Genomic DNA, 230686 nt, shown 5'->3' on the forward strand with positions numbered 1-230686 from the left:
CCCAACGCCAAACCGGGCCTGAAATACGGTTACCGTGTACACGGCCCGTGGGAGCCGCAAAATGGGCATCGTTTCAACCCGGCAAAACTGCTGTTAGATCCCTGTGCTCGCGTGGTGGTGGGTGGGACGGACTACCATCCTCATCTGCACGGTGGTTACGACGAACCGAACCTCGAAGACAGCGCCCCGCATATGGCGAAGTGCGTGGTGGTTCAGGATAAATTTGACTGGGAAGACGACGAACTGCCGCATACCCCGTGGGGCGATACGGTTATTTATGAAGCCAATGTTCGCGGTCTGACGCTGCTTCACCCGGAGATCCCTGCAGAACTTCGCGGTACCTACGCAGCACTCGGCCATCCGGTGATGATCAACTACTTCAAACGCCTGGGCATTACGGCGCTGGAGCTGATGCCGGTGGCGCATTTTGTCACTGAGCCGCGTATCGCCCATTTAGGGTTAAGCAACTATTGGGGCTATAACCCCCGTTCGTTGTATGCCGCTGAAGGTTACTACGCGGTGAATCAAGATCCCATGGCAGCGGCCAATGAACTTCGTGGCGCTGTAAAAGCGCTACACGAAGCGGGTATTGAGGTGATCCTCGATATCGTACTCAACCACAGTGCTGAACTGGATCGCGACGGTCCAACCCTCTCGCTGAGCGGAATCGACAACCGTAGCTATTATTGGTTAATGGAAAACGGTGATTACCAGAACTGGACGGGTTGCGGTAACACCTTAAATTTGAGCACGCCTGGTGTGGTCGCTCAGATGATGGATTGCCTGCGTTATTGGGTCGATAGCTGTCATATCGACGGTTTTCGCTTCGATTTAGCCTCAGTGATGGGACGCACACCGGAATTCCGTCAGGATGCCCCGTTTTTTGAAGCGATCAAAAACGATCCGGTTTTGTCGCAGATAAAGCTAATTGCGGAACCGTGGGACATCGGTGCGGGTGGATATCAGGTTGGCAACTTCCCGCCGTTATTTGCCGAGTGGAACGATCATTTTCGTGATGGCATACGGCGATTCTGGTTACGACAGGATCTGTCGTTAGGGGGATTTGCTTGCCGCTTTGCTGGCTCCAGCGATGTCTATCGTCGTGGAGATCGCAAGCCATCCACCAGCATCAATTTAATCACTGCCCACGACGGCTTTACGCTGCGCGATTGTGTCAGCTTCAACCAAAAACATAATGAAGCTAACGGTGAAGACAACCGTGATGGCACCAACAATAACTACAGTAATAACTACGGCTTCGAAGGGCTGGAAGCTTCGCTTTTTATCAAAGAACGGCGGCGCGACAGCGTCCATGCGTTGCTGACATTGTTACTGCTTTCTCAGGGTACGCCAATGCTTTTGGCGGGTGACGAACACGGTCATAGTCAATACGGCAACAATAATGCCTATTGTCAGGACAACCAATTGACCTGGCTTGACTGGGAACACTGTAACGATGGCTTAACCACATTTACCGCGGCATTGATTCATCTACGCAAGACGATTCCGGCTTTAACGCAAAACGTCTGGTGGGAGGAAGGAGATGGCAATGTCCGTTGGTGGAATAAAGAGGCTCAGCCTCTGAGTACTGACGAGTGGGAAAACGGGATTCATCGCCTTCAAATCCAGCTTTCTGAACGTTGGCTCATCACGATTAATGCTACCGAAGAAGTGGCTGACATCGTACTACCTGAAGGGGAGTGGCGTGCCATTCCTCCGTTTGCCGGTGAGGACAACCCGGTGGTGTTGGCTGTATGGCATGGTCCAGCGCACGGAGTCTGCGTATTCCAGAAATCATAAAAAAGGAGTCAGTCATGGTTAGGCTTGATAAGAACGATCCTCTGATGCTGGCAAGACAATTGCCAAATAAAGCTGTTGCCCTAATTCTGGCTGGTGGGCGCGGTTCCCGATTGAAAGATTTAACGTCAACGCGCGCCAAACCTGCTGTCCACTTTGGTGGCAAGTTTCGTATTATCGATTTTGCACTGTCGAACTGCATTAACTCGGGTATTCGCCGCATCGGCGTGATAACCCAATATCAGTCACATACGCTGGTGCAACATATTCAGCGTGGCTGGTCATTCTTCAGTGAAGAGATGAACGAGTTTGTTGATTTGCTCCCGGCTCAGCAGCGTGTACACGGTGAAAACTGGTATCGCGGAACGGCTGATGCCGTCACGCAAAACCTCGATATTATCCGTCGTTACAAAGCGGAGTATGTGGTGATCCTCGCGGGTGACCATATCTACAAGCAAGACTACTCGCGCATGTTGATTGACCATGTGGAAAAAGGCGCGCGCTGTACGGTGGCATGTATGCCTGTGCCGCTGCATGAAGCCTCAGCATTTGGTGTGATGGCGGTTGATAGCGAAGAGAAAATCATTGAATTCGTTGAAAAACCGGCTAATCCTCCTTCGATGCCAGGTGACGATAGCAAAGCGCTCGCCAGCATGGGGATCTACGTTTTCGATGCAGATTACCTCTACGAATTGCTGGAAGCTGACGACAAAGACGAGTCCTCAAGCCATGATTTTGGGAAAGACATCATTCCTAATGTCATGAAATCAGGCGTGGCCTTCGCCCATCCATTCCCACTTTCTTGCGTACAGTCTGACCCAAATGCAGAGCCGTACTGGCGTGATGTGGGGACGTTGGAAGCCTACTGGAAAGCTAACCTGGATCTGGCCTCGGTGACGCCAGAGTTGGATATGTACGACCAGGAATGGCCAATCCGAACCCATATGGAGCCCTTGCCTCCGGCTAAATTTGTGCAGGACCGCTCGGGTAGCCACGGCATGACGCTGAATTCTTTGGTGTCTGGCGGCTGCATTATTTCGGGTTCGGTTGTGGTTCAGTCGGTGCTTTTCCCGCGTGTGCGCATTAACTCGTTTTGCAACATTGACTCGTCAGTATTGCTCCCTGATGTTCAGGTCGGCCGCTCTTGCCGTTTGCGTCGTTGCATTATCGACCGTGCTTGCGTCATTCCTGAGGGCATGGTCGTTGGGGAAAACGCCGAAGAAGATGCACGCCGTTTCTACCGTTCAGAAGAAGGCATTGTTTTGGTGACGCGAGAGATGCTAGCCAGGTTGCCAGGTTAAACAGGATTGACCCACGCGTGGCGTGTGCTGCGCGTAGTATTTTTATCGTTTGGCGTGCCTGAATTTTAATTAAATAGAGCGCCACGACTTTCCATACGGGAGCGATAATGCAGGTCTTACATGTATGTTCTGAAATTTTTCCACTGCTGAAAACGGGTGGCCTGGCGGATGTGATTGGTGCGCTACCAGCAGCACAAATCGCAGGTGGCGTTGAGACGCGAGTCTTGCTACCCGCTTTCCCTGACATCCGTCGTGGCATCGTTGATGCGCAGGTTGTTGCACACCGTGACACCTTCGCGGGTCATATGACTTTGTTATATGGCCACTTCAACGGCGTGGGGATTTACCTCATTGACGCTCCGCATTTATATGACCGCCCGGGCAGTCCGTATCACGATACCAATCAGTTCGCTTACGTCGACAACGTGCTCCGATTTGCCCTTTTAGGGTGGGTCGGTGCCGAGATGGCATGTGGCCTGGATCCCTTCTGGCATCCGGATATTGTGCATGCACATGACTGGCATGCGGGCCTGGTGCCAGCCTATCTGGAAGCGCGTGGGCGTCCGGCAAAGTCGGTATTTACCGTGCATAACCTGGCCTATCAGGGGATGTTTTACGCCCATCATATGAGTGAAATTGAACTGCCGTGGTCGTTCTACGATATGAATGGCCTGGAGTTTAATGGTCAAATTTCGTACTTGAAAGCGGGTCTTTATTATGCTGATCATATTACGGCGGTCAGCCCGACGTACGCTCGAGAGATAACCGAACCGCAATTTGCGTACGGCATGGAAGGGCTTTTACGTCAGCGTCACCGTGAGGGGCGGTTGTCCGGCATCCTCAATGGCGTGGACGAAAAAATTTGGGACCCGGCACACGACGTACTTCTGGCGTCTCGTTACACCCGCGACACTCTGGAAGAAAAGGCGGAGAACAAACGCCAGTTGCAGGTGGCAATGGGGCTGAAAGTTAACGACAAAGCGCCGCTGTTTGCGGTGGTGAGCCGTTTAACCAGCCAGAAAGGTTTGGATTTAGTGCTGGAGGCGTTGCCGGGTTTACTCGAGCAAGGCGGGCAATTGGCGTTACTGGGGGCGGGCGACCCAGTGATGCAAGAAGGTTTCCTTGCGGCTGCTGCAGAGCATCCAGGGCAAGTGGGCGTTCAAATCGGTTATCACGAAGCGTTCTCGCACCGGATTATGGGTGGGGCTGACGTGATACTGGTGCCAAGCCGTTTTGAACCGTGTGGTCTAACGCAATTGTATGGCCTGAAGTATGGCACTTTGCCGCTGGTGCGGCGCACGGGCGGGCTTGCAGATACGGTTTCTGATAGTTCGCTGGAAAACCTGGCTGACGGTATCGCCAGTGGATTTGTGTTCGAGGACAGTAATGCCTGGTCGCTGCTAAGAGCGATTAGGCGTGCCTTCGTGTTGTGGTCCCGCCCGTCGTTGTGGAGATTTGTGCAACGTCAGGCGATGGGCATGGATTTTAGCTGGCAGGTGGCGGCGCATTCCTACCGCGATCTGTACCAACGTTTGCTGTAGCCATCCACCAGGAATCACTGATATGAACGCACCCTTTTCTTATGCATCACCCACGCTGAGTATTGAGGCTTTAAAGCACTCAATAGCCTATAAGCTGATGTTCACGGTTGGGAAGGACCCCGCCATAGCAAACAAGCATGAATGGCTGAACGCCACATTATTTGCGGTTCGTGACAGGCTGGTTGAGCGCTGGTTGCGCTCCAACCGAGCTCAGCTTTCCCAGGAAGTTCGTCAGGTTTATTACCTGTCGATGGAGTTTTTGATTGGTCGCACACTCTCTAACGCGCTGCTTTCCTTAGGCATTTATGAAGATGTCAAAAACGCGCTGGAAGAGATGGGGCTGGATCTTGAAGAGTTGATTGACGAAGAGAACGACCCCGGCCTCGGCAATGGCGGGCTAGGTCGTCTCGCCGCCTGTTTCCTCGATTCATTAGCGACACTCGGTTTGCCGGGTCGTGGTTACGGCATTCGTTACGACTACGGCATGTTTAAACAAAACATTGTTGATGGCCGTCAGAAAGAGTCCCCGGATTACTGGCTCGAGTACGGTAACCCGTGGGAGTTCAAGCGCCACAATACGCGCTACAAAGTGCGCTTTGGCGGGCGCGTGCAAATGGAAGCTAAAAAATTCCGTTGGGTAGAAACCGAAGAGATTCTGGCCGTAGCGTATGACCAGATAATCCCGGGTTACGATACCGATGCCACTAACACACTGCGCTTGTGGAATGCCCAGGCGAGTAGCGAAATTAACCTGGGTAAATTTAACCAGGGCGACTATTTCGCGGCGGTAGAAGATAAGAACCATTCAGAAAACGTATCACGGGTACTGTATCCGGATGACTCGACCTATTCAGGGCGAGAACTGCGTTTGCGTCAGGAGTATTTCCTGGTGTCCTCGACCGTACAGGACATTCTTAGCCGCCATTATCAGCTGCATAAAACCTATGACAATCTGGCGGATAAAATCGCCATTCACCTCAATGATACGCACCCGGTGTTAGCGATTCCTGAGCTGATGCACTTGTTAATCGACGAGCATAAATTCAGTTGGGAAGACGCCTTCGAAGTGACCTGCCAGGTCTTTTCGTATACCAACCACACGCTGATGAGCGAAGCGCTGGAAACCTGGCCTGTGGATATGCTGGGTAAAATTCTGCCGCGTCATTTGCAGATTATCTTTGAGATTAACGACTATTTCCTCAAGACCTTGCAGGAGCAGTATCCGAACGATACCGCTTTGCTGGGGCGCACTTCGATTATTGATGAATCCAACGGTCGCAAAGTTCGTATGGCGTGGCTTGCGGTTGTGGCCAGCCATAAAGTCAACGGCGTTTCGGAGCTGCACTCCAACCTGATGGTGCAGTCGTTGTTTGCCGATTTTGCCGCTATCTTCCCGATGCGCTTTTGCAATAAAACCAATGGTGTGACTCCACGTCGCTGGTTGGCGCTGGCGAATCCACCTCTTTCTGATGTGCTGGATGAGAATATTGGCCGCACCTGGCGTACCGATCTCAGCCAGTTAAACGAACTGAAGCAGCACATCGATTACCCGACGGTGAATCAGGATGTGCGAAAGGCGAAACTGGCTAACAAGAAGCGCCTGGCCAGTTACATCGGCCAACATCTGAACGTGGTGGTAAACCCGAATGCGTTGTTTGATGTACAAATCAAACGTATTCACGAGTACAAACGCCAATTGATGAATGTGCTGCATGTGATTACGCGCTATAACCGCATTAAGGCCGACCCGACAGCCGATTGGGTGCCGCGTGTGAACATCTTCGCGGGTAAAGCGGCGTCGGCGTACTACATGGCGAAACACATCATTCATCTCATCAATGATGTGGCGGCGGTGATCAACAATGATCCGGTAGTGAAAGATCGTTTGAAAGTGGTCTTCATCCCGAACTACAGCGTCAGTCTTGCGCAGATCATTATTCCGGCGGCGGATCTTTCTGAGCAAATTTCGTTAGCGGGAACCGAAGCGTCCGGCACCAGTAACATGAAGTTTGGCCTTAACGGCGCGCTGACCATCGGTACGCTCGACGGGGCAAACGTTGAAATGCTGGAGCACGTTGGGGCAGAGAATATCTTCATCTTTGGTAATACCGCGGACGAGGTCGAAGCGTTGCGGCGCCAAGGCTATAAGCCACGGGAATATTATGAAAGTGATGAGGAGTTGCACCAGGTGCTGACGCAAATTGGCACCGGAACGTTCAGCCCTGGGGAGCCAACACGTTATCGTGACCTGCTGGACTCACTGATTAACTTTGGTGACCACTATCAGGTGCTGGCAGATTATCGCAGTTATGTGGACTGTCAGGATAAGGTCGACGAACTGTATCGCCAGCCAGAAGAGTGGACGATTCGCACCATGCACAATATCGCCAACATGGGTTATTTCTCGTCTGACAGGACGATTCAGGAGTACGCCGATGAGATTTGGCATATTAAGCCGGTGCGGTTGTAAGTTCTGAAACCATCCTCACCCTAACCCTCTCCTTGAAGGAGAGGGAACTGGACAGGTTTTTCCGGGCGGGTTTTCCCCCTCTCCATCAGGGAGAGGGCCGGGGTGAGGGTGGGTTTAGCACAACTCCAGTTGCACATTATTCTCGGCAATCACCTGCATCACACCTGCTGGCGGAATGATATCGGTATAGACCGCATCCACCAGAGCAATGCTGCCCAGATTCACCATCGCATTACGACCAAATTTAGAGTGATCGACAACCAGCATCACACAACGTGAGTTTTCAATAATCGCGCGTTTGGTGCGAACTTCGTGGTAATCAAACTCCAGTAACGAGCCGTCGCCGTCGATGCCGCTGATCCCCAGGATGCCGAAATCCAGTCTGAACTGAGAGATAAAATCGAGTGTCGCCTCGCCGATAATTCCACCGTCGCGGCTGCGTAATTCGCCACCCGCCAGAATAATACGGAAATCCTCTTTCACCTTGAGCGTGTTCGCCACGTTCAGGTTATTGGTCACGACCCGCAAATTGCTGTGATTGAGCAGAGCATGCGCCACCGCTTCTGGTGTGGTGCCGATATCAATAAACAGTGTGGCACCGTTCGGGATCTGGCTGGCAACCTTCTGCGCGATGCGCTCTTTTTCCGCAGTCTGTGTGGCTTTACGATCGTGCCACGGTGTATTCACGGAACTGGACGGTAACGCAGCGCCACCGTGATGGCGCATGATCAGGTTCTGGTCGGCCAGATCGTTCAGATCGCGACGAATCGTTTGTGGGCTAACAGCAAACTCTTCGACTAACTCTTCGGTGCTGACATAACCCTGTTTTTTAACCAGTTCGACAATCGCATCATGACGTTGTGTTTGCTTCACGCTGTTTTATTCTCCTGAAATGCTATGTTCGTTTTCGCGCATGCAAAGTATCAACCAGCGCCATTGCAAGACCAACAACCAGGCCGGTAATGTGAGCGGCGTTGGCGATCGACATTCCTAAAACATCGAAAAATCCTATCACAATCCAGAGAACCGCAAAGGCTAAAAGACCGCGCTGCATATAGATGCCACTGTCCGGGTCACGTTCGCCACGCAACCAGACATAACCCATTAATGCGTAAACCACGCCCGATAAACCACCAAAAAGTGGGCCACCGAATTTTGCCTGCACGAAGCCGCTTAGAAGGGCAGAAACCAGCGTCAGGGTGATCAGTTTTCCGCTACCCAGGCGCTTTTCTACCGGGCCGCCGAGATACCACCACCACAGCAAGTTGAAAGCGATATGCATAATCGAGAAGTGCATTAATGCGTGGCTGAAATAGCGCCATAACTCGTAGTGCAAGCTGTCTTTATACGGCCAGGCTAACCACACCATAACGGCCCGGTCGCCCATGACTTGCATCATTAAATACACCAGCACGCAGGCCGCCATGATGGCCATCGTGAACGGGCCTGCTTTCTCCCGAATCGTCGCGAGGAAAGGATAGCGTTGGTAGTGCAAGCCGCTGCCTGTTTGGCCGGTATTCCAGCTTGCAGCCAGATAACGTGGGTCGCCAGGATTGGCAAGGAATTGTTCAAGCTCGGCACGTACGCGGGATTCCTGGCTGTCATTTGCCAGCCAGACATCACTCTGCTCGTGTTGTTGAATTGCGAGGATAACGCCCTGCGTCGCCATATAGTCGACAAATGCCTGCGCGACTCGCGGGTTGGCAAACGAGGTAATCATGATCATAAGGTTTAACCCGCTCTAAGCAAAAAAGAGCATTATACCTGCAACACCGTGATTTCCTGACTCATTAAACGGCGCCGTGTGCCACTTCAGCAGGGAAATGACGATGCCATGCGTCAAAACCGCCATCGACGCTATAAACATGGTCGTAGCCTTGTTGCAGCAGATACTGCGCAGCCCCTTTGCTGCTGTTGCCGTGATAGCACATCACCATCACCGGCGTGTCAAAATCGGTTTGCTGCATAAATGCCACCAGACGATCGTTTGTCAGGTGGAATGCGCCTGGCGTATGGCCCATCGCAAAGCTCTGCGGGTCGCGGATATCAACCAATACTGCCATTTTTTGCTGCAACTTCTGGTGCGCTTCTTCCACACCAATACACTCAAAAGTTTCCATGGATTTGCTCGTCACTTTATTCAATTGGCTTGTGCCATATTAAGGGAATCAGCCCTCTGCCCGCTGATATTAACGTCATTATGTTATCCATATCACGCAGAAATGTTTTTTTTTCGTTACAAAGCGCGCGTAGACTTGCTAGTATGAGCGATAACGAACATATTTGAACTTTAACGAAAGCGTGTGAGGGTGACATGGAAACTAAAGATCTGATTGTGATTGGCGGAGGAATAAATGGGGCAGGAATCGCCGCTGACGCCGCAGGCCGTGGTTTATCCGTGTTGATGCTTGAAGCTCAGGATCTGGCGAGTGCCACGTCTTCTAACAGCTCGAAATTGATCCACGGTGGCTTGCGCTACCTTGAGCATTACGAGTTTCGACTGGTGAGTGAAGCATTAGCCGAGCGCGAAGTGTTGCTGAACATGGCTCCCCACATTGCTTTCCCGATGCGTTTTCGTCTGCCACACCGCCCCCATCTTCGCCCGGCGTGGATGATTCGCATCGGTTTGTTTATGTACGACCACCTCGGTAAACGTACCAGTTTGCCTGCGTCCACTGGTTTGCGTTTTGGCGCAGACTCTGTACTCAAATCAAGTATTGTGCGCGGTTTCGAATATTCCGACTGCTGGGTTGACGATGCGCGCCTGGTCTTAGCGAACGCGCAAATGGTGACGCGTGAAGGTGGCGAGGTGAAAACCCGCACTCGCGCAACGCGTGCCTGGCGTGAAAACGGTTTATGGATTGTCGAAGCGCGAGACAGTGAAACCGGCGAAACATTCAGCTGGCGTGCGCGTGGCCTTGTGAATGCGACCGGCCCATGGGTGAAAAACTTCTTTGACGATGGCCTGCAGCTGCCTTCGCCATACGGAATCCGCCTGATTAAAGGCAGCCATATTGTGGTGCCACGCGTACACAATCAGAAGCAGGCTTATATTCTGCAAAACGAAGATAAGCGCATCGTGTTTGTTATTCCGTGGATGGATGAGTTCTCAATTATTGGTACTACTGATGTGGAATATCAGGGCGATCCGAAAGATGTCCACATCGACGACAACGAAATCAATTACCTGCTGAATGCGTATAACGCGCACTTTAAAAAGACGCTGAGCCGTGACGATATCGTCTGGACCTATTCGGGTGTCCGTCCGCTCTGTGATGATGAGTCCGATTCCCCGCAAGCCATCACGCGTGATTACACGCTCGATATTCATGATGAGCACGGGAAAGCTCCATTGCTGTCGGTGTTTGGTGGCAAGCTCACGACTTACCGCAAGCTGGCAGAACATGCGTTGGATAAGCTGAAAGGCTACTACCCGAAAATGGGGCCAGCCTGGACTAAAGGCTGCACCTTGCCAGGTGGCGATATTCAGGGCGATCGCGATGATTATGCCGCGCAATTGCGCCGCCGCTTCACTTTCCTGAGTGAAAGCCTGGCGCGTCGTTTCTCACGGACTTACGGCAGCAACAGCGATTTGATTCTGGCGGGGGCGACCAGCGTCAGTGATTTGGGCGAAGACTTTGGTCATGAGTTTTACGAAGCAGAACTGCGCTACCTGGTTGAGCATGAGTGGGTACGTGGTGTGGATGATGCACTCTGGCGTCGTACCAAATTAGGAATGTGGTTGACGAAAGAACAGCAAGCACGTGTCGCCCAATGGCTGGGAAAGCGTGTCGGTAAAGAGAAGTTATCGTTAGCATCTTGAGAAGATTTGAGGCTCTTTTGAGAGCCTCAAATTGCCGACAAAGTCCTGGTCGTAAGAGCGGGACTTTGATCTAATAAGGCATCATACATTTCGCCATTACCATGTTGAAAACCGTTATTATTAAAAATTAGCGTTGCAAAAATTCTTTCACTATATTGATTGACTGGAAAATTCAAATTTCTATCATTTTTAGAATTATTATTTGAATTGTGCTTATCCAGTAATAATACCCATACTAAATGCCATTGTTATTTACATGATACACCAATTGCAATAAATACACCTCACATGACTCTTCATGGGGGGGCGTCTCAAGGAGCTGTTGGAACGTCCACTCGCCATTTTTTTTCATAACTCCCGCTAACAGTCTTGTTACAATACACTGCAACTGAATATTTACCCAGCCCATAACTCTGTGGAGTCCAGCCTGTTTTCAGAGGGGTTTCACATCTGGGAACTGATATTTTAAAATTAGGCTCTAAACTTCTCCTGTGAATACCTAGTCGATTATTTTCTGTATTAATAAATTTAATGGCCTCCTTATTTATTTCATAAAGTCCGTGTGTACTATCTGTTGAACGAAACTTACTTAAAAATGTTTCGCTTGGTTCGGATAAAACCACCGAAGAAAAAAACATCACTGAAAAAAAACTAATTAATGATGAGCGTGCCAACATATTTCCCTTCCTTGTCTGAACGGTTGCTGATTAAATATTCATATATAGCATTCCATTTATTTAATTGATAAATTGTGACGCAACCTTCAGATAAATGTCCAACATGAACAAAGCTACTATTATAATTGCCAGGGTATTCAATAGGAAACCAAACTGTATCATATTTCAAATTTGGGAATCCTCCGGGATTTGTTCTGTAGAAACTTGTCATCTTGCTATTTTTAGGATAGGAAGGCGATAAAATCCTATACCGACCTTTAGGTAAAGGCGATGAATGCATTAATTTCCCATTGTTCGGACTATTACGATTAGATTCAATATAATCAACTTCAGAATCTAATGTAATAGTAGCCGAGTCTCCATTAAATTTGAGTGTAGAGACTAATTGGTTGTGACGATCATTATTCCTTGGAACGGATACAAGCAGCTGCCTACCAGATTTAGTTACTGTGATAATTGCACCAGAAGAACGCTTAATACTCACTAAGCATTTCTTGGCGTTTTTTGTCGACATGCTTGCATTTTTTTTAGCGTAAACCCCTTCCAGAATAGTAAAAAATGTTCGCCCTGCTTCTTCTTTAAGAAGTAACACTTTCGTGAAATCACATAAAAGTTTTTTAACTGAATTTACTGTATCTGGTTCGATTTTTACCCAAAGCCACCCAGTATTATCAATAGATTGAGTATATCTATATTTCCCAGTTACTTTTTGAGTGCTGCCCGAGATTGTATTTGTGGTACTTATATTATTTGTCAATGTCATAATACTTACTCCAAATCATCAAGATCATATTCAAAAGTAATTTCTTCTGCTTCAGATGTTGTTATGCGCTCTGTTTTTCCTCTCTGATCAGTCATTCCTCGATAAATCACCCCGCTACGAGTTGTTATCTTATATTTTTGAAATGGAATAGGTTCTCCCTGATCATCCTGAAGCAAAAACTGTTCATCGAATTCAGAGTCTGAATCATCGTCCGTCAGCGCTTTCAATACACTCGGCTTCAGCGTCTGCACCGGCGTCCCCGCACTGCCACCACTGTTGAGATTGATCATCGGCCCCATGATGTCCACGCCACCCGCATGTATCGCAACAAACGACGCGCCCACTTTCAGGCTGATCTGGCTGCTGCTTTCCAGCACGAGTGGACCCTGAACTTTAATGCCCAGTGCCCCGCTGACTTTCTGCACCAGGTCACCCTTGACCTCAAGGCTGTGTATCCCTTCCACCAGGCTGACGTGATTACCGGTCGTTTTTTGGTGCTGATCCCCCTCCACCGTCACTTTCCGGTCATTTGCCACATACAGTCCGTCGTCGTGGCTAATGCTGACCATGCGATCGTTTTTCACTTTCAGGGTCTGGTTGTTGCGTACCGTGATGTTGCGGTCGTGGGCCACTGTTATTTTCTGGTCATGGCCGCCCGCATTTTCTTTACCGACAGTCACTGTCTGCCCCAGCCCCACGGTGACCTTCTGGTTATTACCGATGGTTTCGCTGTGATCGACTTTTACATCCGTGGTGCGGTTATTGAGCACTTCGGTGTCCATGTTCTTTTGCGCATGGATATAGACCTGCTCTTTGCCGGTCGCATCATCGAATTTCAGTTCGTTAAACCCGCTGCCTTTGTAGGTTTTTGAGCGGATGGTCATCTGGGTTTTGGTGCCCGGCAGGTCGCCTGGCGAGCGGTTGTCTTCGTGATAAGCACGCCCCATCACTATTGGCTGGTCCGGGTCACCATGCAGAAAATCAACAATCACTTCCTGGCCGACGCGCGGGATGGCGAGGTTGCCAAATCCGGTGCCTGCCCACGCCTGGGAGACACGAATCCAGCAGGAGCTGTCTTCGGTGGTGCCGTGATAACGGTCCCAGATAAATTTGACGCGAATACGCCCGTACTCATCGCAAAAGATTTCTTCTCCTGGCGGGCCAGTGACCACCGCGCTCTGTGGGCCGTCCACTTTTGGCCTCGGCAGGGGCGTAGAGCGCCAGGTGCGGTCAGCGGGTATCACTTCAAACTGGTTGCTGAGTGTGGTTCCACGACGCTGGCTACCATGCAGCGCCTGTGGTTGTTCTCCCACAAGCAGGCTGCGAACCACCTGCCATTTGCGGTTCATATTTTCCTGCGGATGTCTGGTCAGCGTAAAGCACACGCCGGGCCACAATTTTGGTGTATTGGCCGAGCCGCTGGCTTTTTCAGCATCGTTACGCAGGCCATCCATGCGGTAGCGGGTAAAATCTTTGCCGTGCTGTTCGTCTTTATAACGCCCCGGATAATTAAAGATTTTATATTGCGAGCGCTGGCCGTTGAGATGTCTGGCATCGTGGTCATAGAAACCCGGCCAGTCGGGTATTTTAAAGGTGTAGTCCCGGCTTAATACCGATGAGTGGCTGATGCAGGCTTCATAGCGAAACACGCTGATACACTCATCGGTGACTTCGCGGGTGTTCGGGTTAAATGGTAGAGGGTTTTCAGCCCGGGCCAGGCCAGCCTTATCATCACACAGCGTTAATGTCTGGCTTGCACCGTCCGGGGAAGGTTTGTCAAAGAAGAAAATACCCTCTTCAGCCCACAGACGTGACAAGAATGCCAGGTCGCTTTCCCCATACTGCACGCAGAATTCCCGCGCCGGATGGTCATCCCAGAATAGCGGCGTCCATGCCGTGATGCCATTTTCGTTAAGCAAAGTAGCCGTTATGGTCTGGATATCCTGCTGCTGGAAAATACGGAAGTTCTGGCGCAGGCCTGCGCGCCACAGGGGAGGATGGATAGTGAAACGGTACAACATCTGCCAGCCGGTGTTTTCTTTCATGCCGAAGGTGGAAATGACGCCCGTGACATAACGCTGCGGCGTATCCCCCTGCCAGATGGTCAGTGTGGCGTTTTTCTCCAGCACCCTTTCCGCTGTCAGCCGGAAAACGTCGCTGGCAACATCAACCTCGAGCACAAACGGGAAGGAATAATGCTGGGCCAGACTAAAGTTCACAACCGCGAAGCTCTCGGGCCCCAGACCGTCGACATCGAGGGTGAAACGTAATCCATTGAGTGACATAAAACGATCCTTGTTACAGAGAAAACGGATGAAATAAAAACATCACGAAATGCGAGGGAAAGAAGTAAGCGGTTTGGAGGTTTTGTTCTGTGACAGGTGTCAATATTGCGGGTGAATAGCTGAGGTGGGTTTTAAATAAGCATTATTTATCAATTAATTAATAATAAATACGTATGCTGAGAACATTCAGATTCACAGAGTAAATAAGTACATTCGCTAATGTGGCGAAAAAGATAATTGGGGACAAAAAGCATCCCCACAGGAAAAAAGCCAGAGCATGAAAATTAAACGCCGTACCCCATCATCTTCAGCAATTTCTGTGCGTGTAGCACCGCATCCTGGCGGTGCGTCACGCCCAACTTCTGATACAAATTTCGAATGTGCGTTTTAATCGTGGTGGCCGCAACATCCAACTCACCCGCGATTTGCTCATTGCTGTAGCCCGAATAGATAAGCCCCAACACTTGCCATTCGCGTTGCGTCAACGGACTGGTGCGAATCAGCTCCGGCACTTCAGGATGCGTCAATAAACGGTTAACAAAGTTCTCATCGAAATGGGCGAACTTGTGGCGATGATGCTGGTTAATCTCACGCAAAATGCGTTGCGCACGATGCTGATCCAGTTCCGGCAGCGTGTTGAGTTGAATCAGCTGGCGTAGTTGTTGCGCCATAGCTTCTCCCTCAATCACAAAGTGGCTGATAAACCCGGTGCGGTTGGCCAGTGCCAGCGCTTCCAACAATACGCGTTGCGCATCACTCTTGCGGCCTGCCTGCCAGTAAAGTTGGTTGAGCAGTAACAGATTGCGGTTGAGATCGCTCATCAAGCGCAGGCTGCGGGCATTCTCATTTAGCTCTTCCAGTACCATTTCGGCTGGCTCAAAGTCGCTTAGCAAAATCTGTGCTCGTGCGATGTTACGCCATTGGCCTTGCAGGAAGTGATTATTGGCAAACTCGGGTTTTGGCGTCAGACGTAGCCAGTTGGCGGCGGATTGTTTATCACCGGTCATTTGCCAGTAAATCACGCGCACTTTGTCGGCGTTGGACACCCAATCGCTGTGGAATGCACCATTCCCCAGCAAGTTTTCCAGACGGTTCAAGTGATTACGGGCGTTATCCAGATCGCCGCGCGCCAGTGAACATTGCACTAACAACGCAAGGCACTGTAATTGCTGCTGTGGCTGGTAACCGGAAAGCACTTCCAGACCCATACGCGTTGTCGCTTCGGCTTCGTCGAGCCGCGACCACGCCCACAGCAACTGCGCACGAATACGCAGTAAAAATTCGTGCAGCGGGAGTTGCTCAAGGTGTTGCTCTTCAATCAGCGTAAAGGCCTTCTGTTGCGCTTCCCATGCTGACTGGAGGAAACCCTGCGCCAGTAAAATTTCGCTCTGTTGGCATAAGCCCCATAGTGCGTAATGCCACATGTCATGGCGGCGTGCCATTTGTTCAGTTTGCTGCATCACAGAAAGCGATTTGGTGAGATCGCCTTTGCAGTGTAGTACTTCGCCATGCACCGATGTCGCGACAATACGGCTGTAGAAACTGGCCAGCGGCAGCACATCGAGCGCGATCATTGCCAGCCGTTCGGCCTCATCCGGGTTGCCATCGTTAATCGCAACCTGAGCGCGTAACGCATTGAATTCGCCGTGCATGGTTTCGTCCATCACGACATTCATTTCCTGCTCAGCACGGGCCAGCAGCGTGTTGACCTCACTGTAGCGATGCTGGCTTTGCATCAGCCAGGCCTGAAGTAATACAAGCTTCGGATTCTCCAGCAAACTGGTCCACGGCAATGCTTTTAATGACTCTTCCAGCAGGGTTAATTCGCTGTGATTAAAGAGTGCCCAGGCGTGATTAAGTAGGATATCGCGCAGTAGGGTTGCGTCGCCTGCGGCCAGTGCGTGGTGAATAGCTTCGCTTGGGAAACCCTGCGCCATCCAGCTTTCCGCTGCCGCACGATGGATTTCCGGGAGTTCGGTCGCCAGTTCCCACTGGCAACGTTGGCGTAAAAAATTGCCAAACAACGGGTGAAAACGGAACCATTCGCCGCTGTCATCCATGCGCTGAATAAATAGCCCCTGGCGTTCGGTCTCTTCAAGGCGCATTTGGCCGTTTTCTTCACCGGTGACACGGACAATCAGCGCGTCATTCATTGAGCGCAGAATCGAGCTACGCAGCAGGAAATTACGCGTTTGTGCGTCAACATTATCCAGCACTTCATCGGCCAGATAGTCAGATAAATGGCTGGCGTTGATGCCGGAAAGCCGGCGTGCTGAGTGTTGTGCTGAGGAGTTACTGTTCTGGCGTGCGGAAAGCGCGATGAGTTGCAGCGCAGTCGCCCAACCGGCGACATCATCACACAGGCTGTTGCTCTCGGTATTCTCGAGAGGTGAATTGAGCCGATGGTCGAAAAATTGTTTCGCTTCAAGGTGTGTAAAAGCGAGTTGTTGGCTGCCGATTTCCAGCAGTTGGTCACGCACGCGTAAATTGGCGATACCCAGTTGTGGCAAATTACGCGACATCACGAGCAGCGTCAGATTTTCTGGCTGATGGCGAATGAAAAAGCGCATCGCTTCATGAATGACTGGGTTGGTAATGAGATGGTAATCATCAATGACCAAATACAGGGGGCGATGCCACTCCACCATTTCGATAAACAGTTGGGCGAACAGGGCGGTTAAGCTCGAGTATTGGCGTTTTTGCACCATGACTTCGCTGGTCACGCAATGGCCAGAAGTCGCTTGCTGAATGGCCGCTATCAAATAGCTGGCAAAACGTTCTTGTTGGTTATCACCCTCATCAAGAGAATACCAACCTAACTCATTTTTCCCCGCCGCCCACTGAGAAACCAGGGTCGTTTTTCCATAACCCGCCGGGCTGGTTACCAGTGCAACTCGATAATTATTGGCCGTTGATAACTTCTTCAACAGACGGTCGCGGACCACTGTATTTTCCAGACGTACTGGACGACTTAATTTGGAGGGGATCAGCATGGTCTACCACTTCACTGTGTAAGAAATATGTACGATTGTGAATTTTTTTACGCTTCGTAATTAATGCTTACTACAAAGTCGACCAGTTTGCGGGTTATTGCAAGATTGTTGAGGGTTTGAGACGTGGTAAGTTGCTCCTGGTCACAAATCTATGGATTAGATGAATTCATTCATGAAATGTTAGATGTCTAAGTGAAAACTCAGTGCTGGTGGGCGTTTGAGATAGGCGCGCCTCATTTTAAGTGGTGGCGATCACATTTTTAGCTACTCCCCACTACTCCTCCCTCCCTAATCCGACTCAGGAGGAGGAATTAGCCCTGGTCACCCTGCACACTAGCGGGTAATGAAATTAGAACATCACAGGACCGAGCCCTTATGTCACAGACGACCTTCAATAAAGCACAATTTCAGGCTGCACTGACACGTCAGTGGCAGCGTTATGGGTTGCTTTCAGCTTCCGAAATGAACCCGCACCAATGGTGGCATGCTGTCAGTGGCGCGCTTGCCGAATTGCTGGCAGCAACGCCTGCGGCTAAACCTGAAAAAAATCAGCGCCACGTAAACTACATCTCAATGGAGTTTTTGATTGGTCGTCTGACGGGTAACAATTTGCTGAACCTTGGCTGGTATCAGGACGTCGCTGATGAACTGAAAACGTTCGATATCAACCTGACCGATTTGCTGGAAGCGGAGACCGATCCGGCATTGGGTAATGGCGGGTTGGGGCGTCTTGCTGCGTGCTTCCTGGATTCCATGGCAACCGTCGGCCAGTCAGCGATTGGCTACGGGCTGAATTACCAGTACGGTTTGTTCCGCCAGTCCTTTAAAGACGGGCAGCAGATGGAAGCCCCTGACGACTGGAAACGTGGCAGTTATCCATGGTTCCAGCACAATTCCGCGCTCGACGTGCAAGTGGGTGTTGGCGGTAAAGTCGTCAAAGACGGCAAGACTGTTCGCTGGGAGCCTGCATTTGTGTTCCACGGCGAAGCCTGGGATTTGCCGGTTGTTGGCTACCGTAACGGCATCGCGCAACCGCTCCGTTTGTGGCAGGCAAAACATGCTCATCCATTTGATTTAACTAAATTCAACGACGGCGACTTCCTGAAAGCAGAGCAGCAGGGTATCGACGCTGAAAAACTGACTAAAGTGCTTTACCCGAACGACAACCACCTGAATGGCAAAAAACTGCGCCTGATGCAGCAGTATTTCCAGTGCGCGTGTTCTGTGGGCGATATCTTACGCCGTCACCATTTGGCAGGCCGTAAGCTTAAAGAGCTGGCGGATTACGAAGTCATTCAGCTGAACGATACCCATCCGACTATCGCTATTCCTGAGCTGTTACGTGTGCTTATCGACGAGCACCAGCTGAGCTGGGATGACGCCTGGGCCATTACCAGTAAAACCTTTGCGTATACCAACCACACACTGATGCCTGAAGCGCTGGAGTGCTGGGACGAGAAACTGGTGAAAGCGTTGCTGCCGCGCCATATGCAGATCATCAACGAAATTAATGCCCGCTTTAAGAAGCTGGTGGACAAAACCTGGCCTGGCGACGAAGCCGTGTGGGCGAAACTGGCAGTGGTCCACAACAAGCAAGTTCGCATGGCGAATATGTGTGTGGTCAGTGGTTTTGCAGTAAACGGTGTGGCAGCGCTGCACTCCGATCTGGTGGTCAAAGATCTGTTCCCGGAATATCACCAGCTATGGCCGAACAAATTCCACAACGTCACCAACGGTATTACACCACGTCGCTGGATCAAACAGTGCAACCCGGCACTTGCGGCACTGCTCGATAAAAAGCTCAAGAAAGAGTGGGCAAACAATCTGGACGTGCTCGAAGGTCTGGAAAAGTATGCTGATGATGCGAAATTCCGTAAGGAATACCGCGACATCAAATATCAAAACAAAGTGAAGCTGGCTGCCTTTGTTAAACACCGCACTGGTATTGTCATCAGCCCAGATGCGTTGTTTGACGTACAGATCAAGCGCCTGCACGAGTACAAACGCCAGCACCTGAACCTGCTGCACATTTTGGCGCAGTACAAAGAAATCCGTGAAAACCCGACCGCCTCCCGCGTGCCGCGTGTGTATCTGTTCGGTGCAAAAGCGGCACCGGGTTACTACCTGGCTAAGAACATTATCTTCGCCATCAACAAAGTTGCGCATGCCATCAACAACGATCCGGTGGTTGGCGATCAACTGAAAGTGGTATTCCTGCCGGATTACTGTGTCTCTGCGGCAGAGGTGATGATTCCGGCGGCTGATATTTCTGAGCAAATCTCTACTGCAGGTAAAGAGGCTTCTGGCACCGGTAACATGAAACTGGCTCTGAATGGCGCGCTGACCGTGGGCACGTTGGATGGGGCAAATGTGGAAATCGCCGAGAAAGTCGGTGAGCAAAACATCTTTATCTTCGGCCATACCGTGGAAGAAGTGAAAGCGCTGAAGGCCAAAGGCTACGACCCAGTGAAATGGCGTAAAAAAGACAAAGTGCTGGATGCGGTACTTAAAGAGCTGGAGAAGGGCGTTTATAGCGATGGCGATAAACAAGCCTTCGACCAGATGCTGCACAGCATCGGCAAACAAGGCGGCGACCCGTATTTAGTGATGGCCGATTTCACGGCGTATGCGGAAGCGCAAAAGCTTGCAGATGCACTGTATCTCGACCAGGAAGCCTGGACGCGCGCGGCCATTCTGAATACGGCGCGTTGCGGTATGTTCAGCTCCGATCGTTCTATTCGTGATTATCAACAACGCATCTGGCAGGCAAAACGCTAAGGGAACGCATGGACAGCAAACGTCTTGATAACGCCGCCCTGGAGGCGGGAATTAGCCCAAACTACATTAACGCCCATGGCAAACCGCAGGCGATACCTGCGGATACCAAGCAGCGTTTGCTGGAAGCCATGAACCGTACTGTCACCTTGAAAAAGGTGGCAGTCACACCCGTGGCGAATGTCCTGGTGTTTACTTCTGGCACTCGCATGGCGACGGTATTGGAAGGAAACGGTGAGTACACCTGGCATCTGACCACCGAAGAGGGCAAGCAGCATAAAGGGCATGCACAGGCAGGCAAAAAGATGCTGCTGCCTGCAACACTGCCGGAAGGCTATCACGACCTCACCGTCAGCCAGAATGAGCACCACTGGCAGTGCCGCGTGATTGTCGCGCCAAAGCGTTGTTATGAACCAGACGCGTTGATGCGGGATGAAAAACTGTGGGGTGCGTGTGTTCAGCTTTACACCTTACGGTCTACGCATAACTGGGGTATTGGGGATTTCGGTGATTTACAACGCATGCTGGTGGATGTGGCAAAACGGGGTGGCTCGTTTATCGGCCTGAATCCTATTCATGCGCTCTATCCTGCGAATCCAGAAAGTGCCAGTCCGTATAGCCCGTCATCACGTCGTTGGTTGAACGTGATTTATATCGATGTGAACGCGGTTGACGATTTCTTGCTTAGCGATGAAGCGCAGACGTGGTGGAAAATGCCGACCACCCAGGCAACGTTGCAAGCGGCGCGAGATGCGCAGTGGGTCGATTATTCCACCGTGACCGTGCTGAAAATGGCTGCGTTGCGCATGGCGTGGAAGCAATTTTCTTTACGTGGCGCGCGGGACGAGCACGTCGTTGCCTTCCAGAAATTTGTGCAAGAAGGCGGCGATAGTCTCTACTACCAGGCGGCTTTCGATGCGCTGCACGCTTATCAGGTGAAAGAAGATCAAATGCGCTGGGGCTGGCCGGTGTGGCCGGAAGGTTTCCGCGATGCGCACAATCCTGAAGTCAAAGCGTTCTGTACCGAACACAGTGATGAAGTGAATTTCTATCTGTGGTTGCAATACCTTGCTTACGCCCAGTTTGAGATGTGCTGGCAAACCAGTCAAAGCTTTAAGATGCCGATTGGCCTGTATCGCGATTTAGCGGTTGGTGTGGCAGAAGGGGGCTCTGAAACCTGGTGTGACCGCGAGCTTTACTGCCTGAAAGCTTCCGTGGGTGCGCCGCCGGATATTCTTGGCCCGCTCGGGCAGAATTGGGGGTTGCCACCAATGGACCCGCATGTAATTACCGCGCGTGCCTATCAGCCGTTTATTGAGCTGTTGCGTTCTAATATGACCAGCTGTGGTGCGCTGCGTATTGACCACGTTATGTCGATGCTGCGTTTGTGGTGGATACCTTATGGTGAAACCGCAGACAAAGGCGCTTACGTGCATTATCCGGTGGACGATCTGCTGTCGATACTGGCGCTGGAAAGTAAACGCCATCACTGCATGGTTATCGGTGAGGATCTCGGTACGGTGCCGGTTGAGATCGTCGGCAAGCTGCGTGACAGCGGGGTTTACTCGTACAAAGTGCTCTATTTCGAGCACGATCAGGAAAAACAGTTCCGCGCCCCGAAATCGTGGCCGAAACAGTCGATGGCAGTTGCCACCACTCACGATTTGCCGACACTGCGCGGTTACTGGGAAAGCGGCGATCTGACGTTGGGTAAAACCCTTGGTCTGTATCCTGATGAAGAGATGCTGACTGAGTTGTATCAGGATCGCGAGCGTGCCAAACAAGGTTTGTTGGATAGCCTGCATGAATATGGCTGTCTGCCAAAACGCGCAGGCCATAAAGCCTCGCTGATGGCGATGACGGCCACGCTAAATCGCGGAATGCAACGCTACATTGCTGATAGCAATAGCGCCCTGTTGGGTTTGCAGCCGGAGGATTGGTTAGGTATTGCGGAGCCTGTGAATATTCCGGGGACTAGCTATCAGTATAAAAACTGGCGGCGCAAGTTATCGACCTCGCTTGAGGAGATGTTCGCAGACGACGAAGTGAATAAGTTGCTGAAGGATTTGGATAAGCGACGTAAGAAGAGGTAGTTCTGGTTCCCCTCACCCCGACCCTCTCCCAAAGGAGAGGGGGAAAACACTCGATCAGTTCCCTCTCCCAAAGGAGAGGGGGGAAAACACTCGATCAGTTCCCTCTCCTGTGGGAGAGGGCTAGGGTGAGGGCTAGATAAATCAATAGTACGAGTGCTCGCCACGCTGGTGCTCGGTCAAATCACGAACACCTTTCAGTTCAGGGAACTCGGCCAGCAGTTGTTTTTCGATGCCTTCTTTCAGGGTCACGTCTACCATTGAACAGCCGTTACAGCCGCCGCCGAATTGCAGAATCGCAAAACCTTCATCGGTAATTTCCATCAGCGTGACACGGCCGCCGTGGCCAGCCAGCTGTGGATTTACCGTGGCTTGTAGCATGTACTCAACGCGTTCCATTAACGGCGCATCATCAGAAACCTTACGCATTTTGGCGTTTGGCGCTTTCAGCGTCAGTTGTGAACCGAGTTGGTCGGTAACGAAATCAATTTCGGCATCTTCAAGATAAGGTGCGCTTAACTCATCCACATACGCGGTCAACTGCTCGAATTTAAGGGCAGTATCTGATGCTTCTACCGCATCCGGCGGACAGTAAGAAACCCCGCACTCCGCATTTGGAGTACCAGGATTAATGACGAATACGCGAATTTGCGTCCCTTCTTCCTGACCTGCCAGTAGTTTGGCAAAGTGGGATTGTGCTGAATCGGAAATACGGATCATAACGATTGCTCAATAGTTGACTATTTTAGTCGGTTATAATACGCCCATCATCGAGGGTCTACAAGGTTCGACAAAGGCACCATACCTGGATAGTCGCCGCGCCCTGCTTTTTCAGCAATCGCGCAATTTCCGCCACCGTACTGCCCGTCGTGACGACATCATCCACAATAATTATATGGCGGCCTGCCACGGGAAAATCAACCCTGAAAGCGCCTTTTAGATTGTTGCGCCGCTGCCGGGCAGTGAGTTGATGTTGTGTTTGTGCGGCACGAATTCGAATAATCCCCTTTGGGAAATAGTCACACTGTAACCAGCGTGAAAGCGAGCGTGCCAGCAGGTCACTTTGGTTAAAGCCACGGCGCCAGGCACGACGTGAATGCAGTGGAACACTGACCATGCAATCAGGTTTTGGCTGCGGGCGGTTATTGCGTCTTGCCTCCAGAACGCGTAGCAACAGCAAACGCGCTAACGCCGGAGCCAGCGCGACGGTACCGTTGAATTTGAATCGCTGCACGAGATGGCTCAGCGGCGGACAGTAATCGGTCACGAACAGCAGCGCATCCCAGAGCGGGGGTCTTTGCAGACATCGGCCACAAAGCGTATGCGTATTCGCGCTGGGTAATCCACAGCGCGGGCAGCAAGGCGGTGGTTTAGGCAAAGCGCTGCTACATCGAGAGCATATCCCCCAATGTGCACAGGCGAGCGGCATTCGGCATAGCCAACACAGGCCCGGGATTGTTAGCATGTTCGCTTCCTTGCGCAGAAAAATGAGAACAGTAACTGATGAGTAAGCTTTGGTGGCAGACAAAAGGTGAAGGAAAAGACGATCTTGTGCTGCTGCACGGATGGGGATTGAACGCGGAAGTGTGGCATTGCATTTGCGAGGAATTAAGCTCGCATTTTCGTCTTCATCTTGTCGACTTACCCGGTTACGGTCGAAGCCAGGATTTTGGTGCACTGACACTTGAGGAAATGGCCGAGACGGTATTGGCACACGCGCCGGAGAAGGCAATTTGGCTGGGCTGGAGTTTGGGCGGGCTGGTGGCAAGCCAGATTGCGTTAACTCATCCGCAACGCGTGAGAGGGTTGGTGACCATTGCGTCCTCGCCTTGCTTCACTGCTCAGGGTGACTGGCCGGGCATCAAACCTGAAATTCTGGCGGGTTTCCAACAGCAATTGAGTGAAGATTTTCAGCGTACCGTAGAGCGTTTTTTGGCGTTACAAACGCTGGGTACAGAAACCGCCCGCCAGGATGCTCGCCGCCTGAAATCTGTGGTTCTCGAGCAGCCAATGCCAAGTGTTGAGGTGCTAAACGGTGGCCTGGAGATCCTGAAAACGGCGGATTTACGCCAGCCGCTCGGCCAGCTAACACTGCCGTTTTTACGCTTGTATGGGCATCTTGATGGGTTGGTGCCGCGAAAAGTCGCGGGCTTGTTGGAAGCGCTTTGGCCACAAAGTGAAGCCGTGGTTTTCCCAAAAGCCGCCCATGCGCCGTTTATTTCGCACCCGCAGGATGTTTGCCAGGTGCTGGAAGATTTTCAAAAGCGCCTTAAAGATTAAATAAAAAGGGCAGGATCCAAATCCTGCCCTTTCTCATTTATTTCAGGCCCGTAGCGCCCAAACTTCACGAATACATTTTTTACCTTCCGGGCAGCTTTTACAGCTTCCCGTCAGGCAGTCGTTTGGGTCTTCGGTGATGCGCATGGCTTTGCCCATCGCTTCAAGACGACTCAGCATCGCGTTTACCAGCGGCAACGGTGTGGAGAGCTGTTGGCTAATTTGCGTCGCATCCAGACGGCCTTGCAGCGCCAGCGCATCACGAATCTCAATTAAACTCGCCATACCTTCTCCTTAGTGACAATCGCCCGTGGTGCTTTTGCAGCACGCGGCTTCGACAGTTTTACGTGTCGTCATCAGGCTAACATCCACACGGCTACGCGCCCGGCGCAAACCACCTATCAACAGCACATTGAACAATACCACCGCGAGAATACAGACCAGGCTGTATTGCGGATGCGCACTAAACGTCACGGTCTGGTAGTAAAGCGTAGAAAGCGAGTAAGCAATATTCAGCCCCCAAAGTACGGAGAACATCATCCAGCCACGGCTTGATTCACGTGCCACTGCGCCCATCACGGAAATACATGGGATGTAGAGCAGAACGAAAATCAGGTAGCTGTAAGCCGCTGCTGCGCTGCCAAATTTGCTGCTCATGACGCCCATTGCTCCGCTTGCCATTTCGCCGTCGCCTTTACTGGCTTCGATTGGGTTGGCCAGCACGCTTAAGCTAAAGGTGTCTTTCAGACTCTGCCAGGTTTCGCCTGCGGCTGCACCTAACTCATCAAGCAGATTGAAGTTGGCTGCATCAAACGGTTCTTCATGCATATCTTCTGCGGTGTAGAGGGTGTTGAGTGTACCAACCACCACTTCTTTCGCCATTGCCCCAGTGAACAGGCCAACGGTCGCTTGCCAGTTGTCTTCATGCACGCCAATCGGCTTCAACAGCGGGGTGAGTACGCGGCTAACCGACGCCAGCGCAGAATCATTAATGTTGTCCACTTCTTTGCCGCTAAACGAGAAGCTATTCAGCGCACCGATGAAAATACTGACGATGACGATAACTTTACCAGCACGCAGCACGAAGCCTTTCAGGCGTTGCCAGGTTTGCAGCAACAAGCTTTTCAGGTGTGGGACGTGATACACCGGCAGTTCCATGACAAACGGCGTGGCTTCACCGCGCATGATGGTGTGTTTGAGCATCAGACCGGTCAGAATCGCCATCACAATGCCAAGAATGTAGAGCGAGAAGACGACCAACGCCCCCTGCTGGCCGAAGAAGGCCGCAGCAAACACCGCAAAAATAGCCAGACGTGCACCGCATGACATAAACGGCGCCATCATGATGGTCATCAGGCGTTCACGCGGGGCATCCAGCGTACGCGCCCCCATTACTGACGGCACGTTACAGCCGAATCCGACAATTAACGGTACGAAGGATTTGCCTGGCAAGCCGAGGGATTGCATCAGGCGGTCCATAACAAACGCCGCGCGCGCCATGTAACCGGAGTCCTCAAGGAAGGAGAGGAACAGATACATCATGCCGATTTGCGGCACCAACGGCAGCACGGTGTTAATACCGCCACCGATACCCTGCGCGAGGAAAATTGTCAGCCAACCTGGGAAGTGCAATGTTGCGCCTATCCACTGAATGCCGTGGATAAAGATAGCCGCAGAACCACCGTCGAAAATCGGCTGCAGCGCGCCACCGATGTTAATCGCCAGCAAGAACATCAGATACATCACCAGCAGGAAAACAGGCAAGCCGAGGAAGCGGTTCAGGATTATTTTATCCATCATCGCGGTGAGGCGATGCGGTTCGGCGGTCAGACTGTTGCTGATGGAATCGCAGATGGCGGCGATAGTTTGATAACGCGCATCGGCAATCAGGAGTGCCGGATCTTCATTTTCTTCAGTCAGTTGGGTGCGAATGGCATCCAACTTTTCAGCGGCTTGACCGGCATATTCCCGGCTATAGATATCGCCTTCAAGCATTTGCAAGGCCAGCCATTGGCGTTGCTGCGCAGGCATATCCTCTGGCATTTCTGCTGCCAGTGTCCGGGCGTTTTCAAGTAGTTTCGGTGGGTAAAGGACTAAGTCGGTATGTGCATTAGGCTGGCGGCGGTCGATTGCCAGCTTCAGCCCTTCCATACCACGACCACGAGTCGATACTAATGGAACCACCGGGCAACCCAGGCGTGCTGCAAGGGCATCGATATCAATACGAATGTTTTGCTTCTCAGCAATGTCGAGCATGTTGAGCGCGACCACGCATGGAATACCCAACTCGAGAAGTTGCAGCGTTAAATACAGATTGCGCTCGAGGTTTGACGCATCGACCACGTTTATCAGCAAGTCTGCTTCGCCGCTCAGAATGTAGTGGCAGGCGATTTGTTCATCGAGCGATGTCTGCGATGAGATGGTGGTCAGCGAGTAGGTGCCCGGCAAGTCGACCAGCGTGACTTGATGTGCCAACGTTGAAAACTGACCTTCTTTACGTTCAACAGTAACGCCCGCCCAGTTACCCACTCGTTGGCGTGCGCCGGTGAGTTGGTTGAATAACGTGGTTTTCCCGGAGTTAGGGTTACCGATTAAGCCGATAGTTAATTTTTTCATTTTATTCGTGAACTTAAAGAAAATAGCAACGAGCGCGAGCGCTCACCCCGCCAGTCAGGCAATGGCTTCAACGTGCAGCAGTTCGAGATCTTTTTTGCGCAATACCAAACTGACGCGACGCGTTTCGATATGAATGGGATCGCCTAAAGGCGCGACACGTACTACGTTAAAGGACGAGCCTGGTAACATACCGAGCGATAATAATTTCTGGCGATATGAAGGGCTGATTTCGTTGGCAAAGCCGATAATTTTCCACGAGCTACTTGGCAAGAATCGCATAGGACCTACTTAGAGCTGGGCTCTTTAATTGCGCTAACGAGAAACGCTAACAAGAATTTTCTTTGGATGGAGGAGAATTAACGAACAAACCAATGATAATGAGAATGGTTTCTGTCTTCAATAAATATTTTTATGATGAATATGACGATATGGCTTATTTCACAGGAAGCAGAAGTTTATTATATGGGAAGGTTTTGAAAGATGGTTTTTATATAAATAACAGCAATAACAATGAGTTGTGTTTATTTTGAATTGATAAAATTATTATTTTATCTCTGTTAATGTTGTCTGGATATTTCAAGTGTTACGCATTTGATAAATATTAGTGCTGTTTTATATCGCGGTGAAAATTGATCTGCCGCAAATTATTAAATCAGACTTTTTCCGCTCTCTCCGGGTTAAGAGGAGAGAGCGGAATTAAAAAGCGGATTAGCGTTTCTTGCCTAATGCCGCTGCCAGAGCGTCACTCATCGCAGAGTTACCGCTACTACTTGCGGCATTATCACGCCCACGAGGTTTCTGCTGTTGTGCCGGACGACGTTCAGTTTGTTCACGTGGTGCGCTGCTACGGCGGTTGGACTCACCTGGTTGCTCATCAAGACGCATCGTGAGCGCAATACGTTTACGCGCCAGATCCACTTCCATCACCTTCACTTTGACGATGTCACCGGCTTTCACCACTTTGTGTGGGTCATCGATGAATTTGTCTGAAAGCGAGGAGATGTGAACTAAACCATCCTGATGTACGCCGATATCCACAAATGCGCCAAAGTTGGTCACGTTGGTGACCGCGCCTTCCAGCACCATGCCAGGCTGCAGGTCGTTCATGGTTTCTACGCCATCAGCGAACTTCGCGGTTTTGAACTCAGGGCGCGGATCGCGGCCAGGTTTTTCCAGCTCTTTGATGATGTCGGTAACCGTTGGTACACCGAAACGCTCATCGGTAAATTCACGAGCGCTCAGGCCGCGCAGTGCTTCACCGTTGCCCATCAAATCCTGTAACGCTTGTTCGGTCGCGGCCAGGATGCGCTCGACAACCGGATACGCTTCCGGGTGAACCGTTGAGGCATCCAGCGGGTTATCACCACGGTTTATACGCAGGAAGCCCGCACACTGCTCGAAGGCTTTCGGCCCTAAACGGCTGACTTTAAGCAACTGTTGGCGGTTCTGGAAACGGCCATTTTCATCGCGCCAGTTGACGATGTTCTGCGCCATCATGCGCGTTAAACCTGCCACGCGAGTCAATAGCGGCACTGAAGCGGTATTCAGATCCACGCCCACGGCGTTTACGCAGTCTTCCACCACGGCATCCAGTTTCTTCATCAACTGGGACTGGCTGACGTCGTGCTGATACTGGCCGACACCGATAGATTTCGGGTCGATTTTCACCAACTCTGCCAGCGGATCTTGCAGGCGACGAGCAATAGAAACCGCGCCACGAATCGACACGTCCAAGTCAGGGAACTCCAGCGCCGCCAGTTCCGATGCGGAATAGACGGAGGCACCCGCTTCACTAACAATCACTTTTTGCGCGGTGACTTTCGGGAATTGTTCTTGCACATCGAGGAAGAAACGTTCGGTTTCACGCGATGCCGTGCCGTTGCCGATGGCAACCAACTCGACGTTGTATTTCTCGCACAGTGCTGCAACGACGACGGCGGCTTTCGCTGCCTGCCCGGTGTGCGGGTAGATGGTGTCGAAGGCGACCAGTTTGCCGGTTGAATCCACAACCGCCACTTTCACGCCGGTACGCAGACCAGGATCGAGGCCCATAGTCGCACGCAGGCCTGCCGGCGCAGCCATCAGAAGATCGTGAAGGTTGCGGGCGAAAACGTTGATAGCTTCGTCTTCGGCGCGTTCGCGCACGGTTCCCATCAGCTCAGTTTCAAGGTGCATCAGCACTTTGATACGCCAGGTCCAGCTCACTACTGCACGGCGCCAGGCGTCCGCAGGGGCATTGTTCAGACGCAAACCGAGATGGTCGATAATCAGCTGTTCGCAATAGCTTTCACGCGGTGGCTCGTCGTGCTGCGGGTCGGCATTCAGCGCGAGCTGTAAAAACCCTTCGTTGCGGCCACGGAACATGGCGAGCGCACGGTGGGAGGGAACGGTGGCAATCGGTTCGTGATGGTCGAAGTAGTCACGGAATTTCGCGCCTTCCTCTTCTTTACCGCTCACCACATTGGCAACCAGATGCGCGTTCTTCCACAGATAGTTACGCACTTTTGCCAGCAGCGCTGCATCTTCGGCAAAGCGCTCCATCAGAATATAGCGTGCGCCATCGAGAGCGGCTTTGGTATCGGCAACACCTTTATCGGCATCAACGAAACGGGCGGCTTCTTCTTCTGGTGTGTGTGACGGCTCGTTCCAAAGCAGTTCGGCCAAAGGCTCAAGACCGGCTTCAATCGCAATTTGCCCGCGCGTACGACGTTTTTGTTTATACGGTAAATAGAGGTCTTCGAGCTCGGTTTTGCTCAGCGTGCCATTGATGGCCGCGGCGAGTTCGTCACTCAATTTGCCTTGTTCAGTAATGGATTTGAGGATGGTCTGGCGGCGATCTTCTAGTTCGCGCAGATAGCCCAGACGAGTCTCCAGCTGACGCAGTTGCGTGTCGTCCAGCCCGCCGGTGACTTCCTTACGATAACGTGCAATAAACGGCACGGTATTCCCTTCATCCAGCAGGCGAACGGCGGCATCAACCTGTTCATTTTTGGCTTTTAGCTCGCTGGCGATAATGCGGCAGAGTGAATCATTCATCATGGCTTTTTCATCAGTGTGAGTCGAAATTTCAGGGGTATGTTATACGGATTGGAGGGTGAAAATGCCAGCCACCGCGCCCGAGAGGTGATGAATCGGACTGTTCTGTGGCTGGGATGTGGGCTATTTCACATACTCGATATTATTGACGTACCACTGCGCTTCACCTGCAGGTGTTTGCACAATGGCGAGGTCGCCCACTTCTTTTTTCAGTAGGGCACGAGCCATCGGGGAGTCGATAGAGATGTAATCTTTGCGTCCAAATATTTCGTCATACCCCACGATACGAAAACGCAGTTGGTTTCCGTCGTCGTTTTCAATTTCAACCCACGCGCCAAAGAACACTTTTCCTTCTTGCTGCGGGGAATAGTCGACAATTTTCAATTGTTCGAGGCATTTCGTGAGATATCGCACTCTGCGATCTATTTCTCGCAGCCTTTTTTTGTTGTACTGGTAGTCGGCATTTTCACTGCGATCGCCAAGACTTGCCGCCCAGGTGACCTTTTTTGTCACCTCTGGACGCTCGACGCGCCACAAAGCGTCCTTTTCTTGTTTTAGCTTTTCATAGCCTTCGCGGGTAATTAATGGCGTTTTCATCATCAAGCCTTGAATGAGTAGCACAATAAAGGTGATTTAAACCGAAATATCAGGGTGATGGCAATCCCAGAAATTTGCGAACCAAGTCATCATTTTTGGTTAAAAAGAGTCTATAACCATCTGTTTAATATGCTTTGTAACAATTTCGACTAGAATATATACCAGATTTGACTGGTCGTAACGCCGCAGTTTTTTAAGAATACGCACTCACTGTTCGAGCCTTTGGGAGTATAAGAATGCAAGAGAACTATAAGATTCTGGTCGTGGATGACGACATGCGCTTACGTGCGCTGCTTGAACGTTATCTCACCGAACAAGGCTTCCAGGTCCGTAGCGTTGCTAACGCAGAACAGATGGATCGCCTGTTAACCCGTGAATCCTTCCACCTGATGGTACTTGACCTGATGTTGCCGGGCGAAGATGGCTTGTCTATCTGCCGTCGTCTGCGCAGCCAAAGCAACCCAATGCCAATCATTATGGTTACCGCGAAAGGCGAAGAAGTTGACCGTATCGTGGGGCTGGAAATTGGTGCTGACGATTACATTCCAAAACCATTTAACCCACGCGAACTGCTGGCCCGTATCCGTGCTGTTCTGCGCCGTCAGGCAAATGAACTGCCAGGTGCACCTTCTCAGGAAGAAGCGGTTATTGCCTTCGGTAAGTTTAAGTTGAACCTCGGTACTCGTGAGATGTTCCGTGAAGACGAGCCTATGCCATTAACCAGTGGCGAGTTCGCGGTGCTGAAAGCGCTGGTGAGCCATCCGCGCGAGCCATTATCACGCGATAAATTGATGAACCTGGCGCGTGGCCGTGAGTACAGCGCGATGGAGCGCTCTATCGATGTGCAGATTTCTCGTCTGCGCCGCATGGTTGAAGAAGACCCTGCGCATCCACGCTATATCCAGACCGTATGGGGTCTGGGCTACGTATTTGTGCCGGACGGTTCTAAGGCATGAGGCGAGTCCGCTTCTCCCCCAGAAGCTCGTTTGCCCGCACACTGTTATTGATCGTCACCTTGCTGTTCGTCAGCCTGGTGACGACCTATCTTGTGGTGTTGAACTTCGCCATTCTGCCGAGCTTACAGCAGTTTAATAAGGTATTGGCTTACGAAGTCCGTATGCTCATGACCGATAAACTGCAACTCGAAGATGGCACGCAACTGGTGGTTCCGCCTGCATTTCGGCGTGAAATCTACCGTGAGTTGGGAATTTCTCTGTATTCCAATGAAGCGGCGGAAGACGCGGGTTTGCGCTGGGCGCAGCATTACGAATTCCTCAGCCATCAAATGGCGCAGCAATTGGGTGGCCCAACAGAAGTGCGTGTTGAGGTTAACAAGAGCTCGCCGGTTGTCTGGCTGAAGACGTGGCTGTCGCCAAATATCTGGGTTCGTGTCCCCCTGACGGAAATTCATCAGGGCGATTTCTCGCCGCTGTTCCGCTATACGCTGGCAATAATGTTGCTCGCGATCGGTGGGGCCTGGCTGTTTATTCGTATTCAGAACCGACCCTTGGTTGACCTTGAGCATGCCGCTTTGCAAGTCGGTAAAGGCATTATTCCACCACCATTGCGCGAATATGGCGCGTCGGAGGTGCGTTCCGTTACCCGGGCCTTCAACCACATGGCCGCAGGTGTAAAACAGCTCGCCGATGACCGCACGCTATTAATGGCGGGGGTCAGTCACGATTTACGTACGCCGCTGACTCGTATTCGTCTGGCAACAGAAATGATGAGCGAGGAAGACGGGTATCTATCTGAATCGATTAACAAAGATATCGAAGAGTGTAATGCGATAATCGAGCAGTTCATCGATTACCTGCGTACCGGGCAAGAGATGCCGCTGGAAATTGCCGATCTCAATAGTGTATTGGGTGAAGTGGTGGCCGCAGAAAGTGGCTATGAGCGCGAAATTGATACCGATCTGCAAGCTGGCGAATTGCTGGTTAACATCCATCCGTTATCCATCAAACGCGCAGCCGCCAATATGGTGGTGAACGCGGCGCGATACGGTAATGGTTGGATTAAGGTAAGCAGTGGCGGCGAGCTCAACCGCGCATGGTTCCAGGTGGAAGATGATGGCCCAGGGATTAAACCTGACCAGCTTAAGCACCTGTTCCAGCCTTTTGTGCGTGGCGATAGCGCACGTAGCACCAGCGGAACCGGTTTGGGGCTGGCCATCGTGCAGCGCATTATCGACAACCATAACGGCTTGTTGGATATCGGCGTTAGTGAGCGGGGCGGTTTGCGGATACGGGCCTATCTACCAGTACCGATGAAGAAGTCTCCTCAACCTCTCAATGGTGAAAGAGAATAAAAAAAGCCTTCCCAGCTGGGAAGGCTTTTTAGTTTTCAGGTCAGGTCGAATTAAATCTTCGGCCCTGCACTCACTAGCGCTGCACCCGCTGGGGTGTCGGTGTATTTCTCGAAGTTCTCGATAAACAACGTAGCCAGTTGCTCCGATTTTTCCTGCCACATTTCTGGTGATGCGTAAGTATTGCGTGGGTCCAGGATATGGCTATCAACGCCTGCCAGTTCCGTTGGAACAGCAAGACCAAAGATTGGCAGCGTGAAGGTTTCGGTGTCGTCCAGAGAACCATCCAGAATGGCATCAATAATCGCGCGCGTATCTTTGATAGAAATACGTTTGCCGGTGCCGTTCCAACCGGTGTTAACCAGATAAGCCTGAGCACCCGCCGCTTGCATGCGTTTCACCAGCACTTCTGCATATTGTGTCGGATGCAGAGACAAGAATGCTGCGCCGAAACAGGCTGAGAAAGTCGGGGTGGGTTCAGTCACGCCGCGTTCAGTACCCGCCAGTTTAGCGGTAAAGCCTGACAGGAAGTGGTACTGCGTTTGATTTGCCGTCAGGCGCGAAACCGGAGGCAGAACACCAAAGGCATCAGCGGTCAGGAAGATAACTTTGTTGGCGTGACCCGCTTTAGAAACCGGTTTAACGATGTTATCGATATGGTAAATCGGGTAGGAAACACGGGTGTTTTCGGTTTTAGAACCGTCATCAAAATCGATTGAACCGTCATCGCGAACGGTGACGTTTTCCAGCAGCGCATCACGGCGAATCGCGTTAAAGATTTCCGGTTCGGCTTCTTTGGATAAACGAATGGTTTTCGCGTAGCAACCGCCTTCAAAGTTGAACACGCCGTCATCGTCCCAGCCATGTTCGTCATCGCCAATCAGGCGACGTTTTGGATCGGTAGAAAGCGTTGTTTTACCGGTGCCAGACAGACCGAAGAACACCGCCACATCACCTTTCTCACCGACGTTTGCCGAGCAGTGCATAGAGGCAATGCCTTTCAACGGTAGCAGGTAGTTCATGATAGAGAACATACCTTTCTTCATTTCGCCGCCGTACCAGGTCCCGCCAATCAATTGCACGCGCTCGGTAAGATTAAAAGCGATGAAGTTTTCAGAGTTCAATCCCTGCTCTTTCCATTGCGGGTTAGTGCATTTCGCACCATTCATCACCACAAAGTCAGCTTCGAAGGCTTCTAACTCTTCGTCAGTTGGACGAATGAACATGTTCTTAACGAAATGAGCCTGCCAGGCCACTTCGGTAATAAAACGAACGGAGAGGCGGGTGTCCGCGTTTGCACCGCAGAAAGCATCAATAATAAAGAGGCGTTTGCCGGAAAGTTGTTGGGTGACGAGGCCTTTCAGATGATGCCAGGTTTCTTCGCTGAGCGGTTTATTATCGTTTTTACCTTCGCCATTATCCGCCCACCAGAGGGTATCGCGCGTCGTGTTGTCACGGACAATGTATTTATCTTTTGGGGAACGCCCGGTAAAAATACCGGTATCAACAGCAATCGCACCGAGATTTGTTTCTATGCCGCGCTCAAAACCTTGCAGGTTGGGATTGAGTTCTTCACGGTACAACGTGTCGTAATCAGGGTTATAAATCACTTCACTTGCGTCATGAATTCCATAAGCCTTGAGATCTTGCGGGGTTATGCCTTTAACTCGCATTTCACTGCTCCTTAGCCAATTTGTACTGCTTAATATTGTAGGGTTGTTTATGGGTTGTTAACCGCGACACTTATCATAGATTTGAGCATCCACTCGAATCTATATAGCGGAAAACGCTGTGAAGCGAGTCGCAACGGGGTCAGAGTATGGCAGGAAATGCTGACCAGGCAGGGAAAATATTCTGAATATGTTAAAAAATAGTGCGATTAACGGACGAGGTGTGAGCGAGAGCGCAATTCTATGAAACGGAGGTTTGCCCTTCCACAGCGGGAAGGGCAAAAGATATCAATGAACCTGAGGATCTGCCGGGGAGGCGTTGTTGCGGATCTCAGCGATGTCCATGGAATTGAACACGTAATGGTTGCCGCAATAATCACAGTTCATGTCGATTTCACCTTCGTCTGCAATGATGCTGTTGACTTCTTCATCAGGCAGAGTTTTTAGTGCATCGGCACAGCGTTCACGTGAACACGTACATTTAAATTCGACCGTCTGCGGATCGTAAAGTGTCACTTCTTCTTCGTGGTACAAGCGCCACAGCACATCGTTGGCCGGTAACGTCAACAACTCTTCAGCCTTGATGGTTTCGGTCAGTGCTGCCAGGTGATTGAAATCATCTGCCTGAGCATCTTGTGCTGGCAGAACTTGCAACAGCATGCCGCCTGCAGCAGGTTTGCCTTCAACATCGCCAGTACGGATAAACAGGCGCGTCGGTAACTGCTCGGAACGTAAGAAGTAATCTTCCAGACACGCAGCCAGAGTATCGCCTTCAAGCCCTACGACGCCTTGATAGCGCTCGCCTTCAGCTGGCGTAATCGTGATCACCAGATAGCCGTTGCCCACCAGAGTTTTCAAGTCCGCATCAGCAGGGATTTCACCTTTAAAACGCGCAACACCGCGCATTTGCTGGTTATTATTGCCGTTAATCACTGCCAGGCTCATTGGACCGTCACCCTGTAATTGCACGGTGATATCGCCGTCAAATTTGAGGGTTGCCGTCAGCAGGCTGGTGGCGACCAGCAATTCACCGAGAATGGTTTTAACGGGAGCAGGATAATCATGGTTTTCCATGATGTGCTGCCAGGTATCGGAAACCGTTACCAGTTCACCGCGCACGGCGAAGTTTTCAAACAGGTAACGATGTAATTGGTCTTGTTGAGCCATAGTTTTCTCTCATTCAGATGGCAACTATTCGTTGCCACCGTGTTTAAATTTCATCAAATCGCGACGCTCTTTTTTATCGGGGCGACGGTCGGGGTGGGGCATAGTCAGCGCATTCATCTTGCGTGCCAGTGCCACTTTTTCCCGCTTAGTCATACTTTCTGCTGTCTCTTCATAGAGCTGCGAGGCATCCGTGGCTGGGCGACGCTGCTCTGTAACAGCCAGCACTTTGACAGTTTTCTCGTCATTGCCCTGGCGTAGCGTCAGCATGGCATTCAGCTCAACGATTTTACTCGGTTTGCTGCGCTGGCCGTTGTAATGCACCTTGCCGCCTTCGACCATTTCCCGGGCAATTGCGCGGGTTTTATAAAAACGCGCAGCCCACAGCCATTTGTCGAGACGCACACCTTCAGACGATTTTTCTTTCATCACGACTCCTTAAACATCAACTTCGGGAGTAGTCGGCGATAGTCGTTCAATGCAGGATGGCGTTGATAGGTTTTGTCGGCCTGGCCTGAATCGGGATTGGTCACGCCCAGACAATAGCGAATACCAAACTTCGCGGCGGAATCCAGAATCGGTTCGCTATCATCGATAAATAGCGTTCTCTCAGGTTCCAGCCCGGTATGCTCAGCAACAGCCTGCCACAACCGCTGATCTTCTTTCGGATAACCAAATGTGTGGGTGGAAAGTAATAAATCAAGGTGCTGAGCTAAACCTGTATGTTCGAGTTTGACCGCCAGATTATGTGGATGCGCGTTCGTCAATAAAATGCGGCGCTTCCCGCAGGATTTCAGGGCGTCGAGGAACGGAACGGTATCTTCACGTAATACTGCGTTTGGCCCTTGCGCGGTCGTCATCGCACAAATATCCAAACCCAGACGCTCACTCCAGTAATCCAAACAGTACCAGTTTAGTGTATGTTGCACGGCGTGATATTCCTGACGAATCAGCTGATGTGCTTCATCAAGTGGAATCGCTCTTTGCTGACTGACACATTCTGGTACCAGTTTCTGCCAGAAGTGATTATCGAACGCGAGATCCAACAACGTGCCGTCCATATCCAGCAAGACGGTATCGACATCTTGCCAGGCAATATCAATATGCATAGGGTCTTGGCCTGATTAAAAGAGACTGCGTGACAGGTTAGCACAACCTGTCACGTGAAGTTTAGAACAGCGGGCGTACAGCGGAGATCGCGGTCAGCGATGGATTCATGCAGTTGTCATAGTACTGCTGGATTTGCGCCAGACGGTTGCGGCTGCGGCGATATCGACAAATTGCCAGCGCACCGTTAACGAGTAGACAAACAATCATGCCGATAAGCAGCAGCGTGGTACTGATGTAACTCCACAGACTGCTGCTGTCCGGGACTCGGTGCAGTGAAATATGCTTCGTCCCGTTCGCATCCTGTCGAATGCCCGTAATAATTCCTTCGGCTTTAAACGGTGTTTTGAGAAGCATATCGGCTAGCCGTTGGAACTCTGTCCATTGCTCCTGCGCCGGAATGTCATACAACGGAACCGGTGGCAAAGGTTGGTCTACCAGGTCGCTGCCTTCGTCACTCATGATCACATATCCGCCGGGCGCTGGGCTATTGAGAGCCTGTGCCGCGCGTGATGTTTCTCGGATAAAGAACGGTGCCGTAGACGTGGTAACCAGATTATCCAGCGACTCGGCACTGACCGGACGCAGCAGAACATTCACGCCGGTGAGTTTTCCTGAATCCGCTTTTTTGGTCAGGGTATCCCAATCTTTTGTGTTGCCCAGATTCACCAAGGCATTTTTCAGCCGGATACATTCGTCATCAGTGGTGCAGAGTGCTTGGGTTTTCAGAACAATGCCAGCGAAATCATCCAGTAACACCATGCCTGATTTCTGAATGGCGCTGCGTAACTGCGGGTTAACTTTAGAATCATTGCTGGGCTGTGGATGAATTTGCCCGCTGACTGCCTGCGTCAATGCCGTGGCTTTGTCCATGATATCTGATTCCGGCACCGGCAGAGCCGGAGCGGTATTCCAGATGATTTGTGAGCAATCAAATGGGGTAAACGGATACGTTTGACGCGCGGTGTAGTTATCTGGCGTGTGAATATTACACATACCTGTACCGTTTACTTTCAACGTGTCGCCAACCCGGAGCGTTTTTTTATCGAGATCAGCCACCGTTTTGGCTTCGATAGTTTGCGCGCCTTCCAACCAGGACATACTCAGTTTGAGGGGCATTTCTAACGGAACCCAGACAGTCAACATTGTCAGCACCAACAGGCTGCCCATGGCAATCACCAGGTTGCGCACCCAATGCTGAATAGGGAAGTTGCGGACTTCATCATGCAAAGACAGAAAACGCCCCTGGCGAAGCACATGACGGTCGAGATAAATATCAATATCTGTTTTTTGCCCAAGATCCTGAGCAATGTAGGGTTGCCAGTGTGCAGGGTAAATCAGGTCGATTATCCCTAACGAGATATTGTTAATCTGTTCCTGATTCGACTCACCGAAAAGTCCCCAACGCTTAGGCGTACCGCGTAAGCAGTGGACTTCACGCAGTGCATTTTTTGTCGGAGGCGCGAACAAACCCCACAGACTTGCCGCCAGCAGCATAAAGGCGCCACCCACTAACCACGGTAAAACGACCGATGGGGTCACGAGGCACAAAAACAGCATTATGAAAGCCACACAAATGAGAATGGCCTCGCGCAGCCCATCAGGACGGCTTAGCGCGTATTCTTCAGGTGTTTCCTGACGGATATTCAGCAGCTCTATTTGTTCGCTTTCTTCACCGCGAATGGATGCCTGGCTGTGAGGGTTTTTCTCAAGAGCGAAACCAAAATTTTCGCTGCTGTAGTCGATAAGCGTATGCCCGTTAAGAGAAATCACTAACGGCATACTTTCAGTACGAATCAGCTCAACGTAGTTATCGTTGGTAATGTATTGTTCCCAGAATGGCGGAAGATGCACTTCTACAGAATCGAGATAGTAACGCCACTTATTAGGATCGTCTGTGGATAAGCCATATCGAGTGATGGAGCGTGTGAGCGACAGCGCAGTGTTACTCAACGCATTGAGGACCAGTTTGGTCGGCGCGGCACTGGCGCCAGAAGGCCCCACGATATCCTGCGTGCGGGCTAAAGATTCAATGTAGTTTTCAACCGCGGTGCGTTCTTCAGCGGTCAGCTTGCGTGAGGTCGCGCCAGTAAACGATTGTGCTTGCGATACTCGAGCGCGCAAGCGCAGGCTGCGCCAAATTAGCCACCCCGCAATTAAGACGCAGGCCAGCATAGCAGCTAAAAGAAGTAATAAGGTGCTCATGCTTTCCCCATCAAATACTCGTTTTCTTATTAAAACGCAGCAATATTATCGGCAGCCATGACATTAGTCTTGAGACATTTTTTTGTGCATAGCGTGCTGTAACATAATGTTAGCAAAGCGACTTTACGAGAAATATCAGCAAATTCCTATTTCAATTGCAACCTGTTGACATGTAGCAGAGACTTTGAAAAATCACTTAAAGTTACAAAAATGTAAATAATATCGAATGTTCATTGCGTGAGATATGTGGCATAACGCACAATGACGTACCTGCATTTACAGTTAGCCCAGCCACGATGAGTAAACCATTACAAAAACCGTCCATTTTACATGTTGAAACCGTGGCCCGTTCACGACTGTTTAATGTCGAAACGGTGGACCTGGAATTTAGCAACGGTGTGCGTCGCGTTTATGAGCGGATGCGCCCCTCTGCGCGCGAAGCTGTCATGATAGTCCCAATCATCGATAACCATTTGATTTTGATTCGTGAATACGCGGTTGGAACTGAATCTTATGAGCTTGGGTTCTCTAAAGGGTTAATTGATCCAGGTGAAACGGTCTTTGAAGCGGCGAATCGTGAGCTGAAAGAAGAGGTTGGATTTGGCGCTAATCAGCTGACATTCTTGAAAAAGCTGACGATGGCACCATCCTATTTCTCGAGCAAAATGAACATTGTGATTGCTGAAGATCTCTATCCCGAATCGCTGGAAGGTGATGAGCCAGAAGAGTTGCCGCAAGTTCGTTGGCCGCTGGAATCGCTGCTTGATTTGCTCGATGAAGAAGATTTTAGCGAAGCGCGAAATGTGAGTGCGCTTTTCTTAGTGCGGGAATGGCTGAAAGAACAAGGTCGATTATAACGTCTTTCTCAATCAGCCCGCCTCAATCGAAGCGGGCTGTATCAAGTTTTTAGAACAACTCGTGGCTCTCGCCGTTATCAATTATCGTGGTACCCACTTCATGCACTGCCTGCTGCGTCGGTTGGGTGCCTTCAATAAAGTACTCCGGACGACTACTCCCGCCATTCGCCAATTGCCCTGTATAACGGTCAATATTAACGGTGACGATGCCCGGTGGCGGCGTTAACGGTTCTTCTGGTACACCTTCCAGAACGACTTTCATAAAGTCATCCCATGCCGGTTGAGCACTCTTCGCCCCACCTTCGTAACCCGAGATTTGATCTTTGATAGCACCTGATGCGGATGTCCGTCCCAGATCACGACGGTGATCGTCAAAACCAATCCATACGGAGGTCACCACACCCGGCCCGTAACCTGAGAACCATGCATCTTTCGAGCTGTTCGTGGTACCGGTTTTGCCGCCAATATCGTTACGCTTCAGGTCACGACCTGCACGCCAGCCGGTTCCTTGCCAGCCGGGTTCGCCATAAATATTGGAGTTAAGCGCGCTTTTTATCAGGAACGCCAACGGCGTGTTAATGACGTGCGGTGCGTACTCAGGCGGGCTGCTTTGGGCGACCAGTTCGCTATTGGCTTGTTCAAGCTTCGGCATTGGAACGCTGGCGTTCTGCTGTTCCTGAGACTGCGCGACGTCTTCAACATTCTGATTTTCCAGCACGTTAGACTTCGGCGTTTCGCCGTAAATCACAGGAATATCGCAATCAGGGCAGGCGATTTTCGGCTTCGCTTCAAAGATCGTGCCGCCAATTTCATTCTCAATTTTTGAGATGTAATACGGATCAACCAGGAAACCACCGTTGGCCATGACGGAATAACCGCGAGCGACCTGCATCGGCGTGAAAGAGGCAGAGCCCAGTGCCAGAGATTCGGTATGCACAATGTTCTGCGCAGGGAAGCCGAAGCGCTGCAGATACTCTGCTGCGTAGTCAACACCCATAGCTCGCATCGCACGCACCATCACCACGTTTTTCGACTGGCCAAGACCCTGACGCAATCTGATTGGGCCTGCATACTCTGGTGGAGAGTTTTTCGGACGCCAGTCGGAACCGGCACCGGCATCCCAACGAGAAATCGGCACATCGTTCAGCACGCTCGCCAGAGTCAGGCCTTTATCCATTGCCGCGGTGTAAAGGAACGGTTTGATGTTGGAGCCCACCTGACGCAATGCCTGAGTGGCACGGTTGAATTTGCTCTGATTGAAGTCAAAGCCACCAACTAACGCCACAACAGCACCGTTCTGTGGATTGATAGAAACCAGGGCGGAGTTCACGTCCGGGACTTGCCCAAGCCACCAATTCTCATCAACTTTACGAACCCAGATTTGTTGCCCTGCTTGCACCACATCCGTCACTTTACGTGGCGTTGGGCCTTGCGCGGTGTCAGAACGATAAGGGCGCGCCCAACGCATTCCATCCATATTGATAGAAACTGCGCTGCCATCAGCCATCAATGCTGTTGCTTCCGCAGGGGTTGCCTGAGTAATTACAGCAGGGAACAGCGGGCCGTAGACGGGTAGATTCTTTAACGAATCAACAATCTTAGTTTTATCCCACGGAGTTTCACCCACTTTCCACAGCACATTCGATGGGCCACGGTAACCGTGACGCATATCGTAAGCCATGACGTTATTGCGTACGGCTTGTTGAGCGGCTTGCTGAGATTTACGTGTGATGGTGGTGTAAACCTTATAACCATCTTCGTAGGCTTTCTCGCCATAACGCGCCACCATATCCTGGCGCACCAGCTCAGAAAGGTACGGTGCAGAGAATGCGATTTCTGGCGCGTGATAGTTAGCGTCGATTGGCTGGTTGCGCGCTTCGTCGTATTGCGCCTGAGAAATGTAGTTTTCGCTCAACATACGCGATAACACGACATTTCGACGGGAAGTGGCGCGGTCCATTGAGTAAAGTGGGTTGAAAGTTGACGGTGCTTTTGGCAACCCGGCAATCACCGCCATTTCGCTTAGTGTCAGCTGATCAATCGACTTACCAAAATAGACCTGGGCTGCGGCCCCGACACCATAGGCGCGGTAACCGAGATAAATCTTGTTGAGGTATAACTCGAGGATTTCATCTTTGGTCAGCAACTGCTCAATACGAATCGCCAGGAACACTTCTTTTATCTTACGCATCAGAGTGCGTTCAGGGCTCAAGAAGAAGTTACGTGCCAGCTGTTGCGTGATGGTACTTGCACCTTGAGATGCATGGCCAGAAAACAGCGCTACGCTTGCGGCACGGAAGATCCCGACAGGATCTACGCCATGGTGTTCGTAGAAGCGACTGTCTTCGGTCGCAATAAAAGCTTTCACCATCACTGGCGGGATTTGATTGAGCGTTACCGGAATACGGCGCTTCTCACCGTATTGAGCAATGAGCTCACCATCAGCGCTATAAACCTGCATTGGGATCTGGAGCCGCACGTCTTTAAGCGTGGCGACATCAGGCAACTGCGGCTCAATAAATTTGTAGAGCCCGAAGATCGAGCCTGCTCCCAGCAGAATGCAACATACTGCAAGGATTAATAAATACTTTACGAACTTCACCTTAGATTTCCCATTACGTTTCCATTGGGCAGTTTATAAACAACCGCGCGGTAGTATAAAGGCAAGCCAGTGGCATTGGTATGGCATTTTCCTCGCACGGCGATAAGGAGATCGTAATCATGATGTTCGCAACCTGGCAAATAGGCCTGGATATTCAACATACAAGCGTGCGAGCGGTGGCGGTTCAACGCCAACGGCAAGGGTGGCAGCTTCGGCATTGGTGGCAACTTCCCGTGCCTGAAGGAACCTTTCGCGACGGTTTGTTAATGAATACGGAAGCATTCGCTAACGCTTTGCTGGACTGGCGAAAAGAATTGCCGGTGCACCATCAATTGCGTGTCTCTTTTCCAACCCAGCGGACATTGCAACGTCCCATTCCTGCGCCTGACAAACGTCTGGCCGAGTCTGCAAGTGATGCGTATATCGCATCAACAACCGCCCGGCAGCTGCAAATGACACCCGCTCAATTGTGCTGGGATTATTTAGCGTCACAAGATGTTGCTAACCCGTATTTGATAGTAGCTGCGCGTCAGACAGATGTCGCTGCGTTGATAAAAAGTCTGGCACGGGTAAAGCTCTTCCCGGCAACTCTGACTCCTGGCGCGAGTGCATTGCCAGCGCTTACTGCGCCGTGTCATTTGGAGAAATGCGAGTATTTGGTGCATCGCGAAGAGAATCACTGGTTATGGGCTTCAACCGAAACCACGCCACGTTGGGGATGGGCTGATACCCATGTCGTACCCACGATTAGCGATTTGTGTCAGCAACTTAAAACTGAGCCGGGGAAGGTGGCGCTGAGTTTCGCGCAACCCGAGTCACTGCCGGTGGGGGTTTTACCCTTGGATGCGTGGTCCGCACTTTCACGCTTGCAACCGCCGTTGCCGCGTCATGGTGGAGTATTTACGGTTGCGATAGGGCTGGCCATTGGCAGGGTGTCCCGATGAGCGCGCTGATTAATTTATTGCCATGGCGCCAGACGCTGCGCCAGCAGAAGGTGCGCCGTTGGAGTGTTTTGCTTGCTCTGGTTTTAATACTCGTTCCCCTCATAGCTTTTGCCGGGCGGCAGTTATCGGCATGGAAAGTCAGTCAGTACCAGACTCAAAGTGAGTACCTGGCAAATACGCTCCCTGATTTACAGGCCCTTTATCAGCAACGGCTGGGGTTCGAAGAGCAGCAAAGAAAACTTCTGCAGTTGCAGCAAATTCGTGATGTGCAGCAACGGGCTGTTCAGGTTTGGGAGCGGCGATTGGTCCGGCTGGCAGAGGGGTTGCCTGCCGGTTCCTGGCTGTCCTCATTGACCCTGCAAAATGGGCGATTTGAGCTCAAGGGGCATGCTACGGATCTGAATGATATGCACATGCTGGAAAAGGTACTCACGCAGCTTGATGGTGTTACTGCCGTTCAGGCAGGCGAGGTTCAGCATGAAGCACAAGGTGGCTACGGCTTCGGTGCCACACTTGTGCTGTCAGAGGTGGAAAATGCACTGGTTCATTGAGCGCTGGCTAAGTGGGGTGCGTTGGATACGCGTTGTAACGTTTGCCTGCATAACAAGCATGGCGACGCTTGCCTCTGGGCTGTTTCTGATACTGCCGCAGAACTCTCAGATTCAACAGCTGCAAGCGCACTGCGAGCAAATGAGTCAACAGATGGCGCGGTTAAGACACAAAATCCAGCAGTTGGCTGCACTTAAACAACCGGTTTCACCATTGAAGACACCGCTCTTTTCCGTGACGGACTTTGTCAGTCAAGCGGGAGGACAGCTAGTGAAGTGGCAGCCTGACGATAAAGGCGCTGTGCTGAACATGCTGGTTCCATGGGAGAAACTACCGGAATTATTCATACGGCTTGCCGAATATCGTGTTGTGGCAAACCACTCGTTCACCATCACGGCGCAAGGGGAGTTGCTCAGTCTGGTGATGACTATGGAGTTCGCCGATGAACCGTAGCATTGGTGGGTTGGTCTTTTTGGTGATCTCCTCAGCGTGGGCGATACCGCCAAACCCGTTTTTGCCACATATTTCGCCTTGTGAAAGCTTGTCTGCCCAACTTGGGCGTTGGACGTTAAAGGGCGTTATCAATTCAACTGAGACAAGTACGGCTTTGATGCTCGACCCTCAAGGTGTATGGCGACGTATTAAGCCAGATAGCGTGCTCTTTAAAGGCGCGCAGATTGAAAGTGTGGGCGAAGGAGGCGTGGTCGCAAAACTTGACCCTGGCTGCCCATTCTCTTCTTACCGCTGGGAAATAAAAGGAAAAACACATGCAATGGATGAGGGGATTACTTTTGATACTGGTGCTGCCGTTCGCAAGCCAGGCCGATAAAGGTATTTCGCTGGTGCTTGATGGCGCGCCCATAACCCAGGTGTTGCAGGCGCTGGCTGAAGCTCAACGAGTTAACCTGCTGATTGCACCTGGAGTTGAAGGTGTGCTGTCGCTCAACTTAGTAAACGTACCGTGGAAGCAGGCATTTCAATTGGTACTCAACAGCGCTGAGCTTAGCCAGCAACAGGACGGGAATGTTATACAGATTCTGCCTAAGGCCCGCCTCCGGGAGCAGCAAGCATTAGCGATGGAGCAGCGTAAACGACTCACACTCAATCAACCGATGTTGCAGCAAGTATTTGCACCTCATCATGCTGACGTAGAAGAGTTAGCCGCTGCGCTGAAATCGGCGGGAACTAAACTAACAAGCGCCCAAGGCTATGCCACGGTAGATAAACGAACTAACCGGCTGATAGTGCATGACAATAAAGATGTCTTGAAACAGATTTCTGCCTGGGTTGCCGAAATGGATTTACCTATTGGGCAGGTAGAGATTGAAGCCCATATTGTGACCATCAACCAGGATAAGCTGCGTGAGCTGGGTGTGAAATGGTCTGCTGCTGAGCAAACTGGGGAAAGCAAAATCTACCACCCTACGGGAATCTCTGCCGATCTCTCCGTCGCAAGTGCCACCACAAAAGTCGGTTTCAATATTGCCCGCATTGATGGTCGGCTGTTAGAGCTGGAGCTATCCGCTCTGGAACAGCAGCAACAACTGGAGATTATTGCGAGTCCTCGTCTGATGGCGGCACATCAGCAGCCCGCCAGTATTAAACAAGGTACTGAAATTCCTTATCAGGTATCTAGCGGTGAGAGCGGGGCGACCTCAATCGAATTTAAAGAGGCGGTTTTGGGGATGGAAGTCACGCCAACTATTCAGCCGCATGGCAACATTCGTTTAAAACTGCGTATTAGCCAAAATATGCCAGGTCGAAGTATTCAGCAGACTGATGGTGAAGTATTGGCAATAGACAAACAGGAGATAGAAACGGTGGTAGTGGTGAAAAACGGTGAAACCCTGGCTCTTGGCGGGATTTTCCAGCAGCACAATAAAGACAGTAGTGATAGTGTCCCTCTGCTGGGCGCTATCCCACTAGTGGGGAGTCTGTTTCGCCATGATGCTAAAGACCACCAACGCCGAGAGTTAGTGGTCTTTATTACACCGCGACTTATCTCTGTTCCATAGTGTTTTTGTTCGCCATTGTGGAGTTTTTCTTTGAAACGACGCCCAGGTGTTTGACGGCAGAGAGGAATTAGCTTACAAGGTGTACCGTTTCGAGAGGCTGGTTGCTCAAGACTGTGACAGATAACCCTGATTTATGTATTTTCTTCTTCATGAGAACGCTGGGGAATATAATCGGTTGCCAAACTACCTTGAGTATTGAGATAATTTTCAGTCTGACTCTCGCACTATCGCTTATGAGGTTTCAGTTCATGTCCCGCTGCACCTGGTTGTAACAGGGCGGGTTTATCATCAACGAATTGTCTTAGTAGTACCGAAAAAATGGCAGAGAAACGCAATATCTTTCTGGTTGGGCCTATGGGTGCCGGCAAAAGCACTATTGGGCGTCAGTTAGCTCAGCAACTCAATATGGAATTTTTCGATTCTGATCAAGAGATTGAGAAACGTACCGGAGCTGATGTGGGCTGGGTATTCGACGTTGAAGGCGAAGACGGCTTCCGCGATCGCGAAGAAAAAATCATCAACGAACTCACTGAAAAACAGGGCATCGTGCTGGCAACTGGCGGCGGTTCTGTGAAGTCTCGTGAGACCCGTAACCGTCTCTCCGCCCGTGGAGTTGTGGTGTATCTTGAAACCACAATCGAAAAACAGCTTGCTCGTACACAGCGTGATAAAAAGCGCCCACTGCTGCAAGTTGAAACTCCACCGCGTGAAGTTCTTGAAGCATTAGCTCAAGAACGCAATCCTCTTTATGAAGAGATTGCTGATGTGACGATTCGCACCGACGACCAAAGTGCCAAAGTGGTTGCTAACCAGATTATTCATATGTTGGAAAGCAACTGATTCTGGCTTAATCGAAAAAAACGCCTGCGGGCTAAGCAACATCAAGGTGGACTTCGCGTTATGGAGAGGTTAACAGTCACTCTCGGGGAACGTAGTTACCCTATCACCATTGCTGCTGGGTTATTTAGTGACTCGGCATCTTTTGGGCCGTTGAAAGCTGGCGACCAAACGATGCTGGTGACCAATGAAACCCTGGCGCCGCTCTACCTGGATAAGGTGCGTGGCGTGCTTGAGCAAGCGGGCGTTAAAGTCGATTCCGTCATCCTTCCGGATGGCGAACAATTTAAAAGCCTCGCAGTATTAGACACTGTCTTTACCGCGTTGCTTGAAAAGCCACACGGTCGTGACACGACACTCATCGCCCTTGGTGGCGGTGTCGTCGGTGACCTGACTGGCTTTGCTGCTGCGAGCTATCAACGTGGCGTGCGTTTTATTCAAGTTCCGACCACATTGCTTTCGCAAGTGGACTCTTCTGTTGGCGGAAAAACAGCCGTTAACCATCCTCTCGGTAAAAACATGATTGGTGCGTTCTACCAGCCGGCTTCGGTTGTGGTGGATCTCGACTGTCTGAATACTTTACCGGCGCGAGAGTTAGCATCTGGCCTGGCAGAAGTGATTAAGTACGGAATTATTCTCGACGGTGAATTCTTTGATTGGCTTGAAGAAAACCTGGACGCATTGCTTGCACTTGATGGCAAAGCTTTGGCCTGGTGTATTCGTCGTTGTTGTGAGCTGAAAGCAGAAGTTGTTGCCGCTGACGAGCGCGAAAGCGGCTTACGTGCTTTACTGAATTTGGGTCACACCTTTGGTCACGCTATAGAAGCTGAAATGGGCTATGGCAACTGGCTGCATGGTGAAGCTGTTGCTGCAGGTATGGTAATGGCGGCGCGCACGGCACAGCGTCTTGGTAACTTCAGTGAAGCCGATGTTCAGCGAATCATCAAGCTGCTGCAACGTGCTGGACTGCCAGTTACTGGGCCGAAAGAAATGTCAGCAGACGCGTATATGCCCCACATGATGCGTGACAAGAAAGTGTTGGCTGGTGATTTGCGTTTAGTGCTACCACTGGCTATCGGGAAGAGTGAAGTTCGTGGCGGAGTGCCACACGATGTCGTTTTGTCCGCCATTGCTGACTGTCAGCAGGCTTAATTATTAGAAATTTCGGTCGCTGCAGTCAGGCGATTTTTAACTTCGGGTGATGTGCTGAGTACGAATCGCTGGCATAAGCCTTTTAGTGGGGTGTTAAATGGATGAGTTTAAACCGGAAGATGAGCTGAAACCCGATCCCAGCGATCGTCGTTCAGGTCGTACCCGTAGAGCTGATGAGCGTGAGAGTGAGCCACAAATCAATGTCGATGATGTTGAATTAGATGCCGACGAGCCTCGTCCAGCGCGTTCCCGCCGTACTCGTGATGAAGAAGAGTATGAAAGCGAAGATGATCTTCAAGTTGATGCAGAAGAACGTCGTCCGGCGCGTGCTCGTAAAAAATCCGCTAAACAGAAAGTTCCGGTATCTCGCCAGCATCTAATGATGGGCATTGGTGTTCTAGTGCTGCTGCTATTAATCATTGGAATTGGTTCGGCGCTGAAAGCCCCTTCGACGACTGAAACTGCAGATCAGACACCTGGTGCTGAGAAAAACATCGATTTGTCTGGTGCTGCGGGCAACACCGCTGACCAGGCTAATGGTTCGACAACTGCGGCCAATCAGACAGAAAATGCCGCGAACCCACAAGAAGTGACTCTTCCTGCAATTTCTTCAACCCCTACTGATGCGCAAACTCAGCCTGTACCGCAGGGCCAGCAGCGTGTTGAAGTTCCGGGTGATCTGAATAATGCACTGACTCAACAATCGGGTCAGATTGATAATGTCGTGAGCAATTCAACGTTGCCAACGGCGCCGGCTACAGTTGCGGCGGTTGCGGGTAGCAATAGCTCAACTACCGCTCCACGCCCGATCGCGAAATCTGAACCAGCGAAGCAAGCGGCGCCACGTCAAGAACGTAAAACTGCTGTGATTGAGCCGCAACACAAAGCTCAACCGGCTAAGCAACAGCCGGTCGCGAAAAGCACGGTAGTCGCTGAGCCAAAACCTGTGGTGATTGCGAAACGTAGCGAAGCAGTGACGGCTCCAGCACCAACGGCGACCGCGGCAGCTAAAGCACCGGTTACCGCAGTTGCTCCAAAAGCCACGGCCACTGAGACAGCAACGTCTTCAGCACCGAAAGCCACGACCGCAGCCCCTGTGACTGCGGCCACTGGCGCAGTAGCGGGTGATGCTGGTGCAATCAAAGGTGCTCCTGGTAGCCATTACACTTTACAGCTCAGCTCATCTTCTAACTCAGCAAACTTGAATGCCTGGGCGAAGAAAGAGAATCTGCAACATTATATGGTCTACCAGACAGTACGAAATGGTCAGCCATGGTATGTGTTGGTTAGCGGTATCTACGCCAGCAAAGATGAGGCGAAACGTGCTGTTGCAACATTGCCAGCAGATGTGCAGGCCAAGAACCCATGGGCAAAACCTATCCATCAGGTTCAGTCTGATCTGAAGTGATGAACAAGCGCAGCCGCTGTTGGAACCTTTCCACAGCTGGAAAAGGTGTAAATAGTTAGGCAGCATGAAAAAAAATCGCGCTTTTCTGAAATGGGCAGGGGGTAAATACCCCCTGCTCGAAGACATTAAAAAGTATCTGCCGAAAGGTGATTGTTTGATTGAGCCGTTTGTCGGTGCCGGCTCAGTCTTTCTGAATACTGATTACTCCCGTTATATCCTCGCAGATATTAATAGCGATCTGATTAACCTATACAACATCGTTAAAACCCGCACGGATGAGTACGTTGAGGAGTCCCGAAAACTCTTTACCGCTGCACAAAACGACGAACAAGCGTTCTATCTCAATCGAACTGAATTTAATCTGTGCAAAGATGAGTTCCGTCGTGCTTTGCTGTTTTTATATCTGAACCGCCATTGTTACAACGGCCTTTGTCGTTATAACCTACGGGGTGAATTCAATGTCCCGTTCGGCCGCTACATCAAACCCTACTTCCCGGAAGAAGAGTTGTATCATTTTGCCGAACGAGCACAAAACGCGACATTCCTGTGCCAGTCGTATGACGTCAGCATGGCGAATGTAACCGCGGGTTCTGTTGTCTATTGCGACCCGCCGTACGCGCCATTGTCTGCTACTGCTAACTTTACGGCGTATCACACTGATAGCTTTAATATGGTGCAGCAGCAACATCTGGCGCAGTTAGCGGAAAATTTGCAGGGAAATCACATCCCGGTTCTGATTTCTAACCATGATACAGAGCTCACCCGGTTGTGGTATCAGCAAGCCAAACTGCACGTGGTACAAGTGCGACGCAGTATTAGCCGGAATGGCGGAAAACGTAACAAGGTGGACGAACTGCTGGCGCTGTATAAAGTCGGTGCCTAAGCTGTTTCGCCCGCAGACGTTAATGATTTGCTACTGGAGAAGCGGATGAAACAGTTTTTGATTGCCCCATCAATCCTCTCAGCCGATTTTGCCCGCCTGGGTGAAGACACGGCTGCTGTGCTGGCTGCTGGTGCGGATGTCGTCCATTTTGATGTTATGGATAACCATTACGTTCCGAATCTCACCATCGGCCCGATGGTATTAAAAGCCCTGCGAGATTATGGGATTACCGCCCCTATTGATGTGCATCTGATGGTGAAACCCGTTGACCGTATTATTCCGGATTTCGCCGCCGCGGGTGCCAATATCATCACCTTCCATCCTGAAGCGTCCGAACATGTTGACCGTTCCCTGCAACTGATTAAAGAACACGGCTGCAAAGCGGGGCTGGTGCTAAATCCTGCAACGCCGCTGAGTTGTCTTGATCATGTGATGGATAAGCTGGATGTGATTTTGCTGATGTCTGTAAACCCTGGTTTCGGCGGGCAATCTTTCATTCCTCATACGCTGGAAAAATTGCGTCAGGTGCGCGAGCGCATTGAGGCTTCCGGTTATGACATCCGTCTGGAAGTTGACGGTGGCGTGAAAGCTGACAACATCGCTGAAATTGCCGCAGCAGGCGCTGATATGTTTGTTGCCGGTTCTGCGATTTTTAATCAGCCAGATTACAAAGCCGTCATTGACCGTATGCGAAGTGAGTTGGCAAAGGTAAGTCATGGATAAGTTAAATAAAATTCGCGGTATCGCCTTTGATTTAGACGGTACGCTGGTTGACACCGCATTGGGTCTGACCCAAGCAATGGACCAGGCGCTGTATGCGCTGGAGTTGCCAACGGCAGGTGAAGACAAAGTTGAAAAGTGGATCGGCAATGGCGCAGACGTGCTGGTTATGCGTGCGCTGACCTGGGCGTTAAAAGGCGAAGAGCCAGAAACTGACAAATGCCGCATCGCGCGTAAATTGTTTGATACCTTCTATGCGCAAACAGCGGAAGAAGGCAGCTTCCTGTTCCCGGAAGTGGCCAATACGCTGGCAATCATTGCTGAAAAAGGTCTGCCGATGGGCCTGGTCACCAACAAGCCAACGCCGTTTGTGTTGCCAATGCTGGAAAGATTGGGTATCGCGCATTACTTCAAAATCATTATTGGTGGCGACGATGTGGAAAACAAAAAACCGCATCCTGAAGCGCTGCACAAGGTGATGGAACAGTTGAATCTGAGTGCCGAAGAGTTGCTGTTTGTTGGCGATTCCCGCAATGACATTCTCGCCGCACAGGCTGCCGGATGTTGTTCCGTCGGTCTGACCTACGGTTACAACTACGGTGAATCCATCGAGTTGAGTAAACCAGACTACGTGTTTGACCATTTTAACGATTTATTGCCCGCATTAGGGCTCTCTAACAAAGAACATCAGGAATCAGAACATGAGTAAGCCCATTGTCTTTAGTGGCGCACAGCCATCAGGTGAATTGACCATTGGTAACTACATGGGTGCGCTGCGTCAGTGGGTCCATATGCAAGACGATTACGAGTGCATTTACTGCATCGTCGATCAGCATGCGATTACTGCGCGTCAGGATGCAGCACAACTGCGTAAACGGACGCTCGACACGCTGGCACTGTATCTGGCTTGTGGTATTGACCCAGCAAAAAGCACCATCTTCGTACAATCCCACGTGCCGGAACATGCACAGTTGGGTTGGGTGCTGAACTGCTATACCTATTTCGGCGAGCTGAGCCGTATGACTCAGTTTAAAGACAAGTCTTCCCGTTATTCGGAAAACATTAACGCGGGTCTGTTTGATTATCCGGTGCTGATGGCCGCGGATATTCTGCTGTACCAAACCAATCTGGTCCCGGTCGGCGAAGATCAGAAACAACACCTGGAACTGAGCCGCGACATCGCTGCACGTTTCAATGCGCTATATGGTGATGTGTTCAAAGTGCCTGAACCGTTTATCCCGAAATCTGGCGCGCGTGTGATGTCTCTGCTTGAGCCGACCAAGAAAATGTCTAAATCAGATGATAACCGTAACAACGTTATCGGCCTGCTGGAAGACCCGAAAGCGGTAGTGAAGAAAATCAAACGTGCGGTTACTGACTCTGATGAGCCGCCTGTTGTTCGTTACGACACTGCTAACAAAGCCGGTGTATCCAATATGTTGGATATTCTGGCGGGCGTCACAGGGAAATCTATCCCAGAGCTTGAGCAGCAGTTTGAAGGCAAAATGTATGGTCATCTGAAAGGTGAAGTTGCTGATGCTGTTTCCGGCATGCTGACTGAGTTGCAGGAACGTTTTCACCGTTTCCGTAACGATGAAGCTTACTTGCAGCAAGTGATGAAAGACGGTTCCGAGAAAGCGCGCGCACATGCGAGCGCCACCTTGAAAAAAGTCTATGAGGTGATTGGGTTTGTAGCCCACCCGTAGTTGTCTAATGAACCCGCCGCCCTGGCGGGTTTTTCTTTTGTGTGATCCCATTCTCTTTTTGCATCTTCCCCATTTGCCATTTATATTCAATTTAATGAAGATATAACCATTCAATAAAATGAAGATTAAATATGAGCCGTAGCTTTATCAAAAAAGAGGGTGTTGCACAGGCCAGCCTGGCGCGTTATTTACTGGGCGAAAAAAGGGGCAGTCGCCTGAAAACCATCGATGAACTGGCGACTGAATGCCGGTTCTCCGTGGGCCTGATTCAGGCAGCCTTAAAAACTCTTGAGAAAGCAGGTGCGGTAAAAGTTGAGCGGCGCGGGCGCAACGGAAGTTATCTGGTGAGTATGGATAACAAAATGTTGTTGGCTTTTGCGGATATTGGCAACGTCGTGTGTGCCATGCCGCTGCCCTACACCCGTCTATATGAAGGTTTAGCCAGTGGGTTAAAAGCTCAGTTTGATGGGATTCCATTTTACTACGCGCATATGCGTGGCTCGGATGTTCGCGTGGAATGCCTGTTGAATGGTGTTTACGATCTGGCGGTAGTTTCGCGGCTCGCGGCGCAGAGTTATCTGGATAATACAGATGTGTGTATTGCGCTGGAGCTGGGTCCGCATACTTACGTGGGTGAACATAAACTCATATGCCGTGTGGATACACAACAAATTAAGCGCGTAGGGCTAGACCCGCGATCGGCCGACCAGCGAATTATGACGGAGATTTATTTTTCTGGTCAGCCGGTTGAGATCCTCGATGTGCCGTATCACGAGTGTATTAACCGTGTCGCAAAAGGTGAAATTGACGCCGTTATCTGGAACGTGGGCGGCGAGGATTCGCTTGAATTGCTCGGTCTGGAAGCGCTGCCTTTGCAGGGTGATGCCCGTTTTGTGCAAGCCTCAGAAGCGGTAGTGCTGACGCGTGCCGATGATGTGCCAATCCAGCAACTTTTGCGCACGGTCGTGAACAAAAATGAGCTGCTTGCTCATCAGCAAAGAGTTCTGCTGGGTGAACAAGAGCCAAGTTATTGAGTATTTCACCAAGGGGTAATGCGGGATGGAAGAGCGGTTAAATCTGTTATGCGATGCAGGCCTTATCGACAGGGATATCTGCGACGGCATGTTAGGTGTTGTTATCCAACTGGAAACGGAGTGGGCCATTCCGCTGCGAAACGAACAGGGGGAAATGGCGATCACTCATATGGCGAATGCATTGATGCGCAGCCGTCGGGGTGAAGAAATCGGCCCGCTTGATGACGAGTTACTGGAGGAGATCGTCAGCTCGCAGGTTTATACGCAGCTGCTGCAGATTCATCGCGCCATGCTGGCTCCATTTGATGTCACGCTTCATCCCAATGAAGAAGGTTATCTGCTCGCCAATCTTTTTAGCCTGTGGATGGCGAGCAAAGAATAATTATTGTCAGCAAACTGCTTTATCTTAAATATTCAAAAAAATGATTATTTAGATTTTTTTGCAGCATGGAGTCGAGAGGCAAAGGCATGTTTATTGAAGCACTCAAGGCACAAAATCCGGCGCTGATTGAGGCCGCAATTAAGTTATGGCAACAGGGCGACATTCTGCCAGATACCTGCGTGATTGATGTTGATCAGGTGATGGAGAACGGTCGTCGCCTGCTGGAAACAGCGGAAAATCTGGGCATCACGCTCTATCTGATGACGAAACAGTTGGGGCGTAACCCGTGGATTGCAACACGCCTGATTGAGTTGGGATTTCATGGCACCGTCGCGGTGGATTTTAAGGAAGCACGCACACTGCGTAACGCGGGGGTTCAGGTTTCCCACGTGGGCCATTTGGTTCAGGTTCCTAAAAGTTTGATAGTGGAAAGCGTTAACGCTTCACCAGAAATGATCACCATTTTCTCTCTGGAGAAAGCGCAGGAAATTTCTGATGCGGCGCTGCATGGAGGGCAGATTCAGCCGATCATGCTCAAAGTTTTCGATGCTAAAGACACATTGTACCCCGGCCAGGAAGCGGGATTCCCGTTTTCAACGTTGCACGAAGTGGTTGCTGCCATCCAGAAAATGCCAGGGGTGAAAATCACCGGGCTGACTCATTTCCCCTGTTTGTTGTGGGATGAAGAGATGCAACAAACGCAGCCAACGCCGAATTTGACCACGTTACTACATGCTCGCGATCTGCTTCGTACGCAGGGAATTGAACTGGCACAAATTAATGCGCCATCTGCGTCCAGCTGTAGCTCGTTACCCCTGCTGGCGCAGTACGGCGTGACACATGCAGAACCGGGTCATGCACTAACGGGCACTATTCCTGCAAATCAACACGGCGACCAACCCGAGCGTATCGCCATGTTGTATCTCACTGAAATATCGCATCAATTCCAGGGCAATAGTTACTGTTTTGGCGGGGGCTACTATCGCCGGGGCCATGCGCAAAATGCCCAGGTTTTTCCGGCAGCAGACATTGACGCGGTGCCTGCAAAAATACTGCCAATGGATGACAGCAGTATCGATTACCACATCGGCCTTGCGGGCGAGTTTCCAGTGGGAGCGCCGGTAGTCATGTGCTTCCGGACACAGGTTTTTGTTACGCGCAGCGATGTGGCGTTGGTCTCCGGGATAAGCCACGGAAAGCCGGTGCTAGAAGCGCTGTACGACAGTCTCGGTAATCCTATCGCTGGAGGTTTGCGTGAGTAAATTTGTGGTTGTGGTGATAGACAGTTTTGGTGTGGGCGCCATGGACGATGTGCCGCAAGTCAGGCCAGAGGATATCGGTGCCAATACTTGCGGGCATATTTTGCAAAGCTGTCCGCAGTTACGTTTACCGGTGCTGGAAAAGCTCGGTTTGATTAATGCATTGGGTTTTACAGAAGGGACGATGCAATCCTCTGCAAACGCTGTTTACGGGACGGCCATGTTGCAACATGAAGGTGGCGACACTTTTATGGGCCATCAGGAAATTTTGGGCACCCGGCCTCAACCGCCGCTGCGCATGCCTTTCTCTCATGTCATTGATGATGTTGAGCGCGCGTTAATTGCTGATTGCTGGCAGGTCGAGCGTAAGGGCAGTGACCTGCAATATTTATGGGTAAATCAGGCCGTCGCCATAGGCGATAACCTCGAAGCCGACCTCGGGCAAGTGTTTAATATTAGCGCAAATTTAAATGCTATTTCTTTTGAAGAAGTTCGCGTCATAGGTGAAATTGTTCGCCATTGTGTTCAGGTCGGGCGAGTGATCGCATTCGGTGGCTTGCTGGAAAGCAGCCAGCAGTTGCTGGACGCCGTAGAAGAAAAACTGGGCCAGTATATCGGCATAAACGCACCACGATCCGGAGTCTATCAACACGGTTTCCAGGTTGTTCACATGGGTTTTGGGGTCAATGCCAGCGTGCAGGTTCCACAAAAACTGCATGAGGTGAATATCAAAACCGTATTAGTGGGCAAAGTGGCTGATATTGCGATTAACCCGCATGGCGTTAGCTACCAGAACCTCGTTGATACCCAACAGATCATGGACATTACGCTCAATGAACTTCAAAAACCGGGGGATGTTTTTATCTGTACCAACATCCAGGAAACCGATCTCGCCGGGCACGCCCAGGACGTGAATCGCTATGCCGAAAGGTTACAGGTTGTCGATGAGAACCTCGGTCGACTCATGAACGCGATGCAGCCTGGTGATTGTCTGGTGGTCATGGCCGATCACGGCAACGACCCCACGATTGGTCACAGTAAACACACGCGCGAAAACGTGCCGTTGCTGGTCTGGCAGCCGGGGATCGTCGATGCACATCTTGGCGTCAGAACAACACTGTCCGATGTTGGCGCAACAGTTTGCGATTTCTTCAGCGCAGACGCACCACAAAACGGCACCTCGTTCCTGTCACTGCTGAATATCACAAACATCGGAGGCCATCATGGTTGAACAATCGCGAATTGATGCGACGGGCTACACCTACGCTCACGAGCATCTGCATATCGATCTGTCGTCATTTAAAAACAACATTGATTGCCGCCTGGATCAATACGACCTGATTTGTGCAGAAATGAAATCGCTCTATGCCCAGGGCGTACGCAACATTATTGAAATGACCAATCGATATATGGGGCGTAATCCGCAGTTTTTGCTCGATATTATGCAAGACACCGGTATGAACGTGATGGCTTGTACGGGTTACTACCAGCATGATTTTTTCCCACAGCATGTTGCCACAACCCCAGTGGAGACGCTGGCGCAGGAGATGATCGACGAAATAGAAATCGGCATTGATGGCACCCGTTTAAAAGCCGGGATCATTGCTGAGATTGGTTCGAGTGTGGATGTGATTACGTCGGACGAAGCAAAAGTATTCGCCGCGGCAGCCATAGCGCATCGGGAAACGGGTCGCCCGATTTCTACCCATACCTCTTTTAGCACCATGGGACTTGAGCAACTGACGCTACTGAAAAAACACGGCGTGGATCTCTCGCGCGTTGTGGTCGGGCATTGTGACCTGAAAGACAACCTCGACAACATTCTGCGCATGATTGAGCAGGGCGCGTACGTTCAGTTCGATACCATTGGCAAAAACAATTACTACCCGGATGAGAAACGTGTGGCAATGCTGCAAGAAATTGCCCGTCGCGGCCTGCTGGACCACGTGATGCTCTCAATGGATATTACCCGCCGCTCGCACTTAAAGGCGAATGGTGGCCTTGGTTTTGATTACTTGCTGACAACGTTTGTCCCTTTATTGCGGGAGGCTGGCTTCACTCAGGCCGACGTTGATTTGATGTTGCGTGACAATCCCTCTGTTTTCTTTAAATAAGGAATTCCCATGAAAAAGATTGGCGTTGCTGGCTTACAGCGTGAGCTCATTAAAAAGACCATCGAGACTTCTGCACCTAATCACTTCGAAGTGTTTATTTACAACGACATGGAAGCGGCCACGAAGGTTAAATCTGGACAGCTTGATTACTACATTGGTGCATGCAACACCGGCGCGGGGGCTGCATTGTCTATCGCCATTGCGATAATTGGCTACAACAAAAGTTGCACCATAGCGAAGCCGGGAATTAAGGCGAAGGAAGAGCAGGTCGCCAAAATGGTCGCGGAAGGAAAAGTCGCTTTTGGCCTGTCGGTTGAGCATATCGAACATGCCATTCCGATGCTTATCGCCCACTTAAAATAAAGGCGGCGCTATGGATTTCTACATTCAGATTCTCGTCGTTGCTTGCCTGACGGGCATGACGGCACTGCTGGCGCATAAGTCGGCAGCGGTATTCCACGATGGTATTCGCCCCATTTTGCCTCAGCTTATTGAAGGCAATATGAATCGCCGCGAGGCAGGAAGTATTGCATTCGGACTAAGTATTGGCTTTGTGGCATCGGTCGGTATTTCGTTTACGCTCAAAACAGGTTTGCTTAACAGCTGGTTGCTGTTTTTGCCGACGGATATTATCGGCGTGTTGGCTTTTAATAGCGCATTGGCGTTTGGTCTGGGCGCGGTCTGGGGGATTCTGATCCTCACCTGCCTGCTGCCGGTAAACCATTTGCTGACAGCCCTTCCGGTAGACGTGCTGGGTTCGCTTGGTGAGCTGAGTTCGCCCGTCGTTTCGGCTTTCGCGTTGTTCCCATTGGTGGCGATTTTCTATCAGTTTGGTTGGAAGAACAGCCTGTTCGCGGCGGTTGTGGTATTGATGACGCGCGTGCTCATCGTGCGCTTCTTCCCGCATCTTAACCCTGAATCTATTGAGATTTTCGTCGGCATGGTCATGCTGTTGGGCATTGCGATTTCGCAGGATCATCGCACTCGCGATGAACGAGAAGGCGACGATGGCGGTTCGTCGGTCTTTGAAGAGCGAACATCGCGGATCATCAAGAACCTGCCGTACATCGCGATTGTCGGTGGCCTGATTGCAGCCGTAGCCAGCATGAAGATTTTTGCGGGTTCAGAAGTGTCTATCTTCACGCTTGAGAAGGCTTATACGGCGGGACTTGATCCGGCGCAGTCGCAGACCCTGATAAACCAGGCGGCGCTGGCTGAATTCATGCGCGGTTTGGGATTTGTACCCATGATAGCAACCACCGCGCTGGCTACGGGTGTTTATGCTGTCGCGGGCTTCACCTTCGTCTTCGCTGTGGGCTATTTAATCTCTAACCCGTTGATTGCCTTCGTGGTGGGTGCGTTGGTCATTTCTGCAGAAGTGCTGCTGTTACGCTCCATTGGTAAATGGTTGGGACGATATCCTTCGGTGCGAAATGCCTCAGATAACATCCGTAACGCGATGAATATGCTGATGGAAATGGCATTACTGGTCGGCTCTATATTTGCCGCTATCAAAATGGCGGGATACACCGGTTTTACCATCGCCGCCGCACTCTATTTCCTTAATGAATCACTGGGGCGTCCGGTTCAGAAAATGGCCTCTCCTGTCGTCGCGGTGCTGATTACCGGGATTGTGCTTAACATTCTCTACTATTGTGGCCTGTTCGTTCCGGTCTGATCCCTTCCTTACGCCTGCTGTTGATCGCGACGGCAGGCCTTCATGGAGCGAGTAAAGTGAAAACCTGGCCTTTGCAAAGCCTGACGATGGAACAGGCGCAGTGTAAGCAGTTCCAACTGGTGGATGTCATTTGTCGGCATTTTCCAGGAAGTGATTTTCTCAATGGCGGCGATTTGGGGTTAGTTCCCGGTCTGAACCAGCCGCAAGTAACCCATCGTGTTGAAGCCGTGCTGGCCGATTTCTTTGGCGCACCGGCAGCGGCATTCGTTCAGGGGGCAGGAACGGGGGCGATTCGTAGCGGCCTTGCGGCATTGTTGAACGCCGGAGAAAGTTTGCTCATCCACGATGCCCCTCTTTACCCCACTTCTGCCGTTATTGCCGAACAGATGGGCTTGCAATTGATTCGTGCCGATTTTAATCAGCTTGAGGAAGTCAAAAAAGCGATTGAATTGCATCGGCCGAAAGCAGCACTTATCCAGCATACGCGGCAAAAGTTAGATGATTCATACGAATTGAATCGCGTTATCTCTTGCTTTAATCAGTATAAATTGCCGTCGCTGACCGATGATAATTATGCGGTGATGAAAGTAGAGAATATTGGGTGCGAATGCGGCTCAACGCTTTCTACTTTCTCGTGCTTTAAACTTTTCGGCCCACCTGGAATTGGCGTGGTAGTGGGGGAAGAGGCCGCGGTGAGGGCGGTGCGCCAGAGTATGTATTCAGGTGGCAGCCAGGTTCAGGGGTTCCAGGCAATGGAAGCCTTGCGTGGGCTGGTGTTCGCGCCAGTGATGCATGCGGTTCAGTCGCAGGTTAACAACAGTCTTGTTGAGGCGTTGAACGCAGGGCACATTCCACAGGTTAAACAGGCATTTATTGCTAACGCCCAATCTAAAGTTCTTCTGGTGGAGTTTCATCAGCCGATTGCGGAAAAGGTACTTTATTCAGCGCAGAAACTGGGTGCGTTGCCGTATCCGGTTGGGGCAGAGTCGAAATATGAAATTCCGCCGTTGTTTTACCGGGTGTCCGGTACGTTTCGGCAGTCTGACCCAACGCTTGAACAGCGTATGATCCGTATTAATCCCAATCGCAGTGGAATGCAGACGGTGTTGCGTATTTTGCAGGAAAGTTGTGAAGGCTTATAAATACAATCGCTCTCATAGTTGAGAGCGATTTTGATGACTTACTTATTTAGACTCATCCGCTGGCCCGCAGCCACCAATGATTCTTGAAATAGAAATAGCAGGATGAAGAAAATAGTCGTAACCACAATTTTTGTTTCTGTTTTCAACATGCCCGCTGCATGCGGTTAGTGTGGATATAACAGCAAATAAGGCAGTAATTTTCACGAGCTTAATCATGAGTCTTCCCTGGTTGTAAATAAAATAATTTGGATGATACTTAATATAAAAAGGCGATTAAGTGTATGTGATGAAAGGGAAGTTGCTAAGTCCGCAATCCTACAGGCATTAGATGCTAATCGTATTGCTAATTAAAATTCCGTTTGTAATCAGAATGCAGAAATAAAAAAGCCTGCGGGAATTAATCAGCAGGCTATCTTTTATCTAAGATAATATCTTTAGTGATTCGAGAACCAATTTAATTTATCGCGCAATGCCACAACACGACCAACAATAATTAATGCCGGGCTTTCAACCTGAGTCGATAATGTGCCGAGCTCGCTTAATATTCCGCTGACGACGCGTTGTTTTACCGCTGTGCCGTTTTCGACCAACGCAACCGGCATCTCTGCGGTCATACCGTGTTTAATCAAATTTTCCTGAATGGCTGGAGCCTGGTTCAGACCCATATAAAACACTAGGGTCTGTTTTTCAGCGGCCAGGTTTTCCCAGTCCAGTTCACCACCTGTTTTCAAATGGCCTGTAACCAGACGGACACTTTGCGCGTAATCGCGGTGGGTTAAGGGAATGCCCGAATATGCTGAACAGCCGGACGCCGCAGTAATGCCGGGAACGACGGAGAACGGAATGCCGCCCTCACATAGCGTTTCTAACTCTTCACCGCCACGACCAAAGATGAACGGATCGCCACCTTTCAGACGCACAACGCGTTTACCGCTTTGCGCTTCTCGCAGTAGAATTTGGTTAATTTCTTCTTGCGGAACACAGTGATAACCCGCGCGTTTCCCAACGAATACGCGGTCAGCATCGCGGCGAACCAGGTTCATAATGTCATCGGAGACCAGGCGATCATATACCACGACATCGGCTTGCTGGATTTGCTGTAACCCTTTTAAGGTCAGCAATCCGGCATCACCAGGCCCTGCGCCGACCAATACCACTTCACCGCGGTGATCCAGTGGTGTCGCGAACATCGACTCAGTTTCTTTATCGATAGCTTTCTGGTCTTCGTTGGCCAGATATTGTGCCAGCCGATCGTTGGAGAAGAATTTCTCCCAGAATCGGCGGCGTTCGCCCATGGTTTTGAAATTTGTTTTGACCTTGCCGCGCAAAGTCCCGGCATAAGCGGCGATTTTCCCCAGATGTAGCGGCAGAATCGCTTCGAGCTTTTCACGTAACAGACGGGCAAGAACAGGGGAGGTGCCACCGGAAGAGACCGCAACCATCAGCGGTGAGCGGTCAATAATCGATGGCATGATGAAGCTGGCCTGTTTGGGCGCATCAACAACGTTGCAGAAAATACGGCGGGATTCGCATGCGTCGCTGACCTGTCGATTCACGGCATCGTCGTCTGTTGCGGCAATGGCGAGCCAGCACTCATCGAGTAACGCGGGGAGGAATTCACCCTGTACCAACGTAATCATGCCCTGTTCAGCCCACACCTGAAACTGTGGGGAGAAATCCAGGGCATTTACAGTGACCTTTGCACCTGCCTCCATCAACAAACGCGCTTTACGTTCTGCAACATCGCCGCCACCCACGAGTAGGCAGTCACGGTTTTGCAATTGACAAAATATAGGCAGGTGATCCACGGTCAATCCTCAAAAGAAATTAGTTGCGTGCAGTCTCCGGCGCGGCGATTCGCTCAGGCTGTGGACGCTCCGCTTTTGGCGTAGCATACCAATAACCCAGACCCATGAATACTACGCCAGATAGGGTATTCCCAAGTGTTACCCACAGCAGGTTGTGACCGATACCTGCAAGGGTATAAGCGTCGCTGTGATGGCCAAACCAGGAAAGTGCAAACAGAGTCATGTTGGCAATGGAGTGTTCGTAGCCAGAAGCGATGAACGCCAGAAGACACCACCAGATAGCGATGAATTTTGCGGCACCTTCAGTACGTACTGCCATCCAGATTGCAAGGCAAACCAACCAGTTACACAGCGCGCCTTTAAAGAACAGCACCATCGCTGGAGCGGAGGTTTTTGCTAATGCGGCGGTGTGGAGCAGGCTGGTATCTAACGGCAAAAGACTACCACCGCCCCATTTGTAGAGCAGGGCCACAAACACAGAACCGACGAGATTGCCTAACCAGGTTTTCGGCAATATGCCCCACATTTGCCCCTGAGTGATGGTGCCGGCTTTCACACCAAACGTCAGGAACATGGTGTGCCCAGTGAATAGTTCAGAGCCTGCGATGATGACGAGTGTCAGGGCGATACCGAAGGTAGCTCCCATTACCAGTGGACGTAGCGAAGGCTCAACCAGATTTCCGAGGGTGAAAATCAGGATGATCCCAAGCCCTACATAAGCCCCCGCCATCGCGGAGCTTATCCAAAAGCCCAGTGGGTTGTTTTTCGACAATCGGGCAATGCGAGCGGCATTAGCCGCACATTTATTAATGGTATCGGTGAACATTTTTGTTATCCCAAGAAAATGAAAGAAAATTAAAAATGGAGAATGAAGTTTTTGAAGCCCCTCACCCTAACCCTCTCCCAAAGGAGAGGGGATTGCCCGGAGAAGCCTTTTGACGTTCTCCCTCTCCTGTGGGAGAGGGGCGGGGTGAGGGCGGGTTGTTTTATGCTTTAATCTGAACCTGGCCGTCTTGTACACGCGCTTTATAGTGCGCGATTGAGCGGCTCTCATCTTCCATGCACAATCCATCTCGCAGTCTGAAACGCTGCTTTTTCAATGGACTGGCAACCCAAAGTTCGTTCTGGTGTTCGGCAATTAACCCACGAGATAACACGCTGGCTTCAAAGAACGGATCGATGTTGCTAAGCGCGAAGACTTGATCGTCATTACGTGGGCGGAAAATGGCTATCTGCTGATTACCCACCAATGCGCAAACACCGGTAGCAGGCAGGATGTCGTTTAACGGGCAAACGGTAGTCCACTGGCTCATACATTTTCCTCCACATCTTCTACCAGGGTGACCGGGATACGTTCGTAAGGTGTAGCCGGACGGTGCTGCTCACGCTCAGGAACAATCTGTACATTCGGGTCACGCTGCGGGCTGTTGATAAAGTGTTTGAAGCGAACCTGAGCTTCTGGGGTATTGACCGTTTCAGTCCACTCGCAAATCACTTTCTCGCGCAGGCGCTCCAGTTCGGCTTCAAGTTGATCGTTCAGACCCAGTTTGTCGTCGATAATGACCTGTTTCAGGTATTCGATACCGCCTTCCAGACTATCCAGCCAAGGTGCGGTACGGGTCAGTTTGTCTGCGGTGCGGATGTAGAACATCATGAAACGGTCGAGGTATTTGATCAGCGTTTCACGGTCTAAATCAGCGGCCAGTAAATCGGCGTGACGAGGTTTCATACCGCCGTTACCGCAGACATACAGGTTCCAGCCTTTTTCGGTAGCGATAATGCCCACGTCTTTACCCTGTGCTTCTGCACATTCACGGGTACAGCCGGATACACCGAATTTCATTTTGTGCGGGGTACGAATCCCCTTGTAACGGTTTTCCAGTTCAACACCGAAGCCGACACTGTCGCCTACGCCGTAACGGCACCAGGTGCTGCCCACGCAGGTTTTCGCCATACGCAGCGCCTTCGCGTATGCATGCCCTGTTTCAAAACCGGCATCAATCAGCTGGCGCCAGATTTCTGGCAAATCGTCTTTTTGAGCCCCAAACAGGCCGATACGTTGGGATCCGGTGATTTTGGTGTAGAGATTGAATTCTCGGGCGATACGACCTACTTCCATCAGGCCTTCTGGGGTGATTTCACCGCCAGCAGAGCGAGGAATGACTGAGTACGTCCCGTCTTTCTGGATGTTGCCGAGGAAGTTGTCGTTGGTGTCTTGTAACGGTGTGTGCTTAGGTGACAGCACATATTCGTTCCAGCAAGATGCCAGCAGAGAACCGACGGTCGGTTTACACACTTCACAGCCGTAACCTTTACCGTATTTTTCCAGCAGCTCGTCGAAGGATTTAATCCCTTCAACGCGGATCAGGTGGTACAGCTCCTGACGAGAAAACGCAAAGTGTTCACACAGGTTGTGGTTAACTTCGATGCCTTGTTTGCTCAACTCGGCATTTAATACCTGAGTGATCAATGGAATACAGCCGCCGCAGCCGGTGCCCGCTTTGGTTTCCGCTTTCAGCGCCGCAACGGTATGACAACCCTTGTTGATCGCTTTAATCAGATGACCTTTAGTAACATCGAAGCAGGAGCAGATTTGCGCGCTGTCTGGCAGTTTGTCGACACCAATTGCGGGTTTTCCAGAGCTTGCGTGCGCTGGAAGAATTAACGCATCCGGGTTTTCAGGCAGTTCAATGTTATTCAGAACCAGTTGCAGCAGGTTGCCGTAATCGCTAGTGTCGCCCACCAGAACGGCACCAAGCAGAGTTTTATTGTCGGCGCTGACAATCAGGCGCTTATAAACTTCTTTGCTTTCGTCGAGATAAACATAGCTGCGGCAATTTGGCGTGCGGCCATGTGCATCCCCAATCCCGCCAACATCAACGCCAAGTAATTTCAGCTTGGCGCTCATGTCTGCGCCTTCGAAGGCGTTTTCAGAACCCAGCAGATGGTCGGCAGTGACCTGCGCCATTTTGTAGCCAGGCGCAACCAGGCCGAATGTACGATTGTTCCAGCTGGCACATTCGCCGATAGCGTAGATGTCCGGGTCAGAAGTCTGGCAGGTATCGTTGATAACGATGCCACCGCGCTGCGCTGTTGCCAGGCCGCACTGAGTCGCCAGTTTATCGCGTGGGCGGATACCGGTGGAGAAGACGATGAAGTCCACTTCCAGGTCCGAGCCGTCAGCAAAACGCATGGTCTTACGCGCTTCATTGCCCTGTTGGACAATTTCCTGGGTGTTTTTGCTGGTGTGAACGCGTACACCCATGCTTTCGATTTTATTGCGCAGTTGCTCGCCACCCATGCGGTCGAGTTGCTCTGCCATCAGCATTGGCGCGAATTCGATAACGTGAGTTTCAACGCCGAGGTTTTTCAGTGCGCCCGCAGCTTCAAGGCCCAACAAACCGCCACCGACAACCGCACCGCGTTTGCTACGGCGGGCACAGGCTTCAATAGCGTTTAAATCTTCGATAGTGCGGTAAACGAAACAGTCTTGTGTTTCAGAACCTTTAATCGGTGGGATCCACGGATATGAACCCGTCGCCATAACCAGTTTGTCGTAATAAACGGTACGGCCAGTATTCGAGTGGATGACTTTTTCCTGGCGGTTAATGGTGATGGCGCGTTCGCCAACCAGCACTTTTACACCATGTTTTTCGTAGAAGCCGTCACGAACCAGCGATAACTCTTCAGCGGTATGATGAGAGAAATAGGAAGAGAGGTGTACGCGATCGTAGGCTTTACGCGGCTCTTCACAAAAAACAGTCATGTCGAATTGGCCTGGCTGGGCTTTATCAAGTAGGTCTTCGATAAAGCGATGGCCAACCATGCCATTACCGATGATTGCGATTTTGACTTTGCTCATAATTGCCTCAATTTCTTTTCTATTACTGCCTACCTTAACGATTCAGCAATGGCGATTATTGATACAAATCAAATACACCTTTATATACCTCTTAATGGGTATATGTATGATTTTAGTGAGTTTTTCTAAGGTGCGGAATTGTTTGGCTTTTCATGAAGAGACAATAAATGTTCTCATTTTGATGAGTGTGCTATGAAGAAGGGGTGGTTAATCAGGAAGAGGTGGATATGAGCAATAAAGTGTTGGAGCGAATTCAAAATGTGCGTCTGGTCGGGCGCGAAGGTTTGTGGCAATTAACTCTCGAAAACGGGCGCATTCTGGCAATTAAGCCGATGGACGAAACCCTGCCTGAGAGCCAACAGATTCTTGATGGGCGAGGCGGTTTAGCCATCCCGCCTTTTATCGAACCACATATTCACCTTGATACCACGCAGACCGCAGGGCAACCCCACTGGAATCAGTCAGGAACTTTGTTTGAAGGCATTGAGCGCTGGGCTGAACGCAAAGCATTGCTGACGCACGAAGATGTAAAACAACGCGCCTGGCAAACACTGAAATGGCAGATAGCCAACGGTATCCAGTATGTACGCACCCATGTTGATGTGTCGGATCCCACGCTGACTGCGTTAAAAGCGATGCTGGAAGTTAAGCAAGAAGCTTCGCCGTGGATTGAGGTTCAGATCGTGGCTTTTCCTCAGGAGGGGATTCTTTCCTACCCGAACGGTGAAGCCCTGCTTGAAGAGGCCCTACGCCTTGGCGCTGATGTGGTTGGGGCAATCCCGCATTTTGAATTTACCCGCGAATACGGTGTTGAGTCATTGCATAAGGCTTTTGCGCTGGCACAAAAGTACTATCGCCCGCTAGATATTCACTGCGATGAAATAGACGATGAGCAATCACGCTTTGTCGAAACGGTCGCAGCACTCGCTCTGCGAGATGGCATTGGCGCGCGCGTAACCGCCAGCCATACCACGGCGATGCACTCTTACAATGGCGCTTATACCTCGCGTTTGTTCCGTTTGCTGAAGCTATCCGGGATTAACTTTGTCGCCAATCCGCTGGTGAATATCCATCTGCAAGGACGTTTTGATGATTACCCGAAACGTCGGGGTATCACCCGTGTAAAAGAGTTGCTCGAAGCGGGAATTAACGTCTGCTTTGGTCATGATGATGTATTCGACCCTTGGTATCCACTGGGCACCGCTAATATGCTACAGGTACTGCATATGGGGCTGCATGTTTGCCAGATGATGGGGTATCAGCAAATTGATGAAGGCTTGAAACTGATCACCGAGAATAGTGCGCGTACGTTCGGGGTACAGGATTACGGCATTGTTGAGGGAAATTCGGCGAATCTGATCATTCTTCCGGCGGAAAATGGCTTTGATGCAGTGAGGAGACAGGTTCCTGTTCGCTGGTCAGTGCGCGGTGGAAAGGTCATTGCGACGACACAATTGTCACAAACCTGGGTGATGCTGGACGAGGCGGAAGAGATAAATTTTGGCGGGTAAGATCTACCCGCCATGACAATATTCGTGATTAGTGTGCGGCAGTCGCGTTATGTTGGCGGTGTTTCGTTACCAGCCCCAAAATCAGGCACATAATAAACACGATTGCATACAAGGCGTTTGCGGTTTGCAGCGCCGCATGTGGGCCGCTGTGAGCCACAATCGGACCGGTGACAACGAAGGTCAGCATGGTACCGATGGTGCCGCAAGTCAGGACGAAGTTAACCAGTTTTGGCGAAGCCACTTTGGTCTGCAAAGAACCCAGCGTAATCACCGAGGTGTAAATCGCGCTGGAGAAGAAGCCCAGAGCCAGAATAAACCACGCGAGGTGCGCAGGTTCGCTTGTGTTGAACAGATACATCAGCACTGTGGCAGCACCCGCAAGCACAGTCAGAATGCGTTGCAGATCGAAGAAACGCAAAATAAAGCTAAATGCCCACATGCCAAACATATAAGACATCCAGAAATCGCTGACTAACTGACCCGCATCATTCAGATTCATACCCAGGCTTTTGGCGTATTCCGGAACCCAGGAGATAAAGCCCAGTTGACCAAGGATGTAGCACAGCGCGGCAATGGACAGGAACAACACGCCAATGCCCCATTTTTCTTTCTCGACGACTTTCTCGGTTTTCGCAGCATGTTTGCCTAATGCCGGGAAATCACAACCAATAGTCAGAATAAAAATCGCCACGTAAACCAGGCCGATGCAGACATAGACCCAGTACCAGTTGATGCTGCGTGCCAGAAGAATCGCAGCCACCATTGGGAAAATCATTCCCGCCATACTAAAGAAGGAGTCGGTAAATAACAGACGTGAGCCCCGCTGACGGCCTTCGTACATATGGGTTATCAGGAAGGTACCAATCGACATGGTGATACCGCTGACCAGACCAAGAACAAACATCGCCACTGAGAAAATGGTCAGGTTGTCGCCAAAGATGAGTCCAGCAACGGCCAGAACCATCAGGATGAAACCAAAGCGAAGTTGAGTTTTGAGTGGCACGATTTCCATTAACCAGGCGTTCAGGAAAATAGAAATCAAAATGCCCGCATTCAGGAAGGTAAAGGTATTACTCATGCTGGAAACGGGAACGTGGAAGTATTCGGCAATATTGCCCATCACCATCCCGGTGACGATCACCAACGCGCCGGTCAGGGCGTAGGAGAAGAAGCTGATCCATGTGAGCTTAATGCGGTTGCTGTTAGTCATGACAAGCCTGTGCATAGAAATGTAAAGTGCTTTGACAGCACTCGAGAAGGATGGATTTTAGTCAAAAATGTGACCTATTCATACATTTTATGAATCATTTGCTGTAATGGCATGCATTTTAAGTGATGTGAATCACATTGAAATGTGCCGTATGTTTATTCATTCATTTAACTTATTGATTTGTGTGAAAGTAAAAAACCGTAAATGGCTGGCGCATAGTTGAGTGCCTCTTTACAATCTAGCAACTTGCTTCATTCACTGCCTTCGTAAGGAATTATTCATGCTCAAATCGACTCTGGCGGCCGTAGCAACCGTGTTTGCTCTTACCGCGCTATCTCCTGCTGCGCTAGCTGCTAAAGGTGACCCACACGTCCTGCTGACGACTTCAGCGGGTGAAATTGAGCTTGAGTTAAATAGCCAAAAAGCCCCCGTTTCTGCGAAAAATTTCGTGGACTATGTGAACAGCGGCTTCTATAACAACACCATTTTCCACCGTGTGATCCCAGGCTTCATGCTTCAGGGTGGCGGCTTTACTGAAGATATGAATCAAAAGCAGCCGAATCCACCGATTAAAAACGAAGCCGATAACGGGCTGCGTAATACCCGCGGCACCATTTCTATGGCCCGTACCGCAGATAAAGACAGTGCAACCAGCCAGTTCTTCATCAACGTGGCTGACAATGCTTTCCTCGACCACGGGCAGCGCGACTTCGGTTATGCAGTATTTGGTAAAGTTGTGAAAGGGATGGACGTTGCGGATAAGATCTCTCAAGTGCAAACGCATGATGTGGGTCCGTACCAAAATGTTCCGTCAAAACCTGTCGTTATCCTTTCCGCAAAAGTCCTGCCGTAAATAGCTCTACCGTAAAAATGACTGCGCGGGTTTCTTTACCTGCGCAATCTCCTCCTTCCTGCACTTCCACCGATTGCTGCTTATACTTGTGGCAACTAGCGGCCATGTTAGGGAGGCACCATGACAAAGAAACTTACCGATAAGCAAAAGTCCCGCCTTTGGCAGCAACAACGCAGCCGTTCATTTCTGGCTAGCAGCCGGCTGGACGTTCTTGAGCCTCATGCGCAAGATGAGGTTATCGCGCAGCGCGTAGACACGATTGAACTTGGCCCGCTGCATCGCGGATTGCCATGGTTGTGTGCCATCCATCAGCAACTTTTTCAGGATGTTTTCGATTGGGCAGGCGACCTACGTGATGTGGATATTTCCAAGGGCGAGACACGTTTTTGCCATTTCGAATACATCGAAAATGAAGGCAACGATCTGTTGCAGGAGATGGAAGACGAGCATTATCTGACGGGGCTTGCCAGAAATGAGTTTGTGAATCGCCTGGCACATTACTACTGTGAGATTAACGTTCTTCACCCGTTCTTTGTGGGTAGTGGCCGCGCGCAGCGTGTTTTCTTTGAGCAACTGGCGATTCATGCCGGATATCTATTGGACTGGAGTGAAGTGGATCCTGACGAATGGCAAGCTGCAAATCAGGCTGGCGCGTTGGGTGATTTAACCCAGCTCAGCGAGATTTTCACTAAAGTCGTGAGTGAAGCGCGGGAAAGCGAATAGAATAGCGCGGTTCATTTTTACCTGGGAGCCGCGATGCTACTGCTTATCGACAATTACGACTCATTTACCTGGAACCTTTATCAGTACTTTTGCGAACTGGGCGCGGAAGTGATGGTGAAACGTAACGATGAGCTGACGCTTTCGGAAATCAGTGCGTTGGCACCTGAAAAACTGGTTATCTCCCCAGGACCTTGTACACCTTCTGAAGCGGGCATTTCCCTCGCGGCGATTACCCACTTCGCCGGAAAGCTACCAATCCTCGGCGTTTGCCTTGGTCATCAGGCTATTGCCCAGGCGTTTGGTGCGACGATTGTCCGCGCCGAAAAAGTGATGCACGGTAAAACCTCCGCAATTTCGCATAACAATACGGGTGTATTTAACGGTCTGAATAATCCTCTGACCGTGACCCGTTACCACTCTTTAGTCATCGATCCGCCAACGCTACCAGAGTGTTTTGACGTGACGGCCTGGACCGATAAGCAAGAGATTATGGGTATTCGCCATCGCGAGCTGACGCTGGAAGGCGTGCAGTTTCATCCGGAAAGCATTCTCAGCGAGCAGGGACATCAGCTGTTAGCCAATTTCCTGAAGTATTGATTTTTTATTGCCACTAAATGATTTTTTATGCATATTCCATGATTATATTTTCATGTGTCTTCCATGGCGTTTGAAGCGTAAAAAGGGGATAGGCAATAAATGGCAACTGAACAATCAGCAATTACCCGGGCAACTTTCGATGAAGTCATTTTGCCGATTTATGCACCGGCAGAGTTTATCCCGGTAAAAGGCCTGGGAAGCCGTATCTGGGATCAACAAGGAAAAGAGTATGTTGATTTCGCGGGTGGGATCGCAGTTACGGCGTTGGGGCACTGCCATCCGGCATTAGTTGAAGCGTTAAAAAGCCAGGGCGAAACGCTATGGCATACCAGTAATGTGTTCACCAACGAACCTGCTTTGCGCCTTGGACGTAAGCTGATTGATGCCACTTTTGCTGAACGCGTGCTGTTTATGAACTCAGGCACTGAAGCAAATGAAACCGCATTTAAACTGGCACGTTATTACGCGTCCACTCGCCATAGCCCGTACAAAACCAAAATTATTGCGTTCCATAACGCTTTCCACGGTCGATCTTTGTTTACCGTTTCTGTCGGTGGGCAGCCGAAATATTCCGATGGTTTTGGGCCAAAACCCGCCGATATTATCCACGTGCCGTTTAACGATTTACATGCGGTAAAAGCCGTCATGGACGATCACACCTGTGCGGTGGTGGTTGAGCCGATTCAGGGAGAGGGCGGTGTCACGGCGGCTACGCCAGAATTCCTGCAAGGCTTACGCGAACTGTGCGATGAACACAAAGCCCTGTTAGTTTTTGATGAAGTGCAGTGTGGCATGGGTCGTATCGGCGAACTGTTTGCGTATATGCATTACGGCGTGACACCGGATATTTTGACCAGCGCTAAAGCGCTGGGTGGCGGATTCCCTGTGAGTGTCATGTTAACGACGCAGGAAATAGCCTCTGCATTCCATGTTGGTACGCACGGTTCTACCTACGGTGGGAATCCACTGGCGTGTGCGGTTGCCGGCGCGGCGTTTGATATCATCAATACGCCTGAAGTGTTGGCTGGCGTCACAGAAAAACGTCAGCAGTTTGTGAAGCATTTACAGCAGATTGATGAGCAATTTGACGTGTTCAGCGATATTCGCGGCATGGGCTTGTTGATTGGCGCGGAGCTGAAACCGCAATACAAAGGCCGTGCACGTGAATTCCTCCATGCGGCAGCGCAAGAAGGGGTGATGGTTTTGAATGCCGGGCCTGATGTCATGCGTTTTGCACCAGCCTTGATCGTTGAAAAGGCTGATATTGATGAAGGAATGGCGCGCTTTGCTAAAGCGGTCGAGAAAATCGTATCTCAAGACGTGTAAGCACCCGTGTCATCCGACAAAACGGCGGATGACGTAGGTTTATTGACTCTCAGGCCGACGTAAACGGTTCAGCCAGATACCATGATGGGGGCGCTGGCGCCATGCAACCGACGAAATGGTGTGCATGGTGCTGAGGTGACCCAAAATCCGCTGTAAATGTTGTTCCATTGTGCTCAACGGCCCACTCGGAAGCCCTTCCAGTGGGTCGAGTATATTCGCATCGTTCGTCTCACCAGGCCCATCGTACTGCAACCGCTGTTGGCATCGTTGCAGCGCAATTTCACATGATTGCAGATAATGCTGGGCTAAATCCGGGGTCAGCATATTGTGCTCGCGTGCCAGAGTCGTCATGGCATTGATGTGTTCGACGATAAACTGGCTGTGCGTCACCCACAGTTTCATATCTGCCAGATAATGCGAGTTGAAACCGGGCTCCTGCATCGCCTGGTTCAGCGAATTAAACAGCGCATTATGGGCCTGATTGACCTTCATCCGTTCCCAGGCCAAAGGCGTGGGTTCAGGGTCGTTGCTCAGAATCAGGCGAATGGCCTCCTGGTCTGTCTCCAGTGCGTCGTGGGCGTTCTGGCGCAGCAATCCACTTTGCCATTGCGGCCAAAGCCACACCATGCCACCGAAGGCAATCAAACAGCCCAGCAGCGTATCTATCAAACGTGGAACAATAAATTGCTCGGCGCTGAGCGTTAACAGTTGCAGGGTATATACCGCTGTCACGGTAAAACCAATTGTCGCCCAGCCGTAGCTTTGGCGAATGATCAGATAGCTGACGAGCGTGATGACCAGCATCGCGGCCAACGCAATGTCTTGTGGGAAGTGAAAGTGCAGGGCGAAACCCGCAATGGCCAGGCCTGCAATGGTACCTGCCGAACGGTGCAGAATGCGTACTCGGGTAGCGCCGTAGCCGTTTTGCGTGACAAACATCACCGTCATTAAAATCCAGTAGGGTTTGGGGAGATGCAAAAATGCCCCAAAAATACTGGCGATAGTTAGCATTACGCCTAACCGGGCGGCGTTGCGCAGAGCCGCTGATTTCAATGACATATAGCTTTTCAGCGCGGCCCACAGTGGTAAGCGGCGTTGCCTGTCTTCCATTAAATCCCTGACGTACAGCGGGCGTTGGCTGCGTAATACACGCGCGATACGGCTGAAGTGATAATGACAAAACTGTCCGACTGGGTTATCCGGATTCTGCCGGGCGATTTTCTCAAGGGCTTCAATTTGCTTCTCCATCGTAAAACGCTGCGGGTAACGATGGTAAAGAATGTCATCAGCCAGAACACGCAAACGGGCCGCAATGGTCTGCGCATTCCAGCGAATAACGGCTTCCGCATGGCTTTGCGCGACAAGTTTTTGCACCTCGGCAGGTTGGTGCAAACTGACGGAAATGTGCTCTTGTAGATCTAACGCTATTTGAAAAGAGCGTAACAAATGCTTGTAACCGTTTTGCTGATTCGCCGATAGCATATGCAGTTGTTGGTAGCAGTTGGTAATCAAGTCGACGGCTTTTTGCTGGCGCGCCAGCAACGGCGGAAGTGCCGTCTCGGGATCGACGTGCTGAGTGAGCATGCCGTATTTGGCTTCGCAGTAATCCGCTAATTGGCGATAGAGCAGGCTTAAAGATTCGCGCAACGGCTGCTCTCGCCATATCCAGAACCAAAGCCAGTTAAAGACCCCATACCAAATCGTGCCAAAGACATACAGCGCCATCGGCTTCCAGATAGGCATGTTACCGGCCATGCTAAGTGTAAAAATGGCAGCAATCAGCGAGGCGGGAAGTAAGCGTGCATGCAGGGCGCTGATTTCAGCAGTGACCCCCAACATAAGGGCCATAACAAAGAGAATGACGGGCAATGGAACGGTGGTGTAGAGCAGCAAAAGCTGCATGATTAAACTGCTGACTGCAAAAAGAGTGCTACCAACAATCAGACGTTTGAAGAAGCGCTTATGGGGGGTATCCAGGCCGGCAATGTTGCAACAGGCGGGCACTAACGAGAACAGCAGACCTAACTGCAAATTTCCAAGCAGTAATCCTACCCCCACAGGAAGGCAGAGTACCAGCGTTTGTCGCAATGCGTAGTTAACTTCTGGATGGTAGATCAGTCGGCGCCACATAGCTCTTCATAATACAAGTTGCGTGGGTGTTGGCTACACTCAGAGAAATGTAGAAACAAAAAAAGCGTGTTACCTGAGTGACACGCCTTTTTTGAGGACGGAGATTAACGAGTGCCGTAAACGACGATCGTTTTACCGTGAGCAGAGATCAGGTTTTGATCTTCCAGCATTTTCAAGATACGACCAACGGTTTCACGAGAACAACCCACGATCTGACCGATTTCCTGACGGGTAATTTTAATCTGCATACCGTCTGGGTGGGTCATTGCATCAGGTTGTTTCGCCAGGTTCAGCAGTGTTTGTGCAATACGACCAGTCACATCCAGGAATGCCAGGTTACCGACTTTCTCAGATGTCACTTGCAGACGACGAGCCATCTGGGAAGACAGGCGCATCAGAATGTCTGGGTTGACCTGAATCAGCTGGCGGAATTTTTTATAGGAAATTTCAGCCACTTCACAGGCAGATTTAGCACGAACCCATGCACTACGTTCCTGGCCTTCTTCGAACAGCCCTAACTCACCAATAAAATCGCCCTGATTCAGATAGGAGAGGATCATTTCCTTGCCCTCTTCATCTTTAATCAGAACAGCCACAGAGCCCTTGACGATGTAATACAGCGTCTCAGCTTTTTCACCCTGGTGAATCAGTGTGCTCTTCGATGGATACTTATGAATATGGCAATGGGACAAGAACCATTCGAGAGTCGGGTCTGTTTGCGGTTTGCCAAGCACCATGCGCGGTTATCCTCTGTTTATAACTAGCTACCAACGACAAGACGCTAAACATCCTGTCTGGCGTTGCAAGTATTAGAATATTCCCCATCTTGGGGAGATGGCACGCAAGTCATTCTTGCTGCCTGTAATTAGTGACGTCCTCTGCATACATGCATTACGTCAATGTATCGATGTAGCATCTGGATTGTTTTAGCATAGCTTTTGACAAGTGTCTCCTATTGTCTCGTTTCAGCATGACGCAGGTCGCCTTCCGTTGCCAGTTTTGCTGCATCCGCGTACTCTGAAAGGGTTTTTTCAACTGGAGAAGTAACATGCAGGCACGAGTGAAGTGGGTAGAAGGGTTAACCTTCCTTGGGGAGTCCGCTTCAGGACACCAGATTTTGATGGATGGTAATTCTGGCGATAAAGCACCAAGTCCGATGGAGATGGTTCTGATGGCTGCGGGGGGCTGCAGTGCAATCGATGTGGTTTCTATTTTGCAAAAAGGTCGCTACAACGTGACGGATTGCGAAGTAAAACTGACCTCTGAGCGCCGTGAAGAAGCCCCTCGTCTTTTTACCACCATTAACCTGCATTTCATCGTGACAGGCAAAGAACTGAAAGATAACGCGGTTTCCCGCGCGGTGGATCTCTCTGCTGAAAAGTATTGTTCTGTCGCTCTGATGCTGGAAAAAGCTGTGAACATTACTCATAGCTATGAAGTGATTGAAGGCTAATGTGTGTCAGCAGGGCGGTAATTATCCGCCCTGATTGATGTGTCGACCTTCTGCCAGCCGTTTAACTAGCGGTGCCATGATCAATTCCATTGCCAGTCCCATCTTGCCGCCTGGCACCACTAATGTATTGATGTGGGAAATGAATGAGCCTTGCAACATGGCGAGTAAGTACGGGTAATCGATGTCATCCAGCCCACGAAAATGGATCACCACGAAGCTTTCATCCAGTGACGGAATACCACGTGCCGCAAATGGGTTCGACGTATCAACGGTAGGCACGCGCTGGAAGTTGATATGGGTCCGGGAAAATTGCGGCGTGATGTAATTGATGTAATCGTCCATCGAACGCACGACTGAGTCCATCACCGCTTCTCTTGAGTGCCCGCGTTCGCTGGTGTCCCGCACCAGTTTTTGTATCCATTCCAGGTTCACAATCGGCACTACGCCAACCAGTAGGTCGACGGCATTCGCCACATCATGTTGTGGGGTGACGACTCCTCCGTGCAAACCTTCATAGAACAAGACATCAGTCGGTTCCGGCAGCGACTGCCACGGGGTAAACGTCCCCGGAATTTGGTTCCAGGGTACCGCTTCATCATAGGTATGCAGATACTTGCGTGATTTACCTTGCCCGGTATTTCCGTACTCCAGAAACGTTTGTTCCAGTAAGCCGAAGTCATTCGCTTCCGGGCCAAAGTAGCTGATATGGCGACCCAAATCGCGAGCTTTACGGATAGCCATATCCATTTCAGGGCGAGTGAAACGGTGGAAACTGTCACCTTCGACTTCGGCTGCGCGAAGATTGAGTTGCTGAAATATTTTACGAAAGGCAAGGCTGGTGGTGGTCGTTCCCGCGCCGCTGGAACCTGTTACGGCAATAACCGGATGTTTGGCTGACATAAGGCAACAACTCCCTGGGTAATCACAAGTGGGTTTAGCTGGGTTTGGCCCTCACCCTAACCCTCTCCCCCAGGAGAGGGAACTGGATTGAGCATGTTCTTCTCCCTATCCCGAAGAGGGAACTGGGTTGAGCATGTTTTTCTCCTTATCCCAGAAGAGGGACTGGAGCGGGTCTGTTTTGTTTTTCTCCCTCTCCTTTGGGAGAGGGTTGGGGTGAGGGGCATTATGCAGTATAGAAGATTAATATTTAGCCGCGAAATTGCCCACGGGCCATGATATTCACCGTTTCATGGAGTTCTGACCAAACCAATACGGCCTCTCCACTTTGCAGTTGGCGCTTAACATCGGCCACCTTTTGCTCTAGTGAGCGCTCTTGTTCACCATAATCTGTACCTTCGCGTAATACAAAGGATTCAATCAGATTATCAAGCGTTTCGGGAGGGAGATCTTGCCAGGGAATCATCATAGTGATTTTTCCAAAAATTTAGACAGCCACTGCGGGATACGTTGCTCAAGCCACATTTCCGGATGACGAAGCGTGCCACCCACAAACCCAACATGGCCGCCGTAACGCGTCAGTTGGTACTCAATGTTGTCGGGCAATATCGCTCTATCAGGGATCACATGATGATCCATAAACGGGTCATCTTTAGCGTGGATGATAAGCGTAGGCGTTTTAATTTGTGGCAATAGTGGCATGGCGCTGCACTGGCGGTAATAGTCAATGGCATCGGCGAAACCGTGAATCTTTGAGGTAATCAAATCGTCAAACTCGCGCAGGCGGCGCATTCCTTTGAGCTGACGCATATCGACAGGAAGCGTCCCGGGATAGCTTCGCAGTTTGCGCGCCGCATTTTTCTTCAACAGATTCAACAAATAGTGTTGATAAACGCGCGAGAACCCTGTTTCGATATGTTTGCTGCAATGCTCAAGCATGAGTGGGGCAGAAACCACAACACCGGCCTGTAGTGTGCAATCAGCACCTTGTTTTGCCATTAAGCAGGCAAGCATATTTCCACCGAGTGAAAACCCGACTGCCGCCGTTGGTGCGTTGCCGTAACGTGTATTGAGCCAGTTGAGGAAGTAGCTTCCATCTTCGGTTTCGCCGGAGTGATAGATTCGTTCCTTGCGATTCGGTACGCCGCTACACCCCCGAAAATGCATCACTACACCCAGCCAGCCTTGCTTACGTGCGGCATCAATTAATCCATGCGCATAGGGGCTGTGCAGGCTTCCTTCAAGACCATGAAAAACGACTAACCGTGGTTTATGCGTTGCCTGCCGTGGGTCTTCGCTCCAGGCAAGATCGACAAAATCCCCATCCGGCATATCAAGACGCTGCCAATGAGGTTTGAAATTGAGGCGGCGGCGAATTAAGCGAGGGAGCATCGTTTGCAGGTGCGGATTGCTGACACCCTTTAGTGGACGAAACTGTTCATCGTCAACGTGATTAAAATTCAATGCTGCGGGACTTGTCGTGGCCATATCACACTGTTAGTTTCATTTAGCTTGCTCATTAACTTTACCGGGTGTGGAACACCCATTTCATGGAAACGCTTTTCTTCTCTATGCTTGGTTTTCTTTGGGTCGCGGCGATTACACCTGGCCCAAACAATATGTTGCTGACTTCTTCCGGCGCCAACTACGGCTTTATTCGTACCGTACCTTTGATGATAGGCATCATGCTGGGGATGCAGTGCATCTTGTTGCTGGTGGCCTTTGGCGTCGGTAGCTTAATCCTTTTATATCCAGCGTTGCACCTTATCCTGAAAATTGCCGGGAGTGCTTACCTATTGTGGCTTGCATGGAAAATCGGCACAGCGACGTATGAAAAACTGGAAACCGATGCGCCACCTCCGTCACCGATTCCATTCTGGCAGGGTGGTTTGTTGCAGCTTATCAACCCAAAAGCGTGGCTGATGGCGCTAGGCGCTGTGGCAAGTTTTAGCCTTGCCGGTTCTCAGTATCTGCACTCTGTGGTGCTAATCAGCATCGGTATTGCGCTGGTCAACATCGTTGCAGGTATCATCTGGATTGCGTTTGGCAGCATGATTGGCACGCTACTTCGTAGCCGCCGCGCCTGGGCAATCTTTAATATCTTTATGGGTTTGCTGACTGCGGCATGTGTGCTGCTTATCTGGCATTAGAGTCATCAGGCCTCACATTGGGTGAGGCCTGATTGTCATTCGACCTGCATCATCTGTTCTAACTGGTCATGCGCATCCAGCCATTCCATTTCGCACTCTTCCAGAGCCGCTTTTACCTTAACCTGAGTTTGCAGGCATTCCGTCATTTCCGCTTTACGACTTTGGTCGTAAATGGCGCTATCAGCCAGCTTCTCTTCGACTTCTGCAAGTTGCACATTTAGCTTTTCCATCTGCTTTTCAAGCTTGGTAATTTGCTTGCGCAGCGGTTGGGTTTGCGTGCGTAACTCAGCTTCCCGGCGTTTTTGATCTTTACGCGCCTGCGCACTGTTGACGTTATCTTTTGCTGAGTCTTGCGGTTGGTTTTCCTGTTTTTGCAGATCAACCAGCCATTGCTGATAGTCTTCAAGATCGCCGTCGAATGCCTCGACTTTCCCGTCGTGAACTAAATAGAGATCGTCGGTCGTCGAACGCAGTAAGTGACGGTCGTGCGAAACCACGACTAATGCGCCTTCGAAATCAATCAACGCTTCAGTCAATGCCTGACGCATGTCGAGATCAAGGTGGTTTGTCGGTTCATCGAGCAGCAGCAAGTTCGGGCGCTGCCAGACAACCAGTGCCAAGACCAGACGCGCTTTTTCACCGCCGGAGAAACGTGCGGTTTGCTCGGTCACTTTATCGCCCCGGAATCCAAAGCCGCCCAGGTAATCGCGAAGTTGTTGTTCTAATTCTTTTGGCGCGATACGTGCCAGATGTTGCAGCGGAGATTCGTCAGCACGTAAATATTCAAGCTGGTGCTGTGCGAAGTATCCCAGCTTGATGCCTTTTGCCAGACCAATATCACCCTGCAGTGGCTGAATTTCTTCTGCTAACAATTTGATAAGCGTAGATTTACCCGCGCCGTTGCGCCCCAGTAAACCGATGCGGGAACCGGGAACCAGATTAAGCTTGATGGAGTCCAGGATCACGCGGTCGCCATAGCCTGCGCTAACTTTTTCCATGCGCAGCAGCGGGTTTGGCAAGCTTTCTGGGGCACGGAAACTGAAATGGAACGGGTTATCTACGTGTGCTGGGGCAATCAATTCCATGCGTTCGAGCATTTTCACACGGCTTTGCGCTTGCTTCGCTTTGCTGGCTTTGGCCTTGAAACGGTCGATAAAACTCTGCAGATGCGCGACGCGCTCCTGCTGGCTTTCGTACATCGACTGCTGTTGAGCAAGGCGAGTGGCGCGTTGGCCTTCAAACGATGAGTAGTTACCGGTGTATTCAAACATCGACTCTTGCTCGATATGAATAATTTTGCCCACGACAGGGTCAAGGAAGTCACGGTCATGGGAAATCAGAATCAATGTCCCCTGGTAGCTTTTCAGCCAGCGCTCGAGCCAGATAACGGCGTCTAAATCCAGGTGGTTGGTCGGTTCATCGAGTAACAGTAAATCTGAACGGCAAATAAGTGCCTGTGCCAGGTTCAGACGCATGCGCCAGCCGCCCGAAAAGTCACTGACCGGACGTTCGAGCTGTTCATTACTGAAGCCTAAACCGTGCAACAAACTGGAGGCACGGGAGCGAATTGTCCAGGCATCTACCGCATCCAGTTTGCCGTGAACCAGCGCGATAGCATGGCCGTCATTACGCTCGTTGGCTTTTGCCAGTTCAGCTTCAAGCTGGCGGAATTCTCGGTCGCCATCAATAACATACTCAATGGCGGGCATTGCCAGCGCAGGAGTTTCCTGATTGACCCAGGCTAAAGCCCAGTTTCCAGGGTAAGTCATACTTCCGCCATCGGCGCTGATCTCGTTCTTCAGCAGCGCCAGCAGCGTGGATTTTCCGCAGCCGTTTTTACCTACCAGGCCCACTTTTTGGCCCGGATTGATGGTAGCGGTGGCGTTATCCAGCAAAACGCGGGTACCGCGACGAATTTGTAACGAGGAGAAAACAATCATAAAGCGCCGTATGTTCAGAGTATGTTAAATTGTCATTATATTTAGGTAACGTGAAGCTTCTGCCTTCGCGTCGGGCTGCATGGTAGCCCAAAATAACGACTATGACGACGCCCTGGAGGGTAATGATGTTGCAGCCGCCGAAAGTTTTGCTGCTATATGCCCATCCGGAGTCACAAGACTCGGTCGCAAACCGCGTCTTACTCCAGGCGGCGCAGAAGCTTGCCAATGTCACTGTGCATGACCTTTACGCTCACTATCCTGACTTTTTTATCGATATTTATCATGAGCAGGCATTGCTGCGACAGCATGATGTCATCGTCTTCCAACATCCTCTTTATACCTATAGCTGCCCGGCGTTACTCAAAGAGTGGCTGGACCGTGTGTTGAGTCGTGGCTTTGCCAGCGGTGTTGGAGGTAATGCTCTGGAGGGAAAGTATTGGCGCAGTGTGATTACCACCGGCGAGCCTGAAGGTGCGTATCGGCATGACGGTTTTAATCGGTTTCCACTGACTGATATTTTGCGCCCGTTTGAACTCACAGCTGCAATGTGTCGTATGCACTGGATGAATCCCATCATCGTTTATTGGGCTCGTCGGCAGACTCCGCAAGAACTTGCCAGCCACGCGAAGGCCTATGGCGAGTGGCTGGCTTCGCCGTTACTCCCGGGAGGTCGCTAATGGAAGGTTCAGACTTATTGTTGGCTGGCGTCCTGTTTTTGTTTGCTGCAGTAGTTGCTGTGCCGATTGCGGCCCGTTTAGGGATTGGCGCGGTGCTGGGCTATTTATTGGCGGGTATAGCCATTGGCCCATGGGGGTTAGGTTTTATCAGTGATGTGGATGAAATTCTTCACTTCTCTGAGTTGGGCGTAGTCTTCCTGATGTTTATCATCGGTCTGGAGTTGAACCCATCCAAACTTTGGCAACTTCGACGCTCTATTTTTGGTGTTGGTGCCGCGCAGGTACTGCTCAGTGCCGTTGTGCTGGCCGGATTGCTGATGTTAACGAAGTTTTCCTGGCAGGCGGCGGTGATAGGCGGCATAGGTTTGGCGATGTCATCCACCGCAATGGCGCTACAACTGATGCGTGACAAAGGAATGAATCGCAATGAAGCCGGCCAGCTTGGTTTCTCAGTGTTGCTGTTCCAGGATTTAGCGGTCATTCCTGCGATTGCATTGGTGCCGCTGCTGGCCGGGAATGGTGATGACAGCCCCGACTGGATAAAAATCGGCTTCAAAGTGTTGGCCTTTGCAGGAATGTTAATTGGTGGTCGGTATCTGCTAAAACCGGTTTTCCGGTTTATTGCGGGTTCTGGTGTGCGTGAAGTCTTTACCGCCGCAGCACTTTTGTTGGTGCTGGGTTCGGCGTTATTCATGGATGCGCTCGGTTTTTCAATGGCGCTGGGTACGTTTATCGCCGGCGTATTGTTGGCCGAAAGCGAATACCGGCACGAGCTGGAAATCGCTATCGATCCATTTAAAGGACTATTGCTGGGATTGTTCTTTATTTCCGTTGGCATGGCGTTAAACCTTGGCGTGCTCTACACCCATCTTTTCTGGGTCGTGTTAGGAGTCATGGTGTTGGTAGCCGTTAAAGCCAGTGTGCTGTACGGCCTGTCGTGGTTTTTCGGTTTGCGCAGCTCGGAGCGTTTGCAGTTTTCAGGTGTGTTAAGCCAGGGAGGGGAGTTTGCTTTCGTACTTTTCTCAACGGCTTCATCGCAAAAGCTATTTAGTGGCGACCAAATGCCGCTGTTACTGGTGACCGTCACGCTTTCTATGATGACGACACCGCTGCTGATGAAAGGTGTCGATGCCATTCTTGCGCGGCGATTTAATGTTGCTGATGACGAAACGGATGAAAAACCTTATGTGGAAGACGATCAGCCACAAGTCATTATTGTTGGCTTTGGGCGTTTTGGACAGGTCATTGGCCGTTTGCTAATGGCAAACAAGATGCGCATCACGGTACTTGAGAGGGATATCAGCTCTGTAAGTCTGATGCGTAAATACGGCTACAAGGTTTATTACGGCGATGCAACAGAACTTGAGTTGCTGCGCTCTGCGGGTGCAGAAACGGCAAAGTCGATTGTGATTACCTGTAACGAGCCGGAAGACACCATGAAAGTGGTTCACTTGTGTCAACAACACTTTCCACATCTGGCGATACTGGCGCGAGCCAGGGGGCGTGTAGAAGCTCATGAATTGTTGCAAGCTGGAGTAACCCAGTTTTCACGTGAAACCTTCTCCAGTGCGCTGGAGCTCGGGCGTAAAGCCCTGATGACGTTGGGTATGCATCCGCATCAGGCGCATCGTGCACAACTCCATTTCAGGCGGTTGGATATGAGTATGCTGCGTGAATTAATGCCCATTCATACCGATAACGCACAAATTTCCAGGGTGCGTGAAGCGCGTCGTGAACTGGAAGACATTTTCGAACGTGAGATGCAGCAAGAGCGTCGCCAGTTCGATGGTTGGGATGATTTTGAATAATTAAGGTGAAGCCAATGCCGGTGCGTAAACGATTTATTGCCGGGGCTGTTTGCCCCGAATGTCAGACGCGGGATTCTCTCGCGATGTGGCGTGAGAATAATGTCGATATAGTTGAGTGTGTTAAGTGTGGTCACCAAATGCGTGAGGCGGATAAGCAACCGCAGGACCATGCTCGCAAACAAGAGCAAGTCATTGGGATTTTTCATCCAGACTAGCGAGATGCGCCAGCTTTTTTTAAGCTTAGGGGTACACCGGCGCTAAATTCCGCTACAATCGACGCCAGTTTTTTTCCCATGCTCGCTCAGGAGATATCATGAAAGTAGCAAAAGACCTGGTGGTCAGCCTGGCTTACCAGGTACGTACAGAAGACGGTGTGTTGGTTGATGAGTCTCCGGTGAGTGCGCCGCTGGACTATCTGCATGGTCACGGCTCCCTGATTTCAGGCCTGGAAACTGCGCTGGAAGGCCACGTAGTTGGTGATCGTTTCGACGTGAACGTTGGCGCAAATGACGCTTACGGTCAATACGACGAGAATCTGGTTCAGCGCGTTCCTAAAGATGTGTTCATGGGCGTTGATGAGCTGGAAGTGGGTATGCGCTTCATGGCTGATACCGACCAGGGTCCAGTGCCAGTTGAAATTACCGCAGTTGAAGATGAGCACGTTGTTGTCGATGGCAACCACATGCTGGCAGGCCAAAACCTGAGCTTCAACGTTGAAGTTATCGCTATTCGTGAAGCTACCGCTGAAGAGCTGGCTCATGGCCACGTTCACGGTGAGCACGATCATCACCACGACCATGACCACGAAGGTGGTTGCTGTGGCGGTCACGGCCACGACCATGACCACGAACACGAACACGGTAAAGGCGGTTGTGGCGGCAATGGCGGCTGCGGTTGCCACTAATCCGTTAGAGATAAAAAAGGCGTGTCATTGACACGCCTTTTTTGTGCGGCTAGTAATGCGGCGGTGGTGTTTCTTCTGATTCTGAGGCCACCATTGACGGTTGGCTGGCTTTTAACTTTTCAACCAGCAATCGGAAATGCTCGCGTAGTTTGACCATTTCTAATTCGTGAGCCGTTACCGTCTGATTTAACTCTTCTATCGTAATCTCCTGGAAAGCGAGACGACTCTCAAGTTCTTCCAGCCGTTGTTCGGTCGATTTTTGTTGCATAGCTAATCTCTCCTGCTCTGCGGATGGACAATTTCCGGCGATTCTACTGAAAAATTCCACACGTTACAGCGCAGTTTTGCTCTGGACGAAACTTCTTTAAACAAAAAGAGTCTGAATTTGTCTCGATAAGACGCGGAGAGATTGTGTAGATTTCTTCCACGACGTTATAGTACATCTCTTAGTTGATAATAACCTTGGGGTTTGAGGCCCCGGCCCTGGAGAAATGGATGAAATCACTGTTTAAAGTAACGCTACTGGCGACCACGATGGCCGTTGCCCTGAGCGCTCCGGCGTTCGCTGCTCCAGCCGCTGCAGCAAAAGATGCTGCTGCACCTACCGCGCCAGCTGCAAGCAACGCGGCATTTAAAAATGACGACCAGAAATCTGCGTATGCATTAGGTGCTTCGCTGGGCCGTTACATGGAAAACTCTCTGAAAGAACAAGAAAAACTAGGGATTACGCTGGATAAAAACCAGCTTATCGCTGGTGTTCAGGACGCATTTGCTGACAAGAGCAAATTATCCGACCAGGAAATCGAGCAGACTCTGCAAGCTTTCGAAGCTCGCGTGAAATCTTCCGCTCAAGCGAAAATGGAAAAAGACGCTAAAGAAAACGCGGATAAAGGCAAAGTCTTCCGTGATGCTTTCGCAAAAGAGAAGGGTGTTAAAACCTCCGCTACTGGCTTGATGTACAAAATCGACAAAGCTGGTACGGGTGAAGCGCCTACCGATAGCGACACTGTTGTTGTGAATTACAAAGGTACACTTATCGACGGTAAAGAGTTCGATAACTCTTATACTCGCGGCGAGCCACTCTCTTTCCGTCTTGACGGTGTTATCCCTGGTTGGACTGAAGGCCTGAAAAACCTCAAGAAAGGCGGGAAAATCAAACTGGTTATTCCACCAGAACTGGCTTATGGCAAAACTGGCGTTCCGGGGATCCCTGCTAACTCCACACTGGTATTTGACGTTGAGCTGCTGGATATCAAACCAGCACCTAAAGCAGACGCGAAACCAGATGCCGCTCCAGCTCCAGAAGCAGAAGCAGCTAAGAGCAAATAAGGCATTATTAACCGCCGCCCCCAGGGCGGCGGTTTTTTATTTGAGGCAGGATATAATAAAAGCTGGAAAGCGCATCTGACGCTGTATTACCTTAGCAGGCTGCGCAACAACGAGTATGAGTCTGCCCTGACACCATTTAAGCGCGACAGGCTCTCTGTAGAGGGTGGTATCTTTAAATGTCCAATTCGCTTTTAACCAATGAAACCAGTGAGCTCGACTTACTGGACCAACGTCCATTTGAACAAACCGACTTTGAAATATTGAAATCCTACGAAGCGGTCGTGGACGGGTTAGCGATGCTGATTGGTTCTCATTGTGAAATTGTGTTGCACTCGCTGCAAGATTTAAAATGTTCCGCTATCCGGATCGCGAATGGTGAACATACCGGGCGTAAAATTGGCTCGCCAATCACCGACCTTGCCTTGCGTATGCTGCATGATATGACTGGCGCGGACAGTAGCGTTTCCAAATGCTATTTTACACGTGCTAAAAGTGGCGTTCTGATGAAGTCAGAAACTATCGCCATCCGCAATCGTGATGAACGCGTCATCGGCCTGCTGTGTATCAACATCAATCTGGACGTACCGTTCTCGCAAATTATGTCGACGTTCATTCCGCCGGAAACGCCGGAAGTTGCTTCGTCCGTAAACTTTGCTTCATCCGTAGAAGATCTGGTCATGCAGGCTCTGGAATTCACAATCGAAGAAGTGAATGCTGACCGCAATGTGTCTAATAATGCTAAGAATCGACAGATTGTGCTTAACCTCTACGAGAAAGGCATTTTTGATATCAAAGATGCTATCAACCAGGTTGCTGACCGTTTGAATATTTCTAAGCACACTGTTTATCTCTACATCCGTCAATTCAAAAACGGTGATTTCCAGGGGCAGGATAAGTAATGCGTTTTGCCATCCTGGTGACAGGTCCGGCCTATGGCACGCAGCAGGCGAGTAGCGCATTGCAGTTTTCCCAGACCGTCATCATGCAAGGCCATACGTTAGAAAGCGTGTTTTTCTACCGTGAAGGTGTCCACAACGCAAACGTTTTGACGTCGCCTGCAAGTGACGAATTCAATGTCGTACAGGCGTGGCAGCAATTGCATCAGCAGCATGGCGTTGAGTTGCATATCTGTGTCGCAGCAGCACTGCGTCGCGGTGTGACGGACGAAGAGCAAGCCACTCAGCTCGGTTTACCGAGCCATAACTTGCAGCCAGGATTTACTCTCAGTGGTCTGGGAGCGCTGGCGCAAGCTACGCTGACTTGCGATAGAACGGTGCAATTCTGATGAAGCGTGTCGCATTTGTATTTAAATCAGCCCCTCATGGGAGTACTGCTGGTCGAGAAGGATTGGATGCCTTACTGGCAACATCGGCGTTAACTGAAGATGTCGGGGTGTTTTTCGTTGGTGATGGTGTATTGCAACTGCTCCCAGGACAACGGCCTGGTCTCATCCTCGGCCGTGATTACATCGCAACATTCCGCGTACTGCCGTTATATGACATTGACCAGTGTTATCTCTGTGCGACCTCTGTCCGGGAGCGGGGATTGCCAATAGACAGTGCGTGGGTTCTTGATGCACAGCCTCTTGAACCGGATGCGCTGGGCGAAATGCTACATCAGTTTGATGTCGTATTAACCTTCTGAGGCTACATGCTGCATATTTTACAACACTCACCTTTTCAAACTGATCTGGAATCAATGCTGCGCTGTGTGAAGCATGGCGATGAGTTGTTATTGATCCAGGATGCGGTTATTGTCGCCCTCTGTGGGACGAAGGCCCTTGATTTGCTGCTCGTCGCCCCCATTTCTATTTATGCTCTGCAGGAAGATATCGAGGCACGCGGCTTAACCGCTCAAATTTCGACCAGTGTAGGCCAGGTCAGCTATACTGATTTCGTCAGATTGACAGTTAAACACGAACAGCAGATTACCTGGTAAAATCCAGGATTGTTGTATATTTCTTGACACCTTTTCGGCTCAGCCCTAAAATTCTGCGTCCTCATATTATATGAGGCCGTTTTATTACGTGTTTACGAAGCAAAAGCTAAAACCAGGAGCTATTTAATGGCAACAGTTAATCAGCTGGTACGCAAACCACGCGCTCGCAAAGTTGCAAAAAGCAACGTGCCTGCGCTGGAAGCCTGCCCGCAGAAACGTGGCGTATGTACTCGTGTATATACTACCACTCCTAAGAAACCAAACTCCGCACTGCGTAAAGTATGCCGTGTGCGTTTGACCAACGGTTTTGAAGTTACCTCCTACATTGGTGGTGAAGGTCACAACCTGCAGGAACACTCCGTGATCCTGATCCGTGGTGGTCGTGTAAAAGACTTGCCAGGTGTTCGTTACCACACCGTTCGTGGTGCACTTGACTGCTCCGGCGTTAAAGACCGTAAGCAATCTCGTTCCAAGTATGGCGTGAAGCGTCCTAAGGCTTAATGGTTTCCGTTAAGTAAGGCCAAACGTTTTAAATAAATGTCAAACTCAATAGAGTTTTGGACAACCCTGAATTAACAACGGAGTATTCCCATGCCACGTCGTCGCGTCATTGGTCAACGTAAAATTCTTCCAGATCCTAAGTTCGGATCAGAGTTGCTGGCCAAATTTGTAAACATTCTGATGGTAGATGGTAAGAAATCTACTGCAGAATCTATCGTCTATACCGCGCTGGAGACCCTGGCTCAGCGTTCTGGTAAAAACGAACTGGAAGCTTTCGAAGTCGCACTGGACAACGTTCGTCCGACTGTCGAAGTTAAGTCCCGCCGTGTTGGTGGTTCTACTTATCAGGTTCCAGTAGAAGTACGTCCGGTTCGTCGTAATGCTTTGGCAATGCGTTGGATCGTAGAAGCTGCTCGTAAACGCGGTGATAAATCCATGGCTCTTCGCCTGGCGAACGAACTTTCTGACGCTGCAGAGAACAAAGGTACTGCAGTTAAGAAACGTGAAGACGTTCACCGTATGGCTGAAGCCAACAAGGCGTTCGCTCACTACCGTTGGTAATCCCTTCGTAGTGTTAGTCACCAAGCGGGCGCTTCATGTGAGCTGCCCGCTTTGGGTTACTTAAATGAACGTCCTAGGATATAGAGGAATCAAATGGCTCGTAAAACACCCATTGAGCGTTACCGTAACATTGGTATCAGTGCTCACATCGACGCCGGTAAAACTACTACTACCGAACGTGTTCTGTTCTACACCGGTGTAAACCACAAAATCGGTGAAGTTCATGATGGCGCAGCCACCATGGACTGGATGGAGCAGGAGCAGGAACGTGGTATTACCATCACGTCTGCTGCGACCACCTGTTTCTGGTCAGGTATGGCCAAACAGTTCGAACCACACCACATCAACATCATTGACACCCCAGGGCACGTTGACTTCACCATCGAAGTTGAACGTTCAATGCGTGTTCTTGATGGTGCGGTAATGGTTTACTGTGCTGTTGGTGGTGTTCAGCCACAGTCTGAGACCGTATGGCGTCAGGCAAACAAATATAAAGTTCCACGTATCGCGTTCGTTAACAAAATGGACCGTATGGGTGCTAACTTCCTGAAAGTTGTTGATCAGATTGAAAAACGTCTGGGCGCAACTCCGGTGCCTCTGCAACTGGCAATCGGCGCGGAAGAGAAATTCACCGGTGTTGTTGACCTGGTGAAAATGAAAGCGATCAACTGGAATGAAGCTGATCAGGGCGTGACCTTCGAATACGAAGATATCCCAGCTGATATGCAGGAACTGGCTGAAGAATGGCGCCAGAAACTGGTTGAAGCCGCTGCTGAAGGTTCTGACGAGCTGATGGATAAATTCTTTGGTGGCGAAGAGCTGACTGAAGAAGAGATCAAAACTTCTCTGCGTAAGCGCGTGCTGAACAACGAAATTATCCTGGTAACCTGTGGTTCTGCATTTAAGAACAAAGGTGTTCAGGCGATGCTGGATGCGGTTGTTGAATACCTGCCAGCTCCGACTGACGTTACCGCGATTAACGGTATGCTGGACGACGGTAAAGACACTCCGGCAGTTCGTCACTCTGACGACAACGAGCCGTTTGCTGCTCTGGCGTTCAAAATCGCTACCGACCCGTTTGTTGGTAACCTGACCTTCTTCCGCGTTTACTCTGGCGTTGTTAACTCTGGCGACACCGTGTTCAACCCGGTGAAATCAGCTCGTGAGCGTCTGGGCCGTATCGTACAGATGCACGCCAACAAGCGTGAAGAGATCAAAGAAGTTCGCGCTGGTGATATCGCTGCAGCGATTGGTCTGAAAGAAGTGACCACTGGTGACACCCTGTGTGACCAAGATAACGTGATCATTCTTGAGCGCATGGAATTCCCTGAACCGGTAATCTCCATCGCAGTAGAACCAAAAACCAAAGCTGACCAGGAAAAAATGGGTCTGGCTCTGGGCCGTCTGGCTAAAGAAGATCCATCATTCCGCGTATGGACTGATGAAGAAACTAACCAGACCATCATCGCTGGTATGGGTGAGCTTCACCTCGACATCATCGTTGACCGCATGAAGCGTGAATTCAACGTTGAAGCTAACGTTGGTAAACCTCAGGTTGCTTACCGTGAAGCGATTCGCGCGAAAGTTACCGATATTGAAGGTAAACACGCTAAGCAGTCTGGTGGTCGTGGTCAGTACGGTCATGTTGTTATCGACATGTACCCACTGGAGCCGGGTTCGAATCCGAAAGGCTACGAGTTCATCAACGACATCAAAGGTGGTGTGATCCCAACGGAATACATCCCTGCTGTTGATAAAGGCATCCAGGAGCAGCTTAAGTCTGGTCCTCTGGCGGGTTACCCAGTAGTAGATCTCGGTGTGCGTCTGCACTTCGGTTCTTACCACGACGTTGACTCCTCCGAACTGGCGTTTAAACTGGCCGCTTCTATTGCCTTCAAAGATGGCTTTAAGAAAGCTAAACCAGTTCTGCTTGAGCCTATCATGAAGGTTGAAGTTGAAACTCCAGAAGAGAACACTGGTGACGTTATCGGTGACCTTAGCCGTCGTCGTGGTCAGCTGAAAGGTCAGGAATCTAACGCTACTGGCGTTCAGATTCACGCTGAAGTTCCGTTGTCTGAAATGTTCGGGTACGCAACTCAATTGCGCTCCCTGACCAAAGGTCGTGCATCTTACTCCATGGAATTCCTGAAGTATGATGATGCGCCTAACAACGTTGCTCAGGCCGTAATTGAAGCCCGCGGTAAATAAACCCAGGGTTTATAAAACATTGATCCCGCGCTCTCTCCTTGAGGGGGGAGCGCAACAGTAAGGAATATAGCCGTGTCTAAAGAAAAATTTGAACGTACAAAACCGCACGTCAACGTCGGTACTATCGGCCACGTTGACCATGGTAAAACTACTCTGACTGCAGCAATTACTACCGTTCTGGCTAAAACCTACGGTGGTTCTGCTCGTGCATTCGACCAGATCGATAACGCACCAGAAGAAAAAGCTCGTGGTATCACCATCAACACTTCCCACGTTGAATATGACACCCCGACTCGCCACTATGCGCACGTTGACTGCCCAGGGCACGCCGACTACGTTAAAAACATGATCACCGGTGCTGCTCAGATGGACGGCGCTATCCTGGTTGTTGCTGCGACTGATGGCCCGATGCCACAGACTCGTGAGCACATCCTGCTGGGTCGTCAGGTTGGCGTTCCTTACATCATCGTGTTCCTGAACAAATGTGACATGGTTGATGACGAAGAGCTGCTGGAACTGGTAGAAATGGAAGTTCGTGAACTTCTGTCTCAGTACGATTTCCCAGGTGATGATACTCCAATCATCCGTGGTTCAGCTCTGAAAGCGCTGGAAGGCGAAGCAGAGTGGGAAGCTAAAATCGTTGAGCTGGCTGGTTTCCTGGATTCTTACATCCCAGAACCAGAACGTGCTATCGACAAGCCATTCCTGCTGCCAATCGAAGACGTATTCTCTATCTCCGGTCGTGGTACAGTTGTTACCGGTCGTGTAGAGCGCGGTATCGTTAAAGTTGGCGAAGAAGTTGAAATCGTTGGTATCAAAGAGACTGCTAAGTCTACCTGTACTGGCGTTGAAATGTTCCGCAAACTGCTGGACGAAGGCCGTGCTGGTGAGAACGTTGGTGTTCTGCTGCGTGGTATCAAACGTGAAGAAATCGAACGTGGTCAGGTTCTGGCTAAGCCAGGCTCTATCAAGCCGCACACTCAGTTCGAATCTGAAGTTTATATTCTGTCCAAAGACGAAGGCGGCCGTCATACTCCGTTCTTCAAAGGCTACCGTCCACAGTTCTACTTCCGTACAACTGACGTGACTGGCACCATCGAACTGCCAGAAGGCGTTGAGATGGTCATGCCGGGCGACAACATCAAAATGGTTGTTACCCTGATCCACCCAATCGCGATGGACGACGGTCTGCGTTTCGCAATCCGTGAAGGCGGCCGTACTGTAGGCGCGGGTGTTGTTGCTAAAGTTATCGCTTAATCGCTGATACCTTTTGTATGAAAAAGAGCGCTTAGGCGCTCTTTTTTTTTATCCTTAAAGACATCAATCCAATATACGCGTGCTATTGTAATCATAACTATTCTCATTTACACTTTGTGCGTAATTTGAACGGGAGTGATTATGTACGTTTGTCTGTGTAATGGCGTAAGTGATAAAAAAATTCGGCAGGCAGTTCGCCAATTTCATCCACAATCTTTCCAACAGCTTCGCAAGTTTGTGCCCGTTGGAAATCAATGCGGCAAATGTGTTCGTGCGGCTCGAGAAATCATGCAAGAAGAGTTATTGCAGATCCCAGAATTTAAAGAGATTGCCTAAGAGGCTCACTTTTTTTTGACTTACTCCGTGCTACATCTACGCTTCATGTAGTGGAAGCGGAGGGAGTAAAAATGAAAGGTGATACTAAGATTATAAATTATCTCAATAAATTATTGGGAAACGAGCTTGTCGCGATCAATCAGTATTTTCTCCATGCGAGAATGTTCAAAAACTGGGGCTTAATGCGCCTCAATGAAGTTGAATACCACGAATCCATTGATGAAATGAAACACGCCGATAAATATATCGAACGTATTTTATTCCTCGAAGGTATTCCAAACCTACAAGACTTAGGCAAACTTCATATCGGTGAAGATGTCGAAGAAATGCTTCAGTCAGACCTCAAACTAGAATTGGAAGGTGCTAAAGATTTGCGTGAGGCGATTGCTTACGCGGATACCATCCATGACTATGTCAGTCGCGATATGCTGATCCAAATTCTTACTGAAGAAGAGCATCATATTGACTGGTTGGAAACTGAATTGGATCTCATCTCTAAAATTGGTTTGCAGAATTACCTTCAGTCGCAAATCAAAGAAGGAAACTGAGTTCTTTAAACTGTGGGAAGGAAGAACATATCCAGCCTATGGAACCACCCGCTATCGCAAGGTTTGGTCCGAAGGATAGCGGAGTGGTAGTCAGTGAAACGTGATTTTTCAAAGACACTCTTCTGACTAGAGCCCATACTAATCCAGACGTTGCCGCAGCAAATATAATCCATCCCAGACTTTGCCACCCATGCCATGCCCCCAGTGCTGCCAAAAGCTTCATATCCCCATACCCAATACCCTCGACATTGCGCAATAAAAAGTAAACCCAGTAAAGCACCCATAAACTCAAGTAACCAACCATTGCACCTTCTACAGATTCTAATAAATGGTCCGGAGAAAAACAGACTTGGTACAGTAGCCCAGACCACAACAACGGATACGTCAACCTATCCGGTAGGAGCATGCAGTGATAGTCGACCCAAGCCAGGCGGAGCAGGAAAGCTATGTGCAGGCCAATAAAAAGAAATACTAAAAGGGAAGAGGGCATAGCGATTAACCAATCTCAAGCAAGATGAGCTTGAACGCTAAAGGAATGAATTACGTAAAGCAAAATGGTGCTTGAGGCGTTTCGAGTGAAGTTCCATAGAGAATTTTCTAAACAACATCTTTTACTAAGCCAGTGGAAGGCGAACCGTAACCTTACATAAAAGATTGTTTAATTCGTATCCATGACTTGCGTAAGGGGCAGATTTACGTATAATGCGCGGGCCTGTCTTAATTGACGGCTGGTTCGATATGAACCCGGTAGATGTTTCGTCTACCAGACAACGCTCCCAATTGGGGGGCAACGTAAGAACGGTTACACTCGCCCATCAATCGTAATGGGTACGGGGAGTAATCATTTCGTTTATAAAACAATTGGAGCTCTGGTCTCATGCAGAACCAAAGAATCCGTATCCGCCTTAAAGCGTTTGATCATCGTCTGATCGATCAATCAACTGCGGAAATCGTCGAGACTGCTAAGCGCACTGGTGCGCAAGTCCGTGGTCCGATCCCGCTGCCGACCCGCAAAGAGCGCTTTACCGTTCTGATCTCCCCGCACGTCAACAAAGACGCGCGTGATCAGTACGAAATTCGCACTCATAAGCGTCTGGTTGACATCGTTGAGCCAACTGAGAAAACCGTTGATGCTCTGATGCGTCTGGATCTGGCTGCTGGTGTAGACGTGCAGATCAGCCTGGGTTAATCAGGTCATTGACGATTGAGAGGTTGAAACAATGATTGGTTTAGTCGGTAAAAAAGTGGGTATGACCCGTATCTTCACAGAAGACGGCGTTTCTATCCCAGTAACCGTGATTGAAGTAGAAGCAAACCGTGTTACTCAGGTTAAAGACCTGGCTAACGACGGCTACCGTGCTGTTCAAGTTACCACTGGCGCTAAAAAAGCTAGCCGTGTAACTAAGCCGGAAGCTGGTCACTTCGCTAAAGCTGGCGTAGAAGCTGGCCGTGGCCTTTGGGAATTCCGTCTTGCAGAAGGCGAAGAGTTCACTGTAGGTCAAGACATTAGCGTTGAGCTGTTTGCTGAAGTCAAAAAAGTTGACGTAACTGGCACCTCTAAAGGTAAAGGTTTCGCAGGTACCGTTAAGCGCTGGAACTTCCGTACCCAGGATGCTACACACGGTAACTCCTTGTCTCACCGCGTTCCGGGTTCTATCGGTCAGAACCAGACTCCGGGCAAAGTGTTCAAAGGCAAGAAAATGGCAGGCCAACTGGGCAACGAACGTGTAACTGTTCAGAGCCTGGATGTAGTACGCGTTGACGCTGAGCGCAACCTGCTGCTGGTTAAGGGTGCAGTTCCGGGTGCAACCGGTAGCGACCTGATCGTTAAACCAGCTGTGAAGGCGTGAGGAGATAGCAATGGAATTAGTATTGAAAGACGCGCAAAGCGCGCTGACTGTTTCCGAAACTACCTTCGGTCGTGATTTCAACGAAGCGCTGGTACACCAGGTCGTAGTTGCTTATGCAGCTGGTGCCCGTCAAGGTACTCGTGCTCAGAAGACCCGCGCTGAAGTAACTGGTTCCGGTAAAAAGCCGTGGCGCCAGAAAGGTACCGGCCGTGCGCGTTCAGGTTCTATCAAGAGCCCGATCTGGCGTTCCGGTGGCGTAACCTTCGCTGCTCGCCCGCAGGACCACAGTCAAAAAGTTAACAAAAAGATGTACCGCGGAGCGCTGAAAAGCATTCTGTCCGAACTGGTACGTCAGGATCGTCTGATCGTTGTCGAACAGTTCTCTGTTGAAGCGCCTAAAACTAAGCTGCTTGCTCAGAAACTGAAAGACATGGCTCTGGAAGATGTGCTGATCGTAACTGGCGAACTGGATGAGAATCTGTTCCTGGCTGCACGTAACCTGCATAAGGTTGACGTTCGCGATGCTGCAACAATCGATCCAGTTAGCCTGATCGCCTTCGACAAAGTCGTTATGACTGCTGATGCAGTTAAGCAAGTTGAGGAGATGCTGGCATGATCCGTGAAGAACGTCTGCTGAAAGTACTGCGCGCGCCGCACGTATCTGAAAAGGCATCTATGGCGATGGAAAAAACAAATACCATCGTTCTCAAAGTTGCAAAAGACGCGACCAAAGCAGAGATCGTTGCTGCTGTTGAGAAACTGTTCGAAGTTGAAGTTAAAGGCGTTAATACCTTGGTTGTTAAAGGTAAAACTAAGCGTCATGGACAGCGTATCGGTCGTCGTAGCGACTGGAAAAAAGCTTACGTCACCCTGAAGGAAGGCCAGAATCTGGACTTCGTCGGCGGCGCTGAGTAAGTCGGAGGAGAAAAACAATGGCAGTTGTTAAATGTAAACCGACATCTCCGGGTCGTCGCCACGTTGTTAAAGTGGTCAACCCTGAGCTGCATAAGGGCAAACCTTTTGCTCCGCTGGTTGAAAAAAACAGCAAATCCGGTGGCCGTAACAACAATGGCCGTATCACCACTCGTCACATTGGTGGTGGTCACAAGCAGGCTTATCGTATTGTTGACTTTAAACGCAACAAAGACGGTATCCCAGCTGTTGTTGAGCGTCTTGAGTACGATCCGAACCGTTCTGCGAATATCGCACTGGTTCTGTACAAAGATGGCGAACGCCGTTACATCTTGGCCCCTAAAGGCCTGAAAGCTGGCGACCAGATTCAATCTGGCGTTGATGCTGCAATCAAAGCTGGTAACACCTTGCCGATGCGCAATATCCCGGTTGGTTCTACTGTTCATAACGTAGAAATGAAACCAGGTAAAGGCGGTCAGCTGGCACGTTCCGCTGGTACCTATGTGCAGATCGTTGCACGTGATGGTGCTTACGTTACCCTGCGTCTGCGTTCTGGTGAAATGCGTAAAGTTGAAGCTGACTGTCGCGCAACACTGGGCGAAGTTGGCAATGCTGAGCATATGCTGCGCGTTCTGGGTAAAGCGGGTGCTGCTCGCTGGCGTGGTGTTCGTCCTACCGTTCGCGGTACTGCGATGAACCCAGTCGACCACCCACACGGTGGTGGTGAAGGTCGTAACTTTGGTAAGCACCCGGTAACTCCGTGGGGCGTACAGACCAAAGGTAAGAAGACCCGCAGCAACAAGCGTACTGATAAATTCATCGTACGTCGCCGTAGCAAATAATTTTAGAGGATAAGCCATGCCACGTTCTCTCAAGAAAGGTCCTTTTATTGACCTGCACTTGCTGAAGAAGGTAGAGAAAGCGGTGGAAAGCGGTGACAAGAAGCCCCTGCGCACTTGGTCCCGTCGTTCAACGATCTTTCCTAACATGATCGGTTTGACCATCGCTGTCCATAATGGTCGTCAGCATGTTCCGGTATTTGTTTCCGACGAAATGGTCGGTCACAAACTGGGTGAATTTGCACCGACACGTACTTATCGCGGTCACGCTGCTGATAAAAAAGCCAAGAAGAAATAAGTAGGAGGAAGAGATGGAAACTTTAGCTCAACATCGCCACGCTCGTTCTTCTGCTCAAAAGGTTCGCCTTGTTGCTGACCTTATTCGCGGTAAGAAAGTGTCGCAGGCACTGGAAATTTTGACCTACACCAACAAGAAAGCGGCTGTATTGGTTAAGAAAGTTCTGGAATCTGCCATTGCTAACGCTGAACACAACGATGGCGCTGACATTGACGATCTGAAAGTCGCGAAAATCTTCGTAGACGCAGGCCCAAGCATGAAGCGCATTATGCCGCGTGCAAAAGGTCGTGCAGATCGCATCCTGAAGCGCACCAGCCACATTACTGTGGTTGTGTCCGATCGCTGAGACTCTGGAGACTAGCAATGGGTCAGAAAGTACATCCTAATGGTATTCGCCTGGGTATTGTAAAACCATGGAACTCTACTTGGTTTGCGAACACCAAAGAATTCGCTGACAACCTGGACAGCGATTTTAAAGTTCGTCAGTACCTGACAAAGGAACTGGCGAAGGCGTCTGTATCTCGTATCGTTATCGAGCGTCCAGCTAAGAGCATCCGTGTGACTATTCACACTGCTCGCCCTGGCATCGTAATCGGTAAGAAAGGCGAAGACGTAGAAAAACTGCGCAAGGTCGTAGCGGATATCGCTGGCGTTCCTGCACAGATCAATATCGCCGAAGTTCGTAAACCTGAACTGGACGCAAAATTGGTTGCTGACAGCATCACTTCTCAGCTGGAACGTCGCGTTATGTTCCGTCGTGCTATGAAGCGTGCTGTACAGAATGCCATGCGTCTGGGCGCTAAAGGTATCAAAGTTGAAGTTAGCGGCCGTCTGGGCGGCGCCGAGATCGCACGTACCGAATGGTACCGTGAAGGTCGCGTGCCGTTGCACACACTGCGTGCTGACATTGACTACAACACCTCTGAAGCGCACACCACTTATGGTGTAATCGGCGTTAAAGTGTGGATCTTTAAAGGTGAGATCTTGGGTGGGATGGCTGCTGTTGAACAACCGGAACCGGCTGCTCAACCTAAAAAGCAGCAGCGTAAAGGCCGTAAGTAAGGAGAGTCGCTGATGTTACAACCAAAGCGTACAAAATTCCGTAAAGTGCACAAAGGCCGCAACCGTGGTCTGGCTGCCGGTACGGATGTTAGCTTCGGCACTTTCGGTCTGAAAGCTGTTGGCCGTGGTCGTCTGACTGCACGTCAGATCGAAGCAGCACGTCGTGCAATGACCCGTGCAGTTAAGCGTCAGGGTAAGATCTGGATCCGTGTATTCCCGGACAAACCGATCACCGAAAAGCCGCTTGAAGTGCGTATGGGTAAAGGTAAAGGCAACGTAGAGTATTGGGTTGCCTTGATTCAGCCTGGCAAAGTCCTGTATGAAATGGACGGCGTACCAGAAGAGCTGGCCCGTGAAGCATTCAAGCTGGCAGCAGCGAAACTGCCGATTAAAACCACCTTTGTAACTAAGACGGTGATGTAATGAAAGCAAAAGAGCTGCGTGAAAAGAGTGTTGAAGAGCTGAACACCGAGCTGCTGAATTTGCTGCGTGAGCAGTTCAATCTGCGTATGCAAGCAGCAAGTGGCCAGCTGCAACAGACACACCTGCTGAAGCAAGTGCGTCGTGATGTTGCACGTGTTAAGACTTTATTGACTCAGAAGGCGGGTGCGTAATGACCGATAAAATCCGTACTCTGCAAGGTCGCGTGATTAGCAACAAAATGGAGAAATCCATCGTTGTTGCTATCGAACGTGTGGTGAAACACCCGATTTACGGTAAATTCATCAAACGTACGACCAAACTGCACGTACATGACGAGAGCAATGAATGTGGTATCGGTGACGTGGTTGAAATCCGCGAATGCCGTCCACTGTCCAAGACTAAGTCCTGGACGCTTGTTCGCGTTGTAGATAAAGCGGTTCTGTAATACAGTGAGCTTTGTCTAACGAATAAACGGCTCAGTAAATGAGCCGTTTATTTTTTCTACCCATATTCAGGAACCGGTGTTATAATGCCGCGCCCTCGTTTATGGGGCTTTTTAACGACCTAATTATGGGTCCCGAAGTAGTAGTTGACATTAGCGGAGCACTGAAATGATCCAAGAACAGACTATGCTGACCGTAGCCGACAACTCCGGCGCGCGTCGCGTAATGTGTATCAAGGTTCTGGGTGGCTCGCACCGTCGCTACGCAGGCGTCGGCGACATCATCAAAATTACCATCAAGGAAGCAATTCCTCGTGGTAAGGTGAAGAAAGGCGATGTCCTGAAAGCGGTAGTGGTGCGCACCAGGAAGGGTGTTCGTCGCCCGGACGGTTCTGTCATTCGCTTCGATGGTAATGCATGCGTTATTTTAAATAATAACAGCGAGCAACCAATCGGCACGCGTATTTTTGGGCCGGTAACTCGTGAACTGCGTAATGAAAAGTTCATGAAAATTATCTCTCTGGCACCAGAAGTACTCTAAGGAGCGAATCATGGCAGCTAAAATCCGTCGTGATGACGAAGTTATCGTGTTAACCGGTAAAGATAAAGGTAAGCGCGGTAAAGTTAAGAATGTCTTGTCTTCCGGCAAGCTTATTGTTGAAGGTATTAACCTGGTTAAGAAACATCAGAAGCCGGTTCCGGCCCTGAACCAACCAGGTGGCATCGTTGAAAAAGAAGCTGCTATTCAAGTTTCTAACGTTGCACTCTTCAATGCGGCAACCGGCAAGGCTGACCGTGTAGGCTTTAGATTCGAAGAGGGCAAAAAAGTCCGTTTCTTCAAATCTAACAGCGAAACTATCAAGTAATTTGGAGTAGTACGATGGCGAAACTGCATGATTACTACAAAGACGAAGTAGTTACAAAACTCATGAGTGAGTTTAACTACAATTCTGTCATGCAAGTCCCTCGGGTCGAGAAGATCACCCTGAACATGGGTGTGGGTGAAGCGATCGCTGACAAGAAACTGCTGGATAATGCAGCAGCTGACTTGACAGCAATCTCCGGTCAAAAACCGTTGATCACCAAAGCACGCAAATCAGTTGCAGGCTTCAAAATCCGTCAGGGCTATCCGATCGGCTGTAAAGTAACTCTGCGTGGCGAACGCATGTGGGAGTTTCTTGAGCGCCTGATCACCATTGCTGTACCACGTATCCGTGACTTCCGTGGCTTGTCCGCTAAGTCATTCGATGGCCGTGGTAACTACAGCATGGGTGTCCGTGAGCAGATCATCTTCCCAGAAATCGACTATGACAAAGTCGATCGCGTTCGTGGTTTGGATATTACCATTACCACTACTGCGAAATCTGATGATGAAGGCCGTGCTCTGCTGGCAGCCTTTAACTTCCCATTCCGTAAGTAAGGTAGGGTTACTAATGGCTAAGCAATCGATGAAAGCACGCGAAGTCGTTCGCGTGAAACTGGCCGACAAATACCGCGCTAAACGCGAGGAATTGAAAGCTATCATCTCTGGTGTGAACTCATCCGACGAAGAACGTTGGGATGCGGTTCTTAAGCTGCAGTCTCTGCCGCGTGATTCCAGCCCGTCCCGTCAGCGTAACCGCTGCCGCCAAACTGGTCGTCCGCATGGTTATGTGGGCAAATTCGGGTTGAGCCGTATTAAGCTTCGTGAAGCCGCTATGCGCGGTGAAGTACCTGGCTTGAAAAAGGCTAGCTGGTAATATCCAATTGAATCACGGGAGTAAAGACAGATGAGCATGCAAGATCCGATCGCGGATATGCTGACCCGTATCCGTAACGGTCAAGCCGCGAATAAAGTTGCGGTCACCATGCCTTCCTCCAAGCTGAAATTGGCAATTGCCAACGTGCTGAAAGAAGAAGGCTATATTGAAGATTTTAAAATCGAAGGCGACATCAAGCCTGAACTGGAACTGACTCTTAAGTATTTCCAGGGCAAGGCTGTGGTAGAGAGCATTCAGCGAGTCAGCCGCCCAGGTCTGCGCATCTATAAGAAAAAAGATGAGCTGCCTAAAGTTATGGCCGGTATGGGTATTGCTGTCGTTTCTACCTCTAAAGGTGTTATGACTGATCGTGCAGCGCGCCAAGCTGGTCTTGGTGGCGAAATTATCTGCTACGTAGCCTAATTGGAGGAATAAAATGTCTCGTGTTGCTAAAGCACCGGTCGTTATTCCTGCTGGCGTAGAGGTAAAACTCAACGGTCAGGTTATTTCGATCAAAGGTAAGAACGGCGAGCTGACTCGTACAATCAACGATGCTGTTGAAGTTAAACACGCTGATAATGCACTGACTTTCGCTCCGCGCGAAGGCTTTGCAAACGCGTGGGCCCAAGCGGGTACCACTCGTGCGCTGTTAAATGCAATGGTTATCGGTGTTACCGAAGGCTTCACTAAGAAGCTGCAGCTGGTTGGTGTAGGTTATCGCGCAGCAGTTAAAGGCAATGCGGTGAGTTTGGCCCTGGGCTTCTCCCACCCTGTTGAACATGCTCTGCCAGCGGGAATCACTGCTGAATGTCCAACTCAAACTGAAATCGTGCTGAAAGGCGCTGATAAGCAGATGATTGGACAGGTAGCTGCTGATCTGCGCGCCTACCGTCGTCCTGAGCCTTATAAAGGCAAGGGTGTTCGTTACGCCGACGAAGTCGTGCGTACCAAAGAGGCTAAGAAGAAGTAAGGTAACACTATGGATAAGAAATCTGCTCGTATCCGTCGTGCGACCCGCGCACGTCACAAGCTCAAAGAACTGGGTGCGACTCGTCTGGTGATTCACCGTACGCCTCGTCATATTTATGCACAGGTTATCGCACCGAACGGTTCAGAAGTCCTGGTAGCTGCATCTACTGTAGAGAAAGCTATCGCTGAGCAACTGAAGTACACTGGAAATAAAGACGCCGCTACAGCTGTGGGTAAAGCTGTTGCAGAGCGCGCATTGGAAAAAGGCATTACGAAAGTATCCTTTGACCGTGCTGGTTTCCAATATCATGGTCGTGTCCAGGCACTGGCAGATGCTGCCCGTGATGCTGGCCTTCAGTTCTAAGGTAGAGGTGTAAGATGGCTCACATCGAAAAACAAGCTGGCGAACTGCAGGAAAAGCTGATCGCGGTAAATCGCGTATCTAAAACCGTTAAAGGTGGTCGTATTTTCTCCTTCACTGCTCTGACAGTGGTTGGCGATGGTAACGGTCGCATTGGTTTTGGTTACGGAAAAGCGCGTGAAGTTCCAGCAGCTATCCAGAAAGCGATGGAAAAAGCCCGTCGCAACATGATTAACGTCGCGCTGAACCACGGCACCCTGCAGCACCCTGTTAAAGGTGTGCACACAGGTTCTCGTGTGTTCATGCAGCCGGCTTCTCAAGGTACCGGTATTATCGCCGGTGGTGCAATGCGCGCCGTCCTGGAAGTCGCTGGAGTTCATAACGTTTTGGCTAAAGCATATGGTTCCACCAACCCGATTAACGTGGTTCGTGCAACTATTGATGGCCTGGCGAATATGAAGTCTCCGGAAATGGTCGCTGCCAAGCGTGGTAAATCCGTTGAAGAAATTCTGGGGTAATTGACCATGGCAAAGACTATTAAAATTACACAAACCCGCAGTGCGATCGGTCGTTTGCCGAAACACAAGGCAACGCTGCTTGGCCTGGGTCTGCGTCGTATTGGCCACACCGTAGAGCGCGAGGATACTCCTGCTGTACGTGGTATGGTCAACGCGGTTTCCTACATGGTTAAAGTTGAGGAGTAAGAGATGCGTTTAAATACTCTGTCTCCGGCCGAAGGGTCTAAGCACGCTTCTAAGCGTCTGGGTCGTGGTATCGGTTCTGGTCTCGGCAAAACCGGCGGTCGTGGTCACAAAGGTCAGAACTCTCGTTCTGGCGGTGGCGTACGTCGTGGGTTCGAAGGTGGCCAGATGCCGTTGTACCGTCGTCTGCCGAAATTCGGTTTCACCTCTCGCAAAGCAATGATCACTGGTGAGATTCGTCTCTCTGATCTGGCGAAAGTTGAAGGCGACGTAGTTGACCTGAACACGCTGAAAGCGGCAAACATTATCGGTATCCAGATCGAGTTCGCGAAAGTGATCTTGTCTGGCGAGGTTTCTCGTCCGGTAACTGTTCGCGGTCTGCGTGTCACTAAAGGCGCTCGTGCTGCTATCGAAGCTGCTGGCGGTAAAATCGAGGAATAAGTAGCAGATGGCAAAGCAACCGGGATTAGATTTTCAAAGTGCTAAAGGCGGGCTTGGCGAGCTGAAACGCAGACTGATGTTTGTTATCGGTGCGCTGATTGTGTTCCGTATTGGCTCTTTTATTCCGATCCCTGGTATTGATGCCGCTGTACTTGCCAAACTGCTTGAGCAACAGCGAGGCACTATCATTGAAATGTTTAACATGTTCTCTGGTGGTGCTCTCAGCCGTGCTTCTATCTTTGCATTGGGTATCATGCCGTATATTTCGGCATCGATTATTATCCAGCTGTTAACGGTGGTTCATCCAGCGTTAGCAGAGTTGAAGAAAGAAGGGGAGTCTGGTCGTCGTAAGATCAGCCAGTACACCCGTTACGGCACTCTGGTGCTGGCAATATTCCAGTCAATCGGTATTGCTACCGGTTTACCGAATATGCCTGGTATGCAGGGCCTGGTGTTAAATCCAGGCTTTGCATTCTATTTCACCGCTGTTGTGAGCCTTGTCACAGGGACTATGTTCCTGATGTGGCTTGGTGAACAGATTACTGAACGTGGTATCGGTAACGGTATCTCAATCATAATCTTCGCTGGTATTGTTGCGGGATTGCCGCCGGCCGTTGGCCATACTATCGAACAAGCAAGGCAAGGCGACCTGCACTTCCTCCTGTTGCTGTTGGTTGCAGTACTAGTATTCGCAGTGACCTTCTTCGTTGTTTTTGTTGAACGTGGTCAACGCCGCATTGTGGTAAACTACGCGAAACGTCAACAAGGTCGTCGTGTCTATGCTGCGCAGAGCACGCATTTACCGCTGAAAGTGAATATGGCTGGTGTTATTCCAGCAATTTTTGCTTCCAGTATTATTCTGTTCCCAGCGACGATTGCATCGTGGTTTGGGGGCGGTACCGGTTGGAACTGGCTGACTACAATTTCGCTGTATTTGCAGCCTGGGCAACCGCTTTATGTGTTACTCTATGCGTCTGCAATCATCTTCTTCTGTTTCTTCTACACGGCGTTGGTTTTCAACCCGCGTGAAACAGCAGATAACCTGAAGAAGTCCGGTGCATTTGTACCAGGAATTCGTCCGGGAGAACAAACGGCGAAGTATATTGATAAAGTAATGACTCGCCTGACCTTGGTTGGTGCGTTGTATATTACCTTTATCTGCCTAATCCCGGAGTTCATGCGTGATGCAATGAAAGTGCCTTTCTACTTCGGTGGAACCTCACTGCTCATTGTTGTCGTGGTTATCATGGACTTTATGGCTCAAGTGCAAACTCTGATGATGTCTAGTCAGTACGAGTCTGCATTGAAGAAAGCGAATCTGAAAGGCTACGGCCGTTAATAGTCGCTTGAGAAGTTACGGAGAGTAAAAATGAAAGTTCGTGCTTCCGTCAAGAAATTATGTCGTAACTGCAAAATCGTTAAGCGTGACGGTGTTATTCGCGTGATTTGCAGCGCCGAACCGAAGCATAAACAGCGTCAAGGCTGATTATCTCGCATATTTTTCTTGCAAAGTTGGGTTGAGCTGGCTAGATTAGCCAGCCAATCTTTTGTATGTCTATGCGTTTCCATTTGAGTATCCTGAAAACGGGCTTTTCGGTATGGAACGCATAATCTAAATAGTAGGAGTGCATAGTGGCCCGTATAGCAGGCATTAACATTCCTGATCAAAAACATACCGTGATCGCTTTAACTTCGATTTACGGTGTTGGCAAGACTCGCTCAAAGGCCATTTGTGCCGCGGCGGGTATCGCTGAAGATGTTAAGATCAGAGAGCTGTCTGAAGAACAAATCGACACGCTGCGTGACGAAGTTGCCAAATTTGTCGTTGAAGGTGATCTGCGCCGTGAAGTGAGTATGAGCATCAAGCGTCTGATGGACCTTGGTTGCTATCGCGGTTTGCGTCATCGTCGTGGTCTGCCAGTGCGCGGTCAGCGTACGAAGACCAACGCACGTACCCGTAAGGGTCCGCGCAAACCGATCAAGAAATAATCGGGGTGATTGAATAATGGCAAAGGCACCAGTTCGTGCACGTAAGCGTGTAAGAAAACAAGTCTCTGACGGCGTGGCTCATGTCCATGCTTCTTTCAACAACACAATCGTTACTATTACTGATCGTCAGGGTAACGCTTTGGGTTGGGCAACTGCCGGTGGTTCCGGTTTCCGTGGCTCTCGCAAATCTACTCCGTTCGCAGCTCAGGTTGCAGCAGAGCGTTGCGCAGAAGCTGTGAAAGAATACGGTATCAAGAACCTTGAAGTTATGGTTAAGGGACCGGGTCCAGGCCGCGAATCTACCATTCGTGCTCTGAACGCCGCTGGTTTCCGCATCACTAATATTACTGATGTGACTCCGATCCCTCACAACGGTTGTCGTCCGCCGAAAAAACGTCGCGTATAACGCTTACGTTTTCTAGGTTTGTTGGAGAAAGAAAATGGCAAGATATTTGGGTCCTAAGCTCAAGCTGAGCCGTCGTGAGGGCACCGACTTATTCCTTAAGTCTGGCGTTCGCGCGATCGATACCAAGTGTAAAATTGAACAAGCTCCTGGCCAGCACGGTGCGCGTAAACCGCGTCTGTCTGACTATGGTGTGCAGTTGCGTGAAAAGCAAAAAGTTCGCCGCATGTTCGGTGTTCTGGAGCGTCAGTTCCGTAACTACTATAAAGAAGCAGCACGTCTGAAAGGCAACACCGGTGAAAACCTGTTGGTTCTGCTGGAAGGTCGTCTGGACAACGTTGTTTACCGTATGGGCTTCGGTGCTACACGTGCAGAATCACGTCAGCTCGTTAGCCATAAAGCAGTTATGGTAAATGGTCGCGTTGTTAACATCGCTTCTTATCAGGTAACTCCGAATGACGTAGTCAGCATCCGTGAGAAAGCCAAAAAGCAATCTCGCGTGAAGGCCGCTCTGGAGCTGGCTGAACAGCGTGAAAAGCCAACCTGGCTGGAAGTTGATGCTGCCAAGATGGAAGGTGTGTTCAAGCGTAAGCCTGAGCGTACTGATCTGTCCGCGGACATTAACGAACACCTGATCGTCGAGCTTTACTCCAAGTAAAGCTTAGTACCAAAGAGAGGACACAATGCAGGGTTCTGTGACAGAGTTTCTAAAACCGCGCCTGGTAGATATCGAGCAAGTGAGTTCGACGCACGCCAAGGTGACCCTTGAGCCTTTAGAGCGTGGCTTTGGCCATACTCTTGGTAATGCACTGCGCCGTATTCTGCTCTCATCGATGCCGGGTTGCGCGGTGACTGAGGTTGAGATTGATGGTGTACTACATGAGTACAGCACCAAAGAAGGCGTTCAGGAAGATATCCTGGAAATCCTGCTCAACCTGAAAGGGCTGGCGGTAAGAGTTCAAGGTAAAGATGATGTAATTCTTACTCTGAATAAGTCTGGCATTGGCCCTGTGACTGCAGCCGACATCACCCATGATGGTGATGTCGAAATCGTCAAGCCGCAGCATGTGATCTGCCACCTGACCGATGAGAACGCATCTATTAGTATGCGTATCAAAGTTCAGCGCGGTCGCGGTTATGTGCCGGCCTCTGCCCGAATTCATTCGGAAGAAGATGAGCGCCCAATCGGCCGTCTGCTGGTCGACGCCTGCTACAGCCCTGTAGAGCGAATTGCCTACAATGTTGAAGCTGCGCGTGTAGAACAGCGTACCGACCTGGATAAGCTGGTCATCGAAATGGAAACCAACGGTACAATCGATCCTGAAGAGGCGATTCGTCGTGCGGCGACCATTCTGGCTGAACAACTTGAAGCTTTCGTTGACTTACGTGATGTACGTCAGCCGGAAGTTAAAGAAGAGAAACCAGAATTCGATCCGATCTTGCTGCGCCCTGTTGACGATCTGGAATTGACTGTCCGCTCTGCTAACTGCCTTAAGGCAGAAGCTATCCACTATATCGGTGATCTGGTACAGCGTACCGAAGTTGAGCTGCTCAAAACGCCTAACTTGGGTAAAAAATCTCTTACCGAGATTAAAGACGTGCTGGCTTCCCGTGGTTTGTCTCTGGGCATGCGCCTGGAAAACTGGCCACCGGCAAGCATCGCTGACGAGTAACCGGATCACAGGTTAAGGTTTTACTGAGAAGGATAAGGTCATGCGCCATCGTAAGAGTGGTCGTCAACTGAACCGCAACAGCAGCCATCGCCAGGCTATGTTCCGCAATATGGCAGGTTCACTGGTTCGTCATGAGATCATCAAGACGACTCTGCCTAAAGCGAAAGAGCTGCGTCGCGTAGTTGAGCCGCTGATTACTCTTGCCAAGACTGATAGCGTTGCTAATCGTCGTCTGGCATTCGCCCGCACTCGTGATAACGAGATCGTGGCAAAACTGTTTAATGAACTGGGTCCGCGTTTTGCCGCCCGTACTGGTGGTTACACTCGTATTCTTAAGTGTGGCTTCCGTGCAGGTGATAATGCTCCGATGGCTTACATCGAGCTGGTTGATCGCGCCGAGTCTCAAACAGAAGCTGCTGCAGAGTAATCTGTAGTAACGTGAAAAAACCGGGCTTGCCCGGTTTTTTTATATCTGTAATTTCCCTTCTTGCGCCAATTCATCGTATCTTAGATTCATCTTTAGCAAATGCTGACATAAATTATGTGGTTGCTCGATCAATTGTCAGAAAGTCATATTCTCGATGCACAACGCAATGGTGAGTTTGACTCGCTGGCGGGCTCAGGTGCTCCTCTAAAACTTGACGATGATTCATTTATACCGCCTGAACTGCGAATCGCCTGGCGTATTTTGAAAAATGCAGGTTGTTTGCCTCCTGCTCTCCAACAGCGCAAAGATGCCATTGAACTCAATGACCCTCTCCGGACTATTGACCCGGAAGATTCCGAGTACGAGGCTATAAGCAAGAAACTGTCATTACTTGAGCTAAAACTGCAGCAGGCTGGCATGAGTACTGATTTTCTGCACGGAGAGTATGCCGACAAATTGCTTCATAAAATTGATGAGGATTAAATGATAATGTTTCGTATTGGAGAGTTGGCCAGACTGGCGGATGTTACGCCTGATACCATACGTTATTATGAAAAGCAGAAAATGATGGATCATGAGGTCAGAACGGAGGGTGGTTTTCGGCTTTATACTGAAAGTGATTTGCAGCGTCTAAAGTTCATTAGATATGCAAAACAGTTAGGTTTTACACTAGAAACGATTCGTGAATTGCTATCGATCCGAATTGATCCAGAACATCACACGTGTCAGGAATCAAAAAGTATCGTGCAATCGAGACTCGTAGAAGTGGAGTCCAAAATAAAAGAACTTCAGCATATGCGACGATCGTTGCAGAGGTTGAATGATGCATGTTGTGGAAGTGCCCACAGCAGCGCATATTGTTCAATTCTTGAGGCGCTTGAGCAAGGGGCGAGCCAGCGTAAAGAATAATTGCGATCCGCCAAATGCAGGCATACACTTGCGCCGTTATTTTAATCATTTGGAGTTTTTATGAGTAAGTATCAGCATAAGAAAGGGACCATAAAGGATAATGCCATAGAGGCTTTGTTACATGATCCGCTGTTTCGTCAACGAGTTGAGAAGAACAAGAAAGGAAAGGGAAGTTATCAACGTACTGCAAAATATGGCAAAAAGGATAACTGGGAGGCCAGTGGCAAATAAGCAAATAGCTTTTTTACCACTGGCCTTCCTCTTTTAATTAGCGCAATCAGATTCGCTCATTCTGCTGTTTTAGCAGGTCGCGGATTTCGCTGAGTAATACTTCTTCTTTAGTTGGCGCCGGTGGTGCTGCAGGTTCTTCTATTTTCTTACGGTTCAGTTGGTTAATTGCTTTGATTGCCAGGAAAATTGCGAAGGCAACAATCACAAAATCGAAGATGTTCTGAATAAAGACACCGTAATGCATAACTACTGCTGGAATATCACCTGCTGCAGGTCGTAGGGTTAAAGCGAATTGTTTAAAATCAACCCCACCAATCAGCAATCCCAGTGGCGGCATAATAATATCCGCTACAAGTGACGAAACAATTTTCCCGAATGCTGCCCCGATAATTACACCCACTGCCAAATCCACAACATTTCCGCGCATCGCAAATTCGCGGAATTCTTTTAACATGTTCATTTTTCTCTCCTTGTACTGACTGACGCTAATAAGTCTAACAAATGATGACTCGATTGCCATTACATCAGGCAATAAGAATTTAGCGCCAATTCCTTAATAATATGATGGTTTTTAATGGTGATAATAATGGAGCGGAGAAATTCTCCGCCCAAATAAATTACAGGAAGAAAGGACTTGGCTGGAACAAGCGTTCTACATCGCTGACAAATTTCTTATCTGTCAGGAACATAATTACATGATCGCCCTGTTCAATACGCAAATTGTCATTAGCTATCATGACGTCATTGCCACGAACAACTGCACCAATAATTGTCCCTGGAGGAAGTTTTATTTCATCGATTGAACGGCCTACAACGCGTGACGTACTTTCATCTCCATGAGCAACGGCTTCAATCGCTTCAGCTACACCTCGACGCAAAGAGGAAACGCCGACGATATCGGCTTTACGCACGTGGCCTAGTAAAGCCGAAATAGTGGCTTGTTGCGGTGATATTGCTATATCAATCACGCTGCCTTGAACCAGATCTACGTAGGCTTTACGCTGGATGAGTACCATCACTTTCTTGGCCCCCATGCGCTTCGCCAGCATCGCGGACATAATATTTGCTTCATCGTCGTTGGTGACGGCAATAAACAAATCGACTTGTTCAATATGCTCTTCGGCTAGCAGCTCTTGATCGGAGGCGTCACCGTAGAAAACGATGGTGTTTTGCAACATTTCGGCCAGCTCTGCGGCGCGTTGCGCATCACGTTCAATGAGTTTGACGCTGTAATCTTTTTCAAGTCGCTGTGCGAGACCGGCCCCAATATTCCCGCCACCGACCAGCATGATGCGTTTATAGGGTTTCTCAAGGCGCTGCAATTCGCTCATTACCGCTCGGATATGCTGAGAGGCGGCAATAAAGAATACTTCATCCCCAGCTTCAACAATGGTTGAACCCTGCGGACGAATAGGCCTGTCGTGTCTGAAAATTGCAGCAACACGAGTTTCAATATGCGGCATATGTTCACGCATAGTAGAAAGTGCATTGCCCACAAGCGGGCCGCCATAATAGGCTTTCACGACGGCAAGACTCACTTTCCCTTCGGCAAAATTGACGACCTGTAGCGCACCTGGGTATTCAATAAGACGATAAATATTGTCGATAACCAATTGTTCGGGGGCGATTAGATGGTCAATTGGTACGGCTTCAGCATTAAACAAACGCTCGGCATCTCGCACATAATCTGGGGCGCGGATACGAGCAATTCGATTTGGAGTATTAAAAAGCGAATATGCAACCTGACAGGCAATCATATTCGTTTCGTCTGAGCTGGTCACTGCGACCAACATATCAGCATCATCCGCGCCCGCTTCCCGTAAAACGCGAGGATGCGAGCCGTGCCCTTGTACGACGCGTAAGTCGAACTTATCTTGCAAACTGCGTAGGCGATCCTGGTTAGTATCCACAACCGTAATATCGTTGTTTTCACCCACCAGATTTTCTGCCAGGGTACCGCCAACCTGACCTGCACCCAGAATTATTATTTTCATTGTTTATAGCTTCATTGGTGATGAAACCTAAGATTCAGCATGACTGAATCAGCTTTTAATTAGCTTAGCGTAAAAGAAGCCATCACCCTCTTCTTGTGAGGGGAGATTCTGGAGCCCAGGTTTTTCAGGCGTCCCCGTTTCAACCAGTTTCGCTTCAGGATGATGCGTCAGGAATGCAGCTACCTGTTGCGAGTTTTCTTCCGGCAGAATAGAGCAAGTCGCATAAACCAATGTGCCGCCTGATTTGAGTCTTGGCCAAATAGCTTCGAGAATCTCTTTTTGCAATGCGGCTAATTCAGCAATATCCCTGTCACGGCGCAGCCACTTGATATCGGGATGGCGGCGAATAACACCAGTAGCAGAACAAGGCGCATCAAGAAGAATTCGGTCAAACTGTTGCTGACCACACCATTGCTCAGGAAAACGCCCATCTCCTGATTTAACTTCAGCCGTCATGCCCAAGCGTTGCAAGTTTTCATGCACTCGCTTCAGACGTTGTTCGTCAATGTCTACAGCTAATACACGAGCTTTAGGTGCTGCTTCCAAAATATGGGTCGTCTTGCCGCCTGGTGCCGCACATAAGTCGAGGATCGTGTCGCCATTTTGTGGATCAAGTAGATCAACACAACCTTGCGCTGAGGCATCCTGAACAGTAACCCAACCTTGCTCAAATCCCGGTAAGGCATGGACGGGGGATGGAGTCTCAAGGCGGACTGCGTCGCGATACTGCGGATGAACATGGCCTTCCAGCCCGCTTTCAGCCAGTAATGCTAACCACTCTTCACGGGTCTGGTGCTGACGATTAACACGCAGCCACATTGGTGGGCGCTGATTATTGGCCTCGACAATGGATTGCCATTGATTTGGATAAGCTTTTTTCAGACGTTGCAGCAACCAGGCTGGGTGCAAGAAACGGCTTTCGTGTTTCGCAGCTTCAGCCATCAATTCTTCCTGCTGACGCTGGAACTGGCGCAGGACACCGTTAATCAAACCTTTTAGTGACTGACGCTTAATTGCAACAGCCCCTTCAACCGTCTCCGCCAGAGCAGCATGGGCCGGAATACGGGTATAAAGCAGCTGATAAAAACCCACCATAATCAAGTAGTGGATGGTGCGTTGCTTGCCGGTCATTGGGCGGGACATCAACTTACTGACCAGCCATTCAAGTTGCGGTAATGTGCGCAATACGCCAAAGCAGAGCTCTTGAAGTAGTGCTTTATCTTTATCAGAGACTTTGTGTTGCATCGCAGGCAGTACATTGCTGAGCGATTGACCTTGTTCCACAACTTGTTCAATCGTTTGGGCGGCCATACTGCGAAGATTTAGTGTTTTTTTCATAACCACGCTCTGGTTTTCCGGCGCTTAAAAACAAAAATGCCCAGGTGTTTGGCCTGGGCGCAAAGAATTTCTTTTATCAGGCGAGGAGAGTACCAGGCTTAAACCATTCACTCCGAGAGTTCAGGAGATCCTGAGCTTTCATCGCTTTCTTTCCTGCGGGCTGAAGTGATTCCAGATTTAAAATCCCTTCACCAGTCGCCACCTGAATACCTTGTTTATTGGTTTCGATAATGGTTCCAGGGGCAGATTTAGTGTGCTGATTAATCACTGAAGCTTGCCAGATTTTTACCGGTTGCTCATCGATTTCCAACCAACTCATTGGCCATGGATTAAATGCCCTAATGCAACGTTCCAGCTGTTCAGCAGAAAGTGTCCAGTCAATACGCGCTTCTTCCTTGCTGAGTTTCTCGGCGTAAGTCACCCACTCTTCGTTTTGAACTTCTGGATGTGCACAACCAGTTGCCAGTTGGTTTAACGTTTCCAATAAACCTTCAGGGCCAAGGTTTGCCAGCTTATCGTATAGTGTTGCACTGGTATCAGTGGCTTCAATCGGGCAGGCAAGTTTTAACAGCATATCGCCAGTATCCAGACCAACATCCATTTGCATAATGGTGACGCCTGTTTCGGCATCACCAGCCCACAATGAACGTTGAATCGGTGCCGCACCTCTCCAGCGTGGCAGCAGCGAACCATGCACATTGATACATCCCATGCGCGGCATATCGAGCACGGCTTTTGGAAGAATCAAACCGTAAGCTACGACGACCATCACATCGGCATTCAGGCTGGAAACCAATTCCTGATTCTCTACTGGGCGCAATGAGGCTGGTTGGAAAACGGGGATATTCTTTTCTGTCGCCAGCACCTTGACCGGGCTCGGCATCAGCTTTTTGCCACGACCAGCTGGTCTGTCTGGCTGTGTAAATACGCCAACGACCTGGTGCTGAGAAGACAACAGCGCGTCAAGATGACGCGCTGCAAAGTCAGGAGTACCCGCGAAAATAATACGCAGTGAATCAGACACATTATTCCCTTTTATGATGGGTTAGGCGCTCTTGTTCAGACGAGCCATTTTTTCCAGTTTCTGACGAATACGCTGACGTTTCAACGGTGACAGATAATCGACGAACAGTTTTCCAACCAAGTGATCCATCTCGTGCTGAATACAAATAGCGAGTAGACCGTCAGCTTCCAGTTCATACGGTTGGCCTTCACGGTCCAGCGCTCGAATTTTGACGCGCTCTGCACGAGGCACTAACGCACGTTGTTCTGGAATAGAAAGACAACCTTCTTCGATACCTGTTTCACCGCTTTTTTCCAGCAGCTCAGGGTTGATTAAAACCAGGCGCTCATCGCGGTTTTCAGAAACATCAATCACAATAATACGTTGATGGATATCCACCTGTGTTGCTGCAAGGCCAATACCTTCCTCAGCGTACATTGTCTCAAACATGTCATCGACAATCCGCTGAATCTCCGCATTTACCTCTTTGACCGGCGTCGCTACAGTGCGAAGGCGCTCGTCCGGAAAATGTAATACCTGCAAAACTGACATAAATATCCAGAGCTGTGTTCAATTGATAGAAAGATTAATACCTCTATTCTAGACATTTCCAGGCCTGATTGACAGCATCAGTGACCAATCGCAAGGATTGCATTTATCGCTTATGGCAGGAGGATGCTGTGCCATTTAAAGAGATCTGGTTACGCCTGATGGCAGTGCAAAATTTGAGCGGAGATAAGTTATTAAAAATTGCCCATTTCTTATTGAACGATTCAGGATGCTCGATTGCTTCGCTAACTCAAGCCGGTTTATCAACCCGCCAGACTGCCCAATTTAGGGAGTGCAGTGACAGGGAAATAGAAAAAGGGTTGTTATGGCTTGAACAACCCAACCACTATCTTCTCACAGCAGATGACGACAATTACCCTGAACAGTTGCGGGCAATAGATTGTTATCCCGCAGCGCTATTTGTCGCGGGCAATATTGAGCTTCTTTCCAGTAATCAACTCGCTGTGGTGGGCAGCCGTAATCTTTCTTTGTATGGGGAGCGTTGGTGCAGGATGTTTTGTGAACCCCTTGCCATCGCGGGATTGACGATAACCAGTGGTTTGGCGCTGGGCATAGATGCAGTTGCTCATCGCGCGGCTTTGAGTTGTCACGGAAAGACAGTAGCGGTATTGGGAAATGGTTTGGCCAGTATTTATCCTAAACGTCATAAATCATTGGCCGAGCAGATTGTTGCTGAAGGTGGCACAGTCATCTCAGAATTCCCCCTCGGAACTACGCCTTGGCCGGGTAATTTCCCTCGCAGAAACCGTATTATCAGTGGGTTGAGCCGAGCTGTATTTGTTGTGGAAGCTAGCGAGCGGAGTGGCTCACTGGTCACTGCTCGTTATGCAATTGAACAAGGTAGGGAATTATTTGCATTACCGGGGGCGGTCGGTAGCCCGGGTAGTGAGGGGCCACACTGGTTGATAAAGCAGGGCGCTACACTGGTGAGCCATCCCTCTGACATCCTCGAGCATCTTGAAAGTGAACTGCATTGGCTTCCTTCACCTCACAAAGCACTAATATATTCACAGAATGAAGGGGATCGTACATTGCCATTTCCTGAGCTGTTGGCTAACGTAGGAGATGAGGTTACACCTGTTGACGTCGTCGCTGAACGTGCCGGCCAACCTGTGCCAGTGACAGTAGCTCAACTGCTCGAATTGGAGTTAGCAGGGTGGATCGCAGCTGTACCCGGCGGCTATGTCCGATTAAGGAGGGCATGCCATGTTCGACGTACTAATGTACTTATTTGAAACCTACATCCATAACGAAGCGGAAATGCGAGTTGATCAAGATAAATTGACGCGTGATCTCTCCGATGCTGGTTTTGATCACGAAGACATTTATAACGCGCTTGTGTGGCTTGAAAAGTTGGCTGACTATCAAGATGGTCTTGCTGAACCCATGCAATTGGCTGCTGATCCGCTTTCTATGCGTATGTATACCGCAGAAGAATGTCAGCGACTTGATGCATCTTGTCGGGGGTTTTTACTGTTCCTGGAACAGATTCAGGTGCTAAACCTCGAAACCCGTGAAATGGTCATTGAAAGAGTATTAGCATTAGACACTGCCGAGTTCGAGCTGGAAGATTTAAAGTGGGTCGTGCTTATGGTGTTATTCAATATTCCGGGTTGTGAAAACGCTTATCAGCAAATGGAAGAATTACTCTTCGAAGTAAATGAAGGTATGCTGCACTAAATAAAAGTCGCAGCATGAGATGTTATGACCAAATCAGCACTGTTCACTGTGCCTAAAAATGAACCCTGTCCCCAATGCGGGGCAGGGTTAGTCATTCGTTCCGGTAAACACGGCCCTTTTCTTGGCTGTTCCCATTATCCGGAATGTGATTATGTGCGCCCGTTAAAAAGCCTGGCAGATGGCCATGTGGTCAAAGTGCTTGAAGGCCAACTCTGCCCTGTATGTCAGGAAAACCTGGTTCTGCGGCAGGGCCGTTTTGGGATGTTTATCGCCTGCAGCAACTATCCAACTTGTGCGCACACTGAAGTTATCGACAAACCCGATGAAACGGCTATCAGTTGTCCGCAATGCCAACAAGGGCAATTAGTCCAACGACGTTCACGATTTGGCAAAACCTTTTGGTCATGCGATAGCTTTCCGACATGTCAGTTCGTCATTAATAGCAAACCAGTGGCAGGCGAATGCCCTGCGTGTCACTATCCTTTACTTATCGAAAAGAAAACGGCGCAAGGATTGAAACAATTCTGTGCCAGCAAACAATGTGGAAAGCCGGTAACGGCGGAATAAAGCTTGTGAAGACAAACCTGCAAACAGAGCAACTCCAAGAGATCGTTGCCGCCCTGAAACAACAACAAGTCATCGCTTATCCAACCGAAGCTGTTTTTGGCGTGGGTTGTGATCCTGACAGTGAGCTGGCAGTCACGCGCTTGCTTGATTTAAAACATCGGCCTGTAGATAAAGGCCTGATTCTGATAGCTGCGTCTTATGAGCAACTTGTTCCTTATATAGATAGCGCCGTTCTGTCGCAAAAGCAGCGAGAAGATGTGTTTTCTTGCTGGCCAGGACCGGTGACCTTTGTCTTTCCTGCGCTGCCTTCAACACCGCGCTGGTTAACCGGGCGATTTGATTCCTTAGCAGTGAGAGTGACGGATCATCCTTTGGTACGCGAGCTATGCCTTGCTTATGGCAAGCCCCTGGTTTCTACCAGTGCCAATCTATCTGGTTTGCCACCGTGTCGTACTGCGGATGAAGTCTTCACGCAATTTGGCGATGACTTCCCGGTACTGCGAGGGGATACCGGAGGCCGGCAGAATCCTTCAGAAATTCGCGACGCTTTGACCGGCGAACTATTCCGCCAGGGGTAAATAATGGAAGTCTTTGCCGTATTTGGTAACCCAATTCAGCACAGTAAGTCACCGCAAATCCATAAGATGTTTGCTGAGCAATTAAACATTGAGCATCCATATGGTCGTGTCCTTGCACCTGTTGATGCTTTTATAGAAACGCTTGAGCAGTTTTTTCAATCGGGCGGTAAAGGAATCAACATTACGGTTCCTTTCAAAGAACAAGCATACTTGCGTGCAGATGAGTTGACCGAACGTGCCGCATTAGCGGGAGCGGTAAATACCCTTAAGCGCCTGGAAGATGGTCGTCTGTTGGGTGATAACACTGATGGGATTGGACTGCTAACCGATTTGGAGCGTCTATCTTTAATTAAATCCGGCTACCGTATTTTACTGCTTGGCGCTGGTGGTGCTGCCAGGGGAGTATTGCTGCCATTGCTTTCGCTAGACTGCGCTGTGACGATAACCAACCGAACTTACTCGCGGGCAAAAGAACTCGCTCAGTTGTTTAATCATATGGGAAGTGTTCAAGCATTAGAGCAGACTGAATTGGATGGCCACGAGTTTGACCTCATTATTAATGCCACTTCGAGCGGAATAGCTGGCGATATTCCCTCAATCCCTGCGTCTGTGCTTTCTCATAATGTCTATTGCTATGACATGTTTTATCAAAAGGGCGAAACACCTTTCTTGAGCTGGTGCAAACAGCACGGCGTTCAGCATTATGCTGATGGCTTAGGAATGCTGGTGGGCCAGGCTGCACATGCATTTTTCTTGTGGCACGGTGTGTTACCTGAAATCACACCAGTAATAGAGAAGCTAAAGCTGGATATGTCACAGTGAACCAGGCTATCCAATTTCCCGATCGTGAAGAATGGGACGACCAACGTCATGCTATTTGCTTCCCTGCTTTAGTCAATGGCTTTCAGGTGATGTGCGGTATTACCGCCGAGATTATCGCCAGCCGTTATGGTGGCGATAATAAAGAGAGATGGCTCGAGCTCTTTCGTCTTAACCGCTGGGATTTGGAAGAAGAAGCTGAAACATTGATTGCTACTGGCAAAGACAATGCTCAAGGCTGGATTTGGCTTTCCTGAGCGAGATATTCATCCTTCCAGCGAACATAGTTATTCGCAGAGTATGTTAAGCCTTCTAATTCTTCAGGTGTAAGAGGGCGAATTTGTTTAACGGGGCTGCCAAGATAAAGGTAGCCACTTGCAAGACGCTTGTTCTGCGGTACCAGACTCCCCGCCCCGATCATGACATCATCTTCTATTACTACCCCATCCAACAAAATTGATCCCATTCCGACAAGCACGCGATTACCAATAGTGCACCCGTGTAGCATGACCTTGTGCCCAACCGTCACATCTTCGCCGACAACAAGCGGATTCCCCTCGGGCTTATAGGATGATTTATGTGTGACATGTAACACGCTACCATCCTGGATATTGCTACGTGCGCCAATTGCCACATAGTTAACGTCTCCGCGAATAGCGACTAGCGGCCAAATGCTCACATCATCGGCAAGACGTACGTCACCAATCACAACACTTGAATCATCAAGCATCACGCGTTGGCCAATTTCAGGATAAGTTTTTTGGAAAGGTCGTAATACTGCGGACATAAACACCTCTGAAAGTTCTCTTCGTAGATAGACTCTGGCTGCTTTATGAACCGATGGCAAGGAGGTAAAGCACCGAAAACAGGCCAGATCGAACACGATCGCAGCGAAAAGGGCGAAAACTAATCAGTCAGTTGAAAAGATCGAAAAAATGGTTGTGCAATAAAAAGAGATCCCTATAATGCGCCTCCATCGACACGGAACATGTGAACAACATCACAGAGTAACGGCAGCGATGAGAGTCAAATATCCTGAAATTAAGGGTTGACTCTGAAAGAGGAAAGCGTAATATACGCCACCTCGAGTTAGCAAGCGAAAGCGCGTAACTCACTGCTCTTTAACAATTTATCAGACAATCTGTGTGGGCACTCGCAGGATTGATATCTCAGATACCTTCGGGTATCAAAAAAATATCAAGTCTTGAAGAGTGACCAAGCAGTAATTCATTTAGTTGAATTATTACGAAAGTTAATTTTTGAGCACCGCTTCACGAGTTGAAGCAAATCAAGCTTTTAATTGAAGAGTTTGATCATGGCTCAGATTGAACGCTGGCGGCAGGCCTAACACATGCAAGTCGAGCGGTAGCACAGGAGAGCTTGCTCTCCGGGTGACGAGCGGCGGACGGGTGAGTAATGTCTGGGAAACTGCCTGATGGAGGGGGATAACTACTGGAAACGGTAGCTAATACCGCATAACGTCTTCGGACCAAAGTGGGGGACCTTCGGGCCTCATGCCATCAGATGTGCCCAGATGGGATTAGCTAGTAGGTGAGGTAATGGCTCACCTAGGCGACGATCCCTAGCTGGTCTGAGAGGATGACCAGCCACACTGGAACTGAGACACGGTCCAGACTCCTACGGGAGGCAGCAGTGGGGAATATTGCACAATGGGCGCAAGCCTGATGCAGCCATGCCGCGTGTATGAAGAAGGCCTTCGGGTTGTAAAGTACTTTCAGCGAGGAGGAAGGCGTTAAGGTTAATAACCTTGGCGATTGACGTTACTCGCAGAAGAAGCACCGGCTAACTCCGTGCCAGCAGCCGCGGTAATACGGAGGGTGCAAGCGTTAATCGGAATTACTGGGCGTAAAGCGCACGCAGGCGGTTTGTCAAGTCGGATGTGAAATCCCCGGGCTCAACCTGGGAACTGCATTCGAAACTGGCAAGCTAGAGTCTTGTAGAGGGGGGTAGAATTCCAGGTGTAGCGGTGAAATGCGTAGAGATCTGGAGGAATACCGGTGGCGAAGGCGGCCCCCTGGACAAAGACTGACGCTCAGGTGCGAAAGCGTGGGGAGCAAACAGGATTAGATACCCTGGTAGTCCACGCCGTAAACGATGTCGACTTGGAGGTTGTTCCCTTGAGGAGTGGCTTCCGGAGCTAACGCGTTAAGTCGACCGCCTGGGGAGTACGGCCGCAAGGTTAAAACTCAAATGAATTGACGGGGGCCCGCACAAGCGGTGGAGCATGTGGTTTAATTCGATGCAACGCGAAGAACCTTACCTACTCTTGACATCCACGGAATTCGGCAGAGATGCCTTAGTGCCTTCGGGAACCGTGAGACAGGTGCTGCATGGCTGTCGTCAGCTCGTGTTGTGAAATGTTGGGTTAAGTCCCGCAACGAGCGCAACCCTTATCCTTTGTTGCCAGCGGTTCGGCCGGGAACTCAAAGGAGACTGCCAGTGATAAACTGGAGGAAGGTGGGGATGACGTCAAGTCATCATGGCCCTTACGAGTAGGGCTACACACGTGCTACAATGGCGCATACAAAGAGAAGCGACCTCGCGAGAGCAAGCGGACCTCATAAAGTGCGTCGTAGTCCGGATCGGAGTCTGCAACTCGACTCCGTGAAGTCGGAATCGCTAGTAATCGTAGATCAGAATGCTACGGTGAATACGTTCCCGGGCCTTGTACACACCGCCCGTCACACCATGGGAGTGGGTTGCAAAAGAAGTAGGTAGCTTAACCTTCGGGAGGGCGCTTACCACTTTGTGATTCATGACTGGGGTGAAGTCGTAACAAGGTAACCGTAGGGGAACCTGCGGTTGGATCACCTCCTTACCTAATAGATACAACCCGCGTAGTGCTCACACAGATTGTCTGATGAAAAATAAGCAGTAAAAATCTCTGCAGGCTTGTAGCTCAGGTGGTTAGAGCGCACCCCTGATAAGGGTGAGGTCGGTGGTTCAAGTCCACTCAGGCCTACCAAATTCGCCTCCGTGTTGCGTTGCGACGATGCTCACATACATAAGTATGCTTCGCATCACCACGCCTTGCCCGGAAACGAATTAGGGTAACAGAGATTAAGTTTTTGCGATGGGGTTATAGCTCAGCTGGGAGAGCGCCTGCCTTGCACGCAGGAGGTCTGCGGTTCGATCCCGCATAGCTCCACCATCCTTTTACTGCGAAAACTAAGAAAACTTCAGAGTGTACCTGAAAAGGTTCACTGCGAAGTTTTGCTCTTTAAAAATCTGGAACAAGCTGAAAATTGAAACGACATGTCGTCTCATTCCTCCGTAATAAGGAATGGGAATACGATATGTTCGAGTCTCTCAAATTTTCGCAACCTCGATTGTGTCTCACGAGACATCTTCGGGTTGTGAGGTTAAGCGACTAAGCGTACACGGTGGATGCCCTGGCAGTCAGAGGCGATGAAGGACGTGCTAATCTGCGATAAGCGTCGGTAAGGTGATATGAACCGTTATAACCGACGATTTCCGAATGGGGAAACCCAGTGCAATTCGTTGCACTATCGTTAAGTGAATACATAGCTTAACGAAGCGAACCGGGGGAACTGAAACATCTAAGTACCCCGAGGAAAAGAAATCAACCGAGATTCCCCCAGTAGCGGCGAGCGAACGGGGAGCAGCCCAGAGTCTGAATCAGTTTGTGCATTAGTGGAAGCGTCTGGAAAGTCGCAGGGTACAGGGTGATACTCCCGTACACAAAAATGCACTTGCTGTGAACTCGAAGAGTAGGGCGGGACACGTGGTATCCTGTCTGAATATGGGGGGACCATCCTCCAAGGCTAAATACTCCTGACTGACCGATAGTGAACCAGTACCGTGAGGGAAAGGCGAAAAGAACCCCGGCGAGGGGAGTGAAACAGAACCTGAAACCGTGTACGTACAAGCAGTGGGAGCCTCTTTTATGGGGTGACTGCGTACCTTTTGTATAATGGGTCAGCGACTTATATTCTGTAGCAAGGTTAACCGTATAGGGGAGCCGCAGGGAAACCGAGTCTTAACTGGGCGTTAAGTTGCAGGGTATAGACCCGAAACCCGGTGATCTAGCCATGGGCAGGTTGAAGGTTGGGTAACACTAACTGGAGGACCGAACCGACTAATGTTGAAAAATTAGCGGATGACTTGTGGCTGGGGGTGAAAGGCCAATCAAACCGGGAGATAGCTGGTTCTCCCCGAAAGCTATTTAGGTAGCGCCTCGTGAACTCATCTTCGGGGGTAGAGCACTGTTTCGGCTAGGGGGCCATCCCGGCTTACCAACCCGATGCAAACTACGAATACCGAAGAATGTTATCACGGGAGACACACGGCGGGTGCTAACGTCCGTCGTGAAGAGGGAAACAACCCAGACCGCCAGCTAAGGTCCCAAAGTCATGGTTAAGTGGGAAACGATGTGGGAAGGCACAGACAGCCAGGATGTTGGCTTAGAAGCAGCCATCATTTAAAGAAAGCGTAATAGCTCACTGGTCGAGTCGGCCTGCGCGGAAGATGTAACGGGGCTAAACCATGCACCGAAGCTGCGGCAGCGACGCTTATGCGTTGTTGGGTAGGGGAGCGTTCTGTAAGCCGTTGAAGCTGGACTGTGAGGTCTGGTGGAGGTATCAGAAGTGCGAATGCTGACATAAGTAACGATAAAGCGGGTGAAAAGCCCGCTCGCCGGAAGACCAAGGGTTCCTGTCCAACGTTAATCGGGGCAGGGTGAGTCGACCCCTAAGGCGAGGCCGAAAGGCGTAGTCGATGGGAAACAGGTTAATATTCCTGTACTCGGTGTTACTGCGAAGGGGGGACGGAGAAGGCTATGTTAGCCGGGCGACGGTTGTCCCGGTTTAAGCATGTAGGCGGGAAGTTTAGGTAAATCCGGACTTCTGTTAACGCTGAGGTGTGATGACGAGGCACTACGGTGCTGAAGTAACAAATGCCCTGCTTCCAGGAAAAGCCTCTAAGCATCAGGTAACATCAAATCGTACCCCAAACCGACACAGGTGGTCAGGTAGAGAATACCAAGGCGCTTGAGAGAACTCGGGTGAAGGAAACTAGGCAAAATGGTGCCGTAACTTCGGGAGAAGGCACGCTGTCGGTAGGTGAAGTCCCTTGCGGATGGAGCTGAAGGCAGTCGAAGATACCAGCTGGCTGCAACTGTTTATTAAAAACACAGCACTGTGCAAACACGAAAGTGGACGTATACGGTGTGACGCCTGCCCGGTGCCGGAAGGTTAATTGATGGGGTTATCCGTAAGGAGAAGCTCTTGATCGAAGCCCCGGTAAACGGCGGCCGTAACTATAACGGTCCTAAGGTAGCGAAATTCCTTGTCGGGTAAGTTCCGACCTGCACGAATGGCGTAATGATGGCCAGGCTGTCTCCACCCGAGACTCAGTGAAATTGAAATCGCTGTGAAGATGCAGTGTACCCGCGGCAAGACGGAAAGACCCCGTGAACCTTTACTATAGCTTGACACTGAACATTGAGCCTTGATGTGTAGGATAGGTGGGAGGCTTTGAAGCGTGGACGCCAGTCTGCGTGGAGCCAACCTTGAAATACCACCCTTTAATGTTTGATGTTCTAACGTAGACCCGTGATCCGGGTTGCGGACAGTGTCTGGTGGGTAGTTTGACTGGGGCGGTCTCCTCCTAAAGCGTAACGGAGGAGCACGAAGGTTAGCTAATCACGGTCGGACATCGTGAGGTTAGTGCAAAGGCATAAGCTAGCTTGACTGCGAGAGTGACGGCTCGAGCAGGTGCGAAAGCAGGTCTTAGTGATCCGGTGGTTCTGAATGGAAGGGCCATCGCTCAACGGATAAAAGGTACTCCGGGGATAACAGGCTGATACCGCCCAAGAGTTCATATCGACGGCGGTGTTTGGCACCTCGATGTCGGCTCATCACATCCTGGGGCTGAAGTAGGTCCCAAGGGTATGGCTGTTCGCCATTTAAAGTGGTACGCGAGCTGGGTTTAGAACGTCGTGAGACAGTTCGGTCCCTATCTGCCGTGGGCGCTGGAGAATTGAGGGGGGCTGCTCCTAGTACGAGAGGACCGGAGTGGACGCATCACTGGTGTTCGGGTTGTCATGCCAATGGCATTGCCCGGTAGCTAAATGCGGAAAAGATAAGCGCTGAAAGCATCTAAGCGCGAAACTTGCCCCGAGATGAATTCTCCCTGAGACCCTGAGTCTCCTGAAGGAACGTTGAAGACTACGACGTTGATAGGCTGGGTGTGTAAGCGTAGCGATACGTTGAGCTAACCAGTACTAATGATCCGTGAGGCTTAACCTTACAACACCGAAGGTGTTTTGGTGAAGAGACAGACAATTTTCAGCTTAATTCCAAGATTTTAAGTCGATGGTTACAGGTAACACTGTGACGGTTGATGAAAACAGAATATGCCTGGCGGCAGTAGCGCGGTGGTCCCACCTGACCCCATGCCGAACTCAGAAGTGAAACGCCGTAGCGCCGATGGTAGTGTGGGGTCTCCCCATGCGAGAGTAGGGAACTGCCAGGCTCCAAATTAAAGCGTGCTGATATGGCTCAGTTGGTAGAGCGCACCCTTGGTAAGGGTGAGGTCCCCAGTTCGACTCTGGGTATCAGCACCAGTTTTTAGGTTAATGTTCGGCGCTAGATAAAAGAATTTGCCTGGCGGCAGTAGCGCGGTGGTCCCACCTGACCCCATGCCGAACTCAGAAGTGAAACGCCGTAGCGCCGATGGTAGTGTGGGGTCTCCCCATGCGAGAGTAGGGAACTGCCAGGCTCCAAATAAACAAAAAGGCCATCCGAAAGGATGGCCTTTTTGTTTTGTATCTTTGTAAAAGATAAAGCCACCCCTGTGGCTTTTATCTTTAAATATCAATGAATAACCTGAGACAGAAATGCACGTGTACGTTCTGATTTTGGATGAGCAAAGAACTCATTTGGAGGTGCCTGCTCAACAATTTCCCCTCGATCCATGAAGATCACTCTATCTGCTACCGTTCGCGCAAAGCCCATTTCATGTGTCACACACAGCATGGTCATCCCTGATTCTGCAAGGCCAATCATCGTATCGAGCACTTCCTTTACCATCTCAGGATCAAGTGCAGAGGTGGGTTCATCAAAAAGCATGATCTTTGGCTTCATACACAACGAGCGAGCAATCGCCACGCGTTGTTGTTGCCCTCCGGATATTTGCCCTGGAAATTTATGCGCATGCTCGGCAATTCGTACTTTTTCCAGATAATGCATTGCCAGCACTTCAGCCTCTTTCCTGGGCATTTTTCGCACCCAAATTGGAGCCAGCGTACAGTTCTGCAACACGGTGAGATGCGGGAAAAGATTAAAATGCTGGAATACCATTCCGACTTCGGTTCGAACCTTCTCAATATTTCGCAAATCATCGTTTAGCTCAGTACCATCAACGACAATACGCCCTTGCTGATGTTCTTCCAGGTGATTAATACAACGTATGGTTGTGGATTTACCTGAGCCGGAAGGGCCGCACAATACAATGCGCTCACCTTTCTGCACCTTCAGATTGATATCTTTTAGCACATGAAACTGCCCGTACCATTTATTGACATTCTCCAGCATGATCATCGCATCAGCGGGGCGCATAGTAATTTGACTCATTTATTCATCCTCAATGCGGTGTTCGTCCGGTGTTAAAACGTTTTTCAAGATGCTGGCTATAGCGCGACATACTGAAACAGAAAATCCAGTAGATGAGAGCGGCAAAGACGTAACCTTCTGTCGACATGCCAAGCCAGGCAGGGTCAACAGTGGCTTGCTGTACACTGCTGAACAGATCAAACAGGCCGATAATGATCACCAGGCTAGTATCTTTAAACAGAGCAATGATGGTATTGACCAGACCAGGAATCACCATTTTCAGTGCCTGGGGTAAGATAACCAGCCCTTGTGTTTTCCAGTAACCGAGCGCCAGAGACTCTGCGGCTTCATATTGCCCTTTTGGTAAGGCCTGTAAGCCCCCGCGGACCACTTCAGCGACATAAGCTGACTGGAATAAGATCACCCCGACGAGTGCGCGGATTAGTTTATCGATGCTTGTTCCTTCCGAAAGAAACAATGGCAACATGACTGATGACATGAACAACACCGTGATTAACGGTACGCCGCGCCAGAACTCGATAAATACCACGGACAATATTCTGACCACTGGCATGGTTGAGCGTCGACCTAATGCCAGTAAGATCCCCAAAGGTAAGGCACCAGCGATCCCTACCGAAGCAATGATCAACGTTAATGTGAGTCCGCCCCACTGGCGTGTTTCGACACGATCCAGCCCCAAAAAACCACCGTACAATAGGCCCCAAACAACCAATGGATAGATGACAGCCCACACAGCAATGTATCGTCCACGGTGCGGCATGGCATTCCAGAACATTGGGATTATCGATACGAGCCCCGTAAGCAGTGCTAGATTAATACGCCAACGCAGGTCATGCGGATACAGCCCATACATAAACTGCCCGAACCGTGCGTGGATAAACACCCAGCACGCACCTTCTTTAGTACAGTCTGCGCGGGTCTCACCAAACCAGTTTGCCTGGAATATCGTCCAGTTTAGCAACGGCGGAATAAGCTCCCACATCATCCACAAACAGAAAATAGTCAGTAAGCTGTTAGACCAGCTGGAAAAGAGATTTTTACGAGCCCACTGTACGGCCCCTAAACGAACCACTGCTGGGCGCGTGTGATGTGACATCAATGCTTTTGCCATCGTAATTCCTTAGCGCTCTATCAGGGCAATTCGCCGATTATAGATATTCATCAATAACGAAATAGTCAGGCTGATAAGCAGATATACCGACATCGTTATGGCAATCGTTTCAATCGCTTGCCCTGTCTGATTGAGGACTGTACCTGCAAAAAGTGAAACCATATCCGGGTAGCCAATAGCAGCTGCCAGCGATGAGTTCTTAACGATATTGAGATACTGGCTAGTGAGCGGTGGAATGATCACGCGCATTGCCTGCGGAATGATGACCTGGCGCAATGTTACCGGGTTCGGTATCCCTAACGAACGTGCCGCTTCGTGTTGACCGTAAGGCACGGACTGAATACCTGCACGGATGATTTCAGCAATGAAAGCCGAGGTATAAACCGATAACGCCAGGGTTAATGCCGCCAGCTCAGGAATCAGAACCATCCCTCCGCGGAAGTTAAAACCGCGTAACGCAGGAATATCCCAGTGCAGTGCAGAACCGAAAATCCACTGAGCAAGCATCGGCAATAATATCAATAGGCCCAGCGCATACGGCCAGGTACGACGTAATTGCCCAGTTTTTATCTGATGCATTTTGTTGTAACGATAGAGACCTGCTGATGCGATAAGTGCCACGATAATTGCGGCCAAAAATGCCAGCGCACCCTCGCCAATCTGTGGTGATGGGATGTAAAGCCCGCGGTTACTCAGGTAAAGAAGATCGAATGCACTGACCGCCTGCCGAGGGCCTGGCAAGTTACGCAGTACGGCAAAATACCAAAAGAAGATCTGCAATAAAGGCGGGATATTGCGGAATGTCTCAATGTAAAAAGTAGACAGCTTGCGTAGTAGCCAGTTGTCGGAAAGCCGAGCCAGCCCGAGGAAAAAGCCAATAAATGACGCAAACAAAATGCATAACGCTGAAACCAATAAGGTATTGAGCAGACCCACAATGAACACGCGACCATAGGTATCACCCTGTTCATAATCAATAAGATGCTGAACGATACCGAAACCAGCGCTACGGTCCAGAAATGCAAAACCTGAGGTAATACCACGATTGCTAAGGTTAGTGACAGTGTTGTGTATCAGGTAAATAGCGATGCCGACAACGGCGACGACAGCAATAATCTGAAACAGCCAGGCACGAACCGCTGGGTTAGAAAAGGAGATATCACCTTTTACGATTGGGCGGCGATGGGACATAAGCGAACCTCAGTGACATAAACTCAAACTTTTGGGCACTACTGTTGTAGTGCCCATTTATGACGTATCGCTTAGCGAACTGGTGGTGCGTACTGGATTCCGCCTTTATTCCACAAGTTGTTTTGTCCGCGTTTAATTTTCAGCGGGCTTTCAGAGCCAACGTTGTGCTCGAAAATTTCAGCGTAGTTACCCACTTGTTTGACGATGTTGAATGCCCATTTGTTGTCGAGTTTTAGGTCCTTACCAAAATCACCTTCTTTACCTAACAGGTGTGCCATATCTGGCGTTGTTGGGTTAGCGGCCATCTGGTCAACGTTTTTAGAATCAACACCCATCTCTTCTGCGTTCAGCATAGCGAACAGCGTCCAGCGCACGATGGAGAACCAGTCTTCATCACCACGACGGACAACGGGGCCTAAAGGTTCTTTTGAAATAACTTCAGGGAGAACAATCCACTCACCAGGATTGCTCAGTTTTATGCGCAGAGCGTAGAGTTGCGACTGATCGGAAGCCAGGGTATCGCAGCGACCGGATTCCAGCGCTTTAGCTGACTCATCAGAACGGTCGAAAGTCACTGGGGTGTATTTCATGTTATTGGCTTTGAAATAGTCGGCAACGTTGAGTTCTGTGTCCGTGCCTGCCTGAATACAAACCGTTGCGCCATCCAGTTCCTTCGCGCTTTTCAAATCCGCTTTGTTGTGGGTCAGGAAGCCGATACCGTCGTAATAAGTGACACCAGTAAACGACATACCCATGCCCGCATCACGGGAGGAAGTCCAGGTGGTATTACGCGATAAAATGTCTACTTCACCGGATTGCAGAGCGGTGAAACGCTCTTTTGCCGTCAGTGGGGTGTATTTCACTTTTGAGGCATCGCCAAATACCGCAGCTGCAACACCACGGCAAACGTCCACATCAATACCGGTAAATTTACCGTTTGCATCGGCATAAGAAAAACCAGGCAAGCCGTCACTGATTCCGCACTGCACAAAGCCTTTCTTTTTTACCGCTTCAAACGTGGAACCAGCATGGGCCTGATTAACAACCGCGAATAATGCACCGGCTGCGACCAGAGTGGATATCAATGTCTTTTTCATAATGCATCCTGTGTGGCGAAATTATCGTTATAAGTGTTGGCGTCCGGATGGCGCCATTTGTCCTGTCTGTGGCATCTGCCAGTCTGGATAAAGCAAAGGGAGTGCCAGGATTGCGAGCGAGGGTTTGCGTGTACCGCTCGACGCAGTAAGCAGAGTGTAGACAGTAAAAATGGCTCTCAGCGCCCTGTAACAGTGCAAAACTGAAACCTACGCCACATTTCAGCGCAAAAAAGTTTCAGTTTTTGATCATATGAAAAAGAAGTAATTTCAGGGGGTAACATTAGCGTGAGTAGTATGAAGAATGGATTGTGAGAGTAATCACGGCTTCTGTTTAGGATAGTCCAAAAAAAAGCGCGCCATCATCAGGGCGCGCTTTTCAAAAATATGCTTTGGCTTATTTAGTTAAGGCCACAATACCCAGCGTTAATCCGGCAATCGCTGCGGCACCACCGGCGATAGCCCCCGCCGTTTCCCAGTTATCTTGCGTCGTCCCTTTCATACAGGTATTGGTGTGCACCAAACGTCCCTGGTCGTCATAGACCGGTACACAAGGTGAGTTGGTTGCACAACCCGCCAGAAGCGTAGAAAGCAACGCAGCGGCAATGAGCTTTTTCATATGGAACCTCGTTAACGCAAACCCCGTCCAGGGATGACTTGTGCGCTATGGCCACAAAGTTATCTAAAAACCTGGTTCGGTGTGAATGTGATGATTTTATCACCGTGATTAGCCTTGCGAGGAGTCGGGAATAATTGCAATTCATGTGCTGTGTAAACAAAGTGGAGAAAAGTGCAGACGGGCAAAAAAATGTGGAGAGAAAATGAAGTTAACTATTTTTTCCGACATTAAAAAGGGCGCTTCCTCATTCAGCAAGGCGCGCAGCTATGCCAATGGAGCAGAAAGACTTCATCTCGAAAGCTGTGCTGGTAGAAAAAAAGATAATGATCTCTTTGATATTACGGTTGATCTCGGGGCATATTATAGTCTTGATTATTACATGGTTAATTTTAAGGATAAGAATATGCCAGCAGTAATTGATAAAGCATTGGATTTCATTGGTGGTATGAACACATCAGCTTCTACGCCGCACCCCATGGATGAAAGTACCGCTAAGGGGATGCTGAAGTATTTAAATGAATTAGGTGTACCGGCTAGCGCAGCCGATGTTACTGCACGAGGTATTCAGGATGGATGGGATACCGGATTCACGAAAAAAGTGGCCGGATGGGCTGATAAAATTCAGTCTGGTGACCGTGTTGTTATTAAAAATCCTGAGTACTTTTCTGCATACATGCAAGAAGAACTCCGGGCACTCGTGTGAAGCGATGATAATGAATGGGATTGGTTTGCTGATGTATGAGTATGTGTAGCCCATTCGTTAAAAAAGGCGCTTCCCCATGCCGAGTAGCGCCTTTTTAAACAACAAGTTAACTGACTAGTATCAGTTCATGCCGTATTTTTTCAATTTCTTACGCAGCGTGCCACGGTTGATACCCATCATCAGGGCAGCGCGGGTTTGGTTGCCACGGGTGTATTGCATCACCATGTCCAACAATGGCTGCTCTACTTCAGCCAATACCAGCTCATACAGATCATTAACATCCTGACCATTCAGTTGAGCAAAATAGTTCTTCAGTGCTTGTTTCACGGAGTCACGCAGAGGTTTTTGGGTAACCTGATCCTGTGAGTTAACGGTTGAAACGGTTAGTACGTCAGAATTTACGCGTTGTTCGAACATAGTTCTGTCAGCTCTTTATTTCTAATTACGCAAGATTTTCGAAGTATGCCTCCAACGCCTCAAGCTGTTCGCTTGCATCCTCAATGGCGTTGAATGTGCGCCGAAACTGGTCATTTGGAGCGTGTTCCTGTAAGTACCAGGAGACGTGTTTACGAGCAATTCGGTATCCCTTTGCATGACCATAAAAGTCATGAAGTTCGCGAATGTGTCCGCAAAGTAAGCGCTTCACCTCTGCCAGAGGCAGTGGAGGAAGCAGCTCTCCAGTGTCCAGATAATACTGGATTTCCCGAAAGATCCAGGGTCTTCCCTGAGCTGCACGTCCTATCATCAGAGCATCTGCCCCTGTATAGTCGAGTACGGCTCTGGCTTTAAGCGGGTCAGTAATGTCACCATTCGCGATTACCGGAATGGAAACTTTCTGCTTAACTGCCCGAATGCTGTCGTATTCAGCGTCTCCCTGAAATAAACAGGCGCGTGTGCGTCCATGAATTGTCAGAGCCTGAATGCCACAGTCTTCAGCCAGTTGGGCAATCTCTTCACAGTTACGGTGCGCCGTATCCCAGCCAGTGCGAATTTTCAACGTAACAGGTACGTCAACTGCGTTAATAACCGTTGTCAGGATAGACTTCACCAGACTTGGGTATTGCAGCAGAGCGGAACCTGCGAGTTTACGATTCACTTTCTTCGCCGGACATCCCATATTGATATCAATAATCTGGGCGCCATTAGCCACGTTAATGCGTGCGGCCTCTGCCATCTCATCAGGATCACTACCGGCAATTTGCACGGTGCGAATACCCGGTTCATTCACGTGCACCATACGTAAACGTGATTTATCACTCGCCCAAACTTCAGGGTTAGAGGACATCATCTCGGAAACAGTGAGTCCGGCTCCCATCTCGTAACACAGCGTCCTGAATGGTCTGTCAGTGATGCCAGCCATAGGTGCTGCAATCAGTCGATTTCTGAGCTGGTGGTGTCCAATGCGCATGAGTTAAGAAATGACCATACTTGCCTGCAAGGCGGCGTATATTACGCATTTTTGGCCTGAGATGAAAGGCCAAACTTTGAACAATCAGCTGTCGTAGATCAATGAATCCTCATCCCGTGCAGTGGGGAAAATAAATTAATCATTAATTTCAATGTATTGCATGAATTTGGTTGATTTGTGCGCTTTTATAATTTCGCCATAATCAGTAGTAATTCATGATTATTAACTCGATAGACACGCGATAAAGTGCTGGTTAAATCACCAAAATCAGTGTTTTTCTGCGATCGGCATCTCATTTTGTTGCGTTATATCACTGTGATGAATTGATCTGAAGAGGATGAGGATTGGCGAGAAACTGATTCAGTAACGTGGCCAAAGACCACGTTACTGTTGTGCATTTATTAGCGTTTGAAACCGGTGATGCGGCACCACTCTTCTTTTTCGGCAACAGGGTCGAGCGTGAATTTATCCTGGTATGCTTCACAAACACCTTCCGCCTGGCTTGCCAATACACCAGAAAGCCCCAGAAAACCGCCCTGGACCGGCAGCACGCTGATTAACGGTGCTAACTCACGTAAAGGGCCTGCCAGTATGTTTGCGACCACGACATCGGCGCTCATGGCTTCTGGCTGGTCTTTAGGTAAATACAGTTCCAGGCGTTCAGAAACACCGTTGCGTTCTGCGTTATCACGGCTAGCCTGAATGGCTTGCGGATCGATATCAATGCCAATGGCTTTGGCCGCACCCAGTTTCAGAGCGGCAATGGCAAGAATGCCTGAGCCACATCCGAAATCGATTACCGTTTTACCCTCGAGATCCAGACCATCAAGCCATTCCAGGCACAAAGATGTGGTTGGGTGAGTACCGGTACCAAACGCAAGGCCCGGATCCAGCATCACGTTCACCGCAGTTGCATCTGGAACGTCACGCCAGCTTGGACAGATCCACAGGCGTTGACCAAAACGCATTGGGTGGAAGTTATCCATCCACTCGCGTTCCCAGTCTTTGTCTTCCAGTTGTTCGATTTTGTGCGGGAAACCCACGCTCAGAAGTGGACAATTTTCGAGGATTGCCACAACTTCCTTCATGTCTGTTTCTGCGTCGTACAGGCCAATCACATCGGTATCGCCCCATAAACGGGTTTCGCCAGGTAATGGCTCGAATACTGGTGTGTCATGGGTGTCCTGAAAGGTAACGGAAACCGCACCGCTTTCAATCAGCGCATCGCCGAGTTCTTCAGCGTTGCCGCCAGAGGTATTAATTTTCAGTTGAATCCATGGCATAGCGAAACTCTTTATTTATCAGTAGTTGAAACGAGTGCTGGAACAGGCAGCGGCTGACCGAAACGGTTGCCCACAAGGAACGCCAGCAAACTTAGTAATAAGGATGGCACAATTGGGTGGAAGCCAAGCATCTGGATATTGAAGCTTGCTAGTACGGCATACAGCCCGCCACCGACAATCATCGCGCTCAGCGCACCTGCAGCATTGGCTCGTTCCCAATACAGGCCCAGCACCAGCGGCCACAGGAATACCGCTTCAAGTCCGCCAAACGCCAGCAAGTTCAGCCAGATGATCATCTCTGGTGGACGCCAGGCGGCGAGCAGCAGTAACGCTCCCAAAATCAGCGTGATCACCGATGACATTCTTTTCAGACGCCTTTCGTTGTGGATCTGTTCCGGGCGCATGTTCAGATAAAGATCTTTGACGATCGTAGCGGATGATTGCAGCAATTGGGCATTAATTGTCGACATAATTGCCGCCATCGGCGCAGCAAGGAAGATCCCCGCAGCGAACGGGGGTAACACCGTGACCATCAACGTTGGAATAACCAGGTCTGGTACTTTCAAATCAGGTATCACTGCGCGGCCTAACGCTCCGGCAAGGTGCATTCCAAACATCAGAATGGCAACCACAATTGTGCCGAGGATAATGCCACGGTGCACGGCTTTGCTGTCTTTGTAAGAGATGCAGCGCACTGCGGTGTGAGGCAAACCAATCACCCCAAAACAGACCAACACCCAGAACGAGGTCATAAATGTCGGCGAAAGAATGTTATCCGCACCCTGTGGAGAGACAAGTTTAGGGTCGATATGCTGAAGCTTATCTACCGCGCTGTGCAATCCACCCGCCGCATGAACGATGCCAATTAACAACAAAATCGTACCAATCAGCATCACCATTCCTTGCATCGCGTCATTAAGCACGCTGGCGCGGAAGCCACCAAAAGCGGTGTAAAGGGCGATACTGATGCCAAAAATCAATAAGCCTGTTTCGTAAGGAATACCGGCCGCAGTCTCCAGCAGGCGCGCTCCACCGATGAACTGCACGGTCATTGCACCCACAAAAGCGACTAACAAGCTAATACTTGCCAGCCAAACCAGCAGACGGCTTTGATAACGGGCGTACAACATGTCATTCAGCGTCACCGCATTGTATCGGCGAGCAAGTATGGCGAACTTTTTGCCCAGAATACCCAAAGATAGCCACACAGCAGGTAGCTGAATCATCGCCAGCAGAACCCAACCGAGCCCATATTTATAGGCAGCACCGGGCCCGCCAATAAACGAACTTGCGCTGATATAGGTCGCAGTGAGTGTCATCGCCAATACGAATCCACCCATAGAACGGCTGCCCAGGAAATACTCGTTGAGGAAATTACCTGTAGTACGACGTTTCATGGCATACATCGAAATGCCAAAAACTACCACCAGATAAGCGACCAGTGGCAGTATCACTTCAAGCTGCATGATCATCCTCCAGAGGAATATCACGGAAGATAAATTTCACCATTGCCCAGCACAGCAGAATGAACAACAAAGGTACCAGCAGGCACGCCATTTCAAACCAGTGCGGCAGGCCTGTCAGGCCAATTTCATTACCCGGTAAGTAAGCAGCCACTAACCATGCTGCAAGATAGAGAAGGGTTAGCCAAAGCGCCCAGCGGGCTTCTTTATGGGCCTGAACAAAACGCGCGTCCATTATTGTCCCTTGAGTTGGCGGAAAGCGGCGATTGTAACGCATAGCGGCGTGATGAGGATCAAAAAAGAAAAAGGCCGGATAACCGGCCTTTTAGCGATGTTACGTGAGAAAACTTAGTCCTGAAGACCCAGTTTTTTCTCCAGATAGTGGATGTTAGTTCCACCGTGCTGGAAGTTTTCATCGTTCATGATACGAGTCTGCAAATCAACGTTGGTTTTGATGCCATCGATAATTAGCTCAGCCAGCGCATTTTTCATACGAGAAATCGCAACTTCGCGGGTTTCGCCGTAGCAAATCAGTTTGCCGATCATGGAATCATAATACGGCGGTACAGTGTAGCCGGCGTAAATGTGTGATTCCCAACGCACACCAAAACCACCAGGCGCATGGAAGCGCGTGATTTTGCCTGGGCTTGGCAGGAAGGTATTCGGGTCTTCGGCGTTGATACGGCATTCTACCGCATGGCCGTTAACATGAACGTCTTCTTGCTTGATGGACAGAGGCTGACCAGCAGCAATACGCAGCTGTTCTTTAATCAGGTCAACGCCGGTGATCATTTCTGTTACCGGGTGCTCAACCTGAATACGGGTGTTCATCTCGATGAAGTAGAACTCGCCGTTTTCGAACAGGAACTCGAAAGTACCCGCACCGCGATAGTTGATATCAACACAGGCTTTGGCACAGCGCTCGCCGATGAATTTACGCAGCTCTGGCGTGATGCCCGGTGCTGGCGCTTCTTCAACAACTTTCTGGTGACGACGCTGCATGGAGCAGTCGCGTTCTGCCAGATAAATCGCTTTGCCCTGGCCGTCGGCCAATACCTGGATCTCGATATGGCGTGGGTTTTCCAGGTACTTTTCCATATAGACCATGTCGTTGTTGAAAGCAGCTTTTGCTTCCGCACGGGTCATATTAATGGATTGTTCCAGATCGGCATCGCTACGCACGACACGCATACCACGACCGCCGCCGCCGCCAGACGCTTTGATAATGACCGGGTAGCCGATGCGTTTAGCATGGGCACGGTTTTTATCCATATCGCCATCTAACGGGCCGTCAGAACCTGGTACGCAAGGTACGCCAGCTTTCTTCATCGCGTTGATCGCAGAAACCTTATCGCCCATCAGACGGATAGTTTCAGCACGCGGACCAATGAAGATGAAGCCTGAACGTTCAACTTGCTCAGCAAAGTTAGCGTTTTCAGACAAGAAGCCATAACCCGGGTGAATCGCAACTGCACCAGTAATTTCTGCCGCAGAAATGATTGCCGGGATATTCAGATAGCTTTTTACTGACGGAGCCGGACCGATACAAACGGTTTCATCCGCCAGCAATACGTGTTTTAAATCGCGATCCGCAGTGGAGTGCACAGCGACAGTCTTGATGCCCAGTTCTTTACAGGCACGAAGAATACGCAGAGCAATCTCGCCACGGTTAGCGATGACAATTTTATCCAGCATAATCGCCTCGTTACTCGATGACGACCAGCGGCTCGTCAAATTCAACCGGTTGGCCATTTTCAACCAGGATGGCTTTTACCACACCGGCTTTGTCAGCTTCGATCTGGTTCATCATTTTCATCGCTTCAACGATGCACAGAGTGTCGCCAACGTTAACTTTCTGACCAACTTCAATAAATGCTTTAGCATCCGGGCTTGGGGTGCGGTAGAAAGTACCGACCATTGGGGAACGCACGATGTGACCACTGATTTCAGCAGCCGCTGGTGCTTCTGCCGGAGCGGCAGGTGCAACAACGTTAGACAGACCGGGCTGCGGCTGTGGCTGGTACATTGGAGCGGCATAAGCCTGTTGCATCATTGGGAAACCGGTGTTTGCCGGTGCGCGGCTGATGCGTACAGATTCTTCGCCCTCAGAAATTTCCAGTTCAGAAATGCCTGATTCTTCAACCAGCTCGATCAGTTTTTTTATCTTACGAATATCCATGAGTGGGTTCCGTACTCTTGTTTAGATGGATTTTGACAAGCGTTTTACCGCCGTCTGTAGTGCATATGAATAGCCGTCAGCGCCTAATCCGCAGATGACACCAACCGCTTTATCAGAAAGATATGAATGATGGCGGAACGGCTCACGCGCATGCACATTGCTCAGATGTATCTCGATAAACGGAATATCTACCGCTAATAAGGCATCACGCAGTGCAACGCTCGTATGAGTAAACGCGGCCGGATTAATCAGAATAAAATCAACAGTGTCTTTAGCCTGATGAATACGGTCGATCAATTCATATTCCGCATTTGATTGCAGGTGGCTGAACGAGACATTTAGCGTTTTTGCTTCTTCTTCGAGCGAGTTAACAATTTGGGCTAAAGTCAGCGTGCCGTACTTCTCAGGCTCGCGTGTACCCAGCATGTTAAGATTCGGGCCGTTCAAAAGCAAAATGTGAAAATTAGCCGACATCGTGCTGCCATCTCCTGCAATTTGTAGGTATTTTACAAAATATACCTAAGTTGCTCGGTTGTCACCTTCAGAGCCAGAAAATGGCCTGTCAGAAAAACCAAAGTCGCACATTATAACGATTTCGTAGCAATTGGCAGCTAAATACTGGTCTTATCAGGGAAGATGATCAACTGATATCCCTGAACGGGGTAAGGTTGATCACTTTTCTGCGGAGAACAACACATATCTTTCGTTAACGTCGCCATTGGCGAAATTTCTTGTAGCGCAAGGCTAGCAGGATGATTGCACCCAGCGCATACAGCAAGGGTTGCGGTGAGATAACCTTTACTGACCATAGATAATGAATCGGGGCAAGGATGGCGACAAGATAGACGAAATTATGCAGTTTTTGCCAGCGTGGACCCAATTTTCGTTGTAATGATTGCGTCGATGTAGCCGCCAATGATAACAGCACCAACCAACTGATAATTCCTAAAGTTAAATATGGGCGTGTGACCAACTCCCGACCAAGCAGTGCCAGATTGTTGATTCCCAATTCCAACATGGCGTAGCTGACTAAATGGAGTGTTGCCCACGCAAAGCACCATAATCCCAACAACCGACGGGTTCGAATTAACAGCGGTTGCTTCCCGTACCGCGCCAAAGGTGTGACTAACAGGGTCGCCAGCAGGAGCTTAAGTGCCATCCTGCCGGTAAAATGCTGGATATCTTTTGCCGGATCAGCACTTAAAAGCCCCTGATTTGCGGCATAAAATAACCAGACAAAAGGCAAGAAGGCTGCGAGATGTAGCACCACTTTCAACAGTGTGACCTGCTTTGCTGTTAATCTCACGTTAGAAATTCTCCTTAAGATTCAAACCGCGATAGAGCGAACCAACCTGGTCGGCATAACCATTAAACAGCAGCGTTGGCTGGCGTTTTACATCCAATACGCCGCCTGAACCAATGAATCTTTCACTGGCCTGTGACCAGCGCGGGTGGTCAACATTTGGATTTACGTTGGCATAAAACCCGTATTCATTGGGTGCGGCCATATTCCAGGTGGTGGGCGGCAACTCGCTAACCAGTTTGATACTGACAATCGACTTTATCCCTTTAAATCCGTACTTCCATGGCACGGTGAGTCGTATCGGAGCGCCATTTTGAGGTGGCAACGCTTTTCCGTAAACGCCGACGGTAAGGAGTGTCAGAGGATGCATCGCTTCATCAAGGCGCAACCCTTCGACGTAGGGATACTGCAATCCGCCGCCTATGAAACGATCTTTCTGTCCTGGCATCTGCTCTGGATCATAAAGCGTTTCGAATGCGACATATTTCGCCTTGCTGGTGGGTTCGACCAGCGCCAGCAGTTTACTGAGTGGGAAGCCAATCCACGGCACAACCATTGACCAGGCTTCTACACAACGCATGCGATAGATACGTTGTTCCAGTGGGAATTTCTTATAAAGATCGTCGAGGTCGAGTGTTTGTGGTTTTGCCACTTCACCGCTAATGGTGACTTTCCAGGGATCGGTTTTTAAGCTCCCTGCATTGGCTGCTGGGTCGGCTTTATCCAGACCAAATTCGTAAAAGTTATTGTAGCCAGTCACTTTATCTTCCGGCGTCATGGCGAGTTTCGCCTGCCATTGTTCAGGTTGGCTAAATTGCAGGGGTTTTCCCGATGGTGCAGGTGGCCTGTCGTTCCCTTTAAACCAGGAAAGAATATCGGCATGCGCGGTTTGAGGAAGCGAGAGAGCAGCCGCACTGATACCCAGCGCTTTCAGCACCTGGCGGCGTTTGAGCATAAAGACCGATTCTGGTGTGACATCTGCTTCGGTAAAGCGAGTGATCTTCTTCATCTTTTTCTCCTGCGTGACTTTATAGGCTAAGCATGACGGAGAACGCTTAACCCTGCGAATATGTCACAAAAAATTGAAAGTTAGACCTGCCCAGAATCTGAGTTACTGGCTGAAGGCTATACTTGAAGCTCGACGGATGGATATACGCATCCTTTGCAACAAAGGATAAGAATCTGTTCAGCGTGTTTGCCTGAATAGCTCTTTTGCTATGTAATGCCGCATCAAGTCAGGCTGGTCTATCTTCACCAAACGGAGTTAACTCAAGGATGCGATTAACGACGAAACTTTCTGCTTTTATGACATTGCTGACTGGCCTCGCTATTTTTGTGACGCTGGTGGGTTGTTCATTAAGCTTCTTTAATGCGATGCATTTTAAAGTTCATCAGCGTGTGGTTGCGGTTGCCACCATTATTGATAACGATTTGGTTTCAAATTCCCCAGAAGCTCTGATTAAACGCCTCAATGAAGTCATGGTTCCTATTGATATCACTGCGGTGGATTTCAAAGTCGGCGATAAGACGGTTTATCAGCAGCAACTGAGTCAAACCTATCGCTTACTGGGTAATAGCTACGGTTTACGCTCCGTGACCGTTGAATTAATGAAGCATCCGGGAATGTTCCTCACGCTCACCTATCGCGATCCGGTGGCAAATTACTACAACTCACTTTTCACAACAGTTCCACTTTCGTTCACGGTTGGCTTCATGCTTATTGTGCTGTTTTTTGCTATCCGTTGGATGAAAAAGCAACTCGTTGGACAGGAGTTACTGGAAAGCAGGGCACGACGAATCCTGAATGGTGAAAGAGGTGTTGAAGTACGCGGTTCGGTCCTGGAATGGCCCCCGCAAGCCAGCAGCGCTTTGGATTTATTGCTTTCTGATCTGCAAAACGCCAGCGATCAACGCAGCAGAATGGATACCTTAATTCGTGCTTTTGCGGCGCAAGATGCAAAAACAGGCCTGAATAATCGCCTGTTCTTCGATAACCAACTGGCGACTTTGCTTGATGAACAAGAGCAAGTCGGTGCCCATGGCGTGGTGATGATTATCCGCCTACCGGATTTTGATACCTTGCATGAAACATGGGGCAGGAATGCGGTAGAAGAGTATTTGTTTACCATTATTAATATGTTATCGACATTTGTGATGCGGTATCCGGGCGCTTTGCTGGCTCGTTATTTCCGCAGTGATTTTGCGGTGTTGTTACCGCATCGCACATTAAAAGAAGCCGACAGTATTGCCAGCCAGCTACTGAAAGCCGTCGATACTTTGCCTCCAACGCGGATGCTCGATCGTAATGACATGATGCATATCGGTATTTGTGCATGGCGCAGCGGGCAAACCAAAGAGCAGGTCATGGAGAATGCGGAAGTCGCAACGCGTAATGCGTCTTTGCAAGGGGCAAACAGTTGGTCGGTTTATGACGATAGTTTGCCGGAAAAAGGGCGTGGCAATGTGAAATGGCGTACGCTTATTGAGCAAGTGCTACAGCGTGGTGGCCCGCGTTTTTACCAAAAACCGGCGGTGATGCGCGATGGCTACGTGCATCATCGTGAAATAATGTGTCGAATTTTCGACGGCGAGCAAGAAGTGCTGGCGGCAGAATATTTGCCGATGGTGAAACAGTTTGGTTTATCAGAGCAATATGACCGACAGACCATCGCCCGATTGTTACCGTTAGCCAGTTTCTGGCCCGAAGAAACGCTGGCTATTCAGGTGTCAGTAGAATCACTGATTCGTGCTCCGTTCCAGCGTTGGCTGCGTGATGCATTGATGCAGTCAGAAAAATCGCTTCGACGACGCATTCTTTTTGAACTTGCAGAGGCAGATGTTTGTCAACACATCAGCCGTTTGCAGCCTGTGATTCGCTTGATTAAAGCTTTGGGGGCTCGTGTTGCTGTCTCCCAGGCGGGTTTGACCGTAGTCAGCGCCTCTTATATTAAAGAGCTGGATGTAGAGCTTATAAAGCTGCATCCAGGGCTTGTGCATAACATCGAGAAACGAACTGAAAATCAGCTATTTGTTCAGAGTCTGGTTGAGGCGTGTAACGGGACTCAGACGCAAGTTTTTGCGGTCGGAGTCAGAACTCGAAGTGAATGGCAGACACTGGTGGAGAAAGGCGTGGCGGGTGCTCAGGGGGATTTTTTTGCGGCCTCTCAACCACTAGACAGCAACGTGAAAAAATATTCGCAAAGATACTCGGTTTAACCTGCCGTTTATAAATATTTCACGTAGAATAACGCGCGCTGCATCTCAAGGGGGCCAATACGCCTGCTGACCAGATTGTTGAAGCATGAAATGAACCCGGTTTGCTTCCTTGCACTGTTCGTTTAACCTACAGCGTTTGTTTGTTTCCTCGGCAGTTCGAGGATAAACGTGTCGAAAGTGTAATAGTCGTAGTAAACTGCACAATTTTTCACCATTGCAGAACATTTTTGCGCCTTGTCGCTGCAATGAGTGGTTGGTAAAGTAAGCGGATTTTGTTTCCGCCCCAGCTTTCAGGATTATCCCTTAGTATGTTGAAAAAATTTCGTGGCATGTTTTCCAATGACCTGTCCATTGACCTGGGTACCGCGAATACCCTGATTTATGTGAAAGGACAAGGCATCGTACTGAATGAGCCATCTGTCGTGGCTATTCGCCAGGATCGTGCCGGTTCACCTAAAAGCGTTGCGGCCGTAGGCCACGATGCTAAACAGATGCTGGGTCGTACCCCCGGCAACATCGCAGCTATCCGTCCAATGAAAGATGGCGTTATCGCCGATTTCTTCGTGACCGAAAAAATGCTGCAACACTTCATCAAACAAGTTCATAGCAACAGCTTTATGCGTCCAAGTCCGCGCGTACTGGTTTGTGTGCCGGTTGGCGCAACTCAGGTTGAACGTCGTGCGATTCGTGAGTCTGCGCAAGGTGCAGGTGCTCGTGAAGTGTTCCTGATTGAAGAGCCAATGGCTGCGGCTATCGGCGCTGGTCTGCCAGTTTCTGAAGCAACCGGTTCTATGGTTGTGGATATCGGTGGTGGTACTACCGAAGTTGCTGTTATCTCTTTGAACGGCGTTGTTTATTCTTCTTCCGTCCGTATTGGCGGGGACCGCTTCGATGAAGCCATCATTAATTATGTGCGTCGTAACTACGGTTCACTGATTGGTGAAGCAACTGCCGAACGTATCAAACACGAAATCGGTTCTGCATACCCAGGCGATGAAGTGCGTGAAATCGAAGTTCGTGGTCGTAACCTGGCTGAAGGTGTACCGCGTGGCTTTACGCTGAACTCCAATGAAATCCTTGAAGCTCTGCAAGAACCATTAACGGGTATTGTCAGTGCGGTAATGGTTGCGCTGGAACAGTGCCCGCCAGAATTGGCTTCCGATATTTCAGAACGCGGTATGGTTCTGACCGGCGGTGGCGCATTGCTGCGTAACCTTGACCGTCTGCTGATGGAAGAAACAGGCATTCCGGTAGTAGTTGCAGAAGATCCATTGACTTGCGTAGCCCGTGGCGGTGGCAAGGCACTGGAAATGATCGACATGCACGGCGGCGACTTGTTCAGCGAAGAGTAATCAGCCACACGTAAAAGGCAGTGACTATCACTGCCTTTTCTTGATGGCCCTGGAATACGCATAGCCTATGAAGCCAATTTTTAGCCGTGGCCCCTCGTTGCAGTTTCGCCTTATTCTGGCGGTGCTGGTGGCGATTGGTGTCATTATTGCCGATAGCCGTCTGGGTACGTTCAGTCAGATTCGAACGTATATGGATACTGCCGTCAGTCCTTTCTATTTTGTCTCAAATGGTCCCCGTGAATTGCTCGACAGCGTCTCGCAAACACTGGCATCACGCGACCAGCTAGAACTCGAAAATCGTGCACTGCGTCAGGAACTGATCCTGAAAAACAGCGAACTTCTGATGATGGGTCAATACCGTCAGGAAAACGCACGTCTGCGCGAATTACTGGGTTCACCGTTGCGTCAAGACGAGCAAAAAATGGTGACTCAGGTTATCTCAACCGTTAACGATCCTTACAGTGACCAGGTGGTTATTGATAAGGGGAGTGTGAACGGGGTCTATGAAGGCCAACCGGTCATCAGTGATAAAGGTGTCGTAGGTCAAGTTGTCGCGGTGGCGAAACTCACTAGCCGCGTGTTGCTTATCTGTGATGCGACCCATGCGCTGCCGATTCAGGTGCTGCGCAATGATATTCGTATTATTGCGGCGGGCAACGGTTGTACCGACGATCTGCAACTGGAACATTTACCGGCAAATACTGACATTCGTGTCGGTGATGTGTTGGTGACATCTGGTTTAGGTGGGCGCTTCCCGGAAGGATATCCAGTGGGTGTTGTTTCTTCCGTGAAACTTGATACTCAGCGCGCATACACCGTTATTCAGGCTCGTCCGACTGCTGGCTTACAACGTCTGCGTTATTTGCTGCTGTTGTGGGGTGCGGATCGTGAAGGGAAAACCCCAATGCCGCCTGAGGAAGTTCATCGCGTGGCGAATGAACGCCTGATGCAAATGATGCCGCAGGTTTTACCGGCAGCTGATGCTATTGGGCCGCCAGCTCCCGTTCCACCTCCGGCGACGGGTATTACGACTCCGGCCCCCGCAGGGAACACCGCTTCTCCTGCACCTGCAAGCCTGGGAGGGCAGTAGTGGGAAGTTACCGCAGCCAGGGCCGTTGGGTCATCTGGCTTTCTTTCCTCGTCGCCTTGCTGTTACAAGTAATGCCCTGGCCTGACGATTTAAAAGTCTATCGTCCTGACTGGGTATTACTGATCCTGCTTTACTGGATACTGGCTCTGCCACACCGCGTAAATGTCGGCACAGGTTTTATCGTGGGTGCCATACTGGATTTGATCAGCGGTTCAACCCTTGGCGTACGGGCGTTATCTTTGAGCATCGTTGCTTATCTGGTGGCGCTGAAGTACCAGCTATTCCGTAATCTTGCGCTTTGGCAACAGGCTTTAGTGGTCATGCTTTTGTCATTGATGACAGATGTCATTGTTTTCTGGTCTGAATTTTTAGTTATCAATGTCTCTTTCCGCCCAGAAATTTTCTGGAGCAGTGTGGTCAATGGTGTACTGTGGCCATGGATATTCTTGTTGATGCGTAAAATTCGCCAACAATTTGCTGTGCAATAGGATTGAACATGACATCTTTGTATCTGGCATCGGGTTCTCCACGTCGTCAGGAATTGCTGACTCAGTTGGGTGTGTCGTTTGAACGCATCATTACTGATGTGGAAGAACAGCGTCTTAACCACGAAAGTGCTCAACAGTACGTGGTGCGTTTGGCGCGTGATAAAGCGCGTGCCGGCGTTGCTTTGGCTGCGCAGGACTTACCGGTATTGGGTGCAGATACTATTGTTATCTACAATGGCAATGTGTTGGAAAAACCTAAAGACGAACAGCATGCTGCAGCGATGCTACGGATGCTATCCGGTAACCAGCACCAGGTCATGACGGCCGTTGCGCTGGCGGATCGTGAATCATTGCTGGATTGCCTTGTGACGACTGAAGTGACTTTTCGTGCATTATCAGAACAGGATATCGCTGGTTACGTTGCCAGCGGTGAACCCATGGATAAAGCAGGTGCATACGGTATTCAAGGGCTTGGTGGTTGTTTTGTCAGGAAGATTAATGGCAGCTACCATGCTGTAGTCGGTCTACCGCTAGTTGAAACCTATGAATTGCTGAGTAATTTTCACGCATTGCGTGATGGACGAGGAAAACATGACGGCTGAATTGTTAGTCAACGTGACCCCATCGGAAACTCGGGTGGCTTACATTGACGGTGGAATACTGCAAGAGATTCATATTGAACGCGAAGCACGTCGCGGGATCGTAGGGAATATCTACAAAGGTCGTGTAAGCCGGGTGCTTCCGGGGATGCAGGCGGCATTTGTAGATATTGGCCTTGATAAGGCAGCGTTTCTTCACGCTTCTGACATCATGCCACATACCGAATGTGTGGCGGGCGAAGAGCAGAAAAACTTCACCGTACGAGATATTTCCGAGCTGGTACGCCAGGGCCAGGACTTAATGGTTCAGGTGGTAAAAGATCCGCTGGGGACCAAAGGCGCTCGTTTGACTACCGATATCACGCTGCCATCGCGTTATTTGGTCTTTATGCCTGGTGCTTCTCACGTAGGCGTTTCCCAGCGCATTGAAAGTGAAGCCGAGCGTGAACGCCTGAAACGTGTGGTTAATGCTTATTGCGATGAGCAAGGCGGATTTATTATTCGCACCGCAGCCGAAGGCGTATGCGAAGACGATTTAGCTTCAGATGCAGCTTACCTCAAACGTGTCTGGACCAAAGTTAGCGAGCGAAAAAAACGTAATAAAACCCGTTGCCAACTTTACGGTGAACTGGCACTGGCGCAACGCGTGCTGCGTGATTTTGCCGATGCCGCTCTTGATCGTATTCGTGTCGACTCCCGTCTTACATACGACATGCTGCTGGAGTTTACCGCAGAATACATGCCGGAAATGCACAGCAAAATCGAACACTACAGCGGCCGCCAGCCTATTTTTGATCTGTTTGACGTTGAGAACGAAATCCAACGCGCGCTGGAGCGAAAAGTTGATCTGAAATCAGGTGGTTACCTGGTTATCGACCAAACTGAAGCGATGACAACTGTGGATATCAACACCGGGGCTTTCGTTGGCCACCGCAATCTTGATGACACTATTTTCAATACGAACATTGAAGCGACGCAGGCGATCGCTCGCCAGTTACGTTTGCGTAATCTGGGCGGCATTATCATTATCGATTTCATCGACATGAGTAATGAAGACCATCGCCGACGTGTGCTGCATTCCCTCGAACAGGCATTGAGTAAAGATCGCGTGAAAACCAGCATTAACGGTTTTTCGCAGCTCGGTCTGGTTGAGATGACGCGCAAACGTACGCGTGAAAGCGTTGAACATGTACTTTGCAACGATTGTCCAACATGTCATGGTCGCGGTACCGTGAAAACGGTGGAAACCGTGTGCTATGAAATTATGCGTGAAATTGTGCGCGTGCATCATGCCTACGATTCCGATCGCTTCCTGGTTTACGCTTCACCGGCCGTGGGGGAAGCGCTAAAAAGCGAAGAGTCCCATTCATTGGCCGAAGTGGAAATTTTCGTCGGTAAACAAGTCAAAGTTCAGATCGAGCCGCTCTATAATCAAGAGCAATTCGACGTCGTTATGATGTAACTCACTGCACAGATAGTGCCGATTTGAGTTCCGCTCCGGCGGCAAACAAGGAGATTTTCGTGAGGCGACTGCCCGGCATTCTGCTACTCACTGGCGCAACGTTGATCGTTATCGTCGCACTGCTGGTGAGTGGTTTGCGGCTGGTTTTGCCGCATCTCGATGCCTGGCGTCCAGCGCTGCTCGAAAAAATTGAAGCCATGACGGGCGCGCCAGTCGATGCCAGCCAGATCCAGGCAAACTGGGAAAATTTTGGCCCAACGCTTGATGTCCGTGATATCAAAGCTGGCTTGAAAGATGGCGGCGAGTTGAAGGTCAAGCGTGTCACGCTGGCGCTTGATCTCTGGCAGAGCATTTTGCACGCCCGCTGGCAGTTCCGCGACCTCACTTTTTATCAATTACAGGTGCGAACCAACACCCCGCTAAGCCGAAATAAAGGGGATAGAAAGCTCGAGCCGGGTAAAATCAGCGATCTCTTTTTACGCCAGTTCGATCACTTCGATCTGCGCGATAGCTCCCTTAGTTTCCTGACTATCTCCGGCCAGCGCGCCGAACTCACCATTCCGCAATTGACCTGGCTTAATACCAAAAACCGTCACCGCGCCGAAGGGCTGGTCAGTTTGTCGAGCTTTACCGGCCAGCATGGCCTGGCGAAAGTCAGAATGGATCTGCGCGACGAAAATGGTTTATTGAACATTGGCAAAGTCTGGTTGCAGGCTGAAAACGTTGACGTGAAACCCTGGCTTGGCCGCTGGATGAAAGACAATATCGATTTACAGACTGCTGAGTTCACCCTCGAAGCCTGGATGGATATCAAAGCTGGCGATATTTCGGGTGGCAACGTCTGGTTGAAGCAAGGCGGTGCAAGCTGGGCTGGGAAAAATACCGACCATCAGCTGTCGGTTGATAATTTAATGGCGCGAGTTAATCGTTCTGGCGCAGGCTGGGATCTTGCCATTCCTTCAACCAATATCACTCTTGATGGCAAAACCTGGCCTAAAGGCTCGTTATCGCTCGCGTGGATTGCCCCACAAACTGTTGGGGGCAAAGAGAGCGTGCGCAGTGACGAGCTCCGCGTGCGCGCAACCAATATGGAACTGGAAAGCTTCACGGGTTTGTCGCCGATTGCAGAAAAAATTTCGCCTGATTTTGGTGAGATTTGGAACACGCTGCAACCGCGAGGGCATATTGATGTTCTGGCAGTGGATATTCCTCTTCAGCAGACCGAAAACACCCGTATGCAAGGGCGCTGGAAAGATGTGAGCTGGAAACAATGGAAAATGTTACCCGGTGTTGAACACTTCTCTGGATCGGTTACGGGCGGAGTCGGGCACGGGCAGCTTAATGCTCAAGTTCTTAATGCCAAAATGCCTTACGTGGGCGTATTCCGTGCCCCGTTGGAAGTTGAACGGGCAGTCGCAACCCTTGAATGGCAGAAAAATGCCGCAGGTTTCCAGCTTGATGGCAAACACCTGGATGTAAAAGCACGTTCTGTGTGGGCTGCGGGTGATTTCCGCTACTACCAGCCGACAGGCGATGAACCCTGGCTGGGGATCCTGGCCGGAATCAGTACCCATAATGGGGCTGATGCCTGGCGTTACTTCCCTGAAAACCTGATGGGAAAAGAGCTGGTTGATTATCTCAGCAGCGCGATTCAAGGTGGCGAGTCGGATAACGCAACCCTGGTTTACGGGGGGAATCCTCATCTATTCCCTTATGTGCACAACGAAGGGCAGTTCCAGGTTTACGTCCCGTTGTACAAGGCTAAATTTGCTTTCCAGCCTGACTGGCCTGCGCTTGAAAATCTGAATATCACTCTGGATTTCATCAATAACGGTTTGTGGATGAAATCGGATGCAGTGAAACTTGGCGGCGTGACCGGACGTAAACTGACGGCGAATATCCCGGATTACGCGAAACAAAAACTGTTGGTTGATTCTGACATCACGGGTCCTGGTAGTGCGGTTGGCCCCTACTTCAAAGACACGCCGCTCAAAGATTCTCTGTCAGCAGCACTTGATGAACTCCAGATTGGAGGCGATGTGAATGCTCGCTTACATTTGGATATCCCGCTGAATGGCAAAATGACGACCGCCTCGGGTGACGTTCAGCTCAACAACAATACATTGCTGATAAAGCCACTCTCGAGCGAGTTGTCTAATCTGAGCGGTAAATTCAGCTTTGTGAATGGCGAACTGAAAAGCGATCCCCTAAAAGCTACCTGGTTCAATCAACCCATAGGCATTGATTTCAATACTAAAATTGGTGAGAAAGCCTACCAGATTGGGGTCAACTTATTGGGTGACTGGCAGCCGACAAAAATGGGAATTGTGCCTGAGCCAATCAGCAAAGAGTTGAGTGGTAGTGTTCCCTGGAAAGGTGATGTGGCGATTTCTCTCCCATATCACGGAGAGGCTAATTATCAGATCAAAGTCGCTGCCGACTTGAAAAATGTAAGCAGTCACTTACCTGCTCCAGTCGATAAATCAGCGGGGCAATCGCTGCCGTTGAATGTCGCGGTGAAAGGTAATCTTAATAGTTTCGATCTGACGGGTAACGCCGGTGCGAAAAATCATTTTTCCAGTCGTTGGTTGCTGAATAAAAAACTCACCCTTGATCGGGCGATTTGGGCGACCAATAGCCAAACTGTTCCACCATTGCCTGATAACTCAGGCTTAGAGCTGGATCTTCCGGCGATGGATGGTGCGCAATGGTTAGCCCTGTTTAGCCATGGGGCCGTAGAAAGCGTGGGTAACTCGGCTTCATTCCCCGCCAACATCACATTGCGCACGCCTTCGCTGACGTTCGCTGGTCAGCAATGGAACAACCTGAGTTTGGTTTCCCATGCTATTCCGAATGGCACGCGCGTTGAAGCCCAGGGGCGCGAGGTGAATGGCTCGTTGACGATACTAAACAATGCGCCGTGGCGTGCAGCCATTAAGTATCTCTATTTCAACCCTGACTGGGGGAATAGCACCGCGAAATCGACCGGTGCTTCGCCATTGGCAGATAATAACTCGATTGATTTCCGAGACTGGCCTGATTTGCAGCTGCGCTGTTCCGAATGTTGGCTTTGGGGGCAAAAATATGGCCGTATTGACGGTGATTTCGCCATTAAAGGGAACACGCTTGAACTTGAAAACGGTTTAATCGATTCCGGGTTTGCAAGGTTGACTGCCAGTGGCCAGTGGGTGAACAGTCCGGCAGAAGAGCGCACGTCTTTAAAAGGCAAATTGCACGGATCCAAACTTGATGCGGCGACCAACTTCTTTGGTATCAAGACGCCAATTCAAGGTTCATCGTTTGATGCGGACTATGATTTACACTGGCGCGACAAACCGTGGCAGCCGCATATTGCCTCATTAAACGGGATCCTTCACACCAAATTGGGCAAAGGAAAAATTGCCGATCTGGGCACCGGTCACGCCGGACAGTTGCTACGATTGGTTAGTGTCGATGCGTTGATGCGTAAACTGCGCTTTGACTTCAGCGATACTTTTGGTGAAGGTTTCTACTTTGACTCCATCCGTAGCACGGCCTGGATTAAAGACGGTGTACTGTATAGCGAGGATACGCTGGTGGACGGGCTCGAAGCTGATATTGGCATGAAAGGTTCGGTCGATTTGGTTCGACGTCAACTCGACGTTGAAGCGGTTATAGCACCAGAAATTTCTGCCACTGTCGGCGTGGCAACAGCATTCGTGGTTAACCCGATAATCGGCGCCGCGGTGTTTGCCGCCAGTAAAGTATTAGGGCCGTTGTGGAGCAAAATCTCGTTGCTGCGCTATCACATCACCGGATCGGTCGATAAACCGCAAATCAATGAAGTGCTTCGCCAGCCAAGGCTCAAGGAAGCTAAGTGATTTGACGTGAGCAGTTAATTGCCGCAAGCTCAATATAATAGATATCTCCAATTGATAGACAAATAAGAGTAGCGAAACGATGAGTCTGAACCTGGTAAGTGAGCAGTTGCTGTCTGCGAATGGCTTAACCCATCAAGATCTGTTTTCCATTTTGGGACAATTGTCCGAGCGTCGACTCGACTACGGGGATCTCTATTTCCAGTCCAGTTATCACGAATCCTGGGTGCTGGAAGACCGCATCATTAAAGATGGTTCTTACAACATCGATCAGGGTGTCGGTGTGCGCGCGATCAGTGGCGAGAAAACCGGTTTTGCTTATGCCGACCAGGTCAGCTTGTTGGCACTGGAACAAAGTGCTCATGCCGCACGCAGCATCGTGCAAGAAAAAGGAAATGGCCGCGTACAAACATTAGGTGCCGTGCAACATAGCGCGCTCTATACCAGTGCCGATCCGCTGCAAAGCATGACGCGTGAAGAGAAACTCGACATCCTGAAACGTGTCGATAGCGTTGCCCGCGCAACAGATGCTCGCGTACAGGAAGTGACTGCTAGCCTGACGGGCGTTTATGAATTGATTCTGGTTGCTGCAACCGACGGTACGCTGGCGGCTGACGTTCGACCGCTGGTGCGCCTGTCTGTCAGTGTTCAGGTAGAAGAAAACGGCAAACGTGAACGCGGCTCAAGCGGCGGCGGTGGTCGTTTTGGTTATGACTACTTCCTTGAAACCGTTGAGGGTGAAGTCCGCGCTGATGCATGGGCGAAAGAGGCTGTGCGTATGGCGCTTGTCACGCTTTCTGCGGTCGCGGCACCTGCCGGTATGTTCCCGGTGGTTCTGGGCGCAGGTTGGCCTGGCGTGCTATTGCATGAAGCGGTGGGGCACGGTCTGGAAGGTGACTTTAACCGCCGTGGCACATCCGTATTCAGCGGCCAAATGGGTCAGTTGGTTGCCTCTGAACTTTGTACTGTTGTTGATGATGGCACCATGGCGAACCGCCGTGGCTCTGTTGCGATTGACGACGAAGGTGTTCCGGGCCAATACAATGTGTTGATCGAAAACGGCGTGCTGAAAGGCTACATGCAGGACAAACTCAATGCTCGCTTGATGGGGGTTGCCCCAACCGGTAATGGCCGTCGTGAATCTTACGCGCACCTGCCAATGCCGCGTATGACCAACACCTATATGCTGGCGGGTAAATCAACCCCGCAAGAGATTATCGAATCGGTTGAGTATGGGATCTACGCGCCTAACTTTGGCGGCGGGCAGGTGGATATCACCTCCGGCAAGTTTGTGTTCTCAACTTCTGAAGCGTATCTCATCGAGAATGGCAAAGTGACCACACCGGTGAAAGGCGCTACGCTGATTGGCTCCGGTATTGAAACCATGCAGCAGATTTCGATGGTGGGTAACGACCTGGCGTTGGATAACGGTGTTGGTGTCTGTGGTAAAGAAGGGCAAAGCTTGCCTGTTGGTGTCGGCCAGCCAACGCTCAAAGTCGACAACCTGACAGTAGGCGGCACAGCATAAAACAATAACAGCCGGGTTAATCCCGGCTGTCTTCACTCGCACGCCCTTTCTTATCTCGCACCCCTTGATACAGGTGCGAAACCTTCACGAAATATTCAGTCAGATAGTTAATACAAACTTGTACTTTCAGCGGCAGCTTATCTTTTTCTGTATACAGCGCGTATACCGGACGCGGATCGGACTGATAACTCGGTAGTAAGATCTCAAGCGTTCCGTCATTGATCTCATCGATCACCCACATCAATGGGACATAAGCGATCCCAGCCCCTACTTTTAACCAGCGGCTTAACGTCATGGGATCATTAGTGACAAACCGCCCCTGCGGGATCATTCGCGTAGTGAGCCCTTCGGGTGCGATCAACTCGAATTCATTATGTGGACGAATGCTGTATTCAAGCCACGAGTGGCTGGCAAGATCGGCGGGTTTTTCTGGGGTGCCATTTTGTTGCAGATAACTTTTAGCGGCGCAAATGACCATTGGCATCGAACCGAGCCGTGTCGAGAACAGGCTGGAATCCTGCAAAGCGCCCACACGAATCACGACATCAAGACCGTCAGCGATCAAATCAGGTGCGGGAATACCGGTCACCAGGTTTACCGTTAACTCAGGATACTCTTTGAGCATATCGGCGGTCATGGACGCGAGGACATTTTGTGCCATAGTTGAAGAACTGCCGATACGCAGCGTCCCGATTGGGGTGTTGTTGAATGCGTAGAGTTGCTCATGCACCTCTTGCGCTTCATGTAACATTTTGCGGCAGCCAAGGTAGTAGATTTTACCGGCTTCAGTTAGCCCAATGCTGCGCGTGCTGCGGTTTAAAAGCTTAACTTGCAACTCGTCTTCGAGCTTGGAAACGGTTTGGCTAATGGACGATACGCTCATTTCCAGCTGCCTGGCCGTGGCGGTAAATGAGCCAAGTTCGACAACTTTGGCAAAAACCCACATGCGCTTAAGTCTTTCCATTGTTAACTCTGACTTAAAAGTGATTTAGATCACAGATTATAGATAACTCGCTAACAATTACGTTAATATATTATTACTAACACAATCCGTAATACTTGTTAGCACAGCGTTCCTTGTTGTGTCACGGCTTGTGCCTTCTGTATTTTCTGCAAGGTTAACATGAGTTTATTTCCCGTTATCGTGATATTCGGTCTTTCTTTTCCGCCGATTTTCTTCGAGCTAATTCTTTCGCTGGCGCTGTTCTGGGTAGTTCGCCGTCTGCTGATTCCGACGGGGATTTATGATTTTGTCTGGCACCCGGCATTATTTAATACAGCACTTTATTGCTGCCTGTTTTATCTGATCTCGCGCCTGTTTGTTTGAGGTTGATGTGAAAGCACTTACAACAAAAATGATCCGCACTGCCATCACGCTGATTCTGGTTCTGCTGGCTTTCATCGCTATCTTCCGTGCCTGGGTATTTTATACCCAATCCCCCTGGACGCGTGATGCACGTTTTACCGCGGATGTTGTCGCGATTGCGCCAGATGTCTCCGGTTTAATTACCGATGTGAAGGTCCATGACAATCAACTGGTGAAGAAAGATCAGGTTTTATTCACCATCGACCAGCCGCGTTATCAGAAAGCGCTGGAGCAGGCTGAGGCTGACGTTTCTTATTACCGGGCGTTAGCTGGAGAGAAACGTCGTGAAGCTGGGCGTCGCAATTCGTTGGGGACGCAGGCCATGTCTCGCGAAGAAATTGAACAGTCCAACAATGTGTTGCAGACCGTTATGCATCAGTTATCTAAGGCTGAAGCGACACGAGATTTAGCTCAGTTAGACCTGCAACGTACCATTATTCGTGCACCCGCAGAAGGTTGGGTAACCAACCTGAATGTTTATACGGGCGAATTTATTACCCGAGGCTCCACAGCCGTTGCGCTGGTAAAACGCGGTTCTTTTTACATTCTCGCCTACATGGAAGAAACCAAGCTTGATGGTATTCGCCCTGGTTACCGGGTACAAATCACACCGCTAGGTAGTAACCGCGTACTGCGTGGGACGGTAGACAGTATTTCTGCCGGCGTAACCAATGCCAGCAGTACCAGAGATACCAAAGGTATGGCGACGGTTGATTCCAATCTGGAGTGGGTACGTCTGGCGCAGCGTGTGCCGGTACGTATTCGTCTGGACGAGCAACAGGCAAATATCTTCCCCGCAGGGACTACGGCCACGGTTGTTGTCACCGGCGATAAAGACCGGGATGTTAACCATGACTCGGTATTCATCAAATTCATGCATCGCTTGCGTGAGTTCGGCTAAGCGTAGGTCGATATGTATTTTATCTCGCGATTACATTTGCGCTTTGCCTTCAAACTGGCTTTCGCCATCGTGTTGGCGGTGTTTGTGGGCTTCCATTTTCAACTGGAAACCCCGCGTTGGGCCGTACTGACAGCGGCACTGGTAGCCGCCGGCCCGGCGTTTGCAGCGGGCGGAGAGCCCTATTCCGGCGCGATTCGTTATCGCGGGATGCTGCGTATCATCGGGACTTTTATCGGTTGTATTGCCGCGCTGTTCATTATCACGACGCTGATTCGTGCACCTGTCGTGATGTTACTGGTGTGCTGTATTTGGGCTGGTTTTTGCACCTGGATTTCTTCACTGGTTAAGGTTGAAAACTCCTATGCCTGGGGGCTTTCTGGCTACACCGCGTTAATCATTGTTATCACCATTCAGGCCAATCCGCTTGTCACTCCTCAATTTTCCGTTGAACGCTGCAGTGAGATTGTGATTGGTATTGTTTGCGCGATTCTTGCCGACTTAATTTTTTCCCCTCGCTCCATTAAGCAAGAAATTGACCGCGAACTGGATAACCTGCTGGTGGATCACTATCGGCTGATGCAGCTGTGTATTGCGCATGGTGATAAAGAGGAAGTCGATAAAGCCTGGAGTGGCCTGGTGCGCCGTACTACCGCACTGGAAGGGATGCGCGGGAATCTCAAAATAGAGTCTTCACGCTGGGATCGTGCTAACCGCCGCCTCAAAGCGCTCAACACCCTGTCCCTGACGCTCATCACTCAGGCTTGTGAAACATTCCTGATTCAAAACACACGTCCGGAATACATGACCGCAGAGTTCCGCATGTTGTTTGAGTTGCCTGTAGAAACCGCGGCTGACGTTCACAAACAAGTGAAAGTGATCCGCAGAGCTATTTCTTATACGGGTGATAAAAATACGCCAGCCACGATAAGCAGCTGGGTTGGCGCGATTAGCCGCTACCTGTTGCTCAAACGCGGAGTCATCAGCAACACCCGTATCAGCTCGGTGGAAGAAGATGTTTTAACTCAGGAAGTCGTTATCAAAGTGCAGTCAGCGGAAGGGCATCACGCGATGATTAACTTCTGGCGGACGACGGTTTCCTGCATGCTCGGTTGCTTGTTTTGGTTATGGACGGGATGGACATCCGGCAGTGGCGCGATGGTCATGATTGCCGTTGTCACGTCGCTGGCGATGCGTTTACCCAATCCACGCATGGTCTCCCTCGACTTTTTATACGGCATGTTAGTCGCACTCCCATTAGGGGCTTTCTACTTTTTAGTGATCCTACCTTCGACTCAGCAAAGCATGTTGTTACTGTGCATTAGTCTTGCGTTGCTGGGCTTCTTTATGGGAATTGAAGTACAGAAGCGACGTCTTGGTTCGATGGGGGCCCTTGCCGGAACTATCAACGTCATTGTGTTGGATAACCCGATGACGTTTCATTTCAGTACGTTTTTGGACAGTGCATTGGGACAAATAGTGGGCTGTTTCCTGGCGATGATGGTTATCCTACTTATCCGGGATAACTCCAAAGAGCGCACGGGCCGCACACTGCTGAACCAGTTTGTTTCCGCAGCAGTCTCCGCACTGACAACCAATAAAGCGCGACGCAAAGAGAATCATCTACCCGCTCTTTATCAGCAGCTTTTCTTACTGCTGAATACGTTTCCGGGAGATATCGATCGCTACCGCCTGGCGCTGACTTTGATTATTGCTCACCAGCGATTGCGTGATGCACCGATACCCGTGAACGACGATCTTTCCGCATTCCATCGCCAGTTGAGAAACACAGCAGATAAGCTTACGTCGGCATCAAGCGATGATAAAAAACGGCGTTACTTTAAGCAGTTATTGGATGAGTTAGATATTTACCAGGAGAAGTTGCGGGTCTGGGAGGCGCCGTTACAAGTCACCGAACCGGTGAAACGACTGGCGCATGTGCTGCATAAATACCAGCACGCGCTGATAGATGCCTGACCCGAGCCGACGCCTTGCGTCGGCTTTTTTGTATCTATACTTATGAGATGCGCAATTTTTAGCGGAAGAAAATTATGGCAAATCTGGCACTTCAGGATAGCGAATTCTTTAACACCGGTTATCTGGTTAAGGTGGCAAGTTATGAAAAAATACACCTTTGATTTTAGTCAGATAGAAGATCAACCGGAGTTCTATCGTCACTTTATCCAGGAATTTAGGCTTGAGAAAAAACAGGTTCACGATCTCGACAGTTTATGGGATGTGGTTGTCGGGGGGATTTTACCGCTCCCGGCGGAGATTGAATTTGTTCATTTGCCAGAAATGCAAAGACGGCGTTATGGGGCTTTGATTTTGCTTTTTGATGAAGCAGAAGAGGAACTGGAAGGGCAATTGCGTTTTAACGTGCGTGGATAATCCCCGATTTACAGGCATAAAAAAGCCCCCGCGAACGGGGGCAAAGTCGTCCTTTTTGACGACGAGGGTTTATTTATACAGTTCAGCGGTGGCATGCCATGTATCGCCAGAACGCGCCTCGATAATACGATAAGCTGAGGCACCTTCTTTAGTCGCTTTCTGTGATAATTCCTGACGCATATCCATTGGTGCACTACCTACCTGGCTTACGGAAATGGTGCCCATAGATTGCAGATTCTGCGCTTGTTCACTGTCTATCTGATGTGCGGCTGCGTTAGCGCCGAAAGAGATAACGGAAAAAAGGCTCAGTGCTGCGAGTGTAAGTTTGGTTTTCATAATCTTTACTCCTGAATTGTTTATATCAACGACCGGAAGGGCTTAACTGCATTTATTGTTCTTGGGGTCATCGTTTTAGATATTGCTTCTTGCAGCCAGGCTGTTACTTGTACAGCTCAGCTGTTGCATGCCATTGGTCGCCAGTGCGGGCTTCAATGATGCGGTAAGAAGAAGCACCTTTCTGTTCAGCTTTTTCATTCAACATTTGGCGCATATCCATTGGCGCACTGCCTACCTGGCTTACAGAAATGGTACCCATCGCCTGACGGTTTTGCGCCTGGTCGGCATTAATTGATGTTGCAGCAAAAGCGCCAAATGACAGCATCGAAAGTAGGCTTGCGGTAACTAAAGTTGATTTCATGTTCATAATCTTTACCTCGTCGTATTCTTTTATTGGGGTCTTCATTTCGTGACCCTCATCACAAAATCAAGTATACACTAATAACTAACAAAATTAATACCACGCTAATTATTATCTATGAAACTTTACAATAATAGAGGCTTCTGATATTACGTAAAGTTATTAAAATGAATCTTTTATTGCTGTTTTTTTGTTAAACATAAGTAAAAACAACAAGATGTTGAACTTTGGCTTTTTGTGCGCTACTTAACGTAACCGGCTGATGAAATGGAGTTTTATAGGCGTGCAGTGCATTTTGAATGGGATTTACGGAAGCGTGAGGGCAGAGGGAGTAACTGGTCTAAGATATTGTTCCCGCCGCTGAATAACAACGGGAACGCGGTAGTAACGCTTACAGCTCTTGCTCGAACAGCACCAGAATTGCTTCATACAACTCTTTTACAGTGAAGTCTTTAGCAGGGGTGGTAAAGATGGTGTCATCCCCAGCAATAGTGCCCAAAATACCTTCAGCTTTACCTAAAGAATCCAGCAAGCGTGCAATTAACTGTGCCGCACCAGGGCTTGTGTGGATAACAACCACAGCATCGTTGTAATCAATATCCAGAACCAGATTCTTCAGTGGGCTGGATGTCGTTGGCACGCCAAGCTCAGCTGGCAAGCAGTACACCATCTCCATTTTGGCATTGCGTGTACGCACCGCGCCAAACTTGGTCAGCATACGAGAGACTTTAGATTGGTTGATGTTTTCGAAGCCGTCGTTTTGCAAGGCATGAACAATCTCGCCTTGAGAACTGAATTTCTCTTCTTTCAATAATGCTTTGAACGCTTTGACTAATTCTTCTTGTTTTGAGGAAATACGCATATGTCACCCATATTCAGGTCAACGAAGATAACATTATTATGCATTTAAATGAATTTTTATGCAAATGATTGGCTGGGTGAAAGCCTGAAATAATGTTATGAAAGGGGCGAATATTATCAAATTTTGTTATCGAGAAACATGCCTTCGTCACGACTCGAAAATAAGTTGGTAAGTAAACTAAATGTTATCAAAATGATGTTGTTTTGCTGCTAAGGGAGGGGTAATGTAACCGCCGTTGATGTGACAACATCAGGTTGTGACCGGGCGCTAAGGCGTCGTTTCCACCCAGTGAGTAAATGCAGCAGTAACGTTTCAGGGATGCTCAACGTCGCAAACCTAAAGCGGGAAGATTGTAATTACCCCTTCTCTGGATTATGGTCGCCACCGCATGGAGTTACGGCACCTATTTGCTAACATAATAAGGAGTTTAGGATGAAAGTTGCAGTCCTCGGCGCAGCAGGTGGTATTGGCCAGGCGCTTGCCCTTCTACTCAAGACCCAACTGCCTTCAGGTTCAGAACTCTCCCTGTATGATATTGCACCGGTAACCCCTGGTGTTGCAGTCGATCTGAGTCATATCCCTACAGATGTGAAAATCAAAGGTTTCTGCGGTGAAGATGCAACACCAGCACTGGTTGGTGCGGATGTGGTGCTGATCTCTGCTGGTGTAGCACGTAAACCAGGCATGGATCGTTCAGACCTGTTTAACGTCAACGCGGGAATCGTGAAAAATCTGGTTCAACAGATTGCTCAAACTTGCCCGAAAGCCTGTATTGGTATCATCACTAACCCAGTGAATACCACCGTTGCTATCGCGGCCGAAGTGCTGAAAAAAGCAGGCGTATACGACAAAAACAAACTGTTTGGCGTGACTACGCTGGATATCATCCGCTCCAACACCTTTGTTGCGGAACTGAAAGGCAAACTGCCAACTGATATCGAAGTTCCTGTGATTGGCGGCCACTCCGGTGTGACTATTCTGCCACTGTTGTCTCAGATCCCAGGTGTGAGCTTTACCGAACAAGAAGTTGCTGACCTGACTAAGCGTATCCAGAATGCGGGTACTGAAGTTGTAGAAGCTAAAGCTGGTGGCGGGTCTGCAACCCTGTCAATGGGCCAGGCTGCTGCACGCTTTGGTTTGTCATTGGTTCGCGCACTGCAAGGCGAAAGCAATGTTGTTGAATGCGCGTACGTTGAAGGCAACGGCGAGCACGCTCGTTTCTTCTCTCAGCCATTGCTGCTGGGCAAAAACGGTATCGCAGAGCACAAATCCTACGGCAAACTGAGTGCTTTTGAGCACCAGGCGTTGGAAGGGATGCTGGATACCCTGAAGAAAGATATTACCCTTGGCGAAGAGTTTGTTAACAAGTAAACCCTGAGTCCAAGAGATAAAAAAACCGGAATTGATATTCCGGTTTTTTTTCGCCTGAGCTTTATCAGTTTGTGGCGGGATATTCCTGAATTGTCACTTGCAGCGTGAGTTTCTTATCATCACGCATGACTTCTACTGGAATGACAGAACCTGGACGAATCTCTGCGACCTGATCCATGGTACCCAGAGCAGATATTGCAGGTTTGTGGTTCACCGAGATAATCACGTCATTAACCACCAGACCTGCTTTTGCCGCCGGGCCGTCAGGCGTCACTTCGTTGACAATGATCCCCTGAATTTGGTCAATTCCGGTCGCCGGGCCATGTAATGGCGTTATCTCACGTCCACCAATCCCAATGTAGCCACGAATTACGCGACCATCACGGATAAGCTTATCCATGATTTTGGTAGAGAGTTGAGTGGGGATCGCGAAGCCGATGCCTTCAGGTGTTTCACCATCGTTACTTTTATCAAACGAAAGGGTGTTGATACCCATGAGCTCGCCCAGGGAGTTAACCAATGCACCGCCTGAGTTCCCGTGGTTGATTGAGGCATCCGTTTGCAGGAAAGACTGACGGCCAGACGGGCTCAAGCCGATACGACCCGTGGCACTGATGATCCCCTGAGTAATCGTCTGCCCCAGGTTATACGGGTTACCTATCGCCATCACGACATCGCCAATATGCGGTACACGTTTATTGTTGATAGGAATAACCGGGAGGCTGGTGGCATTAATTTTCAGCACGGCCAAATCGGTCAGGCTATCAGACCCCACGAGCAACGCTTCAAAAACACGACCATCCTGCAGCGCAACGATAATTTGCTCAGCATCATTAATGACGTGCTTATTGGTAATAATGTAGCCGCGTTCATCCATGATGACGCCGGAACCGAGAGTTTTAATTTCTAGCTGGTTATGGGTATTACTGCCGACACTACGGTTATAAACATTCACCACAGCAGGTGCAGCACGTCGCACCGCCGAGTTATAGCTCAGCGGAGTTTCATCGGCACTGTCAAAGGTCGAGGGCGCTAAGGGGATGATTTTCTGGCGAAGCGTAGGCATTACTGCCAACAACAATCCTGCCACAATCAGGCCAAGCACCACCGAGCGTAATATCTTCAGAAACATGTATTTGAGTTAGTCAATAATAAACCGGGTGCAGGATAGCATGAGTTAATCGGACATCGTACCGCGATGTCCGATTACTGAACAGATTAGCGTACTAACAGATATATACTTTCTTCACCACGCACGACATGTAGCGCAATAACGTCTGGTTTGCTTTCCAGCACCTTACGCATCTCGGCAATGCTTGTGACTTGCTCGCGGTTTACACCAACGATGAAATCATCTTTGTGTAACCCGGCTTGTGCGGCAGGAGTGCCTTTATCAACACTTTCCAGCTTGATGCCTTTGGTGCCATCTTTTAACTGACCGTCGCTCAATGTTGCACCTTGCAACGCTGGCATGATCAGTTCCGCATTGGCCGAGGACGCGGTACTTTTATCAAGTGTCACGCTGACTTCTAACGGCTTCCCATCACGCAGCAAGCCAAGTTTCACCACTGTTCCAGGTTCCGTTGTGGCGATTTTTGCGCGAAGCTCCGCAAAACTTCCGATGGTTTTACCGTTCAGACTGGTAATCACATCACCGGCTTTGACACCTGCTTTAGCCGAACCTGATTGAGGTAATACTTCACTGACGAACGCACCGCGCTGAGTGGTCAGATTAAATGCTTTGGCAATATCAGCACTCATCTCAGTACCTTTAATGCCAAGCAAACCGCGCTTAATCTCGCCAAACTCCATCAATTGTTTCGCCAGCGTTTGCGCCATATTACTCGGGATAGCAAAACCGATACCGACGCTGCCGCCGCTCGGCGCGAGGATTGCGGTGTTAATACCGATGAGCTCGCCATTAAGATTCAGTAATGCGCCGCCAGAGTTACCACGGTTAATGGAGGCGTCTGTCTGGATAAAGTTTTCCAGCCCTTCGAGGTTTAGACCGCTACGGCCCAGAGCTGAAACAATACCGGAAGTCGCCGTTTGCCCCAGACCGAATGGATTCCCTACGGCAACCGCAAAATCACCTACTCGTAATTTGTCGGAATCCGCCACCGCGATTTGTGTCAGCCCGGTCGCATTCTGGATTTGAATCAGCGCAATATCACTTTGATCATCGCCGCCAATCAATTTGGCATCAAACTCGCGCCCATCATTTAGCTGCACGCTGATTTTTTCGGCGTGATTAATGACGTGATTATTGGTCAGTACGTAGCCTTTCTCAGCGTTAATGATGACCCCGGAACCCAGACCTTCAAACGGTTGAGCTTCTGAAGGAGGCATGTCATCGCCAAAAAATTTTTTAAATTCTTCAGGGACTTTCTGGGTTGGGGCTGCGGCCGTTCCTTCAACCTGAACACTGACCACTGCGGGTAATACTTTTTCCAGCATTGGCGCAAGACTTGGCAACGCCGGCTGACCCGGGATTTGCGCAGGCAGCGACGCATTCACCTGCGATGCAACACCGAACGTTAGTCCGACACTTAGCGCTAAGGCACTCAACAACAGTGTTTGTTTTTTCATTGATGGCTTGCTCTCGTGACCTGGAAAGGGAAAACCCGGCTTACCCATTATCTTTCAAGCCGCAGGGGCGTTGGCTGCAACCTGAAATCTATAGCGGATGACATTTCGATGTTATTGAAATATCTGTCGGGTAACAATGTTGTTATAGAGTGAAGAGTTACTAGTAAATGATAGCTGTGCTGGAGAGAGATTAGGGGCACGGAAGCAGTACCCCTGAAAAAAATTCTACATTTGTGATTAATCGCGTTTTGCACGCTCAGTACGCAGCAAACCGGATGCACCCTCAGAGTAGTCACGCGGCATTTGAACCGGTGCCTGATCGTTACTTGCTTCTGATTCAGCAAGGCGGTTACGGAACGGGTTCGCTTCGGCTGACATTTCTGGCAACAGGCTGCTAGAGCTTTTCGCCATATGTTGATAAAGCTGGCGATAATCATGAGCCATATTATCCAGCAACTCTGCGCTACGGGCAAAATGACTGACTAACTCTTCACGATACTCTTCAAGTTCTGCTTTGTTTTTCTCAATTTCGTACTGCATGGCCTGCTGCTGACGCAGCTTGCGGTTGCCAAAACGCATAGCAACTGCACCAACGATGATGCCAACAACTAACCCAATTAGCGCATATTCCCAGGTCATGAACTTCTCCCGTTGTCTTGTGTTTCCGTAGGGTAATGTAGCCACTATAACCGTTAACCTAAGAGAAGTGGAATCCTGACGCAGCATCGCTTAGGGTAGAACGGCCTTTTTTTCGACAACCGTCCTTTTTTGAGTACTAAGTAAACGGCAATCCGATTTTTAAGGGAATACCATAATACCATGCAAAATCTCTCTCCTGCATCGCTCTACCAACACGCCCTGGATGAGGGCAGCTATCAACCTGATGATGTTCAGCGTGAGGCTGTAGCCCGGCTGGATGCAATCTGGCTGGCGTTAAACAGCCAAACACCGGCAGTAGCCGTAAGCAGTGGTTTTTTTGGCAAACTGTTTGGTAAACGTAGCGCCTCGATGGCTCAGGACCCGGTTCGCGGGCTGTATATGTGGGGCGGAGTGGGGCGCGGGAAAACCTGGTTAATGGACATGTTTTTTCAGAGTCTGCCTGGCGAGCGTAAGTTGCGACTGCACTTTCACCGTTTCATGCTGCGGGTTCATGAAGAATTAGGTCAACTTCAAGGGCAAACCGATCCTCTGGAATTGATTGCCGATAAGTTTAAAGCGGAGACAGATATTCTCTGTTTTGATGAGTTTTTTGTTTCAGATATCACCGATGCGATGTTGCTTGGATCGCTGATGCAAGCCCTGTTCGCGCGGGGAATTACCCTTGTCGCCACCTCGAATATTCCACCTGATGAGCTATATCGTAATGGCTTACAGCGCGCGCGTTTTTTGCCTGCCATTGATGCGATAAAACACCATTGCGAAGTCATGAATGTCGACGCAGGCATTGATTACCGCCTGAGAACGCTGACTCAGGCTCACCTGTGGTTGTCTCCGCTTAATGACCAAACTGCTCAGCAGATGGATAAACTCTATACCGCACTGGCTGGCACGGTACGCAAAGGGGAACCGGTGCTGGAAATCAACCATCGTCCTTTAGCGACTCTTGGTCTGGCCAATCAAACGCTGGCGGTAGATTTTACCACCTTATGTGTCGATGCCCGTAGCCAACACGACTACATTGCGTTGTCGCGCCTATTTCATACGGTGATGCTGTTTAACGTACCGGTAATGAACACACGTAACGAAAATGAAGCGCGGCGATTCATTGCATTGGTGGATGAGTTTTACGAACGTCACGTCAAGCTAGTCGTTTCAGCGCATGTTCCCCTGTTTGAGATTTATCAGGGTGAAAGATTACGCTTTGAGTTTCAGCGCTGCTTGTCGCGTCTGCAGGAAATGCAAAGTGAAGAGTATTTGCGATTGCCGCATATGCCGTGAACCACAGTTTGAATGCAGAGTGACCACAAAGTGTGACAAAAACTACAAAAAGGTTCGACCTTTAGGGGCGACTTCCCTATAATCTTGCGACCCCACGTTACAACCATAGTTTTTTTCCCAAAACTTGGTCGTGCTGGCATTGGCTATTCGAAGGGGTAGGTTTGCCGGACTTTGTCGTGTGAACCTTGAACTGATTTTAAACGTTTGGGTGAACACCTACGTGTAACTATATATTGGGTAAGCTTTTAATGAAAACTTTTACAGCTAAACCAGAAACCGTACAGCGCGACTGGTTCGTTGTTGACGCTGACGGTAAGACCTTAGGTCGCCTGGCTACTGAATTGGCTCGCCGTCTGCGCGGTAAGCACAAAGCGGAATACACTCCGCACGTTGATACTGGTGATTACATCATCGTTCTGAACGCAGAAAAAGTTGCTGTAACCGGCAACAAGCGTTCTGACAAGATCTATTACCATCACACCGGCCACATCGGTGGTATCAAACAAGCGACCTTTGAAGAGATGATTGCCCGCCGTCCTGAGCGTGTGATTGAAATCGCGGTTAAAGGCATGCTGCCAAAGGGCCCGCTGGGCCGTGCTATGTTCCGTAAACTGAAAGTTTACGCGGGCACCGAGCACAACCACGCGGCACAGCAACCGCAAGTTCTGGACATTTAATCGGGATTATGGCAATGGCTGAAAATCAATACTACGGCACTGGTCGCCGCAAAAGTTCCGCAGCTCGCGTGTTTATCAAACCGGGCAGCGGCAAAATCGTTATCAACCAACGTTCTCTGGAACAGTACTTCGGTCGTGAAACTGCCCGCATGGTAGTTCGTCAGCCGTTGGAACTGGTTGATATGGTTGAGAAATTCGATCTGTACATCACTGTTAAAGGTGGTGGTACTTCTGGTCAGGCTGGTGCGATCCGTCACGGTATCACCCGCGCTCTGATGGAGTACGACGAGTCCCTGCGTGGCGAACTGCGTAAAGCTGGCTTCGTTACTCGTGATGCTCGTGAAGTTGAACGTAAGAAAGTCGGTCTGCGTAAAGCACGTCGTCGTCCTCAGTTCTCCAAGCGTTAATTGTCATCTGCATTATGCAGAATACAATTTGCGAAAAGCCCGGTCTTGTACCGGGTTTTTTTATGCCTGAAAATTATATTTAGTGTTGCTAACATAATGATAGCAATCACTTTTCAGTCAAATTCTAGATCCGCCCCCCACAAAACCCGTAAAATCTGGTAAACTATCAACCAATTTTCTGCCCTAAGGTCGGCATCAGTTTGTTTTCGCCTCGTTTTCTGGTGGCTGATGGTTTTCCGGCGTAGGGGTATCAAACGGTCAGGTTAGTTGCCGCTTGCGGCTATTAGCAGTAATTATTCTGAATAAACTTGGAGGTTTTCATGGCTGTCGCTGCCAACAAACGTTCGGTGATGACGCTGTTTTCCGGTCCTACTGACATCTATAGCCATCAGGTACGTATCGTACTGGCTGAAAAAGGTGTTAGCGTTGAAATTGAGCATGTGGAAACGGATAACCTGCCTCAGGATCTGATTGACCTCAACCCAAATCACAGCGTACCGACCCTGGTTGACCGCGAACTTACTCTGTGGGAATCCCGCATCATCATGGAATATCTTGATGAGCGTTTCCCGCATCCACCATTAATGCCGGTTTACCCGGTTGCTCGTGGTGAAAGTCGCCTGTACATGCATCGTATCCAGAAAGACTGGTACTCACTGATGCACATCGTGATGAACGGTTCTGCTCAAGAAGCTGATGCTGCTCGCAAGCAATTACGTGAAGAATTGCTGGCTATCGCACCTGTATTTACTCAGAAACCTTTCTTCCTGAGTGATGAGTTCAGTCTGGTAGATTGCTACCTGGCACCGTTGCTGTGGCGTTTGCCGCAAATGGGCATTGAACTGGCAGGCGCAGGTTCTAAAGAGATGAAAGGCTACATGACTCGCGTATTTGAACGTGATTCATTCCTCGCTTCTCTCACCGAACCTGAGCGCGAAATGCGTCTGCAGACTCGGGGCTAATTAATGGATATGTCACAATTGTCACCACGTCGTCCGTATCTTCTTCGTGCTTTCTACGAATGGCTACTGGATAACCAGCTGACTCCGCATCTGGTGGTGGATGTGACATTGCCTGGCGTACATGTCCCGATGGAATATGCACGTGATGGGCAAATTGTCCTGAATATTGCACCGCGTGCAGTAGGAAACCTGGAACTGGCTAACAACGAAGTGCGCTTTAATGCACGTTTCGGTGGTGTGCCGCGTCAGGTATTTGTTCCTATGGCCGCGGTTCTGGCTATCTACGCCCGTGAAAATGGTGCAGGCACCATGTTCGAGCCTGAAGCTAGTTATGACGAAGAAGGCGAAAGTCATAACGATATTGAGCAGTTGCCATCTGATTCAGAAATGGTGATGCAGGTGATCGATGGTGATCGCCCTGATCACGACGAAGACGATAACAACCCGGATGATGATCCTCCTCCTCGTGGTGGCCGCCCAGCCCTACGTGTAGTGAAGTAGTTCGTGAATTCATGCAATTAAAATGCAAATCGAAGCCAGTCTAATGACTGGCTTTTTCTTGCTTAAATAAACGCATGGGTGGCATCTTTACGTATGCCAAGATTTGCTGTGTTATGATTCGACAATACTATTTGCGATCTTCCTTCCATTTAATGGCCAGATTCTGACGCGATGAGCACATTTGACGAGCAGCCTCCTGAGATGACTGACACTATCGGGCATACGATGCGCCGTCGCCCGCTTGCGCGTAAAAAACTCTCGGAAATGGTGGAAGAAGAGCTTGAGCAGATGATTCGCCGGCGCGAGTTTGCTGAAGGCGAGCAATTGCCTTCGGAACGCGAGCTGATGGCTTTTTTCAATGTCGGTCGTCCTTCGGTACGTGAAGCGCTTGCAGCGCTTAAACGTAAAGGGCTGGTGCAAATCAGTAACGGCGAACGTGCCCGTGTTTCACGCCCTTCCGCAGACACGATTATTGGCGAGCTTTCTGGTGTGGCGAAGGATTTCCTCTCCCGCCCTGGCGGCATTGCTCACTTTGAACAGCTGCGCATGTTCTTTGAATCCAGTCTGGTTCGTTATGCCGCAGAGTTTGCTACAGACGAGCAAATCGCGCGTTTAGGGCAGGCGCTGGAGATGAATAACCAGGCTCTTGATGATAACGATCTGTTCATTCGATCCGATATCGAATTCCATCGGGAACTGGCGGAAATACCTGATAACCCGATTTTCATGGCAGTGCATGTCGCATTGCTGGACTGGCTCATTGCCGCACGCCCTGCGGTATCTCAAGATACACTTCACGCACATAATACCGTTAGTTATCAGCAGCATATTGAAATTTTCAACGCGATTAAAGCACGCGATCCCGATGCTGCTGACGCGGCACTAAAGGCTCACCTGAAAAGTGTGTTTGCATCCTATTACCCGACACCGCGCAAACGCTCATCTAAAAAGTAACCTGCGTTAATCTGAGATCTAACGCACGACTTTCTAAGTAACGCCTGAACAACCATCATAATTTCATATGAACAAGATCGCATCCTGACGCCTTTGAGATGCAATGTTTACTTTTTGATCTGGTATAACAGGTATAAAGGTATATCGTTATTTTTAGAAACCAGACAACAATGAGGCGTTTATGACACAGAAACTTCGGGGTGTGATGCCAGCACTGCTTACACCTTTCAACCAGCAACAGCAGGTGGATACCAACAGCTTACGCCGCCTGGTTCGTTTTAATATTGAACAGGGTGTTGATGGCCTTTATGTTGGAGGCTCGACTGGGGAAGCCTTCTTGCAGAGCACTCAGGAACGTGAGCAGGTGTTGGAAATCGTTGCTGAAGAAGCCAAAGGCAAAGTGACTTTAATTGCTCACGTGGGTGGCATCAGCACCCATGAAAGCCAAACACTGGCAAATGCCGCACATCGCTACGGATTTGATGCAGTCTCCGCAGTGACCCCTTTTTACTACCCATTTAGCTTTGACGAACATTGCGATCACTATCGCGCGGTGATTGATTCGTCAGGCGGTTTGCCGATGGTGGTATACAACATTCCGGCACTGAGCGGCGTTAAGCTCTCACTTGAGCAGATTGATACATTGATCAACTTGCCTGGTGTTGGTGCATTGAAACAAACCTCTGGCGATCTTTACCAGATGGAGCAGATCCGTCGTGCTCATCCGGATCTGGTGCTCTACAACGGTTACGATGAAATATTCGCATCTGGTTTGCTTGCTGGTGCTGATGGCGGCATTGGCAGTACTTACAACGTAATGGGTTGGCGGTATCTGGCCATTAAACAGGCTGTGCAGGAAGGCAATTTCCAGCGCGCCAGCCAGCTACAGAGTGAGTGCAACAAGGTCATTGATTTGCTCATAAAAGTCGGTGTTTTCCGGGGGCTCAAAACCTTACTGCATTACATGGATGTCGTTGCTGTGCCCCTTTGTCGCAAGCCGTTTGCAGCGGTTGATGAGCAGTATCTGCCTGAGCTTAAAGCGCTTGCCGCGCAACTTCAGAATGAACGCACAGCGTTCTGAATGATGTACCTGAATCATGATGCTGAAAACCAGCATTGAGAATACCTAATCTGACCTAACCAAAGGGCGGGTTCCGCTGAACCCGTACCGGGAGTGCTTTATGAACAACACTGCCCAACAGATCCCGTGGTATCGCCATTTGACTAAGCCGCAATGGAAAGCATTTTCAGCAGCCTGGATTGGCTACTTGTTGGATGGTTTTGATTTTGTCCTGATAGCGTTAGTACTGACCGAAATTCAAAGTGAATTTGGACTGACAACAATCCAGGCTGCGAGCTTAATCTCTGCAGCGTTTATATCACGTTGGTTTGGTGGTCTGGTTTTAGGTGCAATGGGCGACCGCTATGGCCGTAAACTCGCCATGATAACCAGCATCGTCCTGTTTTCTTTCGGTACGCTGGCGTGTGGTTTCGCGCCTGGTTTTACCACCATGTTTCTTGCACGATTGCTAATTGGTATGGGAATGGCAGGTGAGTACGGCTCGAGTGCGACTTATGTCATCGAAAGCTGGCCAAGGCATCTGCGTAATAAAGCGAGCGGTTTTCTGATTTCTGGTTTCTCTGTGGGCGCGGTGATTGCGGCACAGGTGTATAGCGTTGTCGTTCCTGCCTGGGGCTGGCGAGCGCTGTTTTTCATCGGCATTTTACCGATCATATTCGCGCTGTGGTTGCGTAAAAATATTCCAGAGGCAGAAGACTGGAAAGAGCAGTTTGCTGATAAAAAACCAACCAAAACCATGGTGGACATTTTGTACCGTGGCGAACATCGCCTCATCAACATGGGTTTGACGATCGTAGTCGCGGCAGCTCTTTACTTCTGTTTTGCAGGCAATCTCGGCAATGCGGCGCTTGTCGCTGTCCTCGGTTTAATATGCGCGGCGATTTTCATTAGTTTCATGGTTCAAAGTAGCGGTAAACGCTGGCCGACAGGCGTAACGTTGATGGTCGTCGTTTTCTTTGCTTTCCTCTATTCCTGGCCAATTCAGGCATTGTTACCCACTTATCTGAAAACTGAACTGGCCTACAACCCTGCAACAGTGGCGCATGTCTTGTTCTTTAGCGGATTTGGCGCGGCAGTAGGGTGTTGTGTGGGTGGTTTTCTTGGCGATTGGTTAGGCACGCGTAAAGCCTACGTCTGTAGTTTACTGGCATCACAACTGTTGATCATTCCCGTCTTCGCAATCGGCGGCGGTAACATTTGGGTGCTGGGCCTGCTGCTTTTCTTACAACAAATGTTGGGGCAGGGAATTTCTGGGATTTTGCCAAAACTGATTGGTGGTTATTTCGATACTGAGCAACGAGCGGCAGGATTGGGCTTCACCTATAACGTTGGCGCACTGGGTGGTGCATTGGCTCCAGTGATTGGAGCAACCATCGCTCAGCGTCTTGATTTAGGTACGGCATTGGCCTCGCTTTCGTTCAGCCTGACCTTTGTGGTTATCCTGCTGATTGGTCTGGATATGCCATCTCGCATACAGCGCTGGATCCACCCTGAGGCGCTACGCACTCATGATGCTATCGACGGCAAACCGTTTAGCGGCGCAATTCAGACGGGAGTAACGAAGAGCCACATAATGCAAAAGATGGTGAAATAATCTTGCGGCGGTAAGCATAAAAAAGCCCGGAGATTTAATATCACCGGGCTTTTTTTACATCTGCAAGTCGGACAGGCGAATGCTGCCCGGCATACATTACACTTCGAGGAAGTTCAGGATCCCGTCAGCGGCTTTGCGGCCTTCTGCGATCGCCGTAACCACCAGGTCAGAACCACGAACAGCATCACCGCCAGCAAAGATTTTCGGGTTGCTGGTCTGGAACGGATTGTCGCTACCTTCCGGTGCCAGAATACGACCCTGGCTGTCGAGTTCAACGCTGTGTTTTTCCAGCCACTGCATAGCATGTGGGCGGAAACCAAACGCCATTATCACTGCATCGGCAGGCACCACGTGCTCTGAGCCTGCAACGATTTCAGGACGACGACGGCCATGCGCATCTGGTGCACCCAGTTCGGTACGAGCCACTTTCACACCCGATACGCGACCATTGGCATTCACTTCTACGCCCAGCGGCTGAACGTTGAACTGGAATTCCACACCTTCTTCACGCGCATTTTTCACTTCGCGCTTAGAGCCTGGCATGTTCTCTTCATCACGACGGTAAGCGCAGATCACATGCGTTGCGCCCTGACGAACAGATGTACGCACGCAGTCCATCGCGGTATCACCACCACCAAGCACCACAACGCGTTTGCCTTCCAGATTCACATAGGGCTCTTCTGGTGAGTCAGTGAAGCCCATAATCTGTTTGGTGTTGGCAATGAGGAACGGCAGGGCATCGTAAACGCCCGTCGCATCTTCATTCTCTAATCCACCACGCATCGACTGATAAGTGCCGACACCCAGGAATACGGAATCAAACTCTTTCAGAAGGTCGTCAATCTGCACATCACGACCCACTTCGGTGTTCAGTTTGAACTCAATACCCATACCACTGAAGATCTCACGGCGCTTCGTCATCACTTCTTTTTCCAGCTTGAACGCCGGAATACCGAAGGTCAGCAGGCCACCGATTTCTGGGTGACGGTCATAAACCACCGCTTTTACACCGTTACGCGCCAGCACATCGGCACACGCAAGCCCCGCCGGGCCTGCGCCGATAATGGCAACACGTTTTCCGGTTTGCTTCACGCCGGTAAGGTCTGGTTTCCAACCCATCTCAATCGCTTTATCGTTGATATAGCGCTCGATGTTACCGATGGTGACGGCACCAAACTCATCATTCAGCGTACAAGAACCTTCGCACAAACGGTCTTGTGGGCAAACACGGCCACACACTTCCGGCAGGCTGTTTGTCTGGTGTGACAATTCAGCCGCTTCGATAATGCGCCCTTCGTTGGCCAGCTTCAGCCAGTTAGGAATGTAGTTATGAACCGGGCATTTCCATTCACAGTATGGGTTACCGCAGGACAGGCAGCGGTCTGCCTGTGCTTTGGCCTGTCCTTCTGAGAATGGCTCGTAAATTTCTACAAATTCAATTTTACGGATCTTGAGCGGTTTCTTTGGCGGATCAACGCGCTGTAAGTCGATAAATTGGTATACGTTTTGACTCATCGTGACCCCTTACTGCGCCTGCACCCGCAGCTCAGCTGCGGAACGACTACGGTGACCCAACAATGCTTTGACATCACTGGACTTCGGTTTAACCAACGTGAATTTCGACGCAAACTCTGGCCAGTGAGCCAGAATTTCTTCACCGCGCTGGGAGCCTGTCAGTTGCACGTGCTCGGTAATCATACCGCGCAGGTGTTCTTCGTGAATGGCCAGCTCATCAACGTTGAGCAGTTCTACCAGCTCAGGGTTAACGCGTTTACGGAAATCACCATCTTCATCCAGTACGTATGCGAAACCGCCGGTCATACCTGCACCGAAGTTGACGCCAGTTTTACCGATGACACAGACAATACCGCCCGTCATGTATTCACAACCGTTATCACCAATGCCTTCAACAACGGTAATCGCACCGGAGTTACGCACTGCGAAACGCTCGCCCGCACGGCCAGCAGCGTAAAGTTTACCGCCCGTTGCACCGTACAAACAGGTATTACCGATAATGGTCGCTTCGTGGCTGCGGAAGGCGGAACCTACCGGAGGACGCAAAGAGATCAAACCGCCGGCCATACCTTTACCAACATAGTCGTTCGCATCGCCAGTCAGGTGCAGTTCAACGCCACCGGCGTTCCACACGCCGAAGCTCTGTCCAGCAGTACCGCTGAAATGCGCTTTAATCGGATCGGCTGCAAGACCCTGATCGCCGTTATGTTGCGCGATGTAACCTGACAACGTTGCTCCCACTGAGCGATCGGTATTGCGGATATCAAACCAGAACGTTTTGCTCTGTTTGTCATCCACATACTGCTTCGCCTGGTTCAGCAGTTGGGCGTTCAGGTTGCCTTTATCAAACGGCGGGTTAGTTTCGGTGCAGTACACCGCTTTGCCCGGCATCGGCTCCGCTGTTTTCAGCAGATTAGACAGATCCAGGTTTTGTTGTTTAGCAGTGAAACCGTCCAGCTCTTTGAGCAGTTCGGTACGGCCAATCAGGTCTACCAGGCGTTTCACGCCCAGTTGCGCCATCAACTCACGTGTTTCACGTGCGATGAATTCAAAGTAATTAGTCACTTTGAATGGCAGGCCGTGATAGTGGTTCTTACGCAGTTTTTCATCCTGAGTAGCAACACCGGTTGCGCAGTTGTTCAGGTGGCAAATACGCAGGTATTTACAACCCAGCGCGACCATTGGGCCGGTGCCGAAACCAAAGCTTTCCGCACCAAGAATCGCGGCTTTGATGATATCCAGGCCCGTTTTCAGGCCGCCATCAACTTGCAGACGGATTTTGTGACGCAGGCCGTTAGCCACCAGTGCCTGCTGTGTTTCCACCAGACCCAGTTCCCACGGACATCCAGCATATTTCACGGAAGACAGCGGGCTTGCACCAGTACCACCGTCGTAACCGGCGATAGTAATCAGGTCGGCATAAGCTTTCGCCACGCCGGTTGCGATGGTGCCAACACCCGGTTCAGAAACCAGTTTGACTGAAATCATTGCTTTCGGGTTGACCTGCTTGAGGTCGAAAATCAGCTGCGCCAAGTCTTCGATAGAGTAAATATCGTGATGCGGCGGAGGGGAAATCAGGGTCACGCCTGGTACGGAATAACGCAGCTTCGCGATATACGGTGTGACTTTATCGCCAGGCAACTGACCGCCTTCACCAGGTTTAGCACCCTGAGCGACCTTGATCTGGATAACATCAGCGTTTACCAGGTAAGCCGGGGTCACACCAAAGCGACCGGAAGCCACCTGTTTGATACGGGACACTTTATTGGTGCCGTAACGCGCAGGATCTTCACCACCTTCACCAGAGTTGGAATTCCCGCCGATGCTGTTCATCGCTTCAGCCAGTGATTCATGCGCTTCCGGGCTTAATGCACCGATAGACATCGCGGCAGTATCGAAGCGTTTGTAAAGTTCAGAAGCAGGCTCTACATCTTCAATTTTGACCGTTTCACCTTGCGGATCCAAAGCAAGCATATCGCGCAGCGTTGCCACCGGACGCTCGTTAACCAGCTTCGCGTACTCCTGATAATCTTTGTACTCGCCGCTGTTCACCGCTTTTTGCAGTGTTTGCACCACATCCGGGTTGTAAGCGTGATACTCGCCACCGTGGACGTATTTCAGTTGCCCGCCTTGATCCAGCGGTTTACGCGCTAACCAGGCACGCTTAGACAGATTCAACAAATCTTGTTGGAAGTCGTTGAAACCTGCACCACCAATACGGCTAACCACGCCCTGGAAGCACAGCTCAGACACTTCTTTATGTAGGCCAACCGCTTCAAACAGCTTCGAGCAACGATAAGAGGCGATAGTCGAGATGCCCATTTTGGACATGATCTTGTAGAGCCCTTTGTTGATGCCATTGCGGTAGTTTTGCATTACTGCACGGTAAGATTTTTCAATCGCGCCGTTGTCGACCAACTTCGCGAGCGTTTCGTAAGCGAGGTATGGATAGATTGCAGTAGCGCCGAAACCGAGCAGCACAGCGAAGTGGTGCGGGTCACGCGCGCTTGCCGTTTCAACAATAATGTTCGCATCGCAGCGCAGGTTCTTTTCCACCAGGCGTGTCTGGATTGCGCCAACCGCCATTGGAGCCGGAACCGGCAAACGATTTTTAGCGATGTTACGGTCAGACAGCACCAGTAAAACAGTACCGTTGCGAACCATGCGTTCAGCTTCGTCGCACAGCGCAGAAACGGTTTCGTGCAACGACTGGGTGGAAACATCGTAAGTGATGTCCAGCGTGTCGGCACGGTAGTGCTGCTCTTCAAGTGAGGTCAGCTGTTGGAAATCAGACCACAGCAGAATCGGTGATTTGAAACTCAGACGGTGCGCCTGGCCTTCTGCCTCACAGAAGACGTTCATTTCACGGCCAATGCTGGTTGCCAGAGACATCACGTGCGCTTCGCGCAGTGGATCGATTGGCGGGTTTGTAACCTGCGCAAACTGTTGGCGGAAGTAATCGTAAATAATGCGTGGCTGGCTGGAGAGCACGGCAAACGGGGTATCGTCACCCATTGAGCCTACAGCTTCCTGGCCATTTTCACCCAATACGCGGATCACTGAATCCAGTTCTTCGCTGCTGTAGTTGAACTGTTTCTGGAAGCTTGAAAGCGTATCGTCATCCATTTCGCGAGTGCCGACTTCTTCGTCTGGCAAATCTTCAAACGGCACCAGGCGACGAACGTTATTTTCCATCCACTCTTTATACGGGTGGCGGCTTTTCAGATCGGCATCGGTTTCAGCGGAATGCAGAATGCGGCCAATACGCGTGTCGATAACCATCAACTCGCCTGGGCCGACGCGTCCTTTTTCAACCACTTCGTCAGGCTGGTAATCCCAGATCCCGACTTCGGAAGCACAAGTGATCAGCTTATCTTTGGTGATGACGTAGCGTGCCGGGCGCAGGCCGTTACGGTCCAGGTTACAGGCAGCATAGCGCCCGTCGGACATTACGATACCAGCTGGGCCATCCCACGGCTCCATGTGCATGGAGTTAAAGTCGAAGAAGGCCCGCAGTTCTGGGTCCATGTTCGGGTTGTTCTGCCAGGCTGGTGGTACCAGCAAACGCATGGCGCGAACGATATCCATGCCCCCTGCCAGCAGCAATTCCAGCATGTTATCCATGGAACTGGAGTCAGAGCCGGTTTCGTTGACGAATGGCGCGGCGTCATGAAGATCCGGGATCAGCGGGGTCTGGAATTTATAAGTACGTGCGCGTGCCCACTGGCGGTTACCTGTGATGGTATTGATTTCACCGTTGTGCGCCAGGTAGCGGAACGGCTGAGCCAGCGGCCAGCGTGGTACGGTGTTGGTGGAGAAACGCTGGTGGAACAGGCAAATTGCAGATTCCAGGCGTAGGTCCGCCAGGTCCAGGTAAAAACGCGGCAAATCTGCCGGCATACACAGACCTTTATAGATGTTAACAAGGTTGGAGAGACTACAAACGTAGAAGTCTTTATCCTGAATGCGTTTCTCAATGCGGCGACGGGCGATAAACAGGCGACGTTCCATATCACGTGGGCGCCAGCCGGCCGGAGCATTAACAAAAATTTGTTCGATGCGAGGTTTTGAGGAGAGGGCGATTTCACCGAGTACGTCTTCATTGGTAGGCACTTCGCGCCAGCCAACAATCGACAGGGTCTCGTTTTGCAACTCTTCTTCAACGATGCGGCGGCTTGCGCTCGCCAGAGCGTCGTCTTTATTTAAGAAAATCATGCCGACGGCATAATTTTTTGCCAAACGCCAGCCACGCTCTTCCGCAACGATTCGGAAGAAACGGTCAGGCTTTTGCAACAGCAGGCCGCAACCATCACCGGTTTTACCATCGGCGAGGATTGCTCCACGGTGTTGCATTCGGGCCAGTGCGTGAATAGCAGTACGCACTACCTTGTGGCTAGGTTCGCCTTCTATGTGGGCGATCAGGCCGAAACCACAGTTATCCTTCTCAAGGGATTTATCGTACAACATATCAGTGAACCTCCCCAGGCTCTACGTGACTCCCTACCAACCGTTTGCGTCCAGACGCAGCAAGGGCATGGCGACGGGGTTTGCGCATCTACGCATTCCTCGCGTGTCGCCCTCTTGATGTCTGACGCATCCGATTTCACAAGTGTTGAGGACTTGCTTTAGAGGGAATCTTAATTACTGCATAAATATGATGGGCACAGAACCCACCCAGAAAGCTTCCAGCGGATTTCCAAGTTATCGGGAAAGCGCACACAGGTCAAATGGCATTCTTATTAATACAGATATGTGCTACGCAGATGCTAACTAAATGAAAATAAACACCTTATCATCATTTTTGTTCTATTTAAGCGGCAAGAATACCGGCTGGTTAATGTGATCCCTCTCACTATCTGAGGGGCCGCAAAATTCCAGACCATACTGGTAATGCAGGTATTGGCAGGATCTTATGCTATCAATGGGGTCTGGCGTGTTGTATGCCACTGTTTTTCACAGGGTCACAGATTCTTTAAAAATAGTGGGTCGATATAAGGAAAAGTCATCATCTGATGGGTGCGTAAAATTGCATTAATTTTGCATTTATATGCAATAGATAAAGCTGCGCCAGAGCGCTTGATCCAGGTCATCGCTAAAATGGGCAGAAAATGGCAGGCTACATCCCTTTTACAGGGCGGCCCATCAGATTATGCAGTTACAGAAATTAGTCAATATGTTTGGTGGTGATCTTCAGCGCCGTTATGGTCATAAAGTCCATAAACTCACGCTGCACGGTGGTTTTAGCTGCCCAAACCGTGACGGAACCATTGGACGAGGGGGGTGTACTTTCTGCAACGTGGCGTCTTTTGCTGATGAAACCCAACAACATCATTCCATTGCCGAGCAGCTCGAGCGTCAATCGCAGTTGGTTAACCGAGCTAAGCACTATCTCGCCTATTTCCAGGCGTACACCAGCACATGGGCAGAAGTGCAGGTGTTGCGTTCGATGTATCAGCAAGCTGTCAGCCAGGCCAGCATTGTCGGCTTATGTGTCGGCACTCGTCCGGATTGCGTGCCAGATAGCGTGCTTGATTTGTTAAGTGAATATCATGAGAAAGGCTATGAAGTTTGGTTAGAGCTGGGCTTGCAGACGGCACGCGACAAAACGCTGCATCGGATTAATCGTGGACATGATTTTGCCTGTTATCAGGAAACCACGCGTCGTGCCCGCGCGCGCGGTTTGAAAGTGTGTAGCCACCTGATTGTTGGTCTGCCAGGTGAAGGCCAGGAACATTGCTTGCAAACGCTGGAAAAAGTTGTTGAGACCGGTGTTGATGGTATCAAACTCCACCCTCTCCATATTGTTAGCGGCAGTACGATGGCTAAAAGTTGGCAGGCTGGACGCTTGCAGGGTATCGAACTGGAAGAGTACGCGACGACTGCCGGCGAGATGATTCGCCATACGCCACTCGAAATTGTCTATCATCGCATTTCTGCAAATGCCCGCCGCCCCACCTTGCTGGCACCGCTATGGTGTGAAAATCGTTGGACCGGAATGGGGGAGATAGATAAGTATCTGACAAGCCATGGTACTCAGGGTTCGGCGCTCGGAACGCCGTGGGACCCGACATTTCTGTTGTAATTCCTGAGCGTGTGATCTTTTTGCGGTATATTTAGCAGATTGAAGGCGAAGGAAACGTTCCATGAAGCAAATCCGGTTACTTGCGCAGTATTACGTTGATTTGATGGTGAAGCTCGGATTAGTGCGCTTCTCTTTGTTGCTGGCTTCCGCATTGGTGGTGCTGGCTATTGTGGTGCAGATGGCCGTGACCATGCTGTTACGCGGTCAGGTCGAAAGTATTGATGTCGTCCGCTCGATCTTTTTTGGCCTGTTAATTACTCCCTGGGCCGTCTATTTCCTTTCTGTGGTGGTTGAACAACTCGAAGAGTCGCGCCAACGGCTGTCAAAGCTTGTGGAGAAACTCGAAGAGATGCGCGAAAGGGATCTGAAACTCAATGTGCAGCTCAAAGACAACATTGCACAATTGAACCAGGAAATTTCCGTTCGTGTTAAAGCTGAGGATGAGCGTCAGGCCATGCTTGAGCAACTCAAGGTGGAGATGCAAGAGCGCGAAGAGACGCAAATCCAGCTGGAGCAGCAATCCTCATTTCTCCGTTCTTTCCTTGATGCCTCGCCGGATCTCGTTTTTTATCGCAATGAAGACAAAGAGTTTTCAGGCTGTAACCGAGCCATGGAATTGCTGACGGGCAAAAGTGAGAAGCAATTAATCAGCCTGAAACCAGCAGATGTCTATTCGCCAGAAGCGGCCCTGAAGGTGATTGAAACCGACGAAAAAGTATTTCGTCATAACGTGTCTCTAACCTACGAACAATGGTTGGATTACCCTGATGGCCGTAAAGCATGCTTTGAAATTCGTAAAGTGCCGTACTATGACCGCGTGGGTAAGCGCCATGGTCTGATGGGCTTTGGTCGCGATATTACCGAACGTAAGCGGTATCAAGATGCGCTTGAACGCGCCAGCCGGGATAAAACCACCTTCATTTCAACCATCAGCCATGAGTTGCGCACGCCGCTTAATGGTATCGTCGGATTGAGTCGTATCCTTCTGGATACTGAGCTGAATTCTGAACAAACCAACTACCTCAAAACTATCCATGTCTCGGCTATTACACTCGGTAATATTTTTAACGATATCATCGATATGGATAAACTCGAGCGCCGTAAAGTTCAGCTTGATAACCAGCCCATTGATTTCACCAGTTTCCTCGCCGATTTAGAAAATCTCTCGGGTTTACAGGCTCAACAAAAAGGGCTGAAGCTGGAAATGACCCCTACGTTACCACTGCCGCATAAAGTGGTGACGGATGGAACGCGCTTGCGTCAGATCCTGTGGAATCTCATCAGTAATGCCGTGAAGTTCACCCCAAAAGGCGGCGTGGTTGCTGTGCGCGTGTGTTATGAAGAAGAAAACATACTGCGCTTTGAAGTTCAGGATTCCGGCATTGGTATTCCTCAGGACGAACAAGACAAGATCTTCGCCATGTATTACCAGGTGAAAGACAGTCATGGTGGTAAACCGGCTACTGGGACAGGGATTGGGTTGGCGGTTTCACGCCGTCTGGCGAAGAGTATGGGCGGCGATATAACCGTTAGCAGTACGCCAGGTGAAGGCTCGCTGTTTACCCTGACGATTCAGGCTCCTCGCGTTGCAGATGAAGTCGAAGACACTCTTGATGATGACGAAATGCCTCTGCCTGCGTTGCACGTTTTGCTGGTGGAAGATATTGAGCTCAATGTCATTGTTGCGCGCTCGGTGCTCGAGAAACTCGGCAATAGTGTCGACGTCGCCATGACGGGTAAAGAAGCGCTGGAAAAATTCACCCCAGGGGAATATGACCTGGTGCTGCTGGATATCCAGTTGCCTGATATGACTGGCCTGGATATCTCCCGGCAATTGACGACGCGTTATGCGCGTGAAGATTTACCACCGCTGGTGGCGTTGACTGCTAACGTATTGAAAGATAAAAAAGAGTATCTGGATGCTGGCATGGATGATGTGCTAAGCAAACCCCTCTCTGTTCCGGCGTTAATGGCGATGATCCAAAAATTCTGGGACAACCAACAGTCAGAGTCTAAGAAGGAGTCTCAAGTGCCTCAAGTTAATAGTGAAAAACAGCAAGCATTGCTCGATATTCCGATGCTTGAGCAGTATATGGACCTCGTCGGGCCAAAACTGATTACCGATGGACTGGCGATGTTTGAAAAAATGATGCCGGGTTACCTGAGCGTACTGGACTCTAATATGACCGCTCGCGACCAAAAAGGGGTTGTGGAAGAAGGGCATAAAATTAAAGGGGCCGCGGGTTCTGTCGGGCTACGTCATTTGCAGCAAGTCGCTCAGCAAATTCAATCGCCGGATTTACCTGCTTGGTCAGAAAATGTGGGTGAGTGGATTGAAGAGTTGAAACAAGAATGGCAACACGATGTTGATGTTCTGAAGGCTTGGGTGGCGAACGCTCCCAAAAAATGACCCCGGATAAACCGGGGTGCGCGAATTCTGCGCCAACACCAGGGAAAAAGTAGGTTGCGCCGTTGAGTTATAAGTCATTATCCAAATGGCGCAGCCGATAATCTCGTGTGCTGCTCAGGCATTAAGATAGCAAATCTTAAATAGTTTGTTACATGATTCAGTAAAATGTGTGAAGCATAGCGATCAAATTGTCATAACTGATGATAAAAATTGCATGATGAAAAGGAATGGCCAAATGAAGAAGATTGGTGTTGTGCTCAGTGGGTGCGGGGTCTACGACGGAAGCGAGATTCAGGAAGCTGTCATTACCTTGCTTGCTATCGCTCGCTCAGGTGCTGAAGCGGTATGCTTTGCACCCGATAAAACTCAAGCAGATGTAATCAATCACCTTACTAATAATGAGTCTACTGAGTATCGTAATGTACTGGCCGAAGCGGCACGAATCACTCGCGGTGCGGTAATGCCATTGGCTCAGGCTGATGCTAACGAACTCGATGCATTGATAGTCCCTGGCGGTTTCGGAGCGGCTAAAAACCTGTGCAATTTTGCAAGTCTTGGCAGCGAGTGCGTGGTTGATAGCGATTTGCGTCGACTGGCCCGGGATTGCCATGCCCAGGGTAAACCACTCGGTTTTATCTGCATTGCCCCGGTGATGTTGCCAAAAATTCTTGATGTGCCGGTGCGATTGACCATTGGTACAGATATCGACACCGCCGAGATAGTCGAAGAGATGGGAGCCGAACATGTTCCATGTCCGGTCGACGATATTGTGGTTGATGAAGAACATAAAGTAGTGACAACACCTGCGTACATGTTAGCAACACGCATTGACGAGGCTGCTTTGGGTATCGAAAAGCTGGTGGCTCGTGTTGTGGATATGACTGAATGAAGAAAGGGCGTATCGCGCTCTTGAGTTACTTCAAGCGCTGGCTTCTGCGTAGCTTGCTGGCGCTGGTCGGAGTTTGGCTGGCGGGAATAATTCTGTTTAGCTTTATGCCAGTGCCATTTTCAGCGGTGATGGTCGAGCGCCAGTTCAGTGCCTGGTTCAGCGGTGACTTCAGTTATGTTGCGCATTCGGATTGGGTGAGCATGGACGAGATCTCGCCGTGGATGGGGCTTGCAGTTATCGCTGCCGAAGATCAGAAATTCCCTGACCACTGGGGTTTTGATATTGCTGCTATTGAGAAAGCCGTTGCTCATAACGAACGTAATGAAAATCGTGTTCGCGGTGCGTCAACGCTTTCACAGCAAACCGCAAAAAACCTGTTTCTTTGGGACGGACGTAGCTATGTGCGCAAAGGTCTTGAGGCAGGATTAACGCTCGGTATGGAAGTGGTCTGGACGAAACGTCGCATCCTGACGGTTTATCTGAATATTGCTGAATTTGGTGACGGAATTTTTGGTGTTGAAGAAGCTTCGCAGCGCTATTTCCATAAACCTGCAAGCCGCCTGATTGCCTCAGAGGCTGCCTTACTTGCGGCAGTATTACCGAATCCCATCCGTTTTAAAGTGAATGCGCCTTCCGGGTATGTACGCCAACGTCAGCAATGGATTTTGCGCCAGATGCGCCAACTGGGTGGCGAGTCATTCCTGGCGCAGAATGAATTGAAGTGAATTAGTCTTCGTCAAAACCGGCATTAAACAGCGCGATAACGGCGTTCAATGCTTGCTCTTCTTCAGGGCCGGTGACTTCAATTTCAATGTGGCCACCTTTGGCAGAATCCAGCATCAGTAGTGCAATGACGCTATTGGCTTCTGCTTCAGTGCCTGCTTCATTGCGCAGCATGACCTCAGCGTCAAAGCTTTGTACCAATTCGAACAGCTTCATTGCTGGGCGTGCATGCATGCCCAGTTTGTTGGTTATTTCAACGGTCTGTTTTACGGTCATGTTTTGCGTTTTTCCAGCGTACGGTGACGAGATTGCACGTTTTTGCCACGAGAGCGGAAATAGTCTGCCAATTGCTCAGCAATATAAACTGAACGGTGTTTACCGCCGGTACAGCCAATCGCCACTGTCAGATAGCTACGATTGTTGGTTTCCAGCATGGGTAACCATAGCTCAAGATAGCTACGTGTCTGGTAGATAAAATTGTGCACTTCGGTATGACGGTCGAGGAACGCAGCCACAGGTCTGTCCAAACCCGTCATCGGACGCAGTTTCGGGTCCCAGTGTGGGTTTGGCAGGAAGCGTACGTCAAACACATAATCCGCATCAATCGGAATACCGTGTTTAAAGCCAAAGGATTCGAAGACCATGGTCAGTTCGCGTTCACGCTTACCAAGCAGGCGAGTACGCAACATTTCCGCGAGCTCATGCACTGACATCTCAGAAGTATCAATGATCAGGTCGGCTCTTGATTTCAATGGCTCCAGCAAATCACTTTCTTCATCTATCGCACTTTCTAGCGATAGATTTTTACTTGAAAGCGGATGCAGACGGCGAGTGTCACTATAACGACGAATCAGCGTGTTGCGGTCGGCATCAAGGAACAATAATTGCGGCGAAAAGGTATCAGGCAGGTTAGTCATTGCCTGTTCAAAAATTTCTGGGTTTTCCGGCATGTTACGCACATCAATGCTGACTGCCGCAGAAATTTGGCGCTCTGCGAGAGTTTTGGCAAGATCAGGCAACAGTACCACTGGCAGGTTATCTACACAGTAGAATCCCATATCTTCTAACGCGCGCAAGGCTACAGACTTCCCTGAACCAGAGCGGCCGCTGACAATCATCAGCACCATGTCATCACTCCCCCAACTTCTCTTGCTGTGGCTTTCGCATGACCGCAGCCAGATTATTCACTTTCACTACCTTGTTCTGTTTCGGTAATGATCTGATAAAGCTCTTCATCGCTCTGTGCGGACCGCAGGCGTCGGCAAATCGTTTTGTCAGCCAGACGTTTCGCGACCAATGACAAAGTATGCAAATGCGTTTTTGTTTGATCCGCAGGAACAAGCAGCGCAAACATCAGGTCAACCGGCTGATTATCGATAGCATCAAAGGCGATAGGGGTTTCCAGTTTAATAAAGACCCCGACAGCACGAGTGGTATCTTCTTCCAGTTTTCCATGAGGGATGGCGATACCATTACCGATACCGGTACTGCCCATTCGTTCGCGCGTCAACACAGCCTCAAACACCACTTGTGGTGGCAGGCCGAGCTGTTTTGCTGCCAGTTCACTGATGATTTCCAGTGCACGTTTTTTACTCTGGCAATGTACATTGGTACGGGTACATTCCTTGTTCAGGACATTACTAAGTTGTAGAGCAGAATCGTTGTTCATCATAAGTTCACCTAAGCACCCTGTTATGCTAACGGCCCGTCACTTAGCGTAACAGGCCGCAGGGTTGTAACAGTTGCCCGGATTATCAGTGTTGTTTTAGTTTATCTTTATGTTTGGTTAACTGGCGTGCCAGTTTATCAATCAAACCATCAATCGCCGCATACATATCCTGGCCTTCCGCGCTGGCATGAATTTCACCACCATTTACATGTAGCGTTGCATCGGCAATATGCGTGACTTTTTCCACTTTTAACACAATATAGACTTGGTTAATTCTTTCGAAGTACTGCTCCAGTTTGGCAAACTTCGTACTCACAAAATCGCGTAGTGCGTCAGTGATTTCGACGTTATGTCCTGTAATGTTGAGCTGCATAGTGTCTTCCTTATCGGTTAAGTCAAACCAATTGCTTACGCTGATTTGACGGTGGTATGGATAAAGACTCTCGGTACTTCGCAACGGTGCGGCGTGCCACCATGATCCCCTGATCGGATAGCATAGTCGTTAACTTGCTATCACTCAGTGGTTTCGCAGGGTTTTCCGCAGCAATTAATTTCTTCACCAATGCACGAATTGCCGTCGAGGAGGCTTCGCCCCCACCTTCGGTATTAACATGGCTTGAGAAGAAATACTTCAATTCAAATATACCGCGTGGGCTATGCAGGTATTTCTGCGTGGTCACACGGGAAATGGTCGACTCATGCATCTCGACCACCTGGGCGATATCAGCGAGAACCATCGGTTTCATGTGTTCTTCGCCAAGTTCAAAGAAGCCCTGCTGTTGCTCTACAATGCAGCGGCTGACGCGCAGCAGCGTGTCGTTCCGGCTTTCCAGACTTTTAATCAGCCACTTTGCTTCTTGTAAGTTACTGCGAATAAACTGCGAGTCGCTGTCATTGCGGGCGTTGGTGCCCATCGCAGCGTACTGCTGGTTTATTTTCAAACGTGGAATGCTGTCGGCGTTCAGTTCTACGGTCCAGCGACCCTGTACTTTTTTCACCAGCACATCCGGAATGACATATTCCGGTTCGCTGGTCTGAATAGATTGTCCTGGGCGCGGGTCAAGAGATTGAATCAGGCACATTGCCTCTTTCAATACTTCCTCTTTCAGACGCGTGACGCGCATCAGGCTGCGGAAATCATGGTTGGCGAGCAGATCCAGGTGATCGCTGACAATCAAGCGGGCTTCGGTTAGCCACGGTGTTTCGCGGGCGAATTGCGAAAGCTGTATAAGCAGGCAGTCACGCAGATCGCGTGCGGCGACACCAACAGGATCGAAACGTTGTACGCGTTTGAGTACCGCTTCCACTTCGTCGAGGGTGATTTCGTCATCACCCATGCTTTCCAGAATTTCTTCCAGAGAGACCGTGAGGTAACCCATTTCGTCAACGGCATCGACAATAGACGTCGCTATCGCTGTGTCGGTGTCTGAAAACGGGGTGAGATCGACCTGCCACATTAAATAATCTTGCAGCGTTTGTGTCGTTTCACCCTGATAAACCGGCAATTCATCGTCAATGTAATCTGTTCCGGTTCCTGATGGCGTGCCCGCGGTGTAGATTTCATCCCAGCTGGCATCCAGCGGTAACTCGTCGGGCATCTCTTTTTGTTCGAGTGCCTCGCGAGTATCTAACGCTTCATCTTCACGAACTTCCTGAGTCTCAATTTCTTCATGCAGATCGGTTTGCTCAAGCAGTGGGTTACTTTCCAGTGCTTGCTGAAGTTCTTGCTGTAGCTCTAACGTCGACAGTTGCAACAGACGAATTGCCTGCTGTAGCTGGGGGGTCATAGCAAGTTGTTGGCTAAGCCTTAATTGCAAACCTTGCTTCATATTCAGAGCGAGCTTCCTCAGGTGTACAGAATTATGGGTCTACCCTATCAGAGTCTGAACTCTTCGCCCAGATACACGCGCTTAACATGCTCGTCTTCCAGGATTTCAGCTGGTGTGCCATGGGCGATTAAATGGCCCTGGCTTACGATGTAAGCACGTTCACAAACAGCCAGCGTTTCACGTACGTTATGGTCAGTAATCAGTACTCCGAGACCGCTGTCGCGCAGATGCTCGATGATTCGCTTGATGTCGATGACGGATATTGGGTCAACACCGGCAAAAGGTTCATCCAGAAGAATAAATTTTGGATTAGCCGCAAGTGCGCGGGCAATTTCAACACGGCGGCGCTCACCACCAGACAATGACTGCCCGAGGTTATTGCGCAAATGTTCGATGTGGAACTCTTCCATCAGCTCATTAGCGCGGTCTTCACGCTGCTCAACAGAAAGGTCGTCACGGATTTGCAGCACGGCCATCAAGTTATCGAACACACTTAAACGGCGGAAAATCGATGCTTCTTGCGGTAAGTAACCGATGCCGCGACGAGCACGAGCATGCAACGGCAGCAGACTAATATCTTCATCATCAATAATGATGTTGCCTGCATCACGCGGCACAATGCCAACCACCATGTAAAAGGTCGTGGTTTTCCCGGCACCGTTCGGGCCAAGTAATCCCACAATTTCACCAGACTTAACAGTCAGGCTGACATCTTCAACAACGCGGCGGCCCTTGTAGGCTTTGGCGAGATTTTTTGCAATTAAAGTAGCCATAACGAATTAGTTACTCTTTTTCTGCGCAGGGGCTGGTGCCGGAGCCTGGCCGTCTTTTTTCTGCAACTGAGAAGGGACCAGAACGGTTGTGACACGTTTACCTTTTTCGCTAAAGGCCTGCATCTTCTGTTCTTTTACCAGGTAAGTAATCTTGTCGCCTTTGATATTGCTATCCAATTGTTCCAGATAGGCATTTCCGGTTAGCACGACGAAATCATTTTGTAGCTCATAGTGCATGGTAGACGCGTGGCCTTTAACTGGCTTACCGCTATCCTGCATCTGATAGAAAGTGGCAGGATTACCATAACCATCAATGACTTCCTTACCTTCTTCACCGCCAGGACGAGTCACAACCACTTTATCGGCGTTAATTTTAATACTGCCTTGCGTCACAATCACATTGCCTGTAAAGGTGACGACGTTACCTTGCATATCCAGCGACTGTTGGTCAGATTCAATGTGAATCGGCTGGTCGGTATCACCGGTCAGCGCAAATGCCGAAAAACTGGCGGCTAAAAGCGTACTGGTTAGTACTAAATTACGGCTGAGTTTGTTTATTTGGGATTTCATAGGATGTTCTAACCTTTTCAATCAGCTCGGCATTTTTGCTGCGTAAGTTTCCACGCATTTTGAGGCCGGTGGAGTTAAAGCTGGTTCCATACAAGGTTACCTGGTCATCAGAGGCAACATCCTGAGTGACTAAATTAACCTGCGCATTGTCCGTGGTAATTTTGCGTAGCTGAGAGTCTGGTGTCAGAGCGGTCAGCACCACATTCCCATACAAATACAGCATCCGATCGTTAGTAAGTTTGGCGCGATCTGCTCGTAATGACCAGGTTGCAACTTTGTTTTCGTCATACTGCGTCATCACTGGGTTGGTGAACCACGAAATGGCGGTATCGGAAAAATATTCAACGTGTTCCGCAACCAACCGATAATTCAAAGCCCCTTCCGGACTGTAGGCGAGGGTCGTGGAATGTTCACTTTGATAGGTTGGCTCGTTGCTGCTTACCGTCGGTTGAACAACGGTATCTTTATCGGCCAGATTTACGCCAATCAATATCAATACCAGCAATGAAAGCAGGATGATAACCCAACGTCTGGTATTACTCATATAGATAGCCCTTTGGCCTCATCAAGCTTTCCTTGTGCCAGTAACAGGAGATCACATACTTCGCGAACCGCCCCACGCCCGCCAGCAATGCGTGTCACATAGTCGGCACGAGGAATAAGCAATGGATGAGCATCGGAAACTGCAACGCTCAAACCCACTTTAGCCATAACGGGCCAGTCGATTAAGTCATCACCAACATAAGCGACGTGCTCCGCTGGGATAGCGAGTTTCTCTAATAGATCATCAAAAGCCACAAGCTTGTCAGATTGCCCTTGATAGAGATGGGTAATACCCAGCGTTTCACATCGGTCTTCAAGAAGCTTTGCTTTGCGGCCAGTAATAATCGCAACTTCGATATCAGAAGTCAGCGCGCAGCGAATCCCGTAGCCGTCACGCACGTTGAATGCTTTCAGCTCTTCGCCGCTATTACCCATGTAAATCAGGCCATCAGACATCACACCATCAACATCTAAAATAAGCAGGCGCACGTTTGCGGCCCGCTCCATCACGCGCGTGCTTACCGGGCCATAACAGGTGGCAAGTGACGCTTCATGGTTACTCATTAAGGCTAATCCTTTGTTAAACCACGCCAGCGCGTAGCATGTCATGCATATGTACCACACCGAGTAATTGGTCGCCATCTGCAACCAATACCGAGGTAATGTGGCGAGACTGCATCAGATTGAGAGCATCTACCGCCAGTAGTGACGGACGAACTCGAATTCCGCCTGGCGTCATGACATCTGCGATATTCACGGAGTGGAGGTCCACGCCCATATCAAAGACACGGCGTAAATCGCCATCCGTGAAGATCCCTTCAATTTTCATCAAAGAGTCACAGATCACGGTCATCCCCATATTTTTACGCGTAATTTCCAGTAATGCATCGCGCAATGACGCATCTTTACTGACATGAGGGATCTCATTACCGCTGTGCATGATATCGCTGACGCGTAGTAACAGTTTACGACCCAATGCGCCGCCTGGGTGAGAAAGTGCAAAATCTTCTGCGGTAAAACCACGAGCTTTAAGCAACGCAACGGCAAGGGCATCACCCATCACCAGGGTTGCTGTGGTGCTTGAGGTTGGGGCCAGGCCAAGTGGGCAGGCCTCTTGCGGTACTTTGACACACAAATGGACATCAGCCGCTTTGCCCATGGAGCTTTCCGGGCGGCTGGTGATGCAGATGAGTGGAACCTGTAAGCGCTTAAGAACCGGAATCAGTGCCAGAATCTCGTTTGATTCACCGGAGTTTGAAATCGCGATAACAATATCTTGTGCGCTTACCATCCCGAGATCGCCGTGGCTGGCTTCACCTGGATGGACGAAGAATGACGGTGTTCCGGTGCTGGCAAAGGTCGCTGCCATCTTTTTACCGATGTGGCCGGACTTGCCCATGCCCATAACGACGACTTTACCTTTGCAATAAAACATTTTTTCACAGGCTGCAGAGAAGTCTGTGTTGATGTATTGCTCAAGTTGATCCAGGCCTTCACGTTCGATCTTCAGGACTTCTTTGCCTGCTTGTTGAAAGTCAAAACCCGGTTGTAAATCTATATGTGACATAATTTCCGTTCCGTTTTACCCAACGACCGGTGATGCAACAAACCACAGCACCACAATCCATACGAAGAAGCTACATGTTAACAGAGCACCGACCGTCTTGCCGATAGAGCGAGACTTACGCCAGCAAAGTACGGCGAAAATGGCACTGACTACTAACATCACCCAATAGTCTCGTGCAAAAGCAAGAGGGTTGATTTCGCCCGGTGCGATTAACGCAGGAATACCCAGTACCAGAACGATATTGAAAATATTCGAGCCAATGATATTGCCAATCGCAATATCATCTTCGCCTTTACGCGCACCCGCTATGGTTGTTGCTAGCTCAGGCAGGCTAGTGCCAACCGAAATAATCGTCAGGCCAATCACTAACTCACTTACACCAAAGTAATGTGCCAACACGCTGGCGTTATCGATAACCATGCGCGTGGCCATTGGCATAATAATGAGGGCAACGGCGAGCCACAAAAATGCGACGGGGCGGCTCCCTTCTCGAGGAAGCTCTGACAACTGCTCACGCGTCAGTTTATCGGCACCTTCATTTCCGGCAAGGCGCGCTATTTTAATCGTAAACAGCAGATACGCCACCGCTACAGTAATTAAAATAACACCATCAACAACGCTTAACTGGTTGTCAAAAAGTAGCCAGCCAATAATGGCGCTGACGACTAACATTAGGGGTAATTCGCGCCGAAGAATATCGGAATTCACGGTAAATGGATGCAAAAGGGCGGCTAAGCCAAGAATGAGCAAAATATTGGTGATATTTGAACCTAAGGCCGTTCCTACCGCTAAATCTAACTGGCCATGAAAGGCCGCAGAACTGGCAACGATGAGTTCAGGTAACGAAGTGCCGATACTGACGACAGTCAAGCCGATCAGCAGCGGGGGAACCCCAAAACTGCGGCAAAGTATTGATGCGGCAAACACGAGTCGGTCGGCACCATAGACGACCAAAAGCAAACCAATAATTAACAGAGCTGTAGCTAACAGCATGCAAAATCCTTAATTCAGGTATAATCGCCGGTCTTGTGCTGTGAAAGTACCGGCAGAGCATACAGATCTGTAGGGCCGGGCAAGATTCTTAATTCTGACTTTATGTGGCAGAAAAGTAAAACAAATGCCAGTTTTCGCTAATATGGACAGGTAATATTCTGTAAGGATATTAGGTTGGAACCGAGTTTCCAATTAATGCTTCGTCCGTGAACTTGATAAAAGGAAATACGATGAGCCAGACGCAGACGAATCTGGTCGAAATTCGCGGTGTGAGTTTTACTCGCGGTAGTCGGCGCATCTTTGACAATATTTCCCTGAACGTGCCACGGGGTAAAATTACCGCCATAATGGGGCCGTCAGGTATTGGCAAAACAACTTTATTGCGGTTGATAGGCGGTCAAATTCAACCTGACAGCGGTGAAATCCTGTTTGACGGTGAAAACGTACCGGCCATGTCGCGCTCGCGTTTATACACTGTTCGTAAACGCATGAGTATGCTGTTCCAGTCTGGCGCGCTGTTTACTGACCTGAATGTCTTTGAAAATGTGGCATACCCACTGCGCGAACATCGTCGCTTGCCGGAAGAGTTGCTGCGCAGCACCGTGATGATGAAGCTTGAGGCGGTGGGATTACGCGGTGCCGCTAAACTGATGCCGAACGAACTCTCTGGCGGCATGGCCCGACGTGCAGCCCTCGCTCGCGCCATCGCTCTCGAACCCGACTTGATCATGTTTGATGAGCCATTTGTTGGCCAGGATCCTATTACTATGGGGGTGTTGGTCAAACTGATTTCAGAATTGAATAGCGCCCTGGGTGTCACTTGTATTGTGGTTTCTCACGACGTACCTGAAGTGCTGAGTATTGCCGATTACGCCTATATTGCAGCGGATCAGCACATTGTGGCTGAAGGAACCCCTGCGGCTCTGCGTGAAAATTGTGACCCGCGGGTGCGCCAGTTCCTCGATGGTATTGCCGATGGGCCAGTACCGTTCCGATATCCGGCGATGGATTATCGGAATGACTTATTATCAGAAACAGGGAGTTAAGTTGCTCATGTTCTTTAATGCACTGGCATCATTCGGACGGCGGGGATTGAAAACCTGCGCGTCATTTGGCCGGGCTGGGATAATGCTTTTCAATGCGGTGGTGGGGAAGCCTGAATTCCGTAAACACACACCGTTGCTTATTCGCCAACTGTATAACGTCGGCGTTCTCTCGCTGATTATCATTATTGTTTCTGGCTTGTTTATCGGCATGGTGCTTGGTCTGCAAGGCTACTTAGTTTTGACGACCTACAGTGCGGAATCAAGCCTCGGCATGCTGGTCGCCTTGTCCTTACTGCGAGAGCTTGGTCCTGTCGTCGCAGCACTTCTGTTCGCCGGGCGCGCTGGCTCAGCGCTGACCGCAGAAATCGGCCTGATGAAGGCAACAGAACAACTCTCCAGTATGGAAATGATGGCGGTCGATCCTTTACGTCGAGTCGTTTCACCTCGTTTTTGGGCGGGTGTCATTTCATTGCCATTGCTGACGCTTATTTTTGTCGCAGTGGGTATTTGGGGTGGCGCGCTGGTGGGGGTGAACTGGAAGGGCATCGACTCAGGGTTCTTCTGGTCTGCAATGCAAAATGCCGTCAACTGGCGTACTGATTTGGTTAACTGTGTTATCAAAAGTGTCGTGTTTGCGATAACAGTAACCTGGATTGCGTTATTCAATGGCTACGATGCTATTCCAACGTCCGCAGGGATTAGCCGGGCAACAACACGAACCGTTGTGCACGCTTCATTGGCCGTTTTAGGTCTGGATTTTGTGCTCACAGCACTGATGTTTGGGAATTAAGTTCATGCAAACTAAGAAATTTGAAACTGGGGTTGGAGCATTTTTAATTATTGCGCTGGCAGCCATCGTATTCTTGTGTCTGAAAGTGGCGAACGTTACCTCGCTGCGCAACGAGCCAACTTACCGGATTTATGCGACCTTTGATAACATTGGCAGCCTGAAAACGGGTTCTCCGTTGCGCCTTGGCGGTGTGGTGATAGGGCGAGTTGACGATATTACTCTGGATCCGAAAACGTACTTACCTCGTGTTACCCTGGATATTGAAAAACGCTATGACCATATTCCTGACACCAGTTCACTGGCTATCCGCACTTCGGGTTTGCTGGGTGAGCAGTATCTGGCATTAAACCTCGGTTTTGATGACCCGGAACTCGGCTCATCTATCCTGAAAGAAGGCGGGACGATTCAGGATACGAAATCAGCTCTGGTGCTGGAGGACCTGATTGGCCAATTCCTGTATAAGAGCGGAAATGGTGATAATCAGAATTCAGGGGATACCCCATCGCAGGATTCAGAGAATAATAGTGCAGCGCCACAGCCTGGCACCACGCACTAATCTAAGAGGAAAAGTGTTATGTTTAAACGACTTATTATGATTGCTATGCTGGTCATCGCGCCGCTGGCAAATGCTGCGGATCAAAGTAACCCTTACAAATTGATGGGTGAAGCGGCGCAAAAAACTTTTGACCGTCTTAAAAATGAGCAACCTAAAATTCGCCAAAACCCTGACTACCTGCGCGAAGTCGTCGGCCAGGAACTGTTACCTTATGTGCAGGTTAAATACGCAGGGGCTCTGGTTCTGGGGCGTTACTATAAAGATGCGACACCTGCACAACGTGATGCCTATTTCAAAGCATTCGAAGAATACCTGAAACAAGCTTACGGCCAGGCTCTTGCCATGTATAACGGGCAGTCCTACCAAATTGCCCCTGAGCAGCCGCTGGGGGATGCCAGTATCGTTGCAATTCGTGTAACCATCATCGATCCAAACGGCCGTCCGCCGGTGCGTCTTGATTTCCAATGGCGTAAAAACACCCAAACCGGCCATTGGCAAGCGTACGACATGATTGCTGAAGGTGTCAGTATGATCACCACCAAGCAAAATGAGTGGAGCGATATCCTGCGTACCAAAGGTATCGATGGTTTGACGGCGCAACTGCAAACTATCTCCCGCATGCCAATCACACTGGAAGCGAAAAAGTAATGGTGGGTGGGCTTAACTGGCAGCGTGAAGCCGCAACCTTGCACCTGACGGGTGAGCTGGATAGCGACACCGTAGGGCCTTTGTGGCGCCAACGTCAGCAAATCATGGCAGGTATCAAGACCCTTAACCTTTCTGGTTTATCTCGAGTAGATACCTCAGGCTTAGCGTTGTTGATTCATCTTGTGGCTTTCTCCAGACGTCAAAACGTTGAAGTGGAGCTCCAGGGAGCCAGTGATAACTTACAGACACTGACTAAACTTTATAACTTACCCGAAGACATCCTCCCTGCATTTGCAGGCTAGTGTTTTCATAGCGTTACTATCGTTGCCCCTGATCTATTAAGATCAGGGGCTTTTTGCTTATTTAAGCGCGCGCCACTTTCCTCTAAGATGTGTGGCTTGTTTCCTTAACCGACGAATTATATCCCATGGAAAATCATGAAATTCAGACAGTGCTGATGAACGCACTGCCCCTCCAGGAAGTCCACGTTTCAGGCGATGGCAGCCATTTTCAGGTGATTGCGGTGGGTGAGTTATTCGCCGAGTTAAGTCGCGTGAAGAAGCAACAGACAGTTTATGCGCCGTTGATGGAGCTGATTGCTGATAACCGCATTCATGCGGTTTCCATCAAGACCTATACTCCGCAGGAGTGGGATCGCGATCGTAAACTTAATGGTTTTTGAGCAATTCGCCACGGCGGGTTGTAACGACTTGAATTTAAAAGAGAGCAGCTGTAATGGATAAATTTCGTGTTCAGGGGCCAACCCGACTGAGTGGTGAAGTAACGATCTCCGGGGCTAAGAATGCAGCCCTGCCGATCCTCTTCGCTGCTCTGTTGGCCGAAGAGCCAGTTGAGATTCAAAACGTTCCAAAACTGAAAGACATTGATACCACCATGAAGCTGCTAAGCCAACTGGGTACCAAGGTCGAACGTAATGGTTCTGTGTGGATCGATGCCAGCGACGTTAATATTTTTTGTGCGCCGTATGAGCTGGTGAAAACCATGCGTGCTTCTATTTGGGCACTGGGACCGTTGGTTGCGCGTTTTGGTCAGGGTCAGGTTTCTTTGCCGGGCGGTTGTGCCATTGGTGCACGTCCAGTGGACCTGCATATTACAGGTCTTGAGCAACTGGGCGCCGAAATCAAACTGGAAGAAGGCTACGTTAAAGCTTCTGTACAGGGTCGCCTGAAAGGCGCGCACATCGTGATGGACAAAGTGAGCGTAGGCGCCACTGTCACCATCATGAGTGCTGCAACGCTTGCTGAAGGCACCACTGTCATTGAAAACGCAGCCCGTGAACCGGAAATCGTTGATACAGCGAACTTCCTGAATACGCTGGGTGCAAAAATCACAGGCGCAGGCAGCGATCGCATCACCATTGAAGGCGTTAAGCGTCTGGGTGGCGGCGTTTACCGGGTAGTGCCTGACCGCATTGAAACCGGTACTTTCCTGGTTGCTGCGGCGATTTCTGGCGGCAAAATTATTTGCCGTAATGCTAAACCAGACACGCTCGATGCTGTGCTGGCGAAGCTGCGCGAAGCGGGTGGTGATATCGAAGTGGGCGAGGATTGGGTAAGCCTGGATATGCACGGCAAGCGCCCTAAAGGTGTCACCGTGCGTACTGCTCCGCACCCAGGCTTCCCGACGGATATGCAAGCACAGTTCACTTTGTTGAACCTGGTTGCAGAAGGCACAGGTGTTATCACCGAAACCATTTTTGAAAACCGCTTCATGCACGTCCCAGAACTGATTCGTATGGGTGCACATGCAGAGATTGAAAGTAATACAGTGATTTGCCACGGCGTTGAAAAACTGTCTGGTGCACAAGTGATGGCAACCGACCTGCGTGCCTCAGCAAGCCTGGTGCTGGCTGGCTGTATCGCTGAAGGGACCACTGTAGTTGATCGTATTTACCATATTGATCGTGGCTACGAGCGTATTGAAGATAAACTTCAAGCGCTGGGTGCGCAGATTGAGCGTGTGAAAGGTAGTGGCGGCGAATAATTTTCGTTGTTAATAGAGAAAACCGGGCATGCCCGGTTTTTTTATCGCTTACGCATCAATTTCGCGCGATTAATTAACTGATTAGTTTGTGGATCATAATAGCGTGAAGGCCAAATCATCCACGGCGAAATATCCAGTGCTTGTGCGATAATCAATTCTCCCTTTGGCCACGGACGCGTCAACGCGTTAGCGAGGGTCGATGAGCTTAGCCCCGCTTTTCGTGATTCAGCCGCCAGCGATGTTCCCCGTTTACGTAGCCCTGCGATAATGTCTGCTGGGTGCCAGTCAGAATTTCTACTTTCCATGTCTCTCCCTGTAACCGCTTAATTTACCGGTTTAATCAAAGGAAGTTATAGCATAGTGGTAATTCAAAAGATTCCAATAATTGCGTGAAAAATTAAATCTGTGTATTTCCACACAAAGTGAATGAAAATCAATGAAAACAGTGTTGTGGGGATATGGCGAGAGAAAGGGTGGAGTGATTTATTGGAAACTTAGCGCGCCTTTTAACGGCGCGCTAAAAAGTTTAGCGGTCGCGCTGAACGGCCATATGAGCCAAAGCAATCAACGCGTGTTTATGCTCACTTTCTGGCAGGATATTCAGGGCTGCAATCGCTTTGTCAGCTTCCTGTTCTGCTCGTAATTGAGTCCATTCCAGGGAGCCACATTCCGCCATCGCGTCCAGTACCGGTTGCAGCAAATGACGCCCGTTACCATGTTCAATGGCTTCACGAATCATCTTTTCTTGCTCTGCTGTGCCGTTACGCATTGCGTGCAAGAGCGGGAGAGTAGGCTTGCCTTCGTTAAGGTCATCACCGACATTCTTGCCCAACGTTTGCCCGTCAGCACTGTAGTCCAGCAGGTCATCAATGAGCTGGAATGCGGTACCCAGATAGCGGCCATAATCCTGAAGCGCTTTCTCTTGCTCTGCAGTGGCATCAGCTAAAATACCCGAGCATTGAGCGGCAGCTTCAAACAAACGTGCTGTTTTGCTGTAGATCACCCGCATATAGCTTTCTTCAGTGATATCAGGGTCATTGCAGTTCATCAATTGCAGAACTTCGCCTTCAGCAATGACGTTCACCGCTTCTGACATGACCTCAAGCACCTTGAGTGAGCCGAGCTGAGTCATCATCTGGAAGGCGCGGGTGTAAATAAAATCGCCGACCAGAACACTGGCAGCATTACCGAACGCCGCGTTGGCCGTGGCCTTACCACGGCGCATATCCGATTCATCTACCACGTCATCATGTAATAACGTGGCCGTGTGAATAAACTCGATGAGTGCTGCAATATTGACATGTGCATTGCCCTGATAGCCGAGCGCACGAGCAGCAAGTACAGCAATCATTGGGCGGATACGCTTACCACCGCCACTGACGATGTAATACCCTAACTGATTGATCAATTGGACATCTGAATTCAACTGTTCGAGGATGACCGCATTGACGCCCGCCATATCTTGCGCGGTTAACTCATTAATTTTTTCTAAATTCATCGCAAAATTCTGGCTTAAAGTCCTGTTTACCACATGTCTGTACGAAATCACGTGAGGGTAGAGGAGTAATAATGTAGTACAGATTGTACTGAAAAAACGAGGCAGATAAACGGCTGGTGTGATGTTGCGTTTTTTTTCTACTCTGTTTCATGACAGGGCTTGTCAAAGGCTCTCGTTTTGCGTAATATTCGCGCCCTATTGTGAATATTTATAGCGCCACCTGAAACATACGTAGGGTGCGTGCGGAAAGCGGAGTTTTATATGTACGCGGTTTTCCAAAGTGGTGGTAAACAACACCGAGTCAGCGAAGGTCAAACCATTCGCCTGGAAAAGCTGGACATCGCAACTGGCGAAGCAGTTGAGTTCGCAGAAGTTCTGATGATCGCTAATGGTGAAGAAATCAAAATCGGCGTTCCTTTCGTCGATGGCGGCGTAATCAAAGCTGAAGTTGTTGCTCATGGTCGTGGCGAGAAAATTAAGATTGTTAAGTTTCGTCGTCGTAAACACTACCGTAAGCAGCAGGGTCATCGTCAGTGGTTCACTGATGTGAAAATCACCGGCATCAGCGCTTAATACAGGGGAGCATATTAAATGGCACATAAAAAGGCTGGCGGCTCTACTCGTAACGGTCGCGATTCCGAAGCTAAACGTCTGGGCGTAAAACGTTTCGGCGGTGAAGCAGTTCTGGCAGGCAGCATTATCGTTCGTCAACGTGGTACTAAATTCCACGCTGGTACAAACGTAGGTTGCGGCAAAGATCATACTCTGTTCGCTTTGACTGACGGTAAAGTTAAGTTCGAAGTTAAAGGTCCGAAAAACCGTAAGTTCATCAGCATCGTTGCTGAATAAGTTTTTCGCGTCCCGGTAACGGATAGAAGCCCCGCAACACGTTGCGGGGCTTTTTACATTCTGCGACCGGTAAATCATGCAGTCGCAGGGATCACGCAATGAAACAGCAGGCAGGCATTGGCATTCTGTTGGCGCTTACTACAGCAATTTGCTGGGGAGCACTGCCAATAGCAATGAAACAAGTGCTGACGGTAATGGAACCGCCTACGGTGGTCTTTTATCGATTTCTGATGGCAAGCCTGGGGCTCGGTAGCATTCTCGCGATACGCGGAAAATTGCCACCTTTACGCCTGTTTCGAAAACCACGCTGGTTGGCTTTGCTCGCTATTGCTACGGGTGGGTTGTTCGGAAACTTTTTGCTGTTTAGTTCTTCGTTGCAATACCTGAGTCCAACGGCTTCTCAGGTGATTGGCCAGCTTTCCCCGGTGGGAATGATGGTGGCAAGTGTGGTTGTGCTCAAAGAGAAGATGCGCGGCACGCAAGTCATCGGCGCCATAATGCTACTTTGCGGGTTGGTTATGTTCTTTAACACCAGCCTGATAGAAATTTTTACCCGCCTGACGGATTACACTCTTGGGGTGATATTCGGTGTTCTGGCGGCGACAGTGTGGGTCACCTATGGTGTGGCGCAGAAGGTATTATTACGCCGCCTGGCCTCGCAACAGATCCTCTTTTTGCTGTACACTTTATGTACTCTTGCGCTTTTGCCGCTGGCTCAGTTGGATAAAGTTTTCCAACTCAGTCATTGGCAGCTGGCATGTTTAGTTTTCTGCGGCCTGAATACACTGGTTGGGTATGGGGCATTGGCAGAAGCAATGGCACGGTGGCAGGCGGCACAGGTTAGCGCCATTATCACGCTGACCCCGCTGTTTACTTTGCTATTTTCAGATTTATTAGCGTTAGCCTGGCCCGATTTCTTCGCCATGCCGTTACTTAACCTCGTAGGTTATACCGGCGCGTTCGTCGTGGTTGCAGGTGCAATGTATTCAGCCATTGGTCACCGTCTTTGGGGACGTTGGCGCAAAACCGAAGCTGTCCTTCCAGTACAACGTTCGGGCGAATGATTTACGGAGAAGTGAAATGAAGTTTGTTGATGAAGCAACGATCCTGGTCGTAGCAGGTGATGGCGGTAACGGCTGCGTTAGCTTCCGTCGTGAAAAATATATTCCCAGAGGTGGCCCGGACGGTGGTGATGGCGGTGATGGCGGTGATGTCTGGCTTGAGGCGGATGAAAACCTCAACACATTGATCGATTATCGCTTCGAGAAGTCTTTCCGTGCTGAACGTGGTCAAAATGGCCAGAGCCGTGACTGTACCGGTAAACGTGGTAAAGACATCACTGTTAAAGTGCCTGTAGGGACGCGTGTTATCGATCAGGGTACTGGCGAAACCATGGGTGACATGACCCAGCATGGTCAGAAGCTGATGGTGGCTAAGGGCGGTTGGCACGGTCTGGGTAACACCCGTTTTAAATCATCTGTAAACCGTACTCCGCGTCAAAAGACCATGGGTACGCCAGGTGAGAAGCGTGATATCCAGCTTGAGCTGTTGCTGCTGGCTGACGTGGGTATGCTGGGTTTACCCAATGCCGGTAAATCTACGTTCATTCGCTCTGTTTCAGCGGCAAAACCAAAAGTAGCGGATTATCCGTTTACTACCTTGATTCCAAGCCTTGGCGTAGTCCGTATGGATAACGAGAAGAGCTTTGTGGTTGCTGATATCCCAGGGCTGATTGAAGGCGCTGCTGAAGGCGCAGGCCTCGGTATCCGCTTCCTGAAGCACCTTGAACGTTGCCGTGTGCTATTGCACCTCATCGATATCGCGCCAATTGACGAATCAGATCCGGTTGAAAATGCCCGTATCATTATTGGTGAATTGGAAAAATACAGCGAGAAACTTGCTGAGAAGCCGCGTTGGTTAGTATTCAACAAAGCCGATCTGATGAGCAAAGAAGATGCCGAAGCGCGCGCCAAAGAAATTGCGACGGCGATGGGCTGGGAAGATAAATACTATCTGATCTCTGCTGTTAATCGCGAAGGCGTCAACGCACTGTGCTGGGATGTAATGGACTTTATCATTGCTAACCCGAAAGTTGCTGAGCTTCAGCCTGTGGCACCTGAGAAAGTTGAGTTTATGTGGGATGACTACCATCAACAACAACTCGACGCGGTGGAAGCAGAAGAAGACGAAGATTGGGATGACGACTGGGATGAAGATGACGACGAAGGTGTCGAAATCATTTATCAGAAATAAGACGTTATCATAAAAAAGGCCGGAGATTTCCGGCCTTTTTTTATTGGTTCTGCGATGGGATCAAGCAACTTGCTTGCAGACCAACACCATCGGTACCGTTATCCAACGCCAGTTTTCCATGATGAAGCTGGACGATTCGTTGGACAATATTCAGCCCAAGTCCACTTCCACCATAACGTTCATCCATTCGACGGAATGGATCGGTAATTGTCTGGCGATGTTTTTCGTCGATGCCCGGTCCCTGGTCTGAAACCGTGAGCTTCGCTCCGTTATCCTGGGCGGTTAATGATATCGAAATGGTACTTTTAGGCGGACTATATCGAGATGCGTTTTCCATCAGGTTACGCAACATCAGGCGGAGTAGTACGGCATCACCCTGAACGGTATTTTGACCTTCATGTGGCCAGATAATGGTTTGCTCGCGTAAGAGTACCATTTCTTCCATTTCAATCTTGAGCGGCGAAATGATGTCACGATACCAGTCAAGCGTATCGTAATGACCACTCGCCAGCGCTTGTCCGGCACGTGAGAGCATCAGCAATTGCTCAATGGTATGCATCAACTGGTCTATACGTTCCAACAGCATAGGAGCCTGCTGAACGCCTGAGTTTGCCATCAACTCGAGGTGTAGCCGAATGCCAGCAAGAGGCGTTCGTAGTTCATGTGCGGCATCTGCGGTAAATAAGCGTTCTTGCTGAATGGTATGGTTGAGCCGCGCCAGGAGTTGGTTCAGTGAGTTGGTCACAGCCACCATTTCGTCCATATCTGAATACATGGATAGCGGTGACAGGTTGTCAGCAGACCGATTTGCAAGGCTTGTGCGCAGGCGGTTCAAAGGACGGGTTATCCAGGTAATCGCCCAAAATGAGAAGAACAACGTGAAGCCAATCATCACCAGAGAAGGTACCAGTAACGACGCAATCGCTTCGCGGATTTCCTTCTCTACATGTTGATTTCGGGATTTAGCTGAAAGCGTTTCGCTAACCAGGAAACTGATTTGCTCACGGCTTTCATGCCACAACCATATAACACTAATTAATTGAAAAAACAAAAGAATAAGTGCAAGAAGCACCATCAGGCGCTGGCGCATACTGTTCATACGCGGCTATCCAGTCGATAACCCACGCCACGAATGGTTTTGATCCTGTCTTTGCCTAATTTACGTCTCAGGTTGTGGATATGTACCTCTAGCGTATTTGAACCAGGATCGTCTTGCCAGCTGTAGATATCCTGTTGCAACGTTTCGCGGTGCACAGTCTGCCCGATACGCATCATCAAACGTGTCAGTAAGGCGAACTCTTTTGGGGTGATTTCGACGGGTTGATCTTGCAATAGTACCTGCTGAGTTTGCAGGTTGAGCGTCAGATCATCATGTTGAATAAGGTTATCGCTATGCCCTTGATAACGACGGATCAGAGCCCGCGTACGGGCTTGCAATTCCGCGAGAGCAAAGGGTTTGACCAAATAGTCATCGGCACCAGAATCCAGACCATTGACGCGATCTTCCAGCGCATCGCGAGCCGTCAGTATCAGCACAGGCGTGCTGATACTACGACGCCGCCATTGCCTTAATAGTGCGGCGCCATCTTTATCTGGCAGACCAAGATCGAGAATAATCATGCCGTACTCGCCACTTTCGATCAGCGCATCAGCTTCGGCAGCGGTCGTGGCACAATCAAGCGCGTAACCCTCGGCGTTCATTGCCAGTACCAGGCCTTCCCGCAACAGTAAATCGTCTTCAACAATCAGTAGTTTCATAACTCAATTATTCTGGTAGATATCCTTATAGAGGCGGCTTTCAAAGCGCACTAACGGGATACGACGGTTACGTTGATCGGCAGGCTCGACAGCATAGCCTGACAAATATTGCACAAAGGCCATTCTTTGACCGCTGGCAGTGGTAATAAATCCAGCAAGGTTATAAACACCTTGCAGTGAACCCGTTTTCGCAGAAACTTTACCATCAACCCCGGCCTGATGAAGGCCAGCACGATATTGTAAGGAGCCGTCATAACCCGCTAACGGTAACATTGAGATAAAGTTTAGCTCGGTGTCATTTTGGGCGATGTACTGAAGTACCTGCATCATGGTGGCAGGGGAAATGAGATTGTGACGTGACAACCCAGAACCATCGACCACGATACTATTTCCTAAATCAACGCCTGCTTTCTGCCGAAGGATTTGCCGAACGGCATCTGCTCCGGATCGCCAGGTTCCCGGTACACCAAAACGGTTATGGCCGATAGTTCGAAAAACAGTATCGGCAATCATGTTGTCCGATTTCTTGAGCATAATCTTTAACAAATCGTGCAGTGGCGCGGATTGCTTACTGGCGATAACCGTACCGGGGGTATTCGATTGTGTTTGACGTAACAGGGTTCCGCTATAGCTGATACCCGCTTCTTTAAGCTCAGCTTTCAAAATCGCACCCGCGTAACTTGCACCATCTTGTATCGCGAATGCCAGTGGGAGAGGGTCTGCTCGCTGGGTCATACAGCCGGTTAGCGTAAAGCGATTTAAATCACCTGGAACGACATCTAGTTCGCAATATTGTGCATCAGGGGAACCTTTTGCGAGCGTACGAACCTGGCTGAACATCACTACCGGATAGTAAGAAGCGATACGAATAAACGCTAAATCATCCGCTTTTGGTGCGCTGTAGAGTGAAATAGAAAAACAGTTTCGGTCAACAATCGCGGCGGCTGGCGGTGCGCTAAAACACTGCGTCATATCATTCCATGGCCAGCCTGGCGCTTTGTCATGGCTGGCGAAAACCGACGTATCAACCAGCACATTGCCCTGAATTTGTTGCACACCTGATTTTTTCAGAACAGCCACCATATTGCGAATATCCTGACGTTTTAACGTTGGATCGCCACCAAATCGCGCAATAAGGTCCCCTTGCAAGACGCCATTACTGACTTGAGCATGGCTTTCAAGGGTGGTCGTGAACCTGAAATCTGGCCCCAACTGTAGGAGTGCAGCCAGAGCAGTGATGACCTTTTGAGTACTAGCAGGCAGCGCCATCTGTTGACTGTGATAGTCAATAGAGGGAGCGGGTGCACCTACTTTTTGCACCATCAAAGCCAGATTCGCACCAGCAGGCAATTGGGAGGTATAGTCTTCTACGTTGGCAGCCTGGACGCTAAACACCACAGCACTGGTCAATCCAATGACAAATCTAAAAAATCGCATAATCTCGCGGTAACAACCTGGAAACGTGCCGTCATACTACGGTGCATCGCGGTGCAAAGTAAACGATGACCCTCAGTGAACTCCAGGGTAAAATACAGGTCAATTTGGAAACCGTTCCTGGCCTGGTGCTTTGCACCGGGTCAGTTTTATTTTGCTTAGTGCCAGGGGTTTGCCTTATTTATGCAAACCAGGCTCTGGATTCAGAAGTGCCGCAGGGCAGTTCTGAACAGGAAAGTTTTGAAGAGGTATAACAATGCAACCTATTCCGATGACCCTACGTGGCGCAGAAAGATTACGTGAAGAGCTGGATTTCCTGAAGTCTGTGCGCCGCCCACAAATTATTGCCGCGATCGCTGATGCCCGCGAACATGGCGATTTAAAAGAAAACGCTGAATATCATGCTGCGCGTGAGCAACAGGGTTTTTGTGAAGGTCGAATCCAGGATATCGAAGCTAAGCTGTCCAATGCTCAGGTTATCGATATCACAAAAATGCCAAATAACGGTCGTGTCATTTTTGGCGCGAGCGTGACGGTTTTGAATCTGGATAACGACGAAGAGCAGACTTATCGCATTGTTGGCGATGATGAAGCTGATTTTAAACAGAATCTAATTTCTGTGAACTCACCAATCGCTCGTGGTCTTGTGGGTAAAGAGGAAGATGATGTTGTGGTTATCCGCACGCCGGGTGGCGATGTAGAGTTCGAAATTGTAAAAGTGGAATATTTATAATTTCTGCTACGCTTTTTTATAGCGTGGCGTATTGTAAAGAAAGGAAAAAGGCCGCATCGCGGCCTTTTATCAACTAACAGAGCGTGGCATTTTGCACACTCTCTGCTTATTTTGGCAGAGAAATCTTGCGCTCTTTAGACGGGCGATAGAGCACCAGCGTTTTACCGATAACCTGTACATTACAGGCGCCGGTTTCACGCACGATGGCATCTACAATCAAGGTTTTAGTTTCGCGATCTTCCGTTGCGATTTTCACCTTGATTAACTCATGATGTTCAAGCGCTTGTTCAATCTCGGCCAGTACCCCTTCGGTCAAACCGTTATTGCCAAGCATAACTACAGGCTTGAGCGGATGAGCAAGACCTTTCAGGTGCTGTTTTTGTTTAGTACTCAGATTCATCGTATTTTTTGCTTACTTTGGGATTGAAAACGGTTCATTCTACCGCCATCTCTACTGTATCGCCAAATCGGTTGTGCTGAGAACTCTACAGCCTGCTATTCACGATGAACAAAGTTGGAATTTGAGATGACAGGTAAAAAGCGTTCTGCCAGCTCCAGTCGCTGGCTGCAGGAACACTTTAGCGATAAATATGTAATTCAGGCACAGAAAAAGGGGTTACGTTCCCGTGCCTGGTTTAAACTTGATGAAATACAGCAAAGTGACAAACTTTTTAAGCCAGGAATGACGATTGTTGATCTTGGTGCTGCTCCCGGAGGCTGGTCACAATATGTGGTGACTCAAATCGGGAATCAGGGGCGAATCATTGCTTGCGATCTTTTACCAATGGATCCTATCGTTGGTGTTGATTTCCTTCAGGGTGATTTTCGTGATGAACTAGTCGTGAAAGCTCTGTTGGATCGTGTTGGTGACAGTAAAGTTCAGGTTGTCATGTCAGATATGGCTCCAAATATGAGCGGGACACCGGCAGTAGATATTCCTCGGGCTATGTATTTAGTAGAACTGGCACTGGAAATGTGCCGTGACGTTCTGGCCCCAGGCGGAAGTTTTTTAGTGAAAGTGTTTCAGGGCGAAGGTTTCGATGAATACCTGCGAGAAATTCGCTCCCTGTTTACGACAGTTAAAGTTCGTAAACCGGACTCTTCTCGTGCCCGCTCACGTGAAGTGTACATTGTAGCGACAGGGCGAAAACTATAGTACCCTGACGCTGTTTGTTAACACAGTTGTAATATGAGGTTAATCCCTTGAGTGACATGGCGAAAAACCTAATACTCTGGCTGGTCATCGCGGTTGTGCTGATGTCTGTGTTCCAGAGCTTTGGGCCCAGCGAGTCAAATGGCCGTAGGGTGGATTACTCCACTTTCCTGTCTGAAGTAAATCAGGACCAGGTACGCGAAGCGCGTATTAACGGACGTGAAATCAACGTTACCAAGAAAGATAGTAACCGATACACGACTTACATCCCCGTTAACGATCCTAAACTGCTTGATAACCTGCTGACCAAAAATGTGAAAGTAGTAGGCGAACCGCCTGAAGAGCCAAGCTTGCTGGCTTCTATTTTCATCTCCTGGTTCCCAATGCTATTGCTAATTGGGGTCTGGATCTTCTTTATGCGTCAAATGCAGGGCGGCGGTGGCAAAGGTGCCATGTCGTTCGGTAAGAGCAAGGCGCGTATGCTCACCGAAGACCAAATTAAGACTACTTTTGCTGACGTCGCAGGTTGTGATGAAGCAAAAGAAGAGGTCGCTGAACTGGTTGAGTATCTTCGTGAGCCGAGCCGTTTCCAGAAACTGGGCGGTAAAATCCCGAAAGGTGTGCTGATGGTTGGCCCTCCGGGTACCGGTAAAACCTTACTGGCGAAAGCTATCGCGGGTGAAGCGAAAGTACCATTCTTTACCATTTCCGGTTCTGACTTCGTTGAAATGTTCGTGGGCGTGGGTGCATCCCGTGTTCGTGACATGTTTGAACAAGCTAAGAAAGCGGCACCTTGCATCATCTTCATCGATGAAATCGACGCCGTTGGCCGTCAGCGTGGTGCAGGTCTGGGTGGTGGTCACGATGAACGTGAACAAACACTGAACCAGATGCTGGTTGAAATGGATGGTTTCGAAGGTAACGAAGGTATTATCGTTATCGCCGCAACAAACCGTCCTGACGTTCTTGACCCAGCATTGCTGCGTCCGGGCCGCTTTGACCGTCAAGTTGTGGTTGGCCTGCCAGATGTGCGTGGTCGCGAACAAATTCTGAAAGTCCATATGCGTCGCGTACCGTTGTCTCCAGACATCGATGCAGCAATTATTGCACGTGGTACTCCAGGCTTCTCTGGTGCTGACCTCGCAAACCTGGTTAACGAAGCTGCTCTGTTTGCTGCCCGTGGTAACAAACGTGTGGTCTCGATGGTTGAATTCGAAAAAGCGAAAGACAAAATCATGATGGGTGCGGAACGCCGCTCCATGGTGATGACAGAAGCGCAAAAAGAGTCCACCGCATACCATGAAGCAGGTCACGCGATTATTGGTCGCCTGGTTCCTGAACACGATCCGGTACACAAAGTGACAATCATTCCACGCGGCCGTGCGTTGGGTGTGACTTTCTTCCTGCCGGAAGGTGATGCGATCAGTGCCAGCCGTCAGAAACTGGAAAGCCAGATTTCTACGTTGTACGGTGGTCGTCTTGCTGAAGAGATTATTTACGGTGCTGAACATGTTTCTACTGGTGCGTCTAACGATATCAAAGTAGCAACATCCATCGCTCGTAACATGGTTACCCAATGGGGCTTCTCTGAAAAACTCGGTCCGTTGTTGTACGCGGAAGAGGAAGGTGAAGTGTTCCTGGGTCGTTCAGTGGCGAAAGCGAAACATATGTCCGATGAAACTGCGCGTATCATCGATCAGGAAGTTAAGCTGTTGATTGAGCGTAACTACGCTCGTGCTCGCCAGCTACTGAATGAAAATATGGATATTCTCCACACCATGAAAGACGCATTGATGAAGTATGAAACTATCGATGCACCACAGATTGATGATCTGATGAATCGTCGTGATGTGCGTCCGCCAGCGGGTTGGGAAGATTCAAACAACGGCAACAACAATTCTGACAACAATGGTACACCACGTGCACCGCGTCCGGTCGATGAACCGCGTACGCCGAATCCTGGTAATACAATGTCAGAGCAGTTGGACGACAAATAAGTCGTAACTGTCCGATGTTAATGCAGTAATCTCTATAAACCCTGGGCTTGCCCAGGGTTTTTTATTTTGGGTACAGCCTTAGTCAATACAAGGGAATCTCGATGAAACTCATAGCCCAGGGCAGCACGCTTGATCTTTCACATCCACATATCATGGGGATTTTGAACGTCACGCCAGACTCCTTTTCTGATGGTGGACAGCACAATTCGTTAGTGGAGGCCGTTAAACACGCTAACTTAATGATCAACGCAGGCGCGACGATTATTGATATTGGTGGCGAGTCGACGCGTCCTGGTGCGGCTGAAGTGAGTGTTGATGAAGAGTTATCACGAGTCATTCCTGCCGTTGAGGCAATTGCACAACGTTTTGAAGTCTGGATCTCAGTGGACACTTCCAAACCGGAAGTTATTCGCGAATCGGCGCGAGTCGGCGCGCATATCATCAATGATATACGTTCGTTGCAGGAACCTGGTGCACTTGAAGCGGCCGCAGAAACCGGTTTGCCGGTTTGTCTGATGCATATGCAGGGTGAACCCAAAAATATGCAGCAGGCACCACATTACACAGATGTCTTTGCTGATGTGAATCGATTCTTTATCGAGCAAATTGCCCGTTGTGAAGCGGCTGGCATCGCAAAAGAAAAATTGTTGCTCGACCCAGGCTTCGGTTTCGGTAAAAATCTTACACACAATTACCAACTTTTGGCCCGACTATCCGAACTCCATCACTTTGGTTTACCGTTGTTGGTGGGAATGTCGCGTAAATCAATGGTTGGCCAACTGCTTAACGTCGGGCCAGATCAACGCCTGAGTGGCAGCCTTGCTTGTGCAGTGATAGCCGCAATGCAGGGGGCTAATATCATTCGAGTTCACGATGTGAAAGAGTCAGTCGAAGCGATGCGCGTGGTGGAAGCCACACTTTCAGCGAAGGAAAAAAAACGCTATGAGTAACCGTAAATATTTTGGCACAGATGGCATTCGCGGTCGTGTAGGCGATTCCCCAATTACCCCAGATTTCGTCCTTAAACTTGGCTGGGCTGCGGGTAAAGTGTTAGCTCGTCACGGTTCACGTAAAATTATTATCGGCAAAGACACCCGTATTTCAGGCTATATGTTGGAGTCTGCGTTAGAAGCGGGCCTGGCAGCGGCGGGTTTATCTGCCTCGTTCACCGGTCCGATGCCAACACCTGCTGTTGCTTATCTGACCCGCGCATTCCGTGCAGAAGCAGGGATTGTTATCTCCGCTTCGCATAACCCATTCTACGATAACGGGATTAAATTCTTTTCTATCGACGGTACTAAATTGCCTGATGACGTTGAAGAAGCCATTGAAGCTGAAATGGAAAAAGAAATCACGTGCGTGGATTCTGCCGAGTTGGGTAAAGCCAGCCGTATCGTTGATGCTGCGGGCCGTTATATCGAATTTTGCAAAGGCACTTTCCCGAACGAGTTAAGCCTAAATGGTCTTAAAATTGTCGTTGATTGTGCTAACGGTGCGACTTATCACATTGCACCAAATGTACTGCGCGAGTTAGGTGCCACTGTTATCCCCGTTGGCTGTGAACCAAACGGCGTTAACATCAACGAAAAATGCGGTGCTACTGACGTGCGTATGCTTCAGGAGCGCGTGCTGGCTGAAAAAGCGGATATTGGTATCGCACTGGATGGTGATGGTGACCGTGTAATCATGGTGGATAACCTGGGCCATAAAGTTGATGGCGACCAAATCCTCTACATCATCGCTCGTGAAGGATTACGTCAGGGTCAATTGCGCGGTGGTGCGGTAGGCACGCTGATGAGCAATATGGGCCTCGAGTTGGCTCTTAAACAGTTAGGTATCCCGTTTGCGCGTGCAAAAGTGGGTGACCGTTATGTCCTGGAAAAACTGCAGGAAAAAGGCTGGAGAATTGGTGCTGAAAATTCAGGGCACGTGATCCTGCTGGATAAAACGACTACCGGTGATGGCATCGTTGCAGGTTTGCAAGTACTTACCGCGATGGTGCGCAACCACATGAGCCTGCATGACTTGTGCAGTGGAATGAAATTGTTCCCTCAGATTTTGGTTAACGTTCGCTTTACTGCGGGTAGCGGCGATCCACTTGAACATGACACAGTGAAGAAAACCACTGCAGAAGTGGAAGAAGCGCTGGGCAGCCGTGGTCGCGTGTTGCTGCGTAAATCCGGGACTGAACCTTTAATCCGCGTAATGGTTGAAGGGGAAGACGAAGCACTGGTTATCGAGTATGCAAATCGCATTGCTGATGCAGTAAAAGCGGTGTAAAGCATCCGCGTGTGAATTGTGTGAAAAGGCGGCGTTTGTCGCCTTTTTTCTAAGCGAAAGTGCGTATGTTGCTGTTTTTTTCCGCAGTCAGCGAAATGTGAATAAATTGCCCTTGCGCAGATCGAAGGCTTTGGTTAGTATTCTCACCCGCTTCAGTGGGTAAACTTAAACGTATCCGCTTGACTGGTTTGAAGCTTTGGCATGCGGTAATACCGCAAGGAACAGGTTGATTATGTACGAAGCTCTTTTAGTTGTTTTCCTTATTGTAGCGTTAGGCCTTGTAGGTCTTATCATGCTGCAGCAAGGTAAAGGCGCTGATATGGGAGCCTCCTTTGGAGCAGGCGCTTCCGCGACACTGTTTGGTTCAAGTGGTTCAGGTAATTTCATGACCCGCATGACCGCTGTGTTAGCAACGCTGTTCTTTATCATCAGCCTGGTACTGGGTAACCTCAATACCAACAAAACCGATAAAGGAAGTGTGTGGGATAATTTAACTCAGCCAACAAAAACTGAGTCACAGCCAGCGGCACCTACCAAGCCGAGCAGCGATATCCCGCAGTAAGTTGTCAGCATTGATGCGGTAAGAATTGATTACCGTATCCAGAGTGCCGAGGTGGTGGAATTGGTAGACACGCTACCTTGAGGTGGTAGTGCCCGATTGGGCTTACGGGTTCAAGTCCCGTCCTCGGTACCAAAATATCTGCATTTCTTGCATTTTATGCAATATCGGCGTAATATTTGCCACGTTTTCGGACGCGGGGTGGAGCAGCCTGGTAGCTCGTCGGGCTCATAACCCGAAGGTCGTCGGTTCAAATCCGGCCCCCGCAACCACTTTCCCTGAGAGTTCTTTTTCAAATATACTGTGAACACCAGTTGGTGCCTCGCGAAGAATTTAGAAAAAAATTCTCCTGGATGGTGTCCGGGCCGCTGTTGCGGTATACAGGGTTCAGTTATATAAAGCCTCGATTTATCGGGGTTTTTTGTTATCTGACTTCAGAATAACTGGGCTATATGCCCTTTTTTCATTTCTTGGGGGTGGGCTTGTCCACATTAGAGCAAAAATTAACAGAGATGATTTCAGCACCGGTCGAGGCGCTGGGCTATGAATTGGTAGGGATCGAATTTGTTCGAGGTCGCCAATCCACGCTGCGCATCTATATTGATAGTGAAGCAGGCATCAATGTTGATGATTGTGCTGATGTCAGTCACCAGGTAAGTGCAGTACTGGACGTCGAAGACCCTATCACTGTGGCTTACAACCTGGAAGTTTCCTCACCAGGCCTTGATCGCCCAATGTTCTCAGCAGAGCATTACGTTCGCTTTACTGGCGAAGAAGTGAGCATTGTGTTGCGCATGGCCGTGCAAAACCGTCGTAAATGGCAGGGTATTATTAAAGCCGTAGAAGGTGAGATGATCACGGTTACGGTGGAAGGCAAAGATGAAGTGTTCGCGCTGAGCAACATCCAGAAAGCGAACCTGGTACCCCACTTTTAATAGTTTGGATTGAGGTGAAAACCCAGGATGAACAAAGAAATTTTGGCTGTTGTTGAAGCAGTTTCCAACGAAAAATCATTGCCGCGTGAGAAGATTTTCGAAGCGCTGGAAAGTGCATTGGCTACAGCGACTAAGAAAAAATACGAACAAGAGATTGATGTGCGCGTAGCCATCGATCGCAAAAGTGGTGACTTTGATACTTTCCGCCGCTGGGTCATTGTAGAAGAAGTTACCCAACCAACGCGTGAAATCACCCTTGATGCAGCACAATTCGAAGACCCAGCGCTGAATGTTGGCGAATACGTTGAAGACCAAATCGAATCTGTGACTTTCGACCGTATCACCACCCAGACTGCAAAACAGGTTATCGTACAAAAAGTACGTGAAGCCGAACGTGCAATGGTTGTTGATCAGTTCCGCGAACACGAAGGTGAGATAATCACTGGTGTTGTGAAGAAAGTTAACCGCGAGAATATTTCTTTGGATCTCGGAAGCAACGCCGAAGCGGTTATTTTGCGTGAAGATATGCTTCCGCGTGAAAACTTCCGCCCGGGTGACCGTATCCGCGGTGTGCTTTATGCTGTGCGTCCGGAAGCTCGCGGTGCTCAACTGTTTGTTAGCCGTTCCAAGCCTGAAATGCTGATCGAACTGTTCCGTATTGAAGTGCCGGAAATTGGCGAAGAAGTTATTGAAATCAAAGCCGCTGCTCGTGATCCTGGTTCTCGCGCTAAAATCGCTGTGAAAACCAATGATAAACGTATCGACCCAGTAGGTGCTTGTGTTGGCATGCGTGGTGCGCGTGTTCAGGCAGTATCTACAGAATTGGGTGGTGAGCGTATTGATATCGTGCTGTGGGACGATAACCCGGCACAATTCGTTATCAACGCTATGGCACCGGCTGACGTGGCTTCCATTGTTGTCGATGAAGACAAACATACAATGGACATCGCGGTAGAGGCAGGCAATCTGGCACAAGCAATCGGTCGTAACGGTCAGAACGTGCGCCTGGCAGCCCAACTGAGCGGCTGGGAACTCAACGTAATGACTGTTGATGACCTGCAAGCTAAGCATCAGGCTGAAGCACATGCGGCCATTGATACCTTTACCAAATACCTCGAGATCGACGAGGATTTCGCCACTGTATTGGTAGAAGAAGGTTTCTCCACTCTCGAAGAATTGGCATACGTGCCGATGAAAGAGCTGCTGGAAATAGATGGCCTTGATGAAGATACAGTGGAAGCATTACGTGATCGCGCCAAAAACGCCCTCACCACACTGGCATTGGCGCAGGAAGAAAGCCTGGGCGATAACAAACCTCAAGAGGATCTGCTGAACCTCGAAGGTATGGATCGCAATCTGGCCTTTAAACTCGCTTCGCGCGGTGTGAGCTCGCTTGAAGACCTGGCTGAGCAAGGTGTCGACGATCTGTCAGATATTGAAGGTTTAACCAACGAGAAGGCCGGTGAATTGATCATGGCTGCTCGCAATATCTGCTGGTTTGGCGGCGAAGCGTAATAAACTGTAGCAGGAAGGAACAGCATGACAGATGTAACCGTAAAAGCGCTGGCCGCAGAGATTCAGACCTCCGTGGACCGCCTGGTACAGCAATTTGCTGATGCAGGGATCCCTAAGGCTGCTGATGATTCTGTCTCGGCCCAGGAAAAACAAACCTTACTGGCGCACCTGAACCGTGAACATGGTTCTGCGCCGGATAAGTTGACATTACAGCGCAAAACGCGCAGTACTTTAAACATTCCAGGTACCGGTGGGAAAAGTAAATCGGTACAAATCGAAGTCCGCAAGAAGCGCACCTTTGTGAAACGTGATCCGCAAGAGACTGAACGTCTTGCCGCGGAAGAACAGGCGCAGCGTGAAGCGGAAGAGCAAGCCCAACGTGAGGCGCAGGAAGCTGCCAATCGTCAGGCGCAAGAAAAAGCTAAACGTGAAGCTGAAGAGAAAGCTAAGCGTGAAGCCGCTGATAAAGCGAAACGTGAAGCTGCGGAAAAAGACAAAGTGAGCAATCAAGACGATATGACGAAAAGCGCCCAGGCCGACAAAGCCCGTCGCGAAGCTGAAGCTGCAGAGCTGAAGCGTAAAGCGGAAGAAGAAGCCCGTCGCAAATTAGAAGAAGACGCCCGTCGTGTAGCTGAAGAGGCCCGTAAAATGGCTGAAGCTAACGCAGGTGTGTGGACGGAAGAAGAGAAAGTGGAAGACGATAAATCAGATTACCATGTCACCACCTCTCAGCATGCGCGCCAGGCTGAAGACGAAAACGACCGCGAAGTAGAAGCTGGCCGTACTCGTGCTCGTACTGCTACCACTAAAGCACCGCGCCAGAAGAAAGGCGGAAAACACGGCGAGTCTAAAGCTGACCGTGAAGAAGCTCGTGCTGCGGTTCGTGGTGGTAAAGGCAAGCGTAAACCAAGTTCACTGCAGCAAGGCTTCAACAAGCCTGCTCAGGCAGTTAACCGTGACGTCATCATCGGCGAAACCGTTACTGTTGCAGAACTGGCAAACAAAATGGCTGTTAAAGGCTCTCAGGTCATCAAAGCGATGATGAAACTGGGTGCAATGGCGACCATTAACCAGGTCATCGACCAGGAAACCGCACAGCTGGTTGCCGAAGAGATGGGCCACAAAGTTATCCTGCGTCGTGAAAACGAGCTGGAAGAAGCGCTGATGAGCGATCGTGATACTGATGCAGTTGCAGAATCACGTGCGCCGGTTGTTACCATCATGGGTCACGTTGACCACGGTAAAACTTCACTGCTCGACTACATTCGCTCTACTAAAGTAGCGTCTGGCGAAGCGGGTGGTATTACCCAGCACATTGGTGCATACCACGTAGAAACTGACAACGGTATGGTTACCTTCCTGGATACCCCTGGCCACGCAGCGTTTACTTCTATGCGTGCTCGTGGTGCTCAGGCAACGGATATCGTTGTTCTGGTTGTTGCCGCAGACGATGGCGTAATGCCACAGACTATCGAAGCTATCCAGCACGCGAAAGCAGCGCAGGTACCGGTAGTAGTTGCGGTGAACAAAATCGATAAGCCAGAAGCTGACCCAGACCGCGTTAAGCAGGAACTGTCTCAGTACGGCATCATGCCAGAAGAGTGGGGCGGCGAAAGCCAGTTCATCCACGTGTCTGCTAAAGCAGGTACAGGTATTGACGAACTGCTGGACGCAATCCTGCTGCAAGCTGAAGTTCTTGAACTGAAAGCAATGCGTAAAGGCATGGCAAGCGGTGTGGTTATCGAATCCTTCCTGGATAAAGGTCGTGGTCCGGTAGCAACTGTTCTGGTTCGTGAAGGTTCTCTGAACAAAGGCGACATCGTTCTTTGTGGCTTCGAATATGGCCGTGTTCGTGCAATGCGTGACGAAATGGGTCGTGAAGTTGCAGAAGCAGGTCCGTCTATCCCTGTTGAAATCCTGGGTCTGTCCGGTGTTCCGGCAGCGGGTGATGAAGTCACAGTTGTTCGTGATGAGAAGAAAGCTCGTGAAGTTGCTCTGTATCGCCAGGGTAAATTCCGCGAAGTTAAACTGGCTCGTCAGCAGAAATCTAAACTGGAAAACATGTTCGCCAACATGACCGAAGGCGAAGTGTCCGAAGTGAATATCGTGCTGAAAGCCGACGTTCAGGGTTCTGTTGAAGCGATCAGCGATTCCTTGCTGAAACTGTCTACTGATGAAGTTAAAGTTAAAATCATCGGTTCTGGCGTAGGCGGTATCACTGAGACTGACGCAACGCTGGCTGCAGCATCTAACGCTATCCTTGTTGGCTTCAACGTCCGTGCTGATGCATCTGCACGTCGCGTAATTGAGTCAGAAAGCCTGGATCTGCGTTACTACTCCGTCATCTACCATCTGATCGACGAAGTGAAAGCGGCAATGAGCGGCATGCTGTCTCCGGAACTGAAACAACAGATCCTCGGCCTGGCCGAAGTTCGCGATGTGTTCAAATCGCCGAAATTTGGCGCCATCGCAGGTTGTATGGTTACCGAAGGTGTGGTCAAACGTCACAACCCAATCCGTGTACTGCGCGACAACGTGGTTATCTATGAAGGCGAGCTGGAATCCCTGCGCCGCTTCAAAGATGACGCTAACGAAGTTCGTAACGGTATGGAATGTGGTATCGGCGTGAAGAACTACAACGATGTACGTGTTGGTGATGTTATCGAAGTCTTCGAAATCATCGAAATCCAGCGTACTATCGCCTGATATCATCCGAGTACATAGCTAATATCTTTAGGGGGCCGAGCGCCCCCTGATTTTATGGAGAATTTATTATGGCGAAAGAATTTGGTCGCCCACAGCGTGTTTCTCAGGAATTGCAGAAAGAAATCGCAATCATCCTGCAACGCGAAATTAAAGACCCGCGTCTGGGCATGATGACCACCGTTTCTGGTGTCGAAGTGTCACGCGATCTGGCTTATGCCAAAGTATTTGTAACCTTCCTGAACGATAAAGACGAACAGGCTGTTAAAGAAGGCATCAAAGTTCTGCAAGATGCTTCTGGCTACATTCGTTCTTTGCTGGGCAAAGCAATGCGTTTGCGCATCGTGCCTGAATTGACTTTCTTCTACGATAACTCGTTAGTTGAAGGCATGCGCATGTCGAATCTGGTTTCAAACGTCATCAGAAACGATGATGAGCGCCGTGTAAACGATACGGATGACAGCAAGGAGGATTAATGAGTCGTCCTCGTCGTCGTGGTCGTGATATCCACGGAGTATTGTTGTTGGATAAACCTCAGGGGTTATCTTCTAACGATGCGTTGCAGAAAGTTAAGCGTATTTATAACGCTAACCGTGCCGGCCATACCGGAGCGCTTGACCCGCTTGCAACGGGAATGTTGCCGATTTGCCTCGGTGAAGCGACGAAATTTTCACGCTACTTGTTGGACTCCGATAAGCGTTACCGTGTTATTGCCCGCCTGGGGCAACGTACTGACACCTCTGATGCTGATGGCACAGTGGTTCAGGAACGTCCGGTCACCTTTACCGAGCAAGAACTGGCAACTGCGTTAGAAAGTTTTCGTGGCGAAACTCAGCAAGTCCCATCGATGTACTCCGCACTGAAATATCAAGGCAAACCGCTTTATGAGTATGCGCGCCAGGGTATCGAAGTGCCGCGTGAAGCACGATCTATCACTGTCTACGAATTGTTGTTTATTCGCCATGAAGGGAATGAACTGGAACTGGAAATTCACTGCTCTAAAGGGACATATATTCGCACTATCACCGATGATTTAGGTGAGAAGCTCGGATGTGGGGCCCACGTGACTTTCCTGCGCCGTCTGGCGGTGAGTAAGTATCCTGTCGAACGCATGGTGACGCTTGAGCAACTGATTGCGTTGCTAGAGCAAGCACAAGAGCAAGGTATTGAGCCATCTGTGCTGTTAGATCCCCTACTGATGCCAATGGACAGTCCTGCTTCGGATTTCCCAATCGTGAATTTGCAACCTGCTGTTGCGGGTTACTTCAAGAATGGGCAACCGGTGCAAGTATCTGGTAGCCCAGCAGAAGGGCTTGTCCGAGTCACCGAAGGTGATGAAGGCAAATTTATCGGTATGGCTGAAATTGATGATGATGGGCGTGTAGCGCCTCGTCGTCTGGTCGTAGAGTATCCCATCTGACATTTGTAGTTGCCTTGCGATAACAGGTTGCTACAGGTAAAATGGCGCGGCTTAACATTCTCACCTTTGTTTTACAGCGGTGGGTATGTGCACTGGAGTTGCTGAATTAGAGATCGGCACTCTCTCTTTTTATCTATAATTTTGGAGTTGAAAATGTCTCTAAGCGTTGAAGCTAAAGCTAAAATCGTTTCTGAGTTTGGTCGTGGTACTAACGACAGCGGTTCTACCGAAGTTCAGGTTGCACTGCTGACTGCACAGATTAACCACCTGCAAGGTCACTTTGCAGAGCACAAAAAAGATCACCACAGCCGTCGTGGTCTGCTGCGTATGGTTTCTCAGCGTCGTAAACTGCTCGACTACCTGAAGCGTAAAGATGTAGCACGTTACACCAGCCTGATCGAGCGTCTGGGTCTGCGTCGCTAAGTCTTGCGAGTTTCAGAAAAAGGGGCCTTTTAAGGCCCCTTTTTTCAACCATATGGCAGCAATTCTATGGAAACTAATGTATTGTTGCAGGGTGTGATCTTTATTGCAGAGGTTCGCGCGGCTAATGAGAGGCTTTATCCGCAGGGGCGGGTCAGGGTTGTCATTAGTCGCGAGGATGCGATTTAGATCGGGTTAAACGTAGCGAGTGCAATCACCTGCTACCAAAGATTATTAAGGATATTATTTTGCTAAATCCGATTGTCCGTAAATTCCAGTACGGTCAACATACGGTCACTATTGAGACCGGTATGATGGCTCGCCAGGCTACCGCAGCAGTAATGGTAAGCATGGATGACACTGCTGTATTCGTGACCGTTGTTGGTCAGAAAAAAGCGAAAGCAGGTCAAGACTTCTTCCCGCTGACTGTTAACTATCAGGAGCGTACTTACGCTGCTGGTCGTATCCCAGGCAGCTTCTTCCGTCGTGAAGGCCGTCCAAGTGAAGGCGAAACACTGATCGCGCGTCTGATTGACCGTCCAGTGCGTCCGCTGTTCCCGGAAGGTTTCGTTAACGAAGTACAGGTTATCGCAACTGTCGTTTCTGTGAACCCACAAGTTCACCCAGACATCGTTGCAATGATCGGTGCTTCTGCAGCTCTGAGCCTGTCTGGTATTCCATTCAATGGCCCAATTGGTGCAGCACGTGTTGGTTATATCAATGACCAGTATGTTCTGAACCCGACTGCTGACGAATTGAAAACCAGCAAACTGGACCTGGTTGTTGCCGGTACCGAAGGTGCTGTGCTGATGGTTGAATCCGAAGCTGAACTGCTGAGCGAAGACCAGATGCTGGGCGCTGTAGTATTCGGCCACGAACAACAGCAGGTTGTTATCCAGAACATCAATTCCCTGGTTGCTGAAGCTGGCAAACCACGTTGGGATTGGCAGCCAGAAGCTGCTAACGAAGCGCTGAATGCGCGTGTTGCAGCACTTGCTGAATCTCGCTTGAGTGATGCTTACCGTATCACTGACAAGCAAGAGCGTTATGCACAGGTCGACATCATCAAGTCTGACGTTATCGCTGCTTTGTCAGCTGAAGACGAAACCATTGATGCTGGCGAAGTGAGCGACATTCTGCACGCTATTGAGAAAAACGTTGTTCGTAGCCGTATCCTGGCGGGTGAACTGCGTATCGATGGTCGCGAAAAAGACATGATCCGTGGTCTGGATGTGCGTACTGGTGTTCTGCCACGTACTCACGGTTCTGCACTGTTCACCCGTGGTGAAACTCAGGCGCTGGTTACAGCTACTCTGGGTACCGCTCGTGATGCGCAGAATCTGGATGAGTTGATGGGCGAACGTACCGACAACTTCCTGTTCCACTACAACTTCCCTCCGTACTCTGTAGGCGAAACCGGCATGGTCGGTTCACCGAAGCGTCGTGAGATTGGTCACGGCCGTCTGGCTAAGCGTGGCGTTCTGGCTGTTATGCCGGATGCAGACCGCTTCCCATACACCGTGCGTGTCGTGTCTGAAATTACTGAATCTAACGGTTCTTCTTCCATGGCTTCCGTATGTGGTGCTTCTCTGGCACTGATGGATGCAGGCGTGCCAATCAAAGCCGCTGTAGCCGGTATTGCGATGGGCCTGGTTAAAGAAGGCGAAAACTTTGTTGTTCTGTCTGACATTCTGGGTGATGAAGACCACTTGGGCGACATGGACTTTAAAGTTGCTGGTAGCCGTGAAGGTATCTCTGCACTGCAGATGGATATCAAAATTGAAGGTATCACCCGCGAAATCATGCAGGTGGCTCTGAACCAGGCTAAAGGTGCGCGTCTGCATATCCTTGGCGTGATGGAACAAGCTATCAATGCTCCGCGTGGCGACATCTCTGAGTTCGCTCCACGTATTCACACTATCAAAATCAACCCAGACAAGATCAAAGACGTGATCGGTAAGGGTGGTTCTGTGATTCGTGCGCTGACCGAAGAAACCGGTACGACTATCGAAATCGAAGATGACGGCACAGTGAAAATCGCTGCGACCGATGGCGACAAAGCGAAATTCGCAATTCGTCGTATCGAAGAGATCACTGCTGAAATCGAAGTTGGCCGTATCTACAACGGTAAAGTCACTCGTATCGTTGATTTCGGTGCATTCGTTGCGATTGGCGGCGGCAAAGAAGGTCTGGTACACATTTCTCAAATCGCTGACAAGCGCGTAGAGAAAGTGACTGACTACCTGCAAATGGGTCAAGAAGTTCCGGTTAAAGTACTGGAAGTTGATCGCCAGGGCCGTGTACGTCTGAGCATCAAAGAAGCAACAGAGCAGTCACCAGCCGAAAGCGCAGCACCAGCTGCACCAGAAGCTGAGTAAGCGTTACCGATTAAACTCTCCATGGCGACATGGAGAGTTATTTATTACGGGGCAGGGAGTCTCGTTTTAGAGCCGGTGGACAGGACGTCATTCATTAGTTGTCTTCGGGAGTGGGAAATGAAGCCTTTTTTGCGCTGGTGTTTCGTTGCGACAGCTCTCACGCTTGCAGGATGCGGCAACTCTGCCTGGCGTAAAAGCGAAGTCCTGGCGGTACCATTGCAGCCGACTTTGCAGCAAGAAGTCATTCTTGCACGCATGGAACAGATACTTGCCAGCCGGGCTTTAACCGATGATGAACGCGCACAGCTTTTATATGAGCGCGGAGTGTTGTATGATAGCCTCGGCTTGCGGGCTCTGGCGCGAAATGATTTTTCACAAGCGTTGGCAATCCGCCCCGATATGCCTGAAGTATTCAATTACTTAGGCATATATTTAACGCAGGCAGGCAATTTTGATGCTGCCTATGAAGCGTTTGATTCTGTACTTGAGCTTGATCCAACTTACAACTACGCGCATTTAAATCGCGGTATCGCCCTCTACTACGGTGGTCGTTATCGTTTAGCGCAAGATGATCTGCTGGCGTTTTATCAAGACGATCCCAACGATCCTTTCCGTAGTCTGTGGCTCTATCTTGCTGAAAGCAATTTAGATGCAAAGCAGGCTAAAGTGGCGTTACAACAGCGCCTCGATAAATCGGATAAAGAGCAATGGGGATGGAACATTGTCGAGTTCTACCTGGGGAACATTAACGAAGCAACGTTAATGGAACGCCTCAAGGCGGACGCAACGGATAACACCTCGCTCGCTGAGCATCTCAGTGAAACCAACTTCTATTTAGGTAAGTACTACCTAAGTCTGGGGGAAAAGGACAGCGCCACGGCACTGTTCAAGTTAGCGGTCGCTAACAACGTACACAACTACGTTGAGCATCGTTATGCATTGTTGGAATTAGCGCTCTTGGGCCAGGAGCAAGATGACCTGGCAGAATCGGACCAGCAATAGCTGACGAACATCGATCAGCCCATAAACTTTTTTATTAAAGTCATCACCTTAACGGGTGAGGGCGTTTTTGTTCGTTAATCAACCAAATTTGAGCCGGTTCACACTTTTCAATGAAAATTGCAGGTCAATTTCACGATGAGTTACGTAGACTGGCCGCCATCAACGAGGCACATGTACTACATGACTGATATCATCGAAACTACTACCATCGAAACTACTTTTACCGATCTGGGGCTGAACACCTCCATCCTTAAAGCCCTGAACGATCTGGGTTATGAAAAACCATCTCCAATCCAGGCAGAATGTATTCCACAGCTTCTGGCTGGCCGCGATGTACTGGGTATGGCCCAGACGGGTAGCGGCAAAACTGCAGCGTTCTCATTACCGCTGCTGCACAACCTTGATCCAGAGCTGAAAGCACCACAAATCCTGGTGCTGGCACCGACCCGCGAACTGGCGGTTCAGGTTGCTGAAGCCATGACGGATTTCTCTAAACATATGCACGGCGTAAACGTTGTGGCCCTTTATGGTGGCCAGCGTTATGACGTGCAACTGCGCGCCCTGCGTCAGGGACCACAAATTGTTGTTGGTACCCCAGGCCGCCTGCTTGACCACTTAAAACGCGGTACGCTGAACCTGTCCAACCTGAAAGGTCTGGTACTGGACGAAGCAGATGAAATGCTGCGTATGGGCTTCATCGAAGACGTTGAAACCATCATGGCTCAGATCCCAGAAGGTCATCAGACCGCTCTGTTCTCTGCAACTATGCCAGAAGCGATTCGTCGTATTACTCGTCGTTTCATGAAAGATCCACAGGAAGTTCGCATTCAATCTAGCGTTACGACTCGTCCGGACATCAGCCAGAGCTACTGGACTGTGCACGGCATGCGTAAGAACGAAGCGCTGGTTCGTTTCCTGGAAGCTGAAGATTTTGATGCGGCGATCATTTTCGTACGTACCAAAAACGCAACTCTGGAAGTGGCTGAAGCACTGGAACAAAGCGGCTATAACAGCGCTGCATTGAACGGTGACATGAACCAGGCACTGCGTGAGCAGACTCTGGAGCGTCTGAAAGATGGTCGTCTGGACATCCTGATTGCAACCGACGTTGCGGCCCGTGGCCTTGACGTTGAGCGTATCAGCCTGGTTGTGAACTACGACATCCCAATGGATTCAGAATCTTATGTTCACCGTATCGGTCGTACCGGTCGTGCGGGTCGTGCTGGCCGTGCGCTGCTGTTCGTTGAGAACCGTGAGCGTCGTCTGCTGCGCAACATCGAACGCACCATGAAGCTGACGATTCCTGAAGTTGAACTGCCAAACCGTGAACTGCTGAGCGAGCGTCGTCTGGCTAAGTTCGCCGCTAAAGTTCAGCAGCAACTGGAAAGCAGCGATCTGGATCTTTACCGTGGTCTGTTGGCGAAAATCCAACCGGTTGCTGATGAAGAACTGGATATGGAAACACTGGCTGCAGCATTGCTGAAAATGGCACAGGGCGAACGTCCTCTGATCCTGCCACCAGATGCACCAATGCGTCCGCGTCGTGAGTTCAAAGAGCGTGATGATCGTTTCGAGCGTTCAGACCGTGCTCCACGTGGCGACCGTGCACCACGCGGTGACCGTCCAGAGCGTGGCGATCGCCCACAGCGTGATGGCGATGCACCACGTCGTGAGCGTCGTGATGTTGGCGATATGGAACTGTACCGTATTGAAGTTGGCCGTGATGATGGTGTTGAAGTTCGTCACATTGTTGGCGCTATCGCTAACGAAGGTGACATCAGCAGCCGTTACATCGGTAACATCAAGCTGTTTGGTACTCACTCCACCATCGAGCTGCCAAAAGGCATGCCAGGTGAAGTTCTGCAGCACTTTACCCGTACTCGTATTCTGAACAAGCCGATGAATATGCAGTTGATGGGTGATGCACAGCCACGTACTGACCGTGGCGGCGAACGTCGTGGCGGTGGTGCTGGTCGTGGTTTCGGTGGTGGTGAGCGTCGTGAAGGCGGTCGCGGTCCACGTCGTGATGGTCCAGGTGCTGGCGCACCACGTAGCTTCAGCGGCGAACGTCGTGAAGGCGGTCGTGGCCCACGTCGTGAAGATGGCGCAGCGCCTGCTCGTCGTCGTACGACTGAAGCATAATTGACAGAAGTTTATGCCTGCTGAATATCTGCAGGCAGTGATAAAAATCCTGGTTAATGCAACCGGGATTTTTTTTATCCAAATTGTACTCATGTACTGGTACAATGTTGCACAGTAAACCTGTCGCTTCGACAGCCGTTCATTGTTTCGGGAATTCGTATGGCAACCTTATCGACCACTCACGCATCGCCCTCTATTTTCGGCGGAGTTATGATTATTGGCGGCACAATAATTGGTGCCGGGATGTTTTCCCTGCCAGTGGTCATGTCCGGTGCGTGGTTTTTCTGGTCTTTAGCCGCATTGCTTGTCACCTGGTTTTGCATGTTGCACTCCGGTTTGATGATTCTGGAAGCCAACCTTAATTACCGCGTGGGCTCAAGCTTCGACACTGTGACCAAAGATTTGCTGGGTAAAGGCTGGAATCTGATTAACGGTCTTTCCATCGCCTTTGTCCTGTATATCCTGACTTACGCCTACATCTCGGCAAGCGGTTCAGTGATTCATCACACCCTGGGCAAAATGTCTGTCGATTTTCCCGCGCGATTTGCCGGTCTGATTTTTGCTCTCGTGGTGGCCTTTATCGTTTGGCTCAGCACGCGAGCAGTGAGTCGTATGACGACGATAGTGCTCGGTGCAAAAATCCTGACTTTTTTTATGACGTTCGGAGGGTTGATGTGGCATGTCGAACCCGCAACGTTGTTGGATAGCAAAGCGATAAATCCAAGCTACCTGCCGTACCTATTTATGACGCTACCATTTTGCCTCGCCTCGTTTGGTTATCATGGCAACGTGCCGAGTTTGATGAAGTATTACGGCAAAGATCCCCAGACCATCAAACGCTGCCTCATCTGGGGAACGCTGATGGCGCTGGGGCTATACGTCATCTGGTTGATCGGCAGTATGGGGAATATTCCGCGCAGCGACTTTATTGCCATTGCAGATAAGGGCGGAAATATCGATGTGCTGGTCGGCGCGTTGAGTGGCGTGTTAAACAGCCGCGCGTTGGATTTACTGCTGATTGTTTTCTCAAACTTTGCCGTTGCCAGTTCATTCCTTGGCGTGACACTAGGTTTATTCGATTATCTGGCAGACTTATTTAAGTTCGACGACTCACCACTTGGGCGCCTGAAAACGGCATTAGTGACATTTATTCCGCCAATGTTGGGGGGCGTTATCTGGCCTGACGGTTTTATTTATGCGATAGGATTCGCGGGTTTGGCTGCCACTATCTGGGCGGCAATCGTTCCTGCACTGCTGGCAAAAGCCTCACGTAAGAAGTTTGGCAGCCCAATTTATCGTGTATGGGGTGGGAATAAAATGATTGCACTGATATTGATCTTCGGTGTGACGAATGCCGTGATTCATATCCTTTCGAGCTTCGATCTATTACCGGTCTACCATTAAATTTTTCGCCCCTCATTCGAGGGGCGAAATCATCAACCCATTAAACTCTCATAAACATCCATGGCTAAATCAAACGAATGCAGTCGGGCTTCGGTATCAAAGATCTGGCCGTTAACCATAATTTCATCAGCCTGAGTTTCCCGTAGTAATGAAGTTAGCCCATAACGCACTTTCGCTTTATCTCCCACCAGCGACATGCTTAGCGCCTGCTGCACCCCATACTGTTCCGCCGGGCTCCAGAAACTGTCCATGTTTTCAATCGGTGGAGGTAACTGGCCCGTTTCCCCACGGCGTAATTTAGCGAAGGCTTGCTGCATTGAGGTAAACAAAAACTCGGCGTCGCGGTTGCTGTCGGCCGCAATGATATTAATGCAGACCATCGCATACGGTTTTTCAAGACGCGCCGACGGTTTAAATTGGGCACGGTAAAGTTGCAAAGCCTGGAATAACATATCGGGCGCAAAGTGTGAGGCAAAGGCGAACGGCAGACCAAGCTGTGCCGCCAGCTGTGCGCTGTAAAGACTTGAGCCCAATAGCCAGACGGGGATCTTTGTGTTGTATCCAGGGACTGGGCGCACCGCCGGGTTCGGGTCTGTTGCGTCAAACCATGAAACTAGTTCATTCACATCGCGGGGGAAATTATCAATATCCCCGCTCATATGGCGGCGTAGCGCCATCATAGTGCGCTGATCGCTACCCGGTGCGCGGCCTAACCCCAAATCGATACGTCCGGGATAAAGCGTTTCCAGAGTGCCAAACTGTTCGGCAATGACTAAAGGTGAATGGTTTGGCAGCATCACGCCGCCAGAACCCAGGCGTAAAGTTTCGGTATTTGCCGCCAGATAGCCAATCAAAACTGACGTAGCTGCGCTGGCAATCCCGGTCATGTTGTGATGTTCAGCCAGCCAGTAGCGATGATAGCCACGCTTTTCAGCAAGACGAGCTAAATCTAGCGAGCGATGAAACGCGTCCCGAGGCTGAGAGCCTTGTGGGATAGGGGCTAAATCGAGTAAAGAGAACGGAACTTGGGTGATGTCAGACATAACGGCTCACTTTGTTAGATTTACCCATCATACTTCAAGCTGCCTCTTTGTTGGCTGCGCCTACTTACCCGAATCACTTACTTATGTAAGCTCATCGGGATGCGTATTCTTGCCGCCGCGATGCAACTCGAATTATTTGGGGAAAATTACTATTTTTGGATGACATTGCTTTTCAGTATTGCCGAAAATCATCAACAATTAAGTAACAAAGTGAGCCTTTTCTCAGCTCTGAGTGACTAACTCTAAACCAGCGACGCGACGCCAGTAACCATTACAATCGCTCTGCGCGGCCAGGGATAAAGGCGCGCTGCCATTTTCATTTTTACGAAATGCTTCCAGAACGCGCAATGTCTCCATACCCATCGGGGATAAACGAACCATATCGACCAGGCCTTTCATCGAGGTTAGTTCGTTCCCAAGGTTGTAAACGTAACCGCTCATGGTCTGAATGCCGTTAAGCACAAACACTTGCTGATTTTCCTGGGAAAGCATGTTGCGCCCGACAGGATACTTAATGCAGCAGGTTTCGCATTCATCTTTCGGTTTGTCTTCTGAACGTGCGGTAAAGCAGCGAGCGGAATAGGCCAGTGGTAAATGACCGTAGCTGAGAACTTCCACTTCAAACTTGTTGCGGATACCCAACTCGTCGCACTGAATGAGCATGTTTGCCAGCCAGTCTCGCGACAGCTCAACCGGCATACACCAGCGAACCATACCTTGCTTGAGCAGCAAGCGCAGAGTCACTGCGTTGTAGCAGTTAAGCGCATGCCCTGCGACAAACGGCAGCTTGCGCTCTGCGGCCATATTCACCGCGCCAAGATCATTGGCCTCAATCAGGAATTCACCATTCTCGACGTAGCGTTTTAGTTCGTTCAATTCAGATGGAGCCTGAACCAGAGCTAAAGTGGAAAGAACGACTTGTTTGCCTTCGCCCGCGAGGCTTTTTGCCATATCCAGCCAGTCACCGGTTTTGGTCGCACGACGTTTGCTGCAAACAGACTCGCCAAGATAAATAGTTTCAGCGCTACTTTTTACCGCAGCCTGGTAAAATTTTTCCAAAGTCTCTTTTGGCCAATAATACAGCACTGGCCCTAACGAATATTTCATGGGATTTCCTACTGCCATTTACGGTGATAGGCACCGAGAGTGGTTTGCGTGCCTTCGGCCATCGCCCCTAATGCTTCCATCCATGCCGGTTGTGCACGGTAATTTTCCGGATTGGTCATGCAAAGGTCGATTGCCTGACGCCACACTTTAGCGACCTGGCTGACATACGCCGGGCTACGCTGGCGGCCTTCGATTTTCACCGAGGCAATATTGGCGGCCAATAACTCAGGCAGCAGTTCAAGCGTATTCAGGCTGGTTGGCTCTTCGAGCGCGTGATATTTCTGGCCATCGACAAGATAGCGCCCTTTGCAAAGCGTCGGATAACCGGCATTTTCACCGTCCTGATAGCGGTCAATCAGCACATCATTAAGACGTGACTCCAGGCCTTGCGGGGTTTGCTGCCAACGAACAAAGCGAGCTGGCGAGCATGCCCCAACGGTGTTCGGTGATTCACCGGTCAGATAAGAAGAGAGATAACAACGGCCTTCAGCCATGATACACAGGCTACCGAAGGCGAAAACCTCTAGCGGTACCGGAGTCACTCGGGCTAACTGTTTAACCTGATGAATCGATAACACGCGCGGCAGAACGACACGAGCCACATCGAAATGGCGATGATAAAAACGAATCGCTTCTTCATTGGTGGCGGAAGCTTGCACCGAGACATGGCGTTCAATATGTGGATAACGTTCAGCGGCGTACTCAAGCATAGCGAGGTCAGCCAAAATGAGGGCGTCGGCTCCGAGTTGCGCTGCCATATCCACTGCTCGTTGCCAGCGCACGTAGCCGTCAGGATGCGCGAACGTATTGATAGCGATATGCAGTTTACGGCGATGTTGATGCACGTAACTCACCGCTTCTTGCAGCTTCTTCTCCGTGAAATTCAGTCCAGCAAAATGGCGGGCGTTGGTATCATCTTTCAGACCAATGTAAACCGCGTCGGCACCATTATCGATGGCCGCTTTCAACGCCGGTAAGTTTCCGGCTGGGCAAAGCAACTCCATAATTTATCCTGAATCATCGGGAAACCTCAGGGGTTACCCATGCCACCCATGCAAGGGGCAGCAAAATTGTTAACGAACTGGGATTTTAGTTAACCCGACCACGACAAATTTTGATTTAAGGCAGCTAATGGCGTATTGATGACTTATTGATAAGGTTGATAAGTGGTATCTATAACCCGCGCAATTGTTGATTTGCACCGCTACAGAGAATGGTTGGTGTGGCAAAATAGCGGTTAAATTTCTCAAGGAGTAAAGCTCGTGCTGGATAAATTGCGCTCACGCCTGGTCCATCGTGGTCCGTCACTGTTAAGAACACCGGTTAAATTGACGCCCTTTGCTCTAAAGCGCCAGGTGCTTGAACAGGTGCTTGGCTGGCAGTTTCGTCAGGCGATGGAAGAGGGTGAACTCGAATTTCTTGAGGGACGCTGGTTGAGTATTGAAGTGCGTGACCTCGGTCTGAAGTGGTTTACTTCGGTACAAGATAATAAACTTGTCGTGCGTGAAGATGCCCCAGCAGATGTCAGTTTCAGTGCTACCGCCAACGATCTGCTGATGATCGCCGCACGTAAGCAAGATCCCGATACCTTGTTTTTCCAGCGTCGTCTGGTTATTGAAGGTGACACAGAACTTGGGCTGTACGTTAAAAATCTAATGGATGCCATTGAGCTGGATGCAATGCCTAAACCATTACGCATGCTGCTGCTGCAACTGGCTGATTTTGTCGAAGCAGGTATGAAACATCAATCTGCTCCAGAAAGTAACTCGGTAGGTGAGCCATGTTAATTCGTGTAGAAATACCCATTGATGCTCCTGGCATCGATGCCTTACTTCGCCGTTCCTTTAACGGTAATGGTGAAGCTGATTTGGTTAAGGCTTTACGAGAAGACGGGCTACTAACGCTTGGCGTTGTCGCCACCGACGACGAAGGTCAGGTGGTCGGTTATGTTGCCTTTAGCCCCGTTGCGGTAGAAGGTGAAGAACTTCAGTGGGTTGGCCTGGCGCCACTCGCTGTAGACGAAGCTTATCGCGGCCAGGGTTTGGCAAAAAAACTGGTATACGAAGGGTTGGATTCACTCAACGAATTTGGCTACGCAGCGGTCGTGACGTTAGGCGAAGCGGCGATGTACGAGCGTTTCGGCTTTGTTCCCGCCGCGCAGTATGGTTTGCGTTGCGCCTGGCCCGATACCGAAGCTTACTTCCTGATTCATCCGCTGGCTGATGATGCGCTTAATGGCGTTTCGGGTTTAGTTGAATATCACGATCATTTCAATCGCGAATTCTGATCCCCTATGTCTTTTGAAGGTCTGCCAACAGATCTTCAAAAGACAATTTCCCTGCTACTAGCATCTCTTTTTGCGCTTTAGTCAGCTGTTTTATACGGTATTCCAGGCGCAAAGCCGATGAGCGATCGCCTACCAGATGGCTAAACGCCAATTTCAGTTCACCTTTTCCGCGTAGCGCTTTCGCCCCTTTTCCAGACTGGTGTTGACCAAAACGACGCACGACATCGGTAGTGATGCCGGTATACAAACGGTTATCGAGGGTGCGGACTAAATAGAGATACCAGGGAGACATAAGTCAGGCGCATAATTGACGTTTTCCGCAGAATATCACTCTTCAGGTTGCACATGGAAACTCTCGATGCCATCGGTCGCTGGCTGAACAAACAGCATGTACTGACTTACTGCGCAGGCAGCAATGGCGATTTATGGTGCGCCAACGCGTTTTATTTATTCGATGAACAACGTACTGCGTTTTATCTGTTGAGCGAAACTCACACCCGGCACGGCGAGTTGATTGGCAAACAGGCCAATGTTGCCGGAACCGTCAACGGACAACCGAAAACGGTCGCGTTAATTCGGGGCGTGCAGTTTCGTGGCAAAATCACGCTGATTGATGATGAAACAGAAGCCGCAACGCTGCGTATTCGCTACTGCAAACGGTTCCCGGTGGCGAGAGTGATGAAAGCTCCTGTCTGGGAAATTCGCCTCGATGAGATAAAAATGACCGACAACACGCTCGGATTTGGGAAAAAACTCCACTGGCTGCGAGATGACACTAAGCTTGTTGAATAAGCGACAGGAGATCTTATGAGCCAGGTTTTACTCACAGGGGCAACGGGCCTCATTGGTGGCCATCTGTTACGCATGCTGATTGACGAGCCGCAAGTCAGCCACATCGTTGCGGCAACACGTCGTCCCTTGCCTGCGATGAACAAAGTCACCAATCTCTACGATCCCCAGTTGAGTGATGTGCTCACCCAATTAACTGAGCCGATTGATACGGTTTTCTGCTGCCTCGGCACCACCATGAAAGAAGCTGGCAGCAAAGATGCTTTTGTATTAGCGGATTACACGCTGGTGGTGGATACCGCGATAACCGGCTTGCGTCTGGGTGCAAAACATATGCTGGTGGTCAGCGCTATCGGAGCAAACAGCAAATCGCCGTTCTTCTACAACCGGGTAAAAGGGGAAATGGAAGAAGCGCTGATTGCACAAGAGTGGCCGCGCCTGACCATTGCCCGCCCGTCTATGCTACTTGGGCATCGTGAATCACAGCGCTTTAATGAATCGCTGTTTGCGCCGTTGTTTAAACTGATGCCGGGTAAGTGGAAATCAATTGAGGCAAGGGATGTGGCGAAGGCGATGCTTTATGAAGCATTTACTTCCTCGCGTGATGGCCTGAATATCCTGGATTCGCGTGAGTTACGGGAAATTGCCGCAAGGGCATAAATCCAGGTGATAAAAAAAGCCCTTTCGGGCTTTATCGCAAATGATGAACAACCTGGTTACTGCTGCCACGCCAGATAAGCGCCGGGTCTTTCAAATCCTGCACGAATTTGCCGTCGATAAGCACGTTAATCAAATCCACCACTTCGCGCTGAGCCGCAGTTAACTCATCAAGCTTATAACCGGTCCACATCCAGATATCTTTACCGGGGCATTCTTCACGTACTCGCTTCACGAGTTTCAGCACATCCGCAACATTTTGTGGATGAAGCGGATCGCCACCCGAAAGCGATAAACCCTGGCGGCGAATGCGGGTGTCGTTAAGATCGACAATGATCCTGTCTTCCATTTCCGGCGTGAAAGCCATACCGGAATTCAGCCGCCAGGTGCTTTTGTTGTAGCACCCAGGGCATTCATGCACGCAGCCTGAAACAAACAATGTGCAGCGGGTTCCTGGTCCGTTGACGATGTCGACGGGGTAGTATTGATGGTAATTCATTTCTGGTTCTCTAATGAGTACGCTGGTGCCCTCACCCCAGCCCTCTCCCACGGGGAGAGGGAGGAAAGCAGATTTGTCCCCTCTCCCTTGAGGGAGAGGGTTAGGGTGAGGGGGAAAATCGCATGAAGGATTAGCCGATTTGTCCGTTACCCAAATGCTTCACACGACGCTTCACTTCTTCTTGCTTACCGGCGTTAAACGGACGGGCATCCGGGCTGCCGAGGTAGCCACAAACCCTGCGGGTAACGGAGACGCGAGCCGCATCATGATTGCCGCATTTCGGGCACGTGAAGCCTTTGCTGGTGCATTCAAATTCACCGGTAAAGCCGCACTCGTAGCACTCATCAATTGGCGTGTTGGTGCCGTAATACGGAACGTGCTGGTAGCTATAATCCCAGACATCTTCCAACGCTTTCAGGTTGTGCTGAATGTTAGGGTATTCGCCGTAACAGATGAAGCCGCCGTTCGCCACAGGTGGGTACGCGGCTTCAAAGTCGATTTTGTCGTAAGGGTTAACTTTCTTCTCAACGTCTAAGTGGAAGCTGTTGGTATAGTAACCTTTATCGGTCACGCCTGGCACCACACCAAACTCAGCGGTATCAAGGCGGCAGAAGCGGTCGCACAGGTTTTCACTTGGTGTGCTGTACAGGCTGAAGCCGTAGCCGGTTTCTTCTTTCCAGCTGTCAGTTGCCTGACGCAGGCGCTCAACAATCGCCACCGCTTTCGCGCGCAGTTCTTCGCTGTCGTAAACGTGCTGATTACCAAACAACGCATTCACGGTTTCGTGGATGCCGATGTAACCCAGCGAAATAGACGCACGGCCATTTTTGAAGATCTCAGAAACGTCGTCGTCCGCTTTCAGGCGCACGCCGCAAGCCCCTTCCATATACAGGATTGGCGCAACGCGAGCTTTCACACCTTCCAGACGGGCAATACGCGTCATCAGGGCTTTATAGGCTAGCTCCAGGCGGTCATCAAGAAGCGTCCAGAAAGTCGCTTCGTCGCCTTTGGCTTCCAGCGCGATACGCGGCAAGTTAAGGCTGATAACGCCGATGTTGTTACGGCCATCGTGAATTTGCTCGCCGTTTTCTTCATACACGCCGAGGAAACTACGGCAGCCCATCGGAGTTTTGAACGAGCCGGTCACTTTCACAACCTGGTCATAGTTCAGGATATCTGGGTACATGCGCTTGCTGGCACATTCCAGAGCCAGCTGCTTGATGTCGTAGTTCGCATCGCCAGCTTTGTGGTTCAGGCCATCTTTAATCGCGAAGACCAGTTTCGGGAATACGGCCGTTTTGCGGTTTTTGCCCAGACCTGCAATACGATTACGCAGAATCGAGGTCTGAATCAGGCGCGATTCCCAGCTGGTTCCCAGACCAAAACCGAAGGTGACAAATGGCGTTTGGCCGTTAGCGGTATGCAGCGTATTGACTTCATATTCCAGTGACTGGAAGGCGTCGTAACACTCTTTCTCAGTACGGGAAAGCGCATAACCTTCGGCATCCGGGATCTGCCATTCTTCAGCCGTCTGACGATGCTTTTCGAAGCTTGCGGTGACAAACGGTGCGAGCACTTCATCAATACGGTTGATGGTGGTGCCACCGTAAATGTGGCTGGCAACCTGGGCAATGATTTGTGCCGTTACCGCCGTAGCGGTAGAGATGGATTTCGGCGGCTCAATTTCAGCATTACCCATCTTAAAGCCGTGCGTCAGCATGCCTTTGAGATCGATAAGCATGCAGTTGAACATCGGGAAGAACGGAGAGTAATCGAGATCGTGGTAGTGGATATCGCCACGTTCGTGCGCCAGCACCACATCACGCGGCAACAAATGCTGTGAAGCATAGTGTTTTGCCACAATCCCGGCTAACAGGTCACGTTGAGTCGGG

At 49.9% G+C, this 230686-nt stretch carries 235 protein-coding genes, 5 tRNA genes and 4 rRNA genes (2 of these 244 running past the window's edge); 157 read left to right on the forward strand and 87 right to left on the reverse strand.

Features of this window, described 5'->3' with window-relative positions:
* From glgX to glgP, 4 genes are all read left to right on the forward strand, one after another.
* On the forward strand, positions 1-1800 hold the 3' portion of the coding sequence (gene glgX / locus OH773_RS01295; RefSeq protein ID WP_270142339.1) for a glycogen debranching protein GlgX. Its footprint begins 183 nt before the window's first position; 1800 of the gene's 1983 nt are visible here — the last part of the coding sequence; the start codon falls outside the window, past its left edge; it ends in the stop codon at positions 1798-1800.
* Between the two features lie 14 nt (positions 1801-1814).
* On the forward strand, positions 1815-3098 hold the full coding sequence (gene glgC / locus OH773_RS01300) for a glucose-1-phosphate adenylyltransferase (protein WP_270142342.1): 1284 nt from the start codon (positions 1815-1817) through the stop codon (positions 3096-3098).
* Positions 3099-3205: 107 nt separating this feature from the next.
* Positions 3206-4639 (forward strand): glycogen synthase GlgA, encoded by a 1434-nt coding sequence (glgA, locus tag OH773_RS01305; RefSeq protein ID WP_270142344.1) that lies wholly within the window; start codon positions 3206-3208, stop codon positions 4637-4639.
* 22 nt (positions 4640-4661) lie between these two features.
* Positions 4662-7109, forward strand: a complete 2448-nt coding sequence (glgP, locus tag OH773_RS01310; RefSeq protein ID WP_270142346.1) for a glycogen phosphorylase — start codon at positions 4662-4664, stop codon at positions 7107-7109.
* 114 nt (positions 7110-7223) lie between these two features.
* Here the strand turns inward: glgP and OH773_RS01315 are convergent, their stop codons facing one another.
* The 3 genes from OH773_RS01315 to glpE all read right to left on the reverse strand — a co-directional run bounded on the left by OH773_RS01315 (position 7224) and on the right by glpE (position 9229).
* Positions 7224-7982 carry a DeoR/GlpR family transcriptional regulator gene (locus OH773_RS01315; protein ID WP_183272285.1) on the reverse strand — a complete coding sequence of 253 codons (759 nt, stop codon included), beginning with the start codon at positions 7980-7982 and terminating at the stop codon, positions 7224-7226.
* A gap of 22 nt (positions 7983-8004) precedes the next feature.
* The gene (gene glpG, locus OH773_RS01320; RefSeq protein WP_270142349.1) at positions 8005-8835 is read right to left on the reverse strand and encodes a rhomboid family intramembrane serine protease GlpG; all 831 of its coding nucleotides are present in this window, start codon (positions 8833-8835) and stop codon (positions 8005-8007) included.
* 64 nt (positions 8836-8899) lie between these two features.
* A complete protein-coding gene (glpE, locus tag OH773_RS01325) occupies positions 8900-9229 on the reverse strand; it encodes a thiosulfate sulfurtransferase GlpE (RefSeq protein ID WP_270142351.1) in 330 nt (109 codons plus the stop codon).
* A gap of 194 nt (positions 9230-9423) precedes the next feature.
* Here glpE and glpD point away from each other — a divergent pair, with 194 nt between their 5' ends.
* Positions 9424-10932, forward strand: a complete 1509-nt coding sequence (glpD, locus tag OH773_RS01330; RefSeq protein WP_270142353.1) for a glycerol-3-phosphate dehydrogenase — start codon at positions 9424-9426, stop codon at positions 10930-10932.
* 311 nt (positions 10933-11243) lie between these two features.
* On the opposite strand, the gene OH773_RS01335 is transcribed toward glpD, so the two are convergent.
* The 4 genes from OH773_RS01335 to malT all read right to left on the reverse strand — a co-directional run bounded on the left by OH773_RS01335 (position 11244) and on the right by malT (position 17650).
* Positions 11244-11609: a hypothetical protein gene (locus OH773_RS01335; RefSeq protein WP_270142355.1), complete on the reverse strand. Its 366-nt coding sequence runs from the start codon at positions 11607-11609 to the stop codon at positions 11244-11246.
* Positions 11584-12372 carry a hypothetical protein gene (locus OH773_RS01340; RefSeq protein WP_270142357.1) on the reverse strand — a complete coding sequence of 263 codons (789 nt, stop codon included), beginning with the start codon at positions 12370-12372 and terminating at the stop codon, positions 11584-11586. Before OH773_RS01340 ends, OH773_RS01335 begins: the two co-directional genes overlap by 26 nt.
* A 5-nt stretch (positions 12373-12377) precedes the next feature.
* On the reverse strand, positions 12378-14657 hold the full coding sequence (locus OH773_RS01345; protein WP_270142359.1) for a type VI secretion system Vgr family protein: 2280 nt from the start codon (positions 14655-14657) through the stop codon (positions 12378-12380).
* Positions 14658-14941: 284 nt separating this feature from the next.
* Positions 14942-17650, reverse strand: coding sequence for an HTH-type transcriptional regulator MalT (gene malT, locus OH773_RS01350; RefSeq protein ID WP_270142361.1), 2709 nt, complete (start codon positions 17648-17650; stop codon positions 14942-14944).
* A gap of 375 nt (positions 17651-18025) precedes the next feature.
* Here malT and malP point away from each other — a divergent pair, with 375 nt between their 5' ends.
* Together malP and malQ are read left to right on the forward strand one after the other, a co-directional pair.
* Entirely contained in the window at positions 18026-20428 is a 2403-nt protein-coding gene (gene malP / locus OH773_RS01355) for a maltodextrin phosphorylase (protein ID WP_270142364.1), read from the forward strand.
* A gap of 8 nt (positions 20429-20436) precedes the next feature.
* The gene (malQ, locus tag OH773_RS01360; RefSeq protein WP_270142367.1) at positions 20437-22518 is read left to right on the forward strand and encodes a 4-alpha-glucanotransferase; all 2082 of its coding nucleotides are present in this window, start codon (positions 20437-20439) and stop codon (positions 22516-22518) included.
* Positions 22519-22659: 141 nt separating this feature from the next.
* On the opposite strand, the gene nfuA is transcribed toward malQ, so the two are convergent.
* The gene (gene nfuA / locus OH773_RS01365) at positions 22660-23235 is read right to left on the reverse strand and encodes a Fe-S biogenesis protein NfuA (RefSeq protein ID WP_270142369.1); all 576 of its coding nucleotides are present in this window, start codon (positions 23233-23235) and stop codon (positions 22660-22662) included.
* Positions 23236-23293: 58 nt separating this feature from the next.
* On the reverse strand, positions 23294-23980 hold the full coding sequence (gene gntX, locus OH773_RS01370) for a DNA utilization protein GntX (RefSeq protein WP_270142372.1): 687 nt from the start codon (positions 23978-23980) through the stop codon (positions 23294-23296).
* 38 nt (positions 23981-24018) lie between these two features.
* Here gntX and bioH point away from each other — a divergent pair, with 38 nt between their 5' ends.
* Positions 24019-24795 (forward strand): pimeloyl-ACP methyl ester esterase BioH, encoded by a 777-nt coding sequence (gene bioH, locus OH773_RS01375; RefSeq protein ID WP_270142374.1) that lies wholly within the window; start codon positions 24019-24021, stop codon positions 24793-24795.
* A gap of 42 nt (positions 24796-24837) precedes the next feature.
* On the opposite strand, the gene feoC is transcribed toward bioH, so the two are convergent.
* The 5 genes from feoC to greB all read right to left on the reverse strand — a co-directional run bounded on the left by feoC (position 24838) and on the right by greB (position 31041).
* Positions 24838-25077, reverse strand: a complete 240-nt coding sequence (gene feoC / locus OH773_RS01380) for a [Fe-S]-dependent transcriptional repressor FeoC (RefSeq protein WP_183272294.1) — start codon at positions 25075-25077, stop codon at positions 24838-24840.
* Between the two features lie 9 nt (positions 25078-25086).
* Complete coding sequence (feoB, locus tag OH773_RS01385) at positions 25087-27408, reverse strand: Fe(2+) transporter permease subunit FeoB (RefSeq protein WP_270142377.1); 2322 nt, start codon at positions 27406-27408, stop codon at positions 25087-25089.
* A 54-nt stretch (positions 27409-27462) separates the two neighbouring features.
* Positions 27463-27687, reverse strand: coding sequence for a ferrous iron transporter A (feoA, locus tag OH773_RS01390; protein WP_183272296.1), 225 nt, complete (start codon positions 27685-27687; stop codon positions 27463-27465).
* 429 nt (positions 27688-28116) lie between these two features.
* Positions 28117-30447, reverse strand: coding sequence for a Tex family protein (locus tag OH773_RS01395; protein ID WP_270142379.1), 2331 nt, complete (start codon positions 30445-30447; stop codon positions 28117-28119).
* A gap of 120 nt (positions 30448-30567) precedes the next feature.
* Positions 30568-31041 (reverse strand): transcription elongation factor GreB, encoded by a 474-nt coding sequence (greB, locus tag OH773_RS01400; RefSeq protein ID WP_270142381.1) that lies wholly within the window; start codon positions 31039-31041, stop codon positions 30568-30570.
* Between the two features lie 236 nt (positions 31042-31277).
* Here greB and ompR point away from each other — a divergent pair, with 236 nt between their 5' ends.
* Positions 31278-31997: an osmolarity response regulator transcription factor OmpR gene (ompR, locus tag OH773_RS01405; RefSeq protein WP_001157751.1), complete on the forward strand. Its 720-nt coding sequence runs from the start codon at positions 31278-31280 to the stop codon at positions 31995-31997.
* Positions 31994-33352: a two-component system sensor histidine kinase EnvZ gene (envZ, locus tag OH773_RS01410; protein WP_183272299.1), complete on the forward strand. Its 1359-nt coding sequence runs from the start codon at positions 31994-31996 to the stop codon at positions 33350-33352. The genes ompR and envZ overlap by 4 nt, the downstream gene beginning before the upstream one ends.
* A 50-nt stretch (positions 33353-33402) precedes the next feature.
* Here the strand turns inward: envZ and pckA are convergent, their stop codons facing one another.
* The 5 genes from pckA to OH773_RS01435 form a co-directional block, all read right to left on the reverse strand.
* Positions 33403-35022: a phosphoenolpyruvate carboxykinase (ATP) gene (gene pckA, locus OH773_RS01415; RefSeq protein WP_270142385.1), complete on the reverse strand. Its 1620-nt coding sequence runs from the start codon at positions 35020-35022 to the stop codon at positions 33403-33405.
* Between the two features lie 285 nt (positions 35023-35307).
* Entirely contained in the window at positions 35308-36186 is an 879-nt protein-coding gene (hslO, locus tag OH773_RS01420) for an Hsp33 family molecular chaperone HslO (protein ID WP_270142387.1), read from the reverse strand.
* Positions 36187-36210: 24 nt separating this feature from the next.
* On the reverse strand, positions 36211-36612 hold the full coding sequence (gene hslR, locus OH773_RS01425; RefSeq protein ID WP_270142390.1) for a ribosome-associated heat shock protein Hsp15: 402 nt from the start codon (positions 36610-36612) through the stop codon (positions 36211-36213).
* Positions 36612-37292: a GMP/IMP nucleotidase gene (yrfG, locus tag OH773_RS01430; protein ID WP_270142392.1), complete on the reverse strand. Its 681-nt coding sequence runs from the start codon at positions 37290-37292 to the stop codon at positions 36612-36614. The genes hslR and yrfG overlap by 1 nt, the downstream gene beginning before the upstream one ends.
* A 61-nt stretch (positions 37293-37353) precedes the next feature.
* The gene (locus OH773_RS01435; RefSeq protein WP_270142394.1) at positions 37354-39495 is read right to left on the reverse strand and encodes an intracellular growth attenuator family protein; all 2142 of its coding nucleotides are present in this window, start codon (positions 39493-39495) and stop codon (positions 37354-37356) included.
* Positions 39496-39791: 296 nt separating this feature from the next.
* Between OH773_RS01435 and nudE the strand changes: the two genes are divergently transcribed.
* Complete coding sequence (gene nudE / locus OH773_RS01440) at positions 39792-40352, forward strand: ADP compounds hydrolase NudE (RefSeq protein ID WP_270142397.1); 561 nt, start codon at positions 39792-39794, stop codon at positions 40350-40352.
* A 49-nt stretch (positions 40353-40401) separates the two neighbouring features.
* Here the strand turns inward: nudE and mrcA are convergent, their stop codons facing one another.
* Positions 40402-42954 carry a peptidoglycan glycosyltransferase/peptidoglycan DD-transpeptidase MrcA gene (gene mrcA, locus OH773_RS01445; RefSeq protein WP_270142399.1) on the reverse strand — a complete coding sequence of 851 codons (2553 nt, stop codon included), beginning with the start codon at positions 42952-42954 and terminating at the stop codon, positions 40402-40404.
* A 119-nt stretch (positions 42955-43073) separates the two neighbouring features.
* Here mrcA and OH773_RS01450 point away from each other — a divergent pair, with 119 nt between their 5' ends.
* The 20 genes from OH773_RS01450 (at position 43074) to OH773_RS01545 (ending at position 60777) form a co-directional block, all read left to right on the forward strand.
* The gene (locus tag OH773_RS01450) at positions 43074-43898 is read left to right on the forward strand and encodes a pilus assembly protein PilM (protein ID WP_270142401.1); all 825 of its coding nucleotides are present in this window, start codon (positions 43074-43076) and stop codon (positions 43896-43898) included.
* Positions 43895-44449 (forward strand): PilN domain-containing protein, encoded by a 555-nt coding sequence (locus OH773_RS01455; protein WP_270142403.1) that lies wholly within the window; start codon positions 43895-43897, stop codon positions 44447-44449. Before OH773_RS01450 ends, OH773_RS01455 begins: the two co-directional genes overlap by 4 nt.
* Complete coding sequence (locus tag OH773_RS01460) at positions 44433-44900, forward strand: HofO family protein (protein ID WP_270142405.1); 468 nt, start codon at positions 44433-44435, stop codon at positions 44898-44900. Before OH773_RS01455 ends, OH773_RS01460 begins: the two co-directional genes overlap by 17 nt.
* The gene (locus OH773_RS01465) at positions 44890-45276 is read left to right on the forward strand and encodes a HofP DNA utilization family protein (protein WP_270142408.1); all 387 of its coding nucleotides are present in this window, start codon (positions 44890-44892) and stop codon (positions 45274-45276) included. The genes OH773_RS01460 and OH773_RS01465 overlap by 11 nt, the downstream gene beginning before the upstream one ends.
* Entirely contained in the window at positions 45215-46462 is a 1248-nt protein-coding gene (gene pilQ, locus OH773_RS01470) for a type IV pilus secretin PilQ (protein WP_270142410.1), read from the forward strand. Before OH773_RS01465 ends, pilQ begins: the two co-directional genes overlap by 62 nt.
* Before the next feature lie 318 nt (positions 46463-46780).
* The gene (aroK, locus tag OH773_RS01475) at positions 46781-47302 is read left to right on the forward strand and encodes a shikimate kinase AroK (RefSeq protein WP_064542836.1); all 522 of its coding nucleotides are present in this window, start codon (positions 46781-46783) and stop codon (positions 47300-47302) included.
* Between the two features lie 60 nt (positions 47303-47362).
* Positions 47363-48451 carry a 3-dehydroquinate synthase gene (aroB, locus tag OH773_RS01480; RefSeq protein ID WP_183272312.1) on the forward strand — a complete coding sequence of 363 codons (1089 nt, stop codon included), beginning with the start codon at positions 47363-47365 and terminating at the stop codon, positions 48449-48451.
* Between the two features lie 97 nt (positions 48452-48548).
* The gene (gene damX / locus OH773_RS01485) at positions 48549-49859 is read left to right on the forward strand and encodes a cell division protein DamX (protein WP_270142415.1); all 1311 of its coding nucleotides are present in this window, start codon (positions 48549-48551) and stop codon (positions 49857-49859) included.
* 64 nt (positions 49860-49923) lie between these two features.
* On the forward strand, positions 49924-50742 hold the full coding sequence (dam, locus tag OH773_RS01490; protein ID WP_183272314.1) for an adenine-specific DNA-methyltransferase: 819 nt from the start codon (positions 49924-49926) through the stop codon (positions 50740-50742).
* A gap of 45 nt (positions 50743-50787) precedes the next feature.
* Complete coding sequence (gene rpe, locus OH773_RS01495; RefSeq protein ID WP_183272315.1) at positions 50788-51465, forward strand: ribulose-phosphate 3-epimerase; 678 nt, start codon at positions 50788-50790, stop codon at positions 51463-51465.
* Positions 51458-52171: a phosphoglycolate phosphatase gene (locus OH773_RS01500; protein ID WP_270142418.1), complete on the forward strand. Its 714-nt coding sequence runs from the start codon at positions 51458-51460 to the stop codon at positions 52169-52171. The genes rpe and OH773_RS01500 overlap by 8 nt, the downstream gene beginning before the upstream one ends.
* Positions 52164-53168 carry a tryptophan--tRNA ligase gene (gene trpS / locus OH773_RS01505; protein WP_270142420.1) on the forward strand — a complete coding sequence of 335 codons (1005 nt, stop codon included), beginning with the start codon at positions 52164-52166 and terminating at the stop codon, positions 53166-53168. Before OH773_RS01500 ends, trpS begins: the two co-directional genes overlap by 8 nt.
* Before the next feature lie 131 nt (positions 53169-53299).
* On the forward strand, positions 53300-54202 hold the full coding sequence (gene yhfZ, locus OH773_RS01510) for a GntR family transcriptional regulator YhfZ (RefSeq protein WP_270142422.1): 903 nt from the start codon (positions 53300-53302) through the stop codon (positions 54200-54202).
* A gap of 25 nt (positions 54203-54227) precedes the next feature.
* The gene (locus OH773_RS01515) at positions 54228-54584 is read left to right on the forward strand and encodes a PRD domain-containing protein (RefSeq protein ID WP_270142424.1); all 357 of its coding nucleotides are present in this window, start codon (positions 54228-54230) and stop codon (positions 54582-54584) included.
* 86 nt (positions 54585-54670) lie between these two features.
* Positions 54671-55846, forward strand: a complete 1176-nt coding sequence (locus OH773_RS01520) for a YhfX family PLP-dependent enzyme (protein WP_270142426.1) — start codon at positions 54671-54673, stop codon at positions 55844-55846.
* A complete protein-coding gene (locus OH773_RS01525) occupies positions 55839-57074 on the forward strand; it encodes a phosphopentomutase (RefSeq protein ID WP_270142428.1) in 1236 nt (411 codons plus the stop codon). Before OH773_RS01520 ends, OH773_RS01525 begins: the two co-directional genes overlap by 8 nt.
* Positions 57067-57957 (forward strand): phosphotriesterase-related protein, encoded by an 891-nt coding sequence (locus tag OH773_RS01530; protein ID WP_270142430.1) that lies wholly within the window; start codon positions 57067-57069, stop codon positions 57955-57957. The genes OH773_RS01525 and OH773_RS01530 overlap by 8 nt, the downstream gene beginning before the upstream one ends.
* 9 nt (positions 57958-57966) lie before the next feature.
* The gene (locus OH773_RS01535) at positions 57967-58320 is read left to right on the forward strand and encodes a DUF2620 domain-containing protein (protein ID WP_183272323.1); all 354 of its coding nucleotides are present in this window, start codon (positions 57967-57969) and stop codon (positions 58318-58320) included.
* Between the two features lie 10 nt (positions 58321-58330).
* The gene (locus OH773_RS01540; RefSeq protein WP_270142433.1) at positions 58331-59635 is read left to right on the forward strand and encodes a YhfT family protein; all 1305 of its coding nucleotides are present in this window, start codon (positions 58331-58333) and stop codon (positions 59633-59635) included.
* Positions 59636-59691: 56 nt separating this feature from the next.
* Positions 59692-60777 carry an aminotransferase class V-fold PLP-dependent enzyme gene (locus tag OH773_RS01545; RefSeq protein ID WP_270142435.1) on the forward strand — a complete coding sequence of 362 codons (1086 nt, stop codon included), beginning with the start codon at positions 59692-59694 and terminating at the stop codon, positions 60775-60777.
* 42 nt (positions 60778-60819) lie between these two features.
* On the opposite strand, the gene OH773_RS01550 is transcribed toward OH773_RS01545, so the two are convergent.
* The 5 genes from OH773_RS01550 to nirB all read right to left on the reverse strand — a co-directional run bounded on the left by OH773_RS01550 (position 60820) and on the right by nirB (position 66447).
* The gene (locus OH773_RS01550) at positions 60820-60993 is read right to left on the reverse strand and encodes a YhfL family protein (RefSeq protein ID WP_270142437.1); all 174 of its coding nucleotides are present in this window, start codon (positions 60991-60993) and stop codon (positions 60820-60822) included.
* Positions 60994-61211: 218 nt separating this feature from the next.
* Entirely contained in the window at positions 61212-62585 is a 1374-nt protein-coding gene (gene cysG, locus OH773_RS01555) for a siroheme synthase CysG (protein ID WP_270142439.1), read from the reverse strand.
* Between the two features lie 19 nt (positions 62586-62604).
* A complete protein-coding gene (nirC, locus tag OH773_RS01560) occupies positions 62605-63411 on the reverse strand; it encodes a nitrite transporter NirC (protein WP_270142441.1) in 807 nt (268 codons plus the stop codon).
* Between the two features lie 160 nt (positions 63412-63571).
* Complete coding sequence (gene nirD / locus OH773_RS01565; protein WP_183272329.1) at positions 63572-63898, reverse strand: nitrite reductase small subunit NirD; 327 nt, start codon at positions 63896-63898, stop codon at positions 63572-63574.
* Positions 63895-66447 (reverse strand): nitrite reductase large subunit NirB, encoded by a 2553-nt coding sequence (nirB, locus tag OH773_RS01570; RefSeq protein WP_270142443.1) that lies wholly within the window; start codon positions 66445-66447, stop codon positions 63895-63897. The genes nirD and nirB overlap by 4 nt, the downstream gene beginning before the upstream one ends.
* A 227-nt stretch (positions 66448-66674) precedes the next feature.
* Between nirB and OH773_RS01575 the strand changes: the two genes are divergently transcribed.
* Positions 66675-67958 carry a cytosine deaminase gene (locus tag OH773_RS01575; RefSeq protein ID WP_270142445.1) on the forward strand — a complete coding sequence of 428 codons (1284 nt, stop codon included), beginning with the start codon at positions 66675-66677 and terminating at the stop codon, positions 67956-67958.
* Positions 67959-67986: 28 nt separating this feature from the next.
* On the opposite strand, the gene tsgA is transcribed toward OH773_RS01575, so the two are convergent.
* Positions 67987-69168: an MFS transporter TsgA gene (gene tsgA / locus OH773_RS01580; RefSeq protein ID WP_270142447.1), complete on the reverse strand. Its 1182-nt coding sequence runs from the start codon at positions 69166-69168 to the stop codon at positions 67987-67989.
* Positions 69169-69448: 280 nt separating this feature from the next.
* On the opposite strand from tsgA, the gene ppiA reads away from it, so the two are divergent.
* The 4 genes from ppiA (at position 69449) to argD (ending at position 72667) form a co-directional block, all read left to right on the forward strand.
* Entirely contained in the window at positions 69449-70021 is a 573-nt protein-coding gene (ppiA, locus tag OH773_RS01585) for a peptidylprolyl isomerase A (protein WP_183272333.1), read from the forward strand.
* A gap of 120 nt (positions 70022-70141) precedes the next feature.
* Positions 70142-70744, forward strand: a complete 603-nt coding sequence (locus OH773_RS01590; protein ID WP_270142449.1) for a putative adenosine monophosphate-protein transferase Fic — start codon at positions 70142-70144, stop codon at positions 70742-70744.
* A gap of 33 nt (positions 70745-70777) precedes the next feature.
* Positions 70778-71341, forward strand: a complete 564-nt coding sequence (pabA, locus tag OH773_RS01595) for an aminodeoxychorismate synthase component 2 (RefSeq protein ID WP_270142451.1) — start codon at positions 70778-70780, stop codon at positions 71339-71341.
* Between the two features lie 99 nt (positions 71342-71440).
* Positions 71441-72667, forward strand: coding sequence for a bifunctional acetylornithine/succinyldiaminopimelate transaminase (gene argD, locus OH773_RS01600; protein ID WP_270142453.1), 1227 nt, complete (start codon positions 71441-71443; stop codon positions 72665-72667).
* 39 nt (positions 72668-72706) lie between these two features.
* Here the strand turns inward: argD and OH773_RS01605 are convergent, their stop codons facing one another.
* Both OH773_RS01605 and crp read right to left on the reverse strand, forming a co-directional pair.
* Entirely contained in the window at positions 72707-74797 is a 2091-nt protein-coding gene (locus tag OH773_RS01605; RefSeq protein WP_270142455.1) for a YccS/YhfK family putative transporter, read from the reverse strand.
* A 104-nt stretch (positions 74798-74901) separates the two neighbouring features.
* Positions 74902-75534 carry a cAMP-activated global transcriptional regulator CRP gene (crp, locus tag OH773_RS01610; RefSeq protein WP_003852956.1) on the reverse strand — a complete coding sequence of 211 codons (633 nt, stop codon included), beginning with the start codon at positions 75532-75534 and terminating at the stop codon, positions 74902-74904.
* Positions 75535-75845: 311 nt separating this feature from the next.
* Here crp and OH773_RS01615 point away from each other — a divergent pair, with 311 nt between their 5' ends.
* On the forward strand, positions 75846-76250 hold the full coding sequence (locus OH773_RS01615) for an OsmC family protein (protein ID WP_183272338.1): 405 nt from the start codon (positions 75846-75848) through the stop codon (positions 76248-76250).
* A 21-nt stretch (positions 76251-76271) separates the two neighbouring features.
* Here the strand turns inward: OH773_RS01615 and OH773_RS01620 are convergent, their stop codons facing one another.
* The 3 genes from OH773_RS01620 to OH773_RS01630 form a co-directional block, all read right to left on the reverse strand.
* The gene (locus OH773_RS01620) at positions 76272-77150 is read right to left on the reverse strand and encodes a phosphoribulokinase (RefSeq protein ID WP_270142468.1); all 879 of its coding nucleotides are present in this window, start codon (positions 77148-77150) and stop codon (positions 76272-76274) included.
* Between the two features lie 247 nt (positions 77151-77397).
* The gene (locus tag OH773_RS01625) at positions 77398-77616 is read right to left on the reverse strand and encodes a YheU family protein (protein ID WP_034460225.1); all 219 of its coding nucleotides are present in this window, start codon (positions 77614-77616) and stop codon (positions 77398-77400) included.
* Positions 77613-78635: a hydrolase gene (locus OH773_RS01630; RefSeq protein WP_270142472.1), complete on the reverse strand. Its 1023-nt coding sequence runs from the start codon at positions 78633-78635 to the stop codon at positions 77613-77615. Before OH773_RS01630 ends, OH773_RS01625 begins: the two co-directional genes overlap by 4 nt.
* Positions 78636-78697: 62 nt before the next feature.
* On the opposite strand from OH773_RS01630, the gene OH773_RS01635 reads away from it, so the two are divergent.
* Positions 78698-79297: a LysE family translocator gene (locus OH773_RS01635; protein ID WP_270142474.1), complete on the forward strand. Its 600-nt coding sequence runs from the start codon at positions 78698-78700 to the stop codon at positions 79295-79297.
* Between the two features lie 35 nt (positions 79298-79332).
* On the opposite strand, the gene OH773_RS01640 is transcribed toward OH773_RS01635, so the two are convergent.
* Positions 79333-81237: an ABC transporter ATP-binding protein gene (locus OH773_RS01640; protein ID WP_270142476.1), complete on the reverse strand. Its 1905-nt coding sequence runs from the start codon at positions 81235-81237 to the stop codon at positions 79333-79335.
* 125 nt (positions 81238-81362) lie between these two features.
* Between OH773_RS01640 and kefG the strand changes: the two genes are divergently transcribed.
* The 4 genes from kefG to slyD all read left to right on the forward strand — a co-directional run bounded on the left by kefG (position 81363) and on the right by slyD (position 84626).
* The gene (gene kefG, locus OH773_RS01645; protein WP_270146032.1) at positions 81363-81914 is read left to right on the forward strand and encodes a glutathione-regulated potassium-efflux system ancillary protein KefG; all 552 of its coding nucleotides are present in this window, start codon (positions 81363-81365) and stop codon (positions 81912-81914) included.
* Complete coding sequence (gene kefB / locus OH773_RS01650) at positions 81914-83722, forward strand: glutathione-regulated potassium-efflux system protein KefB (protein WP_270142478.1); 1809 nt, start codon at positions 81914-81916, stop codon at positions 83720-83722. The genes kefG and kefB overlap by 1 nt, the downstream gene beginning before the upstream one ends.
* A gap of 14 nt (positions 83723-83736) precedes the next feature.
* Positions 83737-83937: a YheV family putative zinc ribbon protein gene (locus tag OH773_RS01655; RefSeq protein WP_183272344.1), complete on the forward strand. Its 201-nt coding sequence runs from the start codon at positions 83737-83739 to the stop codon at positions 83935-83937.
* 98 nt (positions 83938-84035) lie between these two features.
* Entirely contained in the window at positions 84036-84626 is a 591-nt protein-coding gene (gene slyD / locus OH773_RS01660) for a peptidylprolyl isomerase (protein ID WP_270142480.1), read from the forward strand.
* A 49-nt stretch (positions 84627-84675) separates the two neighbouring features.
* Here slyD and OH773_RS01665 read toward each other — a convergent pair whose 3' ends face one another.
* Complete coding sequence (locus tag OH773_RS01665) at positions 84676-84894, reverse strand: protein SlyX (protein ID WP_183272346.1); 219 nt, start codon at positions 84892-84894, stop codon at positions 84676-84678.
* 227 nt (positions 84895-85121) lie between these two features.
* Between OH773_RS01665 and fkpA the strand changes: the two genes are divergently transcribed.
* The 11 genes from fkpA to bfr all read left to right on the forward strand — a co-directional run bounded on the left by fkpA (position 85122) and on the right by bfr (position 93304).
* Positions 85122-85955 carry an FKBP-type peptidyl-prolyl cis-trans isomerase gene (gene fkpA, locus OH773_RS01670; RefSeq protein ID WP_270142482.1) on the forward strand — a complete coding sequence of 278 codons (834 nt, stop codon included), beginning with the start codon at positions 85122-85124 and terminating at the stop codon, positions 85953-85955.
* A 176-nt stretch (positions 85956-86131) separates the two neighbouring features.
* Positions 86132-86854 (forward strand): helix-turn-helix transcriptional regulator, encoded by a 723-nt coding sequence (locus OH773_RS01675; RefSeq protein WP_034460202.1) that lies wholly within the window; start codon positions 86132-86134, stop codon positions 86852-86854.
* Positions 86854-87240, forward strand: coding sequence for a sulfurtransferase complex subunit TusD (gene tusD / locus OH773_RS01680; RefSeq protein WP_270142486.1), 387 nt, complete (start codon positions 86854-86856; stop codon positions 87238-87240). Before OH773_RS01675 ends, tusD begins: the two co-directional genes overlap by 1 nt.
* A complete protein-coding gene (gene tusC / locus OH773_RS01685; protein WP_270142488.1) occupies positions 87240-87599 on the forward strand; it encodes a sulfurtransferase complex subunit TusC in 360 nt (119 codons plus the stop codon). The genes tusD and tusC overlap by 1 nt, the downstream gene beginning before the upstream one ends.
* Before the next feature lie 6 nt (positions 87600-87605).
* Positions 87606-87893 (forward strand): sulfurtransferase complex subunit TusB, encoded by a 288-nt coding sequence (tusB, locus tag OH773_RS01690; protein ID WP_270142490.1) that lies wholly within the window; start codon positions 87606-87608, stop codon positions 87891-87893.
* A gap of 126 nt (positions 87894-88019) precedes the next feature.
* The gene (rpsL, locus tag OH773_RS01695; protein WP_003023654.1) at positions 88020-88394 is read left to right on the forward strand and encodes a 30S ribosomal protein S12; all 375 of its coding nucleotides are present in this window, start codon (positions 88020-88022) and stop codon (positions 88392-88394) included.
* Positions 88395-88484: 90 nt separating this feature from the next.
* A complete protein-coding gene (gene rpsG, locus OH773_RS01700) occupies positions 88485-88955 on the forward strand; it encodes a 30S ribosomal protein S7 (RefSeq protein WP_008457106.1) in 471 nt (156 codons plus the stop codon).
* A 93-nt stretch (positions 88956-89048) separates the two neighbouring features.
* On the forward strand, positions 89049-91163 hold the full coding sequence (gene fusA / locus OH773_RS01705; RefSeq protein WP_270142494.1) for an elongation factor G: 2115 nt from the start codon (positions 89049-89051) through the stop codon (positions 91161-91163).
* Between the two features lie 72 nt (positions 91164-91235).
* On the forward strand, positions 91236-92420 hold the full coding sequence (gene tuf, locus OH773_RS01710) for an elongation factor Tu (protein WP_270141429.1): 1185 nt from the start codon (positions 91236-91238) through the stop codon (positions 92418-92420).
* Between the two features lie 141 nt (positions 92421-92561).
* Positions 92562-92756, forward strand: a complete 195-nt coding sequence (gene bfd / locus OH773_RS01715; protein ID WP_183273264.1) for a bacterioferritin-associated ferredoxin — start codon at positions 92562-92564, stop codon at positions 92754-92756.
* A 71-nt stretch (positions 92757-92827) separates the two neighbouring features.
* The gene (gene bfr, locus OH773_RS01720; RefSeq protein WP_270142497.1) at positions 92828-93304 is read left to right on the forward strand and encodes a bacterioferritin; all 477 of its coding nucleotides are present in this window, start codon (positions 92828-92830) and stop codon (positions 93302-93304) included.
* Here the strand turns inward: bfr and OH773_RS22390 are convergent.
* Positions 93288-93794, reverse strand: coding sequence for a prepilin peptidase (locus OH773_RS22390; RefSeq protein WP_442865639.1), 507 nt, complete (start codon positions 93792-93794; stop codon positions 93288-93290). The genes bfr and OH773_RS22390 overlap by 17 nt on opposite strands.
* A 387-nt stretch (positions 93795-94181) precedes the next feature.
* On the opposite strand from OH773_RS22390, the gene rpsJ reads away from it, so the two are divergent.
* The 31 genes from rpsJ (at position 94182) to OH773_RS01875 (ending at position 108973) form a co-directional block, all read left to right on the forward strand.
* Entirely contained in the window at positions 94182-94493 is a 312-nt protein-coding gene (rpsJ, locus tag OH773_RS01725) for a 30S ribosomal protein S10 (RefSeq protein WP_001181005.1), read from the forward strand.
* A gap of 31 nt (positions 94494-94524) precedes the next feature.
* On the forward strand, positions 94525-95154 hold the full coding sequence (rplC, locus tag OH773_RS01730; protein WP_034461783.1) for a 50S ribosomal protein L3: 630 nt from the start codon (positions 94525-94527) through the stop codon (positions 95152-95154).
* A gap of 10 nt (positions 95155-95164) precedes the next feature.
* The gene (gene rplD / locus OH773_RS01735; protein WP_034461782.1) at positions 95165-95770 is read left to right on the forward strand and encodes a 50S ribosomal protein L4; all 606 of its coding nucleotides are present in this window, start codon (positions 95165-95167) and stop codon (positions 95768-95770) included.
* On the forward strand, positions 95767-96069 hold the full coding sequence (rplW, locus tag OH773_RS01740; protein WP_034499029.1) for a 50S ribosomal protein L23: 303 nt from the start codon (positions 95767-95769) through the stop codon (positions 96067-96069). The genes rplD and rplW overlap by 4 nt, the downstream gene beginning before the upstream one ends.
* 17 nt (positions 96070-96086) lie before the next feature.
* On the forward strand, positions 96087-96908 hold the full coding sequence (gene rplB / locus OH773_RS01745; protein WP_000301869.1) for a 50S ribosomal protein L2: 822 nt from the start codon (positions 96087-96089) through the stop codon (positions 96906-96908).
* Between the two features lie 16 nt (positions 96909-96924).
* On the forward strand, positions 96925-97203 hold the full coding sequence (gene rpsS, locus OH773_RS01750; RefSeq protein ID WP_001138115.1) for a 30S ribosomal protein S19: 279 nt from the start codon (positions 96925-96927) through the stop codon (positions 97201-97203).
* Between the two features lie 13 nt (positions 97204-97216).
* Entirely contained in the window at positions 97217-97549 is a 333-nt protein-coding gene (rplV, locus tag OH773_RS01755; protein WP_183273267.1) for a 50S ribosomal protein L22, read from the forward strand.
* 17 nt (positions 97550-97566) lie between these two features.
* Positions 97567-98265: a 30S ribosomal protein S3 gene (gene rpsC / locus OH773_RS01760; protein ID WP_006817277.1), complete on the forward strand. Its 699-nt coding sequence runs from the start codon at positions 97567-97569 to the stop codon at positions 98263-98265.
* 12 nt (positions 98266-98277) lie between these two features.
* A complete protein-coding gene (rplP, locus tag OH773_RS01765; RefSeq protein WP_008927134.1) occupies positions 98278-98688 on the forward strand; it encodes a 50S ribosomal protein L16 in 411 nt (136 codons plus the stop codon).
* Entirely contained in the window at positions 98688-98879 is a 192-nt protein-coding gene (gene rpmC / locus OH773_RS01770) for a 50S ribosomal protein L29 (protein ID WP_008457158.1), read from the forward strand. Before rplP ends, rpmC begins: the two co-directional genes overlap by 1 nt.
* On the forward strand, positions 98879-99133 hold the full coding sequence (gene rpsQ, locus OH773_RS01775) for a 30S ribosomal protein S17 (RefSeq protein ID WP_034499024.1): 255 nt from the start codon (positions 98879-98881) through the stop codon (positions 99131-99133). The genes rpmC and rpsQ overlap by 1 nt, the downstream gene beginning before the upstream one ends.
* 166 nt (positions 99134-99299) lie before the next feature.
* Positions 99300-99671 (forward strand): 50S ribosomal protein L14, encoded by a 372-nt coding sequence (gene rplN, locus OH773_RS01780; protein ID WP_002438705.1) that lies wholly within the window; start codon positions 99300-99302, stop codon positions 99669-99671.
* A gap of 10 nt (positions 99672-99681) precedes the next feature.
* Positions 99682-99996 (forward strand): 50S ribosomal protein L24, encoded by a 315-nt coding sequence (gene rplX / locus OH773_RS01785; RefSeq protein WP_034461774.1) that lies wholly within the window; start codon positions 99682-99684, stop codon positions 99994-99996.
* Positions 99997-100010: 14 nt separating this feature from the next.
* The gene (gene rplE / locus OH773_RS01790) at positions 100011-100550 is read left to right on the forward strand and encodes a 50S ribosomal protein L5 (protein ID WP_064514249.1); all 540 of its coding nucleotides are present in this window, start codon (positions 100011-100013) and stop codon (positions 100548-100550) included.
* A gap of 13 nt (positions 100551-100563) precedes the next feature.
* Complete coding sequence (gene rpsN, locus OH773_RS01795) at positions 100564-100869, forward strand: 30S ribosomal protein S14 (RefSeq protein WP_034461771.1); 306 nt, start codon at positions 100564-100566, stop codon at positions 100867-100869.
* A 30-nt stretch (positions 100870-100899) separates the two neighbouring features.
* On the forward strand, positions 100900-101292 hold the full coding sequence (rpsH, locus tag OH773_RS01800) for a 30S ribosomal protein S8 (RefSeq protein ID WP_034461770.1): 393 nt from the start codon (positions 100900-100902) through the stop codon (positions 101290-101292).
* 13 nt (positions 101293-101305) lie between these two features.
* Entirely contained in the window at positions 101306-101839 is a 534-nt protein-coding gene (gene rplF / locus OH773_RS01805) for a 50S ribosomal protein L6 (protein ID WP_034461769.1), read from the forward strand.
* A 9-nt stretch (positions 101840-101848) separates the two neighbouring features.
* Positions 101849-102202, forward strand: coding sequence for a 50S ribosomal protein L18 (gene rplR / locus OH773_RS01810; protein WP_034461768.1), 354 nt, complete (start codon positions 101849-101851; stop codon positions 102200-102202).
* Positions 102203-102216: 14 nt separating this feature from the next.
* Positions 102217-102717, forward strand: coding sequence for a 30S ribosomal protein S5 (rpsE, locus tag OH773_RS01815; RefSeq protein ID WP_034461766.1), 501 nt, complete (start codon positions 102217-102219; stop codon positions 102715-102717).
* A 6-nt stretch (positions 102718-102723) separates the two neighbouring features.
* Positions 102724-102903: a 50S ribosomal protein L30 gene (gene rpmD / locus OH773_RS01820; protein ID WP_004846568.1), complete on the forward strand. Its 180-nt coding sequence runs from the start codon at positions 102724-102726 to the stop codon at positions 102901-102903.
* A gap of 3 nt (positions 102904-102906) precedes the next feature.
* Positions 102907-103341 (forward strand): 50S ribosomal protein L15, encoded by a 435-nt coding sequence (gene rplO, locus OH773_RS01825; protein ID WP_034461765.1) that lies wholly within the window; start codon positions 102907-102909, stop codon positions 103339-103341.
* Between the two features lie 7 nt (positions 103342-103348).
* Entirely contained in the window at positions 103349-104680 is a 1332-nt protein-coding gene (gene secY / locus OH773_RS01830; RefSeq protein ID WP_034499015.1) for a preprotein translocase subunit SecY, read from the forward strand.
* A gap of 30 nt (positions 104681-104710) precedes the next feature.
* Entirely contained in the window at positions 104711-104827 is a 117-nt protein-coding gene (gene rpmJ, locus OH773_RS01835) for a 50S ribosomal protein L36 (protein ID WP_000868187.1), read from the forward strand.
* Positions 104828-104973: 146 nt separating this feature from the next.
* On the forward strand, positions 104974-105330 hold the full coding sequence (rpsM, locus tag OH773_RS01840) for a 30S ribosomal protein S13 (protein ID WP_034461763.1): 357 nt from the start codon (positions 104974-104976) through the stop codon (positions 105328-105330).
* Positions 105331-105346: 16 nt separating this feature from the next.
* Positions 105347-105736 carry a 30S ribosomal protein S11 gene (gene rpsK / locus OH773_RS01845; RefSeq protein WP_004138423.1) on the forward strand — a complete coding sequence of 130 codons (390 nt, stop codon included), beginning with the start codon at positions 105347-105349 and terminating at the stop codon, positions 105734-105736.
* 34 nt (positions 105737-105770) lie between these two features.
* Positions 105771-106391, forward strand: coding sequence for a 30S ribosomal protein S4 (gene rpsD, locus OH773_RS01850; RefSeq protein WP_064514247.1), 621 nt, complete (start codon positions 105771-105773; stop codon positions 106389-106391).
* 25 nt (positions 106392-106416) lie between these two features.
* On the forward strand, positions 106417-107406 hold the full coding sequence (locus tag OH773_RS01855) for a DNA-directed RNA polymerase subunit alpha (RefSeq protein ID WP_034461761.1): 990 nt from the start codon (positions 106417-106419) through the stop codon (positions 107404-107406).
* A 40-nt stretch (positions 107407-107446) separates the two neighbouring features.
* Positions 107447-107833: a 50S ribosomal protein L17 gene (gene rplQ / locus OH773_RS01860; protein WP_034461760.1), complete on the forward strand. Its 387-nt coding sequence runs from the start codon at positions 107447-107449 to the stop codon at positions 107831-107833.
* Between the two features lie 114 nt (positions 107834-107947).
* A complete protein-coding gene (locus OH773_RS01865; RefSeq protein WP_270142538.1) occupies positions 107948-108316 on the forward strand; it encodes a DUF1992 domain-containing protein in 369 nt (122 codons plus the stop codon).
* A gap of 6 nt (positions 108317-108322) precedes the next feature.
* On the forward strand, positions 108323-108742 hold the full coding sequence (gene zntR / locus OH773_RS01870) for a Zn(2+)-responsive transcriptional regulator (RefSeq protein ID WP_183273282.1): 420 nt from the start codon (positions 108323-108325) through the stop codon (positions 108740-108742).
* Between the two features lie 60 nt (positions 108743-108802).
* Positions 108803-108973 carry an alternative ribosome-rescue factor A gene (locus OH773_RS01875; protein ID WP_270142541.1) on the forward strand — a complete coding sequence of 57 codons (171 nt, stop codon included), beginning with the start codon at positions 108803-108805 and terminating at the stop codon, positions 108971-108973.
* Between the two features lie 46 nt (positions 108974-109019).
* On the opposite strand, the gene mscL is transcribed toward OH773_RS01875, so the two are convergent.
* The 5 genes from mscL to def form a co-directional block, all read right to left on the reverse strand.
* Positions 109020-109433, reverse strand: a complete 414-nt coding sequence (mscL, locus tag OH773_RS01880) for a large-conductance mechanosensitive channel protein MscL (protein ID WP_183273271.1) — start codon at positions 109431-109433, stop codon at positions 109020-109022.
* Positions 109434-109590: 157 nt separating this feature from the next.
* A complete protein-coding gene (trkA, locus tag OH773_RS01885) occupies positions 109591-110967 on the reverse strand; it encodes a Trk system potassium transporter TrkA (protein ID WP_183273272.1) in 1377 nt (458 codons plus the stop codon).
* 48 nt (positions 110968-111015) lie between these two features.
* Positions 111016-112305: a 16S rRNA (cytosine(967)-C(5))-methyltransferase RsmB gene (gene rsmB, locus OH773_RS01890; protein WP_270142544.1), complete on the reverse strand. Its 1290-nt coding sequence runs from the start codon at positions 112303-112305 to the stop codon at positions 111016-111018.
* A gap of 76 nt (positions 112306-112381) precedes the next feature.
* The gene (gene fmt, locus OH773_RS01895) at positions 112382-113329 is read right to left on the reverse strand and encodes a methionyl-tRNA formyltransferase (RefSeq protein ID WP_270142546.1); all 948 of its coding nucleotides are present in this window, start codon (positions 113327-113329) and stop codon (positions 112382-112384) included.
* Between the two features lie 21 nt (positions 113330-113350).
* Positions 113351-113860, reverse strand: coding sequence for a peptide deformylase (gene def / locus OH773_RS01900; RefSeq protein WP_139883347.1), 510 nt, complete (start codon positions 113858-113860; stop codon positions 113351-113353).
* 158 nt (positions 113861-114018) lie between these two features.
* Between def and dprA the strand changes: the two genes are divergently transcribed.
* From dprA to OH773_RS01930, 6 genes are read left to right on the forward strand one after another with little or no spacing between them, the layout of a single operon-like run.
* Positions 114019-115113 (forward strand): DNA-protecting protein DprA, encoded by a 1095-nt coding sequence (gene dprA / locus OH773_RS01905; protein ID WP_442865694.1) that lies wholly within the window; start codon positions 114019-114021, stop codon positions 115111-115113.
* A complete protein-coding gene (gene smg, locus OH773_RS01910; RefSeq protein ID WP_270142550.1) occupies positions 115085-115558 on the forward strand; it encodes a DUF494 family protein Smg in 474 nt (157 codons plus the stop codon). Before dprA ends, smg begins: the two co-directional genes overlap by 29 nt.
* 24 nt (positions 115559-115582) lie before the next feature.
* Positions 115583-116125 carry a DNA topoisomerase family protein gene (locus OH773_RS01915; protein ID WP_183273277.1) on the forward strand — a complete coding sequence of 181 codons (543 nt, stop codon included), beginning with the start codon at positions 115583-115585 and terminating at the stop codon, positions 116123-116125.
* Between the two features lie 5 nt (positions 116126-116130).
* On the forward strand, positions 116131-116703 hold the full coding sequence (tsaC, locus tag OH773_RS01920; RefSeq protein ID WP_270142553.1) for an L-threonylcarbamoyladenylate synthase type 1 TsaC: 573 nt from the start codon (positions 116131-116133) through the stop codon (positions 116701-116703).
* 3 nt (positions 116704-116706) lie between these two features.
* A complete protein-coding gene (gene aroE, locus OH773_RS01925) occupies positions 116707-117525 on the forward strand; it encodes a shikimate dehydrogenase (RefSeq protein WP_270142555.1) in 819 nt (272 codons plus the stop codon).
* The gene (locus tag OH773_RS01930; RefSeq protein ID WP_270142557.1) at positions 117522-117779 is read left to right on the forward strand and encodes a DUF1488 domain-containing protein; all 258 of its coding nucleotides are present in this window, start codon (positions 117522-117524) and stop codon (positions 117777-117779) included. Before aroE ends, OH773_RS01930 begins: the two co-directional genes overlap by 4 nt.
* On the opposite strand, the gene OH773_RS01935 is transcribed toward OH773_RS01930, so the two are convergent.
* Positions 117755-118309: a gamma carbonic anhydrase family protein gene (locus OH773_RS01935; RefSeq protein WP_270142559.1), complete on the reverse strand. Its 555-nt coding sequence runs from the start codon at positions 118307-118309 to the stop codon at positions 117755-117757. The genes OH773_RS01930 and OH773_RS01935 overlap by 25 nt on opposite strands.
* A 510-nt stretch (positions 118310-118819) precedes the next feature.
* On the opposite strand from OH773_RS01935, the gene OH773_RS01940 reads away from it, so the two are divergent.
* The 7 genes from OH773_RS01940 to rrf (OH773_RS01970) all read left to right on the forward strand — a co-directional run bounded on the left by OH773_RS01940 (position 118820) and on the right by rrf (OH773_RS01970) (position 124284).
* Positions 118820-120361, forward strand: a 16S ribosomal RNA gene (locus OH773_RS01940).
* Positions 120362-120431: 70 nt separating this feature from the next.
* Positions 120432-120508, forward strand: a tRNA-Ile gene (locus OH773_RS01945).
* Positions 120509-120618: 110 nt separating this feature from the next.
* Positions 120619-120694, forward strand: a tRNA-Ala gene (locus tag OH773_RS01950).
* Between the two features lie 209 nt (positions 120695-120903).
* Positions 120904-123812: ribosomal RNA gene (locus tag OH773_RS01955) — 23S ribosomal RNA — on the forward strand.
* A 110-nt stretch (positions 123813-123922) separates the two neighbouring features.
* A 5S ribosomal RNA gene (rrf, locus tag OH773_RS01960) occupies positions 123923-124038 on the forward strand.
* Between the two features lie 15 nt (positions 124039-124053).
* A tRNA-Thr gene (locus OH773_RS01965) sits at positions 124054-124129 on the forward strand.
* Positions 124130-124168: 39 nt separating this feature from the next.
* Positions 124169-124284 (forward strand): 5S ribosomal RNA (rrf, locus tag OH773_RS01970).
* The 16S, 23S and 5S rRNA genes sit together here with 3 tRNA genes alongside, the layout of an rRNA operon.
* 95 nt (positions 124285-124379) lie before the next feature.
* Here rrf (OH773_RS01970) and OH773_RS01975 read toward each other — a convergent pair.
* From OH773_RS01975 to OH773_RS01995, 5 genes are all read right to left on the reverse strand, one after another.
* Positions 124380-125138: an amino acid ABC transporter ATP-binding protein gene (locus tag OH773_RS01975; protein ID WP_270142561.1), complete on the reverse strand. Its 759-nt coding sequence runs from the start codon at positions 125136-125138 to the stop codon at positions 124380-124382.
* 10 nt (positions 125139-125148) lie between these two features.
* Positions 125149-126249, reverse strand: coding sequence for an amino acid ABC transporter permease (locus OH773_RS01980; protein WP_270142563.1), 1101 nt, complete (start codon positions 126247-126249; stop codon positions 125149-125151).
* A gap of 9 nt (positions 126250-126258) precedes the next feature.
* On the reverse strand, positions 126259-127440 hold the full coding sequence (locus tag OH773_RS01985) for an amino acid ABC transporter permease (RefSeq protein WP_270142565.1): 1182 nt from the start codon (positions 127438-127440) through the stop codon (positions 126259-126261).
* Between the two features lie 71 nt (positions 127441-127511).
* Positions 127512-128537 (reverse strand): amino acid ABC transporter substrate-binding protein, encoded by a 1026-nt coding sequence (locus tag OH773_RS01990; RefSeq protein WP_270142567.1) that lies wholly within the window; start codon positions 128535-128537, stop codon positions 127512-127514.
* Positions 128538-128931: 394 nt separating this feature from the next.
* Positions 128932-129153 (reverse strand): hypothetical protein, encoded by a 222-nt coding sequence (locus tag OH773_RS01995; protein ID WP_034459881.1) that lies wholly within the window; start codon positions 129151-129153, stop codon positions 128932-128934.
* 379 nt (positions 129154-129532) lie between these two features.
* On the opposite strand from OH773_RS01995, the gene OH773_RS02000 reads away from it, so the two are divergent.
* Positions 129533-129856 carry a DUF1889 family protein gene (locus OH773_RS02000; RefSeq protein WP_270145643.1) on the forward strand — a complete coding sequence of 108 codons (324 nt, stop codon included), beginning with the start codon at positions 129533-129535 and terminating at the stop codon, positions 129854-129856.
* 120 nt (positions 129857-129976) lie between these two features.
* Here the strand turns inward: OH773_RS02000 and fis are convergent, their stop codons facing one another.
* From fis to msrP, 10 genes are all read right to left on the reverse strand, one after another.
* Positions 129977-130273 (reverse strand): DNA-binding transcriptional regulator Fis, encoded by a 297-nt coding sequence (gene fis, locus OH773_RS02005; RefSeq protein ID WP_000462905.1) that lies wholly within the window; start codon positions 130271-130273, stop codon positions 129977-129979.
* 25 nt (positions 130274-130298) lie between these two features.
* Positions 130299-131264, reverse strand: a complete 966-nt coding sequence (gene dusB / locus OH773_RS02010; RefSeq protein ID WP_034498926.1) for a tRNA dihydrouridine synthase DusB — start codon at positions 131262-131264, stop codon at positions 130299-130301.
* Positions 131265-131665: 401 nt separating this feature from the next.
* A complete protein-coding gene (gene prmA / locus OH773_RS02015; RefSeq protein WP_183270852.1) occupies positions 131666-132547 on the reverse strand; it encodes a 50S ribosomal protein L11 methyltransferase in 882 nt (293 codons plus the stop codon).
* 11 nt (positions 132548-132558) lie between these two features.
* Entirely contained in the window at positions 132559-134013 is a 1455-nt protein-coding gene (gene panF / locus OH773_RS02020; protein WP_270142576.1) for a sodium/pantothenate symporter, read from the reverse strand.
* Positions 134003-134245 (reverse strand): YhdT family protein, encoded by a 243-nt coding sequence (locus OH773_RS02025; RefSeq protein WP_270142578.1) that lies wholly within the window; start codon positions 134243-134245, stop codon positions 134003-134005. Before OH773_RS02025 ends, panF begins: the two co-directional genes overlap by 11 nt.
* Positions 134246-134358: 113 nt before the next feature.
* Positions 134359-135705 carry an acetyl-CoA carboxylase biotin carboxylase subunit gene (gene accC / locus OH773_RS02030; RefSeq protein ID WP_270142579.1) on the reverse strand — a complete coding sequence of 449 codons (1347 nt, stop codon included), beginning with the start codon at positions 135703-135705 and terminating at the stop codon, positions 134359-134361.
* 10 nt (positions 135706-135715) lie between these two features.
* Complete coding sequence (gene accB, locus OH773_RS02035) at positions 135716-136189, reverse strand: acetyl-CoA carboxylase biotin carboxyl carrier protein (protein ID WP_183270848.1); 474 nt, start codon at positions 136187-136189, stop codon at positions 135716-135718.
* A 21-nt stretch (positions 136190-136210) separates the two neighbouring features.
* Complete coding sequence (gene aroQ, locus OH773_RS02040; protein ID WP_034459855.1) at positions 136211-136663, reverse strand: type II 3-dehydroquinate dehydratase; 453 nt, start codon at positions 136661-136663, stop codon at positions 136211-136213.
* A gap of 232 nt (positions 136664-136895) precedes the next feature.
* On the reverse strand, positions 136896-137495 hold the full coding sequence (gene msrQ, locus OH773_RS02045; protein ID WP_270142580.1) for a protein-methionine-sulfoxide reductase heme-binding subunit MsrQ: 600 nt from the start codon (positions 137493-137495) through the stop codon (positions 136896-136898).
* A 1-nt stretch (position 137496) separates the two neighbouring features.
* A complete protein-coding gene (gene msrP, locus OH773_RS02050) occupies positions 137497-138501 on the reverse strand; it encodes a protein-methionine-sulfoxide reductase catalytic subunit MsrP (protein ID WP_270142581.1) in 1005 nt (334 codons plus the stop codon).
* Between the two features lie 266 nt (positions 138502-138767).
* On the opposite strand from msrP, the gene csrD reads away from it, so the two are divergent.
* The 8 genes from csrD to tldD all read left to right on the forward strand — a co-directional run bounded on the left by csrD (position 138768) and on the right by tldD (position 151084).
* Positions 138768-140708 carry an RNase E specificity factor CsrD gene (gene csrD, locus OH773_RS02055; protein ID WP_270142582.1) on the forward strand — a complete coding sequence of 647 codons (1941 nt, stop codon included), beginning with the start codon at positions 138768-138770 and terminating at the stop codon, positions 140706-140708.
* A gap of 308 nt (positions 140709-141016) precedes the next feature.
* Positions 141017-142060, forward strand: a complete 1044-nt coding sequence (mreB, locus tag OH773_RS02060) for a rod shape-determining protein MreB (RefSeq protein WP_000913396.1) — start codon at positions 141017-141019, stop codon at positions 142058-142060.
* Between the two features lie 67 nt (positions 142061-142127).
* Positions 142128-143150, forward strand: a complete 1023-nt coding sequence (mreC, locus tag OH773_RS02065; RefSeq protein WP_183270844.1) for a rod shape-determining protein MreC — start codon at positions 142128-142130, stop codon at positions 143148-143150.
* The gene (gene mreD / locus OH773_RS02070) at positions 143150-143638 is read left to right on the forward strand and encodes a rod shape-determining protein MreD (RefSeq protein ID WP_183270843.1); all 489 of its coding nucleotides are present in this window, start codon (positions 143150-143152) and stop codon (positions 143636-143638) included. Before mreC ends, mreD begins: the two co-directional genes overlap by 1 nt.
* An 8-nt stretch (positions 143639-143646) precedes the next feature.
* The gene (locus OH773_RS02075; protein ID WP_270142583.1) at positions 143647-144240 is read left to right on the forward strand and encodes a Maf family protein; all 594 of its coding nucleotides are present in this window, start codon (positions 143647-143649) and stop codon (positions 144238-144240) included.
* The gene (gene rng / locus OH773_RS02080; RefSeq protein ID WP_270142584.1) at positions 144230-145699 is read left to right on the forward strand and encodes a ribonuclease G; all 1470 of its coding nucleotides are present in this window, start codon (positions 144230-144232) and stop codon (positions 145697-145699) included. The genes OH773_RS02075 and rng overlap by 11 nt, the downstream gene beginning before the upstream one ends.
* 59 nt (positions 145700-145758) lie before the next feature.
* Positions 145759-149559, forward strand: coding sequence for an AsmA2 domain-containing protein YhdP (yhdP, locus tag OH773_RS02085; RefSeq protein ID WP_270142585.1), 3801 nt, complete (start codon positions 145759-145761; stop codon positions 149557-149559).
* A gap of 79 nt (positions 149560-149638) precedes the next feature.
* Positions 149639-151084, forward strand: a complete 1446-nt coding sequence (gene tldD / locus OH773_RS02090; RefSeq protein WP_270142586.1) for a metalloprotease TldD — start codon at positions 149639-149641, stop codon at positions 151082-151084.
* Positions 151085-151100: 16 nt separating this feature from the next.
* On the opposite strand, the gene aaeR is transcribed toward tldD, so the two are convergent.
* On the reverse strand, positions 151101-152048 hold the full coding sequence (gene aaeR / locus OH773_RS02095) for an HTH-type transcriptional activator AaeR (RefSeq protein ID WP_270142587.1): 948 nt from the start codon (positions 152046-152048) through the stop codon (positions 151101-151103).
* A 159-nt stretch (positions 152049-152207) separates the two neighbouring features.
* On the opposite strand from aaeR, the gene aaeX reads away from it, so the two are divergent.
* The 4 genes from aaeX (at position 152208) to OH773_RS02115 (ending at position 155739) form a co-directional block, all read left to right on the forward strand.
* Positions 152208-152411, forward strand: coding sequence for a p-hydroxybenzoic acid efflux pump operon protein AaeX (gene aaeX / locus OH773_RS02100; RefSeq protein ID WP_183270837.1), 204 nt, complete (start codon positions 152208-152210; stop codon positions 152409-152411).
* 28 nt (positions 152412-152439) lie between these two features.
* A complete protein-coding gene (gene aaeA / locus OH773_RS02105) occupies positions 152440-153351 on the forward strand; it encodes a p-hydroxybenzoic acid efflux pump subunit AaeA (protein WP_442865668.1) in 912 nt (303 codons plus the stop codon).
* Between the two features lie 12 nt (positions 153352-153363).
* A complete protein-coding gene (gene aaeB, locus OH773_RS02110; protein ID WP_270142589.1) occupies positions 153364-155325 on the forward strand; it encodes a p-hydroxybenzoic acid efflux pump subunit AaeB in 1962 nt (653 codons plus the stop codon).
* A 141-nt stretch (positions 155326-155466) separates the two neighbouring features.
* Positions 155467-155739: a barstar family protein gene (locus tag OH773_RS02115; RefSeq protein WP_183270834.1), complete on the forward strand. Its 273-nt coding sequence runs from the start codon at positions 155467-155469 to the stop codon at positions 155737-155739.
* Between the two features lie 69 nt (positions 155740-155808).
* On the opposite strand, the gene yhcN (OH773_RS02120) is transcribed toward OH773_RS02115, so the two are convergent.
* The 3 genes from yhcN (OH773_RS02120) to argR all read right to left on the reverse strand — a co-directional run bounded on the left by yhcN (OH773_RS02120) (position 155809) and on the right by argR (position 157298).
* Positions 155809-156075: a peroxide/acid stress response protein YhcN gene (gene yhcN, locus OH773_RS02120; RefSeq protein WP_270142590.1), complete on the reverse strand. Its 267-nt coding sequence runs from the start codon at positions 156073-156075 to the stop codon at positions 155809-155811.
* 103 nt (positions 156076-156178) lie between these two features.
* Positions 156179-156442, reverse strand: a complete 264-nt coding sequence (yhcN, locus tag OH773_RS02125; RefSeq protein WP_183270832.1) for a peroxide/acid stress response protein YhcN — start codon at positions 156440-156442, stop codon at positions 156179-156181.
* Positions 156443-156827: 385 nt separating this feature from the next.
* Complete coding sequence (gene argR / locus OH773_RS02130) at positions 156828-157298, reverse strand: transcriptional regulator ArgR (protein WP_183270831.1); 471 nt, start codon at positions 157296-157298, stop codon at positions 156828-156830.
* Positions 157299-157730: 432 nt separating this feature from the next.
* Here argR and mdh point away from each other — a divergent pair, with 432 nt between their 5' ends.
* A complete protein-coding gene (gene mdh, locus OH773_RS02135; protein ID WP_270142591.1) occupies positions 157731-158669 on the forward strand; it encodes a malate dehydrogenase in 939 nt (312 codons plus the stop codon).
* A 64-nt stretch (positions 158670-158733) separates the two neighbouring features.
* On the opposite strand, the gene degS is transcribed toward mdh, so the two are convergent.
* From degS to zapG, 3 genes are all read right to left on the reverse strand, one after another.
* Entirely contained in the window at positions 158734-159801 is a 1068-nt protein-coding gene (degS, locus tag OH773_RS02140) for an outer membrane-stress sensor serine endopeptidase DegS (protein ID WP_270142592.1), read from the reverse strand.
* Positions 159802-159887: 86 nt separating this feature from the next.
* On the reverse strand, positions 159888-161258 hold the full coding sequence (gene degQ, locus OH773_RS02145) for a serine endoprotease DegQ (protein ID WP_183270828.1): 1371 nt from the start codon (positions 161256-161258) through the stop codon (positions 159888-159890).
* A gap of 237 nt (positions 161259-161495) precedes the next feature.
* The gene (gene zapG, locus OH773_RS02150) at positions 161496-161897 is read right to left on the reverse strand and encodes a Z-ring associated protein ZapG (RefSeq protein ID WP_064543068.1); all 402 of its coding nucleotides are present in this window, start codon (positions 161895-161897) and stop codon (positions 161496-161498) included.
* A gap of 180 nt (positions 161898-162077) precedes the next feature.
* On the opposite strand from zapG, the gene zapE reads away from it, so the two are divergent.
* The 8 genes from zapE (at position 162078) to OH773_RS02190 (ending at position 169372) form a co-directional block, all read left to right on the forward strand.
* Positions 162078-163196 carry a cell division protein ZapE gene (gene zapE, locus OH773_RS02155; protein ID WP_270142593.1) on the forward strand — a complete coding sequence of 373 codons (1119 nt, stop codon included), beginning with the start codon at positions 162078-162080 and terminating at the stop codon, positions 163194-163196.
* A gap of 248 nt (positions 163197-163444) precedes the next feature.
* On the forward strand, positions 163445-163873 hold the full coding sequence (gene rplM / locus OH773_RS02160; RefSeq protein ID WP_183270826.1) for a 50S ribosomal protein L13: 429 nt from the start codon (positions 163445-163447) through the stop codon (positions 163871-163873).
* 14 nt (positions 163874-163887) lie between these two features.
* The gene (gene rpsI / locus OH773_RS02165; RefSeq protein WP_064543072.1) at positions 163888-164280 is read left to right on the forward strand and encodes a 30S ribosomal protein S9; all 393 of its coding nucleotides are present in this window, start codon (positions 163888-163890) and stop codon (positions 164278-164280) included.
* Between the two features lie 320 nt (positions 164281-164600).
* On the forward strand, positions 164601-165242 hold the full coding sequence (gene sspA, locus OH773_RS02170; protein ID WP_139879730.1) for a stringent starvation protein SspA: 642 nt from the start codon (positions 164601-164603) through the stop codon (positions 165240-165242).
* Positions 165243-165245: 3 nt separating this feature from the next.
* On the forward strand, positions 165246-165743 hold the full coding sequence (sspB, locus tag OH773_RS02175) for a ClpXP protease specificity-enhancing factor (RefSeq protein ID WP_183270825.1): 498 nt from the start codon (positions 165246-165248) through the stop codon (positions 165741-165743).
* Positions 165744-165914: 171 nt separating this feature from the next.
* Positions 165915-166697 carry a transcriptional regulator NanR gene (locus OH773_RS02180; protein WP_270142602.1) on the forward strand — a complete coding sequence of 261 codons (783 nt, stop codon included), beginning with the start codon at positions 165915-165917 and terminating at the stop codon, positions 166695-166697.
* Positions 166698-166878: 181 nt separating this feature from the next.
* Positions 166879-167778, forward strand: a complete 900-nt coding sequence (gene nanA / locus OH773_RS02185) for an N-acetylneuraminate lyase (protein ID WP_183270823.1) — start codon at positions 166879-166881, stop codon at positions 167776-167778.
* Between the two features lie 100 nt (positions 167779-167878).
* Positions 167879-169372, forward strand: coding sequence for an MFS transporter (locus OH773_RS02190; protein WP_270142604.1), 1494 nt, complete (start codon positions 167879-167881; stop codon positions 169370-169372).
* A 96-nt stretch (positions 169373-169468) separates the two neighbouring features.
* On the opposite strand, the gene OH773_RS02195 is transcribed toward OH773_RS02190, so the two are convergent.
* Together OH773_RS02195 and gltB are read right to left on the reverse strand one after the other, a co-directional pair.
* Positions 169469-170887, reverse strand: a complete 1419-nt coding sequence (locus OH773_RS02195) for a glutamate synthase small subunit (RefSeq protein ID WP_183270821.1) — start codon at positions 170885-170887, stop codon at positions 169469-169471.
* Between the two features lie 9 nt (positions 170888-170896).
* A complete protein-coding gene (gltB, locus tag OH773_RS02200; RefSeq protein ID WP_270142607.1) occupies positions 170897-175354 on the reverse strand; it encodes a glutamate synthase large subunit in 4458 nt (1485 codons plus the stop codon).
* 682 nt (positions 175355-176036) lie between these two features.
* On the opposite strand from gltB, the gene OH773_RS02205 reads away from it, so the two are divergent.
* From OH773_RS02205 to mtgA, 4 genes are all read left to right on the forward strand, one after another.
* Complete coding sequence (locus OH773_RS02205; RefSeq protein ID WP_270142609.1) at positions 176037-176969, forward strand: TIGR01212 family radical SAM protein; 933 nt, start codon at positions 176037-176039, stop codon at positions 176967-176969.
* A 61-nt stretch (positions 176970-177030) separates the two neighbouring features.
* Positions 177031-179379 carry an aerobic respiration two-component sensor histidine kinase ArcB gene (gene arcB, locus OH773_RS02210; RefSeq protein WP_270142611.1) on the forward strand — a complete coding sequence of 783 codons (2349 nt, stop codon included), beginning with the start codon at positions 177031-177033 and terminating at the stop codon, positions 179377-179379.
* 235 nt (positions 179380-179614) lie between these two features.
* Positions 179615-180268 carry an isoprenoid biosynthesis glyoxalase ElbB gene (gene elbB, locus OH773_RS02215; RefSeq protein WP_270142613.1) on the forward strand — a complete coding sequence of 218 codons (654 nt, stop codon included), beginning with the start codon at positions 179615-179617 and terminating at the stop codon, positions 180266-180268.
* Positions 180265-180993, forward strand: a complete 729-nt coding sequence (mtgA, locus tag OH773_RS02220; protein ID WP_270142615.1) for a monofunctional biosynthetic peptidoglycan transglycosylase — start codon at positions 180265-180267, stop codon at positions 180991-180993. The genes elbB and mtgA overlap by 4 nt, the downstream gene beginning before the upstream one ends.
* Before the next feature lies 1 nt (position 180994).
* Here mtgA and npr read toward each other — a convergent pair whose 3' ends face one another.
* The 11 genes from npr to OH773_RS02275 all read right to left on the reverse strand — a co-directional run bounded on the left by npr (position 180995) and on the right by OH773_RS02275 (position 188935).
* On the reverse strand, positions 180995-181267 hold the full coding sequence (gene npr, locus OH773_RS02225; protein WP_064543100.1) for a PTS phosphocarrier protein NPr: 273 nt from the start codon (positions 181265-181267) through the stop codon (positions 180995-180997).
* Entirely contained in the window at positions 181264-182118 is an 855-nt protein-coding gene (gene rapZ, locus OH773_RS02230) for an RNase adapter RapZ (protein ID WP_183270815.1), read from the reverse strand. Before rapZ ends, npr begins: the two co-directional genes overlap by 4 nt.
* A gap of 53 nt (positions 182119-182171) precedes the next feature.
* The gene (gene ptsN, locus OH773_RS02235; protein WP_183270814.1) at positions 182172-182663 is read right to left on the reverse strand and encodes a PTS IIA-like nitrogen regulatory protein PtsN; all 492 of its coding nucleotides are present in this window, start codon (positions 182661-182663) and stop codon (positions 182172-182174) included.
* 82 nt (positions 182664-182745) lie between these two features.
* Positions 182746-183033 carry a ribosome hibernation promoting factor gene (gene hpf / locus OH773_RS02240; RefSeq protein WP_183270813.1) on the reverse strand — a complete coding sequence of 96 codons (288 nt, stop codon included), beginning with the start codon at positions 183031-183033 and terminating at the stop codon, positions 182746-182748.
* Positions 183034-183055: 22 nt separating this feature from the next.
* A complete protein-coding gene (gene rpoN, locus OH773_RS02245; protein WP_270142631.1) occupies positions 183056-184489 on the reverse strand; it encodes an RNA polymerase factor sigma-54 in 1434 nt (477 codons plus the stop codon).
* Between the two features lie 47 nt (positions 184490-184536).
* The gene (gene lptB / locus OH773_RS02250; RefSeq protein WP_183270811.1) at positions 184537-185262 is read right to left on the reverse strand and encodes an LPS export ABC transporter ATP-binding protein; all 726 of its coding nucleotides are present in this window, start codon (positions 185260-185262) and stop codon (positions 184537-184539) included.
* 6 nt (positions 185263-185268) lie between these two features.
* On the reverse strand, positions 185269-185832 hold the full coding sequence (lptA, locus tag OH773_RS02255) for a lipopolysaccharide ABC transporter substrate-binding protein LptA (protein WP_183270810.1): 564 nt from the start codon (positions 185830-185832) through the stop codon (positions 185269-185271).
* Positions 185801-186376, reverse strand: a complete 576-nt coding sequence (gene lptC / locus OH773_RS02260; RefSeq protein ID WP_183270808.1) for an LPS export ABC transporter periplasmic protein LptC — start codon at positions 186374-186376, stop codon at positions 185801-185803. Before lptC ends, lptA begins: the two co-directional genes overlap by 32 nt.
* Complete coding sequence (gene kdsC / locus OH773_RS02265; RefSeq protein WP_183270806.1) at positions 186373-186939, reverse strand: 3-deoxy-manno-octulosonate-8-phosphatase KdsC; 567 nt, start codon at positions 186937-186939, stop codon at positions 186373-186375. The genes lptC and kdsC overlap by 4 nt, the downstream gene beginning before the upstream one ends.
* A 16-nt stretch (positions 186940-186955) precedes the next feature.
* Positions 186956-187942: an arabinose-5-phosphate isomerase KdsD gene (gene kdsD, locus OH773_RS02270; RefSeq protein ID WP_270142636.1), complete on the reverse strand. Its 987-nt coding sequence runs from the start codon at positions 187940-187942 to the stop codon at positions 186956-186958.
* A gap of 15 nt (positions 187943-187957) precedes the next feature.
* Positions 187958-188935, reverse strand: coding sequence for a calcium/sodium antiporter (locus OH773_RS02275; protein ID WP_270142639.1), 978 nt, complete (start codon positions 188933-188935; stop codon positions 187958-187960).
* Positions 188936-189165: 230 nt separating this feature from the next.
* Here OH773_RS02275 and mlaF point away from each other — a divergent pair, with 230 nt between their 5' ends.
* The 7 genes from mlaF (at position 189166) to murA (ending at position 193979) form a co-directional block, all read left to right on the forward strand.
* A complete protein-coding gene (gene mlaF, locus OH773_RS02280; protein ID WP_183270802.1) occupies positions 189166-189981 on the forward strand; it encodes a phospholipid ABC transporter ATP-binding protein MlaF in 816 nt (271 codons plus the stop codon).
* 7 nt (positions 189982-189988) lie between these two features.
* Positions 189989-190771 (forward strand): lipid asymmetry maintenance ABC transporter permease subunit MlaE, encoded by a 783-nt coding sequence (gene mlaE, locus OH773_RS02285; protein ID WP_270145645.1) that lies wholly within the window; start codon positions 189989-189991, stop codon positions 190769-190771.
* A gap of 4 nt (positions 190772-190775) precedes the next feature.
* The gene (mlaD, locus tag OH773_RS02290) at positions 190776-191327 is read left to right on the forward strand and encodes an outer membrane lipid asymmetry maintenance protein MlaD (protein WP_183270801.1); all 552 of its coding nucleotides are present in this window, start codon (positions 190776-190778) and stop codon (positions 191325-191327) included.
* A gap of 18 nt (positions 191328-191345) precedes the next feature.
* Entirely contained in the window at positions 191346-191975 is a 630-nt protein-coding gene (gene mlaC, locus OH773_RS02295) for a phospholipid-binding protein MlaC (protein WP_270142642.1), read from the forward strand.
* Positions 191975-192277 carry a lipid asymmetry maintenance protein MlaB gene (mlaB, locus tag OH773_RS02300; RefSeq protein WP_270142645.1) on the forward strand — a complete coding sequence of 101 codons (303 nt, stop codon included), beginning with the start codon at positions 191975-191977 and terminating at the stop codon, positions 192275-192277. The genes mlaC and mlaB overlap by 1 nt, the downstream gene beginning before the upstream one ends.
* A 125-nt stretch (positions 192278-192402) precedes the next feature.
* Complete coding sequence (gene ibaG, locus OH773_RS02305; RefSeq protein ID WP_034459734.1) at positions 192403-192657, forward strand: BolA family iron metabolism protein IbaG; 255 nt, start codon at positions 192403-192405, stop codon at positions 192655-192657.
* 53 nt (positions 192658-192710) lie between these two features.
* The gene (gene murA, locus OH773_RS02310) at positions 192711-193979 is read left to right on the forward strand and encodes a UDP-N-acetylglucosamine 1-carboxyvinyltransferase (RefSeq protein ID WP_183270798.1); all 1269 of its coding nucleotides are present in this window, start codon (positions 192711-192713) and stop codon (positions 193977-193979) included.
* Between the two features lie 41 nt (positions 193980-194020).
* On the opposite strand, the gene sfsB is transcribed toward murA, so the two are convergent.
* Both sfsB and ispB read right to left on the reverse strand, forming a co-directional pair.
* Complete coding sequence (sfsB, locus tag OH773_RS02315; RefSeq protein ID WP_270142649.1) at positions 194021-194284, reverse strand: DNA-binding transcriptional regulator SfsB; 264 nt, start codon at positions 194282-194284, stop codon at positions 194021-194023.
* 221 nt (positions 194285-194505) lie between these two features.
* Positions 194506-195477 (reverse strand): octaprenyl diphosphate synthase, encoded by a 972-nt coding sequence (gene ispB / locus OH773_RS02320; RefSeq protein ID WP_270142652.1) that lies wholly within the window; start codon positions 195475-195477, stop codon positions 194506-194508.
* 261 nt (positions 195478-195738) lie between these two features.
* Here ispB and rplU point away from each other — a divergent pair, with 261 nt between their 5' ends.
* The 4 genes from rplU to cgtA all read left to right on the forward strand — a co-directional run bounded on the left by rplU (position 195739) and on the right by cgtA (position 198579).
* On the forward strand, positions 195739-196050 hold the full coding sequence (gene rplU, locus OH773_RS02325; RefSeq protein WP_034459723.1) for a 50S ribosomal protein L21: 312 nt from the start codon (positions 195739-195741) through the stop codon (positions 196048-196050).
* A gap of 18 nt (positions 196051-196068) precedes the next feature.
* Positions 196069-196326, forward strand: a complete 258-nt coding sequence (gene rpmA, locus OH773_RS02330) for a 50S ribosomal protein L27 (protein WP_024549632.1) — start codon at positions 196069-196071, stop codon at positions 196324-196326.
* A 98-nt stretch (positions 196327-196424) separates the two neighbouring features.
* Positions 196425-197390 (forward strand): DMT family transporter, encoded by a 966-nt coding sequence (locus OH773_RS02335; RefSeq protein ID WP_183270795.1) that lies wholly within the window; start codon positions 196425-196427, stop codon positions 197388-197390.
* Between the two features lie 16 nt (positions 197391-197406).
* Positions 197407-198579: an Obg family GTPase CgtA gene (gene cgtA, locus OH773_RS02340; RefSeq protein WP_270142655.1), complete on the forward strand. Its 1173-nt coding sequence runs from the start codon at positions 197407-197409 to the stop codon at positions 198577-198579.
* Between the two features lie 40 nt (positions 198580-198619).
* Here cgtA and pmrB read toward each other — a convergent pair whose 3' ends face one another.
* The 3 genes from pmrB to dacB are packed head-to-tail and all read right to left on the reverse strand — an operon-like array spanning position 198620 to position 201774.
* Positions 198620-199678 carry a two-component system sensor histidine kinase PmrB gene (gene pmrB, locus OH773_RS02345; RefSeq protein ID WP_270142656.1) on the reverse strand — a complete coding sequence of 353 codons (1059 nt, stop codon included), beginning with the start codon at positions 199676-199678 and terminating at the stop codon, positions 198620-198622.
* Positions 199675-200337: a two-component system response regulator PmrA gene (pmrA, locus tag OH773_RS02350; RefSeq protein WP_183270792.1), complete on the reverse strand. Its 663-nt coding sequence runs from the start codon at positions 200335-200337 to the stop codon at positions 199675-199677. The genes pmrB and pmrA overlap by 4 nt, the downstream gene beginning before the upstream one ends.
* A gap of 3 nt (positions 200338-200340) precedes the next feature.
* A complete protein-coding gene (gene dacB / locus OH773_RS02355) occupies positions 200341-201774 on the reverse strand; it encodes a serine-type D-Ala-D-Ala carboxypeptidase (RefSeq protein WP_183270791.1) in 1434 nt (477 codons plus the stop codon).
* Positions 201775-202027: 253 nt separating this feature from the next.
* Between dacB and greA the strand changes: the two genes are divergently transcribed.
* Complete coding sequence (gene greA / locus OH773_RS02360) at positions 202028-202504, forward strand: transcription elongation factor GreA (protein WP_183270790.1); 477 nt, start codon at positions 202028-202030, stop codon at positions 202502-202504.
* Positions 202505-202610: 106 nt separating this feature from the next.
* Here the strand turns inward: greA and yhbY are convergent, their stop codons facing one another.
* The gene (gene yhbY / locus OH773_RS02365; RefSeq protein ID WP_008454796.1) at positions 202611-202904 is read right to left on the reverse strand and encodes a ribosome assembly RNA-binding protein YhbY; all 294 of its coding nucleotides are present in this window, start codon (positions 202902-202904) and stop codon (positions 202611-202613) included.
* 126 nt (positions 202905-203030) lie between these two features.
* Here yhbY and rlmE point away from each other — a divergent pair, with 126 nt between their 5' ends.
* From rlmE to mtr, 18 genes are all read left to right on the forward strand, one after another.
* Positions 203031-203660 (forward strand): 23S rRNA (uridine(2552)-2'-O)-methyltransferase RlmE, encoded by a 630-nt coding sequence (gene rlmE, locus OH773_RS02370; RefSeq protein WP_034459701.1) that lies wholly within the window; start codon positions 203031-203033, stop codon positions 203658-203660.
* A 56-nt stretch (positions 203661-203716) separates the two neighbouring features.
* Complete coding sequence (ftsH, locus tag OH773_RS02375) at positions 203717-205654, forward strand: ATP-dependent zinc metalloprotease FtsH (RefSeq protein ID WP_270142657.1); 1938 nt, start codon at positions 203717-203719, stop codon at positions 205652-205654.
* 101 nt (positions 205655-205755) lie between these two features.
* Positions 205756-206604: a dihydropteroate synthase gene (gene folP / locus OH773_RS02380; RefSeq protein ID WP_270142658.1), complete on the forward strand. Its 849-nt coding sequence runs from the start codon at positions 205756-205758 to the stop codon at positions 206602-206604.
* Positions 206597-207934 (forward strand): phosphoglucosamine mutase, encoded by a 1338-nt coding sequence (gene glmM / locus OH773_RS02385; protein ID WP_183270787.1) that lies wholly within the window; start codon positions 206597-206599, stop codon positions 207932-207934. The genes folP and glmM overlap by 8 nt, the downstream gene beginning before the upstream one ends.
* A 232-nt stretch (positions 207935-208166) precedes the next feature.
* Positions 208167-208496, forward strand: a complete 330-nt coding sequence (secG, locus tag OH773_RS02390; RefSeq protein WP_034459692.1) for a preprotein translocase subunit SecG — start codon at positions 208167-208169, stop codon at positions 208494-208496.
* Positions 208497-208541: 45 nt separating this feature from the next.
* Positions 208542-208628 (forward strand) — tRNA-Leu (locus OH773_RS02395).
* Positions 208629-208688: 60 nt separating this feature from the next.
* Positions 208689-208765 (forward strand) — tRNA-Met (locus OH773_RS02400).
* A gap of 210 nt (positions 208766-208975) precedes the next feature.
* A complete protein-coding gene (gene rimP / locus OH773_RS02405) occupies positions 208976-209428 on the forward strand; it encodes a ribosome maturation factor RimP (protein ID WP_270142661.1) in 453 nt (150 codons plus the stop codon).
* Positions 209429-209455: 27 nt separating this feature from the next.
* Complete coding sequence (gene nusA / locus OH773_RS02410; RefSeq protein ID WP_270142663.1) at positions 209456-210943, forward strand: transcription termination factor NusA; 1488 nt, start codon at positions 209456-209458, stop codon at positions 210941-210943.
* 24 nt (positions 210944-210967) lie between these two features.
* Entirely contained in the window at positions 210968-213649 is a 2682-nt protein-coding gene (gene infB, locus OH773_RS02415; RefSeq protein WP_270142665.1) for a translation initiation factor IF-2, read from the forward strand.
* Positions 213650-213717: 68 nt separating this feature from the next.
* Positions 213718-214122, forward strand: coding sequence for a 30S ribosome-binding factor RbfA (rbfA, locus tag OH773_RS02420; RefSeq protein ID WP_034459684.1), 405 nt, complete (start codon positions 213718-213720; stop codon positions 214120-214122).
* A complete protein-coding gene (truB, locus tag OH773_RS02425) occupies positions 214122-215066 on the forward strand; it encodes a tRNA pseudouridine(55) synthase TruB (RefSeq protein WP_270142668.1) in 945 nt (314 codons plus the stop codon). The genes rbfA and truB overlap by 1 nt, the downstream gene beginning before the upstream one ends.
* 153 nt (positions 215067-215219) lie before the next feature.
* Positions 215220-215489: a 30S ribosomal protein S15 gene (gene rpsO, locus OH773_RS02430; protein ID WP_002434239.1), complete on the forward strand. Its 270-nt coding sequence runs from the start codon at positions 215220-215222 to the stop codon at positions 215487-215489.
* Between the two features lie 245 nt (positions 215490-215734).
* Positions 215735-217864, forward strand: coding sequence for a polyribonucleotide nucleotidyltransferase (gene pnp, locus OH773_RS02435; protein ID WP_270142670.1), 2130 nt, complete (start codon positions 215735-215737; stop codon positions 217862-217864).
* Between the two features lie 117 nt (positions 217865-217981).
* The gene (gene nlpI / locus OH773_RS02440; RefSeq protein WP_270142672.1) at positions 217982-218866 is read left to right on the forward strand and encodes a lipoprotein NlpI; all 885 of its coding nucleotides are present in this window, start codon (positions 217982-217984) and stop codon (positions 218864-218866) included.
* A gap of 110 nt (positions 218867-218976) precedes the next feature.
* Positions 218977-219054: a protein YrbN gene (yrbN, locus tag OH773_RS02445; protein WP_183270882.1), complete on the forward strand. Its 78-nt coding sequence runs from the start codon at positions 218977-218979 to the stop codon at positions 219052-219054.
* Positions 219047-221008, forward strand: coding sequence for a DEAD/DEAH family ATP-dependent RNA helicase (locus tag OH773_RS02450; RefSeq protein WP_270145648.1), 1962 nt, complete (start codon positions 219047-219049; stop codon positions 221006-221008). The genes yrbN and OH773_RS02450 overlap by 8 nt, the downstream gene beginning before the upstream one ends.
* A 159-nt stretch (positions 221009-221167) precedes the next feature.
* Complete coding sequence (gene mtr, locus OH773_RS02455; RefSeq protein ID WP_270142676.1) at positions 221168-222412, forward strand: tryptophan permease; 1245 nt, start codon at positions 221168-221170, stop codon at positions 222410-222412.
* A 32-nt stretch (positions 222413-222444) separates the two neighbouring features.
* Here the strand turns inward: mtr and OH773_RS02460 are convergent, their stop codons facing one another.
* The 3 genes from OH773_RS02460 to ubiU all read right to left on the reverse strand — a co-directional run bounded on the left by OH773_RS02460 (position 222445) and on the right by ubiU (position 225566).
* A complete protein-coding gene (locus OH773_RS02460) occupies positions 222445-223455 on the reverse strand; it encodes a luciferase-like monooxygenase (protein WP_270142678.1) in 1011 nt (336 codons plus the stop codon).
* Between the two features lie 222 nt (positions 223456-223677).
* Positions 223678-224562, reverse strand: a complete 885-nt coding sequence (locus tag OH773_RS02465; RefSeq protein ID WP_442865640.1) for a U32 family peptidase — start codon at positions 224560-224562, stop codon at positions 223678-223680.
* A gap of 8 nt (positions 224563-224570) precedes the next feature.
* Positions 224571-225566: a ubiquinone anaerobic biosynthesis protein UbiU gene (gene ubiU, locus OH773_RS02470; protein WP_270142682.1), complete on the reverse strand. Its 996-nt coding sequence runs from the start codon at positions 225564-225566 to the stop codon at positions 224571-224573.
* A gap of 258 nt (positions 225567-225824) precedes the next feature.
* On the opposite strand from ubiU, the gene ubiT reads away from it, so the two are divergent.
* Positions 225825-226349, forward strand: coding sequence for a ubiquinone anaerobic biosynthesis accessory factor UbiT (gene ubiT, locus OH773_RS02475; RefSeq protein ID WP_270142684.1), 525 nt, complete (start codon positions 225825-225827; stop codon positions 226347-226349).
* A complete protein-coding gene (locus OH773_RS02480; RefSeq protein WP_270142686.1) occupies positions 226343-226849 on the forward strand; it encodes a GNAT family N-acetyltransferase in 507 nt (168 codons plus the stop codon). The genes ubiT and OH773_RS02480 overlap by 7 nt, the downstream gene beginning before the upstream one ends.
* Before the next feature lie 4 nt (positions 226850-226853).
* Here the strand turns inward: OH773_RS02480 and OH773_RS02485 are convergent, their stop codons facing one another.
* A complete protein-coding gene (locus tag OH773_RS02485; RefSeq protein WP_183270772.1) occupies positions 226854-227141 on the reverse strand; it encodes a GIY-YIG nuclease family protein in 288 nt (95 codons plus the stop codon).
* Between the two features lie 53 nt (positions 227142-227194).
* Between OH773_RS02485 and OH773_RS02490 the strand changes: the two genes are divergently transcribed.
* The gene (locus OH773_RS02490) at positions 227195-227641 is read left to right on the forward strand and encodes a YhbP family protein (protein WP_270142689.1); all 447 of its coding nucleotides are present in this window, start codon (positions 227195-227197) and stop codon (positions 227639-227641) included.
* A gap of 15 nt (positions 227642-227656) precedes the next feature.
* Positions 227657-228298 (forward strand): NAD(P)H-binding protein, encoded by a 642-nt coding sequence (locus tag OH773_RS02495; protein ID WP_270142691.1) that lies wholly within the window; start codon positions 227657-227659, stop codon positions 228296-228298.
* Between the two features lie 31 nt (positions 228299-228329).
* Here the strand turns inward: OH773_RS02495 and nrdG are convergent, their stop codons facing one another.
* Positions 228330-228794, reverse strand: coding sequence for an anaerobic ribonucleoside-triphosphate reductase-activating protein (gene nrdG, locus OH773_RS02500; protein ID WP_270142693.1), 465 nt, complete (start codon positions 228792-228794; stop codon positions 228330-228332).
* Between the two features lie 130 nt (positions 228795-228924).
* Positions 228925-230686, reverse strand: the 3' portion of a protein-coding gene (nrdD, locus tag OH773_RS02505; RefSeq protein WP_183270768.1) for an anaerobic ribonucleoside-triphosphate reductase. The gene runs 374 nt beyond the window's last position; the window shows 1762 of its 2136 coding nt (coding positions 375-2136); the start codon falls outside the window, past its right edge; it ends in the stop codon at positions 228925-228927.

It is taken from the genome of Buttiauxella sp. WJP83 (assembly GCF_027594725.1).
Taxonomy (GTDB): Bacteria; Pseudomonadota; Gammaproteobacteria; order Enterobacterales; family Enterobacteriaceae; genus Buttiauxella; species Buttiauxella selenatireducens.

Bases quoted from the DNA above. Each gene is read 5' to 3' on its own strand.
- OH773_RS01450 (WP_270142401.1), top strand. From the start codon at position 43,074: ATGATGTTCGCAACCTGGCAAATAGGCCTGGATATTCAACATACAAGC.
- smg (WP_270142550.1), top strand. From the start codon at position 115,085: ATGTTCGACGTACTAATGTACTTATTTGAAACCTACATCCATAACGAA.
- nfuA (WP_270142369.1), bottom strand. From the start codon at position 23,235: ATGATCCGTATTTCCGATTCAGCACAATCCCACTTTGCCAAACTACTG.
- aaeX (WP_183270837.1), top strand. From the start codon at position 152,208: ATGAGTTTATTTCCCGTTATCGTGATATTCGGTCTTTCTTTTCCGCCG.
- glgP (WP_270142346.1), top strand. From the start codon at position 4,662: ATGAACGCACCCTTTTCTTATGCATCACCCACGCTGAGTATTGAGGCT.
- nusA (WP_270142663.1), top strand. From the start codon at position 209,456: ATGAACAAAGAAATTTTGGCTGTTGTTGAAGCAGTTTCCAACGAAAAA.
- OH773_RS01865 (WP_270142538.1), top strand. From the start codon at position 107,948: ATGTGGTTGCTCGATCAATTGTCAGAAAGTCATATTCTCGATGCACAA.
- OH773_RS01575 (WP_270142445.1), top strand. From the start codon at position 66,675: ATGAGCAATAAAGTGTTGGAGCGAATTCAAAATGTGCGTCTGGTCGGG.
- rplU (WP_034459723.1), top strand. From the start codon at position 195,739: ATGTACGCGGTTTTCCAAAGTGGTGGTAAACAACACCGAGTCAGCGAA.
- glpG (WP_270142349.1), bottom strand. From the start codon at position 8,835: ATGATCATGATTACCTCGTTTGCCAACCCGCGAGTCGCGCAGGCATTT.
- OH773_RS02485 (WP_183270772.1), bottom strand. From the start codon at position 227,141: ATGTCTCCCTGGTATCTCTATTTAGTCCGCACCCTCGATAACCGTTTG.
- OH773_RS01520 (WP_270142426.1), top strand. From the start codon at position 54,671: ATGTTTATTGAAGCACTCAAGGCACAAAATCCGGCGCTGATTGAGGCC.
- OH773_RS01500 (WP_270142418.1), top strand. From the start codon at position 51,458: ATGGATAAGTTAAATAAAATTCGCGGTATCGCCTTTGATTTAGACGGT.
- murA (WP_183270798.1), top strand. From the start codon at position 192,711: ATGGATAAATTTCGTGTTCAGGGGCCAACCCGACTGAGTGGTGAAGTA.
- rlmE (WP_034459701.1), top strand. From the start codon at position 203,031: ATGACAGGTAAAAAGCGTTCTGCCAGCTCCAGTCGCTGGCTGCAGGAA.
- dprA (WP_442865694.1), top strand. From the start codon at position 114,019: ATGGCAGTGCAAAATTTGAGCGGAGATAAGTTATTAAAAATTGCCCAT.
- OH773_RS01535 (WP_183272323.1), top strand. From the start codon at position 57,967: ATGAAAAAGATTGGCGTTGCTGGCTTACAGCGTGAGCTCATTAAAAAG.
- OH773_RS02495 (WP_270142691.1), top strand. From the start codon at position 227,657: ATGAGCCAGGTTTTACTCACAGGGGCAACGGGCCTCATTGGTGGCCAT.
- OH773_RS22390 (WP_442865639.1), bottom strand. From the start codon at position 93,794: ATGCCCTCTTCCCTTTTAGTATTTCTTTTTATTGGCCTGCACATAGCT.
- zapG (WP_064543068.1), bottom strand. From the start codon at position 161,897: ATGACCTGGGAATATGCGCTAATTGGGTTAGTTGTTGGCATCATCGTT.
- rpe (WP_183272315.1), top strand. From the start codon at position 50,788: ATGAAACAGTTTTTGATTGCCCCATCAATCCTCTCAGCCGATTTTGCC.
- kdsC (WP_183270806.1), bottom strand. From the start codon at position 186,939: ATGAGTAACCATGAAGCGTCACTTGCCACCTGTTATGGCCCGGTAAGC.
- rpsO (WP_002434239.1), top strand. From the start codon at position 215,220: ATGTCTCTAAGCGTTGAAGCTAAAGCTAAAATCGTTTCTGAGTTTGGT.
- feoB (WP_270142377.1), bottom strand. From the start codon at position 27,408: ATGAAAAAATTAACTATCGGCTTAATCGGTAACCCTAACTCCGGGAAA.
- rplX (WP_034461774.1), top strand. From the start codon at position 99,682: ATGGCAGCTAAAATCCGTCGTGATGACGAAGTTATCGTGTTAACCGGT.
- infB (WP_270142665.1), top strand. From the start codon at position 210,968: ATGACAGATGTAACCGTAAAAGCGCTGGCCGCAGAGATTCAGACCTCC.
- pckA (WP_270142385.1), bottom strand. From the start codon at position 35,022: ATGCGAGTTAAAGGCATAACCCCGCAAGATCTCAAGGCTTATGGAATT.
- OH773_RS01540 (WP_270142433.1), top strand. From the start codon at position 58,331: ATGGATTTCTACATTCAGATTCTCGTCGTTGCTTGCCTGACGGGCATG.
- OH773_RS01515 (WP_270142424.1), top strand. From the start codon at position 54,228: ATGGAAGAGCGGTTAAATCTGTTATGCGATGCAGGCCTTATCGACAGG.
- malT (WP_270142361.1), bottom strand. From the start codon at position 17,650: ATGCTGATCCCCTCCAAATTAAGTCGTCCAGTACGTCTGGAAAATACA.
- secY (WP_034499015.1), top strand. From the start codon at position 103,349: ATGGCAAAGCAACCGGGATTAGATTTTCAAAGTGCTAAAGGCGGGCTT.
- feoC (WP_183272294.1), bottom strand. From the start codon at position 25,077: ATGGCGAGTTTAATTGAGATTCGTGATGCGCTGGCGCTGCAAGGCCGT.
- rbfA (WP_034459684.1), top strand. From the start codon at position 213,718: ATGGCGAAAGAATTTGGTCGCCCACAGCGTGTTTCTCAGGAATTGCAG.
- OH773_RS02115 (WP_183270834.1), top strand. From the start codon at position 155,467: ATGAAAAAATACACCTTTGATTTTAGTCAGATAGAAGATCAACCGGAG.
- hslO (WP_270142387.1), bottom strand. From the start codon at position 36,186: ATGGCTCAACAAGACCAATTACATCGTTACCTGTTTGAAAACTTCGCC.
- yrfG (WP_270142392.1), bottom strand. From the start codon at position 37,292: ATGCATATTGATATTGCCTGGCAAGATGTCGATACCGTCTTGCTGGAT.
- OH773_RS01460 (WP_270142405.1), top strand. From the start codon at position 44,433: ATGCACTGGTTCATTGAGCGCTGGCTAAGTGGGGTGCGTTGGATACGC.
- rpsL (WP_003023654.1), top strand. From the start codon at position 88,020: ATGGCAACAGTTAATCAGCTGGTACGCAAACCACGCGCTCGCAAAGTT.
- yhcN (WP_270142590.1), bottom strand. From the start codon at position 156,075: ATGAAAACCAAACTTACACTCGCAGCACTGAGCCTTTTTTCCGTTATC.
- malQ (WP_270142367.1), top strand. From the start codon at position 20,437: ATGGACAGCAAACGTCTTGATAACGCCGCCCTGGAGGCGGGAATTAGC.
- dam (WP_183272314.1), top strand. From the start codon at position 49,924: ATGAAAAAAAATCGCGCTTTTCTGAAATGGGCAGGGGGTAAATACCCC.
- nudE (WP_270142397.1), top strand. From the start codon at position 39,792: ATGAGTAAACCATTACAAAAACCGTCCATTTTACATGTTGAAACCGTG.
- argD (WP_270142453.1), top strand. From the start codon at position 71,441: ATGGCAACTGAACAATCAGCAATTACCCGGGCAACTTTCGATGAAGTC.
- csrD (WP_270142582.1), top strand. From the start codon at position 138,768: ATGCGATTAACGACGAAACTTTCTGCTTTTATGACATTGCTGACTGGC.
- rplQ (WP_034461760.1), top strand. From the start codon at position 107,447: ATGCGCCATCGTAAGAGTGGTCGTCAACTGAACCGCAACAGCAGCCAT.
- OH773_RS02195 (WP_183270821.1), bottom strand. From the start codon at position 170,887: ATGAGTCAAAACGTATACCAATTTATCGACTTACAGCGCGTTGATCCG.
- elbB (WP_270142613.1), top strand. From the start codon at position 179,615: ATGAAGAAGATTGGTGTTGTGCTCAGTGGGTGCGGGGTCTACGACGGA.
- nlpI (WP_270142672.1), top strand. From the start codon at position 217,982: ATGAAGCCTTTTTTGCGCTGGTGTTTCGTTGCGACAGCTCTCACGCTT.
- OH773_RS01435 (WP_270142394.1), bottom strand. From the start codon at position 39,495: ATGAGCACCTTATTACTTCTTTTAGCTGCTATGCTGGCCTGCGTCTTA.
- fkpA (WP_270142482.1), top strand. From the start codon at position 85,122: ATGAAATCACTGTTTAAAGTAACGCTACTGGCGACCACGATGGCCGTT.
- rpsG (WP_008457106.1), top strand. From the start codon at position 88,485: ATGCCACGTCGTCGCGTCATTGGTCAACGTAAAATTCTTCCAGATCCT.
- rplD (WP_034461782.1), top strand. From the start codon at position 95,165: ATGGAATTAGTATTGAAAGACGCGCAAAGCGCGCTGACTGTTTCCGAA.
- pabA (WP_270142451.1), top strand. From the start codon at position 70,778: ATGCTACTGCTTATCGACAATTACGACTCATTTACCTGGAACCTTTAT.
- crp (WP_003852956.1), bottom strand. From the start codon at position 75,534: ATGGTGCTTGGCAAACCGCAAACAGACCCGACTCTCGAATGGTTCTTG.
- rplR (WP_034461768.1), top strand. From the start codon at position 101,849: ATGGATAAGAAATCTGCTCGTATCCGTCGTGCGACCCGCGCACGTCAC.
- gntX (WP_270142372.1), bottom strand. From the start codon at position 23,980: ATGCTAACAATCCCGGGCCTGTGTTGGCTATGCCGAATGCCGCTCGCC.
- OH773_RS02205 (WP_270142609.1), top strand. From the start codon at position 176,037: ATGCAGTTACAGAAATTAGTCAATATGTTTGGTGGTGATCTTCAGCGC.
- rplP (WP_008927134.1), top strand. From the start codon at position 98,278: ATGTTACAACCAAAGCGTACAAAATTCCGTAAAGTGCACAAAGGCCGC.
- argR (WP_183270831.1), bottom strand. From the start codon at position 157,298: ATGCGTATTTCCTCAAAACAAGAAGAATTAGTCAAAGCGTTCAAAGCA.
- pmrA (WP_183270792.1), bottom strand. From the start codon at position 200,337: ATGAAACTACTGATTGTTGAAGACGATTTACTGTTGCGGGAAGGCCTG.
- mdh (WP_270142591.1), top strand. From the start codon at position 157,731: ATGAAAGTTGCAGTCCTCGGCGCAGCAGGTGGTATTGGCCAGGCGCTT.
- rplC (WP_034461783.1), top strand. From the start codon at position 94,525: ATGATTGGTTTAGTCGGTAAAAAAGTGGGTATGACCCGTATCTTCACA.
- rpsJ (WP_001181005.1), top strand. From the start codon at position 94,182: ATGCAGAACCAAAGAATCCGTATCCGCCTTAAAGCGTTTGATCATCGT.
- OH773_RS01665 (WP_183272346.1), bottom strand. From the start codon at position 84,894: ATGCAACAAAAATCGACCGAACAACGGCTGGAAGAACTTGAGAGTCGT.
- OH773_RS01615 (WP_183272338.1), top strand. From the start codon at position 75,846: ATGCAGGCACGAGTGAAGTGGGTAGAAGGGTTAACCTTCCTTGGGGAG.
- feoA (WP_183272296.1), bottom strand. From the start codon at position 27,687: ATGCGATTCTTGCCAAGTAGCTCGTGGAAAATTATCGGCTTTGCCAAC.
- rplV (WP_183273267.1), top strand. From the start codon at position 97,217: ATGGAAACTTTAGCTCAACATCGCCACGCTCGTTCTTCTGCTCAAAAG.
- degQ (WP_183270828.1), bottom strand. From the start codon at position 161,258: ATGAAAAAACAAACACTGTTGTTGAGTGCCTTAGCGCTAAGTGTCGGA.
- pmrB (WP_270142656.1), bottom strand. From the start codon at position 199,678: ATGAACAGTATGCGCCAGCGCCTGATGGTGCTTCTTGCACTTATTCTT.
- accB (WP_183270848.1), bottom strand. From the start codon at position 136,189: ATGGATATTCGTAAGATAAAAAAACTGATCGAGCTGGTTGAAGAATCA.
- mlaE (WP_270145645.1), top strand. From the start codon at position 189,989: ATGTTCTTTAATGCACTGGCATCATTCGGACGGCGGGGATTGAAAACC.
- OH773_RS01995 (WP_034459881.1), bottom strand. From the start codon at position 129,153: ATGAAAAAGCTCATTGCCGCTGCGTTGCTTTCTACGCTTCTGGCGGGT.
- mtgA (WP_270142615.1), top strand. From the start codon at position 180,265: ATGAAGAAAGGGCGTATCGCGCTCTTGAGTTACTTCAAGCGCTGGCTT.
- lptA (WP_183270810.1), bottom strand. From the start codon at position 185,832: ATGAAATCCCAAATAAACAAACTCAGCCGTAATTTAGTACTAACCAGT.
- OH773_RS01530 (WP_270142430.1), top strand. From the start codon at position 57,067: ATGGTTGAACAATCGCGAATTGATGCGACGGGCTACACCTACGCTCAC.
- sspA (WP_139879730.1), top strand. From the start codon at position 164,601: ATGGCTGTCGCTGCCAACAAACGTTCGGTGATGACGCTGTTTTCCGGT.
- OH773_RS01550 (WP_270142437.1), bottom strand. From the start codon at position 60,993: ATGATTAAGCTCGTGAAAATTACTGCCTTATTTGCTGTTATATCCACA.
- rplW (WP_034499029.1), top strand. From the start codon at position 95,767: ATGATCCGTGAAGAACGTCTGCTGAAAGTACTGCGCGCGCCGCACGTA.
- OH773_RS01590 (WP_270142449.1), top strand. From the start codon at position 70,142: ATGACAAAGAAACTTACCGATAAGCAAAAGTCCCGCCTTTGGCAGCAA.
- hpf (WP_183270813.1), bottom strand. From the start codon at position 183,033: ATGCAGCTCAACATTACAGGACATAACGTCGAAATCACTGACGCACTA.
- rpmC (WP_008457158.1), top strand. From the start codon at position 98,688: ATGAAAGCAAAAGAGCTGCGTGAAAAGAGTGTTGAAGAGCTGAACACC.
- kefB (WP_270142478.1), top strand. From the start codon at position 81,914: ATGGAAGGTTCAGACTTATTGTTGGCTGGCGTCCTGTTTTTGTTTGCT.
- OH773_RS01640 (WP_270142476.1), bottom strand. From the start codon at position 81,237: ATGATTGTTTTCTCCTCGTTACAAATTCGTCGCGGTACCCGCGTTTTG.
- OH773_RS01395 (WP_270142379.1), bottom strand. From the start codon at position 30,447: ATGATGAATGATTCACTCTGCCGCATTATCGCCAGCGAGCTAAAAGCC.
- bfd (WP_183273264.1), top strand. From the start codon at position 92,562: ATGTACGTTTGTCTGTGTAATGGCGTAAGTGATAAAAAAATTCGGCAG.
- OH773_RS02000 (WP_270145643.1), top strand. From the start codon at position 129,533: ATGGTTAATTTTAAGGATAAGAATATGCCAGCAGTAATTGATAAAGCA.
- pilQ (WP_270142410.1), top strand. From the start codon at position 45,215: ATGCAATGGATGAGGGGATTACTTTTGATACTGGTGCTGCCGTTCGCA.
- rplN (WP_002438705.1), top strand. From the start codon at position 99,300: ATGATCCAAGAACAGACTATGCTGACCGTAGCCGACAACTCCGGCGCG.
- nanA (WP_183270823.1), top strand. From the start codon at position 166,879: ATGACACAGAAACTTCGGGGTGTGATGCCAGCACTGCTTACACCTTTC.
- ubiU (WP_270142682.1), bottom strand. From the start codon at position 225,566: ATGGAGTTGCTTTGCCCAGCCGGAAACTTACCGGCGTTGAAAGCGGCC.
- OH773_RS02190 (WP_270142604.1), top strand. From the start codon at position 167,879: ATGAACAACACTGCCCAACAGATCCCGTGGTATCGCCATTTGACTAAG.
- dacB (WP_183270791.1), bottom strand. From the start codon at position 201,774: ATGCGATTTTTTAGATTTGTCATTGGATTGACCAGTGCTGTGGTGTTT.
- prmA (WP_183270852.1), bottom strand. From the start codon at position 132,547: ATGCCATGGATTCAACTGAAAATTAATACCTCTGGCGGCAACGCTGAA.
- rplE (WP_064514249.1), top strand. From the start codon at position 100,011: ATGGCGAAACTGCATGATTACTACAAAGACGAAGTAGTTACAAAACTC.
- nirC (WP_270142441.1), bottom strand. From the start codon at position 63,411: ATGTTCACCGATACCATTAATAAATGTGCGGCTAATGCCGCTCGCATT.
- glpD (WP_270142353.1), top strand. From the start codon at position 9,424: ATGGAAACTAAAGATCTGATTGTGATTGGCGGAGGAATAAATGGGGCA.
- OH773_RS02025 (WP_270142578.1), bottom strand. From the start codon at position 134,245: ATGGACGCGCGTTTTGTTCAGGCCCATAAAGAAGCCCGCTGGGCGCTT.
- aaeR (WP_270142587.1), bottom strand. From the start codon at position 152,048: ATGGAAAGACTTAAGCGCATGTGGGTTTTTGCCAAAGTTGTCGAACTT.
- OH773_RS01655 (WP_183272344.1), top strand. From the start codon at position 83,737: ATGCCGGTGCGTAAACGATTTATTGCCGGGGCTGTTTGCCCCGAATGT.
- trkA (WP_183273272.1), bottom strand. From the start codon at position 110,967: ATGAAAATAATAATTCTGGGTGCAGGTCAGGTTGGCGGTACCCTGGCA.
- bfr (WP_270142497.1), top strand. From the start codon at position 92,828: ATGAAAGGTGATACTAAGATTATAAATTATCTCAATAAATTATTGGGA.
- cgtA (WP_270142655.1), top strand. From the start codon at position 197,407: ATGAAGTTTGTTGATGAAGCAACGATCCTGGTCGTAGCAGGTGATGGC.
- aroE (WP_270142555.1), top strand. From the start codon at position 116,707: ATGGAAGTCTTTGCCGTATTTGGTAACCCAATTCAGCACAGTAAGTCA.
- dusB (WP_034498926.1), bottom strand. From the start codon at position 131,264: ATGCGCATTGGACACCACCAGCTCAGAAATCGACTGATTGCAGCACCT.
- aroB (WP_183272312.1), top strand. From the start codon at position 47,363: ATGGAGAGGTTAACAGTCACTCTCGGGGAACGTAGTTACCCTATCACC.
- rng (WP_270142584.1), top strand. From the start codon at position 144,230: ATGACGGCTGAATTGTTAGTCAACGTGACCCCATCGGAAACTCGGGTG.
- glmM (WP_183270787.1), top strand. From the start codon at position 206,597: ATGAGTAACCGTAAATATTTTGGCACAGATGGCATTCGCGGTCGTGTA.
- greB (WP_270142381.1), bottom strand. From the start codon at position 31,041: ATGAAAACGCCATTAATTACCCGCGAAGGCTATGAAAAGCTAAAACAA.
- OH773_RS02180 (WP_270142602.1), top strand. From the start codon at position 165,915: ATGAGCACATTTGACGAGCAGCCTCCTGAGATGACTGACACTATCGGG.
- slyD (WP_270142480.1), top strand. From the start codon at position 84,036: ATGAAAGTAGCAAAAGACCTGGTGGTCAGCCTGGCTTACCAGGTACGT.
- tldD (WP_270142586.1), top strand. From the start codon at position 149,639: ATGAGTCTGAACCTGGTAAGTGAGCAGTTGCTGTCTGCGAATGGCTTA.
- rpmA (WP_024549632.1), top strand. From the start codon at position 196,069: ATGGCACATAAAAAGGCTGGCGGCTCTACTCGTAACGGTCGCGATTCC.
- zntR (WP_183273282.1), top strand. From the start codon at position 108,323: ATGTTTCGTATTGGAGAGTTGGCCAGACTGGCGGATGTTACGCCTGAT.
- fusA (WP_270142494.1), top strand. From the start codon at position 89,049: ATGGCTCGTAAAACACCCATTGAGCGTTACCGTAACATTGGTATCAGT.
- OH773_RS01935 (WP_270142559.1), bottom strand. From the start codon at position 118,309: ATGTCCGCAGTATTACGACCTTTCCAAAAAACTTATCCTGAAATTGGC.
- OH773_RS01675 (WP_034460202.1), top strand. From the start codon at position 86,132: ATGTCCAATTCGCTTTTAACCAATGAAACCAGTGAGCTCGACTTACTG.
- rplM (WP_183270826.1), top strand. From the start codon at position 163,445: ATGAAAACTTTTACAGCTAAACCAGAAACCGTACAGCGCGACTGGTTC.
- OH773_RS01340 (WP_270142357.1), bottom strand. From the start codon at position 12,372: ATGACATTGACAAATAATATAAGTACCACAAATACAATCTCGGGCAGC.
- malP (WP_270142364.1), top strand. From the start codon at position 18,026: ATGTCACAGACGACCTTCAATAAAGCACAATTTCAGGCTGCACTGACA.
- OH773_RS02480 (WP_270142686.1), top strand. From the start codon at position 226,343: ATGTTAATTCGTGTAGAAATACCCATTGATGCTCCTGGCATCGATGCC.
- kdsD (WP_270142636.1), bottom strand. From the start codon at position 187,942: ATGTCACATATAGATTTACAACCGGGTTTTGACTTTCAACAAGCAGGC.
- fis (WP_000462905.1), bottom strand. From the start codon at position 130,273: ATGTTCGAACAACGCGTAAATTCTGACGTACTAACCGTTTCAACCGTT.
- rpsQ (WP_034499024.1), top strand. From the start codon at position 98,879: ATGACCGATAAAATCCGTACTCTGCAAGGTCGCGTGATTAGCAACAAA.
- OH773_RS02335 (WP_183270795.1), top strand. From the start codon at position 196,425: ATGAAACAGCAGGCAGGCATTGGCATTCTGTTGGCGCTTACTACAGCA.
- rpsE (WP_034461766.1), top strand. From the start codon at position 102,217: ATGGCTCACATCGAAAAACAAGCTGGCGAACTGCAGGAAAAGCTGATC.
- degS (WP_270142592.1), bottom strand. From the start codon at position 159,801: ATGTTTCTGAAGATATTACGCTCGGTGGTGCTTGGCCTGATTGTGGCA.
- OH773_RS02465 (WP_442865640.1), bottom strand. From the start codon at position 224,562: ATGAAATATTCGTTAGGGCCAGTGCTGTATTATTGGCCAAAAGAGACT.
- ibaG (WP_034459734.1), top strand. From the start codon at position 192,403: ATGGAAAATCATGAAATTCAGACAGTGCTGATGAACGCACTGCCCCTC.
- ptsN (WP_183270814.1), bottom strand. From the start codon at position 182,663: ATGATGAACAACGATTCTGCTCTACAACTTAGTAATGTCCTGAACAAG.
- trpS (WP_270142420.1), top strand. From the start codon at position 52,164: ATGAGTAAGCCCATTGTCTTTAGTGGCGCACAGCCATCAGGTGAATTG.
- mlaC (WP_270142642.1), top strand. From the start codon at position 191,346: ATGTTTAAACGACTTATTATGATTGCTATGCTGGTCATCGCGCCGCTG.
- yhbY (WP_008454796.1), bottom strand. From the start codon at position 202,904: ATGAATCTGAGTACTAAACAAAAACAGCACCTGAAAGGTCTTGCTCAT.
- def (WP_139883347.1), bottom strand. From the start codon at position 113,860: ATGTCAGTTTTGCAGGTATTACATTTTCCGGACGAGCGCCTTCGCACT.
- bioH (WP_270142374.1), top strand. From the start codon at position 24,019: ATGAGTAAGCTTTGGTGGCAGACAAAAGGTGAAGGAAAAGACGATCTT.
- OH773_RS01635 (WP_270142474.1), top strand. From the start codon at position 78,698: ATGGAAACGCTTTTCTTCTCTATGCTTGGTTTTCTTTGGGTCGCGGCG.
- ftsH (WP_270142657.1), top strand. From the start codon at position 203,717: ATGGCGAAAAACCTAATACTCTGGCTGGTCATCGCGGTTGTGCTGATG.
- OH773_RS02460 (WP_270142678.1), bottom strand. From the start codon at position 223,455: ATGTCTGACATCACCCAAGTTCCGTTCTCTTTACTCGATTTAGCCCCT.
- tsgA (WP_270142447.1), bottom strand. From the start codon at position 69,168: ATGACTAACAGCAACCGCATTAAGCTCACATGGATCAGCTTCTTCTCC.
- lptC (WP_183270808.1), bottom strand. From the start codon at position 186,376: ATGAGTAATACCAGACGTTGGGTTATCATCCTGCTTTCATTGCTGGTA.
- OH773_RS01875 (WP_270142541.1), top strand. From the start codon at position 108,803: ATGAGTAAGTATCAGCATAAGAAAGGGACCATAAAGGATAATGCCATA.
- accC (WP_270142579.1), bottom strand. From the start codon at position 135,705: ATGCTGGATAAAATTGTCATCGCTAACCGTGGCGAGATTGCTCTGCGT.
- OH773_RS01630 (WP_270142472.1), bottom strand. From the start codon at position 78,635: ATGGCCACGACAAGTCCCGCAGCATTGAATTTTAATCACGTTGACGAT.
- hslR (WP_270142390.1), bottom strand. From the start codon at position 36,612: ATGAAAGAAAAATCGTCTGAAGGTGTGCGTCTCGACAAATGGCTGTGG.
- sspB (WP_183270825.1), top strand. From the start codon at position 165,246: ATGGATATGTCACAATTGTCACCACGTCGTCCGTATCTTCTTCGTGCT.
- OH773_RS01980 (WP_270142563.1), bottom strand. From the start codon at position 126,249: ATGGCAAAAGCATTGATGTCACATCACACGCGCCCAGCAGTGGTTCGT.
- rpsN (WP_034461771.1), top strand. From the start codon at position 100,564: ATGGCTAAGCAATCGATGAAAGCACGCGAAGTCGTTCGCGTGAAACTG.
- kefG (WP_270146032.1), top strand. From the start codon at position 81,363: ATGTTGCAGCCGCCGAAAGTTTTGCTGCTATATGCCCATCCGGAGTCA.
- OH773_RS01855 (WP_034461761.1), top strand. From the start codon at position 106,417: ATGCAGGGTTCTGTGACAGAGTTTCTAAAACCGCGCCTGGTAGATATC.
- rpsH (WP_034461770.1), top strand. From the start codon at position 100,900: ATGAGCATGCAAGATCCGATCGCGGATATGCTGACCCGTATCCGTAAC.
- zapE (WP_270142593.1), top strand. From the start codon at position 162,078: ATGCAAAATCTCTCTCCTGCATCGCTCTACCAACACGCCCTGGATGAG.
- ppiA (WP_183272333.1), top strand. From the start codon at position 69,449: ATGCTCAAATCGACTCTGGCGGCCGTAGCAACCGTGTTTGCTCTTACC.
- ispB (WP_270142652.1), bottom strand. From the start codon at position 195,477: ATGAATTTAGAAAAAATTAATGAGTTAACCGCGCAAGATATGGCGGGC.
- folP (WP_270142658.1), top strand. From the start codon at position 205,756: ATGAAACTCATAGCCCAGGGCAGCACGCTTGATCTTTCACATCCACAT.
- mlaF (WP_183270802.1), top strand. From the start codon at position 189,166: ATGAGCCAGACGCAGACGAATCTGGTCGAAATTCGCGGTGTGAGTTTT.
- OH773_RS01985 (WP_270142565.1), bottom strand. From the start codon at position 127,440: ATGTCCCATCGCCGCCCAATCGTAAAAGGTGATATCTCCTTTTCTAAC.
- rpoN (WP_270142631.1), bottom strand. From the start codon at position 184,489: ATGAAGCAAGGTTTGCAATTAAGGCTTAGCCAACAACTTGCTATGACC.
- OH773_RS01975 (WP_270142561.1), bottom strand. From the start codon at position 125,138: ATGAGTCAAATTACTATGCGCCCCGCTGATGCGATGATCATGCTGGAG.
- yrbN (WP_183270882.1), top strand. From the start codon at position 218,977: ATGAAAATTGCAGGTCAATTTCACGATGAGTTACGTAGACTGGCCGCC.
- npr (WP_064543100.1), bottom strand. From the start codon at position 181,267: ATGACCGTAAAACAGACCGTTGAAATAACCAACAAACTGGGCATGCAT.
- mlaB (WP_270142645.1), top strand. From the start codon at position 191,975: ATGGTGGGTGGGCTTAACTGGCAGCGTGAAGCCGCAACCTTGCACCTG.
- arcB (WP_270142611.1), top strand. From the start codon at position 177,031: ATGAAGCAAATCCGGTTACTTGCGCAGTATTACGTTGATTTGATGGTG.
- panF (WP_270142576.1), bottom strand. From the start codon at position 134,013: ATGCAGCTTGAAGTGATACTGCCACTGGTCGCTTATCTGGTGGTAGTT.
- mscL (WP_183273271.1), bottom strand. From the start codon at position 109,433: ATGAACATGTTAAAAGAATTCCGCGAATTTGCGATGCGCGGAAATGTT.
- yhfZ (WP_270142422.1), top strand. From the start codon at position 53,300: ATGAGCCGTAGCTTTATCAAAAAAGAGGGTGTTGCACAGGCCAGCCTG.
- rplF (WP_034461769.1), top strand. From the start codon at position 101,306: ATGTCTCGTGTTGCTAAAGCACCGGTCGTTATTCCTGCTGGCGTAGAG.
- mtr (WP_270142676.1), top strand. From the start codon at position 221,168: ATGGCAACCTTATCGACCACTCACGCATCGCCCTCTATTTTCGGCGGA.
- aroQ (WP_034459855.1), bottom strand. From the start codon at position 136,663: ATGTCGGCTAATTTTCACATTTTGCTTTTGAACGGCCCGAATCTTAAC.
- OH773_RS02490 (WP_270142689.1), top strand. From the start codon at position 227,195: ATGGAAACTCTCGATGCCATCGGTCGCTGGCTGAACAAACAGCATGTA.
- rsmB (WP_270142544.1), bottom strand. From the start codon at position 112,305: ATGAAAAAAACACTAAATCTTCGCAGTATGGCCGCCCAAACGATTGAA.
- damX (WP_270142415.1), top strand. From the start codon at position 48,549: ATGGATGAGTTTAAACCGGAAGATGAGCTGAAACCCGATCCCAGCGAT.
- OH773_RS02075 (WP_270142583.1), top strand. From the start codon at position 143,647: ATGACATCTTTGTATCTGGCATCGGGTTCTCCACGTCGTCAGGAATTG.
- glgA (WP_270142344.1), top strand. From the start codon at position 3,206: ATGCAGGTCTTACATGTATGTTCTGAAATTTTTCCACTGCTGAAAACG.
- OH773_RS01620 (WP_270142468.1), bottom strand. From the start codon at position 77,150: ATGTCAGCCAAACATCCGGTTATTGCCGTAACAGGTTCCAGCGGCGCG.
- lptB (WP_183270811.1), bottom strand. From the start codon at position 185,262: ATGGCTACTTTAATTGCAAAAAATCTCGCCAAAGCCTACAAGGGCCGC.
- nrdG (WP_270142693.1), bottom strand. From the start codon at position 228,794: ATGAATTACCATCAATACTACCCCGTCGACATCGTCAACGGACCAGGA.
- aaeA (WP_442865668.1), top strand. From the start codon at position 152,440: ATGATCCGCACTGCCATCACGCTGATTCTGGTTCTGCTGGCTTTCATC.
- truB (WP_270142668.1), top strand. From the start codon at position 214,122: ATGAGTCGTCCTCGTCGTCGTGGTCGTGATATCCACGGAGTATTGTTG.
- sfsB (WP_270142649.1), bottom strand. From the start codon at position 194,284: ATGGAAAGTAGAAATTCTGACTGGCACCCAGCAGACATTATCGCAGGG.
- OH773_RS02275 (WP_270142639.1), bottom strand. From the start codon at position 188,935: ATGCTGTTAGCTACAGCTCTGTTAATTATTGGTTTGCTTTTGGTCGTC.
- secG (WP_034459692.1), top strand. From the start codon at position 208,167: ATGTACGAAGCTCTTTTAGTTGTTTTCCTTATTGTAGCGTTAGGCCTT.
- rpsI (WP_064543072.1), top strand. From the start codon at position 163,888: ATGGCTGAAAATCAATACTACGGCACTGGTCGCCGCAAAAGTTCCGCA.
- OH773_RS01605 (WP_270142455.1), bottom strand. From the start codon at position 74,797: ATGTGGCGCCGACTGATCTACCATCCAGAAGTTAACTACGCATTGCGA.
- aaeB (WP_270142589.1), top strand. From the start codon at position 153,364: ATGTATTTTATCTCGCGATTACATTTGCGCTTTGCCTTCAAACTGGCT.
- glpE (WP_270142351.1), bottom strand. From the start codon at position 9,229: ATGGAAACTTTTGAGTGTATTGGTGTGGAAGAAGCGCACCAGAAGTTG.
- mreC (WP_183270844.1), top strand. From the start codon at position 142,128: ATGAAGCCAATTTTTAGCCGTGGCCCCTCGTTGCAGTTTCGCCTTATT.
- OH773_RS01990 (WP_270142567.1), bottom strand. From the start codon at position 128,537: ATGAAAAAGACATTGATATCCACTCTGGTCGCAGCCGGTGCATTATTC.
- OH773_RS01345 (WP_270142359.1), bottom strand. From the start codon at position 14,657: ATGTCACTCAATGGATTACGTTTCACCCTCGATGTCGACGGTCTGGGG.
- rpsK (WP_004138423.1), top strand. From the start codon at position 105,347: ATGGCAAAGGCACCAGTTCGTGCACGTAAGCGTGTAAGAAAACAAGTC.
- OH773_RS01915 (WP_183273277.1), top strand. From the start codon at position 115,583: ATGACCAAATCAGCACTGTTCACTGTGCCTAAAAATGAACCCTGTCCC.
- nirB (WP_270142443.1), bottom strand. From the start codon at position 66,447: ATGAGCAAAGTCAAAATCGCAATCATCGGTAATGGCATGGTTGGCCAT.
- OH773_RS01455 (WP_270142403.1), top strand. From the start codon at position 43,895: ATGAGCGCGCTGATTAATTTATTGCCATGGCGCCAGACGCTGCGCCAG.
- OH773_RS01625 (WP_034460225.1), bottom strand. From the start codon at position 77,616: ATGATGATTCCCTGGCAAGATCTCCCTCCCGAAACGCTTGATAATCTG.
- envZ (WP_183272299.1), top strand. From the start codon at position 31,994: ATGAGGCGAGTCCGCTTCTCCCCCAGAAGCTCGTTTGCCCGCACACTG.
- yhcN (WP_183270832.1), bottom strand. From the start codon at position 156,442: ATGAACATGAAATCAACTTTAGTTACCGCAAGCCTACTTTCGATGCTG.
- aroK (WP_064542836.1), top strand. From the start codon at position 46,781: ATGGCAGAGAAACGCAATATCTTTCTGGTTGGGCCTATGGGTGCCGGC.
- rapZ (WP_183270815.1), bottom strand. From the start codon at position 182,118: ATGGTGCTGATGATTGTCAGCGGCCGCTCTGGTTCAGGGAAGTCTGTA.
- mlaD (WP_183270801.1), top strand. From the start codon at position 190,776: ATGCAAACTAAGAAATTTGAAACTGGGGTTGGAGCATTTTTAATTATT.
- OH773_RS01465 (WP_270142408.1), top strand. From the start codon at position 44,890: ATGAACCGTAGCATTGGTGGGTTGGTCTTTTTGGTGATCTCCTCAGCG.
- rpsS (WP_001138115.1), top strand. From the start codon at position 96,925: ATGCCACGTTCTCTCAAGAAAGGTCCTTTTATTGACCTGCACTTGCTG.
- rpmD (WP_004846568.1), top strand. From the start codon at position 102,724: ATGGCAAAGACTATTAAAATTACACAAACCCGCAGTGCGATCGGTCGT.
- ompR (WP_001157751.1), top strand. From the start codon at position 31,278: ATGCAAGAGAACTATAAGATTCTGGTCGTGGATGACGACATGCGCTTA.
- OH773_RS01335 (WP_270142355.1), bottom strand. From the start codon at position 11,609: ATGTTGGCACGCTCATCATTAATTAGTTTTTTTTCAGTGATGTTTTTT.
- tusC (WP_270142488.1), top strand. From the start codon at position 87,240: ATGAAGCGTGTCGCATTTGTATTTAAATCAGCCCCTCATGGGAGTACT.
- tusB (WP_270142490.1), top strand. From the start codon at position 87,606: ATGCTGCATATTTTACAACACTCACCTTTTCAAACTGATCTGGAATCA.
- rpmJ (WP_000868187.1), top strand. From the start codon at position 104,711: ATGAAAGTTCGTGCTTCCGTCAAGAAATTATGTCGTAACTGCAAAATC.
- msrP (WP_270142581.1), bottom strand. From the start codon at position 138,501: ATGAAGAAGATCACTCGCTTTACCGAAGCAGATGTCACACCAGAATCG.
- gltB (WP_270142607.1), bottom strand. From the start codon at position 175,354: ATGTTGTACGATAAATCCCTTGAGAAGGATAACTGTGGTTTCGGCCTG.
- rplB (WP_000301869.1), top strand. From the start codon at position 96,087: ATGGCAGTTGTTAAATGTAAACCGACATCTCCGGGTCGTCGCCACGTT.
- nirD (WP_183272329.1), bottom strand. From the start codon at position 63,898: ATGAGCCAGTGGACTACCGTTTGCCCGTTAAACGACATCCTGCCTGCT.
- glgC (WP_270142342.1), top strand. From the start codon at position 1,815: ATGGTTAGGCTTGATAAGAACGATCCTCTGATGCTGGCAAGACAATTG.
- rpsC (WP_006817277.1), top strand. From the start codon at position 97,567: ATGGGTCAGAAAGTACATCCTAATGGTATTCGCCTGGGTATTGTAAAA.
- rpsD (WP_064514247.1), top strand. From the start codon at position 105,771: ATGGCAAGATATTTGGGTCCTAAGCTCAAGCTGAGCCGTCGTGAGGGC.
- mreB (WP_000913396.1), top strand. From the start codon at position 141,017: ATGTTGAAAAAATTTCGTGGCATGTTTTCCAATGACCTGTCCATTGAC.
- rplO (WP_034461765.1), top strand. From the start codon at position 102,907: ATGCGTTTAAATACTCTGTCTCCGGCCGAAGGGTCTAAGCACGCTTCT.
- greA (WP_183270790.1), top strand. From the start codon at position 202,028: ATGCAACCTATTCCGATGACCCTACGTGGCGCAGAAAGATTACGTGAA.
- OH773_RS02450 (WP_270145648.1), top strand. From the start codon at position 219,047: ATGACTGATATCATCGAAACTACTACCATCGAAACTACTTTTACCGAT.
- tusD (WP_270142486.1), top strand. From the start codon at position 86,854: ATGCGTTTTGCCATCCTGGTGACAGGTCCGGCCTATGGCACGCAGCAG.